156 protein-coding genes and 6 pseudogenes are annotated in these 187,477 nt (G+C 61.8%); 83 read left to right on the top strand and 79 right to left on the bottom strand.

The window, feature by feature from the left end:
* From ABIE33_RS23480 to ABIE33_RS23470, 3 genes and pseudogenes are all read right to left on the bottom strand, one after another.
* A pseudogene (locus ABIE33_RS23480) lies at positions 1-227 on the bottom strand (molybdate ABC transporter permease subunit); the annotation flags it as partial.
* A 132-nt stretch (positions 228-359) separates the two neighbouring features.
* Positions 360-1,394 (bottom strand): sulfate ABC transporter substrate-binding protein, encoded by a 1,035-nt coding sequence (locus ABIE33_RS23475; RefSeq protein ID WP_429130121.1) that lies wholly within the window; start codon positions 1,392-1,394, stop codon positions 360-362.
* Positions 1,395-1,735: 341 nt separating this feature from the next.
* Positions 1,736-2,794 carry a D-TA family PLP-dependent enzyme gene (locus ABIE33_RS23470; RefSeq protein ID WP_429130118.1) on the bottom strand — a complete coding sequence of 353 codons (1,059 nt, stop codon included), beginning with the start codon at positions 2,792-2,794 and terminating at the stop codon, positions 1,736-1,738.
* Between the two features lie 161 nt (positions 2,795-2,955).
* Here ABIE33_RS23470 and ABIE33_RS23465 point away from each other — a divergent pair, with 161 nt between their 5' ends.
* The 4 genes from ABIE33_RS23465 (at position 2,956) to ABIE33_RS23450 (ending at position 5,982) form a co-directional block, all read left to right on the top strand.
* Complete coding sequence (locus ABIE33_RS23465) at positions 2,956-3,795, top strand: transporter substrate-binding domain-containing protein (RefSeq protein WP_429130115.1); 840 nt, start codon at positions 2,956-2,958, stop codon at positions 3,793-3,795.
* Positions 3,796-3,867: 72 nt separating this feature from the next.
* Positions 3,868-4,530 carry an amino acid ABC transporter permease gene (locus tag ABIE33_RS23460; protein WP_429130112.1) on the top strand — a complete coding sequence of 221 codons (663 nt, stop codon included), beginning with the start codon at positions 3,868-3,870 and terminating at the stop codon, positions 4,528-4,530.
* A gap of 5 nt (positions 4,531-4,535) precedes the next feature.
* Positions 4,536-5,198: an amino acid ABC transporter permease gene (locus ABIE33_RS23455; RefSeq protein WP_429130109.1), complete on the top strand. Its 663-nt coding sequence runs from the start codon at positions 4,536-4,538 to the stop codon at positions 5,196-5,198.
* A gap of 13 nt (positions 5,199-5,211) precedes the next feature.
* Entirely contained in the window at positions 5,212-5,982 is a 771-nt protein-coding gene (locus ABIE33_RS23450; protein WP_429130107.1) for an amino acid ABC transporter ATP-binding protein, read from the top strand.
* 93 nt (positions 5,983-6,075) lie between these two features.
* On the opposite strand, the gene ABIE33_RS23445 is transcribed toward ABIE33_RS23450, so the two are convergent.
* The 7 genes from ABIE33_RS23445 to ABIE33_RS23415 all read right to left on the bottom strand — a co-directional run bounded on the left by ABIE33_RS23445 (position 6,076) and on the right by ABIE33_RS23415 (position 12,729).
* Positions 6,076-6,267 (bottom strand): hypothetical protein, encoded by a 192-nt coding sequence (locus tag ABIE33_RS23445; RefSeq protein ID WP_429130104.1) that lies wholly within the window; start codon positions 6,265-6,267, stop codon positions 6,076-6,078.
* A gap of 243 nt (positions 6,268-6,510) precedes the next feature.
* Positions 6,511-7,596, bottom strand: coding sequence for an ABC transporter ATP-binding protein (locus tag ABIE33_RS23440; protein WP_429130101.1), 1,086 nt, complete (start codon positions 7,594-7,596; stop codon positions 6,511-6,513).
* A complete protein-coding gene (locus ABIE33_RS23435) occupies positions 7,593-8,528 on the bottom strand; it encodes a PfkB family carbohydrate kinase (protein WP_429130099.1) in 936 nt (311 codons plus the stop codon). The genes ABIE33_RS23440 and ABIE33_RS23435 overlap by 4 nt, the downstream gene beginning before the upstream one ends.
* A gap of 3 nt (positions 8,529-8,531) precedes the next feature.
* Positions 8,532-9,557 carry an SIS domain-containing protein gene (locus ABIE33_RS23430; RefSeq protein WP_429130096.1) on the bottom strand — a complete coding sequence of 342 codons (1,026 nt, stop codon included), beginning with the start codon at positions 9,555-9,557 and terminating at the stop codon, positions 8,532-8,534.
* The gene (locus ABIE33_RS23425; protein WP_429130093.1) at positions 9,554-10,399 is read right to left on the bottom strand and encodes a carbohydrate ABC transporter permease; all 846 of its coding nucleotides are present in this window, start codon (positions 10,397-10,399) and stop codon (positions 9,554-9,556) included. Before ABIE33_RS23425 ends, ABIE33_RS23430 begins: the two co-directional genes overlap by 4 nt.
* Positions 10,399-11,280 (bottom strand): carbohydrate ABC transporter permease, encoded by an 882-nt coding sequence (locus ABIE33_RS23420; RefSeq protein ID WP_429130092.1) that lies wholly within the window; start codon positions 11,278-11,280, stop codon positions 10,399-10,401. The genes ABIE33_RS23425 and ABIE33_RS23420 overlap by 1 nt, the downstream gene beginning before the upstream one ends.
* Before the next feature lie 210 nt (positions 11,281-11,490).
* A complete protein-coding gene (locus tag ABIE33_RS23415; protein WP_429130090.1) occupies positions 11,491-12,729 on the bottom strand; it encodes an extracellular solute-binding protein in 1,239 nt (412 codons plus the stop codon).
* A 227-nt stretch (positions 12,730-12,956) separates the two neighbouring features.
* On the opposite strand from ABIE33_RS23415, the gene ABIE33_RS23410 reads away from it, so the two are divergent.
* Positions 12,957-14,186: an ROK family protein gene (locus ABIE33_RS23410; RefSeq protein ID WP_429130087.1), complete on the top strand. Its 1,230-nt coding sequence runs from the start codon at positions 12,957-12,959 to the stop codon at positions 14,184-14,186.
* 30 nt (positions 14,187-14,216) lie between these two features.
* Here ABIE33_RS23410 and ABIE33_RS23405 read toward each other — a convergent pair whose 3' ends face one another.
* Complete coding sequence (locus tag ABIE33_RS23405) at positions 14,217-15,137, bottom strand: LysR substrate-binding domain-containing protein (RefSeq protein ID WP_429130084.1); 921 nt, start codon at positions 15,135-15,137, stop codon at positions 14,217-14,219.
* Positions 15,138-15,261: 124 nt separating this feature from the next.
* Between ABIE33_RS23405 and ABIE33_RS23400 the strand changes: the two genes are divergently transcribed.
* The 3 genes from ABIE33_RS23400 to ABIE33_RS23390 all read left to right on the top strand — a co-directional run bounded on the left by ABIE33_RS23400 (position 15,262) and on the right by ABIE33_RS23390 (position 17,574).
* Positions 15,262-16,137: a pirin family protein gene (locus ABIE33_RS23400; protein WP_429130082.1), complete on the top strand. Its 876-nt coding sequence runs from the start codon at positions 15,262-15,264 to the stop codon at positions 16,135-16,137.
* A gap of 93 nt (positions 16,138-16,230) precedes the next feature.
* Positions 16,231-16,857: an isochorismate family cysteine hydrolase YcaC gene (gene ycaC / locus ABIE33_RS23395; RefSeq protein ID WP_429130079.1), complete on the top strand. Its 627-nt coding sequence runs from the start codon at positions 16,231-16,233 to the stop codon at positions 16,855-16,857.
* Between the two features lie 27 nt (positions 16,858-16,884).
* Positions 16,885-17,574 carry an isochorismatase family protein gene (locus tag ABIE33_RS23390; RefSeq protein ID WP_429130077.1) on the top strand — a complete coding sequence of 230 codons (690 nt, stop codon included), beginning with the start codon at positions 16,885-16,887 and terminating at the stop codon, positions 17,572-17,574.
* A gap of 137 nt (positions 17,575-17,711) precedes the next feature.
* Here the strand turns inward: ABIE33_RS23390 and ABIE33_RS23385 are convergent, their stop codons facing one another.
* From ABIE33_RS23385 to ABIE33_RS23340, 10 genes and pseudogenes are all read right to left on the bottom strand, one after another.
* Positions 17,712-18,971 carry a Zn-dependent hydrolase gene (locus ABIE33_RS23385; protein WP_429130074.1) on the bottom strand — a complete coding sequence of 420 codons (1,260 nt, stop codon included), beginning with the start codon at positions 18,969-18,971 and terminating at the stop codon, positions 17,712-17,714.
* On the bottom strand, positions 18,968-19,504 hold the full coding sequence (locus tag ABIE33_RS23380) for an L-2-amino-thiazoline-4-carboxylic acid hydrolase (RefSeq protein ID WP_429130071.1): 537 nt from the start codon (positions 19,502-19,504) through the stop codon (positions 18,968-18,970). Before ABIE33_RS23380 ends, ABIE33_RS23385 begins: the two co-directional genes overlap by 4 nt.
* A gap of 232 nt (positions 19,505-19,736) precedes the next feature.
* The gene (locus ABIE33_RS23375; protein ID WP_429130068.1) at positions 19,737-22,298 is read right to left on the bottom strand and encodes a fused MFS/spermidine synthase; all 2,562 of its coding nucleotides are present in this window, start codon (positions 22,296-22,298) and stop codon (positions 19,737-19,739) included.
* A 70-nt stretch (positions 22,299-22,368) separates the two neighbouring features.
* Positions 22,369-23,887: pseudogene (locus tag ABIE33_RS23370) on the bottom strand (arylsulfatase).
* 243 nt (positions 23,888-24,130) lie between these two features.
* Entirely contained in the window at positions 24,131-25,495 is a 1,365-nt protein-coding gene (locus ABIE33_RS23365) for a BatD family protein (protein WP_429130066.1), read from the bottom strand.
* Positions 25,492-27,063 carry a VWA domain-containing protein gene (locus ABIE33_RS23360; RefSeq protein ID WP_429130065.1) on the bottom strand — a complete coding sequence of 524 codons (1,572 nt, stop codon included), beginning with the start codon at positions 27,061-27,063 and terminating at the stop codon, positions 25,492-25,494. The genes ABIE33_RS23365 and ABIE33_RS23360 overlap by 4 nt, the downstream gene beginning before the upstream one ends.
* Complete coding sequence (locus tag ABIE33_RS23355; protein ID WP_429130063.1) at positions 27,060-28,064, bottom strand: vWA domain-containing protein; 1,005 nt, start codon at positions 28,062-28,064, stop codon at positions 27,060-27,062. The genes ABIE33_RS23360 and ABIE33_RS23355 overlap by 4 nt, the downstream gene beginning before the upstream one ends.
* A complete protein-coding gene (locus tag ABIE33_RS23350) occupies positions 28,051-28,578 on the bottom strand; it encodes a DUF4381 domain-containing protein (RefSeq protein WP_429130060.1) in 528 nt (175 codons plus the stop codon). The genes ABIE33_RS23355 and ABIE33_RS23350 overlap by 14 nt, the downstream gene beginning before the upstream one ends.
* 2 nt (positions 28,579-28,580) lie before the next feature.
* Positions 28,581-29,576 carry a DUF58 domain-containing protein gene (locus ABIE33_RS23345; RefSeq protein ID WP_429130057.1) on the bottom strand — a complete coding sequence of 332 codons (996 nt, stop codon included), beginning with the start codon at positions 29,574-29,576 and terminating at the stop codon, positions 28,581-28,583.
* A gap of 17 nt (positions 29,577-29,593) precedes the next feature.
* The gene (locus ABIE33_RS23340) at positions 29,594-30,565 is read right to left on the bottom strand and encodes an AAA family ATPase (RefSeq protein WP_429130056.1); all 972 of its coding nucleotides are present in this window, start codon (positions 30,563-30,565) and stop codon (positions 29,594-29,596) included.
* A gap of 303 nt (positions 30,566-30,868) precedes the next feature.
* Between ABIE33_RS23340 and ABIE33_RS23335 the strand changes: the two genes are divergently transcribed.
* Both ABIE33_RS23335 and ABIE33_RS23330 read left to right on the top strand, forming a co-directional pair.
* Positions 30,869-31,804, top strand: a complete 936-nt coding sequence (locus ABIE33_RS23335; RefSeq protein ID WP_429130165.1) for a formylglycine-generating enzyme family protein — start codon at positions 30,869-30,871, stop codon at positions 31,802-31,804.
* 146 nt (positions 31,805-31,950) lie between these two features.
* Positions 31,951-32,913: an HAD family hydrolase gene (locus ABIE33_RS23330; protein ID WP_429130163.1), complete on the top strand. Its 963-nt coding sequence runs from the start codon at positions 31,951-31,953 to the stop codon at positions 32,911-32,913.
* Between the two features lie 54 nt (positions 32,914-32,967).
* On the opposite strand, the gene ABIE33_RS23325 is transcribed toward ABIE33_RS23330, so the two are convergent.
* Positions 32,968-33,648: a hypothetical protein gene (locus tag ABIE33_RS23325; protein WP_429130054.1), complete on the bottom strand. Its 681-nt coding sequence runs from the start codon at positions 33,646-33,648 to the stop codon at positions 32,968-32,970.
* Between the two features lie 595 nt (positions 33,649-34,243).
* Between ABIE33_RS23325 and ABIE33_RS23320 the strand changes: the two genes are divergently transcribed.
* Positions 34,244-34,519: a hypothetical protein gene (locus ABIE33_RS23320; RefSeq protein WP_429130052.1), complete on the top strand. Its 276-nt coding sequence runs from the start codon at positions 34,244-34,246 to the stop codon at positions 34,517-34,519.
* 220 nt (positions 34,520-34,739) lie between these two features.
* Entirely contained in the window at positions 34,740-36,509 is a 1,770-nt protein-coding gene (locus ABIE33_RS23315) for a hypothetical protein (protein WP_429130051.1), read from the top strand.
* Between the two features lie 38 nt (positions 36,510-36,547).
* Here ABIE33_RS23315 and ABIE33_RS23310 read toward each other — a convergent pair whose 3' ends face one another.
* Both ABIE33_RS23310 and ABIE33_RS23305 read right to left on the bottom strand, forming a co-directional pair.
* Positions 36,548-37,576 (bottom strand): NADP-dependent oxidoreductase, encoded by a 1,029-nt coding sequence (locus ABIE33_RS23310; RefSeq protein WP_429130049.1) that lies wholly within the window; start codon positions 37,574-37,576, stop codon positions 36,548-36,550.
* Between the two features lie 341 nt (positions 37,577-37,917).
* Positions 37,918-38,628, bottom strand: coding sequence for an SDR family oxidoreductase (locus ABIE33_RS23305; RefSeq protein WP_429130047.1), 711 nt, complete (start codon positions 38,626-38,628; stop codon positions 37,918-37,920).
* A 109-nt stretch (positions 38,629-38,737) separates the two neighbouring features.
* On the opposite strand from ABIE33_RS23305, the gene ABIE33_RS23300 reads away from it, so the two are divergent.
* The 9 genes from ABIE33_RS23300 (at position 38,738) to ABIE33_RS23260 (ending at position 51,325) form a co-directional block, all read left to right on the top strand.
* A complete protein-coding gene (locus ABIE33_RS23300) occupies positions 38,738-39,637 on the top strand; it encodes a LysR family transcriptional regulator (RefSeq protein WP_429130044.1) in 900 nt (299 codons plus the stop codon).
* Positions 39,638-39,760: 123 nt separating this feature from the next.
* Complete coding sequence (locus ABIE33_RS23295) at positions 39,761-42,127, top strand: response regulator transcription factor (protein ID WP_429130042.1); 2,367 nt, start codon at positions 39,761-39,763, stop codon at positions 42,125-42,127.
* 186 nt (positions 42,128-42,313) lie between these two features.
* Entirely contained in the window at positions 42,314-43,342 is a 1,029-nt protein-coding gene (locus tag ABIE33_RS23290; protein WP_429130040.1) for an ABC transporter permease, read from the top strand.
* Positions 43,342-44,202, top strand: a complete 861-nt coding sequence (locus ABIE33_RS23285; protein ID WP_429130037.1) for an ABC transporter permease — start codon at positions 43,342-43,344, stop codon at positions 44,200-44,202. The genes ABIE33_RS23290 and ABIE33_RS23285 overlap by 1 nt, the downstream gene beginning before the upstream one ends.
* A 4-nt stretch (positions 44,203-44,206) precedes the next feature.
* A complete protein-coding gene (gene nikE, locus ABIE33_RS23280) occupies positions 44,207-45,874 on the top strand; it encodes a nickel ABC transporter ATP-binding protein NikE (protein WP_429130035.1) in 1,668 nt (555 codons plus the stop codon).
* Positions 45,875-45,923: 49 nt separating this feature from the next.
* Positions 45,924-47,483 (top strand): hydantoinase/oxoprolinase N-terminal domain-containing protein, encoded by a 1,560-nt coding sequence (locus ABIE33_RS23275; protein WP_429130033.1) that lies wholly within the window; start codon positions 45,924-45,926, stop codon positions 47,481-47,483.
* Positions 47,476-48,618 (top strand): DUF917 domain-containing protein, encoded by a 1,143-nt coding sequence (locus tag ABIE33_RS23270; protein ID WP_429130030.1) that lies wholly within the window; start codon positions 47,476-47,478, stop codon positions 48,616-48,618. The genes ABIE33_RS23275 and ABIE33_RS23270 overlap by 8 nt, the downstream gene beginning before the upstream one ends.
* Entirely contained in the window at positions 48,603-49,697 is a 1,095-nt protein-coding gene (locus ABIE33_RS23265; RefSeq protein ID WP_429130028.1) for a DUF917 domain-containing protein, read from the top strand. Before ABIE33_RS23270 ends, ABIE33_RS23265 begins: the two co-directional genes overlap by 16 nt.
* A 50-nt stretch (positions 49,698-49,747) precedes the next feature.
* Positions 49,748-51,325: an ABC transporter substrate-binding protein gene (locus ABIE33_RS23260; RefSeq protein WP_429130025.1), complete on the top strand. Its 1,578-nt coding sequence runs from the start codon at positions 49,748-49,750 to the stop codon at positions 51,323-51,325.
* An 80-nt stretch (positions 51,326-51,405) separates the two neighbouring features.
* Here the strand turns inward: ABIE33_RS23260 and ABIE33_RS23255 are convergent, their stop codons facing one another.
* From ABIE33_RS23255 to ABIE33_RS23230, 6 genes are all read right to left on the bottom strand, one after another.
* Positions 51,406-51,642, bottom strand: coding sequence for a hypothetical protein (locus ABIE33_RS23255; protein WP_429130022.1), 237 nt, complete (start codon positions 51,640-51,642; stop codon positions 51,406-51,408).
* Between the two features lie 120 nt (positions 51,643-51,762).
* A complete protein-coding gene (locus ABIE33_RS23250; protein ID WP_429130019.1) occupies positions 51,763-52,488 on the bottom strand; it encodes a TfuA-like protein in 726 nt (241 codons plus the stop codon).
* Positions 52,485-53,735, bottom strand: coding sequence for a YcaO-like family protein (locus ABIE33_RS23245; protein ID WP_429130016.1), 1,251 nt, complete (start codon positions 53,733-53,735; stop codon positions 52,485-52,487). The genes ABIE33_RS23250 and ABIE33_RS23245 overlap by 4 nt, the downstream gene beginning before the upstream one ends.
* Before the next feature lie 17 nt (positions 53,736-53,752).
* Positions 53,753-53,980 (bottom strand): hypothetical protein, encoded by a 228-nt coding sequence (locus tag ABIE33_RS23240; protein WP_053252645.1) that lies wholly within the window; start codon positions 53,978-53,980, stop codon positions 53,753-53,755.
* Between the two features lie 35 nt (positions 53,981-54,015).
* Entirely contained in the window at positions 54,016-55,887 is a 1,872-nt protein-coding gene (locus ABIE33_RS23235) for an SARP family transcriptional regulator (RefSeq protein ID WP_429130013.1), read from the bottom strand.
* A gap of 29 nt (positions 55,888-55,916) precedes the next feature.
* Positions 55,917-56,375 (bottom strand): helix-turn-helix domain-containing protein, encoded by a 459-nt coding sequence (locus tag ABIE33_RS23230; protein WP_429130010.1) that lies wholly within the window; start codon positions 56,373-56,375, stop codon positions 55,917-55,919.
* A 247-nt stretch (positions 56,376-56,622) separates the two neighbouring features.
* Here ABIE33_RS23230 and ABIE33_RS23225 point away from each other — a divergent pair, with 247 nt between their 5' ends.
* From ABIE33_RS23225 to ABIE33_RS23200, 6 genes are all read left to right on the top strand, one after another.
* A complete protein-coding gene (locus ABIE33_RS23225; RefSeq protein ID WP_429130008.1) occupies positions 56,623-59,115 on the top strand; it encodes an SH3 domain-containing protein in 2,493 nt (830 codons plus the stop codon).
* A gap of 118 nt (positions 59,116-59,233) precedes the next feature.
* Positions 59,234-61,378, top strand: coding sequence for a mechanosensitive ion channel family protein (locus ABIE33_RS23220; protein ID WP_429130161.1), 2,145 nt, complete (start codon positions 59,234-59,236; stop codon positions 61,376-61,378).
* A gap of 26 nt (positions 61,379-61,404) precedes the next feature.
* Entirely contained in the window at positions 61,405-62,859 is a 1,455-nt protein-coding gene (locus tag ABIE33_RS23215; protein ID WP_429130005.1) for a transglycosylase SLT domain-containing protein, read from the top strand.
* 235 nt (positions 62,860-63,094) lie between these two features.
* Complete coding sequence (locus ABIE33_RS23210) at positions 63,095-63,379, top strand: hypothetical protein (RefSeq protein ID WP_429130159.1); 285 nt, start codon at positions 63,095-63,097, stop codon at positions 63,377-63,379.
* 90 nt (positions 63,380-63,469) lie between these two features.
* A complete protein-coding gene (locus tag ABIE33_RS23205) occupies positions 63,470-64,567 on the top strand; it encodes a glycosyltransferase family 4 protein (RefSeq protein WP_429130002.1) in 1,098 nt (365 codons plus the stop codon).
* A complete protein-coding gene (locus ABIE33_RS23200) occupies positions 64,564-65,334 on the top strand; it encodes a polysaccharide deacetylase family protein (protein ID WP_429130000.1) in 771 nt (256 codons plus the stop codon). The genes ABIE33_RS23205 and ABIE33_RS23200 overlap by 4 nt, the downstream gene beginning before the upstream one ends.
* Here the strand turns inward: ABIE33_RS23200 and ABIE33_RS23195 are convergent.
* Entirely contained in the window at positions 65,321-66,151 is an 831-nt protein-coding gene (locus ABIE33_RS23195) for an MBL fold metallo-hydrolase (RefSeq protein WP_429129997.1), read from the bottom strand. The two genes, ABIE33_RS23200 and ABIE33_RS23195, sit on opposite strands and share 14 nt — an antisense overlap.
* Positions 66,152-66,530: 379 nt before the next feature.
* Positions 66,531-66,809, bottom strand: a complete 279-nt coding sequence (locus tag ABIE33_RS23190; protein WP_429129995.1) for an autotransporter outer membrane beta-barrel domain-containing protein — start codon at positions 66,807-66,809, stop codon at positions 66,531-66,533.
* A gap of 292 nt (positions 66,810-67,101) precedes the next feature.
* Between ABIE33_RS23190 and ABIE33_RS23185 the strand changes: the two genes are divergently transcribed.
* Complete coding sequence (locus tag ABIE33_RS23185) at positions 67,102-68,262, top strand: DUF3095 domain-containing protein (RefSeq protein WP_429129992.1); 1,161 nt, start codon at positions 67,102-67,104, stop codon at positions 68,260-68,262.
* On the opposite strand, the gene ABIE33_RS23180 is transcribed toward ABIE33_RS23185, so the two are convergent.
* On the bottom strand, positions 68,252-69,589 hold the full coding sequence (locus ABIE33_RS23180) for a nucleotide sugar dehydrogenase (RefSeq protein ID WP_429129990.1): 1,338 nt from the start codon (positions 69,587-69,589) through the stop codon (positions 68,252-68,254). The genes ABIE33_RS23185 and ABIE33_RS23180 overlap by 11 nt on opposite strands.
* Before the next feature lie 389 nt (positions 69,590-69,978).
* Between ABIE33_RS23180 and ABIE33_RS23175 the strand changes: the two genes are divergently transcribed.
* The 9 genes from ABIE33_RS23175 (at position 69,979) to ABIE33_RS23135 (ending at position 82,080) form a co-directional block, all read left to right on the top strand.
* The gene (locus tag ABIE33_RS23175; protein ID WP_429129988.1) at positions 69,979-71,328 is read left to right on the top strand and encodes an adenylate/guanylate cyclase domain-containing protein; all 1,350 of its coding nucleotides are present in this window, start codon (positions 69,979-69,981) and stop codon (positions 71,326-71,328) included.
* 8 nt (positions 71,329-71,336) lie between these two features.
* Positions 71,337-72,287, top strand: coding sequence for a polysaccharide lyase (locus ABIE33_RS23170; RefSeq protein WP_429129985.1), 951 nt, complete (start codon positions 71,337-71,339; stop codon positions 72,285-72,287).
* 125 nt (positions 72,288-72,412) lie between these two features.
* On the top strand, positions 72,413-74,305 hold the full coding sequence (locus ABIE33_RS23165) for an ABC transporter ATP-binding protein (RefSeq protein WP_429129982.1): 1,893 nt from the start codon (positions 72,413-72,415) through the stop codon (positions 74,303-74,305).
* A complete protein-coding gene (locus tag ABIE33_RS23160; protein ID WP_429129980.1) occupies positions 74,302-76,203 on the top strand; it encodes an ABC transporter substrate-binding protein in 1,902 nt (633 codons plus the stop codon). The genes ABIE33_RS23165 and ABIE33_RS23160 overlap by 4 nt, the downstream gene beginning before the upstream one ends.
* Before the next feature lies 1 nt (position 76,204).
* Positions 76,205-77,203, top strand: a complete 999-nt coding sequence (locus ABIE33_RS23155) for an ABC transporter permease (protein ID WP_429129978.1) — start codon at positions 76,205-76,207, stop codon at positions 77,201-77,203.
* The gene (locus ABIE33_RS23150; RefSeq protein WP_429129975.1) at positions 77,200-78,375 is read left to right on the top strand and encodes an ABC transporter permease; all 1,176 of its coding nucleotides are present in this window, start codon (positions 77,200-77,202) and stop codon (positions 78,373-78,375) included. Before ABIE33_RS23155 ends, ABIE33_RS23150 begins: the two co-directional genes overlap by 4 nt.
* A 75-nt stretch (positions 78,376-78,450) precedes the next feature.
* Positions 78,451-79,668, top strand: coding sequence for a glycosyltransferase family protein (locus tag ABIE33_RS23145; protein WP_429129973.1), 1,218 nt, complete (start codon positions 78,451-78,453; stop codon positions 79,666-79,668).
* Between the two features lie 4 nt (positions 79,669-79,672).
* On the top strand, positions 79,673-80,917 hold the full coding sequence (locus ABIE33_RS23140) for a glycosyltransferase family 4 protein (protein WP_429129970.1): 1,245 nt from the start codon (positions 79,673-79,675) through the stop codon (positions 80,915-80,917).
* Positions 80,902-82,080 carry a glycosyltransferase family protein gene (locus ABIE33_RS23135; RefSeq protein WP_429129968.1) on the top strand — a complete coding sequence of 393 codons (1,179 nt, stop codon included), beginning with the start codon at positions 80,902-80,904 and terminating at the stop codon, positions 82,078-82,080. Before ABIE33_RS23140 ends, ABIE33_RS23135 begins: the two co-directional genes overlap by 16 nt.
* Here ABIE33_RS23135 and ABIE33_RS23130 read toward each other — a convergent pair.
* Entirely contained in the window at positions 82,058-82,732 is a 675-nt protein-coding gene (locus ABIE33_RS23130) for a class I SAM-dependent methyltransferase (protein WP_429129966.1), read from the bottom strand. The genes ABIE33_RS23135 and ABIE33_RS23130 overlap by 23 nt on opposite strands.
* A 318-nt stretch (positions 82,733-83,050) precedes the next feature.
* On the opposite strand from ABIE33_RS23130, the gene ABIE33_RS23125 reads away from it, so the two are divergent.
* The 8 genes from ABIE33_RS23125 to nadE all read left to right on the top strand — a co-directional run bounded on the left by ABIE33_RS23125 (position 83,051) and on the right by nadE (position 92,524).
* Entirely contained in the window at positions 83,051-85,753 is a 2,703-nt protein-coding gene (locus ABIE33_RS23125; protein ID WP_429129963.1) for an ABC transporter transmembrane domain-containing protein, read from the top strand.
* Positions 85,754-85,845: 92 nt separating this feature from the next.
* On the top strand, positions 85,846-86,310 hold the full coding sequence (locus ABIE33_RS23120; protein ID WP_025428538.1) for a cyclic nucleotide-binding domain-containing protein: 465 nt from the start codon (positions 85,846-85,848) through the stop codon (positions 86,308-86,310).
* Between the two features lie 99 nt (positions 86,311-86,409).
* Positions 86,410-87,171, top strand: a complete 762-nt coding sequence (locus ABIE33_RS23115) for an FkbM family methyltransferase (RefSeq protein WP_429129960.1) — start codon at positions 86,410-86,412, stop codon at positions 87,169-87,171.
* Between the two features lie 202 nt (positions 87,172-87,373).
* Positions 87,374-87,577 (top strand): hypothetical protein, encoded by a 204-nt coding sequence (locus ABIE33_RS23110; RefSeq protein ID WP_025428540.1) that lies wholly within the window; start codon positions 87,374-87,376, stop codon positions 87,575-87,577.
* A gap of 143 nt (positions 87,578-87,720) precedes the next feature.
* Entirely contained in the window at positions 87,721-89,658 is a 1,938-nt protein-coding gene (gene asnB, locus ABIE33_RS23105) for an asparagine synthase (glutamine-hydrolyzing) (protein ID WP_429130156.1), read from the top strand.
* A 22-nt stretch (positions 89,659-89,680) separates the two neighbouring features.
* Positions 89,681-89,947, top strand: a complete 267-nt coding sequence (locus ABIE33_RS23100) for an acyl carrier protein (protein ID WP_429129958.1) — start codon at positions 89,681-89,683, stop codon at positions 89,945-89,947.
* Between the two features lie 25 nt (positions 89,948-89,972).
* A complete protein-coding gene (locus tag ABIE33_RS23095) occupies positions 89,973-91,520 on the top strand; it encodes a class I adenylate-forming enzyme family protein (RefSeq protein WP_429129955.1) in 1,548 nt (515 codons plus the stop codon).
* A complete protein-coding gene (nadE, locus tag ABIE33_RS23090; protein ID WP_429129954.1) occupies positions 91,517-92,524 on the top strand; it encodes an NAD(+) synthase in 1,008 nt (335 codons plus the stop codon). The genes ABIE33_RS23095 and nadE overlap by 4 nt, the downstream gene beginning before the upstream one ends.
* Positions 92,525-92,559: 35 nt before the next feature.
* On the opposite strand, the gene ABIE33_RS23085 is transcribed toward nadE, so the two are convergent.
* Both ABIE33_RS23085 and ABIE33_RS23080 read right to left on the bottom strand, forming a co-directional pair.
* Positions 92,560-93,675, bottom strand: coding sequence for a hypothetical protein (locus tag ABIE33_RS23085; protein ID WP_429129951.1), 1,116 nt, complete (start codon positions 93,673-93,675; stop codon positions 92,560-92,562).
* Complete coding sequence (locus ABIE33_RS23080; RefSeq protein ID WP_429130154.1) at positions 93,672-94,343, bottom strand: N5-glutamine methyltransferase family protein; 672 nt, start codon at positions 94,341-94,343, stop codon at positions 93,672-93,674. Before ABIE33_RS23080 ends, ABIE33_RS23085 begins: the two co-directional genes overlap by 4 nt.
* 286 nt (positions 94,344-94,629) lie before the next feature.
* Between ABIE33_RS23080 and ABIE33_RS23075 the strand changes: the two genes are divergently transcribed.
* The 11 genes from ABIE33_RS23075 to ABIE33_RS23025 all read left to right on the top strand — a co-directional run bounded on the left by ABIE33_RS23075 (position 94,630) and on the right by ABIE33_RS23025 (position 107,867).
* On the top strand, positions 94,630-95,952 hold the full coding sequence (locus ABIE33_RS23075) for a lipopolysaccharide biosynthesis protein (protein ID WP_429129948.1): 1,323 nt from the start codon (positions 94,630-94,632) through the stop codon (positions 95,950-95,952).
* Positions 95,942-97,087, top strand: coding sequence for a GNAT family N-acetyltransferase (locus tag ABIE33_RS23070; protein WP_429129945.1), 1,146 nt, complete (start codon positions 95,942-95,944; stop codon positions 97,085-97,087). Before ABIE33_RS23075 ends, ABIE33_RS23070 begins: the two co-directional genes overlap by 11 nt.
* 127 nt (positions 97,088-97,214) lie before the next feature.
* Positions 97,215-98,828 carry a GumC family protein gene (locus ABIE33_RS23065; RefSeq protein ID WP_429129942.1) on the top strand — a complete coding sequence of 538 codons (1,614 nt, stop codon included), beginning with the start codon at positions 97,215-97,217 and terminating at the stop codon, positions 98,826-98,828.
* A 13-nt stretch (positions 98,829-98,841) separates the two neighbouring features.
* Positions 98,842-100,173, top strand: coding sequence for an O-antigen ligase family protein (locus tag ABIE33_RS23060; RefSeq protein ID WP_429129940.1), 1,332 nt, complete (start codon positions 98,842-98,844; stop codon positions 100,171-100,173).
* Positions 100,166-100,936 carry a polysaccharide deacetylase family protein gene (locus ABIE33_RS23055; RefSeq protein ID WP_429129937.1) on the top strand — a complete coding sequence of 257 codons (771 nt, stop codon included), beginning with the start codon at positions 100,166-100,168 and terminating at the stop codon, positions 100,934-100,936. Before ABIE33_RS23060 ends, ABIE33_RS23055 begins: the two co-directional genes overlap by 8 nt.
* 10 nt (positions 100,937-100,946) lie before the next feature.
* Positions 100,947-102,191 carry a glycosyltransferase family 4 protein gene (locus ABIE33_RS23050; protein ID WP_429129934.1) on the top strand — a complete coding sequence of 415 codons (1,245 nt, stop codon included), beginning with the start codon at positions 100,947-100,949 and terminating at the stop codon, positions 102,189-102,191.
* A gap of 372 nt (positions 102,192-102,563) precedes the next feature.
* Positions 102,564-103,664: a glycosyltransferase family 4 protein gene (locus tag ABIE33_RS23045; RefSeq protein WP_429130152.1), complete on the top strand. Its 1,101-nt coding sequence runs from the start codon at positions 102,564-102,566 to the stop codon at positions 103,662-103,664.
* Between the two features lie 85 nt (positions 103,665-103,749).
* The gene (locus tag ABIE33_RS23040; protein ID WP_429129931.1) at positions 103,750-104,139 is read left to right on the top strand and encodes a VanZ family protein; all 390 of its coding nucleotides are present in this window, start codon (positions 103,750-103,752) and stop codon (positions 104,137-104,139) included.
* A gap of 54 nt (positions 104,140-104,193) precedes the next feature.
* A complete protein-coding gene (locus ABIE33_RS23035; RefSeq protein WP_429129929.1) occupies positions 104,194-105,192 on the top strand; it encodes a glycosyltransferase in 999 nt (332 codons plus the stop codon).
* Positions 105,192-107,357 carry a glycoside hydrolase gene (locus ABIE33_RS23030; RefSeq protein WP_429130150.1) on the top strand — a complete coding sequence of 722 codons (2,166 nt, stop codon included), beginning with the start codon at positions 105,192-105,194 and terminating at the stop codon, positions 107,355-107,357. Before ABIE33_RS23035 ends, ABIE33_RS23030 begins: the two co-directional genes overlap by 1 nt.
* 90 nt (positions 107,358-107,447) lie before the next feature.
* Positions 107,448-107,867 carry a CBS domain-containing protein gene (locus ABIE33_RS23025; protein ID WP_429129926.1) on the top strand — a complete coding sequence of 140 codons (420 nt, stop codon included), beginning with the start codon at positions 107,448-107,450 and terminating at the stop codon, positions 107,865-107,867.
* A 95-nt stretch (positions 107,868-107,962) separates the two neighbouring features.
* On the opposite strand, the gene ABIE33_RS23020 is transcribed toward ABIE33_RS23025, so the two are convergent.
* From ABIE33_RS23020 to ABIE33_RS22990, 7 genes are all read right to left on the bottom strand, one after another.
* The gene (locus tag ABIE33_RS23020) at positions 107,963-108,667 is read right to left on the bottom strand and encodes an OmpW/AlkL family protein (protein WP_429129924.1); all 705 of its coding nucleotides are present in this window, start codon (positions 108,665-108,667) and stop codon (positions 107,963-107,965) included.
* A gap of 187 nt (positions 108,668-108,854) precedes the next feature.
* Positions 108,855-109,601 (bottom strand): ABC transporter ATP-binding protein, encoded by a 747-nt coding sequence (locus tag ABIE33_RS23015; RefSeq protein WP_429130148.1) that lies wholly within the window; start codon positions 109,599-109,601, stop codon positions 108,855-108,857.
* Complete coding sequence (locus tag ABIE33_RS23010; RefSeq protein WP_429129921.1) at positions 109,595-110,401, bottom strand: ATP-binding cassette domain-containing protein; 807 nt, start codon at positions 110,399-110,401, stop codon at positions 109,595-109,597. The genes ABIE33_RS23015 and ABIE33_RS23010 overlap by 7 nt, the downstream gene beginning before the upstream one ends.
* Positions 110,398-111,249, bottom strand: a complete 852-nt coding sequence (locus tag ABIE33_RS23005) for an ABC transporter permease (RefSeq protein ID WP_429129918.1) — start codon at positions 111,247-111,249, stop codon at positions 110,398-110,400. The genes ABIE33_RS23010 and ABIE33_RS23005 overlap by 4 nt, the downstream gene beginning before the upstream one ends.
* Positions 111,246-112,199: an ABC transporter permease gene (locus tag ABIE33_RS23000; protein WP_429130145.1), complete on the bottom strand. Its 954-nt coding sequence runs from the start codon at positions 112,197-112,199 to the stop codon at positions 111,246-111,248. The genes ABIE33_RS23005 and ABIE33_RS23000 overlap by 4 nt, the downstream gene beginning before the upstream one ends.
* Positions 112,200-112,533: 334 nt before the next feature.
* A complete protein-coding gene (locus tag ABIE33_RS22995) occupies positions 112,534-113,991 on the bottom strand; it encodes an ABC transporter substrate-binding protein (RefSeq protein ID WP_429130142.1) in 1,458 nt (485 codons plus the stop codon).
* A 297-nt stretch (positions 113,992-114,288) separates the two neighbouring features.
* Entirely contained in the window at positions 114,289-114,969 is a 681-nt protein-coding gene (locus ABIE33_RS22990; protein ID WP_429129916.1) for a YoaK family protein, read from the bottom strand.
* A 248-nt stretch (positions 114,970-115,217) separates the two neighbouring features.
* Here ABIE33_RS22990 and ABIE33_RS22985 point away from each other — a divergent pair, with 248 nt between their 5' ends.
* The 7 genes from ABIE33_RS22985 (at position 115,218) to ABIE33_RS22955 (ending at position 122,781) form a co-directional block, all read left to right on the top strand.
* Positions 115,218-116,321, top strand: a complete 1,104-nt coding sequence (locus tag ABIE33_RS22985) for a LacI family DNA-binding transcriptional regulator (protein WP_429129914.1) — start codon at positions 115,218-115,220, stop codon at positions 116,319-116,321.
* Positions 116,318-117,340 (top strand): ABC transporter substrate-binding protein, encoded by a 1,023-nt coding sequence (locus tag ABIE33_RS22980; RefSeq protein ID WP_429129912.1) that lies wholly within the window; start codon positions 116,318-116,320, stop codon positions 117,338-117,340. The genes ABIE33_RS22985 and ABIE33_RS22980 overlap by 4 nt, the downstream gene beginning before the upstream one ends.
* A gap of 108 nt (positions 117,341-117,448) precedes the next feature.
* Positions 117,449-118,276 (top strand): ABC transporter permease, encoded by an 828-nt coding sequence (locus tag ABIE33_RS22975; RefSeq protein ID WP_429129910.1) that lies wholly within the window; start codon positions 117,449-117,451, stop codon positions 118,274-118,276.
* Complete coding sequence (locus ABIE33_RS22970) at positions 118,273-119,052, top strand: ABC transporter permease (RefSeq protein WP_173423083.1); 780 nt, start codon at positions 118,273-118,275, stop codon at positions 119,050-119,052. Before ABIE33_RS22975 ends, ABIE33_RS22970 begins: the two co-directional genes overlap by 4 nt.
* Positions 119,045-120,073, top strand: a complete 1,029-nt coding sequence (locus ABIE33_RS22965; RefSeq protein WP_429129906.1) for an ABC transporter ATP-binding protein — start codon at positions 119,045-119,047, stop codon at positions 120,071-120,073. Before ABIE33_RS22970 ends, ABIE33_RS22965 begins: the two co-directional genes overlap by 8 nt.
* Positions 120,074-120,079: 6 nt before the next feature.
* Positions 120,080-121,003, top strand: a complete 924-nt coding sequence (locus ABIE33_RS22960) for a nucleoside hydrolase (RefSeq protein WP_429129903.1) — start codon at positions 120,080-120,082, stop codon at positions 121,001-121,003.
* A gap of 17 nt (positions 121,004-121,020) precedes the next feature.
* Positions 121,021-122,781: an adenine deaminase gene (locus tag ABIE33_RS22955; protein ID WP_429130140.1), complete on the top strand. Its 1,761-nt coding sequence runs from the start codon at positions 121,021-121,023 to the stop codon at positions 122,779-122,781.
* 53 nt (positions 122,782-122,834) lie between these two features.
* Here the strand turns inward: ABIE33_RS22955 and ABIE33_RS22950 are convergent, their stop codons facing one another.
* Both ABIE33_RS22950 and ABIE33_RS22945 read right to left on the bottom strand, forming a co-directional pair.
* Positions 122,835-123,887 carry an alpha/beta hydrolase family protein gene (locus ABIE33_RS22950; protein WP_429129900.1) on the bottom strand — a complete coding sequence of 351 codons (1,053 nt, stop codon included), beginning with the start codon at positions 123,885-123,887 and terminating at the stop codon, positions 122,835-122,837.
* Between the two features lie 112 nt (positions 123,888-123,999).
* Entirely contained in the window at positions 124,000-125,181 is a 1,182-nt protein-coding gene (locus ABIE33_RS22945) for a M20 aminoacylase family protein (protein WP_429129898.1), read from the bottom strand.
* A gap of 193 nt (positions 125,182-125,374) precedes the next feature.
* On the opposite strand from ABIE33_RS22945, the gene ABIE33_RS22940 reads away from it, so the two are divergent.
* Positions 125,375-126,055 (top strand): phosphoribosyltransferase, encoded by a 681-nt coding sequence (locus ABIE33_RS22940; protein WP_429129896.1) that lies wholly within the window; start codon positions 125,375-125,377, stop codon positions 126,053-126,055.
* 27 nt (positions 126,056-126,082) lie between these two features.
* Here the strand turns inward: ABIE33_RS22940 and ABIE33_RS22935 are convergent, their stop codons facing one another.
* From ABIE33_RS22935 to ABIE33_RS22880, 12 genes and pseudogenes are all read right to left on the bottom strand, one after another.
* On the bottom strand, positions 126,083-126,547 hold the full coding sequence (locus ABIE33_RS22935) for a DUF411 domain-containing protein (protein ID WP_429130137.1): 465 nt from the start codon (positions 126,545-126,547) through the stop codon (positions 126,083-126,085).
* Positions 126,548-126,627: 80 nt separating this feature from the next.
* Positions 126,628-126,900, bottom strand: a complete 273-nt coding sequence (locus ABIE33_RS22930; protein ID WP_429129893.1) for a copper-binding protein — start codon at positions 126,898-126,900, stop codon at positions 126,628-126,630.
* Between the two features lie 26 nt (positions 126,901-126,926).
* Positions 126,927-127,412, bottom strand: a complete 486-nt coding sequence (locus ABIE33_RS22925; RefSeq protein ID WP_429129891.1) for a cupredoxin domain-containing protein — start codon at positions 127,410-127,412, stop codon at positions 126,927-126,929.
* A 38-nt stretch (positions 127,413-127,450) separates the two neighbouring features.
* Complete coding sequence (locus ABIE33_RS22920; RefSeq protein WP_429129888.1) at positions 127,451-128,800, bottom strand: multicopper oxidase family protein; 1,350 nt, start codon at positions 128,798-128,800, stop codon at positions 127,451-127,453.
* Between the two features lie 14 nt (positions 128,801-128,814).
* The gene (locus ABIE33_RS22915) at positions 128,815-130,266 is read right to left on the bottom strand and encodes a TolC family protein (RefSeq protein ID WP_429129885.1); all 1,452 of its coding nucleotides are present in this window, start codon (positions 130,264-130,266) and stop codon (positions 128,815-128,817) included.
* Positions 130,263-130,493, bottom strand: a complete 231-nt coding sequence (locus tag ABIE33_RS22910; protein ID WP_429129883.1) for a hypothetical protein — start codon at positions 130,491-130,493, stop codon at positions 130,263-130,265. Before ABIE33_RS22910 ends, ABIE33_RS22915 begins: the two co-directional genes overlap by 4 nt.
* Before the next feature lie 98 nt (positions 130,494-130,591).
* The gene (locus tag ABIE33_RS22905; RefSeq protein WP_429129881.1) at positions 130,592-131,002 is read right to left on the bottom strand and encodes a hypothetical protein; all 411 of its coding nucleotides are present in this window, start codon (positions 131,000-131,002) and stop codon (positions 130,592-130,594) included.
* Positions 131,003-131,095: 93 nt separating this feature from the next.
* Entirely contained in the window at positions 131,096-131,566 is a 471-nt protein-coding gene (gene cueR / locus ABIE33_RS22900) for a Cu(I)-responsive transcriptional regulator (RefSeq protein WP_429130134.1), read from the bottom strand.
* Between the two features lie 107 nt (positions 131,567-131,673).
* Positions 131,674-133,563, bottom strand: coding sequence for a copper-translocating P-type ATPase (locus ABIE33_RS22895; RefSeq protein WP_429130132.1), 1,890 nt, complete (start codon positions 133,561-133,563; stop codon positions 131,674-131,676).
* 179 nt (positions 133,564-133,742) lie between these two features.
* Positions 133,743-134,112: pseudogene (locus tag ABIE33_RS22890) on the bottom strand (copper ion binding protein); the annotation flags it as partial.
* 192 nt (positions 134,113-134,304) lie between these two features.
* Positions 134,305-134,820: a DUF4396 domain-containing protein gene (locus ABIE33_RS22885; protein ID WP_429129879.1), complete on the bottom strand. Its 516-nt coding sequence runs from the start codon at positions 134,818-134,820 to the stop codon at positions 134,305-134,307.
* Between the two features lie 176 nt (positions 134,821-134,996).
* Positions 134,997-135,194, bottom strand: coding sequence for a heavy-metal-associated domain-containing protein (locus ABIE33_RS22880; protein WP_429129876.1), 198 nt, complete (start codon positions 135,192-135,194; stop codon positions 134,997-134,999).
* Positions 135,195-135,626: 432 nt separating this feature from the next.
* On the opposite strand from ABIE33_RS22880, the gene ABIE33_RS22875 reads away from it, so the two are divergent.
* Positions 135,627-136,919, top strand: coding sequence for an NCS2 family permease (locus ABIE33_RS22875; protein WP_429129873.1), 1,293 nt, complete (start codon positions 135,627-135,629; stop codon positions 136,917-136,919).
* A 142-nt stretch (positions 136,920-137,061) separates the two neighbouring features.
* Here ABIE33_RS22875 and ABIE33_RS22870 read toward each other — a convergent pair whose 3' ends face one another.
* Positions 137,062-137,382 carry a 2Fe-2S iron-sulfur cluster-binding protein gene (locus ABIE33_RS22870; RefSeq protein WP_429129870.1) on the bottom strand — a complete coding sequence of 107 codons (321 nt, stop codon included), beginning with the start codon at positions 137,380-137,382 and terminating at the stop codon, positions 137,062-137,064.
* A gap of 67 nt (positions 137,383-137,449) precedes the next feature.
* Positions 137,450-138,703: a cytochrome P450 gene (locus tag ABIE33_RS22865; protein WP_429129867.1), complete on the bottom strand. Its 1,254-nt coding sequence runs from the start codon at positions 138,701-138,703 to the stop codon at positions 137,450-137,452.
* A gap of 112 nt (positions 138,704-138,815) precedes the next feature.
* Here ABIE33_RS22865 and ABIE33_RS22860 point away from each other — a divergent pair, with 112 nt between their 5' ends.
* A complete protein-coding gene (locus ABIE33_RS22860) occupies positions 138,816-139,664 on the top strand; it encodes an AraC family transcriptional regulator (RefSeq protein WP_429129865.1) in 849 nt (282 codons plus the stop codon).
* 173 nt (positions 139,665-139,837) lie between these two features.
* Here the strand turns inward: ABIE33_RS22860 and ABIE33_RS22855 are convergent, their stop codons facing one another.
* The 3 genes from ABIE33_RS22855 to puuE are packed head-to-tail and all read right to left on the bottom strand — an operon-like array spanning position 139,838 to position 142,799.
* Positions 139,838-140,323 (bottom strand): ureidoglycolate lyase, encoded by a 486-nt coding sequence (locus ABIE33_RS22855; RefSeq protein WP_429129863.1) that lies wholly within the window; start codon positions 140,321-140,323, stop codon positions 139,838-139,840.
* 16 nt (positions 140,324-140,339) lie between these two features.
* Positions 140,340-141,374, bottom strand: a complete 1,035-nt coding sequence (alc, locus tag ABIE33_RS22850; protein ID WP_429129861.1) for an allantoicase — start codon at positions 141,372-141,374, stop codon at positions 140,340-140,342.
* 9 nt (positions 141,375-141,383) lie between these two features.
* Positions 141,384-142,799 carry an allantoinase PuuE gene (puuE, locus tag ABIE33_RS22845; protein WP_429129858.1) on the bottom strand — a complete coding sequence of 472 codons (1,416 nt, stop codon included), beginning with the start codon at positions 142,797-142,799 and terminating at the stop codon, positions 141,384-141,386.
* A 171-nt stretch (positions 142,800-142,970) separates the two neighbouring features.
* Between puuE and uraH the strand changes: the two genes are divergently transcribed.
* From uraH to xdhC, 4 genes are read left to right on the top strand one after another with little or no spacing between them, the layout of a single operon-like run.
* Positions 142,971-143,342 carry a hydroxyisourate hydrolase gene (gene uraH, locus ABIE33_RS22840; protein WP_429129855.1) on the top strand — a complete coding sequence of 124 codons (372 nt, stop codon included), beginning with the start codon at positions 142,971-142,973 and terminating at the stop codon, positions 143,340-143,342.
* A 6-nt stretch (positions 143,343-143,348) separates the two neighbouring features.
* Positions 143,349-144,830: a xanthine dehydrogenase small subunit gene (gene xdhA, locus ABIE33_RS22835; RefSeq protein WP_429129853.1), complete on the top strand. Its 1,482-nt coding sequence runs from the start codon at positions 143,349-143,351 to the stop codon at positions 144,828-144,830.
* Between the two features lie 12 nt (positions 144,831-144,842).
* On the top strand, positions 144,843-147,188 hold the full coding sequence (xdhB, locus tag ABIE33_RS22830) for a xanthine dehydrogenase molybdopterin binding subunit (protein WP_429129851.1): 2,346 nt from the start codon (positions 144,843-144,845) through the stop codon (positions 147,186-147,188).
* A gap of 6 nt (positions 147,189-147,194) precedes the next feature.
* Positions 147,195-148,070, top strand: coding sequence for a xanthine dehydrogenase accessory protein XdhC (gene xdhC / locus ABIE33_RS22825; protein ID WP_429129849.1), 876 nt, complete (start codon positions 147,195-147,197; stop codon positions 148,068-148,070).
* Here xdhC and ABIE33_RS22820 read toward each other — a convergent pair.
* Positions 148,002-148,358, bottom strand: a pseudogene (locus tag ABIE33_RS22820) (winged helix-turn-helix transcriptional regulator); the annotation flags it as partial. The gene xdhC and the pseudogene ABIE33_RS22820 sit on opposite strands and share 69 nt — an antisense overlap.
* 99 nt (positions 148,359-148,457) lie before the next feature.
* Between ABIE33_RS22820 and ABIE33_RS22815 the strand changes: the two are divergent.
* On the top strand, positions 148,458-149,438 hold the full coding sequence (locus ABIE33_RS22815; protein ID WP_429129846.1) for a quinone oxidoreductase family protein: 981 nt from the start codon (positions 148,458-148,460) through the stop codon (positions 149,436-149,438).
* Positions 149,439-149,476: 38 nt separating this feature from the next.
* On the opposite strand, the gene ABIE33_RS22810 is transcribed toward ABIE33_RS22815, so the two are convergent.
* Entirely contained in the window at positions 149,477-150,391 is a 915-nt protein-coding gene (locus ABIE33_RS22810; RefSeq protein ID WP_429129844.1) for a LysR family transcriptional regulator, read from the bottom strand.
* Between the two features lie 147 nt (positions 150,392-150,538).
* Between ABIE33_RS22810 and ABIE33_RS22805 the strand changes: the two genes are divergently transcribed.
* Together ABIE33_RS22805 and guaD are read left to right on the top strand one after the other, a co-directional pair.
* The gene (locus ABIE33_RS22805) at positions 150,539-151,777 is read left to right on the top strand and encodes a urate hydroxylase PuuD (RefSeq protein ID WP_429129841.1); all 1,239 of its coding nucleotides are present in this window, start codon (positions 150,539-150,541) and stop codon (positions 151,775-151,777) included.
* Complete coding sequence (guaD, locus tag ABIE33_RS22800; protein WP_429129838.1) at positions 151,774-153,126, top strand: guanine deaminase; 1,353 nt, start codon at positions 151,774-151,776, stop codon at positions 153,124-153,126. Before ABIE33_RS22805 ends, guaD begins: the two co-directional genes overlap by 4 nt.
* Before the next feature lie 251 nt (positions 153,127-153,377).
* On the opposite strand, the gene ABIE33_RS22795 is transcribed toward guaD, so the two are convergent.
* From ABIE33_RS22795 to ABIE33_RS22775, 5 genes are read right to left on the bottom strand one after another with little or no spacing between them, the layout of a single operon-like run.
* Positions 153,378-154,274, bottom strand: a complete 897-nt coding sequence (locus ABIE33_RS22795; protein ID WP_429129836.1) for a MurR/RpiR family transcriptional regulator — start codon at positions 154,272-154,274, stop codon at positions 153,378-153,380.
* A complete protein-coding gene (locus ABIE33_RS22790) occupies positions 154,267-155,907 on the bottom strand; it encodes a dipeptide ABC transporter ATP-binding protein (RefSeq protein WP_429129833.1) in 1,641 nt (546 codons plus the stop codon). The genes ABIE33_RS22795 and ABIE33_RS22790 overlap by 8 nt, the downstream gene beginning before the upstream one ends.
* Positions 155,908-155,909: 2 nt before the next feature.
* On the bottom strand, positions 155,910-156,743 hold the full coding sequence (locus ABIE33_RS22785; RefSeq protein ID WP_429129830.1) for an ABC transporter permease: 834 nt from the start codon (positions 156,741-156,743) through the stop codon (positions 155,910-155,912).
* On the bottom strand, positions 156,743-157,681 hold the full coding sequence (locus tag ABIE33_RS22780) for an ABC transporter permease (protein ID WP_429129829.1): 939 nt from the start codon (positions 157,679-157,681) through the stop codon (positions 156,743-156,745). Before ABIE33_RS22780 ends, ABIE33_RS22785 begins: the two co-directional genes overlap by 1 nt.
* Positions 157,682-157,733: 52 nt before the next feature.
* Positions 157,734-159,212, bottom strand: a complete 1,479-nt coding sequence (locus tag ABIE33_RS22775) for an ABC transporter substrate-binding protein (RefSeq protein WP_429129826.1) — start codon at positions 159,210-159,212, stop codon at positions 157,734-157,736.
* A gap of 149 nt (positions 159,213-159,361) precedes the next feature.
* On the opposite strand from ABIE33_RS22775, the gene ABIE33_RS22770 reads away from it, so the two are divergent.
* Together ABIE33_RS22770 and ABIE33_RS22765 are read left to right on the top strand one after the other, a co-directional pair.
* Positions 159,362-160,477 (top strand): P1 family peptidase, encoded by a 1,116-nt coding sequence (locus tag ABIE33_RS22770; protein WP_429129824.1) that lies wholly within the window; start codon positions 159,362-159,364, stop codon positions 160,475-160,477.
* Positions 160,478-160,526: 49 nt separating this feature from the next.
* Positions 160,527-161,582, top strand: coding sequence for a C45 family autoproteolytic acyltransferase/hydolase (locus ABIE33_RS22765; RefSeq protein ID WP_429129821.1), 1,056 nt, complete (start codon positions 160,527-160,529; stop codon positions 161,580-161,582).
* A 55-nt stretch (positions 161,583-161,637) separates the two neighbouring features.
* On the opposite strand, the gene ABIE33_RS22760 is transcribed toward ABIE33_RS22765, so the two are convergent.
* Positions 161,638-162,459 (bottom strand): IclR family transcriptional regulator, encoded by an 822-nt coding sequence (locus ABIE33_RS22760; RefSeq protein WP_429129819.1) that lies wholly within the window; start codon positions 162,457-162,459, stop codon positions 161,638-161,640.
* Between the two features lie 170 nt (positions 162,460-162,629).
* Between ABIE33_RS22760 and gcl the strand changes: the two genes are divergently transcribed.
* From gcl to ABIE33_RS22740, 4 genes are all read left to right on the top strand, one after another.
* Positions 162,630-164,414 carry a glyoxylate carboligase gene (gcl, locus tag ABIE33_RS22755; protein ID WP_429129816.1) on the top strand — a complete coding sequence of 595 codons (1,785 nt, stop codon included), beginning with the start codon at positions 162,630-162,632 and terminating at the stop codon, positions 164,412-164,414.
* A gap of 26 nt (positions 164,415-164,440) precedes the next feature.
* A complete protein-coding gene (gene hyi / locus ABIE33_RS22750) occupies positions 164,441-165,256 on the top strand; it encodes a hydroxypyruvate isomerase (protein WP_429129815.1) in 816 nt (271 codons plus the stop codon).
* Complete coding sequence (locus tag ABIE33_RS22745; RefSeq protein ID WP_429130130.1) at positions 165,226-166,146, top strand: 2-hydroxy-3-oxopropionate reductase; 921 nt, start codon at positions 165,226-165,228, stop codon at positions 166,144-166,146. The genes hyi and ABIE33_RS22745 overlap by 31 nt, the downstream gene beginning before the upstream one ends.
* A 125-nt stretch (positions 166,147-166,271) precedes the next feature.
* On the top strand, positions 166,272-167,540 hold the full coding sequence (locus tag ABIE33_RS22740; protein ID WP_429129813.1) for a glycerate kinase type-2 family protein: 1,269 nt from the start codon (positions 166,272-166,274) through the stop codon (positions 167,538-167,540).
* A gap of 51 nt (positions 167,541-167,591) precedes the next feature.
* On the opposite strand, the gene hpaH is transcribed toward ABIE33_RS22740, so the two are convergent.
* The 3 genes from hpaH to ABIE33_RS22725 form a co-directional block, all read right to left on the bottom strand.
* Entirely contained in the window at positions 167,592-168,395 is an 804-nt protein-coding gene (gene hpaH, locus ABIE33_RS22735) for a 2-oxo-hept-4-ene-1,7-dioate hydratase (protein WP_429129810.1), read from the bottom strand.
* Between the two features lie 171 nt (positions 168,396-168,566).
* Positions 168,567-169,181 carry a LysE family translocator gene (locus tag ABIE33_RS22730; RefSeq protein WP_429129807.1) on the bottom strand — a complete coding sequence of 205 codons (615 nt, stop codon included), beginning with the start codon at positions 169,179-169,181 and terminating at the stop codon, positions 168,567-168,569.
* A gap of 206 nt (positions 169,182-169,387) precedes the next feature.
* Positions 169,388-170,047: a response regulator gene (locus tag ABIE33_RS22725; RefSeq protein ID WP_429129804.1), complete on the bottom strand. Its 660-nt coding sequence runs from the start codon at positions 170,045-170,047 to the stop codon at positions 169,388-169,390.
* Positions 170,048-170,228: 181 nt separating this feature from the next.
* Here ABIE33_RS22725 and ABIE33_RS22720 point away from each other — a divergent pair, with 181 nt between their 5' ends.
* Complete coding sequence (locus tag ABIE33_RS22720; protein ID WP_429129801.1) at positions 170,229-170,354, top strand: hypothetical protein; 126 nt, start codon at positions 170,229-170,231, stop codon at positions 170,352-170,354.
* A gap of 9 nt (positions 170,355-170,363) precedes the next feature.
* Here the strand turns inward: ABIE33_RS22720 and pbpC are convergent, their stop codons facing one another.
* The 6 genes and pseudogenes from pbpC to ABIE33_RS22690 all read right to left on the bottom strand — a co-directional run.
* Complete coding sequence (gene pbpC, locus ABIE33_RS22715; RefSeq protein WP_429129798.1) at positions 170,364-172,445, bottom strand: penicillin-binding protein 1C; 2,082 nt, start codon at positions 172,443-172,445, stop codon at positions 170,364-170,366.
* An 8-nt stretch (positions 172,446-172,453) separates the two neighbouring features.
* Entirely contained in the window at positions 172,454-177,904 is a 5,451-nt protein-coding gene (locus ABIE33_RS22710; RefSeq protein WP_429130127.1) for an MG2 domain-containing protein, read from the bottom strand.
* 157 nt (positions 177,905-178,061) lie between these two features.
* The gene (locus ABIE33_RS22705) at positions 178,062-178,727 is read right to left on the bottom strand and encodes a GntR family transcriptional regulator (RefSeq protein ID WP_429129795.1); all 666 of its coding nucleotides are present in this window, start codon (positions 178,725-178,727) and stop codon (positions 178,062-178,064) included.
* A 278-nt stretch (positions 178,728-179,005) separates the two neighbouring features.
* Positions 179,006-180,337, bottom strand: a complete 1,332-nt coding sequence (locus ABIE33_RS22700) for a TniQ family protein (RefSeq protein WP_429130124.1) — start codon at positions 180,335-180,337, stop codon at positions 179,006-179,008.
* Positions 180,326-180,624 (bottom strand): annotated as a pseudogene (locus tag ABIE33_RS22695) (transposase); the annotation flags it as partial. The pseudogene ABIE33_RS22695 and the gene ABIE33_RS22700, both read right to left, overlap by 12 nt.
* Positions 180,625-180,891: 267 nt before the next feature.
* Positions 180,892-181,266, bottom strand: a pseudogene (locus tag ABIE33_RS22690) (competence protein CoiA); the annotation flags it as partial.
* 297 nt (positions 181,267-181,563) lie between these two features.
* On the opposite strand from ABIE33_RS22690, the gene ABIE33_RS22685 reads away from it, so the two are divergent.
* Genes ABIE33_RS22685 through ABIE33_RS22675 form a run of 3 tightly spaced genes read left to right on the top strand, consistent with a single transcriptional unit; the run spans position 181,564 to position 187,287 of the window.
* Positions 181,564-182,826, top strand: a complete 1,263-nt coding sequence (locus tag ABIE33_RS22685; RefSeq protein WP_429129792.1) for a metallophosphoesterase family protein — start codon at positions 181,564-181,566, stop codon at positions 182,824-182,826.
* Positions 182,826-186,326, top strand: coding sequence for an AAA family ATPase (locus tag ABIE33_RS22680; RefSeq protein WP_429129789.1), 3,501 nt, complete (start codon positions 182,826-182,828; stop codon positions 186,324-186,326). The genes ABIE33_RS22685 and ABIE33_RS22680 overlap by 1 nt, the downstream gene beginning before the upstream one ends.
* 1 nt (position 186,327) lies before the next feature.
* Entirely contained in the window at positions 186,328-187,287 is a 960-nt protein-coding gene (locus ABIE33_RS22675; protein ID WP_429129786.1) for a hypothetical protein, read from the top strand.
* Positions 187,288-187,477 lie beyond the last annotated feature (190 nt).

Below are 187,477 nucleotides of genomic sequence, written 5' to 3'. Positions count from 1 at the left end.
AAGGCCGTGCCGAAACTGATGCGCAAGGCATTCAAGGTGCGGGTATCGAGCGCCAGCGTCATGAACTGCGACCAGCCGAGGCCGCTCGAACGCCAGATCAATCCCGACAGCGGGATCAGGATGATCAGCACCAGCCAGGCCAGCGTGACGCCGAGCGCCAGACCAAACCCCGGAAGCACACTCGGCTGACGAAACCGCCAGCGCCTGTTGTGGCCACGCTCTCTCAAATCCCAATCACCCTCTTCATAAGCCCGAAAACCAGGCGCTCCCTGAGACCCGCAATCCCCATGCGGGCCCGACATGCCAATCGGCCGGATCGGATGGTCCGGCCGATTGTTTCATTTCATCAACAGAGACGATTATTGGCCCGGCTTGTAGATCTGGTCGAACAGGCCGCCGTCGCCGAAGTACTTCGGTTGCGCTTCCTTCCAGCCGCCAAAGTCCTCGATCGTCACGAGCTTGAGATCACCGAATCGCGCGACGTCCTTGGGGTCGGCGGCTGCCGGCTTGAACGGCCGGTAGTAGTGCTTGGCTGCGATCTTCTGGCCGGCATCGCTGTAGAGATAACCGACATAGGCCTCGGCGACCTTGCGCGTACCCTTGGCATCGACATTGCCGTCGACGAGTGCGACCGGCGGTTCGGCCTTGATCGAGATCGACGGTGTGACAATGTCAAAATTATCCGGGCCTAGTTCTTCAAGCGAAAGATAGGCTTCGTTTTCCCAGGCGAGCAGCACGTCGCCGAGGCCGCGTTGCACGAAGGTGGTGGTCGAGCCACGCGCACCGGTATCGAGCACCGGCACATGCTTGAACAACTCGGAAACGAATTGCTGTGCTTTGCCATCGTCGCCGCCATTGGCGGCACGGGCATAGGCCCAGGCTGCCAGGAAGTTCCAGCGCGCGCCACCCGACGTCTTCGGGTTCGGCGTGATCACCTGGATGTCATCCTTGACGAGATCGCCCCAGTCCTTGATGCCTTTTGGATTGCCCTTGCGCACCAGGAAGACGATCGTCGACGTATAGGGTGCGCTGTTGTTTTCGAACTTGGTCTTCCAGTCCGCCGGTATTTTTCCGGTTTCCTTGGCGATAGCGTCGATATCCGCCTCGAGCGCCAGGGTGACGACGTCGGCCTGCAGACCGTCGATCACGGAGCGGGCCTGCTTGCCGGAGCCGCCGTGCGATGTCTGGATCGTTACGGTTTCACCGGTGTCCGCCTTCCACTTTTCAGCGAAGACGGCGTTGAAGTCCTTGTAAAGTTCACGTGTCGGGTCATAGGACACGTTCAGGATCGTCGTGTCGGCAAAAGCCACACTTGCAGCACCAAGCTGCAGGCCTCCGACTACAATTGCCAGTCCCATTCCGGTAATTCGTCCAAAGCCCATCTCGACCTCCATCGGTTACCAGATAAAACTATCAATTTAATCGACTGCTTCAACGCAAACTGATGATGCGGGAGGTGGCTATCGGGAAAAGTCCTATCGTTATTGTGCCTTTTTAAGGAACGGTTTGCCCAACGCCTGCTTGGCCGCCGATCTCCTGTCGTCGGCGAACCGGCCGGAGAATAGCATGGGCCCTTTGAGGCGCATATCAAAATTCCGGATGAGCAATGTGATCGGTCGGCCATATGTGCGTGCGCGGCTCCGACGATGCGATCGCTGCGGATGGAGCCATTGGGCGCAAAGCGGGTGTCGGAAAAGTCAACCGGGCGGCGGTTGCGGCAGCTGAGGCAAGCCAGCTAGATCACGTGGCCGCGGGCGACGATCGGCCAGATAGCCTTGGGCTCGTCGCCTTCGACGATATGCACCGCGTCTACCATGTTGGTGACGACACAGGCGTGATTGGGAACGATGCGCAGCTGCTGCCCGACCGTCAGGCCGATCGGTCCGTCGCTCACCAGCCGCCCATGTTCTTCGGAGAGCTGGTCGATGCGGATGTCGTCATGGCCAAGCACATGGCCATAGCCCGTGAGGCCAAGGAGGTCGGCCGTCAGAACCTTGCTGCCGGCATCGATGATCGCGCGGTGTTCCGACGGCACCGAGACGACGGTTGCGAGCACGGTCAGGGCGCAGTCGTCCCAGGTTGCGACACCGCGTGAAACGAGAGAGCGATCGTTGTAGATATAGGTGCCGGGCCGATATTCGGTTGCGACCGGCGCGCCGGCGGCATGCATCATGCTCGGCGTGCCGCCGGAGGTGATCGTGGGCACGGCCATGCCGTCCGCCTCGATCAGGTGCTTTGCCTCGCTCATGAAGGCCTGGACCTTCGCCTCGCCGGCAATCGGCGGGTAGGTCATCAGGCCGGCGAATTCGATGCCCTTGGCATCATTGATTTGGCGGGCCAGGCGGGCGGCTTCCACGGGCGAAGCGACGCCACAACGGTCCGCGCCGGTGTTGCATTCGACGAATACCCGAAGCGGCTTGTCCTTGGTCGAGAAGTGGCCGGATAGTCCATTGATGACCGTCTCATTGTCGGCGACGACGGCAAGCGCGATGCGCTGGTTAAGGCGCTCGAGCCGATCGAGCTTGGGTTTGCCGAGGATATTGTAAGTGATGAGCACATCGTTGATCCGCTCACTACCGTCCACCATCGCTTCGGCTTCGGTCACCTTCTGGCAGGTGATGCCGATGGCGCCGGCATCCAGCTGCAATTCGGCCATCTGCGGCAACTTGTGGGTCTTGATATGCGGCCGAACGCGGATGCCGTGGGCGTCCGCATAGTCCTGGAACGTGCGGATGTTGCGCTTGGCGATCTCGATATCGACCAGCACGGCGGGCGTTTCGATCGGCAGGGGCATCGCTCATCACTTCCTTCTGTGGGGCGCGGTATGCGGCGAAGCTACATCATCCGCCCTTGACAAGTTATGACCGTCGGCATTTCATACGTCAATCCATTATTCAGGACTGAAGTCCGTTATAATGGAACAGTAATCGGGAACCCAAAAATGGGAGAATGCAGATGATCAAGACAGTTCTCGTGGCTGCCGCCATCGCAGCCGCCTCCATCGCCCTGCCGGTACAGGCGCAGCAACCGGCGAGCAAGCTGGACGAAGTTCTCGCCCGCGGCCATCTCGTGCTCGGCACCGGCAGCACCAATGCGCCGTGGCACTTCAAGAGTGCCGAAGACAAGCTGCAGGGCTTCGATGTCGACATGGGCCGGATCATCGCCAAGGCGCTGTTCGGCGACCCCGACAAGATCGAATACGTCAACCAGTCGTCCGACGCCCGTATCCCGAACATCACCACCAACAAGGTGGATATCACCTGCCAGTTCATGACAGTCACCGGCGAGCGCGCCCAGCAGATCGCCTTCACCATTCCCTATTATCGCGAAGGCGTCGGCCTGATGCTGAAGTCGGACGGCAAATATGCCGACTACGCTGCGCTGAAGGCAGGCGGCTCCTCGGTGACCGTGTCGGTGCTGCAGAACGTCTATGCGGAGGCGATGGTGCATGCGGCGCTGCCGGAGGCGACCGTCGATCAGTACGAATCCGTCGACCTCATCTATCAGGCACTCGAATCCGGCCGGGCCGATACGGTGGCCACCGACCAGTCGTCGCTTGCGTGGTACATGACCCAGAACCCCGAACGCTACAAGGACGCCGGCTACGGCTGGAATCCGCAAACCTATGCCTGCGGCGTCAAGCGCGGCGATCAGGACTGGCTGAATTTCGTCAACACCGCTCTGCACGAGGCCATGACCGGGGTCGAGTTCGATTTCTATGCGAAGTCGTTCAAGACCTGGTTCGGCAAGGACCTGACGCCGCCGCAGATCGGCTTCCCGATCGAATTCAAGTAAGCCTTTCCGGCTGGACGGTTCCGCGCTTTCGCGGGATCGTCCCCTATCCTGTCGGCATGGGTGGCTGAAGACATGGGTTATCAGTTGAATTTCGCCGCCGTCTGGCGCTCATTCGACCTTCTGCTCGAAGGTCTGGCGCTCAGTCTCGGCCTTGCCTTTGCGGCAATCCTCGCCGGTTGCCTCATCGGGCTCGTCACTGCCTTCGGGCTGGTGTCGAAGAATATGCTTGTACGCAAGCCGGCCGGTCTCTATGTGACCGTGATCCGCAACACGCCAATCCTCGTGCTGGTGCTGTTCAGCTACTTCGCCTTGCCGCAGTTGGGCGTCCGGCTCGGCAAGATCGAGAGCTTCGTGCTGACGCTGGCGATCTATTCCGGTGCCTATCTCGCCGAGGTGTTTCGCGGCGGGCTGCTTTCCGTGCCTCCTGGTCAAAGGGAGGCGGGGCTGGCAATCGGGCTCACGGAAATGCAGATCCGCACCTCGATCATTCTGCCGCTGATGCTGCGCAATGTGCTTCCCTCGCTCAGCAGCACAATGATCTCCCTGTTCAAGGACACCTCGCTTGCCGCCGCGATTGCCGTTCCCGAGCTGACCTTCGAAGCGCGCAAGATCAATGTCGAAAGCTTCCGGGTGATCGAGACGTGGATCGTGGCGAGCTGCCTCTATGTCGCAACCTGCTCGCTTCTCGCCGCGCTGATGCGCGCGGTCGAGCGCCGTCTTGCCGTGCCGAGGTGATCGCCATGGATCTTTCCGCCTTCCTGGACCAACTCTGGATCGCCCGCATACCCCTCATCAAGGGGCTCGGCGTGTCGATCTCCATTTCCTTCCTGTCCATCGCGGTTGGAACGGTGCTCGGCGTCTTCGTCGGTCTCGCACTGACCTATGGCTACAAACCCGTGCGCTGGATCGTTCGCGGCTATACCGACTTCATTCGCGGCACGCCGGTGCTGGTGCTGGTTCTCGCCAGTTATTACGTGCTCAGCACCATCGGCATCGATCTCGGGCCGTTCCAGGCAGGCATTCTCGCCCTTTCGGTGTTCTGCAGCTCGCATGTCGGCGAACTGGTCCGCGGCGCGCTGCAGGCGATCCCCAAGGGGCAGACGGAGGCGGCGAAAGCGATCGGGCTGACATTCCCACAGACCTTTGCCTATGTGCTCGGTCCGCAGGCCCTGCGGCAGGCCCTGCCGGCCTGGGTGAACACCGCAGCCGAAATGGTCAAGGCCTCGACGCTTCTGTCGATCATCGGCGTCGCCGAGCTTTTGCTGCGCACGCAGGAACTGATCTCCCGCACTTTCATGAGCCTCGAATTCTACTTCTTCGCCGGCTTCCTCTATTTCGTCATCAACTACAGCATCGAGCGCTTCGGCCGTTACGTCGAACGCAAGACCGCCTTCCCTTCGTGAGGTCCCGGATCCGATGAGCCAGACACTTCTTGAAATCCGCGACCTCCACAAGCGCTATGGTGCCGTCGAGGTGCTCAAAGGCGTCGATTGCACCATGGCGCAGGGCGAGGTCATTGCGATCATCGGCTCCAGCGGCTCGGGAAAGACCACGATGCTGCGCTGCATCAACATGTTGGAGGAGTTCCAAGGCGGCTCCATCCGTATCGACGGCCAGGAGATCGGGTATGACACCGTCGCCGGTGTGCGACGGCGCAAGCGGGAAAAGGAAATCGCCCGCCAGCGGGCGATGACCGGCATGGCGTTCCAGCAGTTCAACCTCTTTCCTCACATGACTGCGGCGAAAAATGTCATGCTCGGTCTCATCAAGGTGCGCGGCATGGGGCGGGACGAAGCACGGTCGGTCGCCGAGAAATGGCTGGACCGGGTCGGCCTGCTCTCGCGCATGGACCACTATCCCGGCCAGCTTTCGGGCGGTCAACAACAGCGCGTGGCGATCGCCCGGGCGATTGCCATGAACCCGAAGCTGATGCTGTTCGATGAGGTGACCTCGGCGCTCGATCCCGAACTCGTCAACGAAGTGCTGCAGGTGATCAAGGGGCTGGCAGAGGACGGGATGAGCATGTTGCTCGTCACCCACGAGATGCGGTTTGCCTACGACGTGTCTTCCCGGGTCATCTTCATGAACCAGGGGCGCATCGGCGAAGAGGGCAATCCGAGGGAAATGTTCCTGAAACCGCAGACCGAGCGCCTGGCCGAGTTCCTGAAAACCTCGTCGTTCAACTGAAGCGTTTGTACGGGGCGGAGTTTCGTCAGGTCAGAGTGTTATGAGCGCGGGGCCCGTCATCACCACCAACGAACAAGGATACCTGTTCCTTTGTTATGCACCGGTCGCGGTAGGCGAGGTCGCCGCTTGTGGTTTGACTTCGCCGATCGCCCGGAAGGTCCGGCGCGAGCCTTTGGTCGACAGGCGGCTGAATGCAGCCTCGAGCGCTGCGATCCGGCCCTTGGAATCCGAAACGCGTTCGAAATTGTGAAAATCCGCTTCGCTCGCCCATTCGACGTCGCGCACACGGTGCTGCCGTCGGTGCTGGCGAGAAAGCGGGCGGATAGAAAGCCGGGATAGCGTGCAACCCAGTCCTCTTGGATCCGGGCGAACTCGGCTGCGATCTCGGGCTGGTTGTCGGCGCCAGTCGCAGTGTAGTCGATAATCGAATAGAAATGGTTCAGGGGCTCCATCGCAGTCCTCGCACCTTAAGGTCATTGCCTCAGACTATGCATACGCCATCGCATCACGCAATGGTTGTGCTCCGCGTCACGCGGCGAGCAGCGATCGTCCGGTTTCCGGGTCGAACAGATGCAAGGCGCCCTCGTCGAAAGCGAATGTCCGCTCCGCATCGATCGCCAGCTGCGTGCGCGGTGGCAGGCAGGCGGTGATGCGCTGGCCGCCGATGCGGGCCGTTACCACCAGTTCCGGGCCGGTCAGTTCGACCACCTCAATCCGCGCTGCCAGTCGCAGCGCATTTGCCTCGTCCGTCGCGAGCCGCAGCGCCTCTGGGCGGATGCCGACCTTGACGCGTTGGCCATTCTGCACTCTGCCGTGAAAGCGCGCCGGCAGGGCGATCGGCTCCTCGCCACCTTCAACGCGCAAGCCGTCGCCTGATACGTCAGCCTCGAAAATGTTCATCGGCGGCGAGCCGACGAAGCCGGCGACATAGAGTGTGGCCGGACGATCATAGATCTCTTCCGGCGCACCAAGCTGTTCTATGCGGCCATCGCGCATGACGGCGATGCGGGTTGCAAGCGTCATCGCCTCGATCTGGTCGTGGGTGACATAGACCACCGTCGTCTTCAGCAATTGGTGCAGCCGCTTCAGTTCGGTGCGCATCTCCATGCGCAGCTTGGCGTCAAGGTTCGACAGCGGCTCGTCGAAGAGGAAAACCTGCGGGTTTCGCACCAGCGCCCGGCCGATGGCGACACGTTGACGCTGGCCGCCGGAGAGCTGGCTCGGCTTGCGCTGAAGCAGGTTTTCGATCTGCAGCAGCTTTGCCGTCTCGTTGACCGCCTTTTCCCGCTCGGGGGCCGGAACTTTGCGCATTTCCAGGCCGAAGCCGATGTTGCGGGCCACACTCATGTTTGGGTAGAGCGCATAGGATTGGAACACCATGGCGATGTCGCGATCCTTGGGGTGCATCCCGACGATCGACCGGGGCCCGATGCGGATATCGCCGCCGCTCGGCTCGGCAAGGCCGGCGATGATATTGAGCAGGGTCGACTTGCCGCAGCCCGAAGAGCCGAGCAGCACAAGGAACTCGCCGCTTTCCAGTGCGATGTCGATACCCTTCAGCGTTTCGACTTCGCCGTAGCGCTTGTGAATGTTGCAGATCTCAAGCGCGCTCATTCGGTCGTCTCCTGAAGAAAGGCGGACAAGGGTTTTCCATAGCTGCGCGGCAGCGTCGAGATTGCCTCCGATGCGATGGTGACGCCGGTGCGAAGGCAATTCTCCAGCGACATCCCGGCGGCAAGGGCTGCGAGGAAACCGGCATTGAACACGTCGCCCGCGCCGATCGTGTCGATCACTTTGACCAGGGGCGCGGCGACAGAGACGATGTCACCGTTCGGGCCGAGCGCGAGCGCACCGTTCGGCCCGCGCTTGACGATAACGATCGCATCGGTCGGCATATGCGTCTTGAGTGCGTGCGCCGCGTCTGCCGCGTCGGCAAGGCCGGTCAACGTCGTTGTCTCGACTTCGTTGAAAAGGGCGAGCCGGCAGCGCTTCAGCCAGCCTATCGCTGCGGCACAATTGGCGTCCGTCCAGCCATCGAGCGGCCAGCCAGTGTCGAGCGCCACGGCGATATCGTGCGCCTCCGCCCAGTCGAAGACATCGTCATAGGCGGCGGTCAGCGCGTCGGTGAGGAAGGAGCCGGAAAGCAGAGCCAGGCCGCCGCGTAGGCGCTCGCCGTCGAGCATTGCGCGGGCCTCATCGAAACTGAAGAATGGCAGGTGCCCGCGGGTGGTGAAGAAGGTACGCTCGCCATCGGGATGGGTGATGCCGACCGACAGTGTCGTTCCGACGTTTTCGACCGGCCAGCCGCTTGCCCGCCCGGCAAAGGCGTCCTTCAGCCAAGTGCCGAACTGGTCGTTGCCGATGTTGGCGGCAATCGCATAGTCGACGCCGAGCGAATCCCAGGCAAGCGCGCTGTTGCCGGCGCAGCCCCCGACGCGCAGTTCATCATGATCGACGATGATTTCGGTGCCGGCCTTCGGCCAGGGGGCGGCCGGCCCGAGGATGAGATCGACGTTGACGTTGCCGATGACGACAAGAGGACGCATGCTTCATTCGCTCCGAGTAATCTTGGTCGACCTGACCGGCGTTCCGACATCGGCGACACGCGCCGCCGCAAAGGCGATCATGAAGGATTGTGCCACCGGCAGCATCGCAAAGATCGCCGCCATGCCGGCCGCCGGCTTGAAGGCGAGGGTGGTCACACCAGGGATCGGCGCTGCGCCGGAGGCATCGAAGACGACAACCGGTGAACCGGCTTCTGCTGCGGAAACCGCCATGGCGCTGACGAGCCCGGCGGTCGCATCTGCGGCGCGAAACAGCACGACCCCGACCGACGGGCCGAGCATTTCCATCGGCCCATGCCGCAACTGCCCGCCTTCAAGCGAGAAGCAGGGTAGCCGGGACAATTCGGTCAGGCCGAGCCCGATCGCTTCGGCAAGCCCTTGTAGCTGGCGACCGGACGTTACCACTGCGCGAACATCTGCGAGGGCTGCGAGCGCCAACGTTGTATCGGGCGCCTGCGGTGCTTCGATCGCCTGCAGTGCCGCGGTCGCGTCGTCGCCGAGGGCGGCGAGGATCGAGAGGTGCAATGCGAAGCTGATCGTCAGGCTGCGGGTTGCGGCAAATGCCTTTTCCGTGCCGCCGACGCCGACCAGCGATGGGGCGCTTCGGGCCAAAAAGGAGCCCCCTTCGAGGGTCAGGCCGAAGGTCTCGCCGGTTCTATCATTTGTCTCGGCGAACCAGCGCAAGACCTCGGCGCTCTCGCCGGACTGGGAGGTGACGAGGATCGTCTTGCCTTCGATCGCCAGTGGCTGGCCCAGCTGTTCGGACAGCGGCAGTGCGATCGCATCGATGCCGTGGGCGCGATAGAGGGGTTCGAGCGCGCGACCGACCGCATGCGAGCCGCCCATTCCCAGCAGTAGCAGCTTGCCGGTCGATTTGAGCGACGCGGCGATGTCTCGGGAGAGCGCCTCTGCCGCGTGGAACGAAGTGACGGCGTCTGAGGCTTGACGGGCCATTTCGCGGTCGATTGCGATGAGCCCAGCCGGGCGGCTTCTAGTATCGCTCATGGTCATCCCTTGACGCCGCCGCTGGTGAGCCCGGAAATCAGGGCTTTTTGCATGATGAGGCCGATCAGCACCGGGGGCAGGGCGGCAAGCACGCCGGCGGTCGCGATCAGTCCGTAGTCGGAAACCCGGCCGCCGGCGAGATCGGCGATGGCGACCGTCAGGGTCTTGGCGCGAAGGTCCGAGGTGAACAGCAGCGCATAGAAGAATTCGTCCCAGGCAAGCAGGAAGGCAAAGAGCGCCGAGGTCGCCATCACGGGGGCGGCGAGCGGCAGAGTGATCAGCCTGAGGATCTGATCCAGCCTGGCGCCGTCGATCATGGCAGCGCTCTCGATCTCCTTCGGAATGGAATCGAAGCCGGATTTCAACAGCCATGTGGTGAAGGGCGCCAGGATGGTGAGATAGACGAGCGCAAGGCCGAAGACCGAATTCAACAGGCCGAGATAGGCGAGCCCCATATAGAGCGGCACGGCCAGCGCCACCGGCGGCAGCATGTAGGTGGCGATCACTGCGTAGAGCGACCACGAGACTGAGGGCGTGCGCGACACGGCCCAGGCCGACGGAATGGCAACGGCTATGGCCGCAAGCGTCGCCATGCCGGCGACCTTCAGGCTGTTGAAGAGCGAAGCGACGAAGGCGGCGCCGGCGCTGTTTTCGAGCGTGCTCAGCAGCACCCCGTACCGCGACAGGTCGATCTCATCAGGCCACCAGTTGAGCGGCTTTGCCGAAAGGTCGGCGGCAGACGAGATGCTCATGACGAAGAGCCAGAGAACGGGCGCAAGGATGATGGCTGCCAGCAGCAGGGCGCAGGCGTAGACGAAGGCAGTGAACAGCGGGCTCTGGCGTTCCATCAGGTGGCTCCTGCAGCTTTGCGCACAAGTGCGGCGTAGGCGACCGCGAGCACCGTCACCAGCAGGGTGACGATCAGCGCCAGCGAAGCGCCCGAGCCCGCCCGCTGGAACGAGAAGGCTTCCTGATAGACGAGGATCGACAGCGTGCGTGTGCTGTTGGCCGGACCGCCGCGCGTCATGACCCAGATGATGTCGAAAACCTTGAAGGCTTCGATCGTGCGCAGCACCAGCGCCACGAGCAGCGGACCCGCGAGATAGGGCATGATGACATAGCGGAAGCGGTTGAACGGGCCGGCGCCGTCGACGAGCGAGGCAGCAGTGATGTCGCGTGGTACGGCCTGGAGGGCCGCAAGCGCGATCAAGGCGACAAGCGGAAAGTTCTTCCAGCAGTCGGCGACGATCAGGGCCGTCAGCGCCGAGCCGGGCTCGCCGAGCCAGGAGCGATAGCTGTCGATCAGCCCGATCTGCGTCAGGGCTGCGTTCAGTGCGCCATATTCCGGATTGTAGATCAGCCGCCACAGCGTCGCGTTGACGACCGTCGGCAAGGCCCAGGGCAGTATCATCAAAGCGCGCAATGCCGTGCGGCCGCGGAACTGCTGGTTGAGCAACAAAGCCGCCAGCACGCCGATCACCATTTCGGCGGTCACCGAGACAACCGCGAACCATGTGGTCGTTACCAATGCCCGCTGGAAGTTCGAACCGCCGAGAACCTTGGCATAGTTGTCGAGGCCGACGAAGCTGCCTTCGGTGCCGACGAGCTTTGCGTCGGTGAACGAAAGCCTGACGGTGTCGACCAGCGGCCAGCCGATGACAGCGATCATGACTACGAGCAGCGGCAGCATCAGGAGCCACGCGCGCGTTGTTATCCAAGTACCGGACATGGGATGGAAACCTTATGGGCCATCTACAGCGCCGCGCGTCAGATATGACGCGCAAAGGACGCTGTAGCGCTTTAAACCTGCCGCATAATTCTCTCCTTAAATCGATTCCGATTTAAGGAATTATGCCGTAGGCCATCATGCTCTTGCCGGTGAAAGCGTTCCGGCAAATCCCGGGCGGCAGTGCCGCCCGGGAGGTCGAAGCCGGAACGATCAGAGACCGCTGTTTTCGGCGGCGGACTTCAGCGCATCCTCGGCGGAGGCCTGGCCAAGCAGTGCTTCCTGGATCGCCTGCTGCAGGGCGGTCGAAAGCTCCTGATACTTCGGCGTCGTCGGACGCGGATACATGGCTGCAAGGCCGAGCTTGGCAGCGGCGATCAGCTCTTCCTGGCCCTTGGTGACATTGGCGTCTTCATAGGAAGAGGCCCAGATCGGCAGGCTCAGCTTGGCATAGGCATTCTGCGTCTGCTGGGAGGTCATATGGACGATATATTTCCACGCCTCGTCGGGATGTTTGCTGGTCGAGGTGACGCCGAGGCCCATCGAGCCGTTGACGGCCGAAACCTCGCTCTTGCCTGCGACACCCGGTGCCGGCACGACACCGACCTTGCCGGCAACCTTGCTTTCCTTCGGGTCGTTGGCGAGGTTGTACATGTAGGTCCAGTTGAGCGCGAAGGCGGCCTCACCGTTCTGGAAGACCTTGCGTACATCTTCCTCGAGGAATTCCTTCGAGTTCGGATTGGTCAGGCCCGACGAATAGCTCGTCACCATGTAATTGAGCGCGTCGAGGCCGCCGCCCGAGGCGAATGCCGGTTTGCCGCCGTCGATGAACTTGCCGCCATAGGCGCTGACGAGCGTGGTGTAGTCGCAGATCGCGGCTTCGGCCTGCGACCAGCTCCAGGCGATCGGCGTTGCGAGCAGCCCCTTGTCCTTGATGATCTTGGCCTGTTCGCTCAGTTCGTCCCAAGTCTTCGGCGGTGCCTTGATGCCGGCCTTCTCAAGGATTTCCTTGTTGTAGAACAGGTATTTGGTGTCGAGGATCCACGGCATGCCATAGCGCTTGGCGTCATACTCGACGGTCGTCCAGGCACCCGGCAGGACGCCTGATTTCATCTCGTCGGTGATGCGGTCGGAGACATCGACCAACACCTTGTTGGCGGCATATTCGGCCGGCCAGATCACGTCGAAGAGCACGACGTCGTAGCCGCCGCCGGAGCCCTGCGCCAGAACGGTCTTGTCGTGCAGGCCCTCATAGGGAACGAATTCGAGATTGACCTTCACATCCGGATTGGCCTTGGTGAAGGCCTCGGTCATGGCACGGACGTCGGCCTCGCTATAGGCCGCCTGCGCCATAAACAACGCGTTGAGCGTGGTTTCTGCATAGGCGTGGCCAGCAAAGGACAAGCCGAGCAAGGTTGCGCTGAGCAACGTGGTTTTAATGGATTTCAACATTCCTGCCTCCAATAACTGAGCGTTCAGTTTTCCCGGCACACCTCCCCGGTGGGCCGAATATGAGAAATCCGCCCGTTTGCGGACGGCCGTCGACATATCTATCGGAGCGCTCGTGCGGCCTGCTGCCGTCACTTCGTTCCCCGGAGCTCTTTATGGCGCCTCATTAAGTCAATTGTCTTGACTTATTTCTTGTTCAATATTCTAACAGTGTCAAGAGGGTTTTGCGGATGAATGATTTACGCCCGATCCGGGCAAAGAGCGGCACCAACCAGGAAGGGACGAGCGCCCACAACCGCCGCGTCATGATCGACGCGTTGCGGCGGAACGGGCAGTTGTCCCGTGCCGATCTTGCCCGGGCGACGGCGCTGACCAAGCAGACGGTGTCGAACATCATCGAAGAGCTGGAGCGTGACGGGCTGGTGCAGTCGCTTGCCGCCGTGCGCAATGGCCGGGGGCAACCGTCGACGCCCTATCGTCTGGTTGCCGAGGGCGCCTTTGCCATCGGCCTGCAGATCGACCGGCATGTCACACGCACCATAGCCGTCGACCTGGTGGGCACGGTTCTGGCGCGTGGAGAGGCCAACCTACCAGCCGGCGGACCGGCGACCGGCGTCAAGACCATTCTCGATCTGATCGAAAAGACCCGGCGAGACCTCGCGTCCATCGCGCCGCAATCGGAGCAACGCCTCGTCGGGCTTGGGGCGGCGATGCCCGGTCCCTTTGGTATCGACGCTGACATCGACGATCCGTGGATGATGGCGGCCTGGCAGAACTTTCCGCTGCTCGAAACGCTCTCTGCCGGCACCGGCCTCGATGTCGCCCTGCAGAACGACTCGGCGGCGGCAGCCACGGCCGAACGTCTGGTCGGTGCCGCCCACGGCGTCGATCACGCCATCTGCATCTATCTCGGTTACGGCCTTGGCGCCGGGCTGATCCTCAATGGCGAGCTCTATCGCGGTGCCAATGGCAATGCCGGAGAGATCGGCATGATCCTCAGCCTGCCGCGCGGTGCCGGCGAACATGAGCGCACGCCACTCGAATACCGCGCGTCGATTGCGTCTCTCTGCAAACTGCTCGAGCTCGACCCGGCCGACCCGGACCTTTATGCCCACATTGATGCGGCCGTGGCGGGTGAGGATGGCAGGCTGCCCGGTTGGCTGGAGGCCGCCGTCTACGAATTGCGTGCGGCGGTGCAGGCGCTCGAAACCATCTTCGATCCGCAAACGGTAATCCTGTGCGGCGGACTTCCGCCCGGTCTGGCGCGGCTGGTCACGCATGCGATGCAGCCGCTGCTTCCATCACTCGCCGATCGCCGCGATCGCAGCCTGCCGCGCCTGCAAGTCGGCTTCACCGATCCATGGGCGGTGGCGATCGGCGCAGCCGCCGAGCCGATCAGTCGCACCTTCGACCCGCGCTTTTCCGCGATCCTGAAGACACGCACCATCGACGCTTCTTGACACTGAGCTGCCGGCGAGTTGCCGGCAGGATCACGTTCGCGGTTCGTCCAGACGCGCAAGCTCGGCATATTCGTCTGCCAGAAAATCGAGCAAGGCCCTGACTGAGGGAAGCAGGCCGCGCCGGGATGGAAAGGCGGCGTGAATGATACCTGCCCGGGGTGCCCAGTCGGGCAGCACGTCCACCAGCGTTCCATCCTTCAGGTCCTGCCGCACGACCATTGCAGGCAGTTGCGTGACGCCGACGCCTTTTAGGGCGGCAAGCCGCAGGGCCACCATGTCTTCGGTGACGAGACGCGGGTTGTGGCGCACGATGGCACTGGCCCCGTTCGGCCCGTCCAGACACCATTCATGCTCCTGCCGGTTGGAGTTCCAGGCCATGCTCGGAAGGGCCGTCAGGTCGGCGGGCGTCAGCGGCTGCGCATCCTCACCGAGCAGTCGGGGGCTGGCGACCAGGCGCTGCGCACTTTCGGCCAGCCTCTTGATGACGAGATCGCTCTCCTCAAGCGGCGGAAAGCGAACACGGATGGCGATATCTATGCCTTCGCGCAGCACGTCCACCTGCCTGTTGGTGCTTTCGAGCACCACCTCGACCTTCGGGCAGCCGGCCATGAAGCGGGCGATCATCTCGCCGACCTGGAAATAGAGGACCGATGAGGGGCAACTGACGTGCACGACGCCTTGCGGCTCGGAGCGCATACGGTCGATCACCTCCTGCGCGGCTTCCGCCTCCACCAGCATGGCCACGCAATGGCGGTAGTACTCCCTGCCGATATCCGTCACGACGAAGTGGCGCGTCGAACGCTGAACAAGGCGCACGCCGAGGAGTTCTTCCAGCAGGCCGATGCGACGGCTTAGCCGCGAACGCGGCATGTTGAGTTTGCGCGCCGCTGCGGCGAAGCCGTTCTGCTCGACGACATCGACGAAAAGCTTAAGATCGTTCAAGTCCTGCATGGTGCATAATTGTCCTATTGATAGGACACTATAGTCCGATTTAACGGTCTACCGCCAGATTTGTCGCGGGAATATGTTCCTCCCAAGGTCATCGCTTGAAGGCGATGCACAAGGAGAAACAGACATGCGCAAGATACTCGGCATCTTTGGAAACGCCCGGCCGCACTGGGTCGGCGATGGCTTTCCTGTTCGTTCGCTGCTTTCCCATGACAGCGTCGGCGAACATGCAAGCCCGTTCCTGCTGCTCGACTATGCAGGCCCGACGGAGTTTGCACCTGCAGCCCACCCACGCGGTGTCGGTGTGCATCCGCATCGCGGCTTCGAGACCGTGACCATCGTCTATCGAGGCGAAGTCGATCACCGTGACTCCGCCGGCAATGGCGGCCATATCGGTCCGGGCGACGTGCAATGGATGACGGCCGGCGGCGGCATCCTGCACGAAGAGTACCACTCGGAAGCCTTCACCAGACAGGGCGGGACCTTGGAGATGGTCCAGCTTTGGGTCAACCTGCCGGCGCGCGCCAAGTCGGCCACGCCGGGATATCAGACCCTGCTCAACGATGACATTCCCACGGTGACGCTGCCGGAGGGTGCCGGCACGCTGCGGGTGATCGCCGGAGAATTCGACGGACGGGCCGGACCGGCGCAGACGTTTACACCGATCAATCTCTGGGATCTTCGCCTGAAGCAGGGCGGTTCGCTCGCGCTCGATTTGCGCGAGGGGCATTCGGTCGGCCTGGCGGTTCTGCACGGCACCGTGCTCGTCAACGGCAGCGACCTGATCGGCGAAGCCCAGTTCGGGCTCATGGGCCGCGAAGGCGGCGCCATTACGCTCGATGCCAGCTCGGATGCGACCGTGCTCGTCTTGAGCGGCGAGCCGATCGACGAACCGGTGGTCATGCATGGTCCCTTCGTGATGAACACGGCCGACGAAATCCGCCAGGCCTTCACCGACTTCCAGAACGGCCGCTTCGGCGCCGTATCCGAACCGGCACTTTGAGTTCTCGGGGGCTCGGAACTCCGCGCCGAGCCCATGCCGGCCGATAGGCGGCCCGACTACGCGGACATGACGAAAGATGAAGGAGTCTTCACTATGGCAAAAACCTACAAGCGTCTCGACAAGGATCAGGCTGCGGTTCTGCTCGTCGACCACCAGGCGGGTCTGCTCTCGCTGGTGCGGGATATCGACCCCGACAAGTTCAAGAACAACGTTCTGGCACTCGCGGACCTCGCGAAATACTTCAAGCTGCCGACGGTTCTGACGACCAGCTTCGAGGACGGCCCGAACGGCCCGATCGTGCCGGAACTGAAGGAAATGTTCCCGGATGCGCCGTTCATCCCGCGCCCCGGCCAGATCAATGCCTGGGACAATGAAGACTTCGTCAAGGCGATCAAGGCCACCGGCAAGAAGCAACTGATCATTGCCGGCGTCGTCACCGAAGTCTGCGTCGCATTCCCGGCGCTCGCCGCCATCGAGGAAGGCTTCGACGTCTTCGTCGTCACCGATGCCTCCGGCACGTTCAACGAAATCACCCGCCATTCCGCCTGGGATCGCATGTCGCAGGCCGGTGCCCAACTGATGACCTGGTTCGGTATCGCCTGCGAACTGCATCGCGATTGGCGCAACGACGTCGAGGGGCTCGGAACGCTGTTCTCCAACCACATCCCCGACTACCGCAACCTGATCAGCAGCTACACCACCACCAAGGCTTCCCGCTAATCCCGGGCTAACCATAGGAGAAAAGCCATGACGAACGTCAACAATGTCGCGAACTTCAACGGCGCTCCGCCGGTCATCGACCCGGATGATGCGGTCATGCTTCTGATCGACCATCAGAGCGGCCTGTTCCAGACCGTCAACGACATGCCGATGCCGAAGCTGCGCGCCCATGCGGCAGCGCTTGCCAGCATGGCGACGCTGGCCAAGATGCCGGTGATCACCACAGCATCGGTGCCGCAGGGACCGAACGGTCCGCTGATCCCGGAAATCCATGCGAATGCGCCGCATGCCACATATGTGGGGCGTCGAGGCGAGATCAACGCCTGGGACAATCCGGACTTCGTGGCCGCCGTGAAAGCGACGGGCCGCAAGACGCTGATCATTGCTGGCACTATCACCAGCGTCTGCATGGCATTCCCGGCCATCAGTGCCGCGCATGAAGGCTACAAGGTCTTCGCCGTCGTCGACGCTTCGGGTACCTATTCGAAGATGGCGCAGGAGATCACGCTTGCCCGTGTGGTTCAGGCGGGTGTGGTCCCGATGGATACGGCGGCAGTCGCCTCCGAGCTGCAGCGGACCTGGCATCGTGACGACGCGCAGCAATGGGCCGAGATCTACACCAAGATTTTCCCGGAATATCAGTTGCTGATCGAAAGCTACCTGAAGGCCCAGCAGGTCGAGAAGGACCACGAGCAGTTGGACTCGGCCCGCGGCTGAAACAGCATGTCGCGCAAAAGTGCACAGCGGTTTTGCGACAACGACATGCACAAGAACAATAGCTAAAAGCGCGCCGCGCTTCAGCATGCACTGAAATCAACGTCGCCGGCAGGGAAGTCCTGCAGGCGACGTTGTCGTTATTTCAGGTCGATCTGCAGCACCGTCTGCAACAGGACGGCGGCGCCGCGTGCGCATTCCTCCGGCGAGGAATACTCCGCCTCGTTGTGCGACAGCCCGTCCTTGGACGGCACGAAAATCATGGCGGTCGGGCAGATGCCGGCGATATGGGCGGCATCGTGACCGGCGCCGGAGACGACATCGGTTGCGGAATAGCCGAGCGCCCCGGCGCTGGCGCGCACCGCATCGACGATATTAGGATCGAAGGCGACCGGCTGCTTCGACCAGATGCGACTGAGCGCGATCCTGGCGTCGATCGCCTCGACAGCATGCTCGAGAGCCGCCTGCATCTGGTCGAGCCCTGCATCGGACGGGTGGCGCATGTCGATCTGTAGCTGCACCGAGCCAGGCACGACATTGCGCGAATTGGGACCGACAGCGGCAAAGCCCGTGGTGCCGACGCCGGGTGGATGACGGCGCGCGATGTCGCGCACGGCGAGCACGATCTGGGAGGCCGCGACCAGCGCGTCGTCGCGCTGGGCCATCGGCGTGCTACCCGCATGCGCCTCCGTCCCTGTGATGGTAACGTTGAGCCAGCGCACACCCTGCACGCCGGTGACGATGCCGATTTCCGTCGCCGCCGCTTCCAAGAGCGGGCCCTGCTCGATGTGGAGTTCGACATAGGCTGCAAAGCCGACATGTCCGACAGGGATTTCGCCGCGATAGCCGATCGTTTCGAGCGCCGTCAGCACGGTGGTCCCATCCCGGTCCTGCACCGCACCGATTGCTTCCAGGTGCGATGCGCCAGCGAATACGCCGGAACCCATCATTGCCGGCGAGAATCGCGAGCCTTCCTCGTTCGTCCAGTTTACGACGGTGAGGCTGTGGCGCAGCACGGTCGACGTTTCCTTCAGTGTCCGGATCAGTTCAAGCCCGGCAAGAACGCCGAGGATGCCGTCGAACCGGCCGCCTTGCGGCTGGGTATCGAGATGGCTGCCGACGGCGATCGGCGGTAGCGACGGGTCTTCGCCGGGGTAGGTGGCGAAGATATTGCCGATCCGGTCGACCTCGATCGTGCAGCCAAGGGAGCGGCATTCGGCGACAAACCAGTCGCGAACCTGCCGGTCCTCCTCCGTCAGCGTCAACCGGGTGACGCCGCCTCTGTCCGTGCCGCCGAAGCGAGCGGTCGCGACGATATCAGCCCATAGCCGGTCGCCGTTGATTTCAGGCATGTTGGTGCCGGCGGCCGGGTTATCGCGTGCCTGTTCTGCTGCGGTCATTTCTGCTCTCCGGGCGCGTCAGCATTCAAGCGGTAGCGGAAATCGCAATGGGACGCGCCCTGCATCACCGTTTGCGTGCGCTCCAGCGTAATGCGCGGATCGTATCCGGTGCAGAACACGCCGTCGCGGTTGCAGGAAAGCAGATGGCCGATATGGCCGAGCCCCATCTCGCGATAGGTCTCGGCGTATCGACAGCGCTTGACGTTGTAGTGAAACTCATCGTCGGTCGCCTTCGTCACCTCGATCGTCAGGGCATCGTCCTGGGTCCAGAGATCCTGCAATTCCTGGAATGTCCGCAGATTGGTGCCGCCGGGGGTTTTCGCAGCAAAGGCCTTGCCAGACTCGATCGCAGCGCGGCTGACGGCCTTGTCGAGGATAGCCTGGGCGCGTTTCTCGCCGATCTCTTCGCGCATCGCCTCATAGATCGGCGCGATGATGCCGGCCTCTATGCGCCGTCGTGCAAGAATGCCCAGCTCGCCTTCCATAGCGGCGCGCGATGTGGCGGCGTCTGCGGTTGTGTCCGATTCCGTCATGAATTTACCCTGCCTCCCTGTCCAACTGATCGTTGGTTCGACTGAGCGACAGGATACACCGTGACCGCGGAGACCGGGTTGCAAATCCGCACTATTCACAAGGGGCTTTGCACAAATATTTCGCGCCTGACGGCATTTCCCACGGAATTATTCTTGTCTCATAGCGATCAGCCGCGCAGCTTGCCCACCGGCGCGGAGGCTCTGCGCCCCATGGATGACATCGCGCAATTCGTCATCGCTGGCTGCTTGAAACGAACCATCTGTAATAGGGGTTGGCCGGTTCTGCCCGCATCAGGGGCTCCATGTCGCGAGCCCACTCAGTGCGGTAGCCGGCATAGGCATTAAGCGAGGCCTGGTAGAAAAGCAGCAACCTGTTGTGCGCCTCGGCAATCGATGTTTTCGTTGCGGGGTCGGCGGCAGGGAGCGGAAGCTCCGTCCGCAGCGCAATCAGCGCCGGAAGGGTGCGCTGCAGATCGTCGGGCCGCACCCAGCTTGCATATTCGATCCGGGGCTGATCGTCCGTCACCGGAAGTGCGGAACCCACGTAGCGCTCCAGCCCCGAGCGGTCCATCATCCAGGTTGCCAGCAGATCGGCCGGGCTGGAAATGCCGACCTCGCCAAGCGCTGCGGCAATCGAGCGTTCTTTCATCCGGTTGGCAATCCGCGTCGCGTCAATTTCCTGCCGTTCGCGCGAGCCGACGAGCAGCATCTCATGCAGTTCCGTCGACCAGAGCGTGACTTCAGGGAAAGTGTCGAGAAAGCTTTTGACGAGGGAGCGGGTATCCTCGTCGTTCTGGGTTGCGATCGGCAGCCATTGCGCCACCATGCCGTTCTCGCCCAAACGGTCACGTGCCAGACGGTAGAAATCCGACGAGTAGAGATTGACGACGCCGGCAGCGGACGGCGGCGGCGGCTCCAGGGTGATGAGGTCGTAGCGCTCCTGGCTGCGCAGCAGTTCGCGCCGTCCGTCGCGCAGGCGGATCTCCAGCCGGGGATCCTTGGCTGCATTATAGTTGCCCGCAAACAGGCTTGTCGCACGCGCAACGGAGGGCAGCAACTCCGCTGCCACGCGGTGATCTAGCCCGGGATAGGCCAGCAGCGATCCTGCGGTGATGCCTGTTCCAAGCCCGACCACCAGCGCCGATTTCGGTTCGCCCTTATGGATGATGAGCGGCAGCAGCGCCTGCAGCCGCATGTAGCGCAGTGAGGGCATGGCATCGCCGGTGTTGGAAACGCCCTGAATGTAGAGCCGGCGGAAACGGCGGTCGGCTTGCCCCTGTTCGATGACCGCGACCGTGGCGCCGAGGCCTTCTTCATAGGACACGATGGTGCCGTCGCTCCGCGCCGTTGTCAGCAGATTGGCGAGCCTGTCCGATGGCACGAGCACGGCGAGCAACAGGGTGAGGGCGCCGAGCACGGGCACGGCCAGACGAGGTCCGGCAAGCCCGCTGCCTTTACCCCTGCCGATCGCGACAAGGCCGATCGCGGCAGCGATGACCGCCAGAATGGCAAAGCTGCGGATGATGCCGAGCGTCGGGATGAGCAGAAAGCCGGTAACAAGGGTTCCGGCGATGCCGCCGAGCGTATTGAAGGCCAGCACCCGGCCGGTATCGCGCCCGATGTGTGCGGGATTGACCGCAAGGCGCAACGCGACGGGAAAGGCGGCGCCGAGGATCAGCGTCGGGATGAAAACGATGGTCAGTGCTGCCACGACAAACCGCGCGAACATGCCGGCAAAGATGCTGCCCGTCATGGCCGCGACCGCCGCCTCGGCGTTCGTCTGCCAGGCGGTGAGCCAGGTGCCGAGCACGGCCAGTTCGAAAAGTGCTACGAGGCCCGCAGCGGTGATGAGCAGGCCGAATGTGGTCCAGGGATCGGCAAGGCGATCGGTCCGCCGCGCAAAGAGCGCGGCGCCGAGCGCTAGTCCGGCAAGGTAGGTTGCAAGCACAACGGAGAACGCGAAGGAGCGGGTCGAGATGAATTGCACGATCGCCTGCGACCAGGCGACCTCGTAGCCGAGTGCTACGCCGCCGGCGAGGGCATAGAGTGCAAGTGCCAGGCGCGAGCCGCCTTCACCGATGGATGTTGCCGGCAATGCTTCCGATGCACGCGTGGCGGAAGTCGAGCCGCGAGACAGAGCGATGGCCGCAGCGCTGAGCCCGAGGGCGGCGGCCGCAAGGCCGGTTGCCTGCACCCCAAGTGCTGGAATGATGACGAAGGAGACTGCGAGGCAGCCGACGATCGCGCCAAGCGTATTGGCAGCATAGAGGCGTCCGCCTTTGGCACCGACACCGCCGGGCGACGTTTCCAGGGCGCGCAACAGCACGGGAAGCGTGCCGCCCATCAGAAAGGCGCGTGCGGCCACGAGCAGGATCAGCATCGCCCATGCGGCAATGGGCAGAGAGGCCTCGATCGCGACGAAGAGGGGTGCAATCCGCGCCAGTGCAAATGTCACCACAACGCCGGACAGCGCGACGCCGATCTCAAGTAGCGCATAGAGGCGCAACGGGCGGCGGGCACGGTCACCGAAGCGACCGAGGGCGAAGCTGCCGAGGGCAAGGCCGAGAAAGAAGGCGCTGACGCCGGCGCTGACGGCATGGACGTCGACACCGGTGACAAGCGAGAGTTGCTTGATCCAGAGAACCTGAAAGATCAGCGCGGCCGCGCCGGAAAGGAAAAGCATGAAGCCGGCCATTGCGGGGCTGAAGGCAAAGGCCTGTTGCTGCATGCGCTGTGTCTCGTTGGACCCGTCGACATCGACCGAGCATACGGGCGCGGAACTCTTTGCGGTCAATCCGGCTCACCATAGGTTCTAAATGCAGAGAAAGAAAAGGCGGCGCTCGGGGAACGCCGCCTTGTTCAGCTTATTGGGCCGCAGGGGCCTTCTTCATGATCTCGTCGATCTTGGCATGGACACCTTCCTTGACCTGGTCGACCGAGAAGCTCGCGGGCTTCTGGCTCGGCGGATACTCGATGAAGGTCTCCAGGAAGGCCGCGGACTTCATGGTGGCGATACCGACGAGATAGACGTTCTTCGTCCTCCAGTCGTTGTACTGATCGGAGACGATGTCGGCCCGCTCATAGGGGTCCATACGCAGGTTGAACATCTTCGGTACGCGCAAGCAGACGAAGGGGTCCTGCCATACATCGAAGCCACCGGGCTTGCGCATTTCGCAGAAGACCCTTTCCAGTTGTCAAAGCGCATGCCGACGAGCTTGGCATCGTCGTTGAAGTAGTAGAACTCGTTGCGTGCGCCCTTCGGCTGCTCGCCGGTGAGGTAGGGAAGCTGGTTGTAGCCGTCGAGGTGGACCTTGAAGTCCTTGTCGCCGAGCTTGGTGCCCTTCAGCAGCCGGTCCTTGATGTCCTTGTCACCGGCAGCCGCAAGCAGCGTGGGGAACCAGTCGAGGCCGGAGACCATCTCGTTGGAAACGCCCGGCTTGATCTTGCCCGGCCAGCGAATGATGGCGGGAACTCGGAAGGCGCCTTCCCAGTTGGAGTCCTTCTCGCTGCGGAACGGGGTCGTTGCGGCGTCCGGCCAGGAGAACTGGTTGGGTCCATTGTCAGTGGCGTAAACAACGATGGTGTTATCGGCGATCTTCAGGTCGTCGATTGCCTTCAAGAGCTTGCCGACGTCGTTGTCATGCTCGACCATGCCGTCGGCATAGTCGTTACCGGGCATCCCGCTCTGGCCTTGGTGCATGCGGGTGGTGTTCATCCAGGTGAAGAAGGGCTTGCCTTCCTTGACCTGTTTTTCCATGAAGCCGATCGCTGCTGCCGTGGTCTCGTCGTCGATCGTTTCCATGCGCTTCGAGTTGAGCGCGCCGGTATCCTCGATCTTGCCGTCGGCAAAGGAATGCAGCACGCCGCGCGGCGTGGCCGCCTTCACGAAGGGATCATTGGGATCCTTCGGCCAATAGGGGCGCTCCGGCTCTTCTTCGGCATTGAGGTGATAGAGGTTGCCGAAGAATTCATCGAAGCCATGGGCGGTCGGCAGGAAACGATCCTGATCGCCAAGGTGGTTCTTGCCGAACTGGCCGGTCGCATATCCGAGCGGCTTCACGCCTGAGCAATCGTGACATCGCGGTCCTGAATGCCCACGGGGGCGCCGGGAACACCGACTTTGGACATGCCTGTGCGAAGCACCGACTGACCGGTGATGAAGGTGGACCGGCCGGCCGTGCAGCTGTTTTCGGCATAGTAGTCGGTGAACATCACGCCTTCGCTGGCGAGCCGGTCGATGTTCGGGGTCTTATAGCCCACGACGCCGAAGGAATAGGCGCTGATATTGGTCTGGCCGATGTCGTCGCCGAAGATGACGAGGATATTGGGCTTGGCCGTATCCTGGGCCATGGCTGGCACCGCAGACGCCGTGATCGTCGACATCAGCACGGTTCCGGCAAGCGCAAGCGCTTTCGGCTTGATGGACCTGCGGACTGCTGAAGCAGCCAGCAGGCCGAAGGTACTCTTTAAATCAATGGGCATCTCATGTCTCCCTGAGGCCACGATGGATTGCATTCGGTCTGGCAGGCAAAGTCTTAGATTTACCGGTGAACTGTGGGTTGAACCGCATGTTACCGGCAAGTACGTAACGGTTACGAAGGGCTGTAACGTCTGGTTGCGCCCAATCTAGCGGTTGCTTGGCAGTTCGGCGCCGAGCGCCGGGTTGAGATCTGGCAACTCGTTGGCCGGCACCGGATCGTCGTCGCCAGACTGCTCCAGCCAGCGGTTTCTGGCCCTGCTAAGGCCGGCGCTAAGCGGCACGAGATTCGGCGGCTGCGCCGTGTCCTGCTGACCTCGATAAAGCGACTGCTGGTGCTTGGCGAAGGCCGTTTTTGTCTCGGGGTCGGCGAAGCGATCGAGCCATTGGGCCAGCGGCACGTTTCCCGTCTTGCGCGACCAGGCATCGATTGCTGCTTCGAAACGTCGAGCATCGCCGCTTCGGCATCCCTCGTCTACGCGACGGAATGCCGTCGGCTCGGACTGCGCTTTGCGCATCCGTGCCTCTTCGAACCACGCCTGAAGACGGCCCGCTACCGCGGCGGCAAGGTGGATCAGAAGCGCCAATGCCGCCATGGCGAGGCCAGCGCCGACCCACCATTGCCAATCGAAGGGGGCCTTCTCCGGCGGCGGAGACGGCGGGGCAAGGGCGGTCGCGTCTGCAGGTGCTGCCGCAACCGAAACCTTGGCCAACGGCGCTTCGGCCGTTTCCGCCTTGCCCAGCGACGGATCGAACCACTGCAGCGTGATTGCAGGTAGCGTGTAGCCACCCGCTTTCGCAAAGACATAGGTGGCGGTGTCCCTGCGGACGCCGCCCAGGAACACGCCGCGATCGGACCTGTCCTCTGAGAGCACGGGGTCGTGGACATAGACCTGCACGCCGGCTGGTACTCCGAAGGACGGCTCCGGGATCATCATTGCCGCCAGTCCATCCGCTTGCACGGTGACGGTGCGAACCAGAGCATCGCCGGCGCGCAGGCTTGCCGGATCCCGGTCGAAGGTCTGCGTGATCGTCACTTTCGCCGCGGTGATGCCTGCCTTGCCGTCAGCACCGCCGGGCACTGCAGTAACCGTCAGGCGCAGCGTCGGCATTTTCACCCGGCCCTGCGTCGTTTCGCCCGGAACGGCCGCATAACCGAACGGGATGTCGACAGGCGGCAATGTGTAGTCGCCGGCCGCCTGCGGGGTGATGACATAGGTCTTGCGGATGCCGGAGAAATCGACGCCGTCGATGGTTTCGTTGAGATTCAGGCCGCGATCATCGGGCATCGTCACAACGGCGCCGGGCAGGTCGAACAGCGGAAACTGCGGCGGCGACAGAAAGTAGTTCGGCGCAAAAACGTCGACGTCTACCTCAACCTGCTGTCCCGCATAGATCGTTCCTTTGGTAGCGAGCGTGGCGCGGGCGAATGGATCGGCTGCCAGCGCCACGTTTGTCAGCGTCAGCAAGAACGCGCCGAGTGCAAGGAGAATGGACCAGATGCGTCGGTTCATGGCTCGGCATCCTTCGCTTCGATCGCGAATTTCCGCGCCAGCAGATCGGCAGGGGAGACCTGGATATTGCGCATCCACATCTCGGCGGTCTGCGGCGCCCCGGGAACCGTGCCTTCCTTGCCCTTCTTGCCCTTGTCATCGAACTGGATCTGATCCGGATCGAGCCCGGCAGCCTCCTGCTCTGCGTCCTGGTCCTGCTTGTCCTTGTCCGCCTTGCGTTTCTCGGCCACGGCCAGGTTCTGTTTGGCTTCGGGCCAGTCCGGGCGACGTTTGAGCGCCTGCTGGTAGGCGGCAATTGCTTCCTCTGCCTTGTCGAGGTGCATCAGGGCGTTGCCCTGATTGTAGTAGCTTTCCGCGTTATCAGCCTGCGCGAAGGCATCGATGGCGTCCTGATACCGTCCGATGCGATAGAGTGCGACGCCTTGCCAGGCTGGATCGGTGAAGTCGCCGGCTGCACTCTGGAAGTCGCTGCGGTTAACCGCGCGCTGGCCCTGCTGGTCCGGGGTAAACCAGAGATCGGCAAAGCTGCGATCGGCTGCTTCCGCCTTTGCCCCGGTTAGCAGCGTGCCGACGGCAATCAGATAGACCGCCCAGCGCACCGTCCAACCACGGCGGAACCAGAGCGCGGCGAGAAGCGCGATCGGGATGGTCAGCCACCAGCCAGCATCGTACCAGCGCGTCAGACCTTCCGCGGTCTTTTGCGCGAAGCTGCTCTGGATCCGCCTGATGATCCAGCGCACGTCGCTGTCGTCGGGCGTGACTGTTGCGACTTGCGCTTTCGACGCCGCCTGCAATGCCTTCAGCGCATCGACGTCGAGCGTGGCGCGAACGCGCGCGCCCGTCTCATCTGTCAGGAATTGGCCGTCGGCCGTCTTCACCGGGCCGCCGTCGGCGGTGCCGATGCCGAGCACCATCAGGTCGTTGCGCCCCTGATACCGTGCGAAGGCGTCGAACGCCGTGCGCTCGACGCCATCGGTCATGAACAAGATCGTGCCCGGCGCGGTCTCGCTGGAAAGCGCGTCTTCCGCCACTTGCAGTGCCTTGCCGGTGTCCCGGCCCGTAACCGGCATGATGCCCGGCGACAGGGCCGCCAGATAGGTCTTGATCAGGTTTGCATCGTCGGTGAGCGGCAGCACCATGTGGGTCGTGCCGGCATAGGCAAACAGGGCTGTGCGTGCGCCCTTTCGCAGAGAGAGGATGTCCTGCACCTTCAGCTTTGCCCGTTCGAGCCGTGTGGGTGAAACATCCGTGGCATTCATCGTTTCGGTCAGGTCGATGGCGATCGCCAGCGGTGCGGTATCCTCGACAAAGGGGGGCTTTTCGCGTTGCCATGTCGGACCGGCAGCCGCGATCGCGCCGATCGCGATCAGCACGGCCGTCAGGTGGACTGGTTGCAGCCGTCGCTTTCCGCCTTTCTCGATCAGCAAGTGGTCGAGAAGATGCGGCGCAATCATGCCCTGCCATTGCGAGCGCACATCGGTGCGCCGGCCGATCAGCATCACAAGCAAGGGCGCCGCCAGCAGCGCCAGCAGCCAAAGGGGTCTGAGGAAATGGAAGTCGGCAATCATGCTCCGGCCCCCCGTTCGCGGCGCCGGTCTGCGCGGGCCGACAGCAGCCACATGATGCCATGATAGACGAGGACGAGGTTCAACGCCGCGCCGAGCGGATAGTGGAACAGCTCGCTGCGCGGCCGCCAGGACAGGGTCTTCTGGTTCGCCGGCGTCAACTGGTCGAGAAGCTCGTAGATGGTTTGGAGCGAGGCCTGGTCCTGGCCGAAGAAATATCGCCCGTGTGTGGTTGTTGCGATCCCCTGCAGCACTGCTGTGTCGAGCTTCTGCTCCCCTTGTGCGTTGGGATCGCCGATGCCGACCGTGTGGATGACGATGTGCTTTTCGGCGGCGATGCCGGCGGCCTTGTCGGGCGGCATCTTGCTTGCGGTGTCGTTGCCATCCGTCAGCAGGATCAGGACCTTATCCGGCGCCGTGCTTTGATCGAACATCTTGATCGCAAGGCCGATCGCATCGCCGATCGCGGTGCGCGGCCCCGCCATGCCCGGCAGGCTGTCGGCCAGCATCGCCTTGACCGTCTTGTGGTCGAGCGTGAAGGGCACGAGCGGGTAGGGGGCGTCGCCAAAGGCGATGAGGCCGAGGCGATCTTCGGGTCGCTCGTCGATGAAATCGGCGACGACCGTGTGCACGGCATCGACACGGGCCTGCAGATTGCCGGTGGGATCGTGAAAGTCACGCGTATCCATCGATTGCGACAGGTCGATCGCCAGCATCAGATCGCGCTGCGGTTCCGTCTTTTCGATCGGCGGCTCGATATATTGCGGCCGAGCAAGCGCCAGGACGATGAGGAACCAGCAGATCGGCGCAATCAGCTTCTGCCCGAGGTTGGATTTGGGCACGACCGATCCTTCGGTCGCGCCGATGCCCGCCGCCGCGGTGATGTCCTTGAAGAATGGGATCCGAACCGCCGCCGATTGCTCGCGATAGGCCGGAAGCAGCCACCAGATGACGACTGGAAGCGGCAGCAAGACGAGCAACCAGGAATGATCAAGAACGTACATGGTGCGCCTCGATCCAGTGGCGTGCCGCCGCTATGTGAGCCTTCGCTTCGGCTTCAGGGACAGATGCCAAAACCGCCGGTCCGCGGTACTCCGCTTCTTCGAAGAAATGCGCCGCGGCTGTGGGAAAGACAGGGCCACCGGAATGGGCGTCGAGGAAGCCGGTCCAGCCCTTGCCGCTCAGATTGGCAATGGTCTCGCGTGGCCAGACAGCAAGCGCGGTGCTCTTGAGAAGGACGGGCACGGCGGCAAGTGCCGTGCCACGTGTTTGAGCAGCGCCGATGCGCTGTTCGATCAGGCGAAGCGCGGAAAGCGCCTCGCGACGGTAACGGTTGAGCTCCCGGTAGCGAAGCCAGCGCCAGAGAGCGAAGGCGATCACCAGCAGAACGAGCGCGGCGAGCACGGCCCAGGCCCAGGTCTGCGGCAGCATGGAGACAGGCGGCGGTAAGACGATATCGGCAAGTCCGCGGAGCGCTGCAGCGAGACCGGGATCGACGGTGGGCGTGCTCCCTTCCATCGCTACCGTCTCCGCTGACGCCAGGCCAACTGGCCGAGCATGTTGCGCAATTGAGGTGCGATCTCTTCCGCCGAGGAAACGGGCAGCATCGGCAGGCCCAGGTCCTCCTGCCATGCCTTCAGTGCACGGCCGCGTTTGCGGGCGAAGCTGTCGATCGCCTCGCGGACGTTTCCGCGGCCAAACTGAAGTTCGGCCTGCTGCGCGCCGCCGCTGACGACGATGTCACCCTTGCGCGGCAATTCGAGCATAAAGGGGTCATAGATCAGGATGGCGATCACGTCATTATGGGCAGACAGCTTGAGCAGCATGTCGCGCGTTTCCAGACCGTGGCCGTCGAAATCGCTGATGACGATGATCAGATGGTCATGCCTGGCGATATTGGCGACGGTCGAAAGCACGAGGTCCAGTTGCTCGTCGCCCCTTGCAACCTTGGAGGTTGCGGTGAGCGCGGTGTTGTGGCGAACGATGACGTCGGCAAAACGAATGACGGCCTCGCGGCTGCGATAGGGTCGGACCTCGTCGACGGTCTCATCTCCGAACACGAAGCCACCGACCCGGTCGCCGAGCGCCGTGATGCGCCAGGCGCAAAGGGCTGCCACTTCGGCGGCGGCGACCGATTTCATGGCGCGCCGGCTGCCGAAGAACATGTTGATGCGCTGATCGACGATGACAAGGGCCGGCCGATCCTTCTCCTCGTCATAGACCCGCACGACCGGCTTGCCGGTCCGCGCCGTCACCCTCCAGTCGATGGTGCGAATATCGTCGCCCGGCAGGTATTCGCGCAGTTCCTCGAACGACAGCCCCCGGCCGCGCATGCGCGATTCATGGCGTCCGGCCAGCAAACGTCGAACCGGCGCCTTGCGCAGGAAGGTCAGGTCGCAGGCAATCGCTTCGAGGCCGACCAGTTCGTCGACGGAGGTGTAGGCGCCCGATGCCTCCACCTTTCGTGGATGGGCAATGCCCTTCGATCGGGCGAAGGCGGACAGGGATATTGCCATCGGGCCTTCTCCATCTCTCAGGCAACAGCGACCTGTTGTACGATCCGGTCTACCACCTGGTTGGCGGTCGTGCCGCCGGCATGGGCTTCATAGGAAAGCACGAGCCGGTGGCGAAAGACGTCGTGCACGATCGCCTGCACGTCATCGGGCGTCACGAAGTCTCTGCCCTTCAACCAGGCATGGGCACGCGAGACCCTGTCGAGACCGATGACACCGCGCGGGCTGATGCCCACCTGGATCCATTTGGCCAGGTCCTTGTCGAGCTTGTCCGGGTAGCGCGTCGCCATCACGAGCGCGACGATATAGTCTTCGATCGCACTCGAGACGGTCACTGCCGAGATCTCCTTGCGTGCCGTAAAAACCGCATCCTGTGCCAGTTTTTCGCCGGGCTTGGCTTTGCCGGCGACAGCCGTTTCTTCCGAACGCACCAGCCGCATGATCTCGGCCTCCGATTTGGCGTCGGGGTAGTCGACCTGGATGTGCATGAGGAAACGATCGAGCTGCGCCTCCGGCAAGGGGTAGGTGCCTTCCTGCTCGATCGGGTTTTGCGTTGCCATCACCATGAAGAGGTTGGGAAGTTCGTGGCTGTCGCCGCCGACCGTGACTTGCCGCTCCTCCATCGCCTCGAGCAGGGCGGACTGCACTTTCGCCGGTGCGCGGTTGACTTCGTCAGCAAGGATGAGATTGGCGAAGATCGGGCCTTGCTGAAAGCGGAACTCGCCCTTGCCGCTTTCTGTGAAATAGACCTCCGAGCCGGTAATGTCGGAGGGCAAAAGGTCCGGTGTGAACTGGATGCGAGACAGCTCGGCGTCGAGGTTCTTCGCCATGCTCTTGATGGCCCGCGTCTTGGCAAGCCCGGGCAGGCCTTCGACCAGCAGATGGCCATTGCTCAGGAGACCGAGCAGCAGGCGCTCGATCATGCCCTGTTGGCCGACGATGGCTTCGCCGATCCGCTTGCCGAGCTGTTCGATGTCGTCACGTGTACCCATGAGATTTAGCCCCTCCCGCCGACCCGGCGGCGCCAGCCCTTGTGAACTCTCAGGAGAGATTAAGGTTACATGCAGCCGGTTGGAAAGAACGTAACAGTAACGAAGCGGGCGATTGTGGTTCTCGATCAATCCGCGGGCGAGGCAAACGACGCCGGAATTCCATTCGTGGGCCGTCGTAACAGTTACGTACTTTGGAGTCGGAAAGTTTGCGTCTAGACTTCGGGATATCAGGATGGACGCGACATCCGCCCGGGAGATCGAAGCCGCATGCAAATACTATCCACAAGGCCGACCTTCGACGAAATGCCAGCGGCGATCAGCGCGCGCGAGCCGATCTGGACCGAAGGCGGTACCTTCACGATGGGATCCGACAATCATTACCCGGAAGAGGCGCCGGCTCACCCGGTGAAAGTCGACGGTTTCTGGATCGACGTCACGCCGGTCACCAACCGGCAGTTCGGTGCATTCGTCGAGGCGACCGGTTATGTCACCATTGCCGAGAAGGCGCCCGACCCGAAGGAATACCCGGGTGCGCTGCCGGAAATGATGCGGGCGGGGTCGGTGATTTTTGATCCGCCGAAGCGCGTCACGAGCCGTGATCCCTCGCAATGGTGGAACTTCAAGTTCGGTGCCGACTGGAAAAGGCCCTATGGTCGGCAGAGCAACATTCGCGGCAAGCTCGATCATCCCGTCGTGCACATCTCCTATGTCGATGCCATGGCCTATGCGCAATGGGCCGGCAAGGATCTGCCGACGGAAGCCGAGTGGGAGTTTGCCGCCAAGGGCGGCCTGATTGACGCGGAATATGCGTGGGGCGCCGAACTTGTTCCGGAGGGGCGCTTCATGGCCAACACCTGGCACGGTGCCTTCCCGACCGAGAACCTGCGCCCTGACGGCTTCGAGCGGACGTCGCCGGTCGCCAGCTTCCCGCCCAACGGCTATGGCCTTTACGACATGATCGGCAATGTCTGGGAATGGACAAGCGACTACTGGTCGAGCAATCACCCGGAGCCTGTGCAAAAAAGCTGCTGCATCCCCTCCAATCCGCGCGGCGGCGGGGCTGAGGCAAGCTACGACCCGCGGCAGCCGGAGATCCTGATCGCGCGGCGGGTGGTGAAGGGGGGATCGCATCTCTGCGCGCCGAACTATTGCCGTCGCTATCGCCCGGCAGCCCGCCATGCGCATGAGGAAAATGCGGCAACGACCCATATCGGTTTCCGCTGCATCCGTCGGCCGTAGACGCCTGACACCGACAGTCTTGTTTCAGTTGAGGAGGACACCCGATGACTTTGACGGCAGGAGAGTTCGCGTCGATTGATGTGGATGCGCATTGGAAGGGCTGGCGTCGACGGACCTTTATGGGAGTCGCGGCATCATTTGCATTGATGCTGGCCGCGCCGGCGCTTGTGGTGGCCGCTGATGCGCCTCCGGCCGGCCTTCCTTCCTGGAACGACGGCGAGGCGAAATCGGCCATCATCGACTTCGTGACGCGGGTGACGACCGAAGGCGGCCCTGATTATGTCGCTGAAGTGGACCGTATCGCCGTGTTTGACAACGACGGTACGCTCTGGACCGAGCAGCCGAACTATTTCCAGGGCATGTTCATCAACGATCGCATCAAGGCGATGGCCCCGGATCACCCGGAGTGGAAGGACAAGGAGCCGTTCGCATCGCTGCTCAAGGGCGACATGGCGGGCGTTGCTGCGGCCGGCGAGAAAGGTCTTGTCGAGCTCGCGATGGCGACACACGCAGGGATGACGACGGACGAATTTGCGAAGATCGTCAAGGACTGGTTCGCGAGCGCGAAACACCCGCGCTTCGACCGGCCCTATAACGAGATTACCTACCTGCCGATGAGGGAGGTATTGGATTATCTGCGGGAAAACGGCTTCAAGACCTATATCGTTTCGGGTGGCGGCATCGAATTCATGCGGCCGATGACCGAGCAGATGTACGGGATCCCGCCGGAACAGGTTGTCGGCAGCACCATAACCACCAAGTATGAACTTCAGGGCGACACGCCGGTGCTCATGCGTGAGCCGAAGGTGGATTTCATCGACGACGGTCCCGGCAAGCCGGTCGGCATCAACAAGTTCATCGGTCGCCGCCCCATCTTCGCCGCCGGCAATTCCGATGGTGACTACGAGATGCTGCGATGGGTGACATCTGGCGCAGGACCGAGCTTCGGTATGATCGTGCATCACACTGACGGCGAGCGGGAATGGACCTATGACCGCCAGTCGCATGTCGGCAAGCTCGACAAGGCGATGAACGAGGCCGAGCAGAGAAAGTGGCTCCTCATCGACATGAAGGCCGATTGGAACAAGATCTACGCTTTCGAGAAGTAGAGAGCCTCGCAGGGAGATTGCTCGCCGCCGGAGCAGTGGCGAGCAACGCCCACATCATTTGGATGTAATCTGCGTAAAGGCGATGCCATCGATCTGGCCGCCTTTCAGCCGGTAGACAAGCGATTGCATGACCATGGTGTTTTGCTCGCCTTGCTGCTGGTGGGCGTAGCGTACCATGCCCTGCTTCGGTGCTGCGCCGAAGCGTTTCTCCAGGGCGTCCGTGCCGTCCTTCAAGGTTGGAACCGGCAGCAAAAGGGGAGCGAGCGCAACGGTCGGGGTGTCGCACTTGTCGGCTTCGTCGGCAACTTCTTCGGTGGAGATGAACGTCACCGGCTTTTCGGCGGGCGCTGCGCCGTCTCTGCCGTTGGCCACGAACCAGATCCGCCGCGGCAGGTCACCGGTGGAAAGTTCGTAGCATAGCCAGCCGATCGACAGGCCCTCCACAGACCGGCTGCGGATGTCGCCTCCGAACGTCGCCTTGACCTCGTCGAGAGTCGTCTTTTCGAGCACGATCGAGAGCGAACCTGCGTTGACGAGATTGTTGAAAGGCGTTTCGAACTGGAACGTCTGAGCTGTCGCCGTTTGTCCGCCAAGGACGAGTGAGGGCAGGCCGCTCAATTTGTCGTCGCTTGCCGCAAGCTCGGTGCTCAGCAGTGTCAGAACGGTTGCGGCGATCCCGGCAGAAAGGAACGCTACCACACGTCTGCAATGAGATGTCTTGTCCAAGGATCGCATGGAAATCTCTCCGTTGTACTCAGCACGCGATGCGGCCGGTCGCCGAAATGTCATCGCGGGCATTCTAAGCATCGCAGTATTCCGCATCGAAGTACGTAACAGTTACAATCGGCGATGAGCCACTGTGGAGAAGCGCAATATGTCAGTTATGTCACCCTGTGGAAGCTAACTGTAGCGCACTGCCCAAGCCAAGCAAGCCATTGCGATTACGGTAAGCTGCGCGTCGCTCGCCCGTGGAGTGGCGGTTGCGACGAAAATCCCCTGACCTGGTTGTCAATGCCGGATCCGCCGAGATGTCATCGGTCCGTTTTCGGGTCGGGATCGCTTCGCCGTCAAGCGGGCGGCGCCAATGTTACTGTTACGTACTTCCGGAAATGGACGGTTCCTGCGAATTTGCGGGGCAGGAGAGGGATAGGCAGAAGTTGGTCGTCTGCCTGACCCGAGGCTGCATCCGTCAGGCAGGCATATCTCAACGAGACGCTGGCAAATTCAGAAGCAATGGCATTTCTGGATCTGTGCATGAGGCACGCGAACGACCTTCTCGCGCGCAGACGTGGTATGAAGCATCGATCGTCGTTCACGCGGGTAGAGCACAATGCCCAACGAAGCCAAACAACGGGGACTTTTGAAGCTGATGCTCAAGCTTCCGGCGTTGCGCGGCCAGTTGCAACTCCTGAGCGCCAAGAATATGCCGCTCGCCAGCCTTTGCGAGGCATATGACGAGGCGACCTCCATGCTGGATCGGCAGCGTCGGCTTGATCCGCAGGATGCTTCGATGGTGGCGGAGTACGAACTGATCTGTCTAGAGATCGAAGAGGAAGTGATTTCCGTCTGCCTCTCCAGTGCAAGCAGTGCATCTAATCCATCGTGATTAGTTATTCGTTTGTATGGAATTCGCGGTTTCTATCGCGCAACCCCTGTAATCTTACTGAATTTCCAGTTCATTTGTTGTTTCATTTTGGATCTGCGGCATTTGGCAGAAAAATGTTTTGTGACTGCCCGACATTTCTCTTTCCGCTTCCCGCTCTGTGATCTAGAGTTCACCTCGCATTTGCACTCTCTTTCGGGTTGTAGGTAAATGGGGGCGCGTTATGAACACAAGAGAAGACGCGGACCGAGCGGCTTACTGCCCTGTTGCCGAGCGCCCGGCACGAGTCGAACTCGACCGCATGTTGGGCGATCCGCGCTTTCATGGGACTGAGCGACACCGCAAGCTCTTGCGGTACCTGGTTGACGAGTTCTTCGCCGGCCGTTCAGCCTCGGTGAAAGCCTATACGATCGCGATCGATGTCTTCGCCCGGCCGAGCTCCTTTGATCCGGCGACCGATCCGATCGTGCGCGTCGAGGCGTCTCGGCTCCGAGCGGCCCTGGCACAATATTACGAGACGCTTGGCGATGAGGCTGTCCTGCGCATCGAACTGCCCAAGGGCAACTACGTCCCGCTTTTCGTCAGGGCTGACGGAAAGCCGTCGCAAGCCGTCCTCGTTCCACCTACGATGTCGCCTGATACTGCCGAGCCACCCCCACCATTGCCTGCGGCTGTTGCCGTCGGGCGCCGCATCTCCATGACGAATGTTGCCATTGCGAGTGCCGGGGTTTTGGTGATGGCCGCAGCGTTCTACGTGTCGATGGCCGACCATTTCCCGTGGAAACCGATCCTGTCCGAAAAGCCGACCGTCGTCGTCGACGTGCAGCCACAACGCGCGAAAGACGGCGAAGAGCAGCGGAAGATTGGCGACCATCTGGTGCATGCGCTGTCGCAGTTCTCGTCGGTACGGACGCTGGCGCAGGAGCAGCCTGCCGGCATCGACGTCGCGTCGGTGACGGGTTGGGTTGCGCCCGGACCGGCTGTCCGCCTTGCAGGCAGCAAGGAATATAGATTGTCGATCAGCTACAGCATGGCGAACGATGGTCACGAGCTCGCCTGGCAGGTGGTGGACCCGCAGAGCAGCGAGGCCTTGCGCTCCGGTGCGTCGAAGTTGCCGCTTGAGAGCGGTTCTGCCGAGGAAATTCAACAGAGGCTTTTGGTTAGACTTGCGCGCACACTCGCTGGTGAAGACGGTGTCATCACCAGCCTGGAGGCAGCACGCCAGCTCACTGCGCCGTCGCTGGGTTATGGCTGCGTGTTGCAGGCGGATATGGCCCTGGCACGAACCGACCCCGAAAATCTTGCGAGCGCGCTCGCCTGCCTCGAGCGGTCGCTGGCCTACAATGCAAACGACCCGGATGTATCGGCGAGCCTGGCAATGATCCTGGTGGCAACGGGCGAGGCGGGTACCTCGCCGATCGCTGGCAACCGAGCATTGAAGCTTGCCGATAGGGCAGTCGCGCTCGCCCCCCAGGCGAGCCAGAGCTACGTGGCACAGATGATGGCGCGCTTTGCAGCGGGCGATACGGAAGCGGCCTTTCTTTCGGGGCAGCGCGCCTGCGCGCTCAATCCGCTGGACGAGGCTATTCCGGCAAGGTTGGGGCTGTTGCAGTACATCTCCGGCCACTGGTCAGAAGGTGTCAGATTGGCGCGCCTGGCCGAGGCGAATGGGGAATACACGCATCACGACGCGGCGCTGACGTTGGCGCTCGACGCCTATCGTGGGCGCCGTTATGAGGAAACCCTGCTTCGTGTGCGCCAGCTTGCAAACACATCGGACCTGGCCGTCAACCTGCTTCGGTTGGCAGTCGCCGGCCAACTCGGATTGACGGACGAGGCCGCCAGCGCTCTTGATGAAGTGCGCGCACCGAAGAGGCCTGCGGATATCTCGCTTTTGGCTGCGCCGGTGACAAGGAGCTATGCGCCGGAACTGGTGGCGGTGATTGAAGACGGCCTCGGCAAGGCCGGCCTCCGAGCCGCCGGAAATCCCTAGGACTTTGGCGGCGACAGAGCCTGACGCAGCGCCAGCCTTTAGTTCTCGTCGGCGACGCGAATGACGAGCTTGCCGAAGTTGCGACCCTCCAGCAGTCCGATGAAGGCTGTCGGCGCATTATCGAGGCCGTCAACGATGTCTTCCCGGTAATGAATCTGACCCGATGCCATCCATCCGGCCATTTCCCGGTAGAAGTCCGGGCGCTGGTCGCCGAACTCCCTTTGGATGAAACCGCGAATTTGCAGGCTCTTGCTCAAAACGTCGCGCATGACGAGGGGCAGGCGGTCGCCACCCGTCCGTTCGCCGGGCCGGCTGTTGTATTGCGCGATCAACCCGCAAACCGGAATGCGGGCGAAATCGTTGAGGAGCGGAAACACCGCGTCCCATACATGTCCGCCGACATTCTCGAAGTAGATGTCGATCCCTGCCGGGCAGGCGGCTGCCAGTTGCGCGGCAAAATCGTCTGCGTGGTGATCGATCACCGCGTCAAAGCCGAGTTCGTCGCGAACGAAAGCGCATTTCGCGGCGCCGCCTGCAATCCCGACGGCACGTGCGCCCTTGATGCGGGCGATCTGCCCGACTGCCGAGCCGACGGCGCCGCTTGCCGCCGCAACCACCACGGTTTCGCCGGGCTTCGGCTTGCCGATCGTCAGCAGGCCGGAATAGGCGGTAAAACCCGGCATGCCCAGAACGCCGAGGGCGGTTGACGGGGGGGCCGCCGAAGGGTCGAGCTTGCGCAGGCCCAGGCCATCGGAAAGCGCGTAGCTCTGCCAGCCGGAGTGGGAAAGCACGAAATCGCCCTCGGCGAAGTCCGGGTGACGCGAGCGCACGATACGCGCAACCGTCCCGCCCTCCATCACGTCGCCGATCTCGACGGGCCTAGCATAGGATTTCCCGGCATTCATACGACCGCGCATATAGGGGTCGAGCGACAGGTAGACAACCTTCAGCAGGACCTGGCCATCGGCAGGCTCGGGGATCGCGGAACGACCGATCTTGAAATTGTCTTGTGTCGGCTTGCCGTCCGGGCGGGAAGCAAGAAGGATCTGGATGTTTTCGGAGGTCATGACATTTCCTTCCGCCGCTGGCGCATGCGCTCGGCGGCAGCGTAGCGGGTATGTGTTTCTGGTCGGGCTACCTTCGCGGGCGTCGCTCAAGACGGCAAGCCGCAACTTTTTACCTTCAGGCATAATGTTCGAACTGTCGAAGCAGTGAGCCCGGCATGGCAAAGGCCCAGCCGCTGCCAACGGTTGGGCCAAAGAGCAGATTTTTGATCTCGCCGGGGTTATGCTGCGTCGATCGCCTGCTTCAGATCGACGATGTCGTCGGGATGTTCGATGCCGATCGACAGTATGACATAGCATGGCGTGAAACCGGTCCTTAGCTGGTCAGCCTCGGAGAGCTTCGTTCAACGCAACGCGAAGCCACCGTCGGGATAGAGCGTCGAGCCGTTCATGAAGCCGTTCTCCATGAGGTAGATCACCGTATGCGCCACCTCGTCGGTGGTGCCGACCCGTTTTAGCAGCGCAGCCTCACCATAGCTGGAGAAGGAGGCCTCCCTGACAGCGTCCGGCTGGCGGCGCCACAGGTCGCTGTCGATGGTTCCGGGTGAAATGACGTTCACCCGGATCGGCGCCAGCTCGACTGCGAGCGCCCGGCCGAGGCCTTCGATCGCGGCATTGCAGGCGCCATAGTCGGCACCTTCTGCCGCCGGCCTGACGCTGTAGGCGCCCGCCATCAAGGTGATTGAGCCGTTCTTGTCGAGGTACGGCAGGGCGTGCTTCACGGCGTAATACTGGCCCCAGAACTTCGATCGGAAGGCGCTTTCGGCGACCTCGTCTGGGGCCTTGTCCATGCGTCCGCGCGAATAGGATGCGCCGGGTGTGAAGAGATGGTTGATCGGGCCGGATTGCTCGAAGAAGCGTCGCAAGGATTCCTGGTCGATATTGTCGACGACGACGGCGTGGCTCTTCGGGCCGAGCTTGCTTGTCGCACGCTGCGGCCTTTCCGGATCGCGCCCGCCGATGACCACGTCTGCGCCAAGGTCGCTGGCGCGTTCGGCAACACGTAGACCGATGCCGGAGCTGCCGCCGATGATCGCTACTCTCTGTTTTCTCATTCTGTCGGGTCCCTTGGATGTGAATGACTGGTTGCACTATATCCACGAACAGAAATCTCTTATGAGAACAGTTCGCGCAGTATCTACGATCTAAATTCTGGAGTGTGCCATGCTTCCCGGCGATCATCTCAGTGCTATCCGCGCGTTCATGCAGGCGTCGCGGTCCTCCAGCTTTTCCGAGGCGGCCGAGCGGCTCGGCCTTTCCACCTCGACGGTGGGCAAGGCGGTTTCCCGGCTCGAGGGGAAGCTGGGCGTGCGCCTGTTCCAGCGCAGCACGCGCCACCTCGCGCTGACGGAGGAGGGCAGGCTGTTCCTCGATGGGTGCGAGCGTGCCGTTGCCGAACTGGCAGCCGTGGAGGCGGCGCTCGCCTCGCGCATGGAGGAGCCGGCCGGCCGGCTTAACGTGAGCTTGCCGGAGCTGCTCGGCCGGCGCATTGCCGGACCATGCCTGATTGCGCTGGCGGCCGACTATCCGAAGCTCGAACTCGATATTGCCTTTACCAATCGGCTAGTCGATCTGGTCGAGGAGAATATCGATCTGTGCGTGCGCGTCGGCGAGCTTGCCGGCGGGGGCGACCTGATGGTCCGGAAGCTTGGTCTGCAACGCCTAACGGTTTGCGGTGCGCCGGACTATCTGGCGAAGCATGGGGTCCCGTCGCGCCCCTCGGAGCTTGCTGTGCATCTCTGCGTCACGCAATCCCGGGGACCTGTGGCCCAGACCTGGCGGTTTACCGAGTCCGGACAGGCAACGCATATCCGTGTGCGCAGCTCGCTCAGCATTGCAGATCACGCATTGATGGCGGATGCGGCCTGCCGTGGACATGGGCTGGTGCAATTGCCGGGCTGGATTGTCGCCGATGCGATCGCAGATGGGCGCCTCGTTCCCGTCCTCGACGCCTATGCGCCAATGCCTCTCCCCATCTACGCGCTCTGGCCGCATCGCCTTGGCACGACCCCGCGCGTGCGCATCGCGGTCGACGCTCTGGCCGATCGTTTTCACGGATTCTAAGACGGCGTCGCGGATAAAGCGGTCGCGACGCAAGTCGCCCAGTCTATTCGGTCTTTCTAACCCGAACATCATTGTCTAGGTTTCGGCGATAACCGGGCCCAGATCCCCACGGGCAGATAATGAATGGCTGATACGTCCCACAAAGCGATCGACATCCGGCGAGACGACCTGCTGCGACACATCGTGACGGCGGCAGAACCGATTGTGGTTCTGGACGCCGTCGCGGGCATGGGAAAGTCGACGCTGTTGTCTCAGCTGGCGTCGAGGCTTCAAGTTCGCATATGGCGATCGGCACATCCTCCGGCCGAGGAAGACACCTTCGGCGAGGTACTGCTCTGGGACGTGCCGTCGGACGTCCATGAGACCGAAGTTGCTGCAGGTTGGCGCGACGAGGGACGACGTGTCGTCATCGCGAAACGGCCGCGAACCCGGCTTCTCGGCCTTGATCGGGCGATTGCCTATGGCAAGGCGCTCTGCCTTCGTAATCAGGACCTCGTCTTCTCGCGCGACGAACTCGAGACGTCCTATGGCAAAGCCGAGGCGGCCCGGCTGCTGGCCGAAACAGGCGGATGGCCTTTTCTGGTTGGGCTGCTGGGCAGGCAATCGCGAGAAGATGCGGCGGTCACCCGCTTTCTGGCAAACGATGTCCTGCGTGAAATGGCAGATTCCGAGCTTGTCCAGCTCAGCCTTGCCCAGCAAGCGGCAAAGTCGACCGCCAAGGTGAAAGAGGCGGTGCCGGCCTATCTGCAGGCAAGTGGCATCGGCGGCATGCTTGCCGCGGCCCTCGATATGGTGCTGACCAAGCGGCTTGAAGACAGCGCCCGTGTGCCGGCGATTTCGGCGGCCTATTCCGCGCACGGCATGCAAACGGAAGCGATCCTTGTCTTGCAGAGGGCCGGGCTTCACGAACTGGCGGTGCGCGCCTTCGTTGCTGCCTTCGGGCGGTATTACATCTTTTTCCACGGTTCGGAGGCGTTCGACCGGGTGCTCGCCGGCTTCCCGGCCGAGCTGGCCGCACAGAACGAAGGCATCGTGACGGCGCTTGCCACGCAGGCGCTGAAGCGCGGCGAAATCCTGCGTGCACAGCGGCTGCTTGCCGATTGTTACGGATCGCGCGCCAACAATGTGCTGAAGGTGCTGAGCGACCGTGCTGCGTTCTCGGCCGCATTCCGCTCCTTCCGTCTGGTGATGCTCATTTACGAGGACGTCGTGCTTGGCGACGATCTACTGGAGCAATCGACCACGCTTCTGTCGGAGTTTCCGCTCGACGCCGATCTGGAGCGCGGCAGCATCTACAATTCGATCCTGGAGTTCTACATCCGCCGACGGCGGTTCGCCGTCGCGCAGGATATCGCTGACCGGGCTTTGTTCCACTATGAACGCGCCGGCGTCCCGCTCCTGTGCTTCTACATCAACCTGCACCAGGCGATGATGCATCTGATGAGCGGCGACGCGGTGCGGGCGCGCAAGAATGCGGTCGACGCCGCTCGACAGATGTCGCGCGTACCGTTCGACAGCCCCATGGACAAACGACTGCTGGCACTGCTGGAGGCCTGTGTCGAATATGAGGACGGCAAGCCGGAGCCGCTGGCGCGCTTCCTGACCTCCGAGATGGATGATTTCTCGCATGGGGAGATCTGGCCGAGCCTGATCGAGTTCGCGCTGCAATACGGCAGCCAGGCGCTGAGCGAGCATTTTTCGATGATTGCCGCACGAGGCTTCCTCGATCGCTGGCGCGCGTATCAGGTCTACAACAGGCAGTTCCGCCTGATGATCGAGGTCCGGGACGCCGTCATTCTTCAAAACGGCAACCGCTGGCAGGAGGCTGCGGAAAAGCTTGCTTCCGTGCAGGCTCGCATCAATCGAACCTGGGTGGAGGCGGCCGTCGACGAACTGACCCGCCTGCAGGACCGCGACGAGATCGCACTGGCAGTCGTCTGGCTGCGCCATATCGTCTTCGAAATGCCTGGTCGTGTCCACCTCGACCGGCAGCTCTTCGCCATGGCCAGCAATCTCAACCTGACCGGTCGTCAGCGATTGTGTATTGAGGTTTGGCAGGCCTATGTCGCCCGCCGCCGGCGCAATCTCACAAGCGCGCGCTCCATCCTGCAAAAAACCTTTGAGAACGCGGCCCGGCTCGGCACCATTGCGCCGCTCTCCGAGGAGCGTCAATTCCTGCGGGAGCTTACCGGCGATCGGCGCATCAGCGACTTCCTTCAGACGACGCCCACTGCGCAACAGATCATGCGGCGCCTGCGCGATACCGGTCTGCCCAACACGATGCTCGGCGAAAAGAGCGGCCTGACCCGGCGCGAAACGCGCCTGCTGCTGATGATTGCAGAGGGTGCATCGAACAAGTTCATCGCCCATGCCCTCGGCCTTAGCGAAGCGACGGTGAAGTTTCACCTCGGCAATCTCTATCGCAAGCTCGGTTGTGCCCGCAGGCGCGAAGCGATCACCGCAGCAAAGGCGCTCGGCGTCATTTCCTGACCAGGTTGCAGTCCGCGCCGTATGCGCCATTCTTCCGTGTGGCCCAGATAAAAACCTATACCTTTCTTGTCAAAACCCATCCTTTCCAGCCGTTGTGCGAATGCCCCATTCGGCTTGAAACTGCCCTCGACCGCAAAAAGCGGCAGACAGGCCGGATGCTAACCGGCCGAGGGGAAAGGATTGCCAATGGGCAATTATTACGTCGCATTGTTTGGGCGGCGCGCGGCCGGCTTCCTTATGGTGCTGTTCGTGTTGTCGCTGATGATATTCGTGCTCGCCCGCATCGTGCCGGGCGATCCGGCGCGCATGGCGCTCGGTCCGAGCGCGACCCAGGACCAGGTCGACCAGCTCCGGCAGCGCATGGGGCTCGATGAACCTTTGGTCACGCAATATGTCAGCTATGTCAGCCATGCAGTGACCGGCGATCTCGGGCGCTCGATCGTGTCCGACCGGGAGGTCAGCGCCGATATCGCCACCTTCCTGCCGGCGACGCTCGAGCTTGTGATCGTCACCATCGTCATCATCTTCGCCGTGGCCGTGCCACTCGGCGTGCTGACGGCTCGTTACAGAAACAGCTGGATCGACAATAGCGGCCGCTTCTTCTCGCTCATCGGCGTCACCATTCCGAGCTTTCTCTTCGCCGTGACCCTGCAGATCATTGCCGCGGATCATTTCCCCTCCTGGCCCACACTCGGTCGCGTTGACTTCCAGCTCGGCGCGCCCGCTGGCCCGACAGGCTTCCTGTTGGTCGACAGCCTGCTTTCCGGCCGCCCGGATGTGTTTCTGAGCGCGCTTCAGCATCTGGTCTTCCCGGCGCTGGCACTGGCAATGGCGGGTATCGGGCAGATCACCCGCATCACCCGCTCGGCCATGATCGACCATCAGCGCCGCGATCATGTGCTGACGCTGAAATCCTTCGGCGTCCCAGACCGTGTGATCGTCTTTCGCTATCTGCTGAAGCTGTCTTCGATTGCGCCATTGACGATCATGGGGCTCGAATTCGCCTCGCTGATCGGCAACGCCTTCGTCGTCGAAATGGTCTTCTCCTGGGGCGGCTTCGCCTCCTACGGCCTCGACGCCATCCTGCAGAAGGACCTCAATGCCGTCATGTCCGTGGTCCTCGTCTCGGGCATTTTCTTCATCGCCGCCAATCTCGTCATCGACCTGATCATCAGCATCCTTGATCCGCGGCTTCGCTTCAAGGAGGCCCGCTGATGCTGGGTACGACCCGCCTATCCGCAGGCTACATGACCTGGTACCGGTTCAGCCGAAATCCGGCCGCCGTGATCGGCGCGCTGATCGTGCTCTCGGTCATCGCCATGGCCATCTTCGCGCCACTGATCGCGCGCTTTCCCGAACATGTCGGCGCCGTCGTCGACTTCCGCAACCGCCATATGCCGCCGGATGTCGACAACTGGTTCGGCACCGACAAGGCCGGTCGCGACATCTTTTCGCGCACGGTTTTCGGCTTCCGCGTGTCGCTGCTGCTCGTCATCGGCGTGCTCGGCGTGGCGGTGCCGATCGGCTCGGCGCTGGGCATGATCGCCGGCTATGCCGGCGGCCTGACCGAACGGCTCCTGACCGGCTTTACCGACATCATGCTGGCGATCCCGCCGTTGGTGATGGCTCTGGCGATCGGCAACGTGCTCGAGCCCAACCTGGTCAACGCCATGCTGGCGATCACGCTGCTCTGGTGGACCTGGCATGCGCGCCTTGTCTATCGCGTCACGAAATCGATCGCGGCGGAAGACTATATCGAGGCGGCGCGGCTCGCCGGCGCCAGCCACCTGCATATCCTTGCCAAGGAGATCCTGCCGAACTGTATCTCGGTCATCTCGGTAAAGACGACCTTGGACGCCGCCTTCGTCATCCTTTTCGGCGCGACGCTCTCCTTCCTCGGCCTCGGGGTTAAGCCGCCGACACCGGACCTCGGTTCGATGGTGGCCGACGGTCGGCAGTTCCTGCCGGAGAAGTGGTGGGAGGTGCTGGCTCCGGGCTTTGCGATCTTCTACGCTACGCTCGGCTTCAACCTGCTCGGCGACGGGCTGCGCGACATGTTCGATGTGGAGGCCTGAGACGATGAGCCATCCTCTCCTCAAGGTCGAAGACCTCAATATCGCCTTCACCACCTACGGCCGCCGCCAGCATATCCTGAAAGATGTCTCCTTCGAGATCGGCCGGGGCGAACGCGTGGCGCTGATCGGCGAGACAGGTTCGGGCAAGTCGGTCACCTCAAAGGCGATCCTCGGCACGCTTCCAGACAATGCCCGCATCGAAAGCGGCAACATCGAATATGACGGCAGGCGGGTGCTCGATATGCCCGGCCGCGAGCGCGAGGCACTGAAAGGCACAGCATTCTCGATCATCATGCAGGACCCGTTGTCCTCGTTCAATCCGGTCTTCCGGATCGGCCGGCACCTCGATGACGTAATGTATTACGCCGAGCGGCGTGATGGCGTCCGAAGCTCGGCGAAAGACCGCAAGCAGCGCATCTTTGATGTCTTGCGTCGCGTGCAACTCCAGGACCCGGAGCGGGTCTTCGACGCCTATCCTTCGCAACTTTCCGGAGGCATGCGCCAGCGCGTGCTGATCGGCCTCGCGCTCCTGCATCAGCCGCAACTGCTGATCGCCGACGAGCCGGGGACAGCACTGGACGTGACCACCCAGGACGAGATCCTGAAGCTAATCAACCGCCTGGTCGACAGCGAGGGACTTTCCCTGCTGATGATCACGCACAATCTTGGCGTGGTGCGGCAAACGGCCGATCGCGTCTTCGTCATGCGTCATGGCGAGATCGTCGAAAGCGGCAATCTGCGCCAGATCTTCCAGGCGCCGCGGCAGCGCTACACGATCGATCTGATCGATGCGATCCCGCCACTTTATGGGCCCAAGGTGGTCGATCAGCCGGTTTCGTCGAATGCGCCGATCATCACGCTTGAGGGGGCCGGCAAGGTCTATGTCGAAAAGCCGTTCCTCGGCCGCATGAAGCGCCATGAGGCGGTCAAGCCAGTGACGCTTGCGGTGCCAGAGGGCGAGATCTTCGGGCTCGCGGGTGAATCCGGTTCCGGCAAGACGACGATCGCCCGCATGGTTATGGGACTGATTGCGCCGAGTTCCGGTACGATCCGCGTCGGTTCGCCGGCGCAAGCAAGAGCGTCGCAGCGCCTGACGCAGATCGTCTATCAGAATCCCGGCACGTCGCTGAACCCCAAACGCACGGTGACGCAGACCTTGGCGGTCCCGCTCAGCCATGTCGGCCTTCGCGGCAAGGCGGCGACGCTACGGATGGAAGAGCTGATGGCGCTGGTCAACCTGCCGTCCGCCTATCTCTCGAAATATCCACACGAGCTTTCGGGCGGACAGAAGCAGCGTGTCGCAATCGCCCGGGCACTTGCGGCCGAGCCGAAGATCATCGTGCTCGACGAGCCGACCTCGGCGCTCGACGTCTCGGTGCAGCAGCAGGTCATCGCCTTGCTGCAGCGCCTCAGGGACGAGCTTGGGCTGACCTATTTCTTCATCTCTCACGACCTTTCGCTGATGCGCAATTTTTGCAGCCGCATCGCCATCATGCTGAAGGGCGAGATCGTCGAGGAAGGGCGCACGGCGGATGTGTTCGCCGATCCCCGACATCCCTACACCCGCGCGCTCATCTCGGCGATCCCGGTGATGAGCGACGAGGAGGAAGCATTGAAACCCACGGTGAGCGTCGAGGAGAGAGCGCGCTTCCTGGTGAGATCAACGGCCTAAGGCCGAACGAAGAAACAGGGCCGAAGGCCCGCCAACAAGGAGACTGTCCGTGTATCGATTGGGAATAGATGTCGGGGGTACGAACACCGACGCCGTCATCATGGAAGGACGGCATGTGCTGTCGGGGGTCAAGGCGCCGACGACGGAAGACGTGACGACCGGCGTCATCGAGGCGCTGGAGGGCGCGATCGCCAAGGCCGGTATCGATCGGTCCAAGATCAGTACCGTGATGATCGGCACGACGCATTTCACCAATGCGGTGATCGAGCGCAAGCACATCAACCATGTCGCTGCCATCCGGCTCGGCCTGCCGGCGACGGCCTGCCTGCCGCCGATGGTCGACTGGCCGAACGATCTTGCCGAGGCCGTCGGCCATCACACCTACCTGGTGCGCGGCGGCTACGAATTCGACGGCCGCGCCATCGCACCGCTCGACGAAGAAGAACTGATCCGGATCGCTGCCGACATTCGCCTCAAGAACGTCAAGGCCGCAGCCATCACCTGCGTCTTCAGCCCGATCAATGCCGAGATGGAGCAGCGTGCCAAGGTTGTGATCGAAAAGCATTGCCCTGGTCTTCCGATCGTCGTCTCCGGCGATATCGGCCGCATCGGGCTCCTCGAGCGTGAAAGCGCCGCCATCATGAATGCAAGCCTGTTGTCGCTTGCGGCGAAGACGGTCGATGCCTTCGCCAAGGCGCTGAAGGATGCCGGGCTTTCCTGCCCGTTCTTCATTACCCAGAACGATGGGACGCTGATGGCGGCCGCCACGGTCAGAAGTTTTCCGGTTCTAACCTTCGCCTCCGGTCCGACCAACTCGATGCGCGGCGCGGCGTTCCTGACCGGCCGCAAGGAGGCGATCGTCGTCGACATTGGCGGCACCACCTCCGACGTCGGCGCGCTGCACCACGGCTTCCCGCGCCAGGCGGCGACCATTGTCGACGTCGGCGGCGTGCGCACCAACTTCCGCATGCCCGACGTTTTCTCGATTGGTCTTGGCGGTGGTTCCCTGGTGCGTGAGCTCGCCAACGGCGAAGTGACAGTCGGTCCGCAATCGGTCGGCTATCGCATCGCCAAAGATGCTCTGGTCTTCGGCGGCCAGACCCTGACGACGACGGATATCGCCGTCGCACTCGGCAAGGCCGATATCGGTGATGCGTCGAAGGTCGCGCATCTCGACCGGGCGCTCGCCGAAAAGGCCCATGCCAGGATCGTGTCGATGCTGGAAAACTCGGTGGAACGCAGCCGCGTCTCAGCTGATCCGATCCCGGTCATCGCCGTTGGTGGTGGGTCGATCCTGATGCCGGACAGGCTTGGGGATCTGGACGTCATCCGGCCTGAGAATTTCGCCGTCGCCAATGCGGTCGGTGCGGCCATCGCCCAGATCAGCGGCGAAGTCGATCGCGTCTTTGCGCTCGAAAAAGGTTTGACGCGCGAAATCTGCCTGAAACAGGCGGAGCAGGAAGCGACGGAACGTGCGCTTTCGGCCGGCGCCATCGCCGAAACGATCCAGGTCATCGAGCGGGAAGACGTGCCGCTTGCCTATCTGCCGGGGAATGCCACCCGCATCCACGTCAAGGTTGTCGGCGAAATGGGAGGCTTCCATGGCTGAGCGTGCATTGAAGGCCCTGAACTACGATCCGTCCGATCTCTGGGTACTCGACGAAGAGGACCTGGAGGCGCTGGAAATCGGTGCCGGCATTCTCGGCACTGGCGGCGGCGGCAACCCCTATATTGGTAAGCTGCGGGCGCGGCTTGCGATGCGCAACGGCTACAACCTGTCGATCCTGCCGCTCGACCGGCTGGCGGACGATGCGCGCTGCATCTCGCTTGGCGGCATAGGCGCGCCGGTCGTTGCCTATGAGCGGTTGAAGGAAGGACGCGAAGGCTTGCGTTGCGTGCGCGCACTCGAAGAGCATCTCGGTATCGCCATCGACGCGATCGTCTGCGAGGAAATTGGCGGCGCCAATTCGATGGAGCCACTGATCGCGGCCGCGTTTGCAGGCCTACCCGTCGTCGATTGTGACGGCATGGGGCGCGCCTTTCCGGAAATGCAGATGACCACCTTCTCGATCTACGGTCATCGCTCGACCCCCAGCGTCATGTGCGACCTGCACGGCAATGTCGTCCTGTTCCAGCATGCGGCATCCGAACTCTGGCACGAACGCATGGCGCGCGCCTGCGTCGTCTCGCAAGGGGGGGCGTCGACGCTTGCCTCGGCGCCGATGACGGGAGCCTTCCTCAAGAAGTACTCGATCCCGCATTCCTATACCCAGGCCGTTTCGCTCGGAGGCGCAGTGCTGAAAGCGCGACGCGAGCACGCCGATCCGGTTGCGGCCATCTGCGCCCAGGAAAACGGCCGCCAGGTCTTTTCCGGCAAGATCGTCGATCTCGAACGCCATCTGCGTGGTGGTTTCGTCGTCGGTGAGGCCAAGCTTGCCGGCATCGATGCCTTCAACGGCGACACTGCCTCGGTGATGATCCAGAACGAAAACCTCGTCTTCAGCCGCAACGGCGAAGTCGAAGTGTCGGTGCCGGATCTGATCATCGTTCTGGATGTCGACAGCGGCAACGCGATCACCACCGAAATGCTGCGCTACGGCCAGCGCGTCGCGATCGTGGCATTGCCCTGCCATTCGCTGCTGCGCTCGGCCGCAGCACTTGAGGTTGTCGGTCCGAAAGCCTTCGGCTTCGACGATATCACCTTCCGGCCGATCGAGGAGATGCAGCCATGCCCGAGCGGCTGATAACGGCTGCCGACATGGAGGCGATCGCCATCGGCGGTGCCTATCTCGGCACCGGCGGTGGTGGTGATCCCTATATCGGCAAGTTGATGGCGCGAACCGCAATCGAGGCGAACGGTCCGGTTCGCGTTGTTCAGCCCGAAACGATCGCCGATGATGCGCTCTGCGTCCCCGTCTTCATGATGGGTGCGCCGACGGTGATGGTGGAAAAACTGCCACGTGGCGACGAGGCGCTGGAGGCATTGCGCCAGCTCGAGAGATTTCTCGGGCGCAAGGCCGATGCCCTGATCTGCGTGGAAGCCGGCGGCTTGAATTCGACCATTCCGTTTGCCGTGGCCGCTGCAACCGGCTTGCCGCTGATCGACGGGGACGGCATGGGCCGCGCCTTTCCCGAACTGCAGATGGTGAGCTTCACCATGCACGACATCAGCGCCACGCCGCTGGTTCATGCCGATGACAAGGGCAACAGTTCGATCGTCAATGCGGTCTCGAACCTGTGGACCGAACGGCTGGCCCGCGTCCAGGCTATCCAGATGGGCGGTGCCAGCCTTGTCGCCGCCTATCCGATGACCGGGGCGCAGATGAAGGCCGGGATCCTGCGCGGCACGCTCAGTCTCATCAAGGGCATCGGCGAGACGATTGCCGCCGAGCGCGCCGCCAAGCGCCATGCCGGCATCGCGCTTCGCGCGCAGTTCGACGGACGGCATCTGTTTACCGGCCGCGTCGTCGATGTCGAGCGGGCGACGACAGGCGGTTTTGCGCGGGGCAGGGCCGTGCTCAAGGGCATCGACGGCTTTGCCGGCCGCACTTTCGAGGTCGCGTTCCAGAACGAGTTCCTGGTTGCGCGCGGAGATGGGGGACAGGTCATCGCCTCTACGCCGGACCTTATCTGCGCGCTCGACGCCGATGGCGGGCTTCCGGTCACGACCGAGCAGCTGCGTTACGGCCTGACGGTCGAATTCACAGGGCTTGCCTGCAATCGCCAGTGGCGGACGGCCAAGGGGCTCGAACTCGCCGGCCCAGGCTACTTTGGCTACGACCATGCCTACGAGCCGGTCGAGGAGCTCAATCCGGCCGCCTGAGTGCGGCCGAACCGAAAAACTATGACAATCAACGAAAAGGGAACTGAGACATGAAGAGAACACTCATCACAGGGCTGCTTCTGGGGCTGGTGCAGACAACCGCACTCACCGCCCCGGCCGCGGCTCAGGAGAAGGTGTCGATCGTCGTCAATGCGACGCAGGAATTCGGCACCATCGATCCCGGCAAGATCAACGACTACACGGAATATATGGCTGCCGTGAACCTCTATTCGGGCCTGACGACGGTCAATCCGGACGGCTCCGTCGTGCCGGAGCTTGCCGAAAGCTGGAGTGTTTCAGACGACGACAAGACCTACACCTTCAAGCTGAAGGAAGGTGCGACATTCCAGGATGGCACGCCGGTCAAGGCGTCCGATGTCGTCTACACCGTCAAACGCCTCCTCGCGATCAACGAAGGCCCGTCCTACCTTTTCACTGATATCCTCGACCCGGCCAAGCTGAAGGTCGTCGATGACCGGACCGTCGAGATCGGGCTGAAGAAAGTCTACGCGCCGTTCATCAGCAACACACCGCTGATCCTTGTTCTCAACGAAAAGCTGATCAGGGAAAACAGCAAGGAGGAGTGGGGGACGGACTACCTGGCCGATCACCCGGCCGGCGCCGGCCCTTACATGCTCTCATCCTGGCAGCGTTCCTCGCAGATGGTCGTCAATCGCTATGAGGGCTATCACGGCGGCTGGAGCAAGGGGAAGCCGATCGACGAGATCCGTTTCGTCATCACCCATGACGAAGCAACGGTGAAGGCGCTTGCTGCCAAGGGCGAGCTCGGCATGTCGGCGCGCGCTCAGGCGAACGAGACCTTCGAGGCGATCGAGAAGATGCCGGGCTACAAGATCCTGCGTGGTACGACGGCGACCGGATTCTACATCAAGATGAATACCAAGGTGCCACCCACCGACGATATTCACGTCAGGCGCGCGATTGCGCTCGCAACCGATTACGAAACGGTGCGCAACGTCATTCATCCCGGCGAGCCGATGAACGGACCGCTGGCATCCGTGTTCAAGGACGCCTATCTCAACGACCTTCCTGCCCCAGAGTACAACCTGGAGAAGGCGAAGGAAGAACTCGCCAAGTCGAAATATGCCGGCAAGGGGCCGATCAAGCTCAGCCACACCTATGTCACGGGCCTGGCCTTCGAAGAAGATATGGCGCTCTTGATGCAGGCCAATCTCGAGCAGATCGGCATCGAGCTCGACATTAAGCCGGAACCGTGGAACCGCATCACCGAGCTGGCGGCCAAGGTCGAGACGACGCCCGCGACCACTCAGGTCTTCTATGGCCCGACCTATCCGTCACCCGACAGCGTCTTCTATGTGCAGTACCACTCCAAGGCGAAAGGCACCTGGGCCTCGATGGAATGGCTGCAGGACCCTGAAGTCGACGCCTTGATCGACAAGTCACGCGAGACCCTGGATCCGGCCGCGCAGAACGATCTCTATAAGGAGATACAGCGCAAGGTCGCCGATGCGCAGGCCGATGTATTCCTGACGGTGGAGTCTCAGCGATATGCAGCGAGCAAATGCCTGCAGGGCTACGCCTATATCCCGATGCAGAGCTGGGACCTGAATTTCTCACGCTTCTGGTGGGATTGCCAGGCCGATTAAGATGAAAAGCCCTGCTTTGCGGGAGCGCCAAGCAGGGCCTTTTCTGTGCCACCAGCAAAATTGAAGTCGACCTCGCCTGCTCAGCAGTTTCCGAGGCTGGCGCGGCTCATCAGTTCGTTGGTCAGCAGTGCGCTCTTGTCGCCGCATTCCTCGACTTCCTTAAGCAGAGCGGCGAGCGCCAGCTCGAGGCAATATTGAACGCCTTCGACATTCAGTGTGCGCGAAGAATCGCGCGCGTAGGTGACAAGGCGGGCCAGCGCCAGCAGCTCCTTTTCCTTGTCTTCCGGTTCAAAGGACATGGCGATCGAAGAGTGCATGATTTTCCCCAGTTCCCTACGGATCAGCCCGATCCGCTTCAACACGGCAAATCATAGCGCGACTTTTTATTGATGCGCGTGACACGAGCGTGACACACGTTGCATGGGAAATCTGCATTCTTAGGATGAAGCGACAAGTTGATTGAGCAACCGCTTCCAAAGGCTTGTAGAATTGAATGCCCAGCCTTCCGGAGCCTTCGTCTTTTGCGCCGGGGCGGAGCGCATGATGTCGAGCAGATCCAGGGCATCGAGGCGCTTCTGGTTTATCGTTCCGTTTGCCAAGATGGCCAAGATCTCTTCTCGGTCCGTGCCGCACGGAAGGTTCGCACGCGCGACGATCGCCGGCCAGTTCCGTTGTTTGTAGAAGATTTCGGCAGCCGCTATCCGCAGCTGCGCGGCCGCTATGGGGTCGAGTTGCTGGCGCGCGCGCAAATCCTCGAGGGTTGCCGCGACGTTCACCAACGGTAGGGTCAAGGGCAGATAGCCCAGTTCCGCCGGGCCATGGAGAAGGGCGACATCGGCATCGTCCTCAAGCTCGCCTGCCGCGTATTGCTGATAGATCTTGCCGACGCCGATCATGCCGAAGGCTGCGCATTCGGCGGCGCGAAGTGCGCCCATGCTGGCGGCGCCATAGATGCGTACACCTTCGGATAGCGCAAACAGGATCTCCTTGTGCCAGACCGGCGCGACCTGTTCGAAGTGACCATCGACGAGCCCGATGACGGTGGCGCCGTCCTGCGTGGCGCGCAAGATGTCGCCCTGGATGGCCGGCGGGTGCAACACGATGTCCGTGCCGATGAGCGCTTGCGCGTCCGGCAAGGTCGGGCCGGCAAAGAGGATCTTCACGCGATCTCCAATGCGCGCGACAGTGCCCTTGCGCCAAAACGGCGCTTGCGTGCTCCATCCGGATTCTCGAGTTCCGGTACAAAGATTTTTACCACGGAGAACGGCAGAGGCTCGCCGAGCAGTGGGACCGCGACCACGGTGGCGATGCCGGCGCGCTTGAGAGCCTCAAGCACCTGCTCGAGCTGCGAAATTGCGCCGATGCCAGCAATCGAGCTATGCGGGTTGCGGTCCGCGGGCACTGCCTCGAACAGTTGCTGTGTCTCGCGCGGCAGCCTGCGGGTGAAGGTTTCCGGAAAGACATCGTCGCGCGCGCCGCTAATATAGGTGAGGCGCGATTGCGCCGCCTCGGTGATGGCGCGGATTGCGGCGCGTCGTGGATCGAGATGGGCGCCATGGCCGACGGTGACGTCATGGTAACGCGGTTCTTTCGCTCCGAGGATACGGGCATCCGCGATAACGGCGGTCATGCAGGGGACGCCGATGTCGCTGGTCACGTCGAACAGGCGGAACGTCAGACCTGTCGCGGCAATCCGGCTCGTCATGTCGTTAATGATGGGATCGTCGAACAGATCCGCGTCGATGCAGGTGCGCAGTCTCGCCGTCAGGGGCAGTAGCCGCCACAAGGTCTCGGCATCGCGTTCGATCCGCTCCAGCAGGCCGTGCAGAACCGCCTCGCCTTCGGTGTTGCCGGAGGCAAGCCCGTCCGACGACTGCCAGTAGCGGCAGCGCTCGAGCGTGCGGTCGAGTAGTGCCGCCTGAAGTGGAACGAAGGTCGTCTGCTGATCCAGGAGGTCGAAGCCGCGCAGCCAGGCCGTTGTTTCGTCGTCACCAAGATCGGCCTCGCCCGCCGCCACAAGGCCGGGAAGGGTGAGCGCTCTTTCGCCCTTTTCCAACAGTGCACGTCGTGTCGCGTGCACCATTGGTGCTGACGGATTGCAGGCGACCGCGCGCTCCAGCGCTTCCATCGCCGCCGATACCTTTGCGTCGATATCGGTGATCCCTTTGCCCTGGTTGATGACGATCGACTTCGCATTCGGCGAAACCGCGTTCCAGACGGGTATGCCGATGTTGTCGAGACCGGTCAGGCGGGCAAGTCTGCTGATGCCGAACCCGGGCAACAGAGGGGTGATGCGTGCGAAGGTTTCTTCTGGCGCGCAGGCGCGGTCGGAGTAATGATCAGCAGCGTGTGGATTGTCAGAAACCGAGCGGCTTTCGCTCGCCCGATCTACATCTGTGACCGAAGCCATGCACGAGCGCGCTGGGCTTAGCCGTCCATGAAGCCGCCGGACACGGAGCCGGCGGAGTTGGCGCGCACGGCGAAGTTGACACCCTTGACCACCGTGGCGCCGGCGTTTCTGTGCTCATTGGCCGAAGCCAAGGCGCCCGTGAGCGGGTCTACGATGCGCGTGACGGTGCCCGTCCCGAGATCGGCCAGCCACAGGCCGTCGTCGCCCTCAACGCCAAATACAACTACCTGAGTTGTCGTCGTCATCAACTTTCCCCTTGTCCCTCATGTGGTGATGATACTTAGAAACCGGCCTTGCGCAGGCCTTCGCAGTAATGAGTGCGTTGCCATTCCTCGCGGAACGGAACGATCGTGATCCACTTGTCCAGGTTGAAGTCCGGGTGGACCTCAAACGTTTTGCGCACGTATTGGCCAGCCTTCTTGCGATTGCCGAGCATACCCCAGCTCGCCGCGGCGAGGCGATCAGCCGGGGTGGGATCGCGCATCCGCTCGATATAGTCAAGTGCTTGATCGTATTGCGAAAGCGAGTAGCAGGCGCCCGCCGCCGTCCAGAAATATTCGTCCGGAGCCATCGGATTGAGATTGATGGCCGCTTCGATTTTGCGCAGGCCGCCATCCGGGCGCGAGGCCTGCACCAGCGTATCGGCGTAGCTGGCAATCACATTGGCATGCTGCGGGCTGAGCGCTTCGGCCCTCTCATGGAATTCGATGCTTTCGTCGAACTGCCGGCTGTAGAGCTTGACGACGCCGAGTTCGCGGTAGCCCGCCGCGAGCGTATCGTCGATGGCAATCGCATCTCGAGCGTGCTGTTCGGCGAGAGCCAGAAGTTCGCTGTCGCCGCGGGCGGTCAGAAGCCACTCGACGAAGTAGCTGCGGGCAAGTCCGCTCATCGCCGGAGCCAGATCGGCATTCTGGCTGAGCGCCTCGCGGAAACTCTTTCGAGCACGCCGGACCTCCGGCAGGTTGAGTTGCTTGAGGTAGCGCTGGCCGAGGAGGTAGCTGCGATAGGAACTGCCGTTGCTCTCATAGGTTTTGCGCATGGTCTCGTTGCGCTCTACCTGGCTGGCAATGGCAAACGCGATCTGTCGCGCAATCTCCTGGCGCGACCTCATCAAGCCATTGTCATCGAGCGTAAAACGGTCGGCCCAGATCACTTCGTCGTTGGCAAAGAAGATCAGTTGCGTGAACAGCGTCTGCCGGCTGCCTTCGTTCGTCAGGCGGGTATCGAGAATATAGCTGATGGCGTGTTGTTCGTACGTGCTGGCCTTGTCTGCTTGCAGGCTGATCTGCGCTGCCGTGTAGGGCGCTATCACCGAGACCGAGCGGAGCGCGCAAAGGCCGATGGTCACGTCCTCGATCAAGGAGTGAGCAAACAGTGTGGCTGCCGCGTCGGCATTGCCGGCACCCGGCGGCAGCAGCACGACGCGCGGAGGGCGCGTCTCGCCCATGGTCTCCAGCAGCTGGTTGTTCGTCAGGGTAGACGGTGGTGCTGCCTTGGCGGTTGCGGCCACCGGTCCGCCGCCCGAAAGAAGGCGCGCGTCATATTGCCGGCCCTCCAGCGCCAGAACGGTCTTGAGGATTTTGCGAACCTCGTCGTCGTCGGGGTTCTTCTCCAGAAGCTTGACGGCAGCGGACTTGACGAGCTTTCGATCCGGGCCGGTCGCAATCTCGGCCACATTGATCAGGCACTCGCGCAGCAGGGCTGCGTGATCGGAGCGTTGTTGTTCGATCCAGTCGTGAAGCGCTCGGCCTTGCGACTTCAAATCCTTGAGAAAATCGTCACGGAATTTCTCCCCGGCCCATTGGAAGCGCGATAGCGCGTCAAGCTCGGCGTTCCGGCCGATGTCGTCGAGGTCGCTCGCAATCGCATCCGGCTCCATCCGAACGGTCGATGGCGAAAAACTGAGGAACGCGTGCCCGAGTTCTTCCTGACGCGACGTGATACGGGAGATTGTCTTGCGCAGATTGACGAAGGCCTGGCTCGGAACAACTTCGTTCCACAAGAGCTTGGCGACATCGTTTCGGGATTGCTCGCGATGGCCGCCGGCGATCGCCTGAGCGAGAATGAGCAGACCCTTCTCCGGGAAGGCGACATCGCAGTCATCTTCGTCGACGAGACGCAATCGCCCGAGGGTCTGCAATCTAAATTTCATCTGGCTATCTCATCGGCAACCGGTGGCGGCTATCCATGCAGGTCTGGGGCGTGCGCGGTGCTGCCGTGGGCTGCGACTGTTTCCGCCTCGGGTGTCTGTGCGACGGCGGCCACCAGCGAGATGATCTTCTTGCGCAGGACTGGGTCGGTAATTTTCAGGAAGGCCCGATTGAGCGCAATGCCCTCCTTCGACGACACGAAGGACGAGATCTCGTTCGGCTCGCGTACATCGCCGAGGCCTGTCCGCGGGGTTGCACCCTCTTCGCCTTCCTGGAAGAAGAAGCTTGGTTGAACGCCGAGAACGTCGGCGATGGCCTGCAGTCGGCTGGCGCCGATGCGATTCGTGCCTTTTTCATACTTCTGGACCTGCTGGAACGTGATTCCGAGGCCGTCCGCCAGCTTCTCCTGGCTCAACCCGGCCATCAACCGACGCATCCTGACGCGGGAACCGACAAAGACATCAATCTGGCTGGGTGCTTTCGTGTTCACGAGTGTTTCCTCCGCATGTAGGCGTGACCAAATCATACATATGAGTTTGCTCGAATAAATGACTCGATGCAATCACTACGCGCCAAAACACGGATAATTCCGCTGCGCGGCACCGGCCACTCGCCTTGCATGCCCGACGTTACGGCTGTTGTTACTGTTACGTACTTGCGCCGGGTCGGGGCAAGGGGATGTTATTGAGCAATGTGGGGCATGCCTGCATAAATTTCTGCAACGTCGGAGATGCGAAATGCGCGGAATAACCTTGAGCTTGACGCTACTCGCCATTGCCGCTGCTCCGGCGTCGGCCGGCCCAGCCACGACGACTGCATCTGTCAATTTCCGGGCCGGACCGGGCACCGGGTTCGACAGCATGGGGACGATAGACGAGGGCGGGCAGGTCGACGTCAAGGAATGTGACGATGCCGGCACCTGGTGTGCGGTCAGCTTCGAGGGAAAGGACGGGTTCGTCAGCGGCAAATATCTGAATGATGCCGATCCGAAGGGGCTTGGCTGGCCGCGCGCCTACAAGACCGACAAGGGGGCGACGATCACGCTATACCAACCGCAGGTCAACGTCTGGAAGGATTTTACCGATCTCGATGCCCTGATCGCCGCCGAATACAAGCAGTCCGACGATGCCAAGCCGATCTTCGGCGTCATCGGGGTGACGGGCAAGACGGTGACGGACAGCGCCTCGGACGAAGTGGTCGTCTCCGACATCAAGGTCGAAGAGATCAACTTCTCGGTTCTCGACCGCCAGGAATTGGCCGACCTGGCACTGGAAGTCGGCAAGTTGATGCCTGTCGGCACCATAACGCTGTCGGAGGACAAGCTGACAGCGAGTCTCGCCGACTATGAGCGGCTCGGCAATGTCGAAGGGCTCAAAGCCGATCCACCACCGATCTATGTCAGCAAGGAGCCGGCGGTGCTTGTCCAGACCGACGGCAAGGTTGTGTTCGCGCCGGTCAAGGGCGTCGAAGGCCTTTCCTTCGCCGTCAACACCAATTGGGACCTGTTCAAGCTTGACGCCGACAGCAGCTACTACCTTCGCAACGAGAAGGCATGGCTGCAGTCGAAAGACCTGGCGAGCGGCTGGCAGCCCGCAACGTCGCTGCCGGATCTCTTCTCCAAGTTGCCGGATGACGACAACTGGAAGGATGCCAAGGCGGCGATCCCGCTTGCCACAGGTGAGGGGGTGGCGCCCAAGGTCATCTATTCCGACCAGCCTTCGGAATTGCTTGTCTTCAACGGTGAGCCGAAGCTCGAGGCGGTGCCGGGTACCGCTCTGAAGATTGTGACGAACACCGAGAGCGATGTCTTCTTTCTGCCTGCCGATTCCAACTGGTACGTTCTCGTCTCCGGCCGCTGGTTCTCTGCTCCGTCGCTTGATGGTCCCTGGACCTTCGCCACCCCCAACCTTCCCCAGGATTTCCAGAATATTCCGGAGGATGCCTCCTATTACACGGTCCGCTCTTCGGTACCCGGCACCTCGGAGAATGCGGAAGCCAGATTGAAGGCCAGCATCCCGGAGAAGGCGCGTGTGTCGCTGGACGGATCGGTGAAGGTCGACGTCGCCTATAGCGGCGACCCGAAATTCGAGACGATCGACGGAACGTCGCTGACGTATGCCGTCAACACCAATGAGACGGTGATCAAGGTTGCCGACAAATACTTCGTGTTGAAGGACGGGGTCTGGTTTGTCGGCGATACGCCGACCGGGCCGTTTGCGGTGGCGAAAGCCGTTCCCGACGAGATCTACACGATCCCGCCGTCGTCGCCTGTCTACAACGCCACCTATGTCCGCATCTACGAGACCGAGTCTGACGCGGTCTGGGTCGGATACACCATGGGTTATCTCGGGGCCTATCTTGCCTGGGACACGTTCGTCTACGGCACCGGTTGGTACTATGACGACTACTGGGACTATGGTTGGGCCGGTGGCGGCTACTATCCGTATTATCCACGGCCGGTCAGCTACGGCGTCGGAGCCTTCTACAATCCGGCCGTCGGCACCTTTGGCCGCTACGGCTACGCCTACGGCCCCTATCGCGGCATCGCTGCAGGGGCTGCCTATAATCCGCGCACGGGTACCTACATCAGGGGCGCGGCCGGTTACGGACCTGCGGGCGAGCGCGGCTTCGTCGCTGCCTACAATCCGCGAACCGGCAATGCGGCCATCGCGCGCGGCGGGCAAAACGTTTATGGCAGCTGGGGGACGGCCTCGGTCAAGCATGGTTCGGACTTCGCCCGCATCAGCGGCGGGTCAACGGCCGGCGGTGCCGGTGCACATTGGCGCACGTCCGACGGCAATCATGGCTTCGTCGCAGGCGGCAAGGGCGGCGACGTCTATGCCGGACGCGACGGCAATATCTATCGTCGCGACGATGGTGCGTGGCAGAAACATACGCCTGACGGATGGCAACCGGTCCAAAAGCCGTCGATCCAGGACGCGAAAATGGCCGGCCAGCAGTTTGCGACCCAGCACCCGGATGCGGCGCAGAACCTCAACAAGCGGATCGACAATCGCAGTCAGGCCGGCGGCGGCAGCGCGATCCGCGACCGTGCGCCCGACCATCTGGCAATCGACCGCGCCGGACGCCAGATCGGCAATCAGCGTTCATTCGAACATCAGTCCTTCGACCAGCGGCCGCTGAATTTGCCGAGCGGCGGCGGCTTCGGAGGAGGTGGGTTCGATCGCCCCGGCGGATTTGGCGGTGGCGGCGGTTTCCGGCGCCGTTGATCGCAAGAATGCGAGCCGAAAACGGAAGTTGGCGTAAACGCCAGTGACTGTGTTAGCGTTTGTGCGGATGAGGACAGGAATCGATCGGCGCTCGCTGGTCGCTGGGGGTATGAGCAGCATGGTCGGTGTCAGTTCGTTGCGTGGATTCTTGGGGCCGTCGGCCCGTATTCTCGCTTTCTTGACGGTGTTCCTGGGACTTGCTTCTGCAAGCGAGGCCCAGAGCCAAAGCGCCACACCCACCGCGGAGCCGGCCAAGGTTCAGCAATTGATCGAACTGCTTGATGATCCGGAGGTGCGGCAATGGTTGGCTACCAAGCAGCCGGCGGCACCGGCAGCCGCGGCACCCGCGGCAACGACACCGGCCGATGCCGCTCCGGCCGCCGGGATTGCGGCCCGCTGGACGGCTGAGATTCGCCGCCATCTGACCGGCATCACCAACGCGGTGCCGCGCATCGGCCCCGAATTCGACGCGGCGCGCGGCCGCCTCGCGGGAGACATGGAAAACCTTGGCTCCGCTCCGATCCTAAAGGGGTTCCTTTTCATCCTGCTGATCGGATACGGCGCCGAATACGCGCTGCGCTATCTCCTGAAGCGGACGTTGCTTTCGGCGGCATTGACCGGGCCGGCGCGCACGATGCTGGTCAAGGTGCTGCCACTCCTGGTGTTTGCAATTGCCACGACCACCGTGCTCGCCGTCGCGGACTGGCCATCGCGGCTTGAAATGACCATAGCGCCGCTCCTGGTTGCCTGGATCGGAGCGCGTCTGCTGATCACCATTGCATCTGCCGTCTTGTCCGGCGGACCAGTCGACGTGACCGATCCATCCGGCCGAGCCGGTTATCTCTCGTTGACGGCCGAGGACGCGCGTTTTTGGCGCCGCTCGTCAGTGGCGATCATTTGTACCGCCGCCGCCATATGGGGCATAGGCGATGCCATGCAGGCCCTTTCCGTTGCCAAAGACGTTCGCAATCTTGTTGCGGCGGTGCTCGGCGTCATCGTGCTTGCGCTTGCAATCCTCACAGTGCTGAGGAGGCCAGCCGGTGCAACAACAGGATCGCGCCGCGTGGTCGGCAATATTCTTTTGGTCGCCTTCCTGGTGCTGCTTTGGGTGCTGTGGGTGGTCGACCTGAGGGTTCTGTTCTGGATCGGCCTTTACGTCATCGGCCTGCCGCTGCTTCTGCGCTTCACCAGTGCCTTTGCCAAGACGATGCTCGACACGTCAGCAGACGACGACATGCGTGTGATGCGCAACGTGCTGATCGAACGCGGCGCCAGACTTGTGATCATTGCCTTGGCAGCGGGTTGGCTTGCGCTTGTCTTCCGTGTCAACGCCTCGATGATGGTCCAGGACGATGCGGTCAACAGGATTTTCCGTGGTGTGCTTGCCGGTGTCGTCATCCTGCTTACGGCTGATCTGGTATGGCAGTTGGCGAAGAGCCTGATCAGCCTTCGCGTCAAGCATGCCGCCGTCGAAACGACGGATGCCGCTCAACGTGCCCGCAACACCCGCCTGCTGACGCTGATGCCGATCCTGCGCAATTTCCTCGCGGCCTTCATTCTTGTGGTGGCGGTGCTGATGGTGCTTTCCGGCCTTGGCGTCCAGATCGGCCCGCTGATCGCCGGCGCGGGCGTTTTTGGCGTCGCCATCGGCTTTGGTTCCCAGACCCTGGTCAAGGATGTCATCAGCGGGATCTTCTACATGACCGATGACGCGTTCCGTATCGGGGAGTACATTCAAAGCGGCAGCTACAAGGGCACCGTGGAATCCTTCAGCATTCGCTCGGTGAAGCTCCGGCATCACCGCGGTCCGGTCTTCACCGTGCCATTCGGCTCCCTTGGTGCGGTTCAGAACATGAGCCGTGACTGGGTGATCGACAAGTTCATGATCAATGTTTCCTACGAGGCCGATATCGCCAAGGTAAAGAAGGTGGTGAAAGGCATCGGCGCGGCACTTCTCGAAGATCCCGAATTGGGGCCGATGATTATCGAGACGGTGAAGATGAAGGGCGTCGAGACCTTCGGCGATTACGGCATCACCTTGAGCTTTGCGATGACGACCAAACCGGGACATCAGACGCAGATCCGGCGCCGGGCACAGGCGATGATCAAGGAGGCATTCGACAAGAACGGCATCTCTTTCGCATCGCCGACGGTGCAGGTGGCCGGCGACGAACAGAACGCTGCCGCCGCCGCTGCCACGCGCGACGCGATCGCCAAGAAGAATGCGGCGGCAGCGCTCGCCGAGAATGCACCGCAGGAATAGGGTTTTCTCGGGCTGGGGAGGCCAACATGAGACGCCTGGCATTGTTGCTTCTGTTCTTCGCCATGGCGGGGAGCGGACATCTATGGGCTCAATCGAACGAAAGCACATTCCAGGCGATCATTGCCCCGCATATGGGCGATCTCGACGTCATGGAGAAGCGACGCCTCATTCGGATCATCGTCCCGTTCAGCAAGACGACCTACTTCATCGATCGCGGCCGGCAGCTCGGCACGGCAGTCGAGTTTGGAACGGCGCTCGAGAAGGAGTTGAATGCCGGGCGGAAGAGGGAGATCGAAAAGATAAGGGTCGCATTCGTGCCGATGGCGCGTGGGCGGTTGTTGACCGCGCTCGAGGAGGGCCTTGGCGACATCGTCATGGCCAATCTTACGATCACAGGGGCTCGGTTGGCCAAGGTCGACTTCACTGATCCGTTGTTCAACGAGGCCAAGGAAGTGCTGGTGACGGGCCCATCGGCGCCGGCGATCGCCAATCTGGACGATCTGAGCGGTGGGGAAGTCCGTGTTCGCACGTCCAGCAGCTACCACGAGCATCTGGTCACGCTGAGCGACGGTTTCGTCAAGGCTGGGCGCGCGCCGATCCCGATCAAGGAGATGGACGACAATCTCGAGGACGAGGACATTCTCGAGATGGTGAATGCCGGCCTTTTGCCCTGGGCGGTGGTCGACGGATACAAAGGCAGCATCTGGGCTACGGTGTTCACGGATATCAAGATGCGTGACGATATCGTCGTGTCCGATCACGGGCAGATCGCCTGGGCGATCCGCAAGGATAGTCCTCAGCTCAAGACCGCGCTCGATGCCTTCGCCAAGACCCACCGGGTCGGCACCACCTTCGGGAACATGCTGAAGAACGCCTACTACAAGAGCGACAAGATGCTGAAGCGTGCCTATGCGCCTGAGGATATGGAGCGCTTCCAGCAACTGGTCGAGATTTTCCTCAAACACGGCGGTACCTATTCCTTCGACTACCTGATGTTGATGGCACAGGGCTATCAGGAATCGCAGCTTGACCAGTCCCGGCGCAGCCCGCGCGGTGCAGTCGGCATCATGCAGCTTCTGCCGTCCACCGCTGCCGACAAGGCCGTCGGCATTCGCGGCATCGACAAGGACCAGAATCTGAATGTCGAGGCCGGATCGAAGTATCTGAGGTACCTGATCGATACCTATATCGATGACCCGGCGGTCACGCCGCGCAACCGCATGCTCTTCGCCTTCGCGGCCTATAACGCCGGCCCGGGCAACTTGCGCAAGTTCCGCGCAAAGGCAAAGGACATGGGCCTCGATCCGAACTTGTGGTTCGGCAATGTCGAGAATGCCGCAGCCGCGATTGTTGGGCGCGAGACCGTTCAATATGTCAGCAATATCTACAAGTATTACGTTGCCTACGGATTGCTGGCGGAACAGAGTCAGGAAGCTGCCACAATAAAATCCTCGGCAGCTGCCAACGCCAGCGCGCAGTAGATTTGCATCAGGTCGTCTTGAGTGGCCCGCGCCTTTCTTGATAACAGAGGCCTGAAAACCAACTGGACCTGAAGGCGCCGACCGGCCTATTGAATGATGCCTTCAATCGGAAACGGACGAAGGCATTTTTGGCCGAGTATGAAATATTACGGCGACCATGACGTATCGTTTTTGAGGCGCTGGGTACCGGGTCACGAGCGCCTCGTCCGGGGCCGGCCCGAAGGAGGTTTTGGTGATGGTTGTATCGAAACGCGCGTTCCGTCCCTGCGGGCCATTGGTGTTGTTCGCAGTGTTGGGCCTTGCTCTGGCCGGCTGCACGACGCCGGATCTGGAACCGATACCGGGCAGCATCACCTATGGCGGGCAACCGCGGACGAAGCTGACGAAGGCACCTGTGGGCAGCATGGTGCCGCACACTTTCGTGAGCGGAAACAGCTTTGTCAAAGAGACTTATATCATCCAGCCGGACCGATCGCTCAAGCTTGTTCGAAGGGATTATTTCGACATACCGATCGATTGATCCTGTTAAGGTCCGTATGCGGCCGTCCGGCCGGCTTGCACTGCTGCTGCCGTTGACAGTGTCAAACGAAGACGCGATAGCTCGATCTGCATGAAAATCGCCTTCTACGCACCGCTGAAATCCCCCAGCCATCCCGTTCCATCCGGTGACCGGCTGATGGCGCGCATGTTGATCGGCGCGCTGCGGCAGGCGGGACATGACGTGTCGATTGCCAGCGAGTTGCGTAGCTTCATGGCGGATGCTTGCGAGGTGCAGTTCGCGTCGCTGGCGGCCGCCGCCGCCAGCGAAACGGAGCGTCTTCGCACGCTTTGGCAGTCCCTGACGCCACCCGATGTCTGGTTTTGCTACCACCCCTATTACAAGGCGCCGGATCTGATCGGACCGGCGCTCGCGGCCGAGTTTTCTATTCCCTACGTCACGGCCGAGGCCTCCTACTCGTTCCGCCGCAATGAGGGCATTCGCGCAGTCGCGCAGCGTCACGTATTGCGCGCCATAGAACAGGCCGCGGTCAATATCTGCCTGACACAGCGGGATCGCCATGGCCTGGTCGAGGCCGCGCCCACGTGCCGGTATGCGATGCTTTCCCCCTTCATCGATACGGCTCCATTCCAACAGGTCTCGCGTGGTGCCACGGATGGCGGCCACTTCGTCACGGTGGCGATGATGCGCAGCGGCGACAAGATGGAGAGCTACCGGATGCTTGCCAGATCCCTATCGCTGGTTGCCGATCGGCCATGGACGTTGACCGTTGTCGGCGACGGGCCGTGCCGGCAGGATGTCCACGATGCTTTTGCTGCGTTGCCTGCGGATCGATTGCTCTGGCTTGGCGAAAAGGATGCGAGCGACATCCCCGGCATCCTCGGTGAAAGCGCGCTTTATCTTTGGCCGGGCTGCGGTGAAGCCTATGGGCTGGCCTATCTTGAGGCACAGGCGGCCGGACTGCCCGTTGTTGCTCAGCGCACAGCGGGTGTGCCGGAGGTGGTGCGGGATGGCGAGACGGGGCTGTTGACGCCCGAGGGCGACGTCGATGCCTATGCGGCAGCGATCCGCCGCCTGATCGATGAACCGGTTACTCGCCAGCAATTTGCCGACGAGGCTCGACGCTTCGTCGACGAAGCGCGTTCCTTTCCCGCGGCGACACGACGACTGGGCGAGATTTTCGACGAATTTCTGGAGAAGACCACGTGACCGCTGATCCTGGCTGGCAGTTGCTCGTCGACGAACTCGACCGCGTTCATGCGATGGAACGAAAGGTGGACTTCTGGCTGAGGGACGACGACGCCATCGAGCCGACCGCGCTGCTCGACCGGCTACTTTTGCTTGCGGCAAGCCATGCGGTGCCGGTGACGCTCGCCGTGCCGCCTGCACCGGCAACCGAAGCGCTGGCACGGCGTATCGCTGGTGCTGGCGATGTCGGCGTGGCGGCTCATGGCTGGGCGCACCTTAATCACGCGCCTCCTGAGGAAAAGAAACAGGAACTCGGCGCCCATCGGTCGCACGCCGTCATCCTCGATGAACTGCGATGCGGCGTCGAGCGTCTGCAAACGCTTTTTCCCGAACATTTCGTTCCGATGCTCGTCCCGCCGTGGAACCGGATCGATCCCGCTTTGCTGCAACGACTGCCCGAGGTTGGATTTTCTGTCCTTTCGGTTTTCGGACCGGAGAAAACGTCGCCATTTCCGCTCATCAACACCCATGTCGATGTCATGGATTGGCGCGGTACGCGCGGATGCCGAGACCACCGGCTTATCATCGCCGATATCGTCGAGCGCATGCGGCGGGTCTGCGGCGGCATTGAGGGCAAGGAGGATCAGTCGGGCCGCACGGTCGGTCTGCTGACCCATCACCTCGTGCACGACGGGGCCGTGTGGGATTTCCTGGAGGAGCTCTTTGCCGTCACGGCCGGGCACCCCGGTTGCCAGTGGCGTCAGACAAGAGACCTTATAGATCGATGATCTGGCCGTCGCGGGCAGCGAATGCGCCAGCGAAGAGGGACTGCACGTCGACTTCCATCGCGTCCAGCTGTGCATCTGTTCGCGCGGGATCGTGATGGAACATCGCCAGGCGTTTGACGCCCGCCGCCATCGCAAGGCGCGCGCCGTGAACACCGGTCGAATGGCCAAAGCCGCGGAAATGCGTCATCTCGCTTTCGAGGTAGGTACAGTCGTAGATCATCAATTCGGCGCCGGCGATCAGCTCAAGGACCGCCGGGTCGAGGATGCCGGGTTCGTGTTCGGTGTCGTAGACGAGCGCCACGGCGCGGCCGTTCCATTCGACGCGATAGCCGACACAGCCGCCGGGATGGGTAAGGCTCGTCGTGCGGATGGTCACGCCGTCGCGTGGCGTCAGCACGTCTCCGGGCTTGAAGTCGACGCCTTCAAGGCTTGCTTGACAGATATCCGGATCGACCGGGAACCACGGTGGCCGCATGAAGTCGCGGATCATTTCCTTGGTCGTCATCACGCCGTGCAGATGCCCCGACCAGAACCGCACCGAGGACTGACACTTGTAGATCGGCTTGAAATAGGGAAGGCCGATGATGTGGTCGTAGTGGCTGTGGGTGAAGAAAAGGTCGTAGTTATCGACGCCTTCGGCAATCAAAGAGGCGCCCGCTTCGCGCAATCCAGATCCGGCATCGAAGAGCAACACTTCCTTGCCGCATCGAATTTCGATGCAGGATGTATTCCCCCCATAGCGCAGGAACTGCTCGCCGGATACCGGCAAGCTCCCTCTTACGCCCCAGAACCGCACTCGAAAGTTGTCTTCTTGCATTCCAGCTTCGGCTTCACTCTGCCCGCGCAAGCCTGGTTGCCTGCGCCTGACCAATAGACAAGCACATATGACCACCCCCCTGCAATGCCATGGGTTATTGTTTAGACATTAACCTTATCGATGCCCACAAATGACGATGGCGTATCTGATGTTGCATTGGGTGGGCCGAAGCCTTGTCGCGGGCAGCGATCAACGGCCCGTTTTGCAACAACCGTCAGGCTTTTCAGTAGCTTATTCGGTCACGTGGCCGTCGGAGCTGGTGCTCTTCCTCGAGCTGACGCAGCGATTTCTTGCAATCGCCGGCGGATATGAAGCGGAACATCTCAAGTGTTGCTTCGTCCTCTGCCTATGACGTTTGCGGCAGGGCCTGGTGACGACGTCACCATTTTATGCTGATGCCGATATTCCCTTCCAGAACTTGCGTTTTGTCTCCGCCGAGGTTCGTCGTGTAGTCTGCCGTTGCGAAGAGGCTGGTCGATTCCGACAGTTTTGCAACGAGACCACCGCCGATTTCCAAGGCGGTGCCGCCGACTTTGGTGACGATCGCGTCTGCGCCGAAGTTTATGCGTTGGTCCGCATGGAAGCCGGGCCAGATATTGGCCTTGATGTAGGGCTGGAGCGGAATGGGCCATGCTGACGCCGATCTGAGAACCGTCAAATTTTAGGATGAAGCTTCAACTGTGCAACATTATTGCCAAAACGTTAGGCCCTGACGTGTACTTGATGCCTCTTGCTTCGGCACATCAGCAGTGCTCGGCGGGGCTCGTTGTGCCAAATGAGGCAGCCCAAACTGATGGACCGTTCGCGAACCGCGGCGACATGGATCGTTCTCCGGCTTGCCGATACCAAGTCGAATTCCTCAAGCCGATGCCGTCGCTATGAAACTTTTTCTTGCGGTCTCGCGTGGAACATCTATCGACATAGCCGACGGTCAGCAGGTCGGAGTACCCATGGCGCAGGCAGTTGAAATAGGATTTTACGATAGCGTGCCGCTCTTCGATGCCTTCGAAGGCGTCGCAGACGAGGCGAATTATCGCGCCTTGCCCGATGGCTGGGTGCTTGCACTGGCCGATATCGTCAACTCCACCGGGGCAATCGCCGAAGGGCGATACAAAACTGTGAACATGGCGGGTGCGAGCGTCATCTCCGCGCTGATGAACGCGCTCGACGAGAAGTCCATGCCATTCGTTTTCGGGGGCGACGGCGCCTTGGCGGTTCTGCCCGCATCCATGGCCGAGCGAGCCAGGGCGGCGCTTTCAGCTGTGAAAACGTGGGTCCTTGAAGAACTCGGCCTCGAGTTGCGTGCGGCGCTGGTGCCGGTCAGGGATATCAGGGCGGATGGCCTCGACATGCGCGTCGCCCGCTTCAAGGCGAGCGAGGAAGTTTCCTACGCGATGTTCGCCGGTGGCGGCGCAAGTTGGGCCGAGGCGGCCATGAAGGCAGGGCGATATCAGATCGAAGCTGCACCACCCGGCACGCGGCCGGATCTCACTGGGCTTTCATGCCGTTGGAACCCTATCCAGTCCCGACACGGTTCGATTGCCTCGATCATTGCGATACCGGGGGAAAAAGGCAGCGGACCGGAGTTTCAGGCGCTGATCGCCGACATTGTTGCTCTTGCAGACGAGGAAGAGCGACACGCACACCCGGTTCCCGAGCTTGGGCCTGAACCGCGCTTTTCGCCCCAAGGCATCGAGGCCGAAGCACGCGCCAGGGCGCCGCGGGGAGGGCGGCTTCTGGCGCGTCTTTGGATCACGCTACAGACACTGGCGCTGTTCATCTGTTTTCGCATGGGTTGGAATCTCGGCACGTTCGATACGACCCGTTATCGCCGCGATCTCGCCAACAACACCGATTTTCGCAAGTTCGACGACGGATTGAAGATGACGATCGATATCAGCGCCGCGCGCCTCGCCTTGATCGAGGCGCGGCTACGTCGGGCCGAGGAGGCCGACGTCGGCCGTTACGGCCTGCACCAGCAGGACTCCGCGCTGATGACCTGCATCGTTCCCACTCCCATGAGCCGCGACCATATGCATTTCGTGGACGGTGCCTCAGGCGGTTATGCGGTTGCCGCCAGCAAGCTGAAGGCGGCCTTGGCTAGGCCTTGACGATGTGCGCACCGGTCAGGCCCTGGCGGTGAAACACGTTGCGTGTGTCGACGATGAGCGGTGAAGATGCGGCGAGGGCGGCGTAGTCGACCTGGTCGTGATCGGTTGCCACCAGCACGGCATCGAACTGCCGGATCGATTGCTCGTCGAGCGTCACGGACCGTCTGCCTTTCAGGGCACTGTATTCCCTCGTCGACGGGATCTCGGCGACATAGGGGTCGTGGTACTCGCACCGACCGCCGCGTTCCTCGATCAGTTCGATCAACTTCAGCGACGGGCTTTCGCGAATGTCGGGCACGTTCTTCTTGTAGGCAAGGCCGATGACAAGCACCTTTGAACGGCTGAGCGCCTTGCCCGCATGGCGATCGAGAGCCTCCGCGAGGCGGCTGACCACATGCCGCGGCATTGCCGAATTGATCTCTCCGGCCAGTTCGATGAACCGCGTCGGCAATTCGTACTCGCGCGACTTCCAGGTGAGGTAAAAGGGATCGATCGGGATGCAGTGGCCGCCGAGCCCGGGCCCGGGATAGAAAGGCATGTAACCGAAGGGCTTGGTCTTCGCCGCCTCTATCACCTCCCACACGTCTATGCCCATGGCCTCGAAGACAATCTTCAACTCGTTGACGAGGGCGATGTTGACCGAGCGGAAGATGTTCTCGGTCAACTTGACCGCTTCGGCGGTGGCGTTGGACGATACCGGCACGACCGTTTTGACCACAGCGGAATAGAACCGTTCCATCAGGCTTGCCGCAAGCGGTCCGTCGCCGGCCACGACTTTCGGGATGCTGGTCGTCTCGTAGACCGGGTTGCCAGGGTCTTCGCGTTCGGGCGAAAAGCCGACAAAGAAATCAACGCCCGACTTGAGACCGGTCTCCTCGAGGATCGTGCGCACGACGCCGTCGGTCGTTCCCGGGTAGGTCGTCGATTCGAGCACCGCGAGCTGGCCGGCCCTGAGCGTGGCCGCAATCGCACGTGCCGTATTCTCAACGAAGGAAAGGTCGGGGTCGCGGTGTTTCGTCAGGGGCGTTGGCACGCAGATGACGATGACATCGCAACTGCCAAGCAGTCCGAAATCGGTGGTGGAGCGGAAGCGCCCGGCTGTCGCCTGCTGGGCCAGCACGGCGTCCGGTACGGCCGCGATATAGGATTTGTGCGCGTCGAGCGCGACGATCTTTGTCGGGTCGATGTCGAAGCCGGTCACCGAAAAGCCCGCCCGTGCCGCCGCAATTGCGAGCGGCAGGCCGACATAACCAAGTCCGATGACGCCGACATGGGCCGTGCGAGCCGAAATCGACGCCAGCAGCTTTTCGTGATGGGGTGAGGTCAAGTTTCGGTTCCAGCTGTTATGAACGGGAGGCGCCAGCCTGGCGACATGTCGTGGTTTGTTGGATAGAAACAAGGTACAAGTCAAGCGTGGTGCGGATGCCTTCCTCTGACTGCAGTGCGTTGGCCGGCCATCAAATCTTCGTGTGGCTGCGGCGCGAAACAAAAAATTCGCGCGCCTCTGGAAATTGCAGAGGGCCATCAATATCTGCAACATATAAGTGCCGCATTCCGGGTGCCTGCACGTCATCGACGCTGGAATCGGTTGGAGTATTTTCTTAACGGGCACGTATCATCATCAGCCGTCGCGAGCGAACGCCGACAGATCGTCGGGTCGTTCACCCATCGCAACTGGGCATGGTGCTGGATTGTCTGTCACGGTGAGGACGCGAAATGGGCCCGGTAAACGACAACGTATCTGAAATCCTGATCGACAAGGTCGCGGACTGGCTCATGCGGACGTCGCTCAGCGACGAGTCGCTGGAGACGATCGTGAAGGGCTTCTGTGAGCGGCTGGCAGCTGCCGGCCTGCCGTTAATGCGCGTTCACCTTTCCTTTTCCATGCTGCATCCGCTCTATGACGCGCTCGGCTTCACCTGGGTGCGCGGCAAGGGCGTCGATGTCAGCGGCCTGCGGCATGAGGAACTCGCGCTCAATCCGGAGCGGTTCCTGCGCAGCCCCTACTATTACCTGCTCAACAACAATCTCGAGCATGTCCGTCGGCGCCTCTACAAAGATACGCCGTCCGAGTTCCCGATCTTCGACGAGCTGAAGGAGCAGGGGGCGACCGACTACATCGCGTTCATGCAGTCGCTCGGTGCCGATTCCGGCCACGGCATGGTCGGCTCCTGGACGACGGACCGCCACGGCGGCTTCACCGATGACGTCATCGGCGCGTTGTTGCGCCTGCAGAACCATCTCGCTGTTGCGGCCAAGATGGCCGTTCTCGGCAAGCTCGCCGACAACATGCTGACCACCTATCTCGGCTCGAGCGCCGGCCGCCGCGTGATGAGCGGGCAGGTCCGGCGCGGTGACGGAGAGACGGTGCGTGCGATCCTTGTCATGGCGGATATGCGCCGCTCGACCATGCTTGCGGAAAAGGAAGGCCGCCAATCCTATATCGAAACGCTGAACGGTTACTTCGATGCGATTGCTGCCCCGTTCAACCGCAACGGCGGCCATATCCTAAGCTTTGTCGGCGATGGTTTCCTGGCAGTCTATCCTTGCGGCCGACACAAGGAGCCTTCCGAATTTGCCGCGCGCGAGGCGTTCGGCGCCGTGCGCGCCGCGACAGCCCGCATGGAATTGCTCAATTCCGAGCGGCGCAAGCAGGGGCGTGACCCGATCGGCTACGGTGTCGGTCTGCATGTCGGCAATGTGATGTTCGGCAATGTTGGCCTTCGCGACCGGTTGACGTTCTCGGCCTTCGGCTCGGCGGTCAACGAGGTGCAGCGGCTGCAGAACCTGACGAAGAAATACGCCCACAGCGTTGTCGCCAGCGAGGCTTTCGCTAACTATTGCGGCGGCGACTGGACAGCGCTCGGGCAGGAGAAGCTGCGCGGCGTGCGCCAGAAATTCACCATTCTCTATCCGAATGAGGCAGCGCTTCTGCCAAAGTCGGATGAGCGTCTCGACGATGTTCTGCAGGATGGACTTTCGGAAGCGGAACATGTCATGCTGCTACATCGCAACACCCGCCCGCTGCAACCGCCGCGCGGTCTCATCGACAAGATGCTTCAGTAAGGACCTCAATGTTCCGAACAGCCCTCATCGTCGCGAGCTTCTTCATCACTGGCGTTGCGGCAGCGCAGCCGTGGGAAACCAAGCTTTTCGACGGGTTCGAGGGGCAGGATTTCTCGCCGGACGGCGGGCTTTACTACCGGGAGAATTTCGAACAGAGCGCGGGAACGGCCGAGTTTCAGAGCATCGTCAAGCGCAATGGCAATGGTGGGCTCAAGCTGAGCGTCGTGCCGACCTGTCCGGATTCGCTCGACGGCTGCAGTGAGCGAGCGGAAATCTGGGAGAAGACGGCACTGCGGGTGCCCTACGACCAGGGTGTATGGTACGGGTTCTCCGTGAAGTTTGCCGACCCGGTCCCCTCAGGCGACCATCGTTACCTCGTGGCGCAATGGAAGCGCGAGATCGACCCGGGTGCTGAAGGCGATTTCAGTCCGTTTCTGGCGTTGCGCATGAACTTCGGCAAGTTGTTCGCAACTGTCGAGACCAATTATATTGCGCCGGTTTCCGCCGGGCCGGACGGGGTTGCTGCTGCCTGCAGGCCGGGTGAAGTCCCGGTCTGGGGACGCCCGAGCGTCAACCAGATGCGCATGTTCGTGGCGGCTGACCCCGCGTGGCGGGCGGACGACGGCAATCTTTTCAACGCCTGCACCGACGCGATCGCGGTGACGAACCACGGCAATCCGCTGCCGGATCCGAAATCTGGCTGGATCGATTTCGCGATTTATACAAAGCCGGGCGCCGACGGCACCGGCCATATCGAGCTTTTTGCCAATGGTAAGCCGATCATCACGGTCAAGGGCCATGTCGGACATGCTGACAAGGGGCTCGGCCATAATCAGTATTTCAAGTTCGGTCCCTATCGCGCGGCTGATGTAACTGACTGGACGCTCTATTATGACGATTTTCGTCGGTCGCCGCGCTGCGCCGATGTGCTGCCTCAAGAGGCTTGCCCTTTTCCCTGACGATTGCGCCGCAAATCGTGAACTATGCTGTGGTTGCAAGGACCTAAGCTGGACAGCCCCCTGAAGCTGCGATAGTCTTTTTTTAGAGGCGGCAGATACAAGGGCAATGAGGGAAGTGTGCTGCGATGACATCAGGGGCGGACCTGCTTCGAGTTGAAGGTCTGCGGATCACATTCTCGGTGCTCGGCGGCAAAGTTGAAGCCGTCAAGGAAGCGAATTTCAGAATTTTGCCAGGAAAGGTGACCGCCCTCGTCGGCGAGTCCGGTTCCGGAAAATCGGCCATCAGCCAGGCGGTCATGGGTATCCTGCCCAATGTTGCGCGGGTCGGCGGGCAGATTCTGTTCAACGACCCGGCGGTTAAGGGCAAGCCGATCGACCTGCTCTCGCTGGAGCGCGAAGGCGAGGAAATCCGCGCGTTGCGCGGCACCCGCATCAGCAAGATCTTCCAGGAGCCGATGACGTCGCTGTCGCCGCTCCACACGATCGGCAACCAGATCTCCGAAGTCCTGAAAATTCATACGGATGCGGAGAAAGCCGAAAGGCGTGCGCGAACGGAAGAGCTTCTCGGCTATGTCGGGTTTTCGAACCCGAAGCGCGCCTATGACATGTATCCCTTTGAGCTCTCCGGCGGCATGCGCCAGCGTGCGATGATCGCCATGGCGCTGATCTGCAAGCCTGCACTGTTGATAGCCGACGAGCCGACGACTGCGCTCGACGTCACGGTCCAGGCACAGATCCTGCAGCTGCTGCGCGACCTGCAGATCAAGCTCAACATGGCGATGCTGTTGATCACCCACGACCTCGGCGTGGTCGCCAATATGGCTGACGAAGTCGTGGTGATCTATCACGGCCAGATTGTCGAGGCTGGCCCCGTCGACGCGATCTTCCGCAATCCTCAGCATCCCTATCTCAAGGGCCTGATGGCCGCCGTTCCGCATTTCGACATGAAGCCGGGAGAGCGGCTGAAGGCGTTGCGGGAGGTGCCGGTCAAGGCGGGGACCCTACTGGGCGCCAAGGATTCCACCAAGGCTCTTGGCCCCGATGTTCTCCTGTCTGTGCGCAACCTTTCCAAGACCTATGGCACGCGCAAGACCTCCTGGTTCGGCAAGAAGGACCCTTCGCGCCATCGTGCGGTGGACAATGTCAGCTTCGACATCCGCCGCGGCGAATGTCTGGGGCTGGTGGGTGAAAGCGGCTGCGGCAAGACGACGATCAGCAAGATCCTGATGCGGGCCATAACGCCGGACGGTGGCAGCGTCAGCTTCGATGACGGCGAGGGGCCGATCGATGTGCTCAAGGCCGAAGGCGATGAGCTGAAGACGCTGCGCTCGAAGATCCAGATGGTCTTTCAGGATCCGGTATCGTCGCTTTCGCCGCGCATGACCGTCAAGAACATCCTGAGCGAACCGCTCGAAATCCACGGGCGCGGAACGTCGAAGTCGCGTGAAGAGACGGTACGCTCGCTGTTGCAGGCCGTCGGCCTCGACCAGCGTTTCGTCAACCGCTATCCGCACAGTTTTTCCGGTGGCCAGCGCCAACGCATCGGTATTGCCCGGGCCCTTGCTCTGGTGCCGCAACTGCTGATCTGCGACGAGCCGGTATCGGCGCTCGACGTTTCCGTCCAGGCCCAGATCCTCAATCTGCTCAAGGATCTGCAGAAGGAACTTGGGCTTACATGCCTGTTCATCTCGCACAATCTCGCGGTGGTCGACTATATGGCCGACCGGATCGCCGTGATGTGCGCTGGGCGCATCGTCGAACTCGCGCCGCGCGAAGTTCTGATGCGCAAGCCGGTGCATCCCTACACGAAGTCGTTGCTTGCGGCGGTCCCCTATCCGGACCTCGATCGTCCGCTCGACTTCGATCTGCTCAAGGCCAGTGAGGGCTCGGACATGCGGCGATGGGGGCCGCAGTTCAGTGACAACGGCCTGGAGGATGCGCTATTTCCCGCTGACCTCGGTGGCGACCATTACGTTCTGGCGCGCAAGTCAGTGGACGCAAGGGAGTTACGGCCATGATCACTCGCCGAACTGCACTCGCCCTGCTCGCAACAGTGGCCTTTCCCAAATACCTTCTTGCGGCGGCAAGCGAGCCGAAATTTTTCGAGGCGCTTGTCGCCGAGGGAAAGCTGCCGCCCGTCAATGAGCGGTTGCCGAAAACACCGCGCGTCATCAACGTTGCCGGCATGGGGCGCCAGCCGGGCAAACACGGCGGCACCGTGCAGAGCCTGATCGGCAGCGCGAAAGACATCCGCCTGATGACCGTCTATGGCTATTCGCGCCTCGTCGGCTACGACGAAAAACTCGAGCTGCACGCGGATGTGCTTGAAAGCTTCGAGACGGTCGAGGATCGGATTTTCACGTTCCATCTGCGCGAGGGACACAAGTGGTCCGATGGCAGCCCGCTCACGACCGAAGACTTCCGTTACTGCTGGGAAGATGTTCTGCTCAATGAGAAACTGAGCCCGGCAGGCTTGCCGATGGCGCTGGTGATTGACGGCGAGGCCGCAAAATTTGAGGCCGTCGATGAGCGGACGGTGCGCTATTCCTGGTCCACTCCCAATCCCGATTTCCTGCAAAAACTCGCCGCACCGCAACCCTTGGTGCTGGTGATGCCGGCGACCTACCTTAAGCAGTTTCACGAGAAGTATCAGGATGAGGACAAGCTCAAGGCCCTTCTAAAGGAGCAAAGGGTCAAGAAATGGAGCCAGCTGCATATGCGCATGGCCCGTTCGTATCGCCCGGAAAATCCCGATCTGCCGACGCTCGACCCGTGGCGCAACACGACAGGCTTGCCTGCCGAGCAATTCGTGTTCGAGCGCAACGCCTTTTACCACCGCGTTGATGAGAACGGCTTGCAGCTCCCTTATATCGACAAATTCGTGCTCAGCGTCAGCTCTCCGGCGCTGATCCCGGCGAAGGCCGGCACCGGCGAGAGCGACCTTCAAGCGACAAACATTGACTTTATCGATTACACGTTCTTGAAGGATGCCGAAAAGCGCTATCCGGTAAAGATCCTCCTCTGGAAGAAGACGCAAGGATCGCGCGTCGCCCTTCTTCCCAATCTCAATTGCTCCGATGCGGTCTGGCGCCCGTTGCTGCAGGACGTGCGGGTCCGGCGGGCGCTGTCGTTGGCAATCGACCGTTCAGAAATCAACAAGGCGGTCTTCTACGGTTTGACCAAGGAGAGTGCCGACACGATCCTGCCGGACAGCCCGCTGTTTCGGCCGGAATTCGCCTCCGCCTGGATCGCCCACGACCCGGTGCAGGCCAATGCGCTGTTGGATGAGGCTGGCCTGACAAACCGCGGCAGCGATGGCATTCGTATTCTCTCTGATGGCCGCGCCGCGCAGATTGTCGTCGAGACCGCGGGCGAAAGCACGCTCGAGACCGATGTCCTGCAACTGATCACCGACTACTGGCAGAAGGTCGGCATTTCCCTCTTTATCCGCACGTCGCAGCGCGACACGTTCCGCAGCCGCGCTGTCGGTGGCGAGATCATCATGTCGATGTGGTTCGGGCTCGATAACGGCGTGCCGACTGCTGCCATGAACCCGGGCCAGCTGGCGCCGACCGCCGACGACCAACTGCAGTGGCCGGTGTGGGGGCTGAATTATCTGTCGCATGGGGAGATGGGGCAGGCGCCCGATCTTCCGGCTGCCGTCGAGCTGACGGAACTGCTGCAGCGCTGGCGGCACTCGGCCGAGGATGCCGAGCGCACCGAAATCTGGGGGCGGATGCTGTCGATCTACACCGACCAGGTCTTCTCGATCGGCATCGTGAACGCCTCCCTGCAGCCCATCCTGGTCGCCAACAAGATCAGGAACGTCCCGGAAACAGCGCTCTACGGCTTCGACCCCACGAGCTATTTCGGCGTCTATAAACCCGATACGTTCTGGATCGAGCAGGAAGGCTGACATGCTGCGATACATTCTCTGGCGCATCGCGGCGATGGTCCCGACCTTGCTCATTATTTCAGCGCTCGTCTTCACCATTATCGAGTTGCCGCCCGGCGACTACTTCGAGAGCTACGTCGCCGAGATCAGGGCGCAGGGCGAAGGCGTCAACATGGAGCAGATCGAGGCTCTCCGGAAGGAATATGGCTTCGATCAACCCCCTCTGCTGAGATATGTCCATTGGCTCGGTGGCATGTTGCAGGGTGATTTCGGCTATTCCTTTGAATACGAATTGCCGGTCAGCGCTGTCGTCGGCGACAGGCTGTGGCTGACGATCCTCGTCTCCTTCGTCACGATCATCTTTACCTGGCTAATCGCTTTCCCGATCGGCATCTATTCCGCCACACACCAGTATAGCTGGGGCGATTATGGCCTGTCGCTGGTGGGGCTAATTGGCATCGCCATTCCGAATTTCATGCTGGCGCTGATCCTGATGTACTTCGCGAATATCTGGTTCGGCGTTTCGATCGGCCACCTCATGGACCAGCAATATCTGGCCGAATCCATGAGTTGGGCGAAGGCGAAATCGATTCTCTCGCATATCTGGATACCAGTCATTATCGTCGGTGCGGCGGGGACCGCCGGCATGATACGGCGTCTGCGCGCCAACCTGCTTGACGAATTGCAGAAGCAGTATGTCGTGACCGCCCGTGCAAAGGGGCTTTCGCCGATGCGCACGCTGGTCAAGTATCCGCTCAGGATGGCGCTGAACTTCTTCATCTCGGATATCGGCTCCATCCTGCCGGCGATCATCTCCGGTGCCGAAATCACCGCAATCGTGCTGTCGCTCGAAACGACCGGCCCGATGTTGATCAAGGCGTTGCAGAGCCAGGACATGTATCTGGCCGGCTCATTCCTGATGTTCCTCGCTTTTCTGACCGTCATCGGCGTGCTGATTTCCGATCTCGCGCTCGCCATTCTTGATCCTCGGATACGGCTGCAAGGCAGGAGTACCAAGTGACGTCATTCCTTCCGGCGCCCGGCGAACCGCTGCCGCACTACGTATCGACTGCACCGTTCGATCCCTACTCCGTCGAAGCGATGACGGAAGAACAGGTGCGGGTAAACCAGGCTTCGCAGTTGCGGCTTATGTGGTGGAAGTTCCGTCGGCACAAGCTGGCGCTGATCTCCGGTATCTTCCTGGTCGCGCTCTACCTGATGATCCTCATCTGCGAGTTCCTCGCACCCTACAATCTGCACACGCGCAACGTGGATTACATCTATGCGCCGCCGCAGTCTGTGCACCTGTTCCACGAGGGCAGGTTCGTTGGCCCGTTTGTCTACGGTCGGACGATGGAACTCGACATGGAGACGCTGAAGCGCAACTATTCCGACAACCCGCAGGCCGTCGAGCCGATCCGCTTCTTCTGCCGCGGTGACAGCTACCGCTTCTGGGGGCTGTTCGAAAGCAATGTGCACCTCGCATGCCCGGCAAAGGACGGTCAGCTCTTCCTGCTCGGCACCGACCGGCTCGGCCGCGATGTCCTGTCGCGCATCATCTATGGTGCGCGCATTTCGCTGACGATCGGCCTTCTCGGCATTACGGTGAGCTTCGTGCTCGGCATCGTTATCGGCGGTCTTGCCGGCTACCACGGCGGTGTTTTTGATCTCATCGTCCAGCGCATCATCGAAGTGCTGCAGTCGATCCCGAGCATTCCGCTCTGGCTGTCGCTGGCTGCGATCATGCCTGCGACGTGGAGCCCAATCCTGATTTACCTGGGCATCACGATCATCCTCGGGCTTCTCGACTGGACGGGGCTTGCCCGAGCGGTGCGTTCGAAACTGCTGGCACTGCGCGAGGAAGATTATGTCCTTGCCGCGCAATTGATGGGTGCAAAGAGCGGCCGCATCATCGGCCGGCACCTGGTTCCGGGCTTCATGTCTCACCTGATCGCCACAGCAACGATCTCGATCCCCGGCATGATCCTCGGCGAAACGGCGCTGAGCTTCCTCGGATTGGGGCTGCGTCCCCCGATGACCAGCTGGGGCATCCTGCTCACGGAAGCGAAAAGCGTGAGTGTCATTGCCTTCTACCCCTGGCTGCTATTCCCAACGATCCCGGTCATTTTTGTGATTTTGGCGTTCAACTTCTTGGGAGATGGCTTGCGCGATGCCGCCGATCCCTACAAATGAGTTTCGTTTCGACGCCGGCCGCAAGCCGGCGTTGCGAATTTTGGTTCGTTTTTTCCTGAGCGAAAGGTTTCTGGCATGATGCGGCGCTTAGAAGATGCCCGGATACTCATGTACAGCCACGACACTTTCGGGCTCGGCCACCTGCGCCGATGCCGTACGATTGCGCATTCGCTGGTGGAAGATTATCGCGGTTTGAACATCCTGATCATATCGGGCGCGACGATTGCCGGTGCCTTCGATTATCGCGCGCGCGTCGATTTCGTGAAGATTCCGAGCGTCATCAAGCTGCATAACGGCGACTACACCTCTCTCGATCGCCATATTGAGTTGGACGAGACGTTGAAGATGCGCCAGTCGATCATCCGTCACACGGCGGAAACCTTCAAGCCAGACATCTTCATCGTCGACAAGGAGCCGATGGGGTTGCGGGGCGAGGTCGAAGAGACGCTCACCTATCTCAAGGCCCATGGCACGACGCTCGTTCTCGGCCTGCGCGAGGTGATGGATGCGCCGCATCTGCTCGAGGCGGAATGGAAACGTCGCGACACCATGCGCAAGATCGAGCAGTATTACGATACGATCTGGGTTTATGGTCCGCCGGACTTCTATGACCCGCTGACGGAACTCGAGGTGTCGCCTGCGGTGCGCGAGCGCATGAACTTCGTCGGCTTCCTGCAGAGAAGCGTACCGCGCGAGGAATTGCCCGGTCACAAGCCGGAAGGCGACTATATTCTCGTCACCACCGGCGGCGGTGGCGATGGTGCTGATCTGATCCACGATTTTATTCACGCCTACCAGCAGGATCCGGAACTGACGCACAAGGCGCTTGTGGTCCTTGGCCCCTATATGCCGGTCAAGAAGCGCGAAAAGCTGATCAGAAAAGGAAGCAAGATCCCTTTCATCAAGATCATCGAGTTCGATAATCGCATGGAAGAGCTGATTGCCGGAGCCAAGGGCGTGGTGGCGATGGGCGGCTACAACACCTATTGCGAGATCTTGTCTTTCGATAAGCCGGCGCTGATCGTCCCGCGGATTCAGCCGCGCGAGGAACAACTGATCCGTGCACGTCGTGCTGCCGAATTGGGCCTCATCGACATGCTGCTGCCCGACGAGGCGGAGGATCCCTTGCGTTTCGCCGCCGCGCTGAAGGCTTTGCCGCAACGCGCGCCGCCGTCGAAAAGTTGTGCCAACGGCCTGAGGCTCGAGGGGCTGGTGCATATCTCCGAAATTGTAGGCGGGTGGCTCGACGAGCAGTCGAGTGAGCACCTGAGTATTGTCAAGAAATCGAGCTGAAGCATTGCCAACGGACCGCAAGATTGCCGTCATTCTGAAGGGGTATCCGCGCCTTTCGGAAACCTTCATTGCGCAGGAATTGCTCGGACTTGAGAAAGCTGGGCATGAGCTGGTTCTGATTGCGCTCAGGCGTCCGACCGACGGCAAACGCCACCCCGTACATGACGAGATCCGCGCCGACGTGCACTATCTGCCGGAGTACCTGCACGATGAGCCGTTGCGTGTCCTCAAGGGTCTGGTGCGCTCGCTGCCGAAGCCCGGCCTCTGGAAGGCGTTTGGGCTCTTTGTGAAAGACCTCGGTCGCGACCTGACCCGAAATCGCTTTCGCCGTTTCGGGCAGGCGCTGGTGCTGGCGTCGGAGTGGCCGGGCGACCCGCGCTGGCTGCACGCTCATTTCATCCATACGCCCGCTTCCGTCACGGCTTATGCCAGCGTCATCGCGGGTACGCCATGGACATGTTCGGCGCATGCCAAGGATATCTGGACGTCGCCCGACTGGGAGCTGTCCGAGAAGCTCGACCGTGCGCGCTGGACGGTGACCTGCACTCGGACGGGATATGAGCATCTGCAGAGCCTGACGTCGAAAAAGGCGAGAGTGCATCTGAGCTATCACGGCCTCGATCTCGAGCGTTTCCCGCGTTTCGCCGGCGAACATTCGAGCCGCGACGGTTCCGATGAGGCAGACCCGGTTCGAATCGTCAGTGTCGGCAGGGCGGTGGGCAAGAAGGGCTACGATGTTCTCCTTAAAGCCCTTTCCCTCTTGCCCGAGGACCTTCACTGGCGTTTCGAACATATCGGCGCCGGAGAATTGACGGCAAAGCTCAAGGTCCTGGGCGGCGAACTCGGCATCTCGGACAGAATTGCCTGGAAAGGTGCGCTCGACCAGACCGATGTGCTCGCCCACTATCGCACCAGCGACATCTTTGCGCTCGCCTGCCGGGTAACGGCAGATGGCGACCGTGACGGATTGCCGAACGTGTTGGTCGAAGCGTCGAGCCAGCGGCTCGCTTGTGTGTCTACGGCAATCTCGGGCGTGCCCGAACTCCTGGTCGACGGAGAAAACGGTCGTGTCGTGCCTTCCGAGGACGCGAAGGCGCTGGCTCTCGCCTTGGAGCAGTTGATCCGTGACCCGGAAGGTCGCCGCTGTTTGGGCGCTGCGGCCGAGCAACGGGTGAGGGCGCATTTCGACCACCACTCCAGTATCGATCAACTGACGACCCTGTTTGCAAACGAATGGAAAGCGGCATGACGCGGCAGCTGCGGGTCTTCTTCTATGTCCAGCATCTGCTGGGGATCGGGCACCTGGCACGGGCAAGCCGCATTGCCAGCGCACTTGCGGCCGACGGTTTCGACGTCACGGTTGTCACCGGAGGCACGGCCGTTCCCGGCTTTCCAAGCGCCGATCTCAAACACGTGGCCCTGCCGCCGGTCGTTGCGGGCGACAAGGGGTTTTCCGGCTTGGCGGACGAAACCGGAAATCCGGTGGATGACGACTACAAGGACCGCCGGCGGAAGATGTTGCTTGACGCGTTTCGCACGTGCGACCCGGATGTAGTGATCTTCGAGGCGTTTCCCTTCGGTCGCCGCCAGATGCGGTTTGAACTGATGCCGCTGCTCGACGTCATCGAGGCATCGAGCCCACGCCCACTGGTGGCGACATCCCTTCGCGATATCCTGCAGGAGCGGACAAAACCCGGCCGTGCCGAGGAAATGCTGGATCTGGTGCGGGCGCATTTCGACCTTGTCCTCGTGCATGGGGATCCCGCCTTCGCTCGACTTGAAGAGACCTTCCCTTACGCGCAGGAGATCGCCGACAAGGTTGCCTATACCGGCCTCGTCGCTGGTAATCCGCCGGCGCCGCCGTCGGAGCGTTTCGATGTCCTGGTCTCGGCCGGTGGCGGCGCGGTCGGTAAGGAGCTGATCGGCGCCGGTCTGGAAGCTGCGAAGCTCCTGTCGCCGGAGTTGCAATGGTGCCTGGTTACCGGGCCAAACCTACCGCAGGCCGATTACGACGCATTCGGGGCGGCAGCGCCGGCGAATGTGAAGCTCTTCCGGTTTCGGCAGGATTTTGCCAGCCTGCTTTCGGGTGCCCGGCTTTCGGTCTCGCAGGCTGGCTACAATACGGTGTGCGATATCATTCGCGCCGGTTGCGCGTCGCTGCTGATCCCGTTCACGGCCGGCGGGGAAACGGAGCAATCAACGCGTGCGGCCCGACTGGAAAAGCTCGGGCTTGCCGGCGTCTTGCCGGAGAGCGAAGTGACGCCGGCCCGATTGGCGCGCGATGTTGAAGCGCTGCTGGCGCGTGCGAAGCCTGAGATGCCGCCGCTCGACCTAGAAGGTGCCGCCAACACGGCGGCGATCCTGCGCCAGCGGCTTTCGCAAGTGGCGGTCAAATCGTCCCGATCAGCATGAACCGTGTATATTTCTTCGTCGGCAATGTGCCGGCGAAATCGAGTGTCGCGAGTTTCGCCTGGTCGGCGAAAGCATCGATGGACTCGACGCAGTTGATGTGCGTCGGTTCGCTGAAGTAATCGTTCGACTGCAGGAGAACACGTGTGCCTGATGGGATCATCGCAAGCCAGCTCCGCAGATCGGCGATGTGCTCGCAGCTCGTATTGACGATCAGGTCGGCGCCGAGGCTTGCATAGTCGATCGCATACATGTCGGCCGTGATGGCCCGGAAACGGTCGGCAAAGGTCGCGTTGAGGGTGCGCGCGACAGCCTCGACCGATGCATCAATGTCGTAGCTCTCAGCAATTGCGATTTCGAAGCGACAATCCTCAAGCAACATCGCCGGAAGGATGCCGTACCAGCCGCCGAGAACGACGATCCGGCCATAGGAATAGCCCGCCGCTTCCAGCAGCGTGTCGCGAGCCCAAAGCTTGCAGGCAACCTGCTTGTGATTGAAGGCATTGGCTATATCGGCGTCGGGATGCTTGGCGATCACCTTGGCGATGCCGTCGATCAGCGGGCTTCTGGTATAGGCGGCAATACCACGCGCCAGGTCGAAAGCGTTTTCGTACCAGTCGCTCGCAGGAGTAGGGTGGTGGCTGGTGTGTTTCATGCGCTCGTTGTAAGCTGGCGGACAATCGAGTGCAATAAGGGGGCTTTTTCGTTTCCCACGCCTTGATCCATTGCAGAGAGGCATGATCGCCGATCTTGAAGGCGAGGTCAGGCGTCCATTGCGGTTTTCTCGCGCTCCTGCATAATCTAATAAACCGGATTCGGAACCGGATCAAATTTTTGCCGAAACGCCTTTTGCGATCGGACGCCGGTGGCAGTTCAGTCGGAAAGGACCGCAAGCAAACATATCGTGGCCGGGGATGGGTGGTAGCCCGCGCCGCACACATAGCAGTGTTCAATAAGGTCCGTTGCCAGAAACATGGAACCACGCCTCTCCCGCTACATTTGGACCCATACGCGCAAGGACCAGCTCTGGATCTTGTTGGTCGTCGCGTTTTCGATGATCCCCTATTTCCTGTCCTTCGATCTGCCCAAGCAGATCGTCAACGGACCGATTCAGGGTGATGGCTTTGACAGCCCGGAAGCGACGCAGGCGTTCCTGGCGATCTCCTTCGACTTGCCGTATCTCGGGACGCTCAATCTCTTCGACGGCTTTCAGCTTGGCCGCGAAGGGATGTTGCTGGCGCTGAGCCTCGTCTTCCTGCTTCTTGTGGTCGTCAACGGCCTCTTCAAATTCTACATCAACACCTTCAAGGGGCGGCTGGGCGAGCGTCTCTTGCGGCGAATCCGCTTCGAACTCGTCGATCGCGTCCTGCGGTTTCCGCCGACGCATTTCAAGCGGGTGAAACCGGCCGAGATCTCGACAATGATCAAGGACGAGGTGGAGCCGCTCGGCGGCTTCACGGGCGATGCCTTCGTGTCGCCGGCGCTGCTTGGCGGTCAGGCACTAACGGCGTTGATCTTCATCTTGCTGCAGAGCTTCTGGCTGGGGCTGATTGCCAGCGTCATCGTCGCCGTCCAGGCCGTGATCATCCCGCGCATGCGCAAGCGGCTGCTCGTCCTTGGGCGTGAACGCCAGCTGACTGCGCGTGAGCTGTCGGGCCGGGTGAGTGAAATCGTCGATGGCATCGGAACGATCCGCGGTCACGACACCTCCAATTTCGAGCGCGCCGACATCGCGTCGCGGCTCGCGCGCATCTTCAAGATTCGCTACGACCTCTATCAGTGGAAGTTCCTGGTCAAGTTCATCAACAACTTCCTCGCCCAGGTTACGCCTTTCCTGTTCTATTCGATCGGCGGCTATTTCGCGCTTCAGGGCCGTCTCGATATCGGCCAGCTCGTCGCCGTCATCGGCGCCTACAAGGACCTGCCCGGGCCGCTGAAGGAGCTCATCGATTGGGACCAGGCACGCCAGGACGTGCAGGTGAAGTACGCCCAGGTGGTCGAGCAATTCAGCATCGAACCGCTACTCGATCCGAAAGTTCACGCCATCGCAGTGGCAAGACCGGAGCCGCTGAACGGCGCGCTCGCGGCCGTCAACCTGACGGTGACCGATGATGGCGGCGTGACGCTCCTCGACCACGTCTCGCTGCAGGTGCAGCCGGGCGAGGCGGTCGCACTCAAGGGCGGCGGGGAAGTTCTGGCGGAGGCCTTTGCTCGCCTGATCTGGCCGGCCGGCGGTCGTGTTGTCATCGGCGGTCAGGATATTCTGGAGATGCCGGAATCTGTCACCGGCCGGCGGATCTCTTATGCTTCTTCGGATGTCTACGTGTTTCAGGGCAGCCTTGGCGACAACCTGCTCTACGGCTTGAAGCACGCGCCACTGACCGAGGTTCGGTACGAAGGCGAGCGGGCGACCCATCGCAAGTGGGAACTGGTCGAAGCCAAGCTCGCAGGCAATCCATCCTTCGACGTCAACAGCGATTGGGTCGACTACCCGGCAGCCGGCGCGACCGGGCCAGACGATCTTCTGCTCAAGATCAGGCCTGTCCTTGATGCTGTCCTCCTGACCAATGACGTGCTGGCTCTCGCGGTGCGCTCCACTATCGACCCGAACCGCAATGTGGCCTTTGCCGCTGGTATCGTCGAGATGCGAAGCGCGCTACGGGAGCGCCTCGAAAAGGAAAAGCTTAGCGACCTCGTGGTGTTCTTCGAGCCCGGTTCGTACAACATCGAGGCGACCATCGGCGAAAATCTGCTGTTCGGCACGATTACCGATCAGGTGATGTGGGACGGTGCTCTCGAGGGACATCCGTTCTTCAAGACCGTGCTGCAGCGGGTGGGCTTGCGCGACGTTTTCTACGAGATGGGGCTGGAAATCGCCGAGAACGTCGTCGAACTGTTCCGCGACCTGCCGCCGGATCACCCGTTCTTCCAGCAGCTGACATTCATGACCGCCGAGGAAATCCCTGTTTATGAAGCGTTGCTGCAAAAGGTCCGCGGCCGCCCGCGCGCCGACGTCGCCGAGGATGACCAGGTCAAGATCATCCGGCTGTGCTTCGGCTACATCGAGCCTCGCCACCGCTTTGGTCTTCTGACCGACGAACTGATGGCCAGGATCGTCGCGGCACGACGCGAGTTCGACGAGGGCTTGCCGGCGGACCTCGCCGACATGATCGAGCACTATCGTCCGAACCGCTATATCGCGTCCGGCAGCATCATCGACAACGTGCTCTTCGGGCGTATCGGCCATAAGCACGCCGACGGATCGGAGAAGATCCGGGCGATCGTGCGCGATCTTTTCGAAGCCGTTGGTCTCTATAACGAGGTGCTGGCCTTCGGCTTCGACTTCAATGTCGGCGCCGGCGGCAAGCGCTTGACCGCAGGTCAGCGCCAGAAGCTGGATCTGGCACGCGCGCTCATCCGCATCTGCGACTTCTACATCTTCAACCAGCCCCTGCTGGCGCTTGACCAGCGTGTCCAGGAGCAGGTGGTTCGCAACGTCTTTGCGCTTCTGCGGCAGGACGGCCGCAATCCGGCAATCGTCTGGGTGGTCGCCAATCCGGCGGTGATGGAACTGTTCGACCGCGTCGCGAGTTTCGAGAACGGACGCCTGGTTCGCGACGACGATACGGAAGTGGGGGCTAACGAAGGACCCGACTATAAGGAAATGGCATCTTGATGTAATATTAATGTCAGGGCACGAGCATAAGGTCCCGCCGCGATGCGGGAGGCAGGTTGCCCCCGACGAGATACTCGGAGAAACGGATTGTGATGTTGCTCAAGGATGAAGTCGAAATGCTGCGCCGGATAACCCTGTTTTCAGGATTGCCGCCTGCAAAGTTGAAACTCCTTGCCTTCACCTCCGACCGGGTCATGTACAGCGCTGGGGAGGCCCTTTTTTATCAGGGTGATATCGGCGATGCCGCCTATGTCATTCTCTCCGGCAAGGCCGACGTGCTGGTGACGACTGCAAGCGGGCCGCTGAAGCTTGCGGAGGTCGAACAGAATTCGATCGTCGGCGAAATCGCCATCCTCTGTAACACCCCGCGCACGGCAACCGTGCGCACGACGACACCGCTGGAAGCCCTGCGCATCCGCAAGGACGATTTCCTGAAACTCTTGGCCGACTTCCCCGAAATGGCCGTGGAAATCATGCGTGTGCTCGCCGACCGCCTGAGCCAGACGACGGCCGAACTCACGGAAGCGCGCAGTCGAAACGAGCGCATGGAAGCGTAAAATCGCGGCGGCGCTGACTGCCGATGGCATGTCCTGGCCGCATGGAAGACCTTCGCAAAAACGATTCCGCTTGACCGGGATATGGGCTAGAGAAGCGCCATGCGTGCGATCACCTATTTCTGCAAGACCGTCCATTTCCCCGACAAGCCTGAGAAGAAGCGCTTCTTTGCGCGGCTTCAAAGCGGCGAGTGGGAGCCGTGCACATTTCAAAACATCGAGCGGCTGGTCGACGGCCACACGACCTTTGTTGATATCGGCGGCTGGATCGGCGTAACGCCCTATTGGGCAGCTCAGATTGCCGACAACGTTATTACGGTCGAACCCGATCCCGTCTGCTTCGGCATCCTCAAGGAAATGGAAGCGCAGAACGAGGGGGAGGTCGCGCTGATCAATGCTGCACTTTCCGAGGATGACGTCCTGGTGCTGAACTCGGTCGGCGGCGGATTTGGCAGCTCGGAAACCTCGGCGCTGATCGCCGACGACACCGGGCAGGCGATCAAGGCGAAAACGATCACGATTGCCGAATTGCAGTCGCTGGCGCGAACCGACAAGCTGTGCTTCAAGATCGATATCGAAGGCTATGAATACCGTTCTCTGGCCCAGTTCCGGGATATCGACCGCACGCGCACGACGGGCGTTCTGCTCGCCGTGCATCCGCAGATCCTATTTGCGTCGCTGAGCGGGCCAGCAATCGTCAGGGCATTTCGCACCGTCGTTGCTACCTTCGGGCTCGTGAGAAGCTTTCGTGGCTTTTGCCTCGACAATCCGTCAGCGATGTGGACTGCGCTCAAGAAATCCATCATCCGGCGTGAATTCCGCGGGTTCGATCTGCTCTTTGTTCATAAGGTCAGCGACCGGTAGCGACGCGCGCTTTTTGAGGCACCGCCGCAGCCAATACATGCCTTGTGGGACCAGGACTTAGCTGAAAGTCGCTGCGGCTGACGCATTAACCATGTCTGCAACAAGGTTAATTCTTGGTTTAAGAATATTACTTCTGGTGGTATAAGCGCCTGGTTTCTATTTTCATTCCTCGGTTTTTCTGCTGTGCCATGAGAGCGGTCAGATGTCCTGGATGTATTTTGTGGGCGCAACCTATTGTATCGCTGCGCTTTTCCTATTGGCGATGACCTATCTGGAAGGTCTGCAGGCGCACGCGCCCTGGAATGTCTATCGTGTCGCCGGCATTGTGATCTGTATTTTCTGGCCGGTTCTCATTTTTTATCTAATGTTTAAAATTGTAACGAAAAGAAAAATTCCGCAGGGGTGAACGTATTTCCTTCCTGTTTTGATGGCGTATTTTCATGTTCCTGGAGAATTTACCATACAACCAGAAAACGCCGGCGGTTAACCCATGAACTCTTCATGCGGATTATGTTTCGGTTGTGATTGACCCGTGTGAAAGTTCTGAACATGTGCGGTTTTGGCGGCTATTTCGGTTCGGTCCGGGAAGCAGAAACCCTTCTCAAGAGGATGGTGACCGCGATCGCGCATCGCGGACCGGATGAGCACGGCACATTCGTGGCGGCGGAGGCCGGCCTCGGTCATGTCAGGCTCGCGATCGTCGGGCTTGGTGACGGCCAGCAGCCAATGTCGGACGCGACGGGCGAGTTAACAATCGCCTTCAACGGCGAGATCTTCAACTATGTCGAACTGCGCGAGGAACTGCGCGCCAAGGGCCGGCGTTTCCGGACTTCGAGCGACACGGAAGTCATCCTTCACCTCTATGACGAGATGGGCGAGGACTGCCTGTCCGTCCTCAATGGCGACTTTTCCTTTGCAATCTGGGACGCCCGTCGCAAGCGGATGATGCTCGCTCGCGACCGCATGGGCGTCCGTCCGCTGTTCTATACGACCAGAGGCGGCACACTCTACTTCGCATCCGAGATCAAGGCGCTGCTTCAGGTGCCTGGCATCGTAGCCGAGATCGACCCGATCGCGCTCGACCAGATCTTCACGCTTTGGGCGCCGATCGCGCCGCGGACAGGATTTCGCGATATCCACGAGCTGGAACCGGCAAATTTCATGATCGTCGAGCGGGGGCGTCAGACCATCAGGCCCTATTGGCGTCTCGACTATCCGGATCGCGAGGCGACGTCACGTTTCGTCAACGAAGGTGATGCCGCCGAAGAGTTGCGGGCGCTTCTAAGCGATGCGACGCGGATACGCATGCGGGCCGATGTACCGGTCGGCTCATATCTGTCGGGTGGTCTTGATTCCTCCATCGTCGCGGCGCTGGCGGCGGGCATGGCGCCGCAAGGATTGCGCACGTTCTCCGTCACGTTCGACAGCGTCGAGCACGACGAAAGCGCCTACCAGATGCAGATGGCCGCGGCCCTCGGCACGCAGCACAGCACCGTTGCCTGCCGTGCCGGCGATATCGCCAGGGTGTTCCCGGATGTCGTGCGTTTTGCTGAAAGGCCGATCATCAGGACGGCGCCGGCGCCGCTCTATCAGCTTTCGGGCCTGGTGCGCGAACAGGGGCTTAAGGTCGTGCTGACCGGCGAGGGGGCCGACGAGGTCTTTGCCGGCTATGATATCTTCAAGGAAGCGCGCGTGCGTCGGTTCTGCGGGCGTCAACCTGGCTCGCGCATCCGTCCGCATCTGTTCCGCAAGCTTTATCCCTATCTGCCTGGCCTGCAGCAGCAGTCGGCTGAATATCTCGCTGCCTTCTTCGGGGCGGGCGACGTTGCGCTGGACGATCCGCTCTTCTCCCATCGCCCCCGCTTCAAGAGCACGGCGGCGACGAAGATCTTCTTCTCGCCTGATCTGCGCGCCAGCCTTGCCGGCTATGATGCGGCGGAGGAGCTGGCGAGCCGTCTGCCCCAGGATTTCGGCCGCTGGCATCCGTTGCATCAGGCTCAGTATCTTGAGGGTCGGTTCCTTTTGCCCGGCTATATTCTTTCGAGCCAGGGCGACCGAATGGCGATGGCGCATGGTATTGAAGGGCGTTTCCCGTTCCTCGATCATCGGCTGGTCGAGTTTGCGTCCGGCCTGCCGCCGGAGATGAAACTCAAGGGGCTGGTGGAAAAGCACATCCTGCGCGAGGCAACCAAGGACCTGATGCCGGAGGCGATCGGCAAGCGCACCAAGCAACCCTATCGAGCACCCGATAGCCTTTCGTTCACCGGCGTCGGTGAACTTGATTACGTCCGCGAGGCGATGAGCCAAGACAGCATTGCCGCGGGTGGCCTCTTCAACCCGAAGGCGGTCACGAAACTCTACGAAAAGTGCCAGTCCCAACCGGTATCCGGCTTTCGCGACAATGCGGCGTTCGTCGGAATCCTGTCGACGCAGCTATGGTTGAAGACATTCACCGGCACGAGCATCCACGCCGCCGAGGCGGCCTGAACGACTGAGGAAAGGAAAAGACATGACGGAAACGATCAAGGACAAGGTCAGGGCCTTTGTCATCGAGAACTTCCTGTTCGGCGACACGTCCTACGATCTTGCCGACACGGCATCGCTGATCGAGAACGATATCATCGACTCCACCGGTGTGCTGGAGCTGGTCGCCTTCATCGAAGATCACTACGGCATCGCCATGGCGGACGCCGATATCGTGCCGGCGAACCTGGATTCGCTCGCGCGCATCTCGGCTTTCATTGAAGCCAAATCTGGCGCGACGGTAACGGCGTAAACGACAACGGGTGAGGTCCACGCAGATGCGGTTCGAGCAATTCCTTATCGGCAACGCTGCGGCGCACGCGCCGAAAACGGCATTGATCACCGACCGCAGGCGGCTGCGATACGACGAGCTTGATCGGCTTTCGAGCCAGCTGGCCGCCTCGCTATCCAGGAACGGCGTCAAGCGCAATGATCGCGTGCTGGTGTTCATGGACAATTGCTGGGAGGCTGCGGTTTCGATCTTTGCGGTGCTCAAGGCAGGCGCGACTTTCAGCCCGATCAATTCGTCGACCAAGGCAGACAAGCTGGCCTATATCATCGAGGATTGCGAGGCAGCCGCCATCCTCACGCAGGCAAAACTGACGCCGGTCGTGACTGAAGCCCGTGTGCTCGCTGGCGATAGGAACCTGTTCGTGGCTTCCACGGCAGCCCCGAACGGCCAGGTGCCGGCTGGCGCGACCTCATTCGATGCCTGCCTGGAAGGCGATGCAGAGCCGGTGGCCCACGGTGGCATCGACGTCGATCTCGCCATGCTGATCTATACCTCCGGTTCCACCGGGCGCCCCAAGGGCGTGATGATGACGCATCGCAACATCGATGCGGCATCCGAATCGATCACCACCTACCTGCGCAACCGGCACGACGACATTATCCTTAATGTCCTGCCGCTTGCCTTCGACTACGGCCTTTATCAGCTGCTGATGGCCGTTCGGCTCGGAGCGACGCTGGTTCTCGAAAAGTCCTTCGCGTTTCCGCATGCAATCTTCGAGCGCATTCGCGAGGAGGGCGTCACCGGATTTCCGCTTGTGCCGACGATGGCGGCGATGATCCTGCAGATGCGCGATCTGGAACCGGGCTTCCTGCCCAGCCTTCGCTATCTTTCCAACACCGCCGCGGCGCTGCCGCCAGCACATATCGCCCGGCTAAGAGAACTTTTTCCCGGCGCGCGACTGTATTCGATGTACGGGCTGACGGAATGCAAGCGCTGCACCTATCTGCCGCCAGAAGAACTTGACCGTCGCCCGGGCTCTGTCGGCATCGCCATCCCCAACACCGAGGCCTTTGTGGTCGACGATGAGGGTAGGCGCGTGCCGCCGGGCGTGCCGGGCGAACTCGTCATCCGTGGCCCGCACGTGATGCAGGGCTATTGGCGCAACGACGCCTCGACCGAACGCATGCTTCGACCGGGACCGCACCCTTGGGAGAAGGTGCTCTACACCGGCGATCTGTTTCAGACCGACGCGGAGGGCTTCCTCTATTTCGTCGGGCGCAAGGACGACATCATCAAGAGCCGCGGCGAGAAGGTTGCGCCGAAGGAAGTCGAGACGGTCCTGCATTCTCATCCCGGCATCGCTGAAGCCGTGGTGGTGGGCGTAGCTGACCCGGTGCTCGGCCACGCGATCGCGGCAATCGTCGTGCGCTCGGACCAGACACTTAGCGACAAAGACATCATCCGGCATTGTTCGCGCCACCTGGAGGACTTCATGGTCCCGAAAATTATCGAATTCCGCACGGAGTTGCCGAAGACGGACACGGGCAAGGTTAGCCGCAGACTGGCGGCCGAGACGATGGAGTTTGCAGAATGAACATTCGCCCGACCCAGGATACGGATCCGTTTTCGGCCGAAACGCTTGTCATCGATCATGCGACGGAAACCGACCGCATCGTTGCGGGGCTGCGCGAACAGCTGCGCGGAATGAAGAAGCGCGGCCTCGTTCTCGGTCTTTCCGGCGGGATCGATTCCAGCGTCTCTGTAGCCTTGGCTGTGCGGGCCGTCGGCGCAAAGAACGTCTTTTGCCTGTTCATGCCGGAAAACGACAGCGATCCGGAAAGCCTGAGGCTCGGTCGTCTGGTCGCTGAAACCTTTGGCGTCGATGCCGTGGTCGAGGATATCGGGCCGACGTTGCAGGCAATGGGCTGCTATGAGCGTCGCGACGCCTTCATCCGCCAGCTTGTTCCCGCCTATGGCGACGGCTGGGCATCGAAGATCGTGATTGCCAACGCGCTGGAAGGTGAGGGCTACAACATCTCTTCGCTGGTGGTCCAGGATCCGCAGGGCAAGCAGACCAAGTTGCGCATGCCGCCACCCGTCTATCTCGGCATCGTTGCCGCAACCAACATGAAACAGCGGACACGCAAGCAGATCGAATACTATCACGCCGACCGGCTGAATTTCGCCGTGCTCGGTACGCCGAACCGGCTGGAATACGACCAGGGCTTCTTTGTGAAGAACGGCGATGGCGCCGCCGACGTCAAGCCGATTGCGCATCTCTACAAATCGCAGGTCTATGCACTGGCAGCGCACCTCGGCGTTCCCGAGGAAATCCGCCGCCGCCCGCCGACGACGGATACCTATTCGCTGGAACAGACGCAGGAAGAGTTCTATTTCTCGCTGCCTTACGACCGGATGGATCTTTGCCTCTACGGTCTGAATAACGGCTTGCCGATCGAGGCAGTGGCGCAGGCGGCAGGACTGACGGCAACGCAGGTCGATCGCGTCTGGGCGGATATCGCCGCCAAACGCAAGGCGACGCGCTACCTGCATCTTGGACCGCAACTCGTTGCGGCTGTGGAAGAGATTGCGGGCTGACCGGCCAGGGCGGCGATTGCCGCCCGTCGTCTGGATTAATCGAAGTGGCCGCCGATCAACCGGCTCCAATGTTCGCCGGCCAAGCCGTTGAGAAAGGCTTGCGAATTACGGAACGCCTGAAGAATTCCGGCATCGCGGGCGTGAACGACGGTCGAAGCGACATGCACGAAGGCAATGCGCCGGCCGAGCATGGCTTCAAGCAAGGCGGGCTGCGTGCGACCACGCAAGCCGGCGACGCCGCGCGCCGCGGCATGATCGATCAGGCCGTCGATGACGGGACCGGCCTGTCCGGGAAGCGCCAGGATTTGCAGCACGCGACCGATCCCGCCGGAGCGGGCATAGTAGACGAAGGCGCCGACGATCGCCCCGGTGCGCGCGGCAACCGACGCGAAGATTGCATCGCCCTGATCCGGCTTTTGCACCGCATCGTGCAGGATATGCGCGAGCTGTTCCTCCGCCCAGTTCGGGCGCAGCGGAAATTGGGCGGTCAATGAGGGTAGGAGATTGGCGAAGGCTGCCTTGTCTATATCGGTGACGGTATAATTTGCTTGGCTGGTACCGCTGTCGGGAACGGCCGACCAACGCTGTTGGCCGCGCGCCATTCTCTTGCGATGGACCCGGTCGAGCCCATGGGCCAACGGATTGGCCAGCCGCGCCAGTTTGATCCGGTTCGAGGCAACACTAAGCGCGAACGTCGCCGGGCGGATAACGCGCACCCAATCGAGGCTGTATTGCGGCAGCACGATGCCACGTAGCCGCGTCCACATCTGCGTCGAGACTTCGCTTGCCGTCTCGCTGAAAGAAAGATCCTGCGGGCCGGCGAGGAATGCCTTCAACAGGCGTGCGCCAGCCATCGGATCGGTTTCGCGATCCTCCACCATCAGCGACCCGCAAATGGCTGCACGTAGCTGTCGACCGTCGAGCGTCATCGGCAGGACGTTGACGCCGACGAAGCCGGAGATGCGGCCTTCAGCGTTGACGTGGACGAGCGGACGGATCTCCGGATCACATCCCGGGGCGTCGAGATAGAGTTCGCGCATGTAGTCGGTCAGCGTTGTCGGCGGCGGGGTCTTGTCATTGCGGAACACCCTCTGGAACATTCCGGCGATTGCGGGAATGTCTGGCGCCTCCAGAGATCGGATTTCACTCATCTTGCCTTGCTCCCGGCCTCGCTCGGCGCGGATGCCTGAGTATGCAACTTCCTGACGATGGCGACGCGTGGCCTGCCTTCCACATCGGTGGCGAAGGTGACGGCCTCATAGGCCTTGGTGCGGGCGAGAAGGGCGGATGCCTGTCGATCCTGGCCGGCGCCGAACTCGAAGAGTAGCCAGCCGCCGGGTTTCAGGAACGCCACAGCGTCGCGGATGAGGCGCTGATGGATCGAGATGCCGTATGGGCCGCCATCGAAAGCCTCCCGCGGTTCGGCTTCAAGCAGGTGGGCGCTGTCGCCTTCAAGCCGAGATGTGGAAATATAGGGTGGGTTGCAGACGACCATGTCGACCGAGCCCTCGAGATGGTCGTCGGTCAGCGCATCAAACAGATCGCCTTGCCGTATGGTGACGCGATCGGCGACATTCAGGCGAATGACGTTTCTGCGGGCCAGCGCAACGGTGCTGTCGGTCAAGTCCGCACCCCAGACACGGGCGGAAACGACATCGGCCGCAAGCCCGAGCGCCAGGTTTCCGGAGCCGCAGCACATGTCGATGACGGTTGCGCCGGATGGCCGATCATGCAGGATGTTGGAAGCCGTGCGTCCGAGAAGCTCCGTTTCCTCTCGCGGCACCAATACATCAGGTGCCAGTTCGAGCTCGACGTTCATGAAACGGTGCAAACGCGGCGCAGCGCCGCTTGCCTGATCATCATGAAGGGGATTGTTGTTTTGCGGCACGGCCTCTCCTTCATGCGTCGATCGATGGCTGCAGGATCACACTACGTCAATCAGGTAAACGGAAGCTAAAATGCAATTGAAGCGGGTGTGTTAACCGCGCAATCATTTCTACGTGCTATTCCTTGCGATGATCGGAAGCGTGTGCTCGGCTGTTGCGGCAACGCCCATCCGGCATCGGACGCACATTTCGTCGGATTGTTGTCAAAGGCAGATCGGGATGGCATCGGAAGGTCTCAGAGAACCGGGCGCGCACAAACCGTTCCTGTCGATGATCATGTCCTATGCCGCCTCGGGCGGCAGCCTCATCATTGGATCCGCTGCCCAGCTTCTGACGTTCGCGATCCTCGCGCGGTGGCTCGGCGTTCATGAGTTCAGTGTCTTCGTGGCGATCACTGCGGTCGCCAATATCGCCGTGCATCTCTGCGGGTTGGGGGCGATGGAGTGCCTCGTGCGCCGCGTCGCGCGCGACCGGAGCATGTACTCTCGTATGCTCGGTCATAACGTCATTTTGACCGGCATCAGCGGCACCCTTCTGGTTTTGCTTGGCGCGATTGCGCTTCCGTTCTTCTTCACTCTTTCCGCAGATCCGGTCACCAATATCGCCGTGATTACGCTGATGCTGACGACCAATGTCGTCTTCGTGCGCGTCATCGTGCTGACGGAGCAAATCTTTCTCGCTCACTCGAATTTCGCATCCGCCAACAAGGTTGTCGTCAGCTTTGCCATTGCTCGCACAATCGCCGCTGCGCTCGCCTGTATCGTCTTTGGAGTGGCGACCGTCGCCTCCTGGGCGGTCTGGCAATTCGCATGCCATGTACTTGTCGCGATCGGCTGCTGGTATGCCGTCAAGGGCCTTGGTCGGCCAACCTACGGCATCGTGCGCGAAGAACTGCCGCAGGGGCTCTATTTCAGCGTGCCCTTCATTCTGCGCGCGGTGCGCCAGAATGCCGACTTGCTCGTCCTGAGCCTCGTTGCCTCCGCAGAAGTGATGTCGAGCTACAGCGTCGCGCGGCGCATGCTGGAAAGCAGCTATCTCTCGGTCGAGGCGCTGAACCGGTTGATTTATCCCGGTTCGGCCAAGGCAACGGCCTCCGGCCTGCACCATGCCTTCGAGCGGGTACGCAAGGTGCTCGTTGCTGCCACCTCGATCAGTATTGCGGCGGCGATCGCGGTCTTCGTTCTTGCGCCGGTGCTGCCTTACCTCTTCGGCCGGGACTATGTCTCGCTGGTATCCTTCGTTCGAATTCTCTGCTGGGTCGTCGTGCCGATTGCCATGTGGTCGGTCGCAATGGAGGCGATGGGAGCATCCGGGCATCACCCGGCGCGTGCCTCTGTCATGGGCCTCGGCAGCGTACTCGGCGCGGCGTTGACGGCGTGGGCGACCTGGTATGCGCCGCCTGTGGGCACATTCATCTCCTTCTATGTGATCGAGATCGCCATGGTCATCGTATCCTGGAGTGTCTTCCTGCGCTTCGTCCGGCGCGACAGGGAGGGAGCGGTTGAGAACGTGGTCCCGGCGAGGATGGCACATGAAGGCTGAGCTGAGGGAACTGGAAACTGCCACAGCCATCGGGCGTCGCATGCCGCATCCGGGCAGCGTGAGACCCATGGAGCTAGGCGATGTCCCTGCGGTGAGCCGGCTCTTCAGCAAGATTTTCCGCAAGCGCGACATCGAGCCAAGCGATGATCTCCGGCAGTATCTTGAAGCGACCTTCTTCGGCAGTCCGCTCTACACTCCCGAGCATGGCAGTATCGTCTACGATGACGGCGACGGCACCATCGCGAGCGCGATCCTGGCGCTGCCGATGGAATTCTCCATCCACGGTCGCCATACCGTCGGCAAGCTTCTTTGTGCGTTCATGTCAGACGGAAAGGCGGGGGCCCTTGGTGCAGCATGTCTCGCTCGTACGATGCGTGCCGCGCGCCAGGACATGTGCTTCTCGGATAATTCGTCGCCGGTGAGTGCGGACCATTGGGTTGCCGGAGGCGGGGTAGTGCTCCCGATACAAAGCCTGGAGTGGCAGCGATCGTTTCGACCGGCGACCAGCAGCGCCATTCGTGCCAGCCGCCAATTTCCGGCACTGGGTTCGAAAATAGCGCTCGGTGTCCTTGGTGCATTCGATAAGATCCTGCGCCGGCGAAGACCATCTGTGAAACCCGCCCCGGCCTCAGGATGCACGACGAAGGTGATCGGGGCCAACGAGTTTCTCGAGTGTGCCCGACCAATGATGGAACGGTTTTCGGTCAGGCCCGTTTGGTCAACCGAAGAGTTCGATTGGCTCGTCGCGATCGCCGGCAAGAACCAAGGCCTCGGTGAAGTGCATTTCCGCCAAGTAACGGCGGATGGAAGAGCAATTGGTGTTTTCCTCTTTCTTGGCAAGGCGAACAGGACTGCGACGGTCCTGAATGTGCTTTGTCAACCGGGTCGGGAGTTTGAGGTGACGGCCGAGATGTTTGCCTGCCTCGACCGCGAAGGTTATGCCCAGGCCACAGGCGCTGCACAGCCCTTTCTGATGAATGCGATATCGCGCCAACGCTGGCTAACGTTCCGCCACCGGGGATATTTCTGCATGGTGACGCGCCATGGAGATCTCAAGGATGCGGCATTGCGCAACGACCTCTATATCGGCGGCCTGGCATCCGAAAGCTGGAGCCGGTTGCTGACGGATTTCTGAGCGTCAAGGTAAATGGCTACCTGGCCGATTAACGGAATTTTCACCGTACAACTCTAATTCTTCATTGGAGATACGAGACGCGCAAGCCGGCGATTTTTGCGTCTTGAAGCGGGCGTGAGGAATGCGGATGTATAGGCCGAACGAGCCCCGACAACAAAGGTCGCCTCAACCATCGCACGGTCAACGTGCGATGGTCGGCAGCGGTTCGTTGCTCAATCTTCTGCCGGCTGACGACGAGGATGCACTCCCACCTTTTGAAGAAAAGCAAGCGCCGCGAAGAGAGCCGGAAGTCCGGCCCTCCCAGGCAGTTCCCCGGGCGCAGGCAGAGAAGCAGCCGACGCCGCATGTCGGTGGCGCGTTCTTGCCGCGGCTTCACCTCGTCAGCCAGATCGGGGTAGACGACGTTATTCGCTGGCTGCGCGACGGTATGTTCTGGATTATCGCCGCAGTGACGATCTGTACATTTGCGGCCCTCGTTTATGCGATGACCGCGTCGCCTCGTTACACCGTCTACACGGATATCGTTGTCGATCCGTCCAATCTCAATGTCGTCAGCGACGATGTCTTTACAAGCAATCCGCAGCGTGACGCGCAACTGTTGGAAGTGGAGAGCAAACTCAGGATCCTGACGTCACGCAATGTGCTGGCGCGGGTGATCGATGAATTGCAACTCACGCGCGATCCAGAGTTCGTCAAGCCGGCATCCTTTGCATCGCTGCGCAATCTGTTTTCCTCGAAGCAGGAGCAGCAGGTAAACAATGAACTTGCTGCCATGCGCGCGCTTTCGGAGCGCGTCGAGGCGCGGCGGGAGGAGCGTTCTTTCGTCGTCGTCATGAAGGTTTGGAGTGAGGAGCCGGCAAAGGCCGTGACCCTCTCGAACGCAATCGTGGATGCTTTCGAGCAGGAGCTGTTTCAGTCGGCTGCGGACAGTGCCGGCCGTGTCGCCAAGAACCTGAACGCCCGGCTGGACGAATTGCGCCGCAACGTGACCGATGCCGAGCGGGCGGTGGAAGATTTCCGTCGGGTCAATGGCCTGCAGTCGACCAATGGTCAATTGGTCAGCAATCAGCTTTCCGGCGAACTCAACACCCAGGTCCTGGACGCACAGCAGCGCTTCATCCAGGCAGAGACACGCTACAACCAGATGAGTGCGGCAATCGCTCAAGGGAGAACCGCCAGCGCGTCGGAGTTTGAATCCGAAAACATGACGAACCTGCGCGGGCAGTACAACATGCTCCAGCAGCAGATCGCCTCGATGCTCCGGACTTTCGGCGAGCGGCATCCCCGCTTGGTGGCCGCCAGATCCGAGCGGACGACCCTCGAGGGCGCGCTTGCCGATGAGGCCCGCCGCATTCTGGAGCGCGCCAAGGCGGACATGGATCGCGAGCGGCAGGCGCTGGAGGCGCTACGCGGCAAGGCCAATACCGAAAAATCAAACGTCTTCACCGACAACGAGGCCCAGGTTCAGTTGCGCGATCTGGAGCGCGATGCCCGCGCCAAGGCTGCGATTTACGAGACGCATCTTGCGCGCGCCCAGCAAATCACCGAACAGCAGCAGATCGATACGACCAATGTGCGGGTGATCTCGCGGGCGCTGCCTCCCAACTCACGCACATGGCCGCCCCGTACGGTGATCCTGCTGATTGCCGGCGGCATGCTCGGCCTCTTCCTGGGCGTCTCGGCAGCGATCGCCCTCGGCTTGTGGAGATATATTCGCCGTCCGCAGCCGGCGACTGCCTGACGGGAGCGCGCCAATGACGAGCGCCGCCTATGCTGAAACCACTGCCGCCGAAACGCTGCGGCTGCGCATTGGCACCCTGCTGTTCATGGCCATTACGCTGTACTACTGGATACCGTTCCATTCTTTCGTCGATTTGACTACCGAGGCCCTGCTCGATCCGAATGCGGACAATTCCAGTCGCTTGAACCAGATGGTGGCCCTGCTGCTCGTTTCAGGTGCCTTCTGCTATGGACTCCTGCATCCGATGCGAAACGCGCTCTTGCAGCCGCGTTTGCTTCTTTCGATCCTGTTTCTATGGCTGCTGTTTGCCTGTCTTGTTTCGGCGCATCCTGCTTCCGGAATGAAGGCTTTGATCTTGACCACGTTGGTCGTTGTGAATGCCAGTGCCTACCTGCTGCTACCCCGTTCGGAACGGCATTTCGCCAAGATGCTCGGCATTGCGACGCTCGTCATGTTGGCGGTTGCCTATTACGGCATACTCTTCAGACCCCTGCTCTCCATTCATCAGGCCAACGAGGTGCTTGAGCCGATGCATGCCGGTTTATGGCGGGGCTTCTATCGGCACAAGAACGAAGCCGCGGTCGGCATGGTATTGGCATCATTCTACGGTCTTTTCGTCATGCATGCCTGGTCGCGGATCGTGGGGATTACAATTCTGGCATTGTCGTTCTTCTTCCTGATACACACGGGAGGAAAAACCTCGACTGCCATGTTGCCGGCGATCCTTCTGCTGGTGTGGGTTTTCGAACATGTGCGTTTTTTGCGGATACCGATCGCGATCGGCGGTGTTGCTCTGTTCAACCTGTTTGCCGTAGGTTCGGCAGTCATCCGCCCGGTTGGCGATTTCGTCACGTCACTGGGAATCGATGCCACTTTCACGAACCGCGCCGATGTATGGCGCTTCGCCTTTGCCGCGATCGCAGAGCACCCCATCGTCGGCCATGGTCTAAAGGCCTTTTGGCAGACTGAGGAAGTGGTCTTCAGCGGCGGCAACATCGAGACCTGGGCGGCGCGGGCGGCCCATTCGCACAATTCCTATCTCGAGACCCTGCTGATAATTGGCCTTCCCGGCCTGCTGCTGACATTGTTGTGGTTGGTCATAACGCCGCTCTATCACATTTCCCGCATTCCCGCCGTCAGTGAGCATTCGCCCCTCACACGCCTTTTTCTCCGCGTCTGGCTTTACGCGCTGTACACTGCCGGTCTCGAAAACCTGTTCTTTGATGGGCCGAACCTGCTTTGGTTCGCATTGCTCTTTGCGATTTGCGGGCTGCGGCTGCAATCGTCTGCCGCGTTGACGACAGTGCCTCGCGCGGGGACACAAAGGATGGTTGTGCATGCATAGTGTCTCCCAAACGCTTCTGAAGGTTGACGGCCTTGTCGACCGGTTGGCAAATCGCCTGATCTGGCGCTTTGCTGCGAAGAAGCTCGCCGTTGCAACCGACGTTCCGCTCGTTTCGTTCACCTTCGACGATGTGCCTGACAGCGCCTTGCATCAGGGTGCCGAAATCCTTGAACGGCACGGCGTTCGCGGCACATTCTACATTGCCGGGGGGCTCGAAGGGCGGATCGAGCCGGATCGAACCTTGATCAGCGCAGCGGGCTGTGAGGCGCTCTCGAAGCGCGAACACGAAGTCGGCTGCCACACCTTCAGCCATGCGAAGATAAGGCGCCTGGTTGCAGGCGCGCTTGCGCGCGACCTCGACCGAAATGCGGACTATCTGGCAGCCAGTGGCGTGGCAGAGCCGGCAAGAAACTTTGCCTTTCCCTACAACGCCGCCTGGCCGATGGCGCGCAAGGAACTGGGGCGGCGCTACCGCACGTGCAGGGCCGCAGGGGAGGCGATCAACCGCGGTGCGGTCGATCCGCTGATGTTGAAGGCGGTCGAGATCCGCCAGCCCGAGGCGCACGCGCTTGCGCTGACCCGCTGGATCGATGATCTCGTCGCGCAGCCGGGATGGCTGGTCTTTTTCACGCACGACATCGCGCCGCGATCGACGCCTTATGGCTGTACGCCGGAGACGTTCGAAAAGCTCGTGCGATATGCGGTCGAGAAGGGATGCACCGTCCTGCCGGTCGACAGGGCACTCGACCGGCTTGGCGGATGAGGAGAGCGATGTGCCCAACACGGTAGCTGCCGGCAAGCGACTTCTCGCCATCAACAACTACTTCTATCGGCGCGGCGGCGCCGAGGCGGTGTTCTTCGACCATATGAAGATGTTCGCCGATATCGGCTGGGATGTCGTGCCCTTTGCCATGGAGCACGAGGACAATGAACGCTCCGAATGGTCCGAGTACTTCGTCTCCGAAATCGAATTTGGTCGGCAAACGAACTTTCTGCGGAAAATAGAGCAGGCGGCAAGCGTGATCTATTCGCGCGAAGGGCAGCGCAACATCGCCAGGCTGATCGACCGGGCACGTCCGTCGGTTGCCCATGCGCACAACGTCTATCACCACCTGTCGCCGGCGATCTTTTCGACGTTGAAGGCAGTGGGCGTGCCGGTTGTCATGACGGCTCATGACCTCAAACTTGCCTGTCCTTCCTACAAGATGCTGCGCGATGGCAATATCTGCGAGGACTGTCGCGGCGGACGGGTCTACAACGTCCTGCGCCACCGCTGCGTCAAGGGTTCGGCGATATTGAGCGGTGTCGTGCTGGCAGAAACGGTGCTGCATCGTACGCTGGGGCTCTATCGCAACAAGGTCGACCGGATCGTCGTTCCGAGCCGGTTCTACGTGGAGAAGCTCGTCGAATGGGGCTGGCCGCGTGAGCAGATGGTGCACATTCCGAACTTCGTGGACGTGGACGATTACAGCAGCACCTGGGACGAGGGCGACTACTTCGTTTTCGCAGGCCGGCTTGCGCCCGAAAAGGGCATCGCCACGCTGATCAAGGCGGCGGCACTCTCGAAACAGCGGTTGGTCGTCGCCGGCACCGGCCCGGAAGAGGCATCGCTACGTCGGCTCGCGAGCGAGCTCAATGCAGACGTGACGTTTGCCGGATATCTCTCAGGCGAGAGTCTTCACAGGTTGATCGGATCATCCAGGGCGCTCGTGCTGCCGTCGGAATGGTACGAAAACGCGCCCATCAGTTTGCTGGAAGCTTATGCTCTGGGACGGCCGGTGGTCGGTTCAGCCGTCGGAGGCATTCCGGAAATGATCCAGGTCGGGGAAACGGGCACGACGGCAACGTCGGGAGACGCCGAGGATCTGGCAAGGGTGCTGGCCGACATGACGGCCCTCGGGCCGACAGCGCGCGCCCGTATGGGCGCTGCCGGCAGGGCGTGGATATCCAGAGATTTCTCCGCCGATGCTTATCGCGACAGAACGCTTGATCTCTATGCCGCGCTTGGGGCGACCTAGTTGGGCAGATTTATCCTTGCGCCATTAACCAAGACTTGCGAATATACTTACCGCGACATTAATTTTGTTCGTTTGTTGATCGAATTATTAGATGTATAACGATTTATTTACGGTTTTGTTAAGTATTGTAAACGTAAATGGCCCTGGGTGCGCAATCCTTGAGGCCACGCCATGGGCAGGAAGTCAGGAGTCTCGCAAGTTGGTCGTCGGCAACAGCCGTCGGTCTCCACTGAGATTGTACAATCGGGAATATTGGACGGCGTCGACGGAAAGGGTGGTACCGCCCAGCGTGGAGTCTACCTCGTGCAAAGTTATCGCGAGTTGACAGGCAAGGATCGACGACACAGCGCCCGGACCGGACGGCGGCGCGTGATGATGCTGGGCCTGCGCGGAATTCCGGATGTGCAGGGTGGCATCGAAAAGCATGTCGAGATTCTTGCCGGCAAGCTCACGAAGCATGGCTGGGACGTCGACGTGATAGGACGCCGCCGATATCTTCCTGCGTCTGTCCCCTTTAGCTGGAACGGTATTCGCGTCTTGCCTTTCTGGGCGCCGCGCCGAATGGCGCTGGAAGCCATCGTTCACACGTTCATCGGTGTTTGCTACGCAGGCTGGCAGCGTCCTGATGTGCTGCATATCCATGCGATAGGGCCTGCGCTTTTTGTACCGCTTGCGAGAATGCTTGGCCTGAAGGTGGTCGTCACCCATCATGGCTATGACTACGACCGGCAAAAATGGGGTGCCCTTGCCAAGGGCACGCTGAAGCTCGGCGAACGACTGGGCATGCGCTTTGCAAGCGGGCGGATCGCCATTTCGAAGGATATCGCCGAGACGATGGGCGCGCGGCACAAGGTGTCCATGGCCCTTGTGCCCAACGGGGTGTCGGTCACGGCGGCCAAGGGCGAGACCGGCATTCTTGCCGAGTTCGGCCTTGCGCCACGGCGGTACATCCTGCTTGCCGCACGGGTCGTGCCCGAGAAGCGCCAGCTCGATCTGATCCGCGCCTATGCCAAATGCTCCAGCCAGGATTTCAGGTTGGTGCTGGCCGGCGGTGCAGAATTCGAGACGCCCTACACCGAGGAGGTGAGAAGGCTGGCAGGTGACGTCGGAGGTGTGGTTCTAGCGGGCTTCCAATCCGGTGACCGGCTGGCGGAGCTATTCGCCAATGCGGCGCTTTTCGTTCTGCCTTCCAGCCACGAGGGCATGCCGATCGCCCTGCTGGAGGCCATGGCCTATGGCTTGCCGGTTCTTGCGAGCGATATCGTTGCCAATGTCGAGCTTGGCCTTGCAAGCGACGAATATTTCCCGCTTGGCGATGTCGAGGCGCTGGCATCGGCCATGACGGCGAAGCTTGGCAATCCGCCCAGTGAAAGCGAGATGCGCGCCCGTGCGGCGCACGCCGAAGCCGCCTATAGCTGGACAAGCGTGGCGGAAAAGACCGTCGCGGTGTATAGCGCGTTGGTGGCAAAGTAGATCGCGCGCAATTGCACGCGACATCCCTGTTGCCGTCGGGCTGATGATTGCCGTGTTGTGTGCGGCGCGGAGAAACAAAAACAGTATGAATATCAAACGCACCGCAGGGCTGTCTGCCTGGCTCATATTCGCCGTGATCGCCTATTCGACCCTCTCGCCACTCGATCTGCGCCCGCGCATGGGCACGTTCGTGCATGTTGAGCGGTTCGGCGCGTTCGGGCTGATGGGGCTGCTCTTTGCAATTGCCTATCCCCGGCGGCTCCTGCTTGTCCTTGGGCTCGTTTTGGCCACCGCCATCGGGTTCGAATTGCTGCAGGTGGTGTCGGCGGACCGTCACGCCCGGATCGGGGACCTCGCCATCAAATTGCTTGGCGGCGCATGCGGCGTCGCTTCGGGTTGGGTCCTTATCCGCTATCGGTCGCGTCTGCTGCAATTGCTGGTGCAAATAAACCAAAACGCAAAGTATCGCGGGTAGAACTGGCTGCGCCGGGACGCTTGGCTAGACGCTCCGGTGATTTTGGAGGCGCGCTTGTCAGTATCCGTCATCATCAAGACGCTGAATGAAGAGAAGCGAATAGCGGCCACGATTGAAAGTGCGCTTGCAGCGCTCGGCGAGACAGGTGGCGAAGTCATCGTTGCCGACAGTGGCTCATCCGATCGAACGGTCGAGATTGCCGCCCGGTATCCCGTCGTCATCGCGCAGATCAGCCCGCCGGCGCGGCCAAGCTGCGGCATTGGCCCGCAACTCGGCTTTCAGTATTCCAAAGGGGATCATCTCTGTCTGCTCGACGGCGACATGCTGCTCGACCGTGATTTTCTCGCCGTCGCCGTGGCGTTCCTCGCCGACAATCCTGAGGCTGCCGGCGTTACCGGCCATGTCCAGGAGATGCTCACGTCCAATCTCGAGTTCTCGCGTCGCGTCAATCGCAACTCGCCGGAAAATCGGATCGGATCGATCGACCGAATGAACGGCGGTGGGCTCTACCGGCGCGATGCGATCGAAGCGGTTGTTTACCTCTCTGATCGCAACCTGCATGGATACGAAGAATTCGATCTCGGCATCCGGCTGCGAAGCGCCGGATGGGGGTTGCATCGCCTTGACCGGCGTTTTGTCCAGCACTTCGGACATACGCTCAATTCCTATCGCCTGCTGGTTCGGCGCTGGAAAAGCAAATATCTCTTCGGTATCGGCGAACTTCTGCGCGCGTCGCTCGGTCGGCCCTATTTCTTTCAGCTGTTGCGCGAACTGCCCGAGCTGAAGCTCTGGTGCCTCGTCTATCTGTGGTGGGCGCTCTCGCTCTGCGTGCTTTTGTTCTCGCCGAGCTTGGCTTTTGGCCTGGGCATCGTCTTCGCGGTCCTTGCCGCAGTCATCGTGTTGATGAGCATTCGCAAAGGCAGCCTGAACATGGGGCTGTACACGGTCGTCGCGTGGTTCTTCCACGCTGCTGCGTTGCCCGTCGGCTTTTTCAGGCGTCGGCGAAAGCCGGAGGCCCCGATCGAGAGCAGGTTGCTTGGAGCGGTAGCGTGATGCGCCAGCGATGCCTGGCTGCGGTGCTGGCCTTTGCGGTGATGTGCGTGCCTGCGCGCGCCACGGATCAATGGGTTCCGGTGAAGGAGATCTCTCTCGAATTGCGACCAGGCAGCCCGCTCGATTTTTCGTCCATCCTGCCGAACGGCCCGATCGATCGCGCTCATAAACTGGTTGTCGGCAAGGCCGGGCGCCTCGCCTATGCCAAAGCGCCGGATAAGCCGGTCAGGATGTTGTGCGCCTCGCTTGCCTGGAGCCCCGCATCCGGCGGCTTCCCCGATCACGAGGGCGCGGACCGTTATGCGCGCCAGTTGGCGATGCATGGCTACAACATCGCGCGCCTGCATTTCGTCGACGCGAGCCTGATGTTCGGGCGTGATCGGGATTTCGATTTCGACCCGGAAACGCTCGACCGGATCCAGTACCTGCTTGCGGCTCTGAAGCGCAACGGGATCCGTTGGATTATCGACGGCCTGTCGTCGCCGCGTGGCGCCTATGGCGGTTTCGATGACCGCTGGGACACCGGCGGCGATGTGAAACTCATGCTTCACCTGGATGATCGGACCTTTGAGCATTGGAAGCGGTTGCAGCAGGCGGTCCTCGGCCGCGTTAACCCTTATACGGGCGAAGCTCCGATCCGCGACGAAGCCCTGGCCCTGGTCATTCTTGCCAATGAGAATGGCCTGGAGTTCGAGGCGGTGGTTCACGATCGGCCCGGTCGGGCGCCCTATGACGACAGATTGGTTCAGCCGTTCAATCTCTGGCTGAAGAAGCGTTACGGCACGACGGTGGGCCTGACGAAGGTCTGGGGCGCGCTTGATTCCGGGGAAGTGCTTGAAACAGGCGGGATCAGGTTGCCTCAGGACCGCTATATCGACAGCCCGCGTCTGCGCGATCTTCAGGCGTTCTTCGTCGAAACCGAGCGTGCCTCCACCGCGCGCATGAGCAAGGTTCTGCGCGACCTTGGCTACACGGGCCTGATCACCAACTACAACAACTGGCCCTCGAGCCAGATGGCTCTCAGCAGGCGCGATCTCCAAGTCGTCACGGCGAACACTTACCACGATTGGGTCGGCGGCTACACGCCGGGCAGCGAACTTCTTCAAACCAGCTCAATCGCCGACAGCGTCAACTATATCAGGATGATCGCGGCATCGCGCTGGCTCGGAAAGCCGTTTGTCGTCAGCGAATACGATCACCTGTTCTGGAACCGCTACCGCTACGAAGGTGGCCTTGCCATGCCGGCCTATGCCGCCCTTCAGGGTTGGGACGCCCTTTGCCGCCACGGCCATGGGCCGATCGCGCTCGCCTATGGGGAGCCGTTTCCGCATAAGCGAGCGATGCTGCCCTACGCGATCGCCCTCGATCCGGTTGCGCGGGCGGGCGAAACCTTGGCCGCCTTGCTCTATCGGCGCGGCGATGTTGCAACCTCGGATGTGACGATCCCGTTTTCCGTGCGCGGCGAGAAGGATCTGACCGACGACATGCAGGCGCGTGAGCCGGAATCTCTGACCGATCTTGCCCTGGTCGGTCGTATCGGTCTGGAACGCGCCGAGCGATTGGGTGATGCGATCGCGGTTGCTCAGCCACGGCAGGAAAGCAGCGACAATGTGCTGGCGCTGTTGCGGGCGAGCGGCACGTTGAAACCAGACAATGGAACGACCGTCGACGCCGGCATCTATCAAAGCAGCACCGGCGAAATCGTCCTCGATCGTTTCGCCGGTCAGCTGCGTGTTACGACACCGGCAACGGAAGCGATGGCGTTTGCGTCCCTGCGCGAGCCGGTCGACCTCGGTGTGCTGCGGGTGGAGCGCGCCGACGGCAGCGGTCTTGTCGCGCTCTCGACGCTCGATGTTCCGGAAACCCTGTCCGACAGCCGGCGTTTCCTGCTGATCTTTGCAACCGATGCCCGGAATACGGATATGACGTTCCGTGACAATGACGAGAAGGTCATTGAGAGTTTTGGCCGGTTGCCGGTGCTGATCCGCCGGGGGACTGTCGATCTCTCCCTGTCGAGGACGGCGGCCAAGTGGCGCATTTCACCGGTGGGTCTTGACGGAACAGTTCACCCACCGGTCGTCGATGGCGCCGGTGCGGTTGCATTTCGCCTGAGCAACGATGCCCCGTCCGGCCCGACGACCTACTTCCTGCTGGAGCTGCAGTAGACCACGTTCGGCGAACAAGTCGGCTACACGGATCAATGATTGGCCATGATCTCCGCCTATAGTCATCCTTTCCAACCATGGGAGGATGCGATGAGAACTTGGGAAGCGATGCACCCAGGCGCGCGCTGGATAGCGCCTGAAACGGATTTGCGCACCGTGGCAAGGATCATGCGTGACGAAGACATCGGTGCTCTGCCGGTCGGCGAAAACGATCGCCTCATCGGCATGGTGACGGACAGGGACATTGCGTTGCGGGGATGGGCGAACGGGCACGACGCTGCATTACTGACCGCGCGTGACGTCATGACGAAGGATATCGTCTACTGCCGCACCAGCGAAACGATCGAGGACGCTGTTCGCCTGATGGAGAGCAAGAAGGTACGGCGCCTGCCGGTGATCGATGACGAAAAGCGTATGGTCGGCATGTTGTCGCTCGGCGATGTTTCCCATGCCAGCAGCCGTGAATTGACGACCGGATTGGTCAAGGCCGTCACCGCCCATCACGCATGAAGTACGACTGTCCGTTTGGGTATTGCCCTCGCCGGGTGACGGCGAGGGCGGAGATTTTCTAGGCCTGAGGCGGTGTCATCCGCTGGCGAAAAACGTCAGAAGCGGTAGGTGATACCTGTGCCGATCAGCCAGGGATCGAGCTTGACCTTGCCCGTCACCGTGCCGGCGCCCGGCAGGGTTGCGTTGACTTCCGGTTCGAGGAACAGTTTCTTCACGTCGAAGTTGATCCCCCAGTGATCGTCGAGTTTGATATCGACACCGGCCTGCAGGGCAACCCCAAAGGTGTTCTTGAGGTTGAAGCTGGAGAAGTCGCCCTTAGCCTTTTCATTGTAGAAGATGGTGTAGTTCACGCCGGCGCCGACATAGGGCTTGATCGTGTCCGTGAGATTGACGTGGTACTGCAGCGTCAGCGTCGGCGGCAGCAGCCAGGCCTTGCCGATCTCGCCGAGGCCGGCGATCGAACCGCTTCCTCTTGCCGTGTGCGGGGTCGTGCCCAGGATCAGTTCCGCCGCAATATTGTCGGTGAAGAAGTAGGTGATATCGAGTTCCGGCACGACGGAATTGCTGACGCCGACTTTTTCGCCATCCAGCGACGCGCCGTTCAGCTGAAGCGATGCCTTGTCCTCGGGCAGGACGGCAAGCGCGCGGGCGCGGATCATCCACGGGCTCTGCTCGCTCGCAGCCGGCAGCTGAGCGGCGGTCTCGCTCGGCTCGGTAAAGTCCGCGGCTTGAGCCGCAGTGGCCGAGGCCGCCAGCAAAACGAGCGCGGCGGCGGTTGGCAGGATGGAGCGAGTAGACATGATTCCGGACCCCCAGAAGAAGTTGAAAATTGCCATTCAGGGCATGTGGCAGCAGGGAATTTGCGGCCGGCGGCACTATGGGCAACTCCGCTCGACGAGGGGTTGTTCTAGATCAAGGTGATTTGTTCGCCGACGCGGTGATGGCCAGCGGCAGATTCGGGGATGGCCGAGGCCCTGCCCGAAACCCTCAGGCCGGCATGCGCGGAATGCTGGCAAGCAACCGTTGCGTATAGGGATGCTGGGGCGCCGTCAGGATATCGCGCGTCTTGCCGCTCTCGACCACCTGTCCCTTTTCTAGGATGACGATCTCTTCGCAGAGCGATGCGACGACGCCGAGGTCGTGTGAAACGAACACCAGTGTCAGCGTCGCCGAAAGGGTCTTGAACAGTTCGACGATCCGGATGCGGGTCGACAGGTCGAGTGCGCTGACGGCTTCGTCGGCGAGAATGATCTGTGGACGGGCGACGATCGCACGCGCGATCGCGATGCGCTGGCGCTGGCCGCCGGAAAATTCGTGCGGGTAGCGCTGCATGGCGTCGAGGGGCAGACCCACGGCCTCCAGCGCCTGTGCCACCGCGTCCTTACGCGGACCGGCGATGCGCAGCGATTGCAGCGGCTCGGCGATGATGTCGAGCACCTTCTGGCGAGGATCGAGCGACGAATAGGGATCCTGGAAGACCGGCTGCACCGCGCGTCGGTAGCGACGCATGAAGGCGCCGTCGGCTGGGTCGAGTGCTTCATCGCCGAAGCGGATCGTGCCGCGCGTGGGGCGCTCGAGACCGAGCAGCAGCCGCAGCAGCGTGGTCTTGCCCGAACCAGACTCGCCGACGAGGCCGACGCTCGCACCGGCACACACGCTGAACGACACGTCGCTCAAAACCTTGCGGTGGCGGGAATAGCCGAAGTCCACATTCTGCAGGTCCAGCATCATGATCCCGTCCGTCCAAGGGCTTCATCGAACATGCGCGCGGCATCGACGAGCGTCTGCGTGTAATCGTGCGACGGGTTGGAGAACACGTCGATAACGGCGCCTTCTTCAAGCGCGATGCCGTCGCGCAGTACCATCACGCGCTCCACTACCTCGGCCACAACAGGCAGGTCGTGGCTGATGAAGAGCAGCGCCATTCCCGTTTCACGCACCAGCCCGTCGAGCAGCTTGAGGATTTCGGCCTGAGTGGTGACGTCGAGTGCCGTCGTCGGTTCGTCGGCGATCAGAAGTTTTGGGCGGCAGGCAAGCGCCATCGCAATCGCAACGCGCTGGCGCTGGCCGCCCGACACTTCGTGCGGATAGGCGTTGGCAATGCGTTGCGGCAGGGCTACCTTGTCGAGCAGGTCAAGCACTTCGCGGGTGACCGCTGCCCGTGGCGCACGTCCCTGTTCGCGCGCGAGCCGCCGGCGGACGGGCTCGGCGATTTGCTTGCCGATCTTCATCAGGGGATCGAGTGCTGTCAGCGGCTCCTGGAAGACGACGGCGGTTGCGACGCCGCGCAGCCGGTTCAGGTGCTTGTCTTCAGTTCCGACCACTTCCTGACCATCGAGCATGATCGAGCCGGTAACAGAGATGTCTGCGGGCAACAGGCCGGTAATGGCCATTGCGGTCATGGACTTGCCCGAGCCGGATTCCCCGATCAGCCCCATTCGCTCGCCGGCGCCGATCGAGAACGACAGGTCCGAAACCAATGCCTTGCCACCGGCACGGACGGTCAGGCCCTGAACGGAAAGCAAGGCGCTCATCGTGATCTCCCGCGCGTCGGGTCGCCGACGTCCCGCAGTCCGTCGGCAAGCAGGTTCATGCCGATGACGAGTGCAACAAGGGCAATGCCGGGCGCAATCGCGCCGACGGGGGCGGTATAGACCGTGCCCTGTGCCTCTTGCAGCAGCCTGCCCCAGGATGCGTTCGGCGGCGGTGCGCCCAGGCCCAGATAAGAGAGGGACGCCTCTGCGATCACCGCAAGGCCGAATTGCAGGGCGAAGTTGACCGAGAGCGTCGGCCAGATGTTGGGCAGCACATGGCGTATGACCACACCCGGCCACGAGGTGCCGGAGGTCCGGGATGCGATGATGTAGTCCTGGCGCAACACGCGCTTTGCCAGGATCCGCGTCAGGCGGGCGACGATCGCCGAAATCGCCAGGCCGAGTGCCAGGATCGCCGACCACAGGCTGGCGCTGTCGCTGGCAGCGACCACCAGCATCGCCAGCAGCAGCGTCGGGAACGCGATCAGGATATCGAGGGTGGCGGCCATGACATCATCGAGCAGGCGCGTGGTGAAGGCGGCGAGAATGCCGAGCGTCACGCCGATAGAGGCGCCGATCGCAACCGCGCCGGTGCCGACGATCAACGCGGTGCGCGCGCCGATCATGATTTGCGTCAGGTAGTCACGGCCAAGCCGATCCGTTCCGACCCAATGCAGCCACGACGGCGCTTCGAGGCGGCCACCGGAGGCATTGAGCGGATCGTAGGGTGTCCAACACAGGGTGAGGATTGCGACCGCGATATTGAGGCCGACAAGGGCAAGCCCGATGGAAAGCGACAGCGAATGTCTGCGGGCCGGCCGATCCGTCGAAAGGTCCAGCGTGGTCATGTTGCCGCTCCTGTCACCCGTTCGCGCAAGCGGGGATCGATCAGCCGCTGAAGCAGATCGGCGGCAAAGCCGATCAGCAGCACCAGCAGGGTCGAGATGAACAACACGCCCTGCACATTGGGGTAATCGCGTTGCTCGATCGCCAACAGCAACATCGAGCCGAGGCCGGGCAGGGCGAACACCCGTTCGACCACGACGGCACCAAGCAGGGTCGTTGCAAGCTCGATCCCCAGGATAGAGATGATCGGCACGGCGCCATTTCGAATGCCATGCCGGATCAGCGCCTGCGGGAAGCTGGCGCCGAGCGCACGCGCGGTTCGCAGGTAGTCGCTGCCCAGGACATCTTGTGTTGCGGATCGGATGTAGCGGATCAACGAAGCGGCCATGACCAGCCCAATCGTCAGCACCGGCAGCGCGAGGGCATAGAGGACCTGACCTTCGTTCTGCCAGCCGCGACGGGGATAGCCGCCCGAGGGAAAGAGCCGAAGGTTGACCGCAAAGACGGTGACAAGCAGGATTCCGACCCAGAAGACGGGAATGGCGATGCCAAGCTGTGACACGGTCGAAATGGTCGCACCGTACCAGCGATTGGCCTTGACCGCCGAGAGGATACCCAGCGGAACGGCGATGACGATCGCGAGCGCAAAGCCGAGAAGCGCCAGCGGCACCGTCACGGTGAGGCGAGCGGCGATTTCCTCGACAACGGGCTTGCCGCTGACGAAGGACGTGCCGAGATCGAACCGGGCGAGGCTGCCGACGAAGCGCAGGAACTGCTCCCAGAGCGGCAGGTTGGAACCGACCTGTACGCGCGCTGCCTCGATCTGCTGCTGATCGGCGCCGACGGAAAGCAGGGCGTTTGCCGGGTCGCCAGGCAGCAGGCGCAGCAGCACAAACAGCACCACCGCGGCAATCAGCAGCGACAGGATCAGGATGGCGAAGCGGCGCAAAATATAGGCGAGAATGGTAGGCTTCCTTTCGTCCGACGGGTGTAGCACCCGGGGCGGGAGCGCTGGCTTTTGCACAAAATCACCGGGGAGGCTACTGCATAATCCCTCAAATCCTCATCGATTTCAGGGGAGCTATGCAGCCCGTTTCGAACACTGCAGCGCCCTTGCGCGCCACGGCGGGCATGCGGCGCTGCCGCACGCGCGGTTGAAAATCATCCGACGTTGCGTTGCCGATGCGCTGAAACGCCGTCAGCCGCAACCACAAAGGAGCCCCAACTCGCTCTGGGGCCCCCTTCGTTTGAACGTGATCACGACGGATCGTTTGGGAAAAGAGAGATCAGTTCCCGCTCTTCTTGATGTTGTAGGCGAAGAATTGCGAGTTCAGGCCGTTGACGGGGTAACCGGTGACGGCCGAGCTCGACACCACGATCTGCGGATAGAGATAGAGCCAGTTGCTGGCGGCGTCCTCGGCGATGATGCGGTTTGCCTCCGTCACCTTGGCCGTCTGCTCGTCGGTGTTGGCGGCCGCTTCCGATTCCTTGATCAGGTCGACGACGTCAGGGTTGTTGTATCCCCAGTAGAAGTCGGGATTGCCGTAGAACACGATATCGCGGTGATTGACGTGTTCCTGCAGCGTCGCCTGGAAGTCATGCGCCTTGTAGACCTTGGTGTACCACTCGTTGGCGGTGATGATGTTGATCTCGACCTTGATGCCGACCTTTGCCAGTTCGCTCTGCAGGAACTGAGCGACGATCGGATGCGGGTCGTAGTTCGGCGTGTCGAGCTTGAACGAGATGCCATCGGCAAAGCCAGCTTCCTTCAAAAGCGCCTTGGCGCTTTCGACGTCATAGGCATCGACGCCAGTCAGGTCGACGTACCACGGATCGGTCGGCGGCACGAAGGAACCGATCAGCGTGCCGTACTCCCCCCAGATCGACTGCAGCAGCTTCTTGTCGTCGATCGCGCGGGCGATGGCTTTGCGGACCTTGACGTTGTTGAAGGGCTCGACCCTGTCGTTGAACGCCAGAAGCTCCTTGGTGGTCGACTGGCCGGCGGTCACCGTGAAATCAGGATTGTCCTTGAACTGGGCGATCGAATCCGGGCTCTGGACGCTGGTGATGACATCGACGGCGCCGGTCAGGAGCGCATTGTTCAGCGCAGTGGCATCGGTGAAGTACTGGAAGACGACTTCGCCGTTGGTCGGGGCTGTGCCCCAGTACTTGTCGTTGCGGGTGAGCGCCAGCGACGAGCCGCGGCGCCATTCGTCCAGACGGTAGGGGCCTGTGCCGTCTTCGCTGGCGTTCAGATCCTTCGCCGCGTCGTTGACGATCCAGACGTAGCTGAGGTTATAGGGCAGCGAGATGGAGCGGGCGGAGAGCTTGACCACCACCGTCTGATCGTCGGGGGTCTGGATCTCGCTGATCGTCGCCAGGCTTTTCTTGCGCGAGCTTTTGGAATCGGGTGCGACAACGCGCTCGATGCTGTGCTTCACGTCCTTAGCTGTCAGCGGGTCGCCGGAGTGGAAGGTCACGTTCGGCCGGAGCTTGAAGGTATAGGTGAGGCCGTCTTCGCTGACCGTCTGTTCGGCAACGAGACCGGGAGCGACGCCGCCGGCATCGGTCAGTGTGAACAGGGCCTCGTAGACGTTGCCGTTGAAGGCTTCATTGATGCCCTGGCCAGCACCGGCGGTGTTGTCGAGGTTCTGCGGCTCATAGAGCGAACCGATGACGACGGAGGCATCCGGATCGAAGTTTGTGTCCTGCGCGAGCGCTGCCGTGCTCGTCGACAGAACCATGGCGAAAGCTGCGGAGGCAAGGATCGAACGCCTGCCTTTCCGGCCCAGCCCTGAAAGTCCGCCCAAATCGATCATGTTGCCAGTCATTTCCCTAACTCCTGCATATATGCTCATCGCGCGATTTCGCGCTTGCCATCCGAATGTACACATCGGGTGGTTGCGATACATCATACAAATTCCCTAGTAATTTAGTGGGAATTTTGGTTCGTTTTGTCGCGCTAAGTTGGAATTTGCACCCGCGACCGGCACTGGTAAGCGAAGGGCGTTCCTAAAATTGAAGCGCCGTGCTCTTTCGGGTCAGCGCTGTGCGTATCGCCGCGACCAGCGCCCCGGAATCATCAGAACCAGGACGCACAACAGACCGGCCAGGATTGCCGGCGCCCAGAGCGAGAGCTGTCCGAACCGATACTCGAGAATGGCGCCGACGATGGCGCCGCCGAGCATCCCGATCCAGGGGACGATCTGGATCGTCCATTGCATGTTGCCCGTGCCGATGATCCATCGGCCCAAGCCACGGCCGAAGCGGGATAGGGCGCCCGTGACATAGGTAAGGCCGATCGGCAGGCCCTCGATGTGCTCGACGGAGGCGTTCACGACGCCCATGGCGAGGACGATGAGATAGAAGCGCAGCACGTTCGGCAGGTGGTCGCCACCGGCGGCTGCAAGGGCGAGGATGAGGGTGACGCAGCAAAGAACGCCACCCGCACGAAACCGACTTGCAACGATCGTTCCCATGGCGTTGCCGACGACGAAGACCGCGAGCGATCCGAGAAGGATGAGCGACCGCAGGAAGTTGCCTTCGGCAACGGCCGTTGCGGCCCGCGTCGTGTTGCCGCTCATGAAGGAGACGAAGTCGCCGACCGTCAGCAGGCCGATGGCGTCGGTCATTCCGGCCAGAAAGGAAATGAGCGCGACCACGAGAAGCGCGGTCCCGGTTCGCTGGCGCCGCACGATCCGGCGCCTCCGCTGAAACGTCATGATGGTATCCTGTAGCGTTTTGCAGGGCCGCTAAGTGATGTCGTGAGCAGAGGGCATTTGACCGCTTCGCTCTATTGTCAGCATTTTCAAACTGAGCGAGTGAACGCGAGTCGGTGGCCGCTTGTCCACAGTCCACGGTCTGATTGGATCACAATTTCATCCTGAGCCGGCAAAAGGATTCGACAGTTGCGATATTCTGATATATCGCATGATTAATCGTTTAATCACCGATAGCGGAAACCACGGCCTTGGCGCGTTCCGGACCAAAACTGACGAGGATTGCCAGAACACTGGGCGTCTCCGCGGCGACGGTTTCCAACGCGCTCTCCGGCAAGGGGCGTGTCTCCGCCGAAATGGCCGAGAAGATCCGGGCGACGGCTGCCGAACTCGGTTATGTGCCGAGCCTTGCGGGCAGGGCACTGCGCACCGGCCGCACCGCCGTCCTCGGGCTCGTGCTTCCTGATATCGCCAATCCGCTCTTTCCGCAGATCGCACAGGCAATCGAACTGGCCGCGTCTTCGGCTGGCTACGGCGTGCTCATCGCCGACTCCCGCGGTGACGTCACCACCCAGACCAAGGCCATCGAACGGCTGATCGATCGCGACGTCGACGGCATGGTGATCGTGCCGCGGCGGGGGACGCGTATCGCCGATGTCGGCTGTCCGGTGGCCGTCATCGATACGCCGTCGACACCCGGCAACACGGTTGCTGCCGACCATTGGGGCGGGGGCCGGCAGATCGCCGAACACCTGAAGGCGCTCGGGCACCGGCGTGTGCTCGTCATCGGCAACAATCCAGCCTCCAACGTGCAGAACGATCGCATCGGCGGCATTCGCTCGGCGCTTGCCGAGAGCGCATTCGTCGAAACCCTGTGGATCGAACCGCTCGAGCGCGAGCAGGGCAAAGGCTGTCCGCTCGGGCTTGCCGGGAAGGTGGCGGAGGGCTTCACCGCCTTTGCCTGCGTCTCCGATCTTCATGCGCTGCGGGCACTGACCGAGCTGCAGCGGGCCGGCATCAACGTGCCGGAAAAAGCAAGCGTCACCGGCTTCGACGATCTCATCTGGTCGCCGGTGGTAACCCCGGCGTTGACGACGGCGCGCATGGACATGACGCGGATCGCCGCGATTGCCGTCGAAGCACTAGTGAAGGCGATCGGCGAGCGCGACCCGGCCGCTGCGGGCATAGGTGCGCCGGTGACTGCCGACAACGCCGAAGTGCCGATGCAACTGGTCGTGCGGCAATCGAGTGCCGAGCCGCCCAGAACACAGTTCCATCCTGCCAGTACGATTGCCAACGTCAGAACCCCAGCCCCAGTCAGAAACACGGCCCCAGAAGGAGAACACCAGCCATGAAGAAGATCCTGCTCGCTTCCAGCGCGCTTTTGCTCGTCGGCGCGCATGCCGCTTCCGCCCAGGAAAAGACGCTGACCATTTCCGTCTACGGTTTTGCCCAGGACGCTTTCAAGGAACTGGTCTACACGCCGTTCGAAGCCAAGTGTGGCTGCAAGCTGGTGGTGGAGACCGGCAACAGCGTCGAACGTCTGGCCAAGATGGAAGCCAACAAGGCAAGCCCGGTCGTCGACATGGCGGTCGTCTCCATGGCTGATGCGCTCTCGGCCTCGCGGGCCGGCCTGATCGAGAAGATCGACAACACGAAGCTGTCGAACTTCAACAAGCTCTACGACCTCGCTAAGGATCCGAACGGCGATGGCATGAGCGTCGGCTACACCTTCTACGCAACGTCGATCGTCTACCGTTCCGACAAGATGGAAGTGAATTCCTGGGCCGATCTGCTCGACGAGAAGAACGCCAGCCACGTCGCCTTCCCAAACGTCACCACCAACCAGGGCCCGCCGGCGCTCTACATGGTCGGTGAGGCGATCGGCAAGAATACGCCGGATCTGAAAGAAGCAATCGCCGCCGTCGGCGCGAAGAAGGACGACATCGTCACCTTCTATGTCAAGTCTTCGCAGCTGGTGCAACTGATGCAGCAGGAAGAAATCTGGGCCGCTCCGATCGGCCGTTTCTCCTGGGAAGGGTTCACCAAGCTTGGCCTGCCGATCAAGTGGGCGACGCCGAAGGAAGGTCAGACCGGCGGCATGAACGTCATGGTTCTGACCAAGGGGGCGAAGAACCAGGATCTGGCACTGGAGTTCATGGACTTCTGGCTTTCGACCGAAATCCAGACGGCACTTGCCGAAAAGCTGGTCGACAGCCCGGCCAATAAGGACGTGAAGGTCGCGCCGGAAATCGCTGAAAACCTCACCTACGGCGAGGAAACCGTGAAGAGTCTGAAGCTCATTCCGTCGGCAATCGCGCTCGACAACCGCGAGGCCTGGCTTTCCGAGTGGAACGCCCAGGTCGGCCAGTAACACCACCCACACAAGCCCTCATCCCCAAGGGTGGGGGCAGTTCTGTGGGTCGTCCGGCGAAATGAGCCGCGCCCACAAAAAATGAACGCGACGAAAGGAAGACGAGGGATGTTTCAGAACCGCGCCGAGGCATTGGCGCTCGCTTTACCGGCGGCGGTCTTTGCGGCGATCGTCTTTCTGGCGCCCGTCGTCATTCTGCTCGCCGAAGGTTTTCGCAACGCCGACAGCTGGTCGCTTGCCGCCTATGTCGATTTTTTCACCGACCCGCTGAACCGCACCGTCTTCCTGCGCACGTTCCGCCTCGGGCTGATGGTGACGGCCGTCTCTGCCGTGATCGGCTATGCTGCGGCCTTTGCGATCGTCAATCTTTCCCCGCGCAACAAGGGCCAGATGATCGGCCTCGTCGTGCTGCCGCTGATGATTTCGTCGGTCGCCCGCACCTATGCCTGGATCGTCATTCTCGGCCGCACCGGCATCGTCAACCAGGCGCTCCAGCTCATCGGCCTTTCGGACGAACCGATCCGCTTCCTCTTCACCGAGACAGCGGTGTTCATCGGCCTGCTTCAGCTTTTCCTGCCGCTGATGATCCTGTCGCTGATCAGCGCGCTCGAGAACATGCCGAAGGACGCCATACCGGCGGCGCGCGTGCTGGGCGCCAACTGGTTCCAGGTGTTCTGGAAGGTCATCCTTCCGCTCACCAAGGAAGGTCTCGTCATTGGCGGAACGCTGGTCTTCACCGGTTCGCTGACCGCCTATATCACCCCTGCAATCCTCGGCGGCTCCAAGGTGCTGATGCTCGAGACGCTGCTCTACCAGCGCGTCACCGTCGCCAATGATTTCGTCTCGGCGAGCGTCATTGCCTTCATCCTGATCGTCATGAGCTTTGCCGCCAATCTACTCCTGAAACGGCTCGCCACCGCGAGGAACAAGCGATGACCCCCCGCATCTTTTCTCCCCTTGTCTTGTTTCTGGTCGTCGCCTTCCTGATCGGGCCGTTCTTCATCATCGTCGCGGCATCGCTGTCGGGTGGCGAGACCCTGGCCTTTCCGCCACAGGGATTCTCGCTGAAATGGGTCGCCAAGGTCTTCACCGTCGAAAGCTTCCGTGAAAGCTTCGCCGTGTCGATGTTCCTCGCCATCGGCGGTACCGCAATGGCGCTGGTGCTCGGCATCCCGGCGTCCTACGCGCTTTCGCGGTACAAGCTGCCCTTCGGCGAAACCATCCGCACGATCGTGTCGTTGCCGATCATCGTGCCGGGCATCATCGTCGGCCTGGCGCTGCTGCGCTATATCGTCGTGCCGTTCGGCTTCAACATCACGCTGGCGCTCTTCCTTGCGCATACCGCGCTGGTGCTGCCCTATGCCGTGCGCGTCGTGTCGGCCAGCCTCAACAATCTGCGCTCCGATATCGAGGAGGCAGCGGTCCTGCTCGGCTCCTCGCGCGCCGGCGCCTTCTTCCGGGTGGTGATGCCGAATATCCGTAGCGGCATTCTCGCCGCCTTCATTCTCGGCTTCGTGACGAGCTTCAACCAGGTGCCGGTCTCGCTGTTCCTGTCCGGCCCGGGCGTGCGCACGCTGCCGATCGACATGCTCTCCTATATGGAGATCACTTATGACCCGTCGGTTGCGGCCCTTTCGGCGCTGCTTGCCTTCATGTCCATCGGCATCGTTTTCCTTGCCGAACGCTTCCTAGGATTTTCCCGCTATGTCTGACGCTCCCTTCCTCAGCCTCGAAAAACTCACGCTAGCCTACGGCGATACCGTCGCGGTGAAGGATCTCGACCTGTCGATCCGCAAGGGCGAACTGGTGGCGTTCCTAGGGCCGTCCGGCTGCGGTAAGACGACGACGATGCGCTCGATCGCCGGATTGCTGACACCGGCGTCTGGCCGCATCAGCCTCGACGGTGCCGACATCACCCGGGTTTCCGCCAACAAGCGGTCAGTCGGGCTCGTCTTCCAGTCCTATGCGCTCTTTCCGCATCTGTCGGTTTTCGAGAACGTCGCTTTCGGCCTGCGCCTGAAGAAGCTGCCGGCAAGCGACATCGAGACGCGCGTGACGGCCGGCCTCAAATCCGTGGGTCTGTCGAAGTTCGCCGCGCGCAAACCGGCCGAGCTTTCCGGCGGCCAGCAGCAGCGCGTGGCGCTTGCCCGCTCGATGGTGATGGAACCCAAGGTCCTGCTGCTCGACGAACCGCTGTCGAACCTCGATGCGCGGCTTCGCCTGGAGATGCGCACCGAGTTGCAGCGCGTGCAGAAGGAAACCGGCGTGACGATGATCTTCGTCACCCATGATCAGGGCGAGGCGCTGTCGCTTGCCGACCGGATCGTGGTGATGCTGAACGGCGCGATCGAGCAGATCGGCACGCCGGAGGATATCTACAACCGCCCGGTTTCCCGCTTCGTTGCCGACTTCGTCGGCTTCGAGAACATTTTCGCTGCCGAAGGCGGCAAGCTCAAAGCCGCCAACGGCCCGATCTCCCTTTCCGAATCCCTGCCGCCTGACACGGCAGGGCTTGCGTGGCGTCCGCGCATGGTGACCCTTGGTTCAGGTCCTTTCCAAGGCACTGTGCGCGGAGCCTCTTTCTCCGGCAGCACGCGCGAATACCTGCTCGACACACCGCTCGGCGCCATCAAGGCCGAGGAAGACGCTGGCCTTGCCGCGCATCAGCCGGGCACGCAGCTTACCTTCGATCTGCCGGTCGCCAAGGCGGCGCGGCTTGAGCGATTCGGGTAACCAGCAATGGGCATCTGGATCGATACGGATATGGGTTTCGACGACATCGCTGCGGTGCTCGTCGTTCTCCATGCCAATGAGGCGATTGACGGCATCTCGCTGGTTTTCGGTAATACACCGCTTGAGCAGGTCAAGCGCAACGCCGCCAGTGCGGCCATGGCATTCGGCTGGTCGTTTCCCATCCATGAGGGGCGCGCCTTGCCGGTCCTCGGCAAGCTCGAGACCGCGGAGCGCATCCTCGGCGAAACCGGCATGCCGACCGCCGGCCTGACGCTGGCGGCGGCTCCGCCGCTGCCGGTGAGCGATGCCTTTGCCGCTCTCTGCCGGTGGTTGGAGGAGGCAGACGAGCCGCGCCGTATCCTGGCGCTCGGACCTCTCACGAACCTTGCTGCACTCTGCCTGGCCCGACCGGATCTGGCAGCCAAGATCACCGACCTGACCTGGATGGGTGGTGGCGTGACCAGCGGCAACCACACGGCATCAGCCGAATTCAACGCTTTCGCAGACCCGGAAGCGCTGGCGATCGTGCTGGCGCATGAGCTGCCGCTGCGCATGGTCGACCTCGACCTTTGCCGCAAGGTCTTTGCCTATCCCGATGATATTGCACCCATTCGTGCCGCAGGCGGCACCAATGCCGCGCTGATCGCCGATCTATTGTCCGGCTATGTCTCCATTGGCACGAGCCGCGGGCGACCGGGCATGGCGATCTACGATCCGGCGGCTGCGGTCGCATTCGTCAACGCAGGCGCGGTCTCCTTCCGCAAGGCGCGCATCGATGCGGAGTTGGCGGGCACCCTGACCCGCGGGCGCACAGTGGTCGAGATCCGTGAAAGCCATGGTGCCTTCAACGCCGAATATGCCACCGACGTGCATGCTGAGGCGGCGCGTGCCCAGATCCTCGGCGCGTTGATGAAGGAAGCCGCCAAGTGACCCGTCCGCAGGAACCGATGGACCTGATGGATTCGGCACTGCGCGCCCGTGCTGTCGCTGCAGCGCGGGGTGCGGCCGCGTTCGACATGCTTATCATCGGTGGTGTCGTGGTCGACATGGTTACCGCTGAACAGCGCGCTGCCGACGTCGGCCTCGTCGGATCACTGATTGCCAGCGTGCATGCCCCCGGTAGCCGCAACGATGCCGCCTCGATCGTCGATGCCTCCGGCGCTTTCCTGTCGCCCGGCCTGATCGACACGCACATGCATGTCGAAAGCTCGATGGTCACGCCCGCGACCTATGCCGATGCGGTGCTGCCGCGTGGCGTCACGACACTCGTCTGGGACCCGCACGAGTTTGGCAATGTCAGCGGCATGGCCGGCGTGCGCTGGGCCGCGGATGCGATCACCCAACTGCCGCTGCGCTGTGTTCTGCTCGCGCCTTCGAGCGTGCCGTCCGCTCCGGGCCTCGAGCTGGCGGGTGCCGATTTCGATGCCGATGCGATCACGACCATGCTCGCGTGGCCGGAGATCGGCGGCATCGCCGAGATGATGAACATGCGCGGCGTGATCGATGGCGATCCTCGCATGCATGCGATCGTCCAGGCAGGGCTTGCTGCGGGAAAGCCGGTCAACGGCCATGCGCGCGGCCTTGCCGGTTCGGACCTGCAGGCCTTTGTGACCGCGGGCGTCAGCTCGGACCACGAGCTGGTTTCCGCTGACGATCTGCTGGCCAAGTTGCGCGCCGGGCTCTCGATTGAACTGCGCGGCTCGCACGATCACCTGTTGCCGGAGTTCGTTGAGGCGCTGAATGCTTTCGGCCACCTGCCGCAGACCGTGACGCTCTGCACCGACGATGTCTTCCCCGACGACCTCGACCGCTCGGGCGGATTGGACGACGTGGTGCGGCGGCTGGTGCGCTACGGGCTGAAACCGGAATGGGCGCTTTGCGCCGCGACGCTGAACGCCGCCACCCGCCTCGGTCGTCCGGACCTCGGTCTCGTTGCCCCCGGGCGGCGGGCGGATATCGTGATCTTCGAGGACCTCTCGGCCTTTCGCGCCCGTACGGTGATCGCCGGCGGCAAGCAGGTGGCCCGGGCGGGACAGATGATCGACGCCGTGCCGAAGGCCGACGTCCAGGCGCTTGTCGGTACGATGAAGATCGAGCCATTGCGCGAGACGGACTTCGCCATTCCCGCAACCGGCTCAAAGGTGCGTGTCGCCACGATCGACCGACCGCGCTTCACGCAATGGGGCGAGGTAGTGGCCGAGGTCGAGAATGGCTTCGTCGTTCTGCCGCAAGGTGCGACGCTGATTGCCGTTGCTCACCGCCACGGCCGCTCCGACAGCAAGCCGCGCGTCGGCCTGCTCACCGGTTGGGGAGAGTGGCGCGGCGCCTTCGCGACCACCGTTTCACATGACAGCCACAACCTGACGGTCTTCGGCGGCAACGCCCGCGACATGATGGTGGCGGCCAACGCCGTCATCGCCGCCGGTGGCGGCATGGCGGTCGCATCCGCGGGCAAGATCGATGCGGTCCTGCCGTTGCCGCTATGTGGCCTCGTTTCCGAAGCGCCCTTGGCCGATGTGTCATCCGGCTTTGCTGCGCTGAGTGACGCTGTCGGACGGATCGTGGATTGGCAGCCGCCCTACCTCGTCTTCAAGGCCTGCTTCGGAGCAACGCTTGCCTGCAACGCAGGCCCGCACCAGACCGATCGCGGCATTGCCGATGTGGTGACGGGGAAGCTGCTCGAAAATCCGGTGCTCAAAGTGTTTTGATGCATCAAGCGGGGCGATGCCGGTCGCCCCGCTTGTGCTTTGCTGGTGGCCGGCTAGCGCAGTGGCTGCTGAATGTTCAAGGCGGTGTCGAGAAAGCCCGTGATCACCTCGGCCGTATCCCGGTGAATGGTCGCTCTGTCTCGACCGCCACCATCGTCGCACACCACGCCGTCACCCGGCGTTTCCGCCTCGATCAACGCCCTGGCGCCGGGCTTGCATATTTGCATGAAGGTGAAGTGCGCCGCGTCTGCTATCTCGAGATAGCGCGACGTATCCTGCGGCAGATGGTTTGCGAGATAGCCCGATTCCAGTTTCGCTGATCTTGCGCCAACCTCCACGCCGGCACCGACGACGAGCACCGGGATATGCACCGCTGCAAGACTTCCCGCCGTAAATCCACGCGCAAGGCCAAGATCGAGAGAAACGACCGCTTTGACCCGCTTGTCGGCGAGATCCGCGCCGAGCAACGCTGCCGCGCCGGCAGTCTTCTCGACGCCGAGCTCGTCATAGACGTTGCAGGCAATCGGGCTTGCCTCCGATTTACAGTCTTCCAGCAGCTGCCTCTCGTCGAACCGGGCGCCCGCGATAGCCATGACGGTCCATCCGCCGAGCGAGTGGCCGACTGCCGCTATCCGGGACGCATCGATGCTGCCGGCAATTGCCGGGTCGGCCATCACCGCATCGATGGCGCGGCTAAGATCGCGCGGGCGCTCCGAAAGCCGGGCGGCCTGGCGCGGCGATCGGTCGAAGGCGGTTGTCCCCGGATGGTTCGGCGCAGCGACGACATAACCGCGACGGGCAAGTTGATCGGCAAGCCAGAGCTGATTGCGCCAGGTGCCACCAAAACCGTGCGATAGGACGACGAGCGGATGGAGCCCCGGGGTCGGCGTTGCGCCCCGCGCGACGGCGAGGCCGGCCCAGGCAGGGGTGTCGCCGACGAGGTCGGCCGTTCCGCCGCTCGCGGCCGGATACAGAATGGCGACGTCCAATGGTCGGTCGCTGCCGGCATCCACCAGCGTCGTTTGTTTGAAGCCGATATCATCGGCTTGTGCTGGGGCCTCGACGAGGCATGCCAAGGCAAGGAGCCATAAGGCGTGTTTGTGCATGGAAGTCTCCAATGGCGTGGTATTCGCCGCCGGATTGTGCCCGGCCCATTGTGCGTTGGAGACCTAAAACGCAATCAAGGTCGCCGACATTTTTCGGCTACACGTTACCTGATCAGCTATCGGCCGAAGCGCTCAGTTCCTGCTCGACCAATGTCGTCCAGAAGGCGACGCCGGGGCCGATTGCCGCGTCGTTGAAGTCATAGGCGGTGTTGTGGTGGAGGGCGCCATCGACGGCGGGTCCGTTGCCGAGCCAGACGTAGCAGCCGGGAGCTTCAAGCCCGAAGAATGCGAAATCGTCGCCGGCGGTCGATGGCGGAAACTGCGTCCGCGTCCTCTCGCCGAAGACGGCACGGGCTGCCGAAAGGGCACGGTCGCTGGCTTCGGCGTCATTGACGACGGGCGGGATGCGACGTTCGAATGCGTAGTCGACTTTAATCCCGTACATCTCGGCCGTGCCGCGTGCCAGCCGGCCGATCTCTTCCTCGAGCTGGTCGCGGACATGAGGCGTGTAGGCACGCGCCGTGCCGCCGATCTCGACCGTATCGGGAATGACGTTCAGCGCCTTCGGGTCGCCGGCGCGCACGGAACAGGCGCTAACGACGGCCGGCTGCAGCGGATCGACGACGCGGCCGACGATCGACTGCAGCGAGGCAAGGAACGTGCCGGCTGCCGTCACCGGGTCGCGGCCGAGATGCGGCTTGGCGCCATGGGTGCCGACACCGCGGAAAGTCAGCCGCCAGCTGTCGGAAGAGGCGAGCTGCGGTCCAGCCACGACGGCAATCTCGTCGGGGTCAAGGCCGGGCATGTTGTGCAGGCCGTAAACCGCGTCGCAGGGGAAGAGTTGGAAGAGGCCATCCTCGACCATGCGCTTCGCGCCGCCACGACCTTCCTCCGCCGGCTGGAAAATGAAATGCACCGTGCCGGAAAAATTGCGCGTGCTGGCGAGATGGCGGGCGGCGCCGAGCAGCATGGCCGTATGGCCGTCATGGCCGCAGGCATGCATCTTGCCGGTTTCCCTCGACTTGTACGGCCGCTCAGCCAACTCCGGCATAGCGAGCGCATCCATGTCGGCGCGCAGGCCGATCGAGCGGGTGCCGTTGCCGATCTGCAATGTCCCGACGACACCGGTTTTTCCAAGTCCACGGTGGACTTTAAGGCCGGCTTCTTCAAGCAGTTTCGCAACCAGATCACTTGTGCGGATCTCCTCGAAGCCAAGTTCCGGATGGGCGTGGAGATCCCGACGGAATTCGGTGAGGAAAGGCAGGTCGTTGGTGATCTCATCTGGCACGCGCATTGTCTGGCAGTTCCTTGCATGTCTATCGGAGAAGGGCCGTCGAATTCCCCAGATTTGCGTCAGCCGGGGCGCCCTTTCGGTTTGATCGAAGTGGTAAACGGTATAGACGAAAACCGCCGGAACCAGAACAGTGCGCCGGCGTTTTCATCGCCTTTCGTTCGAAGCCTGAGTGGCGCAGAAGAGGACCGTACCGATGCAGCCGCATGAATTCTGGCAGGATGTGTTTCCGCCGAAAAGTTTCGATACTGGAGGCGGTTATCGGGATTTCTTCCCTGCTGAGTTTGAAGACGGTCGCCAGATCCTGCTGCCGATCCGGCAACTCTCCGATGGCAAACATGCGCTGGCATCGCTGATCATCAATCAGGCAAGCTTTGCGGTGGAAGAAGCGCTGGCAGCGGAACTGGCTGCCAGGCTCGCGCCGTTAAAACCTGATGTCATCGCCGGCCTGCCGACCCTTGGGCTGACCCTGGCGTCTGCCGTCGCGCGCAAGCTGGGCCATGCGCGTTACGTGCCGCTCGGCACGTCACGAAAGTTCTGGTATGTCGACGATCTCTCGGTGCCGCTGTCGTCGATCACCACGCCTGACCAGAAGAAGCGGCTTTACGTCGATCCGCGCATGCTGCCGCTTCTTGAGGGCAAGCGCGTCGTGCTTGTCGATGACGTCATCTCCAGCGGCACGTCGATCGTTGCCGGCCTGACGTTGATGCAGACCTGCGGGGTGGAGCCGGTCGCGATCGGCGCCGCCATGCTGCAGACCGAGCGCTGGCGACAGCCTCTGGCCGATCTCGCACCCCGTTGGCCGGAGCGCGTGGTCGGTGTGTTCCGCACGCCCTTGCTGGCCCGAGAAGAAGACGGCGCCTGGCGCGCCGCCTGAGGCGATATCGCTCATGCTGCGCCAGCGCTACTGCGCTGGCCGCACCTTGTAATAGACGGTCGCTGCAGCGCCGGAGGTCTTGGCGATGGTGTAGACGTCATAGGACGCCTGCGGGTCGTTGCCCATGCCGAGCGAACCGGCAGGCATGCCGGGTACGGCAATGCCTGATATATCCGGCTTTTCGGACAAAAGCTTCTGCACGGCCTCAAGCGGCACATGCCCTTCCACGACATAACCGTCGATGACGGCAGTATGGCAACCCTCCATGTCGGCCGGCACGGCGAACCGCGTCTTGATCGGCGTCATGTCGGCTTCATCGCGGATCTCGACCTTAAAGCCTGCGGCCTCCATCGCTTCCGCCCATTGTTCGCAGCAGCCGCATTGCGGATCCTTGTAGACCGTCATCGGGCCGGCTGCGATCGCCGCACCGGCTGCGAGCATCGTCATGCCCATGATCGCACCGGCGGCGAAATGTCTGCGTTTGAGGTCCATCATCGGACGCTCCTTTCTTTTCTGTTCGGCCTGGCCGTCCAAGGCCCGGCGTTGACGCTAACCGGGCCTTGGACTCCGGATTACTTGATCTCGGTCACCGTGAGTTTGCCATCGACCCGGTCGGCGACGAATTCGATCGCGGCACCTTCCTTCAGCTTGGCCAGTATCGCATCATCCTTGACCCGGAACACCATAGTCATGGCAGGCATGTCGAGGTTCTTGAGATCCTCATGGGCGATCGTCACCTTCTTGGCAGACGTGTCCAGCTTCTTGACCGTTCCCTTGGTGAACTCGGCGGCCTGAACTGACGCGGCCATGGCAAGAGTGGCAATCAACGTAATGAGCGTTTTCATAATATCATCCTTTCAATCGGTTACAGTCACTTCTTCATGACTTCGAGCGGTCCATGCATGCCGGCGTCGTAGTGGCCGGGAACCAGGCAGGCGAACTCGAACGTGCCGTTGTTGGTGAAGGTCCAGACGATCTCACCGGATTTGCCGGGCTCAAGCCGGATGGCATTCGGATCAGCGTGTTCCATGTCCGGAAACTTCTCCATTGCGGCCTTGTGCTCCTGGATCTGCGCCTTGTCGTCGAGTACGAACTCATGCTCGAGTTCGCCGGCATTCTTGATGGCGAAGCGCACGGTCTGCCCCTGGCGGACCTTGATGCTTGCCGGCGTGAAGATCATCTTGCCGTCTTCGGTTTCCTTCATCGTCACGCGCACGGTCTGCGTCGCCTTCTTGGCGTCGCCCGGCTCTCCGACCGACATGGCATCATGGCCGCCGGCGTGAGAACCGCTGGCGAGCATCGGCGAGGCGAGCGAGGAAGCGGCGAGGAACGTCAGCGCGAAAAGTGTCGTCTTCATCTTGGTTTCCTTGGTTGCGTTGGAAGAGGTCATTCCGGTCAGCCTTTTTTTGCCGGAGGCGGCGTGATCACTGTCTTGGCGTCGGTGGCGCGGGTGGTTTCCGGCAGCGCGCCGGTCCATTCCCAGGCCTGGGTTCCCGGCGGGTTTTCGTACCAGCCGGGATCGCTATAATCCCCGGCGGAGATGCCTTCGCGCACCTTCACTACCGAGAACATGCCGCCCATCTCCAACGCGCCGTGCGGCCCCCAGCCGGTCATCATCGGGATCGTGTTGTCGGGAAGCGGCATTTCCATCTCGCCCATGTCGGCCATCCCGGCCGTGCCCATGGGCATGTAGTCGGGCTTGATCTTGCGGATCTTCGCCGCGACCTGTGTCTTGTTGGCGCCGATGAAGGTCGGGATATCATGGCCCATCGCATTCATCGTGTGGTGCGATTTGTGGCAATGGATCGCCCAATCGCCTTCGTACTTTGCGTCGAACTCATAGGCGCGCATGGCGCCGACGGGAATGTCGATCGAGACCTCCGGCCATCGGGCCTCGGGACGGACCCAGCCGCCATCGGTGCAGGTCACCTCGAAATCATAGCCATGCATGTGGATCGGATGGTTGGTCATGGTGAGGTTGCCGACGCGCACCCGCACCCGGTCGTTCTTGGCAACGACCAGTGGATCGATGTGCGGGAAGATGCGGCTGTTCCAGCACCACATGTTGAAGTCTGTCATCTCCATGATGCGCGGGACATAGGTGCCTGGGTCGATGTCATAGGCGTTGAGCAGGAAGACGAAGTCGCGGTCGACCCGCATGAAGGCCGGGTCCTTCGGGTGGATGACGAAGAAGCCCATCATGCCCATGGCCATCTGCACCATCTCGTCGGCGTGCGGGTGGTACATGAAGGTCCCGGATTTCACGAGATCGAACTCGTAGACGAACGTCTTGCCCGCGGGGATATGCGGCTGTGACAGACCGCCGACACCATCCATTCCCGATGGCAGGATCATGCCGTGCCAATGGATCGTCGTGTGCTCCGGCAGCTTGTTGGTGACGAAGATGCGCACCCGGTCGCCCTCGACCGCCTCGATCGTCGGGCCGGGCGACTGGCCGTTATAGCCCCAGAGGTAGGCGGTCATGCCGTCGGCCATCTCGCGTTCGACCGGTTCGGCGACCAGGTGAAACTCCTTGACGCCGTTGTTCATCCGGTGCGGCAGCGTCCAGCCGTTGAGCGTGACGACCGGCTGGTAGTCCGGCCCGCTCGTCGGCACCAACGGCTTTTGCGTGGCGGCGTTGTCCATGCCTGCCGCCTCCGGCAGGCCGGATGTCGAGGTTTGCGCCCAGGCCGTGGTGGAAACGAGTGCCGCGCCGGCGCCGAGGATTTGTCGTCTGTTGAACATGGTCATGATCCCTTTCAATCCGCGTCCGCTGCGGCAGGAGCCGCGGTTTCGCCCGCAGCGCCAGCTTCCCCGCCGCCATGAATGGCAGTCATCAGATCGGCGTCCGCGAGCCAGAAATCGCGTTTGGCATTGATGGTGAGGATCACCGAGTCCACCTTGGACCGGGTGTCGGCGAGCAGTTCGAAAGTGCTGGTGATCATGCCGTTGTAGCTGAGGGTCGCTTCCTCCTCGATCTTCGTGCGCAACGGCACGACGTTGTTGCGATAGTGCCGGGCGATGTCGTAGCGCGAGCGATAGGCCTGATAGGCTGACCGCGCTTCCGAGCGAACGTTGACCGCCTTTTCGGCAAGCAGATTGGCGGCGCGCATATGCGCCAGCTCGGCCTTGCGCATGCGCGCCTGGCCTGAGTCGAAGATCGGGATGGAGAACTCCAGCTCGGCCTGGCCGGTGCTCTCGACCTTGGTGTCACCGTCTTCGCGTTCGCGCTCGGCTTCTGCGCCCGCAACGAGCGTGAGATCGCTGACGAAGCGTGTCGCTTCGGTCAACCGATAGGACTTTGCCACGGCCTCGAGGTCGAGGCGTGCCATCTGCAGATCGACACGGCGTTTGAGTGCCTCGGCCTCGATGCTGTCCCGGCGGGAAAGCGCTTTCGGCAGGTCGGGCAGCCGATTCGGCACCTGGTAGTCGGCGTCGGCTCCCCAGAGCCCCATTTTCCGGGTGAGGTTTTCCTTGGCAAGCCTTGCAGCAAGACGGGCTTCCGCCACCTGGCCGGCGAGCTCGGCATTGAACACATGTTCGCGGGCCTGATCGGCCTTGCCCATGGCTCCGGTCTCGCCGAGCTTGGCGGCGAGTTCCGAGGCTGCGTCGGCGGCGGCCTGCGCCCTGTTGAGCTGCGCGACCGTTTCCCAGGCCGACACGGTCTCGACCCATGCGCGGCGGGTTTCGGCCGCAAGCGCAAGCGTCTGCAGGGCTGCCGCGAGCTGCGCCTGACGGAAGCGGGCGTCGGCGAAGGCGATGGTTTTCTCCCGCGTCAGCAATGCCAGGATATTGGTGGTGATCAGCGCTTCGATGGCGCGATACGCTTCAAGTTCCGGTGCCCCGATCCCGGTGGTGCCGATCGAAACCGTCGGGTTGAGAAGCATCGTTGCCTGCCAGGCATCCGCCGACGCGTCGCCGAGATCGGCATAGGCCGCCTGCAGGCCCTTGTTGTTGAGAAGTGCTATCTGCACCGCGGTATCGGCATCGACTGACTTGCGTGCCAGTAGGGCTTTGACCTGTCCTTCAGCCTTTACGGCCTGCTCGCGGTTCTGGATCCAGACGCTTCTCTTCGTAGTACCGGCGCCGACCTTGGCCTCGACCGCCGTAAAGCCGGCACCCTTTGCCGAATACTCCGCGTTTGTCGCACAGCCGGCAAGCGCCAGCGGCAAGCCGATGATCGCGGCGAGCTTTAGCCTTTGCCTGTTCATGATGCCTCTCCCTTGGCGGGAGACTGGGCGTCGTTGAGCGGCGCCCAGCGTTTTGGGCCGACAGGCTCGCGGTGGACATAACCGGTAACAGGGCTTCGGTAGGCCTGGCCGCTGGCGCCAGTGGAACTTTGCGAGGGATCGGCGAGGCTTGTAACCTCGGCAGGCATTGTCGTCGCGCATCCGCCCAAAAGGATGGGCAGGAGCGCCATGGGAAACAGACGTTTCATGGTTCAACCTGAAATGTGAATGATGGATATCGGCGTCAGACCGGCAGAGCCGGGCAGGCCAAGACCTTGACTGCAGTTGCGGTCAGTTGTTCACGAAATCAGGCCCTTGGAGGGCGGTGCAAACCGGCGCGCTCGCCGGGGCTGAGCTGCGACTGCAGGCCGAAGCTCAAGATAGAGCGTGGCAGACCAAACCGGGCTTCGCCGGCATCGGCAAGGACTGCGACGGACGCACAGAACGTCTTGCAGCAGTCCTTCTTGTCGGTCTTGCCGCTATCGCCAATGGGTTTTGTCTTGCCGCTGTCGGCACTTGGGCAATGTTCGCTCAGCGCTGAAGCACTGATATCAAGCGAGGCATCCGGCTGCATTGCCGCGTGCGTTTGCATCGCCGCGTGCGAGGCGACATGGGTCATGCCGGCCGCACTGGAAAAGGGCAGCACAGCCAGCGACAGCATCGTCACCAGCTTGAGCATCGTCAGCAGACGCTGATATGCATGTCGTGCCTTTTCCATCATCAATCCCTAGAAACGCTCTCGATTCCTGTCAATGCGACCGGCAGGGCTCGGGCTCACGAATGCGTGAGCGTCTGCCAGATTTCCGGCTTCTCAAGCCTGTCGGCGGTTGCGGACCGGGTCGATACCTGCCGGGCCAAAGCGTGCGGGCTCCGGAGCCTTGCCGGGTTCGTTCGCCATGTCCGCGAGATCGTCGAGGATCGGGCAATCAGGTCGTCCGTCGCCGTGGCAGTTGGCGGCCAGGTGCTTGAGCGTCCGGCTCATGGCCTTCAGTTCCTCGGCCTTGCGTTCAAGGAGATCAACGTGTTCGAGCGCGATCTTCTTCACCTCGCTGCTGGCGCGCGAGCGATCACGCCACAGCGTCAGCAGGTCGGTCATCTGCTCGACGGTGAAACCGAGATCGCGGGAGCGGCGGATGAAGCGCAAGGTGTGAACGTCGTTGTCGCCGTAGTTGCGGTAACCGGCCTCGCTACGATCGGCCGGGGGAATGAGGCCGATCGTTTCGTAATAGCGGATCATCTTCGTCGAGACGCCGGAGGCGCGTGCGACTTCGCCGATATTCATGGCTTTACCTTTCGAGCGGTGCGCAGAGCGCGGGTATTCAGGTCGAATATAAGAAGTCTCGCCGGCGGACGCCATGCGGGCTTGTCCCGCCGGAGAGAGGCTTGGTGTTATCGCGTCGATGGCGTTTGCGCGACGATGCCGCGAAAACCTCTCAGCCGAAGCGCGTTGCCGAGCACGAAGACGCTGGAAAGCGCCATCGCACCGGCGGCGAAGATCGGCGACAGCAGCAGACCATAGGCCGGATAGAGCGCGCCCGCTGCAACCGGGATCAGAACCGCGTTATAGCCGAAGGCCCAGAATAGGTTTTCCTTGATGTTGCGGATCGTCGCCTTCGAAAGGGCGATCGCGTTCGGCACACCGAGCAGATCGCCGGACATCAGCACCACATCGGCGCTTTCGATCGCGACATCGGTGCCGGTACCGATCGCAAGCCCGACATCGGCCTCGGCAAGGGCGGGCGCATCGTTGATGCCGTCGCCGACGAAGGCGACGGCGCGGCCATCTGCCTTCAGGCGCTTCAGGGCGGCAACCTTGCCGTCGGGCAGTACCTCGGCGATGACTTCGTCGATCCCGAGCTTGGCGGCGATCGCTTCGGCCGTGCGACGGTTGTCGCCGGTGATCATCGCCACCTTGAGACCGAGATCGTGCAGCATGCGGATCGCCTGCGGCGTCGTCTCCTTGATCGGGTCTGCAACGGCGATAATGGCCGCAAGCTTGCCGTCGATCGACGCATAGAGCGGGCTCTTGCCTTCCGAACCGAGGCGAGCGGCCTGGTCGGCAAACACTGAGACGTCGAGATTTAGCTTGGTCATCAGTCGGTCGGCGCCGACATGGACGGTCCGCCCCTTCACCGTGGCACTGGCGCCGAAGCCGGGGACAGCCTCGAAGTTCGCGGGGGCGGCGATGGCGATGCCTTCGGCCTTCGCAGCTTCGACGATTGCCTCGGCGATCGGGTGTTCCGACCGGGTTTCGACCGCAGCGACGAGTGCAAGAACGTCGCTGCGTTCAAAGCCGGCTGACGTGTCGAGATCGGTCAGTTCGGGGCGGCCCTTGGTAAGCGTGCCCGTCTTGTCGACGGCGATGATCTCGGCGTTGCGCAGCGTCTGCAACGCTTCGCCCTTGCGGAACAGGACGCCCATCTCCGCGGCCCGCCCGGTACCGACCATGATCGAGGTTGGGGTCGCAAGACCCATGGCGCAGGGGCAGGCGATGATCAGTACGGCGACGCCATTGACAAGCGCGAAGCTCAGCGCCGGATCCGGGCCGAAGATCAACCAGATCGCGAAGGTGATGGCTGCAATGGCGATGACGGCCGGAACGAACCAGGCGGTCACCTTGTCGACGAGCGACTGGATCGGCAACTTGGCGCCCTGGGCCTGTTCGACCATCCGAATGATCTGCGCAAGCACGGTATCGGCGCCGACCTTGGTTGCCCGGAAAGTGAAGGATCCGGTCTTATTGATTGTGCCGCCGACGACGTCAGCGCCGGCAAGCTTCTCGACCGGAACCGGTTCACCGGTGATCATCGATTCGTCGACGTAGGAATTGCCGTCTACCACGGTGCCGTCGACCGGCACCCGGTCGCCGGGACGCACCAGAACGGTGTCGCCGGCGTGAACGTCTGCGAGCGGTATCTCGATCGTTTCGCCGTCGCGAACGACGCGCGCCGTCTTTGCCTGCAAGCCCATCAGGTGTTTGATCGCTTCGGAGGTGCGACCCTTGGCGCGGGCCTCGAGCACCCGGCCGAGCAGAATCAGCGTCACGATGACGGCCGCGGCCTCATAATAGACGTTGGCCGTACCCTCGGGCAGAAGCCCGGATGCGAAGGTAGCAACGACCGAATAGCCCCAGGCCGCGGCCGTGCCGATGGCGACGAGCGAATTCATGTCGGGCGCGAGACGCAAGAGGGCCGGGATACCCTTCTGGTAGAAGCGCAGTCCCGGGCCGAAGAGGACGAGCGTCGTCAGCACGAACTGCAGGTACCAGCTCTCCTGCATGCCGATATTGATCATGACGAAGTCGTGTACGGCCGGGATGAAGTGCGAGCCCATTTCCACGACGAAGATCGGCAGCGTCAATGCTGCGGCAACCAGCAACGAGCGGCTGAGGCGCTGGCTTTCGCGCTCGCGCTTTTCGGCCTCCTCGTCGGTGCTCTCATCGCCGGTGATGCGCTTGGCCTCGTAGCCGGCCGCGCGCACCGCCTCTTCGAGGCTGGCTGGTGTCGCAATGCCCTTGGTGAGGCGCACCGATGCGCGTTCCGTCGCCAGGTTGACATTGGCCCCTGTGACGCCGGGCACCGCTTTCAGTGCCTTCTCGATGCGGGCGACGCAGGAGGCGCAGGTCATGCCTTCGATTGCCAGCTCGATCGATTCCTCAGCTGCGCCATAGCCGCTGTTTTCGATCGCCTTGACGATGTCGGCGGGCTTGGTCGATCCATCGAACCGGACATCGGCCCGTTCGGTTGCAAGATTGACGGAGGCGAATTTGACCCCTGGGACTGCGCGGATGGCCTTCTCGACGCGAGCGACGCACGAGGCACATGTCATGCCTTCGACAGGTATGCTGGCCGTCAAGGCATTACCGGGGATTGCTACGGCGCTCTTCGCTTCGATGGTGGTCACAGATCCCATGATCGTGCTCCTTTTCCTGTTCTTTTACCGGAAGATGGAGCTTCCAACGATGGGAAGGTCAAGGGTCGTTTGAAACATTTCTATGCAGAAAGACATCGCTTCACATGCTCAGTGCTGGTGATGCGAGTGCACGACGGTGTGACCCTTGCCACGCGCAATCAGCCAGCGGTTGACGGGAAACGCCGCAACGCCGGCAACAAGGAGCGCGACCGCAAGGCTCGCCCAGAAGAGCAGAGACGTCACGCCTGCATCCATCGCTCCGGGAATGAGCAGCATCAGGGCGTTGTCGACAATCTCCATGATGACGATGGATGCCGTGTCGGCGGCGAGCGCGAGCTTCAGGACGGCAGTGAAGGGCATGCCCGCTTTGATCAGCGGGAACATGGTCAGGCCGTAGCCGAACACAAAAGCAAGGAAGACGGCAAGCGCGATCGTCTGGACATTGCCCCATCCAAGCCCCGAACCGATGACCATGCCGAGCACTTCGCCGATGGCGCAACCGGTTAGGCAATGCACCGTCGCAGAAAGCGCGAGGCGATTGAGCGACGCTCCGTCGGCTTGTGAGGTGCTCTCCGTCACGCCGCGGCGATCATGTCGGTGCGCATGGTGTTCGTCGTGCTGCATGCTCGGTCTCCGTGAAGATGCGGAGTCGGCAAGCTAAAGCTTCCCACCGTTGTAAGGTCAAGGCGTGTGGTGGCCTGTGTGGATCTTTGCTTCGATCCGGTGGGGTTAGGTGACAAACGCCTCGGCCTGGGGTCGAGGCGTCAACCGGTGACTGGAGGCACAGTTGCAATCTTGATTTAGAGTTGGCGGCCCTCGTAGCCGGCCGTCTTCAGCGCTTCGGCGATCGGGCCGGATGCGGCGGCGGTGTCGACGCTGATTTCGCGCGCGCCGAGATCGACCTTCACGGTTGCCTGCGGATCAACACTCAGGATCGCCTTTTGCACGACGCCGGCGCAATGTCCGCAGGTCATGTTGTCGATCTTGTAATTCTGCATCGCTTGTCTCCTTCTTTTCGATGTGAGACAAACATGGGGTTTCCCACCGTTGGAAGGTCAAGAGGCCGTTCGACTATATTTTTTCGGCATGCTTCGTGCGTCGAATCCGGTGGCGAAAGCGCAGGAGCCGGCCTGCTAATCGGCCGCAAATGCTCCGAAAAATTTGAAAGTCTTTCATTGGCGAACCCTGGAATAGACGGCTAGCGGTCGGCCGCGGGAAGACGCACAATCCGAAGGCTGTGCACAAGGGCATTCGCGTCGTCTCAAGGGGGCGGACGATCGCCCGCCCGGCACGGACTGCGAAAGGTCCGTGATGCGATCGCACCGGACAATTCGGGGATGATCGAAATGCACTGGTCGGGTACTGGAGGAGACTGTGGCCCGATCTCTGTCGTTCGGCTGCGTCGTGGCGACGCCGCCAAGGGAGGAAATATGTTTGAACGACTTTTCAAGTTAAAAGAGCATGACTCGTCCGTGCGCACCGAGGTGATCGCCGGCGTCACGACATTCCTGACGATGTCCTACATCATCTTCGTCAACCCCGACATTCTGTCGACCACGGGCATGGATAGGGATGCCGTCTTCGTCGCGACCTGTATTGCCGCGGCGCTCGGCTCGGCCGTCATGGCGCTGGTCGCCAACTGGCCGATCGGCATGGCACCGGGCATGGGTCTCAACGCCTTCTTCGCCTTTACCGTCGTTGCAGCCCTGGGTTTCACCTGGCAGCAGGCGCTGGGCGCCGTGTTCATCTCGGGCGTGATCTTCCTGATCCTAACGGTAACCGGGGTCAGAAGCTGGCTGATTGCAGGCATCCCGCACTCGCTCAGAAGCGCGATTGCGACCGGTATCGGTCTGTTCCTCGGTATCATCGCGCTGAAGAACGCCGGCATCGTCGTCGACAATCCGGCAACGCTGGTCGGCCTCGGCGACCTGAAGCAGACCGGCCCGCTGCTGGCGATCCTCGGCTTCTTCGTCATTGCCGTACTCGATTCGCTGAAGGTCCGCGGCTCGATCCTGATCGGTATCCTCGTCGTTACCATCCTGTCGATGCTGCTGGGTGTCAGCGAGTTCAAGGGCATCGTTTCCGTGCCGCCGAGCATCGCACCGACCTTCATGCAGCTCGATATCATGGGCGCTCTGCATGGCGGCCTGGTCCACGTGATCCTCGTCTTCGTGCTCGTCGAAGTCTTCGATGCCACGGGTACGCTGATCGGTGTCGCCAAGCGCGCCAAGCTGGTGGAAGAGGGCAAGCCGAGCCGTCTCGGCCGGGCACTTCTGGCCGACAGCACCGCCATCGTTGCCGGTTCGCTGATCGGTACCAGCAGCACCACCGCCTATGTCGAAAGCGCCTCCGGCGTCCAGGCCGGCGGCCGCACGGGTCTGACGGCACTGACCGTCAGCGTGCTCTTCCTTGCCGCGCTGTTCTTCTCGCCGCTGGCAGCCGCCGTCCCGTCCTACGCGACGGCTCCGGCTCTGCTCTATGTCGCCGGCCTGATGATGCGCGAACTGACAGAAGTCGACTGGGACGACCTGACGGAAGCAGCACCTGCCGCACTCACGGCACTGGCAATGCCCTTCACCTACTCGATCGCCAACGGCCTTGCCTTCGGCTTCGTGAGCTATGTCGTGCTCAAGGTGTTCACCGGCAAGTGGAACGTCATCCACCCGGCAACGCAGCTCGTCGCAGCTCTCTTTATCGTGCGCTTCGCCTTCTTCGCCGAGTAAGGCAAAGGCCGGGGCAAGCTATGCCCCGGCCCCGTTATCTCAGAACTTCCCCCGCGAAAGCTGGCCGGACCGTAGATATTCCTGCGGCTCCGGTCTTTTTGCGCCTGGGGTCGTTCAGGTCTTGTCGTGCAAAAGCTGCCGGTCAGTATTGCCCGGCCGGCAGATGAACCACGAGGCCGTCAAGCGTGTCGGAGACGGCGATCTGACAGCTGAGCCGGCTTCTTTCATCGGGGTTGACGACGCAATCCAGCATGTCCTGCTCCTGATAGTCGGGCGATGGCAGCTTCTCGCCCCACGCCGCGTCGATGTAGCAGTGGCAGGTGCCGCAGGCGCAGGAACCGCCGCATTCGGCGGCGATGGCATCGATGCCGTTCTGAACGGCTGCCGACATAACCGACTGGCCGATTTCGGCCTCAACCTCGGTCGACTTCCCGTCGGCATCCACAAAGACAATCCTGGGCATTGTTTGGTCTCCACTCAAATCTGAAAGCGTTCGAATTGCTGCGCGCTGAACGCGCGATTGCCGGTGTTCAAGCGGGCTTGATGGCGATCTGCAGCCGCTTCGGCCCGCGCACCGAAAGGCCCCGTTTGTATTCGGGCTTGTCATCGACAAGGTCGATCGTCGGGAAACGCTGCAGCAGGGTGCTGAAGATGATGTCCATATCCAGCCGGGCGAGATGGTTGCCGAGACAGAAATGCACGCCGCCGCCAAAGGCCAGGTGCCTGTTGGGCGTGCGGCCGATGTCGAATGTATCGGCACTCTCGAACTGCTTGGGATCGCGGTTGGCAGCGCCATAGAGCAATCCGAACTTCGTGCCCCGCGCGAACTTCCGTCCGCCGATTTCCACGTCCTCGATGCAGTGACGATGGAAGAATGGCAGGGGCGATTCGTAGCGGAACATCTCCTGCACCGCCGTCTGGATCAGTGCCGGGTCCTGGCGCAAGCGCGCCATCTGGTCGGGAAAGCGCAGCAGCGCATGCATGCCGCTTCCAAGCACGTCGATCGTCGATCCGTGGCCGGCCATCAGGATCAGCATGCAGGTCGAAATGAACTCGTCTGAGTTCATGGCGCCGGCGCGCTCGGCCTCGATCAGAACAGAGATGAGATCGTCCTTTGGGCTTCGCTCGCGCTGGTGTTTCAGGGCTGTCAGATACTCGTAGAATTCGGTGGTGTTCGTTTCGGCGATGCGCTTGCGTTCATCCGAGCGGTCGACGTCGAAGAACTGGACGATGTTTTCCGACCAGATGCGCAGTTGCGGACAGTCTTCGTCGGGAACGCCAAGCAGGCGGCCGATGATGTGACCGGGCACATGGGCGGCGAGATCATCGACGAAATCGATCTGGCCGCGATCGGCGAGACTGTCGATCAGTCTGTCGACATAGGCCTGGATCTGATCGCGCAGTTTGGCGATCATCGCCGGTGTGAACAGTTTGAAGACCTGCCTGCGCAACCGGTCGTGTACGGCGCCGTCGCTGTCGAGCAGGCTGAACTGCACGAAGCGCGAGTGATGCGGCATGTCGTGCCAGTTGCCGGCGCGCTGGATTCTGGCGATTTCCTCGGTTGTCGCAATGTCTTCGAGCGAGCGGACCATGCGCTTGTCCATGACGATTGCCGAGACGTCCTCGAAGCGCGAGGCCAACCAGATGTCGAAATCTTCGAAATAGTGCAGGCCGCTCTTGTCGCGTAGCGCCTTGTAGGTGGGATAGGGATCGCGTGCAAAGTCAGGAGACAAGGGGGCGAACGCGACCTCCATTTGGCTCTCTGTCGATAAGGTCTCTGCCATTTGCCGCACTCCCTGCAAAAACTGCAGGATAGCGCCATCAGGGAGTGCGAGGAAATGTAGCAATCTCGCAGAATAATGGACAAAACTCGCATCGACATGCAGAGTGCCCCACATGTTGGCTGGGCGCGAAGAGATCTATTTTCACACACCGGCGCGTTTTGCCGGGGCGTTTCCCTACACGGCGCTGGTAGCCGGCGCTCGGGTTGCCTTCCCGGACGAGCCGCCGATACGCAAGCGCTTCCATCAGCACGTACTCGTACATACCATCGCCGGGCAAGGGCTGATCGAGGTGCGCGGGCAGCGGTTCGTCGCCAAGGAAGGCCTGTCTGTCTGGCTGGACACGTCGCAGGCCTATGAACATCGTTGCTCGCCCGACGCCGGGGAATGGCGATATCTGTGGATGGGTGTCGAGGGACACGGGCTGGACGAGGTCTATGCCTTCCTCAACGTGCAGCAGTCGCCGCTGTTCGAACCGGCCGATCGCGATGCGGCGCAGGTCGCGTTTCAAGCCGTCATCGGCTACCTCGACGATCGCTCGGCGGCGACAGATGCACTGGTCAGTGCGGCGATTGCCGGCCTGATCGCCAACCTGAGTGCGCCGCGATTGGTGGGTGCCTCTGCACCCGACGATCCTGCCTCGCGCGATCGTATAGCGAGTGTGCTGGCCGCGGTCCGAAAGGACCTAGCCAAAGCTTGGACGATTGATGAGCTTGCCGTCCTCGCGCATCTCAGCCCATCGCAACTCTTTCGGAGATTCAAGGACACGATCGGGACGACGCCGATGGACTGGCTGCGGCATGAGCGCATCAACCAGGCGAAACGCCTGCTGGTCGCGCCGGGGGCGAAGGTTTCGGCCGTTGCCGCCCATTGCGGCTATCCCGATCCCTATCATTTCTCCCGCGATTTTCGTCGTTTGACCGGCTACACCCCGACGAAATTCAGGCGTGACGGCGGATACTAAAGCATTTCCAGGAAAAGTGCGAAGCGGGTTTCCGTCAGGGAATGCGTAAAAATAAAGAGATAGAGCGCTTCTGCGACGCCGCTTAAACCGGAAACGCTCTAGGAGCCGCGCATGAAAAGATGACGGTACCCACTCGGGTAGAGCGGGTCCGTCCTCTGGTGTCAAATCCGCCGTTAGCGCAGCAGGAATGGTTGCTCGAAGAAATGCTCCTCGAGATTGACGCCTTCGCCGCCGCGGTCAACCACGGCGAAGTCCGAGACGTCTTCCAACGGTGTCAGGATGCCGTGCCAGACATTGCGGGCGATATTGACGCCCTGGCCGGGCGCAGTTCTAAAGGCGATCGGTTCGCTCGGACCTTCTGCCGTCTCCTCCGAAACGACAACCAGGAACGGATTGTCGGTCAGGGGAATGAAGGCCTGACTGCCGAGGGGATGGCGTTCGACCATGGTCAGCTTCAACGGCAGCGGATAGGGCTCGCCGCGCACGAGGCTGATCATCGGCCGCGCCTTTTCGCCGGCGGTTTCGATCTTGGCGAGGTCGTGGTAGCGGGTGCACTTTCCGCCGTTGATGGGAAAGCTGTAGGCGTTTTCAGTCTCGATCACGTCGCCGAATGGCGCGAATGCCTCGCGTGTCAGCGGCTTTATCACGATCTCCTTCATGTGACGCTCCTCCGTCCTATGTTGGTCGTTTAGGGGTGCCGGCCCTTGCAATGCGCCCGATGACACGCAGCCGGCTGACGCCGCCGTCGGGGTAGATATTGAGGCGAACATGAGTGGCGAGACCGACCTTTTCGATCTTGTCACAGCCATAGTCATGGATGCTGTCGGCGCTTAGTTTTTGGCGCGGCAACACCTCCTGCCAGTACATCGAGGACGCTGTTACCAGCGCATCGACCTCGCAGGCCGCCTCGCTAAGATCCGCCGCCTCCATCGAGCAGGCGTCCGGATAGTTGCCCTTGAAGTGCGCGGTATCGACGATGATGCGTTCGATCGACATGCGGGCGGCAAGTTTTACGATGATCCAGTCGTTGCCCGGTTCGCGCCGCCGCCGCGTCTCCCAGCCGTCGCCCATATTGATCCCGCGACCGGGTGCCAACAGCCGTTGATGGCCGTAATGGCCGTTGGAAAAGACGACGATCCGGCCGCCGAGCAGCGAGGATGCGAGGTCGACGGCCTCGTCGCCGATCCGATCCCGGTCGAGCGTGGGCGTGCCGTAGACCCGCAACCGAGCAATGCCGCCGTCGGGATAGATGCGCAGCCTGACGTGGCTCCAGATCCCGTCCGGAACGGCTTCAAAATAGTGATGGGCGCTCGGGCCAAGCGGGCTCATGCCCAACAGCTCGGTCCACACTGTGGTTTCATCGGGTCCATCGGGCGCCAGGCAGCCGTCGATTGCGCAGGCGGAGGGGTAGTTGCCGGTAAAATGCGCCGTATCGACGTCGAAGCCGGCGATCTGACCGGTCGCCGCAAGCGCGACGATCGCATGGTCATGCCCGGGGCCGCGCCGACGCCGCGTTTCCCAGCCATCCATCCATTTGCCGTGGTCGTCGTAGACGCCGGGATGAAAGACAGCGGGACAATCCTGCAGCAGCCTTTCGAGCGGAGCGAAGAACTCGTCCGTGGCAAAGACCGGCCTTGCACCGAGACCGGCGGAAGCCAGATTGATCGCCTTTCGCGCGTAGTCAGGCAGGCCGGCGCCGTCGATCGTCATCGCCCGACCTCAGCTCGGCAGCATGTCTTTGAGGCGGAGAAGCGCAATCCTTTCCACCTGGCGGCCGGCCGTCTCGAGCTCGCTGTCGCGATCGTTCCCGATCCGGGTTTCGAAGGCTGCCAGGATGTCATCCTTGCTGCGGCCCCTGACGGCGATGATGAAGGGGAAACCAAATTTTGCGACATAGGCGCTGTTGAGTTCGGTGAAACGCTCGCGTTCGGCATCGGTCAGCGCATCGAGGCCCGCGGAGGCCTGCTCGCTCGTCGAGCTTTCGGTCAGCCGCTTTGCCTGTGCCAGTTTGCCGGCCAGATCCGGGTGGGCGTTGAGCACGCCAAGGCGCTCTTCTGCTGTCGCTTCACGGAAGACTGCGGTCAGCGCCGCAGCAAGCCCGATCGCCGTGTCGTTGGCCGCCGACAGTTCGCCGACAAATGCGCGCTTGGCGATCCATTCGGAATGTTCGAACACGCCACCGAAGCGAGCGACAAAATCGGCTTCGGAAAGTCGCGATGGTCGATCGTTCCAGGCCTTGAAGGGATAGGTCTTTGCCCAATGGCGTGCGATATCGATGCGCCGGGCGAGCCAGACCTTCTCGTGACCCTTTACATAATCGATGAAGCGAGCAAGCGCTGCGGCGCGACCCGGCCTGCCGACAAGGCGGCAGTGAAGGCCGATACTGAGCATCTTCGGCGCGCCGGCGGCACCTTCGGCATAGAGCACGTCGAAGCTGTCCTTGAGATAGCTGAAGAACTGGTCACCGCTGTTGAAACCCTGCGCCGTTGCAAAGCGCATGTCATTGGTGTCGAGCGTGTAGGGAATGACGAGCTGGTGGCGGCCCGCATGTTCGTACCAATAGGGCAGGTCGTCGGCATAGCTGTCGGAGACGTAGTCGAAGCCGCCTGTCTCGGTCACCAGATCGAGTGTGTTGTCCGAACAGCGACCGGTGTACCAGCCGCGCGGCGGTTCGCCGGTGACGATCGTGTGCAGCCGGATCGCCTCTGCGATCTCTGTCCGCTCCCGCTCTGAGCTGAAATCCTTGTGCTCGATCCATTTCAGGCCGTGCGAGGCGATCTCCCAGCCGGCGTCCTGCATGGCCGCGACCTGGGCCGGGGAGCGCTTCAGCGCCGTTGCAACGCCATAGACTGTCGCGGGCACGCCCTTTTCGGTGAACATGCGGTGGAGCCGCCAGAAGCCGGCGCGCGCGCCGTATTCATAGATCGATTCCATGTTCCAGTGGCGCTGTCCGGGCCAGGCCTGCGCGCCGACGATTTCCGACAGGAACGCCTCTGACGCGGCGTCGCCATGCAGCACGCAGTTCTCGCCGCCTTCCTCGTAATTGATCACGAATTGCACGGCAATCCGCGCCTCGTCGGGCCAGACGGTGGTGGGGCTCGGGCCATGGCCGTGAAGATCGCGGGGGTATCTCATGTGAAGCAGTCCTCCAGACATTTGTCTCTGCGGCCTGATTCCTAACGGGATTTTTGCAGCGTCATTCCCCCCAAAAAATTTGAAAGTCTCGAATGATCCGCCCGCTTCTCAAGGCACTGGCCTGCCTAGATACTGCCAACTGGAAAGCTGACTTCGGGAGGAACGATACGCATGCAATCTCATGGTGGAAACGACGGCCGTCTGACGACCCATGTGCTGGATACGGCCAGTGGCAAACCGGCCAAGGACCTGCGCATCGAGCTCTATCGCATCGAGGGGGAGCGCCCGACGCATCTGCGCTCGGTCCGCACGAACGACGACGGACGCTGCGATCAGCCGCTGCTGAGCGGTTCACTGATGCAGACTGGCACCTACGAGCTGCATTTTCACGCCGGCGATTATCTCGGGTCCGAAGCTGCACGCGGCGCCAACCCGTTTCTCGATATCATCCCGATCCGCTTCGGGATCGACGACCAGGGCGCGCACTACCATGTGCCGCTGCTCTTGTCGCCTTACGGCTATTCGACCTACCGCGGGAGCTGATCAGCAATGACCATCCAGATCCGCAACACCATCCGTTTTCTCCTGAACCACCGTCTCGTCGAGCTTTCCGATGTTTCCGCGGTGCAGACATTGCTCGATTTCCTGCGCATCGATCGCAACTTGCGCGGCACCAAAGAAGGCTGCGCCGAAGGCGATTGCGGCGCCTGCACGGTGCTGGTCGGCCGCCTGCTTGGCGGACAGCTCAAATATGAATCCGTCAATGCCTGCATCCGCTTCGTCGGCTCGCTCGATGGCTGTCACTTGGTGACGGTGGATTCGCTGGCAACGCCGGGTGGTCCGCTCCATCCCGTCCAGCAGGCGATGGTCCAGACGCACGCTTCGCAATGCGGCTTCTGCACGCCCGGTTTCGTCATGTCGCTTTATGGGCTCTGGATGGAGAACCCGAAGCCGTCGGTAGCCGAAATCGAGAAGGCGCTGCAGGGCAACCTGTGCCGCTGTACTGGCTATGCCGCGATCATTCGCGCGGCGGAAGCGATTTCGACCATCGGCGATCTCGGCAAGGATCCGCTGTTTGCGGAGCGAGACCGGATCGCCGGCGAACTCGCTGCTCTTCAGGATGGTCGCCGCGTGGTGATCGGTGAGGGAGCCGAACTGTTCATGCTGCCGGCCTCCGTCGACGATTTTGCCGATGTGCTCGAAGCCAATCCGAAAGCGACGATCGTTGCCGGTTCGACCGACGTCGGCCTCTGGGTCACGAAGTTCATGCGCGATATCGCGCCGGTCGTGCACCTAACGCATCTCGAAGAGCTGCGCCGCATCTCCGTCGACGACAAGGGCGTGATGCTCGGCGCCGGCGTCAGCTATGCCGAAGCCTATCCCGTCATCACCGAGCATTTCCCGCAATTGCGCGAGCTTTGGGATCGGATCGGCGGGCAGCAGGTTCGCAACATGGGCACTGTCGGCGGCAACATCGCCAACGGTTCGCCGATCGGCGACACACCGCCGGCATTGATCGCGCTCGGCGCATCGGTGGCGCTGCGCAAAGGGGCACGCCGCCGTACAGTTGCGCTCGAGGATTTCTTCATCGCCTATGGCAAGCAGGATCGCGAGCCCGGCGAATTCGTCGAGGCGGTCCACATCCCCTTCCTCGAAGCCGACACCAGCTTTGCCGTCTACAAGATCACCAAGCGTCTGGATGAGGATATTACCGCAGTCTGCGGCGCCTTCCGCCTGACGTTCGATGCTGCCGGCGACGTCGCCGACGCGGTCATCGCCTTCGGCGGTATGGCCGGAACCCCGAAGCGCGCGACCCATGTGGAGGCTGCGCTCAAGGGGAAGGCCTGGTGCGAGGCAACGGTCGAGCAGGCGATTGCCGCATTCGACCAGGACTTCACGCCGCTTACCGACTGGCGCGCCTCGGCGGAGTATCGCCAACTGGTGGCCAAGAACCTGCTGCGCCGCTTCTATCTCGAAACGCAGGCCGCCGGAAATATGCGGCTCGACCGCAACATTGCCGTTGCCGTCTAGGAGGTGAGACCCATGAATGTGATGCAGCCCATCGACCGCATTCGCGGTGGCGTCCACGAAAACGAGCGGCACGAGTCCGGCCACAAGCATGTGTCGGGAACGGCCGAATACATCGACGATATTCCGGAGCCGGCTGGCACGCTGCACGGCTATCTCGGCCTGTCCCAGCGCGCGCACGCTGACATCCTGTCGATCGATTTCGACGCGGTCAGCACAAGCGACGGTGTCATCGGCATCCTGACCGCCGACGACATCCCGGGGGAAAACGACATCAGCCCCGCGCACAAGCACGACGATCCCGTCTTTGCGACCGGCAAGGTCGAGTTCCACGGCCAGCCGATCTTTGCAGTCATCGCCACGTCGCGCGAAGCGGCAAGGCGAGCAGCCGCCAAGGTCAAGGTCGAGTACCGCGACCTGCCGCATGTGACCGACGTGCTGGAGGCTGCGGCCGCGAACTATCCGCTGGTCATCGATCCGCTGAAGCTGGAGCGTGGCGACATCGAAGCCGGCTTTGCCAAGGCGAAGAACATCGTCGAGGGCGAGATGCGCATCGGCGGCCAGGACCACTTCTACCTGGAGGGCCAGATTTCCTTTGCCATTCCAGGCGAAGACGATGAGGTTCTGGTCTATTCCTCGACCCAGCACCCGAGCGAAACCCAGCACATGGTTGCAACCGTGCTCGGCGTGCCGTCCAACGCCGTGACAGTGAACGTGCGCCGCATGGGTGGCGGCTTCGGCGGCAAGGAGACGCAGGCCAATATCTTCGCAGCCGTGGCGGCGCTCGCCGCCAAGAAGTACCGCTGCGCCGTCAAGGTCAGACCCGACCGGGACGACGATATGTCGGCGACCGGCAAGCGTCATGACTTCCATGTCGACTACAAGGTCGGTTTCGATGACGAGGGCCGCATCGAGGCGGTCGACGCGGTGTTTGCGGCGCGCTGCGGTTTCTCCGCCGATCTCTCCGGTCCGGTTACCGACCGTGCGCTCTTTCACGCCGACAACTGCTACTTCTATCCGAACGTCCGTCTGCGTTCGAAGCCACTGAAGACCAATACCGTCTCGAACACGGCATTTCGTGGCTTCGGCGGCCCGCAGGGCATGGTCGGCGGCGAACGCATGATCGAGGACGTCGCCTATGCGGTAGGCAAGGATCCGCTCGAGATCCGCAAGCTCAACTTCTATGGCGGTGAAGGTCGCAATCTCACGCCCTATCACCAGACGGTCGAAGACAACATCATCGGGCGTATCATCGAGGAGTTGGAAACGTCGGCTGACTACGCCGCGCGTCGAAAGGCCGTCATCGCCTTCAACCGCGAAAACCACATCATCAAGCGCGGCATCGCGCTGACCCCGGTCAAGTTCGGCATTTCCTTCACCAAGACCGAGTACAATCAGGCCGGCGCCCTCGTGCACGTCTATACCGACGGGTCGATCCACCTCAACCACGGTGGTACCGAGATGGGGCAGGGGCTTTATACCAAAGTTGCCCAGGTGGTGGCCGACGAGTTCCAAGTCGATCTCGATCGGGTCAAGGTTACGGCAACGACGACGGGCAAGGTGCCGAACACGTCGGCGACGGCAGCCTCCTCCGGTTCGGATCTCAATGGCATGGCGGCCGCCGATGCGGCGCAGCAGATCAAGGCACGGCTGGTGCGCTTTGCCGCCGAACGTTGGAACGTCGGCGAAGCCGATGTCGCCTTCGAGCCGAATACCGTGCGGATCGGCGCTGAACGGTTGCCTTTCGGCGAATTCATCAAGCTTGCCTATGGCGCCCGCATCCAGCTTTCGGCTGCCGGATTCTACAAGACGCCGAAAATCCACTGGAACCGCTCGGAAGGCCGCGGTCGCCCGTTCTTCTACTATGCCTATGGCGCGTCCTGCTCCGAAGTCAGCGTCGATACGCTGACGGGGGAATATCAGGTCGATCGCACCGACATCCTGCACGATGTCGGCCGGTCGCTGAACCCGGCATTGGACCTGGGTCAAGTCGAAGGCGCGTTCGTTCAGGGCATGGGCTGGCTCACGACAGAGGAGCTGTGGTGGGATGCCAAGGGCCGGCTGCGCACGCATGCGCCGTCGACCTACAAGATCCCGCTTGCCTCCGATCGCCCGCGCGTGTTCAACGTCCGCCTTGCCGAATGGTCTGTCAATCGCGAGGAAACGATCCGCCGGTCGAAGGCCGTCGGAGAGCCGCCGTTCATGCTGGGCATTTCGGTGCTTGAAGCCTTGTCGATGGCAGCGGCGAGCGTTGCGGAGTATCGTATTCCTCCGCGCATCGATGCGCCGGCGACGCCGGAGCGGGTGCTGATGGCGATCGAGCGGCTGCGGGCCGCCGCAAGGCAAGGGGCAGTGGCTTAAGGATTGATGGCGATGGTTGCGAGCCGAGAGGATATCAGGGACTTCCTGCGCCGCGAGCCGGACTGCGTGCTGGTCGAGGTGACGGGCGCCGCCGGCTCGACGCCGCGCGACACCGACGCCTGGATGCTCGTGGCGTCGGATAGCCTTTTCGGAACGATCGGCGGCGGCCAGCTCGAATATATGGCGATCGATCATGGGCGGCGGGCGCTGAAGCGCGGCGACCGTGCCGACACGATGACCATCCCGCTCGGCCCCGAGATCGGCCAGTGTTGCGGCGGGCGTGTCGCGCTCGCCTTTACGCGCATCGATCGGGAGAAAGCCGCCATGGTGATTGAACGCAGCGATCTGGAGATTGCCAGCCGACCCCATGTCTATGTCTTCGGGGCCGGACATGTCGGCGATGCGCTGGCGATGGCGCTGTCGCTCGTGCCGGTGCGCACCATCCTCGTCGATACCCGCGAGGACGAACTTTCGGCCGCGGATATCCACGGTATCGAGACCTGCCTGACTGCGATGCCCGAGGCCGTCGTTCGCGATGCCCCGCGCGGAAGCGCGTTCGTGATCCTCACCCATGACCACGCGCTCGACTTCCTGATTGCGGCCGAGGCGCTCGGGCGTGAGGACGCGTCCTATGTCGGAATGATCGGCTCGAAGACCAAGCGCTCAACCTTCAAGAACTGGCTGTCGCGGGAAATCGGCCGGCCCGATCTCTTCGATCGCCTTGTCTGCCCGATCGGCGGCACGGCGGTGAAGGACAAGAGGCCGGCCGTCATCGCAGCCCTCGCTGCGGCCGAGATCATGACCGCCGCTCTCAATCACCATTGGGAAGCGCCGGCTGATTTCACCCAGTTCTTCGGCGTGACGCTGCCCCCATTCGCATAGGGCGAGCAGGACCGGCTCGAGGCTCTGCCCCAGCGCCGTTGCCGAATATTCGACCCTTGGCGGCACTTCGCGAAAGATTTCGCGATGAACGAGGCCGTGCTCCTCCATCTCGCGAAGCTGCTGGATCAGGACCTTCTGGCTGACCGCCGGCACAAGCCGCCGCAGCTCCGAAAGTCGTCTCGGACCGTCGAACAGGTGATAGAGGATCACTGCCTTCCATCGCCCGGAGATCACCTTGAGCGCACGCTCGGAGGGCAGTGACGGCAGTCTCTTGATGATATCGGCCATGGTTACCATTCGGTCAGTATGGAACAAAAGGGTGTGTAGAGCCGAGCGGGAGCCTAAGGCTAATTATGGATCGAAGCCAATCAAATCAGGTCGAGACCCATGAAAGCAGTTGAATATCGCTCCTTCGGAGGCCCTGAAGTCCTTGAGTTGATCGATATGCCGAAGCCGGTGCCCGTGCACGGCGAAGTGCTGGTGCGGGTTGGGGCGATCGGCCTCAATTTCTTCGAAGTTCTGATGCGACAGGATCGATATGCCGCCACGCCTGATTTGCCGTTGGTGCCGGGCGTCGAAGTGGCTGGCATTGTCGAGGCCCTGGGCGAAGGCGTAAAAACGCCGGCGGTCGGGACGCGTGTCGCGGTGCCGATGTTCGCCTTCGGCCGCGGGGCCGGCGGATGCGCCGAATATGTTGCGATCGACGCTGACGCCCTCGCGCCGATCCCCGACGACGTTTCGCTCGAGGTGGCGACAGCGCTGATGATCCAGGGGCTGACGGCGCTTCATCTCGTTCGGAAAAGCAATCCCCGGGGAAAGACGGTGCTGGTGACAGCTGCCGCCGGCGGGGTCGGCTCGCTGCTCGTACAGCTTGCAAAACAGGCGGGTGCCAAAACGGTCATCGCGCTTGCCGGTGGCAGCGAGAAGGTGGCGTTTGCGCGCGCGCTCGGCGCGGACCTGCCTATCGATTACCAGGTGGCGGACTGGCAGGCGGCGCTCGGGCAGCATCTGGCGCGCGGGCAAGTCGAGACGATCTACGACATGGTGGGTGGCCCCTTCACCAAATCGGCGCTTGGCGTTTTGGCGCAAGGCGGTGAGCTCGTTTTCGGTGCGATGGGCCGCTTCGAACTCGAAGCCGCCGACGTTGAACAAATGCTGACGGGCAATCAGTCCCTGCGCGGGTTCGCGCTATTGCCGTTGCTCACGCCTTCGTCACTGACGGCCGATCTTGGCGATCTGTTCCGTCGCGTTGGGGACGGGCGGCTCAAGGTCTACGTGGGCGGTCGGTTTCCGTTGACGCAGGCGGCGGAGGCGCACCGCGCCATGGAAACACGAAGCACGACCGGCAAGATCGTGCTCGTACCTTAGCCGATTGGGCAGGGCGCTGTTTTACTGCGGCGGGGCGGTCAGGCGAGCATCTTGCCGATCAGTCGCTGACAGCGCTCCGCCATATAGTCGATCATCAGCCGCACCTTCGGATCCTGGAAACGCTTGTGCGGATAGATTGCGGCCAGTTGCACGCCGACCGGCGGTGTTGCCGCCAGAATTGGCACCAGCTCGCCGGTATTGATGTAGCTCTTCACTTCGAAGAGGGGCTTGTTGATGATGCCGCGACCATCGAGCGCCCATTGGGTCAGGACGTCGCCGTCATCGGAATCGTAAGGCCCGGTCACTTCGAACTTCCTGACGCCCTCAGGCGTCTGCAATGTCCAGAAGTACTCCTTGGAACCGGGATAGCGCAGCAGCAGACAGTCATGTTTGTCGGCGATGAGCTCGTCGGGTGTTTGCGGCACGCCGCGCTTCTCGAAATAGGCCGGTGCACCGCAGACGACGCGCTCGCAGTTCATGATGCCGCGCATGCGCAGGTTCGAATCTTCGAGGATGCCGAGCTTGAATGCGACATCGACACCTTCCGACAGGATGTCGACATTGTGGTCGGAGAGCCTGAGCCGCACCTCAATGTCCGGATACTTGTCGTGAAACTCGGGAATGCCCGAGGCGATCAGCCGTCGACCTATCCCTAACGGAGCGGTAATCTTCAGTGCGCCCTTAGGATTGTGCGACAGATCCGCGATGGCATTCTCCGCCTCGTTGACAGCTTCGAGAATCTTGACGGCACCGTCGTAGAACACGCGACCGTGCTCCGTCGGGGTCAGCTTGCGCGTCGTCCGATTGAACAGCCGAACGCCCATGTGGCGTTCCAACTCCTTGATTCTATTGCTGGCAACCGCCGGCGTTACGCGCTGGTCGCGACCAGCCGCCGACAGGGTTCCAAGCTCTACGACGCGTACGAAGACGCGAACATTGTCCAGATATGACATGCCTCCCGATCTCTCCTCCGGGCCTTATCTAACCCATCCATTCCGTCGCGATTTTATAGATTTTTTTGAAAGTGTTGGTGAACCAGCGACGTTCCCGCGACCTCCAGCAATGACACATAATACGCCACGGAGAAATGGGAGAATTGCATGTACGAGTATGCCATAGCCTGGGATTGGCTCACCTTTGCCATGAGATGGCTGCATGTCATCACCGGTATCGCGTGGATCGGTTCGTCGTTTTATTTCGTCGCGCTCGATCTTGGCCTGAAGAAAAGACCCGATCTGCCGGTGGGTGCCTATGGCGAAGAGTGGCAGGTTCACGGCGGCGGCTTCTACCACATCCAGAAGTATCTGGTGGCGCCATCAAACATGCCGGAGCACCTGATCTGGTTCAAATGGGAATCCTACGTCACCTGGCTTTCCGGTTTCGGCATGCTGTGCATGGTCTATTACGCCGGCGCTGACCTTTACCTGATCGACCCCAATGTGCTCGACGTATCGAAGACGACGGCGATCGCCATTTCGCTGGCGTCGATCGGTTTCGGCTGGCTTGCCTATGACACGATCTGCAAGTCGCCGGCCGGTCGCGACAACACCAAGCTGATGGTGCTCCTGTATTTCATCCTCGTCGGCATGGCCTGGGGCTATACGCAGCTTTTCACCGGCCGCGCAGCCTTCCTGCATCTCGGCGCCTTCACCGCGACCATCATGTCGGCGAACGTCTTCTTCATCATCATCCCGAACCAGAAGATCGTCGTTGCCGACCTGATCGCTGGTCGCACACCGGACGCCAAATACGGCGTCATCGCCAAGCAGCGCTCGACGCACAACAACTACCTGACGCTGCCTGTGCTGTTCCTGATGCTGTCGAACCATTATCCGTTGGCGTTCGGCACACAGTACAACTGGATCATTGCGTCGCTGGTGTTCCTGATGGGCGTCACCATCCGCCACTATTTCAATACGCGTCATGCGGACAAGGGCAATCCGACCTGGACGTGGCTTGCGACCGCGCTGCTCTTCATCGTCATCATGTGGCTGTCGACCGTTCCGAAGATCCTGAGCGGCGACGAGGAGGCGAAGGTTTCGGCAGCACAGCAGCCATTCGTCACCGCCGACGCCTTTCCAAAGGTCCGCGACACCGTGCTTGGCCGCTGTTCCATGTGCCACGCCAAGGAGCCCGGCTGGGAAGGGCTGGTCGTGCCGCCGAAGGGCGTGACGCTGGAGACTGACACCGAGATCGCAAATCACGCCCGCGAAATCTATCTGCAGGCCGGCCGTTCGCACGCCATGCCACCGGCCAATGTCACCGGCATATCGGACGAGGAGCGCAAGCTCCTCGTCGCCTGGTATGAGACGGTCGTAAAGGGAGAGAAGGTTCAATGACCGATTTGCTGATCCGCGGCCGCGTGCTGACGTTTGTTGATGCGCCCAAAGGCATCGACGATAACGCCTCCTATCGTTACTTCGAAGATGGCGCCGTTCTGGTGCGGAGCGGCAAGGTTGCCGATATCGGCGAGCACGCGGACGTCGCGCGCAGGGCGGGGCCGGGCGTCAAGGTTGCCGACCACCGTCCAAACCTGGTGCTGCCGGGGTTGATCGATACGCATCTGCATTTCCCGCAGACGCAGGCGATCGCCTCCTACGGCGCACAACTGCTCGAATGGCTGAACACCTACATTTTCGTCGAGGAACAGAAGTTCCGCCAGCCCGAGCATGCGCAATTCATCGCCGGTCGGTTCATGGACGAACTGCTTTCCAACGGTACCACGACTGCCGTTGCCTATTGCTCGGTTCATCCGGAAAGCGTCGATGCCTTCTTCGGCGCTGCGGAGGCTCGCGGCATGCTGATGATCGGCGGCAAGGTGATGATGGACCGCAATGCGCCGGACGCGCTGCGCGACACGCCTCAACTCGGCTATGACGAGACGAAGCAGTTGATCGGCAAGTGGCACGGCCGCGGCCGCGCGCACTACGCCATCAGCCCGCGTTTCGCCATTACCTCGACGCCGGAGCAGATGGAGATGAGCCGGGCGCTCGTCGCCGAACATCCGGAATGCTACGTGCAGACGCATCTTTCCGAGAACAAGGACGAGATCGCTTTTGCAACTTCGCTCTACCCGGAGGCGAAGGACTATACCGACATCTATGCGCGTTACGACCTGCTGACGCGCAAGACGCTGCTCGGGCACTGCATCTATCTGAGCGATCGCGAGATCTCGGTTCTCGCCGAGACGGGCGCCGTCGGCACTTTCTGTCCGACCTCGAACCTGTTCCTCGGCTCGGGCCTCTTCGATCGCGACCGTTTCGACAAGCTCGGTGCGCGCTGGTCGGTGGCAACCGATGTCGGCGCCGGCACCAGCTTCTCGATGCTGGAAACCATGGACGAGGCCTACAAGGTTCTTCATCTCCAGGGGCAGCGGCTTTCGCCGTTCAACTCGTACTACATGATGACGCTCGGTAACGCCCGGGCGCTCGATCTCGATGACCGCATCGGTTCGCTGCATATCGGCGCCGACGCCGACATCGTCGTGCTCGACAGTCGCGCCAAGCCGTCGATGGAGCTGAGAATGCGCGTGGCCAACACGCTCGCCGAGGAACTGTTCATCCTGCAGACGATGGGCGACGACCGCTCGGTGGCCGAAACCTATGTTGCCGGCCGGCCGATGAAAGGCACGTCTGCTGGCGCGAAGGACGCAGCGATCGCAGCCACCAAAAGCCCCGAAATCGCATAGGCTGGCAAGCGCCAGCCGCCTCATCAGACGCGCAAAGGTCGCTGTAAGGACTTTGAATTGCTGCGTGGCGCCGCGCCTGTCGATGCGCGACGCTGCCCTACTGCATAATTCCTTAAATCGGATTCGATTTAAGGAGAAAATTACGCAGCAAGTTTAAAGCGTTACAGCGTCCTTTGCGCGCTAAATTTGACGCGCGGCGCCGTAAGCTCTTCGGCCCATCCTCGATAGAGACGACGGGGAACCTCCGTCGGTCATTCACGCTCCGGCGGCACTTCGAACTCATCGAAGTGGCGGCCGAGATCACGCATCAGCTCAAAGCGCTTCTCCGCTTCGGGGCCAAGCCGCCCGGCAACGGAATTGGTGAGCAGGTTCAAAATGACCGAGAGGCTTGCGGTCGAATCCCAAAAGGACTTCACGTAGGTGGAGCCCTGCAACACAAGATCGGTAAACTCGTATGCCCAATTCGAGAAGCGGTCGGTCACGATGATCAACGGGATCTTCAGATCCCGGACGCGCGCGGCAAGAAGCAAACCCTTCCGGGCGTAAGCGGCGGTATCGACCAGCACGAGACAAGTTTCCTGCGGATCGCTCTCCAAGACCTCGGAATAGACGCCTGCGTTTCCTTCGGCGAAGCGAACGCCGCCGCGGGCGTATTTGAGACGGCTGGAGAAATCGAGCGCGAGGCCCTTGGAGCCCTGGAAGCCGACGACATAGACGGACTTGCATCGCGTCAACAGGTCGACCGCGGAGTGCCAGCGCTCGAGTGTCGTCAACCGATAGGCATCGGTGACAGCCCGCAACTCGAGTTCGAGACTGGTTTCCAAGCCGCCGACGTCGCCGTGCTGAACACGAAAGCGCTCCAGCATATCGTCAAGTGCGCTGCCGTTGCCGCTTTCGGCGGGCTTCAACGCGTCCTTGAGTTCCTTGAGGCTCGCATAACCGAGGCCGCGGATGAAGCGGATGACGGACATCTCGCTGACGCCCGCCTGGACGGCGATGGTTGCGCCGGTCTCATAGGGAATGTTCTGCAGATTGTCGCGCAGATAGGCCGCGACGATCCGACCGGAACGCGTGAGGGAGGCGTCGCCCTCGCGCAAAACCTGCTCCAGTCGCGAGAGGGTGTCTTCCGTATTGACCGTGTCACTCATCGGATGCTCCGGCTAGCTCCAGCGTCTGCTTCAAACGCGGCGCAGATTCCAACAGAAGCCTCGTATAGCTTTCTTGCGGACGTTCGAAAACTGCCTCGGCGCTGCCCAGTTCGACGAGTCTTGCCGCCCGAAAGACGGCGATGCGGTCACAGAATTTTCGCACCACGGAAAGGTCGTGTGAAATATAGATCACTGTCAGATGCCGCTCGCTGCGCAGACGCTGCAACAGCCTGAGGATCTGCGCCTGGATCGTCACGTCGAGCGCTGATGTCACCTCGTCGGCGATCAGCACTTCCGGGTCGAGCGCGAGCGCCCGTGCGATGCCGACCCGTTGACACTGGCCGCCTGACAGTTGCCGAGGTTTGCGATCGGCCAGCTCCAGCGGCAGTTCGACCTGGCGCATCAGGCCGCGGGCGCGCTCGAGTGCCTGAGCGCGCGTGGCAAGGCCATGCCGGACCATCGGCTCGGCAATTGTCTCGACGATGCGCATCCGTGGATTGAGCGAGTCGAAGGGATTCTGGAACACCATCTGGACCTTACGTCGGTATTCGGCGAGTTCCGCTCCCCTGATGGTCGCGATGTTTCTGCCGCGGAAGCGGATTTCGCCGCCGGACGGCTCGATCAGCCGCATAATGGCCCGCGCAATGGTGCTCTTGCCCGAACCGCTCTCTCCGACGATGCCCAAGGATTCGCCGGCCTCGACGGTTAGACTCGCCTCCTGCAAGGCGCACACAGCATCCTTTCGTATTCCCGGCAGGGCGCTGGGTTTGGAATAGGTGATCGACAGGCGCTCCACTTCGATGAGTGGCGTCTCTGCCTTATGTTTTCGAACGATCGGCGGAAGCGCAAGCGACGACGGTTGGGAGTCGACCAGCAGTTTCGTGTATTCGTGCCTCGGCGAACGCAGGATCTCGCGCGCCGGCCCCTCCTCCACGATCTCGCCGTGGCGCATGACGACGACGCGATGGCAGAGCTCTGCAACCACGGCCAGATCGTGGGAAACGAAGACGATGCTCAGTCCATGGCTACGGTTGAGCTCGCGCATCAGTTCGAGGATGCGCGCTTGCACCGTCACGTCCAGTGCCGTGGTCGGCTCGTCCGCAAGCAGCAGGCGCGGCCGGGAGGCGGTCGCACTGCCGATCATGCCGCGCTGCTTCATGCCGCCGGACAGTTCGTGCGGATAGGCATCGACCCGGCGTTCGGGCTCGTTGATCTGCACCGAACGCAAGACGTCGATCGCGTTTTGCCGCGCCTCTTTGCTGGTCTGGCCGAAATGATGACGCAGCGGTTCCATCACATGCCCGCCGAGCGTCATCAGCGGATCGAGATGCGACGACGGATTCTGGAAGACCATCGAGATGTCGCGGCCACGGATTGCCCGCATCTCCTCGCTGGAAAGCCCGAGCAGGTCACGGCCGTCGAAGCCGATCTTGCCGCCGACGCTGGCGTTGCGCGGTAGCAGGCCGAGCAGCGACCGGCATGTAATGGATTTGCCGGAACCACTCTCGCCGACCAATCCCAGTATATCGCCCTCTTCGAGCGCGAACGAGACGTTCTTCACCACCGGCATGCTGCCGAAGGCGATGGAGAGGTTTTCGACGTGGAGTAGGCGCGCCTTGGGTCTTGCGATCATACTCATCGTCCCAGAACCCGGGACAAGCCGTCACTCGTCAGGATGAAGCCGAAGCCGAGCGACATGGCGGCAAGACCCGGGAAGAAGCATATCCACCAGGCATCAACGACATAGGGTTGGCCGTCGGCGATCATCGCACCCCATTCCGGCGTTGGCGGCTGGACGCCGAGCCCGAGAAAGCCGAGGCTGGCGCCGGCCAGCAGGACGAGGACGGCATCGGTCGTGGCATAGACCAGAAGGCTGGAGAGCGTGTTGGGAAGGACATGGCGAGCCATGATGATCGACGGCGGGTAACCGAGCGCCTGGGCCGCCGTCACGAATTCCTTGTTCTTGAGCACAAGCACTTCGGCGCGCACGAGCCGAGCATAGGAAACCCACCCGACCAGAGCCAAGGCGACGAAATAATTGAATAGCCCCGGACCGAGTATGCCAACGATGGCGATCACCAGCACGAAGAAGGGGAAGGCTACGGTGATATCGACGAGCCGCATCATCACCGCGTCGGTGGCGCCCCCTGCATAGCCGGAGACGAGGCCGATCGTGGCGCCGACGAGGAGAGGGGGAATGACACCGGCAATCCCCATCCAGACATCGATGCGTGCGGCATGAAGAACGCGGGTGAACACATCGCGCCCGAGATGATCCGTGCCGAAGAAATGATCGGCCGACGGCGGCTGCAGCAGGCCTGAAAGGTCGATACTGTTTGGGTCGACCCCGGAGAAGAGCGGCGCCGCGAGCGCGAGAATCACCCAGGCGAGGATGATGGCGGTTCCGGCGATGATTTCGAACGTTCCGGGTTCGAGCTGACGCCGCGTGCTTGCGAGAGGAAGGCTCATCATAATTTCACCCTGGGATCTATCATGGCGGAAAGGATATCGATCGTGAGCGTCACGATCACGGTCGCGATCGCATAGAACAGGGTCAGCCCCTGGATGACGTAGTAGTCGCGTCCGAGAACCGCGCTGACCATCAGCGTGCCAAGCCCCGGCACCGCATAGATGATCTCGACGACGACGGAGCTGCCGATGAGGAAGGCGATCATGACGCCGAGCAGATTGAGCGTGGGCAGCACAGAATTGACCAGAACGTGGCGCCGGAAGATATAGCCTTCGCCGAGCCCCTTGGAGCGGCTGGCCGTGACGTAGTCGGATTCCGTTTCGTTGATCAGCGCTGCCCGCAGGTTGCGCAGGAGCAGCGGTATGAGCCATGTCGACGTGCTTATCGCCGGCAGGAAGAGATGGTGGAGATGCCCCACGAACCCGTCGCCGTAACCGCTAACGGGAAACCAGCCGAGCTCCACGCCGAAGAACCGCGACATCATCAGCGCCAACCAGAAGACGGGAATGGTCATGCCCAGGATGGCAGCCGCGCGAATGAGGTGATCGGGCCAGCGATCGCGGCAGCGCGCCGACACGATCGCCAGCACAACCGTTGTCGGAACGCTGATTGCGACGACATAGCCGATCAGGAAAAGCGTCGGAGGAAGAAAATCGAGGATCAAGCTCTCTACCGGCAACTGATAACGGATCGAGCGGCCGAGATCGCCCTGCAGAACGTTCGAGACATACGAGAAGTACTGCACGATCAACGGTCGGTCGAAACCATATTGCTCACGTAGCTGTGCCACGGCCCCTGCCGTCGCGCGGTCGCCGAGAAGCAGGCGGACCGGATCGCCCGGCGATAGTTGCACCAGAAGAAAGCTGACCACGCTGATCCCGATCAAGACCGGAATCAGTTGGAGCAGACGTTGCCCGAGGGCAAACAAGAACGGCATTGGAAACCTCAAACCATTTCTCGGACGACAGCGCGACGGCGGCGGCGGGCGTTCACTCGCCGGCGACCGTTGTTTCCTCCAGGGACCATTGCAGCATCGGGTTCATGCCGAGACCCTTGATGCGATCGCTGTAGGCGTTGGCGTAGGGAGCGTAAAAGAGCGGGATCTGTGACACTTCCGTGGTCGTAGTTGCCTGGATTTCACGGTAGAGCTCGGCACGCTTCGCCTTGTCGAGTTCTCTCGCCGCCGCCTCGGTCATCTCGTCGACATGCTTGTTGTTGTAGCCGGTGTAGAAGCTCTTGCTGCCGCAGGAGCCGCAAAGCGCCCAACGAACGGCAAGGTCCGGGTCCAGCGTTTCGTTGTACCACCAGCTTGCCGACGCGTGGTAGTCGCCGGCGGGGATGCGCTCCCACCAGACACCGCGATCGACCTTTTCGATCTTCGACTTTATGCCGACTGCGGCCCATTGCGCCTGGACCAACACGGACAGCTTGTCGTTGTCGCCGGATGAGCTTGCCAGGATGACAAGTTCTTCGCCTCTGTAGTTCGACTCTGCGAGCAGGGCCTTGGCCTTCGCCGGATCGTAGTCGATGCCGGGGTAGTCCGCGGCATGGTAATCCACGGCGGGCAGCGTCGTCGTCGCGCGCTTGGCGTGTCCAAGCGTCATTGCCTTGGCGATCGCCGGTGCATCCAACGCGTGAGCCGCCGCCTGGCGGACCTTGATGTCATCGAACGGCGGCTTCATCTCGTTCAACAGCGTCATGTAGATCACCGTCGATGGCTCGAGGGGAAGTGTGAGCCCCTCGCGTGCCTGGATTTCCGACACGCGCGACCAGGGAATGTCGCGCGCGGCATCAAGCTCGCCTGACAGCATCATCGAGACACGCGTGTTCGCATCCGGAACCTCGATCAGCTCCGCGCCGGCATTCTTCGGATAGCCCACCCGCCAATAGTTCGGATTGGGTTTCAGGATCAGCCGGTCGTTCGGGCGCCACTCGCCGACCATATAGGGTCCAGATGTCACCGGGTCCTTGGTGAAGGCATCCCTGCCGCGCTTCTCGACATCGGCCTTGGAGACGATGCCGGCATTGAAGACTTCGAGATTGCCGAGGAAGGGCGCAAAGGGGTGCTTCAGCGTCAGCACGACGGTCTTGTCGCCTTCCGCGCGGGCCTCCTTCAACTGCTGCAGGGGGGCGGCATAGGCCGATTCCGCGTCGTCGCGGACGCGCAGCAGGCTGAAGGCCACATCGGCGGCGCTGATCGGGCTGCCGTCGGAGAAATTTGCATCCCGAAGTTTCAGGGTCACCACCGTTCCGTCGGCGGAAATATCCCAGGATACCGCGAGGCCCGGTTCCAGCGCGCCGTCGGCGCCGCGGCGCAGCAGTCGCGAATAGAGTTGTCCGAATGTTTCGATGTTGCCCGCCGCGGCCGAGCGCATCGGGTCGAGCGTGCTCGTCGCGTAGGGCGAGCCGATACGGATCGGCGCCTCAGCCGAAGCGGCGGGGAGCGCCGCCAGAAGGGAAAATGCCATCGCTATGCCCGCGGCGGCGTTACCGTGCCAATGCATCTTTAGTTCTCCCGTTTTTGCGGAAAGGAGATCGTCGCCCCTTTCATTCTCGATCTGATATGAATACAACAAACATGTCAATGACTGTTGGTTAAATATCAAAGAGGAATGAAATGCACCAGTCAGTAAAGAAATTGCGCGCCCGCGAGCTTGGTCTCGCCTTCGAAGGGGAGGCCGGCCCGTCTAACGCGATAACCGACGTTCCGGGGGTTCTTGTCGGCTATTCGACGATCATCGAAGGGGTCGGCGCCTTGCGGCAGGGCCACGGGCCGGTACGCACCGGCGTGACGGCAATTCTTCCGCGCGGCAGGGACAAGGCGATGAAGCCGGTCTGGGCCGGCTTCCATGCGCTGAATGGCAACGGGGAAGTGACGGGCGTACAGTGGATCAAGCATGCCGGCCACTTCTACGGGCCGATCTGCATCACGAATACCCACAGTGTTGGCGCGGTCCATGAAGCCGTAACCTCATGGATGATCGAACATCATGCAGAGGATTACAGGGCAAAGCACGTCTGGGCGCTGCCGGTCGTTGGCGAGACCTACGATGGCACATTGAACGATATCAACGGGCTGCACGTACGCCCGCATCACGCGCGGGCGGCAATCGAGTCGGCTGCGAACGGGCGGATCGCCGAAGGCAATGTCGGCGGCGGTACCGGCATGGTCGCCTACGAGTTCAAGGGTGGAACCGGCACCGCGTCGCAAGTCGTCCGGCTCGACGGCGAGGACTTCACCGTCGGGGTGCTGGTGCAGGCCAACCATGGTCTGCGCGACTGGTTCACGGTCCTCGGCGCGCCCGTCGGGCGTCATCTGACCGCAGACAGGCTGCGTTCCACCGAACAGGGTTCGATCATCGTCGTGATCGCGACGGACATTCCGATGTTGCCGCACCAGCTCGAACGCGTTGCCCAGCGCGGCGCGATCGGTATCGGCCGCCACGGCACGCCCGGCGGCAATAATTCCGGCGACATGTTTCTCGCTTTCAGTACTGCCAACCAGATCACGCGCGACGAATTCATCGACGCGCGCCGGCAAATGGAATGCATCCCCGACGAATGGTTCGACCCGATCTATCTGGCGACCGTCCGTGCGGTCGATGAGGCGATCGTCAACGCCATGCTGGCGGCCGAAGACATGGAGACGCTGAAGCCCGCGGGCAAAGTATGCCGCGCGATCGATCCGGCGGCGCTGGTGGGCGTACTTGCGCGGTATGGAAGGATGGCGTGACATGAGCCGATCGTCTGCATTGATGGCTCCCGCGATGACGACGGAGCGGTTGCCGATCGTCGACTGCGTCTCGCCGGAGCCGCGGGCGCGCGGCCGGGAACATGGCGAGGCGCTCCGCTTGCCGATCCGCGAAAAGATCGAGCGTTGGCAGAGTGCGACTGCGGCCGACTATGGTGAGGCCCCCTCGTCGTTTTTCGAGCGGCTTTTGAAAGAGACGGGGTTTCGCGCCGCCATCGAGCGCCACACCCCGGAATTGATGGAGGAGGTCTTGGGCATCGCCGAAGGAGCCGGGATCGACCCCGAGACCGCCTATGCAATGCAGCTTATGGACGAGGAATGGTGGTTCGGCCGCGCCGCACATGATGGACATTGCAGCGCCGCCGCCATCGCGCCGTCCGGCCGTGATGTAACGGCGATGGGACAGACCATGGATCTGCCCTCTTGGCACGACGGCGCGCAGGCGCTGCTGAAGCTGCGTGGAAAAAACGGTACGCCGTCGCTGGTTTTCACGTCTGCCGGCATGATCGGGCTCATGGGCTTCTCGGGCCGGGGGCTGGGCATCTGTGTCAACACGCTTTCAGGCCTGCGTTCACGGCCGGACGGCCTGCCGGTTGCCTTCGTGATGCGCGGCGCGCTGGCACGCGAAAGCGCGACCGACGCAAAACGCTTCCTGGTGGGCGTCCCGCACGCCTCCGGACAGAACTACCTGATCGGCGACCGCCGGCACGTGTTTGCCCTGGAGTGCTCTGCCGCCGGAGCGCGTGAGGTCGCGGCACAGAACGGACGGATCCTTCATACCAACCACCCTCTGGTGAGCCTGGACCTTCGGACGGACGCTGCGGCAAGCGAGAACTCGAAGGCGCGTCTCTCTTCGCTCTACGCAGAGCTCGGTGACACGCAGGGGCGGACGGTTGAGAATATCAAAGCCGCCCTCGCCAGCCGGCGAGAAGGCGCAGCGATCTCCATGGAACGTCGTCCGGACATGGGGCAAACACAACTGATGTCGATCGGCGGGGTGGTCTATGAAATCGGCGGGGCGATCCGCGGCTGGGTAACCGGCGGCCCGCCAAGCGCCGGCGCGTGGCGCGAACTGTCATTCGGTTGAGCGATGCCGTGACACCCACCGAAACCCGGGATCGAAGGGAGCGGTCGGGAGCGTGCTATAGCTCTTCCGGCCGCTTGCCGCCCATGGCCCGGGTCAGGGCATCGGCGCGCTCGCGCACGACCGGCCCGAGCACCGAGAGCTTGTCGTCACTGACCCGGACGGATGGTCCCGAGATCGAGATCCCGGCGATCGTTTCGCCGTATTCGTTGAAGATAGGTGCTGCCACGCAGCGCATGCCGAGCGTGTGTTCCTCGTCGTCGATCGACCAGCCACGCTGGCGGATTTTCTGAATGTCCTGCAGCAGGGCGGGCAGGTTGTCGCGTGTCTTGTCGGTGAAATGCGCCAGCTCGCGGCCGGCCAGCAGATGCGCGACATCCTTGTCCGCCCAGGTCGACAGGATCGCCTTGCCGATGCCGGATGCGTGGATCGGTCCACGTCGACCGGGGCGAAAGAACGCCCGCATCGGGGCATGGCTTTCCACCTGCGAGATGAAGACGACATCGCCGCCTTCCTCGATGCCGATGTTGGCGGTCTCGCCGCATTCTTCCATCAGCTGCTTCAGGAACGGACGGCTGATGGTGCCGAGCTTGCGGAAGCGCAGATAGGCGTTGCCGATCTCGAAGGCCTTGAGGCCGATCGTCCAGGCGCCGGTGTCGGGGTCGTTCATCACCATGCCGTGATTGGCCAGCGACGTCAGCAGCCGGTGCACGGTCGATGGCGCCATCCCTGTGACGTCGGACAAGTTGGTCAATGTCGAGCCGTCGTTTTCGGCAACGACTGCCAGCAGCGTCAGGCTGCGGTCGAGCACCTGCACGGAGCCGGGCGCCGCATTTTCGCCTGCCTTTCGGCCGCGTTTCCCCTTGCCTGTCGCATCCATGATCCATCCTCCAGCCGCCCGAGTCATTCCTATCATCCTCTAGCAGGACCGAGATCGATTGTTTCGAAATTATTGAAGGTCTTTATTTCCGCATCATGGAAATGAATTCCATTTACATGTTGATGTTCGATGTTAATGGAGTATCGTCTCATCAAATAGGAGGAGTTCCCATGGCTAAGATGCGTGCCGTTGATGCGGCTGTTTACGTTCTCGAGAAAGAGGGCATCGATTGTGCCTTCGGTGTCCCCGGTGCGGCGATCAATCCGTTTTATTCCGCTCTCAGGGCGCGGGGCTCGGTTCGGCACATCCTTGCCCGTCACGTCGAGGGCGCCTCGCACATGGCGGAAGGCTATACCCGCGCCAAGCACGGTAACATCGGCGTCTGCATCGGCACGTCGGGTCCGGCCGGCACGGACATGATCACCGGCCTTTACTCGGCCTCCGCCGATTCGATCCCGATCCTTTGCATCACCGGCCAGGCGCCGCGCGCTCGTCTGGACAAGGAGGATTTCCAGGCGGTCGATATCGCCAAGATCGCAGCGCCAGTCACCAAGTGGGCCGTTACCGTCATGGAACCGGCGCTCGTGCCCTTCGTCTTCCAGAAGGCTTTCCACCTGATGCGCTCCGGGCGGCCGGGGCCGGTCCTGATCGACCTGCCGGTCGACGTCCAGCTGGCCGAGATAGAGTTCGATCCCGAGACGTATGAGCCGCTCGAACCCTACAAGCCGAAGGCGACGCGCGCGCAAGCCGAAAAGGCGATCGCGATGCTGAACGAAGCCGAGCGGCCGTTAATCGTCGCCGGTGGCGGCATCATCAACGCCGATGCCTCGGACCTCTTGACCGAATTTGCCGAGATCACCGGTATTCCTGTCATTCCGACCCTGATGGGCTGGGGCACGATCCCGGACGATCATCCACTGATGGCCGGCATGTGCGGCCTGCAGACGTCGCATCGCTACGGCAATGCCAACATGCTCGCCTCCGACTTCGTGCTCGGCGTCGGCAACCGTTGGGCAAACCGCCACACCGGCAACATACCGACCTATACCGAGGGTCGGAAGTTCGTTCACGTCGATATCGAACCGACACAGATCGGCCGCGTCTTCGCGCCGGATTTCGGCGTCGTATCCGACGCGGGGGCAGCGCTGAAGCTTTTCCTTGATGTCGCGACCGAATGGAAGACCGCCGGCAAGCTGCGCGACTGGTCGGGCTGGGCGGAAGAATGCCGCGAGCGCAAGCGGACCATGCTGCGCAAGACCCATTTCGACCAGACACCGTTGAAGCCGCAGCGCGTCTATGAAGAGATGAACAAGGCCTTCGGACGCGACACCTGCTATGTCTCGACCATCGGGCTCAGCCAGATTGCCGGCGCCCAGTTCCTGCATGTCTACAAACCGCGCAACTGGATCAATTGCGGCCAAGCCGGCCCGCTCGGCTGGACGTTGCCGGCTGCGCTCGGTGTGCGTGCCGCCGATCCTGATCGGCCGATCGTCGCACTTTCCGGCGACTATGATTTCCAGTTCATGATCGAGGAACTGGCGGTCGGCGCCCAGCACAAGCTGCCCTACCTGCACGTGGTCGTGAACAATTCCTATCTCGGCCTTATCCGCCAGGCACAGCGCGGGTTCAACATGGACTTCGAAGTCAGCCTCGCCTTCGACAACATCAATGCGTCCGGTGATGCGGAGAAGGGCTATGGCGTTGACCATGTCGCCGTCGCCGAAGGGCTCGGCTGCAAGGCGATCCGGGTGCGCAGCCCCAACGAGTTCCAGGAAGCGTTCGACCGGGCACGCGCCCTGATGGACGAACACCAGGTTCCCGTCGTCATCGAGTTCATTCTCGAGCGCGTCACCAACATCTCGATGGGCGCCGACATCAATGCGGTCGTCGAATTCGAGGAACTGGCGATCCGCGGCGAAGACGTGCCGACCGCGATCGAAGCGCTGCTCGACTGAAAACAATCACAAGGAGGAAACACCGCATGGCGAAGCTCGCTGCGAACCTGACAATGCTGTTTACCGAGGCGCCGTTCCTCGATCGTTTTGCCCTTGCTGCCAAGGCCGGCTTCGAAGGCGTCGAGTATCTCTTCCCCTACGAGTTCGAGAAGGTGAGCCTGCGCGGCGAACTGCAGCGCTACGGCCTGACGCAGGTGCTGCACAACCTGCCGGCCGGCAACTGGGCCGGCGGCGAGCGCGGCATCGCCATCCTGCCCGACCGAATTGACGAATTCCGCAAGGGTGTGGCCAGTGCCATCGACTATGCGACTGCGCTCGATTGCAAACAGGTCAACTGCCTGGTCGGCATTGCGCCGGTCGGGGTCTCGGAAGCCGTGCTGCGCAACACGTTGGTCGCCAACCTCAAGCTGGCCGCGGGCGAACTCGGCAAGCAGGGGATTCGCCTGCTGATCGAGCCGATCAACCACTTTGATATTCCCGGCTTCTACCTCAACACGGTCGAGCAGGCGGCTTCGATCATCGACGAGGTCGGCAGCGACAATCTCTTCATCCAGTACGACCTCTACCATCAGCAGCGCACGCAGGGCGAACTCATCGGCACCTACAAGCGCTTTGCCGACCGCATCGCCCACGTCCAGCTCGCAGACAATCCCGGCCGCAACGAACCGGGTACCGGCGAGATCAACTATCCATACGTCTTCGATGCGCTCGAAGAGGCAGGCTACGGGGGCTGGATCGGCTGCGAATACAAGCCGCGCACGACCACGGCCGAAGGCCTCGGCTGGCTTGGCGCCGAGCGCAAGCGCACGCAATCCGCAGACATCATCAAGATCAGGAGTTAAGCACAATGGCAACAATCGGCTTTATTGGACTGGGCATCATGGGCACGCCGATGGCACGCCATCTGCAGGATGCCGGGCACACGGTCATCACTTCGAAGTTCGCGATCCCGCCGCGGCAGGAACTGCTCGACAACGGCCTGACGTTCGTAGAGACGCCGAAGGCGCTTGCCGAGGCGGTCGACACAATCATCCTGATGTTGCCGGATACGCCTGAAGTAAAGGACGTTCTCTTCGGCGACAACGGTGTCGCCTACGGCCTTTCCAAGGGCAAGCTGGTCATCGACATGAGTTCGATCTCGCCGATCGAGACCAAGGAATTCGCCAAAAAGGTTCGTGAAACCGGCGCGGAATACGTCGATGCGCCGGTCTCCGGCGGCGAAGTCGGGGCCAAGAACGCATCACTTTCGATCATGGCCGGCGGCTCACAGGAGAGCTTCGACCGGGCCTTGCCGTTGTTCAAGCTGATGGGCAAGAACATCACCCTCGTCGGCGATTGTGGTGATGGCCAGGTGACCAAGGTCGCCAACCAGATCATCGTCGCGCTGACGATCGAGGCGGTGTCCGAGGCGCTCGTCTTCGCGTCGAAGGCCGGCGCCGACCCGGCGCGGGTCCGCGAGGCGTTGATGGGTGGTTTTGCCTCCTCGCGCATTCTCGAAGTGCATGGGGACCGCATGATCAAGCGCACCTTCGACCCGGGCTTCCGCATATCGCTGCACCAGAAGGACCTGAACCTGGCTCTGCAGGGTGCAAAATCCCTTGGCATCTCGCTGCCCAACACGGCTGCGACGCAGGAACTGTTCAACAACTGCGCCGCCAATGGCGACAGCGGGCTTGATCATTCCGGCCTGGTGCGTGCCCTGGAGCGCATGGCGAACCATCAGGTCGCCTGAAGCACCGTCACGACAGCCTGAAAATGCGCATGATCGACCGGCGGTCCGTTCCGTCCGCGCTGATCGTGCCTCCGGGCGGCGGAAGGAGGAGCCGCCGCCCGAGATCTTGGATGAAGGGGAGAGACATGGCAGCCATTGCCGATCCGCGCGCGTTTCTGGAAACGTTGTTCACATCGGCGGTTGCCGCTGCCGATCCGGCACTGGTGATTGCCGCCAACCTGCCGGAGCGGCCGAAGGGCCGGACCGTCGTCGTCGGCGCCGGCAAGGGCGCGGCCCAGATGGCGCAGGCCTTCGAGCGCCATTGGGACGGTCCGCTTTCCGGCGTTGTCGTCACCCGCTACGGATACGGAGCGCATTGCCAACGCATCGAGGTATTGGAGGCGTCGCATCCGTTGCCGGATGAAAGCGGTCTGCAGGCCTCGCAGCGCTTGCTCGCTGAAGTCAGCGGGCTGACCAAAGACGATCTGGTTGTTGCCCTTGTCTGTGGTGGCGGGTCGGCCCTGTTGCCTTCGCCACCTCCGGGTCTTTCGCTTGACGATGAAGTCGCCGTCAATCGGGCGCTGCTCGCCTCGGGCGCGCCGATCAGCGCCATGAATGCGGTGCGCAAGCATGTCTCGACGATCAAGGGCGGTCGGCTTGCGGCCGCGGCCTACCCGGCGAAGGTTGTTTCCCTCGTCGTATCGGATATTCCCGGTGACGACCCGGCACTGGTTGCTTCCGGCCCGACCTTGCCCGATGCAAGCACTCGCGCCGACGCCTTGAAGATCGTCGAGCGTTACGGTCTGCAATTGCCCGCAAAGGTTCTGGCGTGGCTCGCCGACCCAGCGGCCGACGCGCCGTCGCCGTCCGACCCGCGTTTCGCCGGCAACGAGGTACGGCTGATCGCATCTGCTTCCGTCTCGCTCGAGGCGGCGGCCGCCAAGGCGCGGGAGGCCGGCATCGAGGCAATCATTCTTTCGGACGCGATCGAGGGCGAGGCGCGTGACGTCGGCAGCGTTCACGCGGCGATTGCCCGCGAGGTCGCAGGCCGCGGCCGGCCCTTCCCGAAGCCCGTTGTCGTTCTTTCCGGCGGCGAGACGACCGTTACCATGCGCGGGGCAGGCAAGGGCGGACGCAACAGCGAATTCCTGCTGTCGCTGGCTCTTGGCATCGATGGCGCCAGTGGCGTCTCGGCGCTCGCTGCCGACACCGATGGCATCGACGGTTCCGAGGACAATGCAGGCGCATTTGCCGACGGCACGACGATTGCCCGGCTCGCTGCGCAGCGGCTCGACGCGGCAGCACTCCTACAGCGGAATGATAGCTGGAGTGCCTTCGACGCGCTTGGCGATATCTTCAAGCCCGGGCCGACCGGCACGAATGTCAATGATTTCCGGGCAATCTTGGTGCAGTAGCACGCGAGGATAGGCAGCTAACACATTGGTGCCGCTTGGTCAGGCAGCGGTTCAGGCGAAGTGGCAGCTGACCGTGCCATGACTGCCGAAATCGGCAACGAAGGTGTCGCCGCTGCGTGCCTCCACCGCACGTACGAACGAGCCGGAAAGCACGATCTGCCCCGGCTCGATTGCATCGCCATACTGCGCCAGGCGGTTGGCGAGCCAGGCGATGCCGCGGGCTGGGTGATTGAGAACGCCGGCGCCCAATCCGGTTTCTTCGACTTCGGCGTTGCGCGAGAGGATGGCGCCCATCCAGCGCATATCGACGGCGTCGGCCCGCATCGGGCGTCCGCCGAGGATCAGCCCGGCATTGGCAGCGTTGTCCGCGACCGTATCGGCGATGCCTCGCGTCTGCTGCGTTTCCGGATCGCGTCTGACGATGCGGGTATCGAGGATCTCCAAGGCAGGGATGACGAAGTCGGTGGCGTTGAGCACGTTCAGCACGGTGACGCGCGGCCCTTTGAGCGGCGCCTTCATCACGAAGGCGATTTCCGCCTCTACGCGAGGCTGGATGAACCGATCGGCGGGAATGGTTGCACCATCCTCGAACAGCATGTCATCGAACAACACGCCGGAGTCCGGCGTGTTGATGTTCAGGGCCTGCTGCATGGCCTTTGACGTCAACCCGATCTTGAAGCCGATGATGCGCCGGCCGGCATCCCGTTTGCGCCGGACCCAGGCGGATTGAACCGCATAGGCGTCGTCTATCGTCATCCCCGGATGTTTGAGGGACAAGAGCCCGATCTGGCTGCGATCGACTTCAGCCTGGTGAAGGCTCTCCGCTGCTTGCGAAATCTCGGCAGGACTGAGCATGCGACCGTCTTCCTCTCGCACGGACGCCAACCATAGCCTTGCGATGGGCATCCGAAGGACTTCGAGCTTTCCGCTGACGTTCAAGGTCCGGATATCATCGCTGAAACAGTTGAGATAGGAAAGGGTTTGATCGCAGGCACAAGACGTGCCTTTTGCCACAGATCCCTCGCGTCAGACGGACTGCGTTGCCAGCATCATGCCGAGACCGATGAGGATAGAACCGCAGGCGCGTGGGACCAACCGGCTCTGGCCACCAGTGAAGCGACCAAGGGTCAGGGATGCGAGCAGCACAGCCGCGACATCAGCCGCCGACAACGCGAGATTGACCAACATGCCGAAGACCAGGAACTGCAGCGAGGCCGGCATTGCCGCTGCCGGATCAACGAATTGCGGTAGGAACGTCACGAAGAACAACGCCGTCTTAGGGTTGAGGATTTCAACGAGGATGCTGTCGCGCAGCACGCCGGGTTTGGCGTCGGACTTGTGCCCATCATGTTTGCCGATGCCGAGCAGCATCGTGCCGCCAAGCCAGACCAGATAGACGGCGCCGGCGAGTTTGATTGCCGCATAGAGAAACGGTGCGTGACTGAGAAGAGCGGCAAGTCCGAGGGTTGCGGCGGCGATATGGACATAGCAACCGATATGGATGCCGAGCGCCGCCAGAAAACCGGCTTTGCGGCCATGCGCCAGGGTCTGTGCCGTCATGTAGAGAATGGCCGGCCCCGGCATGCAGGCAAAGATCGCCGTGGCGACCGCAAACGAAATCCAGTGCTCGATTGAGGGCATCGCAGTTCCTCCGGTTTGCCGGCTGCGCGTGCGGCAGCGTGCATTCGGCCCAACCCCGTCAGTTCGGAATCGGGTCGGCAGAGAACTACGCTTGGTTGTAGCTCGGCGACATACGGCAGGTGCCGTATTTCGGAGTCTCGAACCTGCGGCTAATGATGGGGTGGTTAAGGGAATGTCACCGATGGAGCCGACGCGGTAGGTGGATTTCAGCCGATGGGCAGACCGATGCGCACCGCGTAGGCGGCGAGCTCGGCGGCGCTATGCAGGCTGAGCTTGCGCATCAGGTTTTCGCGGTGCTTACGCGCCGTGAGCGGGCTGATGCCAAGCCGTTCGGCAATTTCGCGCGCTGTCAGGCCCTGTGCCGCGAGCGAAAGGATCTGCATCTCCCGCCGGGTCAGGGGAATGGGCGAAAGCGCTTCGTCGGTTGCGGATGGCAAGGTCTGTCGCTCCGGGTTGCTGACGGCAAAGCGTATCGATTGTGCGAGGTAGATTTCGTTGGCGCCAAGCGCGTCAACGGCATCGGCAAGCTCGGCCGGGTCGCCGTTCTTCGTGAGATAACCGTTGGCGCCGGCATCGATGGCAGCGCGGACCGTTCGCGGCTCGATATTGGCGGTTAGCACCAGGATTTTCATCCTCGGGGCGATTTCCCTGATGTCGGCGATGAACTGGATGCCCGCCACACCAGGCATTCCGAGATCGAGGACCAGAAGGTCTGCCGGCTCGCAGCGGGCAAGCGCCAGTACCGCTTCGCCGTCAGCCGCCTCGGCCACCACCGATATGCCCGCCATCGTCGAAAGCAGCATCTTCAAGCCTTCGCGAACGATGGCGTGGTCGTCGGCAACGATGACGGTCATGGCCTTCGACATGTAAGCAATCCTTCATTGATATCGCAATTGCCCGCAACCATAAACAGGTTCGCGCGCAGAGGCGACGCAAACAGCGTGAGCGGTTGCAACCTCTCCTGATAGGACTACTATTTCGTCAATCTTACGCAATGCTAGTCGCAAATTTGATCATTCCACTCCCGGTTGCCTATGTCCTGAAGGAGTGGATGCCGTCAGACTTGCCCGCGGACGGATCGCAACCTCCTATACGCTGACAGTCGGGCGCCTCGGCGGCATTCTGACGGTTCCCGCCGTGGTGAGCAGCGTGCGCAAGACCGCAACCGAATGAGGTTCTCATCTACTCGATAAAGACGCGAACGCTGGCGGCCCGGCCGACGGCGTCGATAACCGTGAGCGTGGAATAGCCGGCGCCGTCCGGCTGCCATTGCGTCGTTCGCCTGCGGGTTGGGTCGGGCAGCGGCTTGCCGTTTGCGAGCCACCGGAAGGGCGCGCGGCCGCCTTGCAACTTCAAGGTCAGCGGCGAGATGGTGTCCTGGCCGGCGCCGAGTTCGACACGTGCACCCTCGGGCGGAAAGACGATCTGTGGTGCCGGCTCGCGCGCCGAGGCGTTGACGAGGCCGCTTGCGGTCATCGAAAAACGGCGCTGGCTGATCGGCAGCTCGGTCTGCGAGATGCGCACGGCGCCTGACGGCGCGTCGGGCAGCGGCGTAATCGGCAATCCGGATTTGGCAAAGCCTTCAAAGAGAATGGGAGCAGCCGCGCCATAGCCGGTCAGCCCGGGAACGGCACCGTTGTCGGGCCGCCCGACCCAGACCCCGAGGACATAACGGCCGTCGTATCCGACCGACCAGGCGTCGCGGTAGCCATAGCTGGTGCCAGTCTTGTAGGCGATGCCGCGCTGGCGGCTTCCCGCTGGTGGCAGAACGGCGGAGAGCACATCGGAGACATGCCAGGCGGAAACGGGGGAAAGTAGCGGTTCCCCGTCGATCAGACCGGCTGTGCCGGTGATGCCATCGCCGAGCCGTACCGGGAAGCCGCGGTTGGCAAGGCCCGCATAGAGCTGCACGAGATCGCGCAACGTCAGGCCGACACCGCCCAAGCCGATCGCCAGCCCGGGAGCTTCGCCGGCCGGCAGCACGGGCTTCACCTCGGCGCGCCGGAACCGCACCATCAGCCGGGCAGGGCCGACGACGTCGAGTAGCCGGATGGCCGGCACATTGAGCGACAGTTGCAGCGCCTGCCGCACGCTGACATCGCCTTGATAGCTCATGTCGAAATTGCGCGGGCGGTAGCCGAAGAAATCCGCCGGTCGATCCTCGATGATGGTTTCCTGGCTGACCAGGCCCTCCTCGAAGGCGAGGCCATAAATGAAGGGCTTTAGCGTCGAACCCGGGGAGCGGGTGATCCGCGTCATGTCGATCCAGCCCGAGCGGCTTGCGTCGAAATAGTCGGCCGAGCCGACTTCGCCGATGATCTCGCCGGTGCGTGCGTCGGCCATGATCATGGCGACCGACACCCTCGGCCCCAGCTTGGCGGCGCCGTCGCGCGCAACAGCCTCGAGACCGCGTTGGACATTGCGGCGCAGCGTCGTTTGGTGTTGCACGGCTGTTGGCTGCTTGCGCAGCGCCGTCTCGGCGAGATGCGCGGCATAGGCCGGCAACTGCAGGCGGCGGGTGGGAACGGCCGTCATCGCCGCGCGCACGGCCTCGCCTTCGCCGATCACCTCGGCAACAGCCATGCGGGTCAAGACACGCTCGCGTGCCGCTTCGGCTGCAGTGTGATTTCGATCGGGTCGGCGCTTCTCCGGCAATTGCGGCAGCGCCACCAGCAGCGCGGCTTCGCCCGCCGAAAGACGCTTCGGCTCCTTGCCGAACCAGGCAAGGCTTGCCGCGCGCACGCCCTCCAGATTGCCGCCATAGGGGGCATGGCTAAGATAGAGATCGAGAATCTGGTTCTTGGACAGGCGGCGCTCGATCTGGATGGCGCGCGCGATCTGGAGCAGCTTGGCCGCAATGCTTCGCTGCTCGCGCGGCTCGATCAGCCGTGCCACTTGCATCGAAAGGGTGGAGGCGCCCGAAACGATGCGGCCATTGGTGACGAACTGCAGCGCGGCGCGCCCAAGCGCGAGGAAGTCGATCCCGACGTGCTCGCGAAACCGTTGGTCTTCATAGGCGACCAGCATCCGCAGGAACTGCGGGTCGACGTCATCGACAGTCGTCTTCAGCCGCCAGAGACCGTCAGGCGTTGCAAAGGCCCTAAGCAATTGGCCGTCGACGTCGAGGACCTCGCGAGACACGATGCCGGCTGCCTCAAGCGGCGGCGGAAACGCCTGATCGGCCTTGCCGAGCGCGAAGGCCGACAGACCCGTCAGCAACAGGCCGACGGGGATCGCGATCAGCAGTTTTGATCCTATCGACATCGTCAGGCCTATTGCGCTGCCAGTACCTCCATGCGCCCGGTCGCGGTGCGGGCCGAGAATTGCGGCCGGTACATGTCTTCGACGCTGGCTGCGGGATGATCGTAGACGCCCGGGTTCACTGCCCTGACGACATAGGCGAGCGTCAGCTCGCGGCTGTCGCCGGCTGCGCGGTCGAAGGCCGCGACGAAGCGATCGTTGCGGAATTCCGTATGCGTCGCGGTGATTTCGCCGAGCCATTCGAAATTCGTCAGTTGCGCGCTGTCGACCAGGCTCGGGTTATCGATCTGGAAACCGGCCGGCAGCAGATCCGACACAAGCACGCGGGACGGCCAATCGTTGGTCTCGGTGACTTTCAGGACCACGACATAACGTTCGTTCTGCCTGGCCTGGCTGACATTGGCCTCGGCACCGTCGAGCGTGTAGTAGGTGCGCTCGATGGCAAAGCCATCGCCGCCGGCAGAGAGCGGCTGGGCCGGGGCGGCAACCGTGGTCACCACGGCAGAGACGGCATCCGCCCCCTCGTTCCGGATCACCACCGGATGCGACAGCAGCGCATCGCCGGGCATCCGCGCGGCGTAAGCGCCGGTCTTCGACGCGCCGTTGACGTCGAGCAGCATGTCCTCGTCACCGCCCTGAACGGCGCGCGCAGCAAGCAGCATCCAGGCTTGTTCCTGCGTGCTGGTATACTTCTTCTGCTCCCATTGGCGGGCGACGATCTTCGACAACTCCGGGATGATCGGTGGAACCGGCCGACTTTCCGCAGCCAGTGCCAGGACGGCCGCGTCGTCGCGCAGCGAAGAACCGTAGTCGGAACGCGACAGGCTGACATTGACGAGGCCGCTCGACATGTTGGCGGACGCCGCAAAGATCTCCTGCGACCGCTGGGCATCGCCATAGAGCGCCAATGCCGCTGCGACGTGCGCCTTGGCGAGCGGCGTTGGGAAGTCGTTGATCAGCGTGTTGGCGTAATAGCGGATATCGTTGACCGCGGCCTTGCGATTGCGCGCGAGCACATAGAGCGAATACGCGATCTCGTTGCCGCGATCTCTAACATTGGTGTCGTAGCCGAGACCGTTCTGCAGGTTCTCCAATGCCTGCACCATCGCTGCCTCGGGCACGTCATACTTCTGTTCGCGAGCGCGTGTCAGGAAGTCTGTGACATAGGCGTCGAGCCAGAGGTCGCCGTAGCCCGGGCCCCAAAGGCCGAAACTGCCTGATGACGACTGGTAGGAGAGCACGCGGTAGATCGCTTCCTGCACCCGCTTCGCCACCTCGCCATCATCGGGAAGGCCCGACTGCTTGGCGAGTTCGCTCATGTAGAGAAGCGGCAGCGCCCGGCTCGTCGTCTGCTCGGCGCAGCCATAGGGGTAGCGGTCAAGCGCCATCAGGATCGCGGGGATGTCGAAGGCGGCCGACCGGGTAACGCTCAGCGACACCGATGCACCCTGCAGAACGCTATCGGCCAGCAACTGGCCGTCGATCGTCAGGCTGCTTCCTGCCGCTAGGTTAACCACCTGCCGCTGCGTGACAGGAAGGGTGGCTGGGCGGACAGGGATGTTGAGCGCCTGTTCGAGTGAAAGCCCGGAAGCGCCGGTGAGCTGCACGGTGACGAGCCCATCGCCTGTATGCTGGCCGACCAGCGGCAGCGTCAGGACCGACTTGCCGCCCTCATCGAGGCGCACCGTTTCGCTTGGACCTGCCTGTTCTACCGTCACCGGTCCGTTGGTGGTCAGCTGTACCTGGTAGTCGCCGGCGGGCGCGTCGGTGTTGGCGATATCGAGCCGCAGTTCGGCGCGATCTCCCGGTGCGAGGAAACGCGGCAGGCTCGCGGTCACCACGATCGGATCGCGGATCACGACGTCGCGGACGGCATGGCCGACGCCGGATTTCGTCCAGGCGACGCTCATGATGCGCGCCGTGCCGTTGAATTGCGGGATATCGAAGCTGACTGTCGCTTTGCCGTCCGAGTCGAGCCTCACCGGACCCTCGAAGAAGGCCACGAGCTTCTCGGTGGGCGGGCTTCCCTGCAGCGCGACCTGGCCGCCGTCGCCGCCGGTGCGCAACTTTCCGGTCGCGCCAAGCGAGCCGTCGATCAATCGGCCGTAAAGATCGCGCATTTCGAGACCGAGTTGTCGCTGGCCGAAATACCAAGCGGCCGGATCCGGGGCTTCATAACGGGTCAGGTTCAAGATACCGACGTCGACGGCGGCAATCGTGACATAGGCTTCCTCATCGGCGCCGGCACCCGCCACCTGCAGACTGATATCGAGCGGTTTGCGCGGCTCGGTCTTTTCTGGCGCTTGCAGGGTCACGGCCAGCTTGCGATCGGCCGGATCGACGGCCAGCCACTTGATGCCGATCGCGCGCATCGGCATGCGGCTTTCCTGCGCATCACCAGGGCGATAGAGGGTCGCAGTCACATAGGCGCCGGCACCCCAATCGACGGTGACAGGCAGATCGACCTCGCCACCTTCAGCGGCAATCGTCGCGCTCTTTGTGGTGATCAGGTCTTCCGTCCCGACGGTCACCAGCAGTTCACCGGCAAAGCGCGATGAAACCTTGAGCTTGGCGGTCTCGCCGACAGCGTAGTTTTCCTTGTCGAGCGCGATTTCGAGGCCATCGGGCGTTTCGGTCGATGTCGAGGCGACATACCAGCCGGCATCGAACTCGACGCTCGATGTCGGGCCGTCGAGAGCTGCGGTTTCAACTTCAAGACGGTAGCGACCCCAGCCGACCGGCACGGCGATCTCGGCGCCATCGGCGGTCACGTCGATCGTGCCGTTCGCCACCTGCTTGGTGGTCACCACCGGCTCATACTTCCAGGCGGTTCCGTCGCGGTACCAATGATAGTTGCGCTCGACACTGATGAGCTTCCAGAGCGCGCCGGGCATGGCGGCCTTGCCGCCGTCGGCGTCGATGGCGATCACGCGGAACTTGCCGACGGAGTTTTCCTGAAGGTCGCCTGAGAATTCGGGCTTGATGCCGATGACAGGACCTTCCGGCTTCACCGGCAGCGTCAAGGAGCGCTCCACGGCACGACCGCCGGCTTCGCGCATGCGCACCGTGACATTGGCGTTCAGCAATTGCGTCGTCGACGGCACTTCGGCGAGTGCGACGTCGAAGGTCGACTTGCCCTCGTCATCTAGCGGCACGAGTTCTTCCAGCGGCAGGCGCGTGTCCTCGCTCGCCTCTTCGTCGGCAAGGCCGAAGAAATATCCCTTGAAGGCCGCATTTTCGCGTGTCGGCTTCAGAACCACTTCGCCCTCAAGCGTAAGGCCGGCGGCCGGCGCGCCGTAGAGATAACGTCCGTCGACGGCGACCTGCACCGGTTCGCCGACAGCGATCTCCTTTGCTTCGCTGGTCAGATCGAATTCCGTGCGATCCGGCACGAAGTCGTCGACCAGGAACTGCTTCTCGCCGATCGGAGAAGCCTTGGGGTCAGTGAAGATCTGCATCGTCCAGGTGCCGCGCATGGCGTTTGCCTGAACGTCGAGGTCGAGCGTATGGCCGCCGAGCTTGCCGCCGTCGCTGATCATCCGCCGGTATTCGACCCCATCGGGGCGCAGGAACACGAAGGTGAGCGGCAGGTTCTCGATTGCCTCGCCGTTGACGTTGCGCGCGAGGGCTGCCGCATGCACGGTTTCGCCGACGCGGTAGATGCCGCGCTCGGTCCAGGCCAGAATGTCGATTGCGCCGGGGGCAGGGCGGCCGGTCACACCGCGATCCGAGAGGTCGAAGCCGGCCCGGGTCATGTCAAGGAAGACGAAATCGTCTTCGCCATTCTTGGCGGTGATCACGGCCGGCGTCAGCGCGGCCGTGCCGCGGATGAGGCCGGCGGTGAAGGTGGCGCGGCCGTCACTGTCGGTCGTTGCCGTCCCGAGGATCTCGTTGTTCTTGGCGACAAGCTGCAGCTCGACGCCTTCGATCGGCTTGGCGGTTGCGAGCGAACGCGCAAAGACGTTGAGGCCATCCGTGCCTGCATAGGTCGACACGCCGATGTCGGAGACGACGAACCATTGGGTGGCGCGGGCGTCCCAGTCCTGGCTGAGCCCTGTTTCGGACGCTGCGGTCAGCACGTAGACACCGGCTTTGCGCTTCGGCAAGGCTTCATCGACCGGGAAGCTGGTGACCACTTCCTTGTTGAGGACGCTGTCGATGGCGATCGTGCCCTGCCAGACGAGTTCGCCGCTCTCATCCTCGATGCGTTGGGCGCTGTAGCCGTCAATCTGCGTCAGGAACTGCGAGTTCTGTAGCACCGGCGCCAGGCTGCGGTCACCGATGCGATAGAGCTTGAGCTTGGCGCTGTCGGTGTTGACGGAAACCAGAGGAATGCCACGACGCGCCGTCGACGGCAGCACGAAGCTGTCGCCGGTAAAGCGCACCACCTGGCCGCGGTCCTTGACGTAGACTTCAAGAGTAACCGGTGCTTCCAGCACTTCGTCGACCGACGAGGGCAGGCCGGTGCGCAGCGTCAGCTTGTAGCGTTGGCCATGCGATAGCCCCTCGACGCAGATCTGGTCGCCCTTGGCTTCCACGGCCTTCGCGGCGGCACCGTCCACCGTGACGAAAGAGGCATAGTCGGCGCCGCTCTTCAGCAACTGCTCGGAAAATTGCACGCAGGCGCGCGGCGACGCGCTATCAGCGTCAACGGTGTTTTCGATGACGCGGAAGCGCTTGCGCTCCTTCAGATCTAGGTAGGCTGTCTCGACCGTTTTCGATTGCACCAGTTCGAGGCTTGCCTTGTAGGCATTGAGGGCGCCGCGGAAGTTCTCGGCATTTTCCAGCGCCTTGGCGAGGACGGCCAGCGCATGGGCGCGGCTTTCCGCGGTGCGGGTCAACTGATAGCCGTTGATCGCCGCAAGGGCGGCCTGCGTGGCGACATCGGTGTTGCCGGTGACACGGTTTGCCGTGCGCGCCGTTTCAAGCCAAAGCTCACTGTCTTCTGGGGTGATCGCAAGCGCCCCCTGGAACGCCTTCAAGGCGCTGTCGATAATGCCGGCAGCCGCCTGGGCGCGTGCCGTTTCGATCAGGCTATTGACGCCGAAGCCCTGCTGGTCTTCGGCAAGCGAAAGGTTCGCCTTGGCGTCGCGTGCGTCCTGAAGGATCTGGTCGGAGAGGAAGGAAAGTCGCGGCGGGGCGCCGAGATCCGGCTGCACGGCCTGCGCCTGAACGATCTTGCCGGCTATGGCGCCCGGAAAGCCGTTCAACTGGTTGTAGTCCGACTTCAGGAAGCACCATTTCACCTTGGGATTGTAGGTGAATGCACGGCAGGATTGGTCCGCGATGCAGGCGGTTTCGCACTGATCCAGGGAAACATTCTGTTCGGTTCGCAGATCGAATCCGAAATAGTCACCATCCTGGGTGATCTCGACCTGACGGCCGGTCTCAGCCGAAAAAGCCGGGTATCCAGCGGCCAAAACAGAAACAAGAAGAGTGGAAAGGCCGAAAAACGCGCGCACAGACATCAAGTCCTCCCAACGCAGCCGGTCTCGATAGGGCTTCACTTTTTCAAGGTTCCTGACGCCTTGTCAACCGCAGTCGTCCAAGAGTTGGACGACAATTTACGCGAGAACGAACAGCGTGTCCTGGTACGGCGACATCACACCGACAGGGGGCTTAGCCTCTTTGCTCCTTCAGGAAAACGACGAGCGAGCGGCCGGCGTCGAGGATATGGTCTCGGGTGAGCGACGAGGCCAGTTCGGCGTCGCCCCTGGTGCAGGCCTCGAGGATCGCTTCATGCTCGCGCGCCGCGCGCTTCATGCCGTCCGTCAGCGTCAGCTGAGCTCGAAGATAGCGATCGATTCGGTCGAGCGACGCGCGCACGATCTGCAGGTAGTAGGGCCGCCGCGCGGCCTCGTAGAGGCTGTAGTGGAAGTTCCGGTTGGTCTCGCCCCACTTGGCCGAATCGGATTCCTTTCCAAACTCGTCGCAGTGTCTGCGGGCAAGCTCGAGCGTTCTTCGATCCATGTTGGGCACGGCAAGCCGGATGACCTCTGCCTCCAGCAGCGCACGAAATTCGAAGATCTCTTCGATTTCCTCGATGGAGAGGCCGGCAACGACGGCGCCCTTGTAGCGTTGTGTCGTGATCAACCCGTGCTGCTCAAGGCGCGAGAGCGCTTCGCGCACGGGGATGCGGCTGGTGTTGAACATCTGGGCGATCTGGTCCTGCCGCAGGTTCTCCCCTTCGGCGAGCGCGCCCTCGATGATCGCCTTGCGCAATGCCTCGTAGACGATATCGGCCGCAGAAGCGGCTTGCCTGACATCAACGGCATCGAGTTTCATCGCGTCTAAACCCCGGCGGCTTGTGTCCCTGGCAGTGCGGAAGCTGCCGTGGTTCTGGTCATAGGTCCATTCCCGCAGTCGGGCAACAGAGCTCGTTGCTGAAAGCAACCAACTCTGCCTCACAGCGTTTTTTGGCCATTGATTTCATTAAGAAAATAGGCGCGCAATCCGAAATCGGCAACGCCGAATGCCCAAAATGAACCCTCTATTGGCCCATTTTACGCACACAAAAAAAGACCCGGCAAATGCCAGGTCATTTTTGCGCTTATCTGAACGGCCTAGATTTGGTCGATCCGGTAGAAATTCGTGCCGACGCTGTCACTCGGGATTGCGGGCTTCAAACCTAGTTTACTGATTTTCGCCTCGAAATCGTTTCTGAATTTCCTTGAATGCCGAAGCTCGCTTTCCGAGATGTAGATTCTTTGAAACTCAGCGACGTCACGAGCCCGGATACGAAAGGACCGGTGCTTGGTGGGAACGCGGGCTTGGTATAGGTAGCCGTCGTCAATCAGGGCTTCGACAACCGACGGCGTAACCTTCAACCTGATGTAAGCTCGTTCAAGGGTGATGAAGTCTTTGGGCTGGTACGTCGAAGTCTCCCAGCCAGAAACGGCTTCCGCGAGAAACTGGCGATGCGCGGTGATCTCGCTTTCCAATCTCGAGGTCTTTCCCGGAAGGTTTTCGGCGATTTCTGCCAAGGGAGCAGCCGGGAAAACTACCCCACAGAAATCGCCGGTGGCGGCTAGCCCGGATTCTTCGACGGCCTTGCGCAGGAGGGTGTACGGCAGCCCGAACTCGCGAGCGGCCGTATGCAGTGAATGCATGCGACGCGGAACAGAAGTGCCGAGGAAGTCGTCCGATGGGCCCACCGGCACGACGTCGGCGGCGGTTTCCCGAATAAGCGACAGAGCATCCGCGTATCCGGGATGATCCTGAAGACCGAGCAGCTCGGTCGACAGGTTGCCAAGGATCGTCTTGGCACAGAATTCTTCCCTCGGACGATAGTTCGCCTTGATCAGAGACAACACGACGTCGCGAAAGGCGTCCTCGCCGCCGGCCAAGATCGCGAAGCCTTCCGATGCGACTTCCGCGCGCTCGGGAGCCGAGGGATCCGCGGAGACGAACGACCGCGGGTGTTGGGCGAAGCCGACGAGCTTGGGCAGGTGAGCCGCTAGCTGAAGCGGAAAGCGGTCGAGCCAATGTCCAGTGGGGCTGCCGCCTTGGAAGCGGTCGACCAGATATCGTTCGTGGTCGGTAGCCGTGAGTTCGTGGCTGGCGCGCTGGAGTTCGTCGAAGCTGCGACGAGCAGTTCGCAGGCGCGCGGCGAAGTCCGCGCCCATCTGCCAATTCCAGACGCCAGTTTCGACGAGCTTGCGTCCGTGAACCGGGCAGGCGCGCACGAAGCGGGGAAGCCAGAGAAGCCTCGAATACGCCCGGTTGCCCGCACGGCCCGGAAGGTCTTCCTCGTCGTCCTTGATGCAGCCCGGGCAGACGCGGTTCTGGTTCCATGCCACGAACTCTTTTGAGAGTGCGTGACCGCTGACGGCAATTGACCATCGAAAGTCAAACACCGTCAGCGATGCCTGCAGCTCCGCGGTTTTCCCGGCCATCTCCCGGCGTTGAGATGGCCGCGTCACTTTTTTCCAAGAGCCTCTTTGAGCAGTTCCGCCTGCATGCTCATCTCCGCATACATCTTCTTCAGCCGACGGTTCTCGTCTTCAAGAGCCTTCATCTGGCTGATCATCGACGCGTCCATGCCGCCATATTTGGCCCGCCATTTATAAAACGACGCCGTGCTCATCCCGTGCTCCCGGCATAGATCAGGAACGGCAACGCCGCCCTCCGCCTGGCGCAGGATTGCAAGGATTTGCGGTTCGCTGAATCTGCTCGTCTTCATCAAAATCTCCTCGATCATAAAGCCCGAGAAAATTCTACTTTTGAAGTCCGTTATTCGGCGGGGGGAATACCATAGAACCTTTTCGCGTGCGACGAAACTCAGGTCGGATTGCGCCTCTCCGAAATCCACAAAGACGGGACGCCTGCTGCCCGCCCACCGTTCTAGCACTGGGTTGGCCCGACCGGACATTAGGAGGCGCAAGGGTGCGTCCTCGATCACAATGGCATTTCTGACGGCAGCTTCAAACTTGGGGCTGTCATTCTTGCCACGGCCCCCGTCCACTATCCAGACCATTCTCCCGTAGAAGTTCTCGCGGGAAGCGCGTTCAGAGGCGGAGATGTCCGAGTGCTGGAACTCAAGTACAATACCAGCTTCTGTTCTTACGTCGGCAATATGAAGTTCTCCACCGGGGGCGACGCACCGCACTTCCTGATAGGATGCGGGGAATTCATTCTTCCACGCGCGATGCCATTCGGTTTCGCTTTCCCACCAATGATCGCATATCTGAACGCTACGGTGCGCCCAGTGCCAAAGCTTCTTAGTCCCGCATTTCGAAATCACGGCTACCCCACACATGGGGCATTCGCCACGTGATGCTGGCGTCGCCTCACGGCGACCCCCTTCTACAAGCGCAAATTTCATTTTCCGCTCCATACAGCAGACAGCCAGCCGCTACGTGTGCTGACATCGTTCCATTGGGAAAAGCTGGCGGCGCGGCTTAAATGCCGCTTGGAGCTTCCTGGGGCAGGTACTTCCTGCACTGCTTCTTCGTTAGCCGTCGGGGCCGCCTGACGACTGCAAAGAAGTTAATAGATCCGTTCGGGGAAAGCAATCACCCCCTTAAAGCGGTCTTGTGAAAACCGGAACAAACAGAGAATTCTCTATCGCCCCGAATCAGCGAGTGTTGTATGAATTCAGGTTAATGCACGAGGGACAAAATTGGCATATCGCTTCCTGCATACCGCTGACGTTCATCTGGATTCACCTCTCAAGACGCTTGCTCTGCGCAATCCGGAACTTTCCGATCTCATCGGTTTGGCCACGAGACGTGCTTTCGTCCGCACAATCGATCTTTGCTTGGAAGAGCAGATCGACGCGCTCGTTCTCGCCGGCGATCTCTACGACGGCGACCAGACATCGATGAAGACAGCTCGCTTCCTTGCCGAGCAACTCCATCGCCTCCACGTCGCAGGCATCCGGACATTCATCATCCGCGGCAATCACGACGCCTTGTCCAGGATCACGTCCGAGCTTGTTATGCCGGAATCGGTGAAGGTATTCGGGGCGAACGCCGAAGCGGTGGCCGTAGATCAGGGCGCCGGCTATTTCCCTGTTGCAGTCCACGGACTGAGCTTTGCAAAGCCACACGCTCCTCAGAGCCTGCTCCGCCACTACGCGTTGCCAATCTCGGGTGCGGTCAACATTGGCATCATGCATACGAGCCTTGGAGGATCTGAAAAGCACGACCTCTATGCACCTTGCAGCGTCGGGGACCTACAGCAGAGCGGATTTCAGTATTGGGCCCTCGGGCATATTCACAAACGGTCGGTTGTTGCGGACGGGTCTTCGGCCATCGTAATGGCCGGCATGCCCCAGGGGCGCGATATCAACGAGGATGGCCCCAAGTCAGTCTCCTTGGTCACGATCGCGGACGATCGGTCGGTCACAGTCGAAGAGCGGCACACCAGCGTCGCGCAGTTCGAGAGGCTGGTCGTCGACGTGTCGGAGGCGAGCGATTGGAACGAAATGGTCGGCCAGGTTTCGAGGCAACTCGAAACTTTGCGCTCGACGGTCAATACCGACCATCTCGTGGCTCGTATCCAGCTTCACGGACCCACCCCCCTCGCATGGCGTATTCGGCGCGATTTGGATCTCCTGCGAACTGAGATGGAAACTCGTGGCGCGATGATCGGAGACGTCTGGATCGACAAGATGCAGACTGCGTGCACGGAACCGGGAATGGGCCGCGGCGGTGGCGCGCTCGCAGAGTTGTCGACCATCATCGACGGCGACGTCCTGACCTCTGCCGCCTACAAACAGGAACTCACCGCGATCGCGGAAGAGCTGCGTGGTCAGCTTCCAGCTGAACTGAGGGATATCTTTGGAGCGGATGAAGGCTCCTTCCAAAATCTTCTGGGCGGCTACGCCCGCGAAGGAGCAGCGGAAGTCGTAGCGCGTTTACACGGCGGGCAGGGGGAATAATGCGGATCAATCGGCTGGATCTTGCTCGCTACGGCAAATTCACGGATGGGGTTCTGGACTTTGGACCCCGCCCGAGCGGCTCGCCCGACCTCCATCTTGTCTACGGTCCCAACGAGGCGGGAAAATCGACGACCTTTGACGCGATCCTCGATCTCGTCTTCAGCATTGGGTCCACCAGCAGGTACAGCTTTCTGCACCCGTACGCGACAATGCGCATTGGCGCGAGTATCAACGTCGGAGGGGCAGACCGCGAATTCGTCCGGATCAAGCGGCCCCAGAACAGCCTGCTCGATGACATGGAGCGTCCTGTGCCGGACGAGGACATCCGCGTCGACCTCGGAGGCATCGATCGCGATGCCTTCAAGACGATGTTTTCGCTCGACAACGAAAGCCTCGTGAAAGGCGGTGAGGCGATCCTCGCGAGCAAGGGCAACCTCGGGGAACTGCTTTTCGCAGCGAGCGCGGGGCTTTCTGACCTGAGCAGGCAGCTGACATCGATCCGATCAGACGCCGACGGCTTCTACAAGTACCGTGCGAAAAGCGGGGTACTGGGAGAGTTGAAAGCGCGGCTCGTCGAGCTGAAGCAGCAGCGCGACGCCCTCGACCTCCAGGCAAGCGATTACCAGCGCCTCGTACTTGACCGCGATCGGCTGACGCGGCTTTACACTGACGCCATCGACGCAAGGGCGGGCACGCAACGGCGGATGGACGAGATCAAGCGTATCCTGAACGCTCTACCCGTCATGACGCGGCTTGCAACGCTCAGGAGCCGACTTGGCGAGATTGAAATCGTCCGCGATCCATCGGCTGCCTGGCGGCGGGAAGTGCCCGAGCTCAGGCGGCAGGAAATCGAGCTACGCGTGAAACTGCAGGACGCGTCGAATTCGGTGCGGACCGTCGAAGATGAGATTTCGCGGATCGTCGTGCACGCCGCGGCCTTGGAGGCGTCATCGCAGATCGATGAGCTCTCGGAACTTCGAGCCCGCTACCAGACTGCGGACAAAGACATACCTAAGCTCGCGGGTCGGGCGGCCGAGTTGTCGATCGAGAGTCTGCTGCTTCAATTGGGCAGGCCGGAAGAAGCCACCCCGGAGCGCCTTCTTCTCGACGCGGCGACCGTAGGCACTCTGCGATCGCTGGTCGGTGCCAAATCAGGTGTCGATGAAAGGCTTGTCGCGGCCCAGGGCGAGCTGGAAAAGGTCGAGCGCTCGCTTGCGCGCGAAAGCGAGGGCATTGACACCGAACTTTATGCGTCTCCCGATCGGAGGAAGGCATTCGACGCGCTACAGGCGATCGTCAAGGCAGCGCCGAAATCCGATCAGGATATCGCACTCCGCTCTTTGGCACGACGTCGCGATGCCGCTTCGGCGGAGCTCGCAGAGGCGTTGACAGCTCTTCGTCCGTGGAAGGGAACCGCAGAGGATTTGGGATCCTTGCCGCAGCCCCCGAGCCCGCGACTGGAAGGCTGGAAGACGCGCTACTCGCTGGCCGAAGAGCAACAGCGGACCTCGCGGTCCGAACTCGATCGTCTCGAACCGGAGGCGCGCCGCCTCGACGCGGAAATCGAGAGCCTCCGCCAGCAGACAGGAAGCATCGACGAAGCGGCTGCGGTAGCAGCCCGGTCGGCGCGGGAAATGGCTTGGGCAGCACACCGAAATGCTCTGAACGCTGCGACAGCCGATAGCTTCGTAGAAGCCATGCGGGCTGACGACCAAGTAATCGCGCAGCGTCTGATCCACTTCGGGGAGGTCGGTAGGTTAAATCAGTTTCTTCTGCGCCGTGCTTCCGTGGGCGCGGATATTTTAAGCCAGCAGAAGGTGCAGGAAAGTGCGGGCACTGGTCATGCGGCCGTTCTCTCGGAGATCCGGCAATCACTTGGTGAGCTGACGTTTGGAGAAGGAGCCGCCTACGATCCTTGGGAATTCGAAGATTGGTTTCGCAGGCGAGACCATGCGCTCAAGGCCAGATCTGAGCTCGCGGCCGTAGACGCAGAGGTCGCTGACATTCGCGACCATGTAGAGCAAGCGAAGCGGTCGTTCGTAACCGCGCTTGGGCAAGTTGGCCTGATCTTCAACTCGTCGGCCGACTACAATGCGCTTGTCGCTGCCGCCGAAGAGGCGTTGGACACTTATCATGCTGCAGCCCACGCGGCCGAACATGTGCAACGGCTTGGGGAAGATATCGTTGAGCGTACTCGACTCCTTGGGCAAGCCCACAAGGCCGCCGAAGCGTGGCGGTTGCAGTGGCAGTCGGTCTGTGCCGGATGCTGGCTGCACGAGCTTGGCGACGTTCCGGATGTGGGGGCCGTGATTGAAATCCTGTCCGTCCTCGATCAACTCGGGTCGGCTGTGACGACCAGGGAAGGCTTGGTTGATCGCGTAGAGAAGATGAAGCTGGACAAGGTGCTCTTCGAAGCGAAGATGCACGAGCTTGCGGAGAGGCTTGGCGTGTCGACCGACGAGGCGCCTCTGACGCTGTTTCAGGCGATCCATGACAAGATTAAAGCAGCCGGCCTTCATGCGGACAGGCGTAATAAGCTGTTGCTTGATCTCGAAGAGGTTCAGCAGAAACAGCACCACATGAAGGTCGAGCAGGAACTCCTTGTGGCGCGGGTCGCTGAAATGACGGAGTTCTTCGGTGTCACCTCGCTCGGCGAGGTCGAGGCCTGCATGGACCTCGCGGCACAGCGTCGTGCCCTGGAAGGCTCTATTTCCGAGGCAGAGCTGGAGCTTGTTCAAATCGCCGGAGTAAAGGCGATGTCTGAAGTCGAAGAGTTGACTGATGGGGTCGATAGGGCAGCTCTGGAGGACGAACTCGCCAAGCTTGCTCCTGTGTTCGAGGACCAGGACGTCCGATACCGGGACCACTTTCACGCCCTGTCGAAAGCTCGGGATGCCCTAGATGCGATCGGCGGCGACGAGAAGGTGGCTGCTTTGGACGAGCAGCGCAGGACTACTCTCCTCGAAATCGAAGAGAGCGCCCGTCGCTATATGGAACTCCGCGCCGGCGTAGCCGCGGCCGAGCACGGCCTGAAGCTATACAGAGACCGCCACCGGAGTGGCATGATGGCCCGAGCTTCCGAAGCATTCCGAACAATAAGCCGGGGAGCCTACGATGGCGTTGCCGCCCAGCCAGGGAAGGATGGCGACGTCCTTATCGCGGTATCAGCCGGCGGTGGATCGAAGGCAGCGAACGAGTTATCCGATGGAACTCGTTCGCAGTTGTATCTGGCGCTCCGTGTAGCGGGATACCATGAGTTCGTCGCCAGGCGGACTCCGGTTCCGTTTATCGCGGACGACATCATGGAGACTTTCGACGACTTCCGGGCGGAAGAAGCGTTTCGTCTGTTCGCCGAAATGGGGATGCGCGGCCAAGTGATCTACTTCACCCATCACAAGCATCTTACCCACATCGCGAAGAAGGTCTGCCCCAATGTTCGTCTGCACGATCTCGACGAGGTCGGGAGGACAGGTGGCCTGCAGGTAGCTGCGGCGGAATAGCATGGATCTCTTTACGCCGGTAGTTTCGGCCCCTCGCCAGCATCCGAACTTCACCAATCTGCTCTCTGACACGGACTGGGATATAAGGGAGGTTCTGTCGGAATGGGCGGAAGGTTTTGTCGATAGAGATGGTAAGTTCGTCCAGGAATTCCAGCTGACGTTCAATTCCTGTTGGTGGGAGCTCTATCTCTTTGCCGTTCTAAAAAGTCTCGGTATCGAGGTGGACTTCTCGCACGATGCCCCCGACTTCGTCGCCTCGAATGCGCCGCTGGTAATCGAAGCCGTGATTTCTAGTCATGCACAGGGAGCCAAACCCGAATGGCTGAGAACGATCTCCGACATAACCGGAGGTCAAGACATAGAGCAACGGTACACGGAGACACTTGCCCGTCTCTACAACAGCCTGGATGCCAAGCGGAGGCTTTATCAAAGTCGCTACAGCGGCTTACCTCACGTAAAAGGCAAAGCCTACGTGATAGCCGTCCACAACTTCTCCACGCCGGACAGCTTTCAATTGGGCGACGTGGCAATGCAGCGATTGCTGTACGATTTTGACGGGCGGCAATCATTTCTGAAGAACGGCGAGGTCTCGCTTCCTCTTGGTATCTTTGACCGAGACGAGTTTACGAGTGTCAGCGCAGTCATCTACAGCAGCCTTGCCACCTATGGAAAGGTGCGCGCACTTGGCAAAAGTACCGCCGACTTTGTTTTCCAGGCGGCGAGAATTCGGAACAATTGGGAGCTCATCCCGATATCCGCCAACAAAAACGACTACAAAGAAAGTCTGCGCGATGGCCTCAGGGTCTTTCACAACCCACGCGCCGACGTTCCGCTTCCCCTAAACATGTTCGACGTGCCCGATGTGCGGGAATTCCGGATCTTCGATGGGGAAATCCACACCAGCTGCCATCCTGACGGCGATCTGTGTATGCGTCAGGTGACGCGCTTGAAGCAAATCTAATGTCGGCTTGGGTGTCGCTATAAGGTAGCGTCAGAGAAACGCGCCGGCGAGCTTGCTTTTTATTTCTTCCATGCTTTGAGCCAGGCCCAGGGTAATCCCCCCGCCGAATAACGGACTTCAAAAGTAGAATTTTCTCGGGCTTTATGATCGAGGAGATTTTGATGAAGACGAGCAGATTCAGCGAACCGCA

This window comes from Ensifer sp. 4252 (genome assembly GCF_050434565.1).
In the GTDB taxonomy this organism is placed as follows: Bacteria; Pseudomonadota; Alphaproteobacteria; order Rhizobiales; family Rhizobiaceae; genus Ensifer.
The sequence above is the reverse complement of the archived record's forward strand: the minus strand, read 5'-3'. Positions and strand labels throughout refer to the sequence as shown.

Excerpts from the sequence above, each read along its gene's own strand:
- ABIE33_RS23475 (WP_429130121.1), bottom strand. The coding sequence starts at position 1,394 with ATGGAGGTCGAGATGGGCTTTGGACGAATTACCGGAATGGGACTGGCA.
- ABIE33_RS23470 (WP_429130118.1), bottom strand. The coding sequence starts at position 2,794 with ATGCCCCTGCCGATCGAAACGCCCGCCGTGCTGGTCGATATCGAGATC.
- ABIE33_RS23465 (WP_429130115.1), top strand. The coding sequence starts at position 2,956 with ATGATCAAGACAGTTCTCGTGGCTGCCGCCATCGCAGCCGCCTCCATC.
- ABIE33_RS23460 (WP_429130112.1), top strand. The coding sequence starts at position 3,868 with ATGGGTTATCAGTTGAATTTCGCCGCCGTCTGGCGCTCATTCGACCTT.
- ABIE33_RS23455 (WP_429130109.1), top strand. The coding sequence starts at position 4,536 with ATGGATCTTTCCGCCTTCCTGGACCAACTCTGGATCGCCCGCATACCC.
- ABIE33_RS23450 (WP_429130107.1), top strand. The coding sequence starts at position 5,212 with ATGAGCCAGACACTTCTTGAAATCCGCGACCTCCACAAGCGCTATGGT.
- ABIE33_RS23440 (WP_429130101.1), bottom strand. The coding sequence starts at position 7,596 with ATGAGCGCGCTTGAGATCTGCAACATTCACAAGCGCTACGGCGAAGTC.
- ABIE33_RS23435 (WP_429130099.1), bottom strand. The coding sequence starts at position 8,528 with ATGCGTCCTCTTGTCGTCATCGGCAACGTCAACGTCGATCTCATCCTC.
- ABIE33_RS23430 (WP_429130096.1), bottom strand. The coding sequence starts at position 9,557 with ATGACCATGAGCGATACTAGAAGCCGCCCGGCTGGGCTCATCGCAATC.
- ABIE33_RS23425 (WP_429130093.1), bottom strand. The coding sequence starts at position 10,399 with ATGGAACGCCAGAGCCCGCTGTTCACTGCCTTCGTCTACGCCTGCGCC.
- ABIE33_RS23420 (WP_429130092.1), bottom strand. The coding sequence starts at position 11,280 with ATGTCCGGTACTTGGATAACAACGCGCGCGTGGCTCCTGATGCTGCCG.
- ABIE33_RS23415 (WP_429130090.1), bottom strand. The coding sequence starts at position 12,729 with ATGTTGAAATCCATTAAAACCACGTTGCTCAGCGCAACCTTGCTCGGC.
- ABIE33_RS23410 (WP_429130087.1), top strand. The coding sequence starts at position 12,957 with ATGAATGATTTACGCCCGATCCGGGCAAAGAGCGGCACCAACCAGGAA.
- ABIE33_RS23405 (WP_429130084.1), bottom strand. The coding sequence starts at position 15,137 with ATGCAGGACTTGAACGATCTTAAGCTTTTCGTCGATGTCGTCGAGCAG.
- ABIE33_RS23400 (WP_429130082.1), top strand. The coding sequence starts at position 15,262 with ATGCGCAAGATACTCGGCATCTTTGGAAACGCCCGGCCGCACTGGGTC.
- ycaC (WP_429130079.1), top strand. The coding sequence starts at position 16,231 with ATGGCAAAAACCTACAAGCGTCTCGACAAGGATCAGGCTGCGGTTCTG.
- ABIE33_RS23390 (WP_429130077.1), top strand. The coding sequence starts at position 16,885 with ATGACGAACGTCAACAATGTCGCGAACTTCAACGGCGCTCCGCCGGTC.
- ABIE33_RS23385 (WP_429130074.1), bottom strand. The coding sequence starts at position 18,971 with ATGACCGCAGCAGAACAGGCACGCGATAACCCGGCCGCCGGCACCAAC.
- ABIE33_RS23380 (WP_429130071.1), bottom strand. The coding sequence starts at position 19,504 with ATGACGGAATCGGACACAACCGCAGACGCCGCCACATCGCGCGCCGCT.
- ABIE33_RS23365 (WP_429130066.1), bottom strand. The coding sequence starts at position 25,495 with ATGAACCGACGCATCTGGTCCATTCTCCTTGCACTCGGCGCGTTCTTG.
- ABIE33_RS23360 (WP_429130065.1), bottom strand. The coding sequence starts at position 27,063 with ATGATTGCCGACTTCCATTTCCTCAGACCCCTTTGGCTGCTGGCGCTG.
- ABIE33_RS23355 (WP_429130063.1), bottom strand. The coding sequence starts at position 28,064 with ATGTACGTTCTTGATCATTCCTGGTTGCTCGTCTTGCTGCCGCTTCCA.
- ABIE33_RS23350 (WP_429130060.1), bottom strand. The coding sequence starts at position 28,578 with ATGGAAGGGAGCACGCCCACCGTCGATCCCGGTCTCGCTGCAGCGCTC.
- ABIE33_RS23345 (WP_429130057.1), bottom strand. The coding sequence starts at position 29,576 with ATGGCAATATCCCTGTCCGCCTTCGCCCGATCGAAGGGCATTGCCCAT.
- ABIE33_RS23340 (WP_429130056.1), bottom strand. The coding sequence starts at position 30,565 with ATGGGTACACGTGACGACATCGAACAGCTCGGCAAGCGGATCGGCGAA.
- ABIE33_RS23335 (WP_429130165.1), top strand. The coding sequence starts at position 30,869 with ATGCCAGCGGCGATCAGCGCGCGCGAGCCGATCTGGACCGAAGGCGGT.
- ABIE33_RS23330 (WP_429130163.1), top strand. The coding sequence starts at position 31,951 with ATGCTGGCCGCGCCGGCGCTTGTGGTGGCCGCTGATGCGCCTCCGGCC.
- ABIE33_RS23325 (WP_429130054.1), bottom strand. The coding sequence starts at position 33,648 with ATGCGATCCTTGGACAAGACATCTCATTGCAGACGTGTGGTAGCGTTC.
- ABIE33_RS23320 (WP_429130052.1), top strand. The coding sequence starts at position 34,244 with ATGCCCAACGAAGCCAAACAACGGGGACTTTTGAAGCTGATGCTCAAG.
- ABIE33_RS23315 (WP_429130051.1), top strand. The coding sequence starts at position 34,740 with ATGAACACAAGAGAAGACGCGGACCGAGCGGCTTACTGCCCTGTTGCC.
- ABIE33_RS23310 (WP_429130049.1), bottom strand. The coding sequence starts at position 37,576 with ATGACCTCCGAAAACATCCAGATCCTTCTTGCTTCCCGCCCGGACGGC.
- ABIE33_RS23305 (WP_429130047.1), bottom strand. The coding sequence starts at position 38,628 with ATGAGAAAACAGAGAGTAGCGATCATCGGCGGCAGCTCCGGCATCGGT.
- ABIE33_RS23300 (WP_429130044.1), top strand. The coding sequence starts at position 38,738 with ATGCTTCCCGGCGATCATCTCAGTGCTATCCGCGCGTTCATGCAGGCG.
- ABIE33_RS23295 (WP_429130042.1), top strand. The coding sequence starts at position 39,761 with ATGGCTGATACGTCCCACAAAGCGATCGACATCCGGCGAGACGACCTG.
- ABIE33_RS23290 (WP_429130040.1), top strand. The coding sequence starts at position 42,314 with ATGGGCAATTATTACGTCGCATTGTTTGGGCGGCGCGCGGCCGGCTTC.
- ABIE33_RS23285 (WP_429130037.1), top strand. The coding sequence starts at position 43,342 with ATGCTGGGTACGACCCGCCTATCCGCAGGCTACATGACCTGGTACCGG.
- nikE (WP_429130035.1), top strand. The coding sequence starts at position 44,207 with ATGAGCCATCCTCTCCTCAAGGTCGAAGACCTCAATATCGCCTTCACC.
- ABIE33_RS23270 (WP_429130030.1), top strand. The coding sequence starts at position 47,476 with ATGGCTGAGCGTGCATTGAAGGCCCTGAACTACGATCCGTCCGATCTC.
- ABIE33_RS23265 (WP_429130028.1), top strand. The coding sequence starts at position 48,603 with ATGCCCGAGCGGCTGATAACGGCTGCCGACATGGAGGCGATCGCCATC.
- ABIE33_RS23260 (WP_429130025.1), top strand. The coding sequence starts at position 49,748 with ATGAAGAGAACACTCATCACAGGGCTGCTTCTGGGGCTGGTGCAGACA.
- ABIE33_RS23255 (WP_429130022.1), bottom strand. The coding sequence starts at position 51,642 with ATGCACTCTTCGATCGCCATGTCCTTTGAACCGGAAGACAAGGAAAAG.
- ABIE33_RS23245 (WP_429130016.1), bottom strand. The coding sequence starts at position 53,735 with ATGGCTTCGGTCACAGATGTAGATCGGGCGAGCGAAAGCCGCTCGGTT.
- ABIE33_RS23240 (WP_053252645.1), bottom strand. The coding sequence starts at position 53,980 with ATGACGACGACAACTCAGGTAGTTGTATTTGGCGTTGAGGGCGACGAC.
- ABIE33_RS23235 (WP_429130013.1), bottom strand. The coding sequence starts at position 55,887 with ATGAAATTTAGATTGCAGACCCTCGGGCGATTGCGTCTCGTCGACGAA.
- ABIE33_RS23225 (WP_429130008.1), top strand. The coding sequence starts at position 56,623 with ATGCGCGGAATAACCTTGAGCTTGACGCTACTCGCCATTGCCGCTGCT.
- ABIE33_RS23220 (WP_429130161.1), top strand. The coding sequence starts at position 59,234 with ATGGTCGGTGTCAGTTCGTTGCGTGGATTCTTGGGGCCGTCGGCCCGT.
- ABIE33_RS23215 (WP_429130005.1), top strand. The coding sequence starts at position 61,405 with ATGAGACGCCTGGCATTGTTGCTTCTGTTCTTCGCCATGGCGGGGAGC.
- ABIE33_RS23210 (WP_429130159.1), top strand. The coding sequence starts at position 63,095 with ATGGTTGTATCGAAACGCGCGTTCCGTCCCTGCGGGCCATTGGTGTTG.
- ABIE33_RS23205 (WP_429130002.1), top strand. The coding sequence starts at position 63,470 with ATGAAAATCGCCTTCTACGCACCGCTGAAATCCCCCAGCCATCCCGTT.
- ABIE33_RS23195 (WP_429129997.1), bottom strand. The coding sequence starts at position 66,151 with ATGCAAGAAGACAACTTTCGAGTGCGGTTCTGGGGCGTAAGAGGGAGC.
- ABIE33_RS23185 (WP_429129992.1), top strand. The coding sequence starts at position 67,102 with ATGGCGCAGGCAGTTGAAATAGGATTTTACGATAGCGTGCCGCTCTTC.
- ABIE33_RS23175 (WP_429129988.1), top strand. The coding sequence starts at position 69,979 with ATGGGCCCGGTAAACGACAACGTATCTGAAATCCTGATCGACAAGGTC.
- ABIE33_RS23170 (WP_429129985.1), top strand. The coding sequence starts at position 71,337 with ATGTTCCGAACAGCCCTCATCGTCGCGAGCTTCTTCATCACTGGCGTT.
- ABIE33_RS23165 (WP_429129982.1), top strand. The coding sequence starts at position 72,413 with ATGACATCAGGGGCGGACCTGCTTCGAGTTGAAGGTCTGCGGATCACA.
- ABIE33_RS23160 (WP_429129980.1), top strand. The coding sequence starts at position 74,302 with ATGATCACTCGCCGAACTGCACTCGCCCTGCTCGCAACAGTGGCCTTT.
- ABIE33_RS23155 (WP_429129978.1), top strand. The coding sequence starts at position 76,205 with ATGCTGCGATACATTCTCTGGCGCATCGCGGCGATGGTCCCGACCTTG.
- ABIE33_RS23145 (WP_429129973.1), top strand. The coding sequence starts at position 78,451 with ATGATGCGGCGCTTAGAAGATGCCCGGATACTCATGTACAGCCACGAC.
- ABIE33_RS23135 (WP_429129968.1), top strand. The coding sequence starts at position 80,902 with ATGGAAAGCGGCATGACGCGGCAGCTGCGGGTCTTCTTCTATGTCCAG.
- ABIE33_RS23130 (WP_429129966.1), bottom strand. The coding sequence starts at position 82,732 with ATGAAACACACCAGCCACCACCCTACTCCTGCGAGCGACTGGTACGAA.
- ABIE33_RS23125 (WP_429129963.1), top strand. The coding sequence starts at position 83,051 with ATGGAACCACGCCTCTCCCGCTACATTTGGACCCATACGCGCAAGGAC.
- ABIE33_RS23120 (WP_025428538.1), top strand. The coding sequence starts at position 85,846 with ATGTTGCTCAAGGATGAAGTCGAAATGCTGCGCCGGATAACCCTGTTT.
- ABIE33_RS23115 (WP_429129960.1), top strand. The coding sequence starts at position 86,410 with ATGCGTGCGATCACCTATTTCTGCAAGACCGTCCATTTCCCCGACAAG.
- ABIE33_RS23110 (WP_025428540.1), top strand. The coding sequence starts at position 87,374 with ATGTCCTGGATGTATTTTGTGGGCGCAACCTATTGTATCGCTGCGCTT.
- asnB (WP_429130156.1), top strand. The coding sequence starts at position 87,721 with ATGTGCGGTTTTGGCGGCTATTTCGGTTCGGTCCGGGAAGCAGAAACC.
- ABIE33_RS23100 (WP_429129958.1), top strand. The coding sequence starts at position 89,681 with ATGACGGAAACGATCAAGGACAAGGTCAGGGCCTTTGTCATCGAGAAC.
- ABIE33_RS23095 (WP_429129955.1), top strand. The coding sequence starts at position 89,973 with ATGCGGTTCGAGCAATTCCTTATCGGCAACGCTGCGGCGCACGCGCCG.
- nadE (WP_429129954.1), top strand. The coding sequence starts at position 91,517 with ATGAACATTCGCCCGACCCAGGATACGGATCCGTTTTCGGCCGAAACG.
- ABIE33_RS23085 (WP_429129951.1), bottom strand. The coding sequence starts at position 93,675 with ATGAGTGAAATCCGATCTCTGGAGGCGCCAGACATTCCCGCAATCGCC.
- ABIE33_RS23080 (WP_429130154.1), bottom strand. The coding sequence starts at position 94,343 with ATGAACGTCGAGCTCGAACTGGCACCTGATGTATTGGTGCCGCGAGAG.
- ABIE33_RS23075 (WP_429129948.1), top strand. The coding sequence starts at position 94,630 with ATGGCATCGGAAGGTCTCAGAGAACCGGGCGCGCACAAACCGTTCCTG.
- ABIE33_RS23070 (WP_429129945.1), top strand. The coding sequence starts at position 95,942 with ATGAAGGCTGAGCTGAGGGAACTGGAAACTGCCACAGCCATCGGGCGT.
- ABIE33_RS23065 (WP_429129942.1), top strand. The coding sequence starts at position 97,215 with ATGTATAGGCCGAACGAGCCCCGACAACAAAGGTCGCCTCAACCATCG.
- ABIE33_RS23060 (WP_429129940.1), top strand. The coding sequence starts at position 98,842 with ATGACGAGCGCCGCCTATGCTGAAACCACTGCCGCCGAAACGCTGCGG.
- ABIE33_RS23055 (WP_429129937.1), top strand. The coding sequence starts at position 100,166 with ATGCATAGTGTCTCCCAAACGCTTCTGAAGGTTGACGGCCTTGTCGAC.
- ABIE33_RS23045 (WP_429130152.1), top strand. The coding sequence starts at position 102,564 with ATGATGCTGGGCCTGCGCGGAATTCCGGATGTGCAGGGTGGCATCGAA.
- ABIE33_RS23040 (WP_429129931.1), top strand. The coding sequence starts at position 103,750 with ATGAATATCAAACGCACCGCAGGGCTGTCTGCCTGGCTCATATTCGCC.
- ABIE33_RS23030 (WP_429130150.1), top strand. The coding sequence starts at position 105,192 with ATGCGCCAGCGATGCCTGGCTGCGGTGCTGGCCTTTGCGGTGATGTGC.
- ABIE33_RS23025 (WP_429129926.1), top strand. The coding sequence starts at position 107,448 with ATGAGAACTTGGGAAGCGATGCACCCAGGCGCGCGCTGGATAGCGCCT.
- ABIE33_RS23020 (WP_429129924.1), bottom strand. The coding sequence starts at position 108,667 with ATGTCTACTCGCTCCATCCTGCCAACCGCCGCCGCGCTCGTTTTGCTG.
- ABIE33_RS23010 (WP_429129921.1), bottom strand. The coding sequence starts at position 110,401 with ATGAGCGCCTTGCTTTCCGTTCAGGGCCTGACCGTCCGTGCCGGTGGC.
- ABIE33_RS23005 (WP_429129918.1), bottom strand. The coding sequence starts at position 111,249 with ATGACCACGCTGGACCTTTCGACGGATCGGCCGGCCCGCAGACATTCG.
- ABIE33_RS22995 (WP_429130142.1), bottom strand. The coding sequence starts at position 113,991 with ATGGTTCTGTCGACGAGCACGGCAGCGCTCGCGCAGGACACAAACTTC.
- ABIE33_RS22990 (WP_429129916.1), bottom strand. The coding sequence starts at position 114,969 with ATGACGTTTCAGCGGAGGCGCCGGATCGTGCGGCGCCAGCGAACCGGG.
- ABIE33_RS22980 (WP_429129912.1), top strand. The coding sequence starts at position 116,318 with ATGAAGAAGATCCTGCTCGCTTCCAGCGCGCTTTTGCTCGTCGGCGCG.
- ABIE33_RS22975 (WP_429129910.1), top strand. The coding sequence starts at position 117,449 with ATGTTTCAGAACCGCGCCGAGGCATTGGCGCTCGCTTTACCGGCGGCG.
- ABIE33_RS22970 (WP_173423083.1), top strand. The coding sequence starts at position 118,273 with ATGACCCCCCGCATCTTTTCTCCCCTTGTCTTGTTTCTGGTCGTCGCC.
- ABIE33_RS22965 (WP_429129906.1), top strand. The coding sequence starts at position 119,045 with ATGTCTGACGCTCCCTTCCTCAGCCTCGAAAAACTCACGCTAGCCTAC.
- ABIE33_RS22960 (WP_429129903.1), top strand. The coding sequence starts at position 120,080 with ATGGGCATCTGGATCGATACGGATATGGGTTTCGACGACATCGCTGCG.
- ABIE33_RS22955 (WP_429130140.1), top strand. The coding sequence starts at position 121,021 with ATGGACCTGATGGATTCGGCACTGCGCGCCCGTGCTGTCGCTGCAGCG.
- ABIE33_RS22950 (WP_429129900.1), bottom strand. The coding sequence starts at position 123,887 with ATGCACAAACACGCCTTATGGCTCCTTGCCTTGGCATGCCTCGTCGAG.
- ABIE33_RS22945 (WP_429129898.1), bottom strand. The coding sequence starts at position 125,181 with ATGCGCGTGCCAGATGAGATCACCAACGACCTGCCTTTCCTCACCGAA.
- ABIE33_RS22940 (WP_429129896.1), top strand. The coding sequence starts at position 125,375 with ATGCAGCCGCATGAATTCTGGCAGGATGTGTTTCCGCCGAAAAGTTTC.
- ABIE33_RS22935 (WP_429130137.1), bottom strand. The coding sequence starts at position 126,547 with ATGGACCTCAAACGCAGACATTTCGCCGCCGGTGCGATCATGGGCATG.
- ABIE33_RS22930 (WP_429129893.1), bottom strand. The coding sequence starts at position 126,900 with ATGAAAACGCTCATTACGTTGATTGCCACTCTTGCCATGGCCGCGTCA.
- ABIE33_RS22925 (WP_429129891.1), bottom strand. The coding sequence starts at position 127,412 with ATGAAGACGACACTTTTCGCGCTGACGTTCCTCGCCGCTTCCTCGCTC.
- ABIE33_RS22920 (WP_429129888.1), bottom strand. The coding sequence starts at position 128,800 with ATGTTCAACAGACGACAAATCCTCGGCGCCGGCGCGGCACTCGTTTCC.
- ABIE33_RS22915 (WP_429129885.1), bottom strand. The coding sequence starts at position 130,266 with ATGAACAGGCAAAGGCTAAAGCTCGCCGCGATCATCGGCTTGCCGCTG.
- ABIE33_RS22910 (WP_429129883.1), bottom strand. The coding sequence starts at position 130,493 with ATGAAACGTCTGTTTCCCATGGCGCTCCTGCCCATCCTTTTGGGCGGA.
- ABIE33_RS22905 (WP_429129881.1), bottom strand. The coding sequence starts at position 131,002 with ATGGAAAAGGCACGACATGCATATCAGCGTCTGCTGACGATGCTCAAG.
- cueR (WP_429130134.1), bottom strand. The coding sequence starts at position 131,566 with ATGAATATCGGCGAAGTCGCACGCGCCTCCGGCGTCTCGACGAAGATG.
- ABIE33_RS22895 (WP_429130132.1), bottom strand. The coding sequence starts at position 133,563 with ATGCAGGAGAGCTGGTACCTGCAGTTCGTGCTGACGACGCTCGTCCTC.
- ABIE33_RS22885 (WP_429129879.1), bottom strand. The coding sequence starts at position 134,820 with ATGCAGCACGACGAACACCATGCGCACCGACATGATCGCCGCGGCGTG.
- ABIE33_RS22880 (WP_429129876.1), bottom strand. The coding sequence starts at position 135,194 with ATGCAGAATTACAAGATCGACAACATGACCTGCGGACATTGCGCCGGC.
- ABIE33_RS22875 (WP_429129873.1), top strand. The coding sequence starts at position 135,627 with ATGTTTGAACGACTTTTCAAGTTAAAAGAGCATGACTCGTCCGTGCGC.
- ABIE33_RS22870 (WP_429129870.1), bottom strand. The coding sequence starts at position 137,382 with ATGCCCAGGATTGTCTTTGTGGATGCCGACGGGAAGTCGACCGAGGTT.
- ABIE33_RS22865 (WP_429129867.1), bottom strand. The coding sequence starts at position 138,703 with ATGGCAGAGACCTTATCGACAGAGAGCCAAATGGAGGTCGCGTTCGCC.
- ABIE33_RS22860 (WP_429129865.1), top strand. The coding sequence starts at position 138,816 with ATGTTGGCTGGGCGCGAAGAGATCTATTTTCACACACCGGCGCGTTTT.
- ABIE33_RS22855 (WP_429129863.1), bottom strand. The coding sequence starts at position 140,323 with ATGAAGGAGATCGTGATAAAGCCGCTGACACGCGAGGCATTCGCGCCA.
- alc (WP_429129861.1), bottom strand. The coding sequence starts at position 141,374 with ATGACGATCGACGGCGCCGGCCTGCCTGACTACGCGCGAAAGGCGATC.
- puuE (WP_429129858.1), bottom strand. The coding sequence starts at position 142,799 with ATGAGATACCCCCGCGATCTTCACGGCCATGGCCCGAGCCCCACCACC.
- uraH (WP_429129855.1), top strand. The coding sequence starts at position 142,971 with ATGCAATCTCATGGTGGAAACGACGGCCGTCTGACGACCCATGTGCTG.
- xdhA (WP_429129853.1), top strand. The coding sequence starts at position 143,349 with ATGACCATCCAGATCCGCAACACCATCCGTTTTCTCCTGAACCACCGT.
- xdhB (WP_429129851.1), top strand. The coding sequence starts at position 144,843 with ATGAATGTGATGCAGCCCATCGACCGCATTCGCGGTGGCGTCCACGAA.
- xdhC (WP_429129849.1), top strand. The coding sequence starts at position 147,195 with ATGGCGATGGTTGCGAGCCGAGAGGATATCAGGGACTTCCTGCGCCGC.
- ABIE33_RS22815 (WP_429129846.1), top strand. The coding sequence starts at position 148,458 with ATGAAAGCAGTTGAATATCGCTCCTTCGGAGGCCCTGAAGTCCTTGAG.
- ABIE33_RS22810 (WP_429129844.1), bottom strand. The coding sequence starts at position 150,391 with ATGTCATATCTGGACAATGTTCGCGTCTTCGTACGCGTCGTAGAGCTT.
- ABIE33_RS22805 (WP_429129841.1), top strand. The coding sequence starts at position 150,539 with ATGTACGAGTATGCCATAGCCTGGGATTGGCTCACCTTTGCCATGAGA.
- guaD (WP_429129838.1), top strand. The coding sequence starts at position 151,774 with ATGACCGATTTGCTGATCCGCGGCCGCGTGCTGACGTTTGTTGATGCG.
- ABIE33_RS22795 (WP_429129836.1), bottom strand. The coding sequence starts at position 154,274 with ATGAGTGACACGGTCAATACGGAAGACACCCTCTCGCGACTGGAGCAG.
- ABIE33_RS22790 (WP_429129833.1), bottom strand. The coding sequence starts at position 155,907 with ATGATCGCAAGACCCAAGGCGCGCCTACTCCACGTCGAAAACCTCTCC.
- ABIE33_RS22785 (WP_429129830.1), bottom strand. The coding sequence starts at position 156,743 with ATGAGCCTTCCTCTCGCAAGCACGCGGCGTCAGCTCGAACCCGGAACG.
- ABIE33_RS22780 (WP_429129829.1), bottom strand. The coding sequence starts at position 157,681 with ATGCCGTTCTTGTTTGCCCTCGGGCAACGTCTGCTCCAACTGATTCCG.
- ABIE33_RS22775 (WP_429129826.1), bottom strand. The coding sequence starts at position 159,212 with ATGGCATTTTCCCTTCTGGCGGCGCTCCCCGCCGCTTCGGCTGAGGCG.
- ABIE33_RS22770 (WP_429129824.1), top strand. The coding sequence starts at position 159,362 with ATGCACCAGTCAGTAAAGAAATTGCGCGCCCGCGAGCTTGGTCTCGCC.
- ABIE33_RS22760 (WP_429129819.1), bottom strand. The coding sequence starts at position 162,459 with ATGGATGCGACAGGCAAGGGGAAACGCGGCCGAAAGGCAGGCGAAAAT.
- gcl (WP_429129816.1), top strand. The coding sequence starts at position 162,630 with ATGGCTAAGATGCGTGCCGTTGATGCGGCTGTTTACGTTCTCGAGAAA.
- hyi (WP_429129815.1), top strand. The coding sequence starts at position 164,441 with ATGGCGAAGCTCGCTGCGAACCTGACAATGCTGTTTACCGAGGCGCCG.
- ABIE33_RS22740 (WP_429129813.1), top strand. The coding sequence starts at position 166,272 with ATGGCAGCCATTGCCGATCCGCGCGCGTTTCTGGAAACGTTGTTCACA.
- hpaH (WP_429129810.1), bottom strand. The coding sequence starts at position 168,395 with ATGCTCAGTCCTGCCGAGATTTCGCAAGCAGCGGAGAGCCTTCACCAG.
- ABIE33_RS22730 (WP_429129807.1), bottom strand. The coding sequence starts at position 169,181 with ATGCCCTCAATCGAGCACTGGATTTCGTTTGCGGTCGCCACGGCGATC.
- ABIE33_RS22725 (WP_429129804.1), bottom strand. The coding sequence starts at position 170,047 with ATGTCGAAGGCCATGACCGTCATCGTTGCCGACGACCACGCCATCGTT.
- pbpC (WP_429129798.1), bottom strand. The coding sequence starts at position 172,445 with ATGTCGATAGGATCAAAACTGCTGATCGCGATCCCCGTCGGCCTGTTG.
- ABIE33_RS22705 (WP_429129795.1), bottom strand. The coding sequence starts at position 178,727 with ATGAAACTCGATGCCGTTGATGTCAGGCAAGCCGCTTCTGCGGCCGAT.
- ABIE33_RS22700 (WP_429130124.1), bottom strand. The coding sequence starts at position 180,337 with ATGGCCGGGAAAACCGCGGAGCTGCAGGCATCGCTGACGGTGTTTGAC.
- ABIE33_RS22680 (WP_429129789.1), top strand. The coding sequence starts at position 182,826 with ATGCGGATCAATCGGCTGGATCTTGCTCGCTACGGCAAATTCACGGAT.
- ABIE33_RS22675 (WP_429129786.1), top strand. The coding sequence starts at position 186,328 with ATGGATCTCTTTACGCCGGTAGTTTCGGCCCCTCGCCAGCATCCGAAC.